The 230,686-nt window shown below is 39.8% G+C and carries 191 protein-coding genes, 1 tRNA gene, 1 other RNA gene, 66 pseudogenes, 1 CRISPR repeat array, 5 riboswitches and 1 other annotated feature (2 of these 266 only partly in view); of the genes and pseudogenes, 217 read left to right on the top strand and 42 right to left on the bottom strand.

Translation table 11 applies throughout. From position 1 onward, the window contains the following. The 6 genes and pseudogenes from MAQA_RS05420 to MAQA_RS05395 all read left to right on the top strand — a co-directional run. On the top strand, positions 1–242 hold the 3' portion of the coding sequence (locus tag MAQA_RS05420) for a glutathione peroxidase (RefSeq protein ID WP_036072040.1). 229 nt of this gene lie to the left of the window's left edge; 242 of the gene's 471 nt are visible here — the last part of the coding sequence; its start codon lies beyond the left edge, outside the window; the stop codon is at positions 240–242. 106 nt (positions 243–348) lie between these two features. Further along, positions 349–1,917 (top strand): peptide chain release factor 3, encoded by a 1,569-nt coding sequence (locus MAQA_RS05415; RefSeq protein ID WP_036072037.1) that lies wholly within the window; start codon positions 349–351, stop codon positions 1,915–1,917. 92 nt (positions 1,918–2,009) lie between these two features. Next, complete coding sequence (locus tag MAQA_RS05410; RefSeq protein ID WP_036072032.1) at positions 2,010–3,461, top strand: amidase; 1,452 nt, start codon at positions 2,010–2,012, stop codon at positions 3,459–3,461. Between the two features lie 70 nt (positions 3,462–3,531). Then, positions 3,532–3,695, top strand: a riboswitch (yybP-ykoY riboswitch). A 27-nt stretch (positions 3,696–3,722) separates the two neighbouring features. Further along, positions 3,723–4,488 (top strand): annotated as a pseudogene (locus MAQA_RS05405) (TerC family protein). 100 nt (positions 4,489–4,588) lie between these two features. Continuing rightward, complete coding sequence (locus MAQA_RS05400; protein WP_077913558.1) at positions 4,589–5,416, top strand: TerC family protein; 828 nt, start codon at positions 4,589–4,591, stop codon at positions 5,414–5,416. Beyond that, positions 5,404–6,739: pseudogene (locus MAQA_RS05395) on the top strand (TrkH family potassium uptake protein). The gene MAQA_RS05400 and the pseudogene MAQA_RS05395 overlap by 13 nt, the downstream one beginning before the upstream one ends. 114 nt (positions 6,740–6,853) lie before the next feature. On the opposite strand, the gene MAQA_RS15420 reads toward MAQA_RS05395, so the two are convergent. The 4 genes from MAQA_RS15420 to MAQA_RS05380 all read right to left on the bottom strand — a co-directional run bounded on the left by MAQA_RS15420 (position 6,854) and on the right by MAQA_RS05380 (position 11,511). Further along, positions 6,854–7,591 carry a VanZ family protein gene (locus MAQA_RS15420; RefSeq protein ID WP_052008482.1) on the bottom strand — a complete coding sequence of 246 codons (738 nt, stop codon included), beginning with the start codon at positions 7,589–7,591 and terminating at the stop codon, positions 6,854–6,856. Then, on the bottom strand, positions 7,563–7,859 hold the full coding sequence (locus MAQA_RS15415; protein WP_277619944.1) for a VanZ family protein: 297 nt from the start codon (positions 7,857–7,859) through the stop codon (positions 7,563–7,565). Before MAQA_RS15415 ends, MAQA_RS15420 begins: the two co-directional genes overlap by 29 nt. A 247-nt stretch (positions 7,860–8,106) precedes the next feature. Next, a complete protein-coding gene (locus tag MAQA_RS05385; RefSeq protein WP_036072030.1) occupies positions 8,107–9,159 on the bottom strand; it encodes an acyltransferase family protein in 1,053 nt (350 codons plus the stop codon). Between the two features lie 165 nt (positions 9,160–9,324). Continuing rightward, positions 9,325–11,511 (bottom strand): ATP-dependent Clp protease ATP-binding subunit, encoded by a 2,187-nt coding sequence (locus MAQA_RS05380; RefSeq protein ID WP_036072028.1) that lies wholly within the window; start codon positions 11,509–11,511, stop codon positions 9,325–9,327. Positions 11,512–11,745: 234 nt separating this feature from the next. Between MAQA_RS05380 and MAQA_RS16085 the strand changes: the two genes are divergently transcribed. After that, complete coding sequence (locus MAQA_RS16085) at positions 11,746–11,985, top strand: O-methyltransferase (RefSeq protein WP_052008480.1); 240 nt, start codon at positions 11,746–11,748, stop codon at positions 11,983–11,985. Positions 11,986–12,062: 77 nt separating this feature from the next. Continuing rightward, positions 12,063–12,416: pseudogene (locus tag MAQA_RS16080) on the top strand (O-methyltransferase); the annotation flags it as partial. 33 nt (positions 12,417–12,449) lie between these two features. On the opposite strand, the pseudogene MAQA_RS05370 reads toward MAQA_RS16080, so the two are convergent. Continuing rightward, a pseudogene (locus MAQA_RS05370) lies at positions 12,450–13,062 on the bottom strand (lysostaphin resistance A-like protein). A gap of 151 nt (positions 13,063–13,213) precedes the next feature. Here MAQA_RS05370 and MAQA_RS05365 point away from each other — a divergent pair. After that, positions 13,214–14,017, top strand: a complete 804-nt coding sequence (locus MAQA_RS05365) for a hypothetical protein (RefSeq protein WP_036072026.1) — start codon at positions 13,214–13,216, stop codon at positions 14,015–14,017. A 90-nt stretch (positions 14,018–14,107) separates the two neighbouring features. On the opposite strand, the pseudogene MAQA_RS05360 reads toward MAQA_RS05365, so the two are convergent. Both MAQA_RS05360 and MAQA_RS05355 read right to left on the bottom strand, forming a co-directional pair. Then, positions 14,108–15,592, bottom strand: a pseudogene (locus MAQA_RS05360) (phytoene desaturase family protein). A 78-nt stretch (positions 15,593–15,670) separates the two neighbouring features. Beyond that, a complete protein-coding gene (locus MAQA_RS05355; protein WP_036072024.1) occupies positions 15,671–15,862 on the bottom strand; it encodes a YkvS family protein in 192 nt (63 codons plus the stop codon). 363 nt (positions 15,863–16,225) lie between these two features. On the opposite strand from MAQA_RS05355, the gene MAQA_RS05350 reads away from it, so the two are divergent. From MAQA_RS05350 to MAQA_RS05320, 7 genes and pseudogenes are all read left to right on the top strand, one after another. Then, a complete protein-coding gene (locus tag MAQA_RS05350; protein ID WP_036072022.1) occupies positions 16,226–16,492 on the top strand; it encodes a phosphocarrier protein HPr in 267 nt (88 codons plus the stop codon). Then, positions 16,492–18,210, top strand: a complete 1,719-nt coding sequence (gene ptsP, locus MAQA_RS05345; protein WP_036072019.1) for a phosphoenolpyruvate--protein phosphotransferase — start codon at positions 16,492–16,494, stop codon at positions 18,208–18,210. The genes MAQA_RS05350 and ptsP overlap by 1 nt, the downstream gene beginning before the upstream one ends. A gap of 483 nt (positions 18,211–18,693) precedes the next feature. Continuing rightward, a complete protein-coding gene (locus tag MAQA_RS05340; RefSeq protein WP_036072017.1) occupies positions 18,694–18,969 on the top strand; it encodes a hypothetical protein in 276 nt (91 codons plus the stop codon). Between the two features lie 214 nt (positions 18,970–19,183). After that, positions 19,184–19,546 (top strand): hypothetical protein, encoded by a 363-nt coding sequence (locus MAQA_RS05335; protein ID WP_052008478.1) that lies wholly within the window; start codon positions 19,184–19,186, stop codon positions 19,544–19,546. 122 nt (positions 19,547–19,668) lie between these two features. Further along, a pseudogene (locus tag MAQA_RS05330) lies at positions 19,669–20,695 on the top strand (YdcF family protein). Between the two features lie 14 nt (positions 20,696–20,709). Beyond that, positions 20,710–21,571, top strand: a pseudogene (locus tag MAQA_RS05325) (NAD(P)-dependent oxidoreductase). A 117-nt stretch (positions 21,572–21,688) separates the two neighbouring features. Continuing rightward, positions 21,689–22,837 carry an ArgE/DapE family deacylase gene (locus tag MAQA_RS05320; protein ID WP_036072015.1) on the top strand — a complete coding sequence of 383 codons (1,149 nt, stop codon included), beginning with the start codon at positions 21,689–21,691 and terminating at the stop codon, positions 22,835–22,837. Positions 22,838–22,880: 43 nt separating this feature from the next. On the opposite strand, the pseudogene MAQA_RS05315 reads toward MAQA_RS05320, so the two are convergent. Next, positions 22,881–24,035, bottom strand: a pseudogene (locus tag MAQA_RS05315) (aminotransferase class I/II-fold pyridoxal phosphate-dependent enzyme). A gap of 284 nt (positions 24,036–24,319) precedes the next feature. Here MAQA_RS05315 and pta point away from each other — a divergent pair. Beyond that, positions 24,320–25,297, top strand: a complete 978-nt coding sequence (gene pta, locus MAQA_RS05310) for a phosphate acetyltransferase (protein ID WP_036072201.1) — start codon at positions 24,320–24,322, stop codon at positions 25,295–25,297. Positions 25,298–25,377: 80 nt separating this feature from the next. After that, positions 25,378–25,746: a hypothetical protein gene (locus tag MAQA_RS05305; RefSeq protein WP_036072012.1), complete on the top strand. Its 369-nt coding sequence runs from the start codon at positions 25,378–25,380 to the stop codon at positions 25,744–25,746. 17 nt (positions 25,747–25,763) lie between these two features. On the opposite strand, the gene MAQA_RS05300 is transcribed toward MAQA_RS05305, so the two are convergent. Next, positions 25,764–25,979 (bottom strand): YxeA family protein, encoded by a 216-nt coding sequence (locus MAQA_RS05300; protein WP_241463108.1) that lies wholly within the window; start codon positions 25,977–25,979, stop codon positions 25,764–25,766. A gap of 325 nt (positions 25,980–26,304) precedes the next feature. Between MAQA_RS05300 and MAQA_RS05295 the strand changes: the two genes are divergently transcribed. The 12 genes and pseudogenes from MAQA_RS05295 to MAQA_RS05260 all read left to right on the top strand — a co-directional run bounded on the left by MAQA_RS05295 (position 26,305) and on the right by MAQA_RS05260 (position 38,108). Continuing rightward, on the top strand, positions 26,305–27,645 hold the full coding sequence (locus MAQA_RS05295) for an MATE family efflux transporter (RefSeq protein WP_036072009.1): 1,341 nt from the start codon (positions 26,305–26,307) through the stop codon (positions 27,643–27,645). 452 nt (positions 27,646–28,097) lie between these two features. After that, a pseudogene (locus MAQA_RS05290) lies at positions 28,098–30,411 on the top strand (ribonucleoside-diphosphate reductase subunit alpha). A gap of 86 nt (positions 30,412–30,497) precedes the next feature. Next, positions 30,498–31,548, top strand: a pseudogene (locus MAQA_RS05285) (ribonucleotide-diphosphate reductase subunit beta). Beyond that, a pseudogene (locus MAQA_RS14405) lies at positions 31,545–31,958 on the top strand (flavodoxin); the annotation flags it as partial. The pseudogenes MAQA_RS05285 and MAQA_RS14405, both read left to right, overlap by 4 nt. A 21-nt stretch (positions 31,959–31,979) precedes the next feature. Then, positions 31,980–32,306: a thioredoxin family protein gene (locus MAQA_RS14400; RefSeq protein ID WP_036072197.1), complete on the top strand. Its 327-nt coding sequence runs from the start codon at positions 31,980–31,982 to the stop codon at positions 32,304–32,306. A gap of 59 nt (positions 32,307–32,365) precedes the next feature. Further along, positions 32,366–32,642, top strand: a pseudogene (locus tag MAQA_RS14115) (nucleotide pyrophosphohydrolase). A gap of 233 nt (positions 32,643–32,875) precedes the next feature. Next, a riboswitch (M-box (ykoK) riboswitch) is annotated at positions 32,876–33,048 on the top strand. A 268-nt stretch (positions 33,049–33,316) separates the two neighbouring features. Then, entirely contained in the window at positions 33,317–33,505 is a 189-nt protein-coding gene (locus MAQA_RS16375) for a cation-transporting P-type ATPase (protein ID WP_338151615.1), read from the top strand. Beyond that, a complete protein-coding gene (gene mgtA, locus MAQA_RS05270; protein ID WP_338151617.1) occupies positions 33,420–35,825 on the top strand; it encodes a magnesium-translocating P-type ATPase in 2,406 nt (801 codons plus the stop codon). The genes MAQA_RS16375 and mgtA overlap by 86 nt, the downstream gene beginning before the upstream one ends. 15 nt (positions 35,826–35,840) lie before the next feature. Next, positions 35,841–36,317 carry an FtsW/RodA/SpoVE family cell cycle protein gene (locus MAQA_RS15400; RefSeq protein ID WP_241463107.1) on the top strand — a complete coding sequence of 159 codons (477 nt, stop codon included), beginning with the start codon at positions 35,841–35,843 and terminating at the stop codon, positions 36,315–36,317. A 149-nt stretch (positions 36,318–36,466) separates the two neighbouring features. Next, positions 36,467–36,781, top strand: a complete 315-nt coding sequence (locus MAQA_RS16075) for an FtsW/RodA/SpoVE family cell cycle protein (RefSeq protein WP_277619941.1) — start codon at positions 36,467–36,469, stop codon at positions 36,779–36,781. A 10-nt stretch (positions 36,782–36,791) separates the two neighbouring features. Next, positions 36,792–37,028, top strand: a pseudogene (locus MAQA_RS16070) (FtsW/RodA/SpoVE family cell cycle protein); the annotation flags it as partial. Then, positions 37,006–38,108: pseudogene (locus tag MAQA_RS05260) on the top strand (FtsW/RodA/SpoVE family cell cycle protein). The pseudogenes MAQA_RS16070 and MAQA_RS05260, both read left to right, overlap by 23 nt. A 60-nt stretch (positions 38,109–38,168) precedes the next feature. On the opposite strand, the gene MAQA_RS05255 reads toward MAQA_RS05260, so the two are convergent. Continuing rightward, a complete protein-coding gene (locus tag MAQA_RS05255) occupies positions 38,169–38,348 on the bottom strand; it encodes a hypothetical protein (protein ID WP_036072006.1) in 180 nt (59 codons plus the stop codon). A gap of 195 nt (positions 38,349–38,543) precedes the next feature. Between MAQA_RS05255 and MAQA_RS05250 the strand changes: the two genes are divergently transcribed. The 4 genes and pseudogenes from MAQA_RS05250 to MAQA_RS05235 all read left to right on the top strand — a co-directional run bounded on the left by MAQA_RS05250 (position 38,544) and on the right by MAQA_RS05235 (position 43,194). After that, entirely contained in the window at positions 38,544–39,557 is a 1,014-nt protein-coding gene (locus tag MAQA_RS05250) for a PTS sugar transporter subunit IIC (RefSeq protein WP_036072005.1), read from the top strand. 783 nt (positions 39,558–40,340) lie between these two features. Next, positions 40,341–41,233: pseudogene (locus MAQA_RS05245) on the top strand (iron-hydroxamate ABC transporter substrate-binding protein). Positions 41,234–41,248: 15 nt separating this feature from the next. Beyond that, positions 41,249–42,229 (top strand): FecCD family ABC transporter permease, encoded by a 981-nt coding sequence (locus MAQA_RS05240; protein WP_036072003.1) that lies wholly within the window; start codon positions 41,249–41,251, stop codon positions 42,227–42,229. Continuing rightward, complete coding sequence (locus MAQA_RS05235; RefSeq protein WP_052008475.1) at positions 42,226–43,194, top strand: FecCD family ABC transporter permease; 969 nt, start codon at positions 42,226–42,228, stop codon at positions 43,192–43,194. Before MAQA_RS05240 ends, MAQA_RS05235 begins: the two co-directional genes overlap by 4 nt. Before the next feature lie 35 nt (positions 43,195–43,229). Here MAQA_RS05235 and MAQA_RS05230 read toward each other — a convergent pair whose 3' ends face one another. From MAQA_RS05230 to MAQA_RS05220, 3 genes and pseudogenes are all read right to left on the bottom strand, one after another. After that, positions 43,230–43,703 (bottom strand): GNAT family N-acetyltransferase, encoded by a 474-nt coding sequence (locus MAQA_RS05230; RefSeq protein ID WP_036072000.1) that lies wholly within the window; start codon positions 43,701–43,703, stop codon positions 43,230–43,232. Positions 43,704–43,720: 17 nt separating this feature from the next. Further along, positions 43,721–44,952, bottom strand: a pseudogene (locus MAQA_RS16370) (ABC transporter permease). Next, positions 44,945–45,847, bottom strand: a complete 903-nt coding sequence (locus MAQA_RS05220; RefSeq protein WP_036071998.1) for an ABC transporter ATP-binding protein — start codon at positions 45,845–45,847, stop codon at positions 44,945–44,947. Before MAQA_RS05220 ends, MAQA_RS16370 begins: the two are co-directional and overlap by 8 nt. 97 nt (positions 45,848–45,944) lie before the next feature. Here MAQA_RS05220 and MAQA_RS16065 point away from each other — a divergent pair, with 97 nt between their 5' ends. Continuing rightward, positions 45,945–46,073, top strand: a complete 129-nt coding sequence (locus MAQA_RS16065) for a hypothetical protein (protein WP_277619940.1) — start codon at positions 45,945–45,947, stop codon at positions 46,071–46,073. A gap of 20 nt (positions 46,074–46,093) precedes the next feature. On the opposite strand, the gene MAQA_RS05215 is transcribed toward MAQA_RS16065, so the two are convergent. Next, positions 46,094–46,177, bottom strand: a tRNA-Leu gene (locus MAQA_RS05215). A gap of 110 nt (positions 46,178–46,287) precedes the next feature. Continuing rightward, positions 46,288–46,348: riboswitch (Fluoride riboswitch) on the top strand. A gap of 63 nt (positions 46,349–46,411) precedes the next feature. Here MAQA_RS05215 and MAQA_RS16365 point away from each other — a divergent pair. From MAQA_RS16365 to tsaD, 9 genes are all read left to right on the top strand, one after another. Continuing rightward, complete coding sequence (locus MAQA_RS16365; protein ID WP_338151614.1) at positions 46,412–46,585, top strand: CrcB family protein; 174 nt, start codon at positions 46,412–46,414, stop codon at positions 46,583–46,585. 19 nt (positions 46,586–46,604) lie between these two features. After that, positions 46,605–46,790: a fluoride efflux transporter FluC gene (locus MAQA_RS15375; RefSeq protein ID WP_420911930.1), complete on the top strand. Its 186-nt coding sequence runs from the start codon at positions 46,605–46,607 to the stop codon at positions 46,788–46,790. After that, the gene (gene crcB, locus MAQA_RS05205; RefSeq protein WP_036071996.1) at positions 46,783–47,142 is read left to right on the top strand and encodes a fluoride efflux transporter CrcB; all 360 of its coding nucleotides are present in this window, start codon (positions 46,783–46,785) and stop codon (positions 47,140–47,142) included. Before MAQA_RS15375 ends, crcB begins: the two co-directional genes overlap by 8 nt. Positions 47,143–47,310: 168 nt before the next feature. After that, positions 47,311–48,021, top strand: coding sequence for an Lmo2079 family surface lipoprotein (locus MAQA_RS05200; protein ID WP_036071992.1), 711 nt, complete (start codon positions 47,311–47,313; stop codon positions 48,019–48,021). Between the two features lies 1 nt (position 48,022). Further along, positions 48,023–48,445, top strand: coding sequence for a hypothetical protein (locus MAQA_RS05195; RefSeq protein ID WP_159099960.1), 423 nt, complete (start codon positions 48,023–48,025; stop codon positions 48,443–48,445). Positions 48,446–48,561: 116 nt separating this feature from the next. Beyond that, the gene (gene tsaE / locus MAQA_RS05190; protein WP_036071986.1) at positions 48,562–49,035 is read left to right on the top strand and encodes a tRNA (adenosine(37)-N6)-threonylcarbamoyltransferase complex ATPase subunit type 1 TsaE; all 474 of its coding nucleotides are present in this window, start codon (positions 48,562–48,564) and stop codon (positions 49,033–49,035) included. Further along, positions 49,019–49,711, top strand: a complete 693-nt coding sequence (gene tsaB / locus MAQA_RS05185) for a tRNA (adenosine(37)-N6)-threonylcarbamoyltransferase complex dimerization subunit type 1 TsaB (protein ID WP_036071984.1) — start codon at positions 49,019–49,021, stop codon at positions 49,709–49,711. Before tsaE ends, tsaB begins: the two co-directional genes overlap by 17 nt. Beyond that, a complete protein-coding gene (gene rimI / locus MAQA_RS05180) occupies positions 49,708–50,154 on the top strand; it encodes a ribosomal protein S18-alanine N-acetyltransferase (RefSeq protein ID WP_036071982.1) in 447 nt (148 codons plus the stop codon). Before tsaB ends, rimI begins: the two co-directional genes overlap by 4 nt. Further along, positions 50,151–51,176: a tRNA (adenosine(37)-N6)-threonylcarbamoyltransferase complex transferase subunit TsaD gene (gene tsaD / locus MAQA_RS05175; protein WP_036071980.1), complete on the top strand. Its 1,026-nt coding sequence runs from the start codon at positions 50,151–50,153 to the stop codon at positions 51,174–51,176. Before rimI ends, tsaD begins: the two co-directional genes overlap by 4 nt. A gap of 60 nt (positions 51,177–51,236) precedes the next feature. Here tsaD and MAQA_RS05170 read toward each other — a convergent pair whose 3' ends face one another. Then, entirely contained in the window at positions 51,237–51,440 is a 204-nt protein-coding gene (locus MAQA_RS05170) for a YdiK family protein (protein WP_052008474.1), read from the bottom strand. Between the two features lie 4 nt (positions 51,441–51,444). Next, positions 51,445–52,129: pseudogene (locus MAQA_RS05165) on the bottom strand (lysostaphin resistance A-like protein). A 222-nt stretch (positions 52,130–52,351) separates the two neighbouring features. On the opposite strand from MAQA_RS05165, the gene groES reads away from it, so the two are divergent. The 6 genes from groES (at position 52,352) to MAQA_RS05135 (ending at position 58,622) form a co-directional block, all read left to right on the top strand. After that, entirely contained in the window at positions 52,352–52,636 is a 285-nt protein-coding gene (groES, locus tag MAQA_RS05160) for a co-chaperone GroES (RefSeq protein ID WP_036071978.1), read from the top strand. Positions 52,637–52,678: 42 nt separating this feature from the next. Beyond that, the gene (groL, locus tag MAQA_RS05155; RefSeq protein WP_036071975.1) at positions 52,679–54,310 is read left to right on the top strand and encodes a chaperonin GroEL; all 1,632 of its coding nucleotides are present in this window, start codon (positions 52,679–52,681) and stop codon (positions 54,308–54,310) included. A 515-nt stretch (positions 54,311–54,825) separates the two neighbouring features. After that, positions 54,826–55,323: direct repeats of the CRISPR family, unit length 36 nt; unit sequence GTTTTAGAGGTATGTTATTTTGAATGGTTCCAAAAC. 143 nt (positions 55,324–55,466) lie between these two features. After that, complete coding sequence (locus MAQA_RS13610; protein ID WP_149023312.1) at positions 55,467–55,919, top strand: hypothetical protein; 453 nt, start codon at positions 55,467–55,469, stop codon at positions 55,917–55,919. A gap of 5 nt (positions 55,920–55,924) precedes the next feature. After that, entirely contained in the window at positions 55,925–57,373 is a 1,449-nt protein-coding gene (locus MAQA_RS13605) for a hypothetical protein (protein WP_052008472.1), read from the top strand. 23 nt (positions 57,374–57,396) lie between these two features. Further along, entirely contained in the window at positions 57,397–57,792 is a 396-nt protein-coding gene (locus tag MAQA_RS05140; protein ID WP_036071974.1) for a hypothetical protein, read from the top strand. A 476-nt stretch (positions 57,793–58,268) separates the two neighbouring features. Next, positions 58,269–58,622: a hypothetical protein gene (locus MAQA_RS05135; RefSeq protein WP_036071971.1), complete on the top strand. Its 354-nt coding sequence runs from the start codon at positions 58,269–58,271 to the stop codon at positions 58,620–58,622. 40 nt (positions 58,623–58,662) lie between these two features. Here the strand turns inward: MAQA_RS05135 and MAQA_RS14540 are convergent, their stop codons facing one another. Then, positions 58,663–58,821 (bottom strand): hypothetical protein, encoded by a 159-nt coding sequence (locus MAQA_RS14540; protein WP_159099959.1) that lies wholly within the window; start codon positions 58,819–58,821, stop codon positions 58,663–58,665. Between the two features lie 155 nt (positions 58,822–58,976). On the opposite strand from MAQA_RS14540, the gene MAQA_RS05130 reads away from it, so the two are divergent. From MAQA_RS05130 to MAQA_RS05120, 5 genes are read left to right on the top strand one after another with little or no spacing between them, the layout of a single operon-like run. Next, complete coding sequence (locus tag MAQA_RS05130; RefSeq protein ID WP_036071968.1) at positions 58,977–59,543, top strand: LemA family protein; 567 nt, start codon at positions 58,977–58,979, stop codon at positions 59,541–59,543. An 11-nt stretch (positions 59,544–59,554) separates the two neighbouring features. Further along, positions 59,555–59,782 carry a hypothetical protein gene (locus tag MAQA_RS15370; RefSeq protein ID WP_241463102.1) on the top strand — a complete coding sequence of 76 codons (228 nt, stop codon included), beginning with the start codon at positions 59,555–59,557 and terminating at the stop codon, positions 59,780–59,782. Beyond that, positions 59,779–60,051 carry a TPM domain-containing protein gene (locus MAQA_RS15365; RefSeq protein ID WP_241463101.1) on the top strand — a complete coding sequence of 91 codons (273 nt, stop codon included), beginning with the start codon at positions 59,779–59,781 and terminating at the stop codon, positions 60,049–60,051. Before MAQA_RS15370 ends, MAQA_RS15365 begins: the two co-directional genes overlap by 4 nt. Then, positions 59,996–60,388, top strand: a complete 393-nt coding sequence (locus MAQA_RS15360) for a hypothetical protein (RefSeq protein ID WP_241463100.1) — start codon at positions 59,996–59,998, stop codon at positions 60,386–60,388. The genes MAQA_RS15365 and MAQA_RS15360 overlap by 56 nt, the downstream gene beginning before the upstream one ends. Next, on the top strand, positions 60,360–61,082 hold the full coding sequence (locus tag MAQA_RS05120) for an MOSC domain-containing protein (RefSeq protein ID WP_241463099.1): 723 nt from the start codon (positions 60,360–60,362) through the stop codon (positions 61,080–61,082). Before MAQA_RS15360 ends, MAQA_RS05120 begins: the two co-directional genes overlap by 29 nt. 84 nt (positions 61,083–61,166) lie before the next feature. Here the strand turns inward: MAQA_RS05120 and MAQA_RS05115 are convergent, their stop codons facing one another. Continuing rightward, positions 61,167–62,084 (bottom strand): COX15/CtaA family protein, encoded by a 918-nt coding sequence (locus MAQA_RS05115; RefSeq protein ID WP_036071962.1) that lies wholly within the window; start codon positions 62,082–62,084, stop codon positions 61,167–61,169. A 292-nt stretch (positions 62,085–62,376) separates the two neighbouring features. Between MAQA_RS05115 and cyoE the strand changes: the two genes are divergently transcribed. From cyoE to MAQA_RS05070, 9 genes are all read left to right on the top strand, one after another. Further along, positions 62,377–63,294 carry a heme o synthase gene (gene cyoE / locus MAQA_RS05110; RefSeq protein ID WP_036071959.1) on the top strand — a complete coding sequence of 306 codons (918 nt, stop codon included), beginning with the start codon at positions 62,377–62,379 and terminating at the stop codon, positions 63,292–63,294. A 119-nt stretch (positions 63,295–63,413) separates the two neighbouring features. Continuing rightward, the gene (locus MAQA_RS05105) at positions 63,414–64,490 is read left to right on the top strand and encodes a tetratricopeptide repeat protein (protein WP_052008471.1); all 1,077 of its coding nucleotides are present in this window, start codon (positions 63,414–63,416) and stop codon (positions 64,488–64,490) included. A 154-nt stretch (positions 64,491–64,644) separates the two neighbouring features. After that, positions 64,645–65,733, top strand: a complete 1,089-nt coding sequence (locus MAQA_RS05100; protein ID WP_036072185.1) for a CAP domain-containing protein — start codon at positions 64,645–64,647, stop codon at positions 65,731–65,733. A 35-nt stretch (positions 65,734–65,768) separates the two neighbouring features. Then, positions 65,769–66,215 (top strand): YlbF/YmcA family competence regulator, encoded by a 447-nt coding sequence (locus tag MAQA_RS05095; RefSeq protein ID WP_036071956.1) that lies wholly within the window; start codon positions 65,769–65,771, stop codon positions 66,213–66,215. Positions 66,216–66,260: 45 nt separating this feature from the next. Further along, positions 66,261–66,542 (top strand): YlbG family protein, encoded by a 282-nt coding sequence (locus tag MAQA_RS05090; RefSeq protein WP_036071953.1) that lies wholly within the window; start codon positions 66,261–66,263, stop codon positions 66,540–66,542. A gap of 59 nt (positions 66,543–66,601) precedes the next feature. Then, positions 66,602–67,156: a 16S rRNA (guanine(966)-N(2))-methyltransferase RsmD gene (gene rsmD / locus MAQA_RS05085; protein ID WP_036071950.1), complete on the top strand. Its 555-nt coding sequence runs from the start codon at positions 66,602–66,604 to the stop codon at positions 67,154–67,156. A gap of 4 nt (positions 67,157–67,160) precedes the next feature. After that, the gene (gene coaD, locus MAQA_RS05080; RefSeq protein ID WP_036071948.1) at positions 67,161–67,640 is read left to right on the top strand and encodes a pantetheine-phosphate adenylyltransferase; all 480 of its coding nucleotides are present in this window, start codon (positions 67,161–67,163) and stop codon (positions 67,638–67,640) included. A gap of 32 nt (positions 67,641–67,672) precedes the next feature. Continuing rightward, complete coding sequence (locus MAQA_RS05075) at positions 67,673–68,716, top strand: SepM family pheromone-processing serine protease (protein ID WP_036071946.1); 1,044 nt, start codon at positions 67,673–67,675, stop codon at positions 68,714–68,716. Positions 68,717–68,881: 165 nt separating this feature from the next. Continuing rightward, positions 68,882–70,084, top strand: coding sequence for a glycosyl hydrolase family 28-related protein (locus tag MAQA_RS05070; RefSeq protein WP_052008470.1), 1,203 nt, complete (start codon positions 68,882–68,884; stop codon positions 70,082–70,084). Positions 70,085–70,274: 190 nt separating this feature from the next. On the opposite strand, the gene MAQA_RS05065 is transcribed toward MAQA_RS05070, so the two are convergent. Then, positions 70,275–71,432 (bottom strand): nucleotidyltransferase, encoded by a 1,158-nt coding sequence (locus tag MAQA_RS05065; protein WP_036071943.1) that lies wholly within the window; start codon positions 71,430–71,432, stop codon positions 70,275–70,277. Between the two features lie 137 nt (positions 71,433–71,569). Between MAQA_RS05065 and MAQA_RS05060 the strand changes: the two are divergent. The 29 genes and pseudogenes from MAQA_RS05060 (at position 71,570) to MAQA_RS04920 (ending at position 101,183) form a co-directional block, all read left to right on the top strand. Beyond that, positions 71,570–72,107: pseudogene (locus MAQA_RS05060) on the top strand (YceD family protein). Between the two features lie 69 nt (positions 72,108–72,176). After that, a complete protein-coding gene (gene rpmF, locus MAQA_RS05055) occupies positions 72,177–72,350 on the top strand; it encodes a 50S ribosomal protein L32 (RefSeq protein ID WP_036071936.1) in 174 nt (57 codons plus the stop codon). A gap of 148 nt (positions 72,351–72,498) precedes the next feature. Next, positions 72,499–73,389 carry a 2-dehydropantoate 2-reductase gene (locus MAQA_RS05050; protein WP_036071934.1) on the top strand — a complete coding sequence of 297 codons (891 nt, stop codon included), beginning with the start codon at positions 72,499–72,501 and terminating at the stop codon, positions 73,387–73,389. Next, a complete protein-coding gene (locus MAQA_RS05045; protein ID WP_036071931.1) occupies positions 73,370–73,753 on the top strand; it encodes a DUF3397 family protein in 384 nt (127 codons plus the stop codon). Before MAQA_RS05050 ends, MAQA_RS05045 begins: the two co-directional genes overlap by 20 nt. Before the next feature lie 219 nt (positions 73,754–73,972). Then, on the top strand, positions 73,973–74,404 hold the full coding sequence (gene mraZ, locus MAQA_RS05040; RefSeq protein WP_036071928.1) for a division/cell wall cluster transcriptional repressor MraZ: 432 nt from the start codon (positions 73,973–73,975) through the stop codon (positions 74,402–74,404). A gap of 11 nt (positions 74,405–74,415) precedes the next feature. Beyond that, positions 74,416–75,347: pseudogene (gene rsmH, locus MAQA_RS05035) on the top strand (16S rRNA (cytosine(1402)-N(4))-methyltransferase RsmH). Between the two features lie 17 nt (positions 75,348–75,364). Next, positions 75,365–75,730 carry a cell division protein FtsL gene (gene ftsL, locus MAQA_RS05030; RefSeq protein ID WP_036071926.1) on the top strand — a complete coding sequence of 122 codons (366 nt, stop codon included), beginning with the start codon at positions 75,365–75,367 and terminating at the stop codon, positions 75,728–75,730. Beyond that, positions 75,727–77,992 (top strand): annotated as a pseudogene (locus tag MAQA_RS05025) (penicillin-binding protein). The gene ftsL and the pseudogene MAQA_RS05025 overlap by 4 nt, the downstream one beginning before the upstream one ends. Positions 77,993–78,165: 173 nt before the next feature. Then, a pseudogene (locus MAQA_RS05020) lies at positions 78,166–79,648 on the top strand (UDP-N-acetylmuramoyl-L-alanyl-D-glutamate--2,6-diaminopimelate ligase). Between the two features lie 38 nt (positions 79,649–79,686). Continuing rightward, positions 79,687–80,662: pseudogene (gene mraY / locus MAQA_RS05015) on the top strand (phospho-N-acetylmuramoyl-pentapeptide-transferase). A 94-nt stretch (positions 80,663–80,756) separates the two neighbouring features. Continuing rightward, complete coding sequence (gene murD / locus MAQA_RS05010) at positions 80,757–82,124, top strand: UDP-N-acetylmuramoyl-L-alanine--D-glutamate ligase (RefSeq protein ID WP_036071923.1); 1,368 nt, start codon at positions 80,757–80,759, stop codon at positions 82,122–82,124. Continuing rightward, a pseudogene (gene murG / locus MAQA_RS05005) lies at positions 82,121–83,217 on the top strand (undecaprenyldiphospho-muramoylpentapeptide beta-N-acetylglucosaminyltransferase). Before murD ends, murG begins: the two are co-directional and overlap by 4 nt. Positions 83,218–83,247: 30 nt before the next feature. Next, a pseudogene (locus MAQA_RS05000) lies at positions 83,248–84,036 on the top strand (cell division protein FtsQ/DivIB). A 236-nt stretch (positions 84,037–84,272) separates the two neighbouring features. Next, complete coding sequence (gene ftsA / locus MAQA_RS04995) at positions 84,273–85,553, top strand: cell division protein FtsA (RefSeq protein WP_036071921.1); 1,281 nt, start codon at positions 84,273–84,275, stop codon at positions 85,551–85,553. 48 nt (positions 85,554–85,601) lie between these two features. Beyond that, the gene (ftsZ, locus tag MAQA_RS04990; RefSeq protein WP_036071919.1) at positions 85,602–86,771 is read left to right on the top strand and encodes a cell division protein FtsZ; all 1,170 of its coding nucleotides are present in this window, start codon (positions 85,602–85,604) and stop codon (positions 86,769–86,771) included. A 52-nt stretch (positions 86,772–86,823) separates the two neighbouring features. After that, positions 86,824–87,498 carry a YggS family pyridoxal phosphate-dependent enzyme gene (locus tag MAQA_RS04985; protein WP_036071918.1) on the top strand — a complete coding sequence of 225 codons (675 nt, stop codon included), beginning with the start codon at positions 86,824–86,826 and terminating at the stop codon, positions 87,496–87,498. Between the two features lie 21 nt (positions 87,499–87,519). Beyond that, positions 87,520–87,981, top strand: coding sequence for a cell division protein SepF (locus MAQA_RS04980; protein WP_036071916.1), 462 nt, complete (start codon positions 87,520–87,522; stop codon positions 87,979–87,981). 23 nt (positions 87,982–88,004) lie between these two features. After that, entirely contained in the window at positions 88,005–88,301 is a 297-nt protein-coding gene (locus MAQA_RS04975) for a YggT family protein (RefSeq protein WP_036071913.1), read from the top strand. 111 nt (positions 88,302–88,412) lie between these two features. Continuing rightward, positions 88,413–89,189 carry a YlmH family RNA-binding protein gene (locus MAQA_RS04970; protein WP_036071910.1) on the top strand — a complete coding sequence of 259 codons (777 nt, stop codon included), beginning with the start codon at positions 88,413–88,415 and terminating at the stop codon, positions 89,187–89,189. A 149-nt stretch (positions 89,190–89,338) separates the two neighbouring features. Beyond that, positions 89,339–89,857 (top strand): transcription repressor NadR, encoded by a 519-nt coding sequence (locus tag MAQA_RS04965; RefSeq protein WP_036071907.1) that lies wholly within the window; start codon positions 89,339–89,341, stop codon positions 89,855–89,857. 145 nt (positions 89,858–90,002) lie between these two features. Continuing rightward, a complete protein-coding gene (locus MAQA_RS04960) occupies positions 90,003–90,533 on the top strand; it encodes a DivIVA domain-containing protein (RefSeq protein ID WP_036071904.1) in 531 nt (176 codons plus the stop codon). Next, positions 90,532–90,750: a binding site (T-box leader), on the top strand. Its footprint overlaps the gene before it by 2 nt. Before the next feature lie 56 nt (positions 90,751–90,806). After that, a pseudogene (gene ileS / locus MAQA_RS04955) lies at positions 90,807–93,570 on the top strand (isoleucine--tRNA ligase). A 109-nt stretch (positions 93,571–93,679) separates the two neighbouring features. Beyond that, positions 93,680–94,667, top strand: a pseudogene (gene dapF / locus MAQA_RS04950) (diaminopimelate epimerase). A gap of 10 nt (positions 94,668–94,677) precedes the next feature. Next, positions 94,678–95,376 carry a phosphatase PAP2 family protein gene (locus tag MAQA_RS04945; RefSeq protein WP_036071900.1) on the top strand — a complete coding sequence of 233 codons (699 nt, stop codon included), beginning with the start codon at positions 94,678–94,680 and terminating at the stop codon, positions 95,374–95,376. A gap of 370 nt (positions 95,377–95,746) precedes the next feature. Continuing rightward, on the top strand, positions 95,747–95,944 hold the full coding sequence (cspD, locus tag MAQA_RS04940; RefSeq protein ID WP_036071898.1) for a cold-shock protein CspD: 198 nt from the start codon (positions 95,747–95,749) through the stop codon (positions 95,942–95,944). Between the two features lie 236 nt (positions 95,945–96,180). Continuing rightward, positions 96,181–97,863, top strand: a complete 1,683-nt coding sequence (alsS, locus tag MAQA_RS04935; protein WP_036071896.1) for an acetolactate synthase AlsS — start codon at positions 96,181–96,183, stop codon at positions 97,861–97,863. 151 nt (positions 97,864–98,014) lie between these two features. After that, positions 98,015–98,677: a deoxyribose-phosphate aldolase gene (gene deoC / locus MAQA_RS04930; protein WP_036071894.1), complete on the top strand. Its 663-nt coding sequence runs from the start codon at positions 98,015–98,017 to the stop codon at positions 98,675–98,677. Positions 98,678–98,777: 100 nt separating this feature from the next. Then, positions 98,778–99,810, top strand: a pseudogene (locus MAQA_RS04925) (LacI family DNA-binding transcriptional regulator). A gap of 70 nt (positions 99,811–99,880) precedes the next feature. Continuing rightward, positions 99,881–101,183: pseudogene (locus MAQA_RS04920) on the top strand (pyrimidine-nucleoside phosphorylase). A gap of 33 nt (positions 101,184–101,216) precedes the next feature. Here MAQA_RS04920 and budA read toward each other — a convergent pair. Continuing rightward, a complete protein-coding gene (budA, locus tag MAQA_RS04915) occupies positions 101,217–101,936 on the bottom strand; it encodes an acetolactate decarboxylase (RefSeq protein ID WP_036071892.1) in 720 nt (239 codons plus the stop codon). Positions 101,937–102,148: 212 nt separating this feature from the next. Between budA and MAQA_RS04910 the strand changes: the two genes are divergently transcribed. Together MAQA_RS04910 and MAQA_RS04905 are read left to right on the top strand one after the other, a co-directional pair. Continuing rightward, entirely contained in the window at positions 102,149–102,670 is a 522-nt protein-coding gene (locus tag MAQA_RS04910) for a GNAT family N-acetyltransferase (protein WP_036072183.1), read from the top strand. After that, positions 102,667–103,132: pseudogene (locus MAQA_RS04905) on the top strand (DUF6884 domain-containing protein). The gene MAQA_RS04910 and the pseudogene MAQA_RS04905 overlap by 4 nt, the downstream one beginning before the upstream one ends. 4 nt (positions 103,133–103,136) lie before the next feature. On the opposite strand, the pseudogene MAQA_RS14395 reads toward MAQA_RS04905, so the two are convergent. Together MAQA_RS14395 and MAQA_RS04895 are read right to left on the bottom strand one after the other, a co-directional pair. Further along, a pseudogene (locus tag MAQA_RS14395) lies at positions 103,137–103,253 on the bottom strand (hypothetical protein); the annotation flags it as partial. A 32-nt stretch (positions 103,254–103,285) separates the two neighbouring features. After that, positions 103,286–103,744 carry a YueI family protein gene (locus MAQA_RS04895; RefSeq protein WP_036071886.1) on the bottom strand — a complete coding sequence of 153 codons (459 nt, stop codon included), beginning with the start codon at positions 103,742–103,744 and terminating at the stop codon, positions 103,286–103,288. A gap of 169 nt (positions 103,745–103,913) precedes the next feature. On the opposite strand from MAQA_RS04895, the pseudogene MAQA_RS04890 reads away from it, so the two are divergent. Then, positions 103,914–104,421: pseudogene (locus MAQA_RS04890) on the top strand (GNAT family N-acetyltransferase). A 56-nt stretch (positions 104,422–104,477) separates the two neighbouring features. Here the strand turns inward: MAQA_RS04890 and zwf are convergent. Next, positions 104,478–105,959 carry a glucose-6-phosphate dehydrogenase gene (gene zwf / locus MAQA_RS04885; protein WP_036071883.1) on the bottom strand — a complete coding sequence of 494 codons (1,482 nt, stop codon included), beginning with the start codon at positions 105,957–105,959 and terminating at the stop codon, positions 104,478–104,480. Positions 105,960–106,206: 247 nt separating this feature from the next. On the opposite strand from zwf, the gene rnz reads away from it, so the two are divergent. The 4 genes from rnz to dinB all read left to right on the top strand — a co-directional run bounded on the left by rnz (position 106,207) and on the right by dinB (position 109,088). After that, positions 106,207–106,992: a ribonuclease Z gene (gene rnz / locus MAQA_RS04880; protein ID WP_420911929.1), complete on the top strand. Its 786-nt coding sequence runs from the start codon at positions 106,207–106,209 to the stop codon at positions 106,990–106,992. Further along, positions 106,976–107,125, top strand: a complete 150-nt coding sequence (locus MAQA_RS16585) for a hypothetical protein (RefSeq protein ID WP_420911928.1) — start codon at positions 106,976–106,978, stop codon at positions 107,123–107,125. The genes rnz and MAQA_RS16585 overlap by 17 nt, the downstream gene beginning before the upstream one ends. 11 nt (positions 107,126–107,136) lie before the next feature. After that, complete coding sequence (locus MAQA_RS04875) at positions 107,137–107,928, top strand: SDR family NAD(P)-dependent oxidoreductase (protein ID WP_036071881.1); 792 nt, start codon at positions 107,137–107,139, stop codon at positions 107,926–107,928. An 89-nt stretch (positions 107,929–108,017) separates the two neighbouring features. Continuing rightward, positions 108,018–109,088 (top strand): DNA polymerase IV, encoded by a 1,071-nt coding sequence (gene dinB, locus MAQA_RS04870; RefSeq protein WP_036072181.1) that lies wholly within the window; start codon positions 108,018–108,020, stop codon positions 109,086–109,088. A gap of 58 nt (positions 109,089–109,146) precedes the next feature. On the opposite strand, the gene MAQA_RS04865 is transcribed toward dinB, so the two are convergent. Then, complete coding sequence (locus MAQA_RS04865; RefSeq protein ID WP_036071879.1) at positions 109,147–110,346, bottom strand: toxic anion resistance protein; 1,200 nt, start codon at positions 110,344–110,346, stop codon at positions 109,147–109,149. After that, positions 110,339–110,985 (bottom strand): annotated as a pseudogene (locus tag MAQA_RS04860) (5-bromo-4-chloroindolyl phosphate hydrolysis family protein). The gene MAQA_RS04865 and the pseudogene MAQA_RS04860 overlap by 8 nt, the downstream one beginning before the upstream one ends. A 207-nt stretch (positions 110,986–111,192) precedes the next feature. On the opposite strand from MAQA_RS04860, the pseudogene MAQA_RS04855 reads away from it, so the two are divergent. Next, positions 111,193–111,757: pseudogene (locus MAQA_RS04855) on the top strand (NUDIX domain-containing protein). Between the two features lie 213 nt (positions 111,758–111,970). Continuing rightward, entirely contained in the window at positions 111,971–112,528 is a 558-nt protein-coding gene (locus MAQA_RS04850) for a potassium channel family protein (RefSeq protein WP_036071877.1), read from the top strand. Between the two features lie 21 nt (positions 112,529–112,549). On the opposite strand, the gene MAQA_RS04845 is transcribed toward MAQA_RS04850, so the two are convergent. Both MAQA_RS04845 and MAQA_RS04840 read right to left on the bottom strand, forming a co-directional pair. Beyond that, the gene (locus tag MAQA_RS04845; protein ID WP_036071876.1) at positions 112,550–113,542 is read right to left on the bottom strand and encodes an NAD(P)/FAD-dependent oxidoreductase; all 993 of its coding nucleotides are present in this window, start codon (positions 113,540–113,542) and stop codon (positions 112,550–112,552) included. After that, positions 113,526–114,365, bottom strand: coding sequence for an ABC transporter ATP-binding protein (locus MAQA_RS04840; protein WP_036071874.1), 840 nt, complete (start codon positions 114,363–114,365; stop codon positions 113,526–113,528). Before MAQA_RS04840 ends, MAQA_RS04845 begins: the two co-directional genes overlap by 17 nt. Positions 114,366–114,681: 316 nt before the next feature. Here MAQA_RS04840 and fur point away from each other — a divergent pair, with 316 nt between their 5' ends. From fur to MAQA_RS04785, 11 genes and pseudogenes are all read left to right on the top strand, one after another. Further along, positions 114,682–115,137: a ferric iron uptake transcriptional regulator gene (gene fur / locus MAQA_RS04835; RefSeq protein WP_036071873.1), complete on the top strand. Its 456-nt coding sequence runs from the start codon at positions 114,682–114,684 to the stop codon at positions 115,135–115,137. A 162-nt stretch (positions 115,138–115,299) separates the two neighbouring features. Further along, the gene (gene xerD / locus MAQA_RS04830; protein ID WP_036071872.1) at positions 115,300–116,193 is read left to right on the top strand and encodes a site-specific tyrosine recombinase XerD; all 894 of its coding nucleotides are present in this window, start codon (positions 115,300–115,302) and stop codon (positions 116,191–116,193) included. 44 nt (positions 116,194–116,237) lie between these two features. Beyond that, positions 116,238–117,053: a purine-nucleoside phosphorylase gene (locus MAQA_RS04825; protein ID WP_036071870.1), complete on the top strand. Its 816-nt coding sequence runs from the start codon at positions 116,238–116,240 to the stop codon at positions 117,051–117,053. Positions 117,054–117,293: 240 nt separating this feature from the next. Beyond that, positions 117,294–118,609, top strand: a pseudogene (lysA, locus tag MAQA_RS04820) (diaminopimelate decarboxylase). Positions 118,610–118,624: 15 nt separating this feature from the next. Further along, a complete protein-coding gene (locus MAQA_RS04815) occupies positions 118,625–119,368 on the top strand; it encodes a segregation/condensation protein A (protein WP_036071866.1) in 744 nt (247 codons plus the stop codon). Then, complete coding sequence (gene scpB / locus MAQA_RS04810; RefSeq protein WP_036071863.1) at positions 119,361–119,948, top strand: SMC-Scp complex subunit ScpB; 588 nt, start codon at positions 119,361–119,363, stop codon at positions 119,946–119,948. The genes MAQA_RS04815 and scpB overlap by 8 nt, the downstream gene beginning before the upstream one ends. Continuing rightward, positions 119,948–120,687: pseudogene (locus tag MAQA_RS04805) on the top strand (pseudouridine synthase). The gene scpB and the pseudogene MAQA_RS04805 overlap by 1 nt, the downstream one beginning before the upstream one ends. Before the next feature lie 218 nt (positions 120,688–120,905). Next, positions 120,906–121,622: a response regulator transcription factor gene (locus tag MAQA_RS04800; RefSeq protein WP_036071860.1), complete on the top strand. Its 717-nt coding sequence runs from the start codon at positions 120,906–120,908 to the stop codon at positions 121,620–121,622. Between the two features lie 98 nt (positions 121,623–121,720). After that, positions 121,721–123,510, top strand: a pseudogene (locus MAQA_RS04795) (ATP-binding protein). Next, positions 123,503–124,042 (top strand): acyl-CoA thioesterase, encoded by a 540-nt coding sequence (locus MAQA_RS04790; protein WP_420911927.1) that lies wholly within the window; start codon positions 123,503–123,505, stop codon positions 124,040–124,042. The pseudogene MAQA_RS04795 and the gene MAQA_RS04790 overlap by 8 nt, the downstream one beginning before the upstream one ends. Positions 124,043–124,129: 87 nt before the next feature. After that, positions 124,130–124,252: riboswitch (FMN riboswitch) on the top strand. A 180-nt stretch (positions 124,253–124,432) separates the two neighbouring features. After that, positions 124,433–125,032 carry an ECF transporter S component gene (locus MAQA_RS04785; protein WP_036071853.1) on the top strand — a complete coding sequence of 200 codons (600 nt, stop codon included), beginning with the start codon at positions 124,433–124,435 and terminating at the stop codon, positions 125,030–125,032. Between the two features lie 22 nt (positions 125,033–125,054). Here the strand turns inward: MAQA_RS04785 and MAQA_RS04780 are convergent, their stop codons facing one another. Beyond that, entirely contained in the window at positions 125,055–125,297 is a 243-nt protein-coding gene (locus MAQA_RS04780) for a ferredoxin (protein WP_036071849.1), read from the bottom strand. 89 nt (positions 125,298–125,386) lie between these two features. Between MAQA_RS04780 and MAQA_RS04775 the strand changes: the two genes are divergently transcribed. From MAQA_RS04775 to MAQA_RS04600, 38 genes and pseudogenes are all read left to right on the top strand, one after another. After that, positions 125,387–126,427, top strand: a complete 1,041-nt coding sequence (locus MAQA_RS04775) for a YpbB family protein (RefSeq protein ID WP_149023310.1) — start codon at positions 125,387–125,389, stop codon at positions 126,425–126,427. Next, positions 126,424–127,836 (top strand): RecQ family ATP-dependent DNA helicase, encoded by a 1,413-nt coding sequence (locus MAQA_RS04770; RefSeq protein WP_036071847.1) that lies wholly within the window; start codon positions 126,424–126,426, stop codon positions 127,834–127,836. Before MAQA_RS04775 ends, MAQA_RS04770 begins: the two co-directional genes overlap by 4 nt. A 133-nt stretch (positions 127,837–127,969) precedes the next feature. Next, positions 127,970–128,742 (top strand): annotated as a pseudogene (locus tag MAQA_RS04765) (LysM peptidoglycan-binding domain-containing protein). A 76-nt stretch (positions 128,743–128,818) separates the two neighbouring features. Then, entirely contained in the window at positions 128,819–129,781 is a 963-nt protein-coding gene (locus MAQA_RS04760) for an asparaginase (protein ID WP_036071844.1), read from the top strand. A gap of 35 nt (positions 129,782–129,816) precedes the next feature. Next, a pseudogene (gene cmk / locus MAQA_RS04755) lies at positions 129,817–130,495 on the top strand ((d)CMP kinase). Between the two features lie 271 nt (positions 130,496–130,766). Further along, positions 130,767–131,279, top strand: coding sequence for a S1 RNA-binding domain-containing protein (locus tag MAQA_RS16060; RefSeq protein ID WP_277619939.1), 513 nt, complete (start codon positions 130,767–130,769; stop codon positions 131,277–131,279). A 42-nt stretch (positions 131,280–131,321) separates the two neighbouring features. Then, the gene (locus tag MAQA_RS16055) at positions 131,322–131,921 is read left to right on the top strand and encodes a S1 RNA-binding domain-containing protein (protein ID WP_277619943.1); all 600 of its coding nucleotides are present in this window, start codon (positions 131,322–131,324) and stop codon (positions 131,919–131,921) included. A 462-nt stretch (positions 131,922–132,383) separates the two neighbouring features. Further along, positions 132,384–132,962, top strand: coding sequence for a hypothetical protein (locus tag MAQA_RS04740; protein WP_036071840.1), 579 nt, complete (start codon positions 132,384–132,386; stop codon positions 132,960–132,962). A gap of 271 nt (positions 132,963–133,233) precedes the next feature. Then, positions 133,234–135,684 (top strand): DUF5011 domain-containing protein, encoded by a 2,451-nt coding sequence (locus MAQA_RS13595; RefSeq protein ID WP_052008467.1) that lies wholly within the window; start codon positions 133,234–133,236, stop codon positions 135,682–135,684. A 176-nt stretch (positions 135,685–135,860) separates the two neighbouring features. After that, positions 135,861–136,223: a DUF4354 family protein gene (locus MAQA_RS04730; RefSeq protein ID WP_241463097.1), complete on the top strand. Its 363-nt coding sequence runs from the start codon at positions 135,861–135,863 to the stop codon at positions 136,221–136,223. Then, complete coding sequence (locus MAQA_RS04725) at positions 136,216–137,493, top strand: nucleotide sugar dehydrogenase (protein WP_036071839.1); 1,278 nt, start codon at positions 136,216–136,218, stop codon at positions 137,491–137,493. The genes MAQA_RS04730 and MAQA_RS04725 overlap by 8 nt, the downstream gene beginning before the upstream one ends. Before the next feature lie 22 nt (positions 137,494–137,515). Further along, positions 137,516–138,274, top strand: a complete 759-nt coding sequence (locus tag MAQA_RS04720; protein WP_052008466.1) for a YveK family protein — start codon at positions 137,516–137,518, stop codon at positions 138,272–138,274. After that, positions 138,243–138,665 carry a CpsD/CapB family tyrosine-protein kinase gene (locus MAQA_RS15350; RefSeq protein ID WP_241463096.1) on the top strand — a complete coding sequence of 141 codons (423 nt, stop codon included), beginning with the start codon at positions 138,243–138,245 and terminating at the stop codon, positions 138,663–138,665. Before MAQA_RS04720 ends, MAQA_RS15350 begins: the two co-directional genes overlap by 32 nt. Next, entirely contained in the window at positions 138,658–138,816 is a 159-nt protein-coding gene (locus MAQA_RS15345; protein ID WP_241463095.1) for a P-loop NTPase family protein, read from the top strand. The genes MAQA_RS15350 and MAQA_RS15345 overlap by 8 nt, the downstream gene beginning before the upstream one ends. A gap of 99 nt (positions 138,817–138,915) precedes the next feature. Then, entirely contained in the window at positions 138,916–139,563 is a 648-nt protein-coding gene (locus MAQA_RS04710) for a sugar transferase (protein WP_036071835.1), read from the top strand. A 3-nt stretch (positions 139,564–139,566) separates the two neighbouring features. Beyond that, complete coding sequence (locus MAQA_RS04705) at positions 139,567–140,385, top strand: WecB/TagA/CpsF family glycosyltransferase (RefSeq protein WP_420911926.1); 819 nt, start codon at positions 139,567–139,569, stop codon at positions 140,383–140,385. 113 nt (positions 140,386–140,498) lie between these two features. Then, positions 140,499–141,653 (top strand): O-antigen ligase family protein, encoded by a 1,155-nt coding sequence (locus MAQA_RS04700; protein ID WP_241463115.1) that lies wholly within the window; start codon positions 140,499–140,501, stop codon positions 141,651–141,653. Positions 141,654–141,658: 5 nt separating this feature from the next. Next, entirely contained in the window at positions 141,659–143,404 is a 1,746-nt protein-coding gene (locus MAQA_RS04695; RefSeq protein ID WP_159099958.1) for an asparagine synthetase B family protein, read from the top strand. Between the two features lie 29 nt (positions 143,405–143,433). Then, complete coding sequence (locus MAQA_RS16050) at positions 143,434–143,904, top strand: lipopolysaccharide biosynthesis protein (protein WP_036071833.1); 471 nt, start codon at positions 143,434–143,436, stop codon at positions 143,902–143,904. A gap of 5 nt (positions 143,905–143,909) precedes the next feature. Continuing rightward, a complete protein-coding gene (locus MAQA_RS16045) occupies positions 143,910–144,557 on the top strand; it encodes a lipopolysaccharide biosynthesis protein (RefSeq protein ID WP_277619938.1) in 648 nt (215 codons plus the stop codon). A 334-nt stretch (positions 144,558–144,891) separates the two neighbouring features. Further along, complete coding sequence (locus tag MAQA_RS15335; protein ID WP_241463094.1) at positions 144,892–145,434, top strand: glycosyltransferase; 543 nt, start codon at positions 144,892–144,894, stop codon at positions 145,432–145,434. Continuing rightward, on the top strand, positions 145,379–145,921 hold the full coding sequence (locus MAQA_RS15330) for a glycosyltransferase (RefSeq protein WP_241463093.1): 543 nt from the start codon (positions 145,379–145,381) through the stop codon (positions 145,919–145,921). Before MAQA_RS15335 ends, MAQA_RS15330 begins: the two co-directional genes overlap by 56 nt. A 144-nt stretch (positions 145,922–146,065) precedes the next feature. Beyond that, the gene (gene folE / locus MAQA_RS04675; protein ID WP_036071831.1) at positions 146,066–146,632 is read left to right on the top strand and encodes a GTP cyclohydrolase I FolE; all 567 of its coding nucleotides are present in this window, start codon (positions 146,066–146,068) and stop codon (positions 146,630–146,632) included. Positions 146,633–146,713: 81 nt separating this feature from the next. Next, positions 146,714–147,482, top strand: a pseudogene (locus MAQA_RS04670) (heptaprenyl diphosphate synthase component 1). 22 nt (positions 147,483–147,504) lie between these two features. After that, positions 147,505–148,222: pseudogene (locus tag MAQA_RS04665) on the top strand (demethylmenaquinone methyltransferase). Then, positions 148,219–149,189, top strand: a pseudogene (gene hepT, locus MAQA_RS04660) (heptaprenyl diphosphate synthase component II). Before MAQA_RS04665 ends, hepT begins: the two co-directional pseudogenes overlap by 4 nt. 12 nt (positions 149,190–149,201) lie before the next feature. Further along, entirely contained in the window at positions 149,202–149,645 is a 444-nt protein-coding gene (gene ndk, locus MAQA_RS04655) for a nucleoside-diphosphate kinase (RefSeq protein ID WP_036071828.1), read from the top strand. A gap of 122 nt (positions 149,646–149,767) precedes the next feature. Continuing rightward, a pseudogene (aroC, locus tag MAQA_RS04650) lies at positions 149,768–150,936 on the top strand (chorismate synthase). Positions 150,937–150,938: 2 nt separating this feature from the next. Beyond that, complete coding sequence (gene aroB, locus MAQA_RS04645; RefSeq protein ID WP_036071825.1) at positions 150,939–152,030, top strand: 3-dehydroquinate synthase; 1,092 nt, start codon at positions 150,939–150,941, stop codon at positions 152,028–152,030. Then, a complete protein-coding gene (gene aroH / locus MAQA_RS04640) occupies positions 152,030–152,407 on the top strand; it encodes a chorismate mutase (RefSeq protein ID WP_036071822.1) in 378 nt (125 codons plus the stop codon). Before aroB ends, aroH begins: the two co-directional genes overlap by 1 nt. Next, positions 152,407–153,498, top strand: a complete 1,092-nt coding sequence (hisC, locus tag MAQA_RS04635; protein ID WP_036071819.1) for a histidinol-phosphate transaminase — start codon at positions 152,407–152,409, stop codon at positions 153,496–153,498. The genes aroH and hisC overlap by 1 nt, the downstream gene beginning before the upstream one ends. A gap of 13 nt (positions 153,499–153,511) precedes the next feature. Further along, positions 153,512–154,615: a prephenate dehydrogenase gene (locus MAQA_RS04630; RefSeq protein WP_036071816.1), complete on the top strand. Its 1,104-nt coding sequence runs from the start codon at positions 153,512–153,514 to the stop codon at positions 154,613–154,615. A gap of 12 nt (positions 154,616–154,627) precedes the next feature. Beyond that, positions 154,628–155,902 (top strand): 3-phosphoshikimate 1-carboxyvinyltransferase, encoded by a 1,275-nt coding sequence (aroA, locus tag MAQA_RS04625; RefSeq protein ID WP_036071814.1) that lies wholly within the window; start codon positions 154,628–154,630, stop codon positions 155,900–155,902. Between the two features lie 81 nt (positions 155,903–155,983). Continuing rightward, entirely contained in the window at positions 155,984–157,237 is a 1,254-nt protein-coding gene (locus MAQA_RS04620; RefSeq protein WP_036071812.1) for a tetratricopeptide repeat protein, read from the top strand. Between the two features lie 26 nt (positions 157,238–157,263). Continuing rightward, positions 157,264–157,773, top strand: a pseudogene (locus MAQA_RS04615) (ReoY family proteolytic degradation factor); the annotation flags it as partial. A 95-nt stretch (positions 157,774–157,868) separates the two neighbouring features. Continuing rightward, complete coding sequence (gene lhaT, locus MAQA_RS04610) at positions 157,869–158,453, top strand: lipoprotein heptaprenylglyceryl N-acetyltransferase LhaT (protein ID WP_036071811.1); 585 nt, start codon at positions 157,869–157,871, stop codon at positions 158,451–158,453. Between the two features lie 131 nt (positions 158,454–158,584). Beyond that, positions 158,585–159,268 carry a zinc metallopeptidase gene (locus tag MAQA_RS04605; RefSeq protein WP_036071809.1) on the top strand — a complete coding sequence of 228 codons (684 nt, stop codon included), beginning with the start codon at positions 158,585–158,587 and terminating at the stop codon, positions 159,266–159,268. 61 nt (positions 159,269–159,329) lie between these two features. Further along, a pseudogene (locus MAQA_RS04600) lies at positions 159,330–160,598 on the top strand (BaiN/RdsA family NAD(P)/FAD-dependent oxidoreductase). Positions 160,599–160,689: 91 nt separating this feature from the next. Here MAQA_RS04600 and MAQA_RS04595 read toward each other — a convergent pair. From MAQA_RS04595 to MAQA_RS16575, 4 genes are all read right to left on the bottom strand, one after another. Then, a complete protein-coding gene (locus MAQA_RS04595; RefSeq protein WP_277619942.1) occupies positions 160,690–161,376 on the bottom strand; it encodes an MIP family channel protein in 687 nt (228 codons plus the stop codon). A gap of 356 nt (positions 161,377–161,732) precedes the next feature. Then, positions 161,733–162,923: a helix-turn-helix domain-containing protein gene (locus tag MAQA_RS04585; protein WP_036071802.1), complete on the bottom strand. Its 1,191-nt coding sequence runs from the start codon at positions 162,921–162,923 to the stop codon at positions 161,733–161,735. A gap of 430 nt (positions 162,924–163,353) precedes the next feature. Beyond that, on the bottom strand, positions 163,354–164,358 hold the full coding sequence (locus tag MAQA_RS04580) for a serine hydrolase domain-containing protein (RefSeq protein ID WP_036071800.1): 1,005 nt from the start codon (positions 164,356–164,358) through the stop codon (positions 163,354–163,356). A gap of 3 nt (positions 164,359–164,361) precedes the next feature. Continuing rightward, entirely contained in the window at positions 164,362–164,670 is a 309-nt protein-coding gene (locus MAQA_RS16575; RefSeq protein WP_036071797.1) for an EAL domain-containing protein, read from the bottom strand. Positions 164,671–164,889: 219 nt separating this feature from the next. On the opposite strand from MAQA_RS16575, the pseudogene MAQA_RS04570 reads away from it, so the two are divergent. Continuing rightward, a pseudogene (locus tag MAQA_RS04570) lies at positions 164,890–165,538 on the top strand (uracil-DNA glycosylase). After that, positions 165,535–166,635: an NAD(P)/FAD-dependent oxidoreductase gene (locus MAQA_RS04565; protein WP_036071794.1), complete on the top strand. Its 1,101-nt coding sequence runs from the start codon at positions 165,535–165,537 to the stop codon at positions 166,633–166,635. The pseudogene MAQA_RS04570 and the gene MAQA_RS04565 overlap by 4 nt, the downstream one beginning before the upstream one ends. Here the strand turns inward: MAQA_RS04565 and MAQA_RS04560 are convergent. Continuing rightward, positions 166,632–167,498 carry a YitT family protein gene (locus tag MAQA_RS04560; protein WP_036071791.1) on the bottom strand — a complete coding sequence of 289 codons (867 nt, stop codon included), beginning with the start codon at positions 167,496–167,498 and terminating at the stop codon, positions 166,632–166,634. The genes MAQA_RS04565 and MAQA_RS04560 overlap by 4 nt on opposite strands. A 119-nt stretch (positions 167,499–167,617) precedes the next feature. On the opposite strand from MAQA_RS04560, the gene MAQA_RS04555 reads away from it, so the two are divergent. The 16 genes and pseudogenes from MAQA_RS04555 (at position 167,618) to MAQA_RS04480 (ending at position 182,127) form a co-directional block, all read left to right on the top strand. Further along, positions 167,618–167,956 carry a nucleotide pyrophosphohydrolase gene (locus MAQA_RS04555; RefSeq protein ID WP_036071788.1) on the top strand — a complete coding sequence of 113 codons (339 nt, stop codon included), beginning with the start codon at positions 167,618–167,620 and terminating at the stop codon, positions 167,954–167,956. After that, entirely contained in the window at positions 167,952–168,740 is a 789-nt protein-coding gene (dapB, locus tag MAQA_RS04550; RefSeq protein ID WP_241463114.1) for a 4-hydroxy-tetrahydrodipicolinate reductase, read from the top strand. The genes MAQA_RS04555 and dapB overlap by 5 nt, the downstream gene beginning before the upstream one ends. Positions 168,741–168,767: 27 nt before the next feature. Then, positions 168,768–169,940 carry a CCA tRNA nucleotidyltransferase gene (locus tag MAQA_RS04545; protein ID WP_036071784.1) on the top strand — a complete coding sequence of 391 codons (1,173 nt, stop codon included), beginning with the start codon at positions 168,768–168,770 and terminating at the stop codon, positions 169,938–169,940. Beyond that, positions 169,933–170,911 (top strand): annotated as a pseudogene (locus MAQA_RS04540) (biotin--[acetyl-CoA-carboxylase] ligase). The gene MAQA_RS04545 and the pseudogene MAQA_RS04540 overlap by 8 nt, the downstream one beginning before the upstream one ends. A 135-nt stretch (positions 170,912–171,046) precedes the next feature. Further along, entirely contained in the window at positions 171,047–171,403 is a 357-nt protein-coding gene (locus MAQA_RS04535; RefSeq protein ID WP_241463091.1) for a thioredoxin family protein, read from the top strand. Between the two features lie 240 nt (positions 171,404–171,643). Next, entirely contained in the window at positions 171,644–171,853 is a 210-nt protein-coding gene (locus MAQA_RS04530; RefSeq protein WP_036071781.1) for a hypothetical protein, read from the top strand. 225 nt (positions 171,854–172,078) lie between these two features. Beyond that, entirely contained in the window at positions 172,079–172,918 is an 840-nt protein-coding gene (gene panB, locus MAQA_RS04525; RefSeq protein ID WP_036071778.1) for a 3-methyl-2-oxobutanoate hydroxymethyltransferase, read from the top strand. Continuing rightward, positions 172,918–173,784 carry a pantoate--beta-alanine ligase gene (panC, locus tag MAQA_RS04520; RefSeq protein ID WP_036072167.1) on the top strand — a complete coding sequence of 289 codons (867 nt, stop codon included), beginning with the start codon at positions 172,918–172,920 and terminating at the stop codon, positions 173,782–173,784. Before panB ends, panC begins: the two co-directional genes overlap by 1 nt. Next, a complete protein-coding gene (gene panD / locus MAQA_RS04515) occupies positions 173,769–174,155 on the top strand; it encodes an aspartate 1-decarboxylase (RefSeq protein WP_036071776.1) in 387 nt (128 codons plus the stop codon). Before panC ends, panD begins: the two co-directional genes overlap by 16 nt. A gap of 37 nt (positions 174,156–174,192) precedes the next feature. Further along, a pseudogene (gene dinG / locus MAQA_RS04510) lies at positions 174,193–176,993 on the top strand (ATP-dependent DNA helicase DinG). Between the two features lie 38 nt (positions 176,994–177,031). Further along, entirely contained in the window at positions 177,032–177,595 is a 564-nt protein-coding gene (locus MAQA_RS04505) for a cell wall elongation regulator TseB-like domain-containing protein (protein ID WP_420911934.1), read from the top strand. A gap of 33 nt (positions 177,596–177,628) precedes the next feature. Beyond that, positions 177,629–178,813, top strand: coding sequence for a pyridoxal phosphate-dependent aminotransferase (locus tag MAQA_RS04500; protein WP_036071774.1), 1,185 nt, complete (start codon positions 177,629–177,631; stop codon positions 178,811–178,813). Between the two features lie 12 nt (positions 178,814–178,825). Further along, positions 178,826–180,119 (top strand): annotated as a pseudogene (gene asnS, locus MAQA_RS04495) (asparagine--tRNA ligase). Positions 180,120–180,255: 136 nt separating this feature from the next. Then, on the top strand, positions 180,256–180,927 hold the full coding sequence (locus MAQA_RS04490) for a DnaD domain-containing protein (RefSeq protein WP_241463088.1): 672 nt from the start codon (positions 180,256–180,258) through the stop codon (positions 180,925–180,927). A gap of 55 nt (positions 180,928–180,982) precedes the next feature. After that, positions 180,983–181,642: an endonuclease III gene (gene nth / locus MAQA_RS04485; protein ID WP_036071772.1), complete on the top strand. Its 660-nt coding sequence runs from the start codon at positions 180,983–180,985 to the stop codon at positions 181,640–181,642. Next, a pseudogene (locus MAQA_RS04480) lies at positions 181,635–182,127 on the top strand (YpoC family protein). Before nth ends, MAQA_RS04480 begins: the two are co-directional and overlap by 8 nt. Positions 182,128–182,172: 45 nt before the next feature. On the opposite strand, the pseudogene MAQA_RS04475 reads toward MAQA_RS04480, so the two are convergent. Continuing rightward, positions 182,173–184,760, bottom strand: a pseudogene (locus tag MAQA_RS04475) (transglycosylase domain-containing protein). 27 nt (positions 184,761–184,787) lie between these two features. After that, positions 184,788–185,388, bottom strand: a pseudogene (gene recU / locus MAQA_RS04470) (Holliday junction resolvase RecU). A 406-nt stretch (positions 185,389–185,794) separates the two neighbouring features. Here recU and MAQA_RS04465 point away from each other — a divergent pair. From MAQA_RS04465 to MAQA_RS04410, 13 genes and pseudogenes are all read left to right on the top strand, one after another. After that, positions 185,795–186,155: pseudogene (locus MAQA_RS04465) on the top strand (YppE family protein). Further along, positions 186,152–186,700, top strand: coding sequence for an SLOG family protein (locus MAQA_RS04460; protein WP_036071767.1), 549 nt, complete (start codon positions 186,152–186,154; stop codon positions 186,698–186,700). The pseudogene MAQA_RS04465 and the gene MAQA_RS04460 overlap by 4 nt, the downstream one beginning before the upstream one ends. Positions 186,701–186,809: 109 nt before the next feature. Then, positions 186,810–187,160: a cell division regulator GpsB gene (gene gpsB, locus MAQA_RS04455; RefSeq protein WP_036071765.1), complete on the top strand. Its 351-nt coding sequence runs from the start codon at positions 186,810–186,812 to the stop codon at positions 187,158–187,160. 56 nt (positions 187,161–187,216) lie between these two features. Then, positions 187,217–187,591: RNase P RNA component class B (gene rnpB, locus MAQA_RS14105), an RNA gene on the top strand. A gap of 132 nt (positions 187,592–187,723) precedes the next feature. Continuing rightward, positions 187,724–188,867, top strand: a pseudogene (locus MAQA_RS04445) (THUMP domain-containing class I SAM-dependent RNA methyltransferase). 5 nt (positions 188,868–188,872) lie between these two features. Then, positions 188,873–190,384 carry a carboxypeptidase M32 gene (locus tag MAQA_RS04440; protein ID WP_036071759.1) on the top strand — a complete coding sequence of 504 codons (1,512 nt, stop codon included), beginning with the start codon at positions 188,873–188,875 and terminating at the stop codon, positions 190,382–190,384. A 49-nt stretch (positions 190,385–190,433) separates the two neighbouring features. Continuing rightward, positions 190,434–190,535: riboswitch (purine riboswitch) on the top strand. 76 nt (positions 190,536–190,611) lie between these two features. Then, a pseudogene (locus MAQA_RS04435) lies at positions 190,612–191,191 on the top strand (xanthine phosphoribosyltransferase). Between the two features lie 2 nt (positions 191,192–191,193). Beyond that, positions 191,194–192,505, top strand: a pseudogene (locus MAQA_RS04430) (nucleobase:cation symporter-2 family protein). Between the two features lie 341 nt (positions 192,506–192,846). Next, a pseudogene (locus MAQA_RS16570) lies at positions 192,847–193,029 on the top strand (response regulator); the annotation flags it as partial. Beyond that, positions 193,024–193,128: pseudogene (locus tag MAQA_RS15315) on the top strand (M15 family metallopeptidase); the annotation flags it as partial. The pseudogenes MAQA_RS16570 and MAQA_RS15315, both read left to right, overlap by 6 nt. A 311-nt stretch (positions 193,129–193,439) precedes the next feature. Further along, complete coding sequence (locus tag MAQA_RS04420; RefSeq protein WP_036071755.1) at positions 193,440–193,868, top strand: lipocalin-like domain-containing protein; 429 nt, start codon at positions 193,440–193,442, stop codon at positions 193,866–193,868. 198 nt (positions 193,869–194,066) lie between these two features. Then, complete coding sequence (gene rpsN / locus MAQA_RS04415) at positions 194,067–194,336, top strand: 30S ribosomal protein S14 (protein WP_036071754.1); 270 nt, start codon at positions 194,067–194,069, stop codon at positions 194,334–194,336. A 161-nt stretch (positions 194,337–194,497) separates the two neighbouring features. After that, positions 194,498–195,371, top strand: a pseudogene (locus MAQA_RS04410) (5'-3' exonuclease). Between the two features lie 23 nt (positions 195,372–195,394). Here the strand turns inward: MAQA_RS04410 and MAQA_RS04405 are convergent. Together MAQA_RS04405 and cspD (MAQA_RS04400) are read right to left on the bottom strand one after the other, a co-directional pair. Next, positions 195,395–195,799 (bottom strand): ribonuclease HI family protein, encoded by a 405-nt coding sequence (locus MAQA_RS04405; protein WP_036071753.1) that lies wholly within the window; start codon positions 195,797–195,799, stop codon positions 195,395–195,397. A 93-nt stretch (positions 195,800–195,892) separates the two neighbouring features. Further along, the gene (cspD, locus tag MAQA_RS04400; RefSeq protein ID WP_036071751.1) at positions 195,893–196,093 is read right to left on the bottom strand and encodes a cold-shock protein CspD; all 201 of its coding nucleotides are present in this window, start codon (positions 196,091–196,093) and stop codon (positions 195,893–195,895) included. Positions 196,094–196,445: 352 nt separating this feature from the next. Between cspD (MAQA_RS04400) and mntR the strand changes: the two genes are divergently transcribed. The 11 genes and pseudogenes from mntR to MAQA_RS04355 all read left to right on the top strand — a co-directional run bounded on the left by mntR (position 196,446) and on the right by MAQA_RS04355 (position 206,440). Beyond that, on the top strand, positions 196,446–196,877 hold the full coding sequence (gene mntR / locus MAQA_RS04395) for a transcriptional regulator MntR (protein ID WP_036071749.1): 432 nt from the start codon (positions 196,446–196,448) through the stop codon (positions 196,875–196,877). Positions 196,878–197,040: 163 nt separating this feature from the next. Further along, positions 197,041–198,724, top strand: a pseudogene (locus MAQA_RS04390) (formate--tetrahydrofolate ligase). 149 nt (positions 198,725–198,873) lie between these two features. Then, a pseudogene (locus tag MAQA_RS15310) lies at positions 198,874–200,755 on the top strand (ABC-F family ATP-binding cassette domain-containing protein). A 13-nt stretch (positions 200,756–200,768) separates the two neighbouring features. Continuing rightward, positions 200,769–201,713 (top strand): thymidylate synthase, encoded by a 945-nt coding sequence (locus MAQA_RS04380; RefSeq protein ID WP_036071747.1) that lies wholly within the window; start codon positions 200,769–200,771, stop codon positions 201,711–201,713. A 14-nt stretch (positions 201,714–201,727) separates the two neighbouring features. After that, positions 201,728–202,213, top strand: coding sequence for a dihydrofolate reductase (locus MAQA_RS04375; RefSeq protein WP_036071745.1), 486 nt, complete (start codon positions 201,728–201,730; stop codon positions 202,211–202,213). 14 nt (positions 202,214–202,227) lie between these two features. Further along, the gene (locus MAQA_RS16360) at positions 202,228–202,620 is read left to right on the top strand and encodes a putative RNA methyltransferase (RefSeq protein WP_338151613.1); all 393 of its coding nucleotides are present in this window, start codon (positions 202,228–202,230) and stop codon (positions 202,618–202,620) included. Further along, complete coding sequence (locus MAQA_RS16355) at positions 202,598–203,101, top strand: class I SAM-dependent methyltransferase (protein WP_338151612.1); 504 nt, start codon at positions 202,598–202,600, stop codon at positions 203,099–203,101. The genes MAQA_RS16360 and MAQA_RS16355 overlap by 23 nt, the downstream gene beginning before the upstream one ends. Positions 203,102–203,125: 24 nt before the next feature. After that, positions 203,126–204,622: a phosphohexomutase domain-containing protein gene (locus MAQA_RS04365; protein WP_036071741.1), complete on the top strand. Its 1,497-nt coding sequence runs from the start codon at positions 203,126–203,128 to the stop codon at positions 204,620–204,622. Between the two features lie 123 nt (positions 204,623–204,745). Continuing rightward, positions 204,746–205,366 (top strand): DedA family protein, encoded by a 621-nt coding sequence (locus tag MAQA_RS04360; RefSeq protein ID WP_036071739.1) that lies wholly within the window; start codon positions 204,746–204,748, stop codon positions 205,364–205,366. A gap of 40 nt (positions 205,367–205,406) precedes the next feature. Further along, positions 205,407–205,795, top strand: a pseudogene (locus MAQA_RS15305) (aromatic acid exporter family protein); the annotation flags it as partial. Positions 205,796–205,801: 6 nt separating this feature from the next. Beyond that, positions 205,802–206,440, top strand: a complete 639-nt coding sequence (locus MAQA_RS04355) for a hypothetical protein (protein ID WP_420911933.1) — start codon at positions 205,802–205,804, stop codon at positions 206,438–206,440. Here MAQA_RS04355 and MAQA_RS04350 read toward each other — a convergent pair. Further along, positions 206,405–207,805, bottom strand: a complete 1,401-nt coding sequence (locus tag MAQA_RS04350; protein WP_036071737.1) for an L-cystine transporter — start codon at positions 207,803–207,805, stop codon at positions 206,405–206,407. The two genes, MAQA_RS04355 and MAQA_RS04350, sit on opposite strands and share 36 nt — an antisense overlap. A 276-nt stretch (positions 207,806–208,081) precedes the next feature. Between MAQA_RS04350 and MAQA_RS15300 the strand changes: the two genes are divergently transcribed. From MAQA_RS15300 to MAQA_RS13565, 5 genes are all read left to right on the top strand, one after another. Then, the gene (locus MAQA_RS15300; protein ID WP_036071735.1) at positions 208,082–208,531 is read left to right on the top strand and encodes a hypothetical protein; all 450 of its coding nucleotides are present in this window, start codon (positions 208,082–208,084) and stop codon (positions 208,529–208,531) included. Positions 208,532–208,553: 22 nt separating this feature from the next. Beyond that, complete coding sequence (locus MAQA_RS15295) at positions 208,554–208,862, top strand: hypothetical protein (RefSeq protein WP_241463086.1); 309 nt, start codon at positions 208,554–208,556, stop codon at positions 208,860–208,862. A 329-nt stretch (positions 208,863–209,191) separates the two neighbouring features. Further along, positions 209,192–209,752 (top strand): hypothetical protein, encoded by a 561-nt coding sequence (locus MAQA_RS13575; RefSeq protein WP_052008462.1) that lies wholly within the window; start codon positions 209,192–209,194, stop codon positions 209,750–209,752. A gap of 107 nt (positions 209,753–209,859) precedes the next feature. Then, positions 209,860–210,249, top strand: coding sequence for a hypothetical protein (locus tag MAQA_RS13570; protein WP_052008461.1), 390 nt, complete (start codon positions 209,860–209,862; stop codon positions 210,247–210,249). 16 nt (positions 210,250–210,265) lie between these two features. Further along, positions 210,266–210,514 (top strand): hypothetical protein, encoded by a 249-nt coding sequence (locus MAQA_RS13565; RefSeq protein WP_149023303.1) that lies wholly within the window; start codon positions 210,266–210,268, stop codon positions 210,512–210,514. Positions 210,515–210,543: 29 nt separating this feature from the next. Here MAQA_RS13565 and ppdK read toward each other — a convergent pair. The 4 genes and pseudogenes from ppdK to trhA all read right to left on the bottom strand — a co-directional run bounded on the left by ppdK (position 210,544) and on the right by trhA (position 215,460). Beyond that, positions 210,544–213,185: pseudogene (gene ppdK, locus MAQA_RS04330) on the bottom strand (pyruvate, phosphate dikinase). A gap of 26 nt (positions 213,186–213,211) precedes the next feature. After that, positions 213,212–214,021 carry a pyruvate, water dikinase regulatory protein gene (locus MAQA_RS04325; RefSeq protein ID WP_036071732.1) on the bottom strand — a complete coding sequence of 270 codons (810 nt, stop codon included), beginning with the start codon at positions 214,019–214,021 and terminating at the stop codon, positions 213,212–213,214. 13 nt (positions 214,022–214,034) lie between these two features. After that, on the bottom strand, positions 214,035–214,658 hold the full coding sequence (ccpN, locus tag MAQA_RS04320) for a transcriptional regulator CcpN (protein WP_173400305.1): 624 nt from the start codon (positions 214,656–214,658) through the stop codon (positions 214,035–214,037). Positions 214,659–214,827: 169 nt separating this feature from the next. Then, complete coding sequence (gene trhA, locus MAQA_RS04315; protein ID WP_036071730.1) at positions 214,828–215,460, bottom strand: PAQR family membrane homeostasis protein TrhA; 633 nt, start codon at positions 215,458–215,460, stop codon at positions 214,828–214,830. A 141-nt stretch (positions 215,461–215,601) separates the two neighbouring features. On the opposite strand from trhA, the gene MAQA_RS04310 reads away from it, so the two are divergent. The 19 genes and pseudogenes from MAQA_RS04310 to MAQA_RS04230 all read left to right on the top strand — a co-directional run. Beyond that, complete coding sequence (locus MAQA_RS04310) at positions 215,602–216,432, top strand: DegV family protein (RefSeq protein ID WP_036071727.1); 831 nt, start codon at positions 215,602–215,604, stop codon at positions 216,430–216,432. Between the two features lie 48 nt (positions 216,433–216,480). Then, positions 216,481–217,258 (top strand): annotated as a pseudogene (locus tag MAQA_RS04305) (SGNH/GDSL hydrolase family protein). 11 nt (positions 217,259–217,269) lie between these two features. After that, on the top strand, positions 217,270–217,896 hold the full coding sequence (locus tag MAQA_RS04300) for a YpmS family protein (RefSeq protein ID WP_036071725.1): 627 nt from the start codon (positions 217,270–217,272) through the stop codon (positions 217,894–217,896). A 21-nt stretch (positions 217,897–217,917) separates the two neighbouring features. Next, positions 217,918–218,452, top strand: a pseudogene (msrA, locus tag MAQA_RS04295) (peptide-methionine (S)-S-oxide reductase MsrA). A gap of 5 nt (positions 218,453–218,457) precedes the next feature. Further along, entirely contained in the window at positions 218,458–218,895 is a 438-nt protein-coding gene (gene msrB / locus MAQA_RS04290; RefSeq protein ID WP_036071723.1) for a peptide-methionine (R)-S-oxide reductase MsrB, read from the top strand. Positions 218,896–218,954: 59 nt separating this feature from the next. Beyond that, positions 218,955–219,851, top strand: coding sequence for a Gfo/Idh/MocA family protein (locus MAQA_RS04285; protein WP_036071720.1), 897 nt, complete (start codon positions 218,955–218,957; stop codon positions 219,849–219,851). 68 nt (positions 219,852–219,919) lie between these two features. Next, complete coding sequence (locus tag MAQA_RS04280; RefSeq protein WP_036071717.1) at positions 219,920–220,150, top strand: YozE family protein; 231 nt, start codon at positions 219,920–219,922, stop codon at positions 220,148–220,150. A gap of 22 nt (positions 220,151–220,172) precedes the next feature. Continuing rightward, a pseudogene (deoD, locus tag MAQA_RS04275) lies at positions 220,173–220,872 on the top strand (purine-nucleoside phosphorylase). A gap of 31 nt (positions 220,873–220,903) precedes the next feature. Beyond that, positions 220,904–221,731, top strand: coding sequence for a M15 family metallopeptidase (locus tag MAQA_RS04270; protein ID WP_036071715.1), 828 nt, complete (start codon positions 220,904–220,906; stop codon positions 221,729–221,731). Positions 221,732–221,802: 71 nt separating this feature from the next. Continuing rightward, the gene (locus tag MAQA_RS04265; protein WP_036071713.1) at positions 221,803–222,066 is read left to right on the top strand and encodes a metal-sensitive transcriptional regulator; all 264 of its coding nucleotides are present in this window, start codon (positions 221,803–221,805) and stop codon (positions 222,064–222,066) included. Positions 222,067–222,200: 134 nt separating this feature from the next. Further along, a pseudogene (locus MAQA_RS04260) lies at positions 222,201–223,699 on the top strand (lmo1851 family serine protease). 625 nt (positions 223,700–224,324) lie between these two features. Continuing rightward, the gene (locus MAQA_RS16565) at positions 224,325–224,396 is read left to right on the top strand and encodes a hypothetical protein (RefSeq protein ID WP_420911932.1); all 72 of its coding nucleotides are present in this window, start codon (positions 224,325–224,327) and stop codon (positions 224,394–224,396) included. 55 nt (positions 224,397–224,451) lie between these two features. Beyond that, positions 224,452–225,108: a PRD domain-containing protein gene (locus MAQA_RS04255; RefSeq protein ID WP_241463084.1), complete on the top strand. Its 657-nt coding sequence runs from the start codon at positions 224,452–224,454 to the stop codon at positions 225,106–225,108. A gap of 104 nt (positions 225,109–225,212) precedes the next feature. Further along, the gene (locus MAQA_RS04250) at positions 225,213–227,150 is read left to right on the top strand and encodes a beta-glucoside-specific PTS transporter subunit IIABC (protein ID WP_036072161.1); all 1,938 of its coding nucleotides are present in this window, start codon (positions 225,213–225,215) and stop codon (positions 227,148–227,150) included. A 21-nt stretch (positions 227,151–227,171) separates the two neighbouring features. Then, on the top strand, positions 227,172–228,653 hold the full coding sequence (locus MAQA_RS04245) for a sulfatase family protein (RefSeq protein ID WP_036071711.1): 1,482 nt from the start codon (positions 227,172–227,174) through the stop codon (positions 228,651–228,653). Positions 228,654–228,690: 37 nt separating this feature from the next. Then, positions 228,691–229,086: a radical SAM protein gene (locus MAQA_RS15290; RefSeq protein ID WP_241463083.1), complete on the top strand. Its 396-nt coding sequence runs from the start codon at positions 228,691–228,693 to the stop codon at positions 229,084–229,086. Further along, positions 229,004–229,807 (top strand): SPASM domain-containing protein, encoded by an 804-nt coding sequence (locus tag MAQA_RS04240; protein WP_241463082.1) that lies wholly within the window; start codon positions 229,004–229,006, stop codon positions 229,805–229,807. The genes MAQA_RS15290 and MAQA_RS04240 overlap by 83 nt, the downstream gene beginning before the upstream one ends. Continuing rightward, positions 229,783–230,586, top strand: coding sequence for a sulfite exporter TauE/SafE family protein (locus MAQA_RS04235; protein ID WP_241463081.1), 804 nt, complete (start codon positions 229,783–229,785; stop codon positions 230,584–230,586). The genes MAQA_RS04240 and MAQA_RS04235 overlap by 25 nt, the downstream gene beginning before the upstream one ends. 12 nt (positions 230,587–230,598) lie before the next feature. Continuing rightward, a protein-coding gene (locus MAQA_RS04230; protein ID WP_036071709.1) for a formylglycine-generating enzyme family protein crosses the window boundary here: on the top strand, positions 230,599–230,686 show its start. Its footprint extends 770 nt past the window's final position; the window shows 88 of its 858 coding nt (coding positions 1–88); the start codon lies at positions 230,599–230,601; its stop codon lies off the right edge, out of view.

The following is a 230,686-nucleotide window of genomic DNA, read 5'->3' as shown; positions in this document are numbered from 1 at the left end:
TCTTAGCATTTTGTGAACGAAATTATGGCGTCACGTTTCCGATGTTCCAAAAAATTAAAGTAAACGGGAAAGAAGCGGATCCTCTCTATAAGTATTTGGTGAAGGAAACCGGTGGCAAGAAAATTGAATGGAACTTCGCCAAATTTTTAGTAGACCGGGATGGGAATATTGTTGAACGTTTCTCTTCAAAAACGAAGCCAGAAGCGATTGAAGCAACTATCCAAACGGCGCTAGCAAAGTAATGAAGAAGGATTTTTCTAATGCGACTAATTGATTTTAGTCGTATTTTTTTGGTTTCAGTTATGATATACTAATGAAATGTGAAGAAATCGAGGAGGAATTGGAACGATGAGTCAGGATTTGCAAAAAGAAGTAGCAACACGCAAAACCTTTGCGATCATTTCTCACCCGGATGCCGGAAAAACGACTATCACGGAGCAACTTTTGCTATTTGGTGGCGCCATTCGTCAAGCGGGTACTGTAAAGGGTAAAAAAACAGGAAAGTACGCAACGAGTGACTGGATGGAAATCGAGAAACAGCGTGGGATTTCTGTGACAAGTTCTGTGATGCAATTTGATTATGAAGGTTTTCGGATTAATATTTTAGATACACCGGGACACTCGGATTTTAGTGAGGATACGTACCGGACACTGATGGCTGTTGATGCAGCTGTAATGGTTATTGATTCTGCGAAAGGAATCGAGGCGCAAACGATTAAGCTCTTTAAAGTTTGTCGCATGCGCGGGATTCCAATCTTTACGTTTATGAATAAAATGGACCGGGAAGGAAAAATGCCGCTTGAACTTTTGTCAGAACTAGAAGAAGTGCTTGAGATTGAATCCTACCCGATGAACTGGCCAATTGGAATGGGGAAAGAACTCATGGGCTTGTATGATCGTTATCATGGCGTTGTTGAACGCTACCGCGCTGAGGAAGGCGAAACCTTCCTTCCACTCGGTGAAGATGGTGATTTAAAAGAAGCTCACCCTATTCAAAATTCAAGTTACTACACTCAAGCGCTTGAAGAAATAATGTTACTCGATGAAGCGGGAAATGAATTTAGCCGCGAACGGATTGCCGCTGGAGAATTAACACCTGTCTTTTTTGGAAGTGCACTCACGAACTTTGGTGTGGAAACGTTCCTTAAAACTTTTGTTGATTTTGCCCCAGCCCCGTCTCCGCATGAAACGAGTGAAGGTGAATTACTTCCTGAGAATCCTCATTTCAGTGGATTTGTATTTAAAATCCAAGCTAATATGAATCCTGCTCATAGGGACCGAATCGCTTTTGTACGAATTTGTTCGGGCGAATTTGAACGAGGGATTGCGGTTACGCTAACACGGACTGGAAAGCAAATGAAGCTTGCGAACTCTACGCAATTTATGGCTGATGACCGGGAAAATGTAACACGTGCGGTTGCTGGCGATATTATTGGGCTATATGATACCGGAAACTATCAAATTGGGGATACGATTTCAAGTGGAAGTAAAACGATGGCATTTCCTAAATTACCACAGTTTACACCAGAGCTTTTCATGAAAGTTTCCGCAAAAAATGTCATGAAGCAAAAGCACTTTCATAAAGGTGTTGAACAGCTTGTGCAAGAAGGGGCAATTCAGCTTTTTAAAACTTGGCGAATGGAAGATTACATCATTGGTGCTGTGGGTCAACTTCAATTTGAAGTATTTGAACACCGAATGCGCAATGAGTATAATTCAGAGATTATCATGGAGCCTATCGGGAAGAAAATTGCTCGTTGGATTCGTGAGGAAGATGTGGATGAAAAACTTTCTACCGCTCGAAACATGCTTGTGAAGGACCGGTTCGATCAGCCGTTATTCTTATTTGAAAATGAATTTGCGATCAACTGGTTTAGAGATAAAAATCCAGATATTGAACTAACTGCATTGCTTTAATGAAGATTTAACCACGTCGCTTTTTAGCGGCGTTTTTTTTTTGCTATGCTATAATGGAAACAGAATAAGACCAAAAAAAGGGGGCTACGACAGTGAAAGATGCTACATACTGGGTTCAGAAGTGGAAAAAGAAAGAGTTGAGTTTACCGGAGTATTACACGGCATTAAATCGACAAGTGACGCAAAAGAATCCAGATTTGAATGCTTTAGTTGAATGGGATTTTGATGCTTTGTTAAAGGCTGCGCAAAACTTTACGATAACAGAAGAAGCACCGTTTTCTGGGCTAGCCATTCCGCTTAAAATGTTAGGGCAAGAAAAGGCAGGTTGGAAATCTACTTTTAGTTCGCGTTTGTTCAAAGAGAATCGTTCAGCGCAAACGTCTAATTTTACAAATAAATTGGAACAAATTGGCTTTATTCCTGCTGGGCAAACGAATGCACCAGAGTTTGGATTTAAGAATATCACAGATCCCGTACTTTATGGTCCAACGAGAAATCCTTGGAATTTAGACCATTCGCCGGGTGGTTCAAGTGGAGGCGCAGCCGCAGCGGTCGCAAGTGGCTTATTTCCTATTGCAGGCGCAAGTGACGGTGGGGGCTCAATTCGGATTCCTGCTTCGTTTAGCGGACTAATTGGGTTAAAGCCAACTCGCGGCGCGATGCCGAATGGCCCAGGCGGCTTTCGTGGCTGGCAAGGTGCATCCATTGATTTCGCCCTAACTGTATCAATGCGAGATACTGAAAAGCTGTTTTATGCGATGCGAGGAAACGATAAAGTGGCGCCGTACCATCCACCAAGAGAAGAGTGGGAGACGCACGCGCTTCCGAAACGCTTGAAAATTGCTTACTCGACCACTTCGCCTGTCCATTCCTCTGTTTCAACTGAAGCGAAACAAGCGGTGAAACAGGTATGTGAAGAGCTTCAATCAATCGGTCATGAACTTACAGAAGTAACGTATCCGGTTGATGGTGAGCAATTGATGGCTAGCTATTATTTGATGAATGGCGCTGAAACTTCCGCCATGTTTGCGGGAATTGAAGCGCAATTGCAGCGAAAGATGAAGCCTAGCGATATGGAACTTATGACGTGGGGAATTTATCAATACGGCGAACGGCTTGCCGCAAAAAGCTATGTGCGCGCTCTCAACTTATGGGATCAAGCCGCTTTTGAAATGGAAACATTATACAAGCACTATGATTTGTTTTTAACGCCAACTACTGCTTTTCAAGCGCCGAAAATTGATCAAGACTTGCAAAGTGATGCGATTCGCGCACAACTACAGATGGCAGGTCAATTGAATGAAGGGGAACTAGCAGATTTAATTGATGCCATGTTTGAAAAAAGCCTAACCCTTTCGCCTTACACACAACTTGCCAATTTAACAGGACAGCCGGCAATTAGCTTACCTACCCATGTGACAACAGAAGGTCTTCCGCTTGGAGTACAATTCATGGCTTCGAAAGGAAGAGAAGATTTACTATTTTTAGTTGGAAAAATATTAGAAGAAAGGGAGCAATTCAAGCTTCCACAGGCTTATAAATAAAAAGAAGTAAAGATTGACTTTCACAAATTCACATGCTATGATAACAAAGTAAAATTTGATAAACTTTTTGACAGTTGTCAAAGGGGAGTAGCACTGATTTTTAGGAATCAGGATAAAATCGTCATTACATGGATACGGCGTATTCATCGGTTTTATTAACATGTCACATGTCAGCGAGACCTTTGCCCATAAACCGGGTGAGGTCTCGCTTTTTTTATCCTCACTCGAGCTGTTAAAGTTAAAAATGAAGGGGGATTTCTATTGGATACTGCAATGCTACTTGAATACGGCTGGGTGCTTCTTGTTTTAATTGGACTTGAAGGTATCCTTGCCGCTGATAACGCGGTTGTCATGGCCGTAATGGTCAAACATTTACCGGAAAAACAACAAAAACGAGCTCTTTTTTATGGACTACTCGGAGCTTTCGTATTTCGCTTTACGGCACTCTTTTTGATCTCCTTTTTTGGCAAACGTTTGGCAAGTGCAGGCGCTTGGCGCGATTTATTTACTTTACATTGCCATTAGCCACATTGTGAAACATGCGAAAGGGAAAGAAAATGCCGATAAAACGAAACAAAAAAGTGGTTCTGGCTTCTGGATGACCGTTTTGAAGGTCGAAGTAGCAGATATCGCTTTTGCGATTGATTCAATGCTTGCGGCTGTTGCCCTAGCGATTACACTCCCAAGAACCGGCTGGGGAGAAATTGGCGGAATTGATACAGGCCAGTTCATTGTGATGTTCCTTGGTGGATTAGTGGGACTTATCATTATTCGTTTTGCGGCAACGCAATTTGTCAAGCTACTCAAAAATTATCCATCACTTGAGACGGCAGCCTTTCTCATTGTTGGCTGGGTAGGCGTGAAGCTTGTTATTTATACATTATCGCATGAAAGTCTTGCGATCATTCCACATGCTTTTCCAGAATCAAAATTATGGAAGTTCATTTTCTGGGGTGTGATGATCCTAATCATTGTATGGGGTTGGCTCATTTCTGTTCGACAAAAGAAAAAACAAAATCAGTCATAAAAAGCTTAACAAGGACAAATAAAAAGTATAAAATGAGAAGGTATGTACGAAAAAAGCGTACAACCTTCTTAAATTTATATAGAAATGTTGGTGGAGTAAATTGGACTTCTCGATTCTAGCAGAATATGCTTGGGTGTTTGTGGTTCTTGTCGTTTTAGAGGGTGTTCTTTCAGCAGACAATGCGGTTGTCATGGCTGTTATCGTAAAGGGATTACCACACGACAAACAACGTAAAGCCTTGTTTTATGGACTACTTGGTGCCTTTGTTTTTCGTTTCATCGCGCTCTTTTTAATTTCCTTTCTTGTTAAGATTTGGGAAATTCAAGCAATTGGTGCACTTTATTTGCTTTACCTTGCGATTAAACATATTGTAGACTTAAAACGAGGGAAAAAAGAGGAAAACGAAGTCGAAGAAACATCTAAAAAATCGGTCTCTTTTTGGGGAACTGTGTTTCGTGTTGAATTAACTGATATTGCTTTTGCTCTTGATTCGATGCTTGCCGCGGCTGCCCTTGCTATGACGCTTCCAGACTTTGGAGATTTCCATATTGGAGGAATGAACGGCGGTCAGTTTATTGTGATGTTCCTTGGGGGGCTCGCTGGCCTTGTTGTGATTCGGTTTGCAGCTACTCAAGTTGTGAAACTCCTAGAACGTTATCCAACACTAGAAACAGCAGCTTTTCTAATTGTGGGTTGGGTAGGAATTAAGCTCGCGATTTATACCCTTTCACATCCGGCTGTAGGCATTTTAAATGAACATTTTCCTGAAACAACAGCATGGAAAGCTGTTTTTTGGTCCGTTATGATAATAATTGGGTTAGGTGGTTATATCATTGCCAGAAGAAAAGAAAAAAAAACAAAGCAAAGAGACTTTATCTCGAAAATAAAAATATCCGCAATAAAGTGCGTATTATTCTGTCACGCATGACGCCTGTTCAAATTATCATTACGTATTATTTTTTCGCGGTAACAATAGCGACTATTCTTTTAAGTTTGCCGTTTACACAAATGCCAGGGGTACATGTATCTTTTATTGATACTTTATTTACAGCGGCAAGTTCTGTTAGTGTGACCGGTCTTGCAACAATTGATGTCGGACAAATTTATAGTACAGCAGGCATCTGGGTGTTAATGGGAATTTTTCAGCTCGGCGGACTTGGTGTCATGATGTTGAGCACATTCTTTTACTTAATTTTACGGCGGAAAATCGGCTTAAAGCAACGCCAGTTAATTATGACGGATACGAATCAATATACCATGAGTGGTATGGTGCGAATGTTGCGTGAGATATTGTTTTTGATCATTGGCATCGAACTCGTGGGTGCAGTTGTTTTAGGACTTTATTTTATTCCGTTTTATCCAACTTTTGGAGAAGCGATGTTTCAAGGCTTATATAATTCCGTATCTCTTGTAACAAACGCCGGTGTTGACATTACAGGAAACTCGCTTATGCCTTTTGTAAACGACTATTTTGTCCAATTCATTTCGATTTTGCTCATCATTGCTGGGGGGATTGGTTTTCCAGTATTGCTTGAAACACGCCGTTTCTTGTTTGAAAAGAATTCCCTTTATCCCTTCCGTTTTTCTTTGTTTGTCAAAGTCACAACGGTGACTTACATGGCTTTGCTTGTTGTCGGCGGTTTACTTATTTGGCTGATGGAATACAATCATTTTTTCAAAGGGGGAAGTGTAGCAGAAGGCTTCTTCAACTCGATGTTTCTTTCTGCCACATCGAGAAGTGCTGGCTTGCAAACGATTGATTCAGGTTCGCTCACGATTCCAACGCTAATTGTTGTTTCCATTTTGATGTTTATTGGAGCTTCACCAAGTTCTGTTGGGGGCGGGATTCGGACTACAACCTTTGCCATTGTGATTTTATTTTTAGTATCAGTGATTCGTGGCAGAAATCACATTTATGTCTTTGGTCGCGAGCTTTATCAAGAAGACGTTCGGAAGTCACTGGCTGTCACTTTGTTTGCGGGAATTCTTTGCTTTTCTTCGATTATTTTGCTTGCACAAACGGAACAGGCGACCTTAATTGAAATTATTTTTGAAGTCTTTTCTGCTTTTGGAACTTGTGGATTGTCACTTGGACTCACGCCAAACTTGAGTCTCGCGGGCAAGATTATTATTATCCTACTGATGTTTATTGGGCGCGTTGGGATTATGTATTCTATGCTTAGCTTGCGCAATAAAAATGAACCTAAAAATGCGATTCGCTTGCCGAAAGAAAAAAATTATTACCGGCTAAAAAATGAGTTTGGGACATAAAACAAAAAAGAACAGAATCATTCAATGATGCCCTTTGCAAAAATGGTATGTTTGATGACTCTGTTCTTTTATTTTTGGCTAATTGACCTTATTTTTAATGATCGATTTCTGGCATTTTCGACTTAAATGTACTTACTGAAACTGTATGACTCATTTTTTCATAGAACAATCGGTTGTCTTTTCGGAAAAAATTTATGATCAAGTGCAGTGCAAATAAGAAAAGCGCTGAAAACGAAATAAAGAATAAAATTAAACGAATTTGTGGGGTAGCGATTTCTTGAACTTGTTGATTGAGCGGAACTAAAATAAGTCCACCAAGTAAATAATAGAAAAGGGTGTAACGCCCTAATAATTGCCAAAAGCTCACTCGTGTTCCTGCAACGCTTGCAATTCTTATACGTACAATCCATTTTCCTGGTGTAAAGCCATTTGTTATGGTTGGCAGAAAAACAAAGTAGAGAAAAATAATCGCGATATCATAAAGAATATGTTCGTAACTGACCTCTACAGTGTTAGATACTGCTCGTTTGGGGATTAGATGAATCGAAGTTAGCAGAAAACCGATAATTCCAATGAAAAACCAGTCAATTAAATATGCTAGGAATCTACGAATGTAACTGACGCGCTCGCTTTTTTGGCTGCTTAAAGAATCCATAGCTTCCCGTGATGGAAGGAAAAATGTAAACAAAGGAGCCATTAAAAAGCCGATAATCCCACCAAGTGTATTAAGCATTAAGTCATCTACATCAAATAAACGATAAGCATGCGGATAGATCCCATAAATTCCAGTTAATTGTGTGACTTCAAAGAAAAGCGAGATTAAAAAAAGCAATAATAAGCGTTTTTATGAACGAAGTGCGGAAGTAATAACGTAAATAAACTCCGAGCGGAAAAAGTAAGAAAACGTTAAAAAGTGGTTGAATTACAACGTTTTGTGCGAGAGCTGGCAAATAAGTTGCTGGCTTTGAGAACTCTAAAACGGTTTGGCTAAGAAACTCCTGTACGAAAGTAAAGGGGACAAGTTGAGGGACCGGGGCTTTTATGTGAATAACATCTTGCGTTTCTGGCAGAGGAAGCAAAGTTAAGAAAAAGGCAGCCATTAAGTAGAAAATAAAAGTAAAAAGGATAAAACACACGCATAAATGTGATACTACCAAATTTTCGGTACGAATAGATCGCGAAGGGGATTGTAAGCAATAAAGCGAGAAATGGAAATAAAATAAGTGCAACTTCAATTGGAAATAAGTAACTAGACATCGATAGAAATCCCCTTTACAAAAAATAAGTTTGCCGCTAGAGAAACAAGCGGCAAACTTATTTTAACGTAAAATATTCATTTTGACTATGCTACAACTTAGTAACTTTCATGGGAAAAACTTTTATTTCGCTGCAAAAAAGTTTTTTGATTTTATTTATCCGCAGTTCTACAACGGGCTGGACAATAGTTGTAACAATATTTGTGGATAACAAAGCCGTTAAACTGAAGGCCAGCACGATTAAAATGAAGAAAGTTTCAAAGTTATAACTGATGTTTGACATCCCGGCTTCACGGAATGATTTAATAAAGAAGCCATGCAACAAGTAAACATAAAGCGTGTTTTTACCCCATTTTGTAAAGAAGAACTGTCTTTTGGGGACAAAGGTAAAGAAAGCTGCAATCGCTGCAAAACTAATAGCATAAATCAAAACGCGCATTAATAATCCGAGCACTTTAGCATCAACAAATTCGCCATAAGGTTTAGAGCCTAGGAACCAGTCTTCATCGAGTCCGGGACTTACCAAAACGATTCCAAGAATCGCTATAAAGATAGCCCCACCAATGATTTTAGCTGCATTTTTTTGCAGATACAGGAAATGTTCTTTTTTTAGGAAAAATCCAGCTAGGAAAAATGGGAAGAAAACAAAAGTCCGCGATAAGCTTAAGTACCCATCAATTGAATCTACATAACCTGCCAGAAGTCCAATCAAAGTAGCAATAGAGAGAGCAGTAACAGGCTTTAATTTAGAAAAAACGTAAAGCATTAAATTCCAGAAAAACAAGCTAAGTAAGAACCAAAGAGACCATTCTGGATCAAGAAATGTAAGTGAAAAACGATCTTCACTAAGTAAGAAATAATAAAATACAGAATAAATGGATTGAAAAAGTAAGTAAGGCAAAATGAGCTTTTTCATCGTTTTCATTAAATACCCAGATTTTCTAAAACCTTTGGCAAAGTAGCCAGAAATTAAAATGAAAGCTGGCATATGAAAAGTATAAATCATACTGTACAAGATGCGTACGCTGTCGTGCTCGGCGACAAAGGGTTGCAAGAGATGCCCAAACACAACTAGAAAAATAAGAATAAATTTCGCATTATCAAAATAATAGTCGCGTGGTTTAACAAGTTTGTTTTCAGTCATAAAAATTCACCGCACATTCCTTTCTATGTATAGAGTCGGTTACTATATATTTTCTCATATTGAAGTAACAATAAACCGACAATCCAATGACAAAACGATGAATAATTTATTAAATCATAAAAAAAACCCCTTAGCAAATTGCTTTTGCTAAGGGGTTTGAGTAACTTATTTTACAACATGTTCAAGTGCTGAAACTTGAATATTACCATCTTGATCGAGTGTTGCGGTTAGACTTGAGACATCATCTGAATCGATCATTGCATCCGCAATTTGATCTTCCAAGTGTTCTTGGATGGTTCTTCTTAGCGGACGAGCACCAAATTCAGCGTCATAGCCTAGATCGATCAATTTTTTCTTCACATCTTCAGAAACTTCAATGTGCATACCGTTTTGTTGTAACATTTCGTTCAAATCGGTGATCATCAAGTCTACGATTTGCATCAAGTCTTCTTTTTCAAGACTATTGAATTCAATGACACTATCTAGCCGGTTCAAGAATTCAGGTTTGAAATAGTAGCCAAGTCGGTTTAACAAGTCCGAACTTTTTTCGAGTTTTTGAATATCGCTACTTGTATTAAAACCAACAGAAGCTTCATGAGTTCCCGTTCCTGCATTACTTGTCATGATAATAACCGTATCTTTAAAGCTTACGGTCCGACCTTGTGAATCTGTCAAACGACCATCTTCTAGGATTTGTAAGAACATATGTTGTACATCAGGATGTGCTTTTTCCATTTCATCCAGTAATAAAATGCTGTAAGGATTACGACGAACTTTTTCAGTTAATTGACCAGCTTCATCGTGACCTACGTAACCTGGAGGTGAACCGATGAGTTTAGAAACGCTGTGTTTTTCCATGAACTCAGACATATCAAGACGAATCATCGCATCTTCTGAACCAAATAATTCATTTGCTAACGTTTTGCCAAGTTCTGTTTTACCAACCCCGGTAGGGCCGACGAACAAGAAGGAGCCGATTGGGCGGTTTTTCACTTGCAAACCAACCCGACTACGACGAATTGCTTTCGCAACTTTTTGAACGGCTTCTTTTTGCCCAATAACTTTTTCATTTAAATGAGCTTCTAAATCTTTCATTTTCGATTGTTCATCTTGTTCGAGACGACCAACTGGAATTCCTGTTCTTTCTTCAATCAGAACTTGAATATCCGAAGCTTGAATAACGGGGCGTTCAGAGACACCTGATGCATTTTTGTTTTCCTTCAAGCGAGTCATTTCATCTCGAACCGTTGCAGCTTTTTCATAGTCTTCATTTTTGAGCGCTGTTTCTTTTTCATTTTCCAGACGTTCAAGTCGTTCAGCAACCGCTTTGTCATCCATTTTTTCGATCGTAAGGTTATATTTTGAACCGACTTCATCCATCAAATCAATGGCCTTATCCGGTAAATGACGATCTTGAATATAGCGAGCACTTAAATCAATAGCTGCTTGTAAACTTTCTTCTGAATAAGCGACTTCATGGAAATCTTCATAACGATCTTTTAAGCCTTCCAAGATAGTTAAAGTAGCTTCCTTAGAAGGTTCGTCCACCATGACAGGTTGGAACCGACGTTCAAGGGCAGCATCTTTTTCAATTTTACGGTATTCATTTAAAGTAGTAGCCCCAATCATTTGAAGTTCCCCTCTTGCAAGAGCTGGTTTTAAAATGTTCCCGGCATCCATTGAACCTTCAGCAGAACCTGCACCGACGATGGTATGCACTTCATCAATAAATAGAATCGTGTTTTTACGTTCAGTGAGTTCTTCAATTAATTTTTTCATTCGTTCTTCAAATTGACCACGGATACCAGTTCCTGATACGAGAGACGCGACATCAAGTAAAATCACTTCTTTGTCTAGTAGTTTATTTGGGACTTTGCCTTCAACGATTGCCGAAGCCAGACCTTCTACGACAGCGGTTTTACCAACACCAGGTTCCCCAATTAATACAGGGTTGTTTTTATTCCGACGGTTTAAAATTTCAATGGTCCGCTTGATTTCTTCATCACGACCAATGACAGGATCCAGCTTATTATTTTTAGCAAGATCTGTTAAATTGGTACCAAATTCATCAAGTAAACCTCCACCGTTTCCTGCTGCTTGTGTTTGAACTCGACTTTGTCTTTCACGATTTGCATCTCTTTCTGCACCGAAGTTTGGATCCATGTTTCCATTTAATTGACGGAAAAAGTCGTCAAATGGGGAAGAACCAAATCCGCCTTGCAGATTAGCTTGATTACGGTTTTTAAGTTCAGCGTAGCAAGACTCGCAAAGCGGCATCTCAACGCGCTGACCATTTATATTCATATATAACTGAATGCGTGCTTCATTCTGTTTACAATTTTGACATAACATAAATTAAATTCCTCCTTTGGAAGAGTAAATAATGGGTTCAAAGATTAGTTTTGACTTTGACTATCTTTGACCTTGTGTTTTTATTATACACTGACCTTTTCTGACTTTCAAGTGTTTTGCTCGAATTTTTTTCTTATTAACTAAAAAAAAAGTTAGTGCTAGGATTCTAGACAATAACAATGTACGAGTGGAAATGCTATAATTCAGTTGAGTAGAAAGATTGGAGTGAAGAAGTTGGATAAATTTGCAAAAGTAGATGAAAAATTAACGTCACTTTTAGTGAAACAAGATGATTTTCTTGTCAATGCGCTTCGAAATAGTCAAGAGGCGGGAGTGCCATCTATTGAAGTTTCACCAGCACAAGGTCAATTTTTATATTTTTTAACAAAATTAAGCGGAGCGAAGCGAGTGCTTGAAATAGGGACGCTAGCTGGTTATAGTACGCTTTTTTTTTGCGAAGGGGCTATTAGATGATGATTCTAGTGAAGTTGTGACATTAGAGTATGATCCGCAAATTGCAAAAGTAGCTCACAAAAAATTTTGAAGAAAGCCCCTATAGACGAAAAATACGTTTATTAGTTGGTGAAGCTAAGGATAGTCTTATGAAGCTTGTTCAAGAGAATGTCGAACCATTTGATATCATCTTCATTGATGCCGACAAAGCGAATAATCCACTTTACCTTGACTACAGTCTTCAACTTGCAAAAACTGGCAGTTTAATCATCGCGGATAATATTATTCGAGAAGGTGAAATTCTAAATGAAAATTCTTCAGATGAACGTGTCATAGGAATTCAGCAATATTTAGAAAAAATAGCTGCAGAGTCCTCGCTTGAATCGGTTGCGATAGCGACTATTGGCATCAAGGGAATTGATGGATTCAGTCTTTCGATTGTTACTAAGTAGAATTAAAAAAAAAGCCTTCCAAAGTGGAAGGCTTTAGTAAATTGGAAGTGCGGCAAGTAAGATGAAGACAAAAAGTAAGTGCGATAGGTACAACATAATAAGGCTTCGCCGCCAAACGTAAAGCAAATTCCAGAAAAGAGAAGCAACGAAAATGCCGATAACTAGTGCGGGATTACCACTGAAACACATGAATAATGTAACCAGTAAAGTAGAAACTAAAATGGCAAACCAAGTTGCATAAGAATCTAATAAACGTTGTAAAACAAAGCCACGCCAAAAAAATTTCCTCTCCTGGAACAATGGCTATGATCATTAAAATCCAAATGATCCAATTGTCCGTTGAAAATTTATTAAAGGCAGAATGAACGGCGCTATTTAAACCAAATGGCATAAATTTTAAAATAAAGGCACCTATGTAGAATACAATATACAAAATGACCGCTGAAAAAATAGCAGGAATGAGTCCTTTTAAGACAGAAGATTGTTTGCTTAAGTTCACATTAAAAATTCCAAAACTAAGTAAAAATAGCATAGCTGCTCCGTACATATACCAAAAACTCTTGGTATAGTTGAATGTAACGAAAATTAATCCAGCTGCAAGCACTAATCCAAGGATTAATTTAAAATCTATTCGGTTGCTTCTAATCACGATAACACCTCTTCAAACATTTCTACCCTTTACTTTAATCGAAAAGCTGTCTTTTGGCAACAATTCCAATTGAAAAGAGTTTTTTTTTATAAGAATTTGCTATAATGAAAAGGGAAGTTTTGCTTGAATCAAGCAAAGGAGTGTTACCGTGTTAGAGAAAAATTATAAATTTTTGTTATGGCTTTATATTTTATGGTTCCTAACAAGTGTTCTTTTGATTTCACTAGGTGTTTTGCCGAGCAGTTTAACGAGGATTCATTCCATCTTTTTGATTTTTACCGGGATTTTTGCCACTGTCTTTTTTATCATGCAATATGGTAAAGGGTTAGGGTCAGCCATTACGATTTTAATTTTTGTTGTAACGACAAGCATTGAATGGATGCAACTCGGCTTTGCGGATGAAAATTATGGTGGGAATTATGGCTTTACGATTCAGGGGATCCCAGTGACTTTTGGTTTTATTTGGATTGGGCTAATAGCCGGGACACACGTGATTGCAAGGGAAATTACATTAAAGGTAAAGATCGACTGGTTACGTGGAGGAATGTATTCTGTCATTGCCGCAACAATGGTAATGATTTTTGAAGTGTTGATTGAACCTATTTCAGTTCAAACTAAACAACTTCCGTTTCTTGGCAATGGGTTAACGGTTTTACAATTTTCTGATATTGCGAATTGGTGGCTACTCGGACTAATTTTACATTTAATGATTTATTTTATTTTAAGTTTGACGGATAAATGGGAAAATTTGAAGTATCCGGATCTGAAATCTGAAATTGTCATTGTTTACTGGATTATCTTGGCATTTTTTGTCTTCTTATCCTTTTATGCAGATCTTTGGGCATCCATTAGTGTTGGACTTATTGCCAACATTATTTTTACAATTTGTTATTATTTCAGTTTGGATAATAAAAAGGGAGAGCCTCCTTCAAAAAAAGAAATAGAAATATAAAAAGAACAGAAACAGCGGGAAAACATTTCGAAAATGGCATCCTTGCTGTTTCTGTTCTTTTTTGCATGGCTAGTCAGGGCTTTGAATGTTTTATAAATCTTTCTTGATGATTTTATTGACTGCATATTTGGCGCTTTCCATTATATAAGGAAGAGAGGTGCCAGTGTGAGCACTCGTTCCTACGACAAACAAGTTTTTGAATTGCTTATGCAACTTATTCACAGGGTTCCCCATTCCTATTTGCCTAAAGGATTGCATCATTCCAAAAATAGCTCCTAGATGGATGTGGAAGTCTTTTTCCCATTCTTTTGGCGTAATCACTCGCTCTTCAACGATGTGATCTTCTAAATCCTCCAAATGTAGCTTGGCTTTAACGGTGTCTAAAATTTTATTTCTGAAAGGTTCACGTTCTTGATCCCAGTCAATTTGACTTTCGTTGTTCGGGACAGGAACCATAATTCGAACTGCTGAATGTCCAATTGGAGCCATCGTTGTGTCTGTTACAGAAGGATTCGTGATATGAATCGAAAAGTCATCGGAAAGAACTTTCAAATTAGTGGTCTCATCTGCATGAACTTTGTAATTTTTAGGGAACAAAACAGTTTGATGATCTACAGGAAGTAGTGTATCTAACCCCAAATAAATAACAAAGGCACTTGCAGAATATTTTTTTTTGAGCCATTTTATTTTTGAATTTCAAGGGTTTCTCTGTTACAAAAAGATTTTTCACAGCATAACTTAAATCCGCATTCATAATGTAGTGATCAGCTTGCACTAAACGGCCGTCTCGCAGTTCAATTCCAGTGATTTCATGTTTAGAGGTATTCACTTTTGCAACCGCAGCATTCAAATGAATCTGACCATGGTACTCCTCAATGACGGTTTTCATCGCTTGCAAAATTTGACTTTGTCCGCCGGTTGGATGGAAAGAACCATAATAATATTCGGAAAAAGGGAGAACACTGTAAATTCCAGGGACTTCCCAAGGCGACATCCCCATATATTTCATTTGAAAAGTGAAGGCAAGTTGTAATTCTTCATCTTCAAAGTACTTCGAGGTCTCATCAATTAAAGTTCGTCCAATCGAAAGGCTAGGGATCGCTCGAAGCATTGTCGGCCTGACAAAGTCTTTTAAGCTTCCAAAGCTATAATCGAGCAGTGGAGTTAAATAAAGAATTTTTTTGGCATTCCCGCTCATAAATCGGTAAAAGTTCATTTCGTTACCTGGAAAAACCCGATTCAATTCGTTAAGGGTCGCTTTCTGATCCCCCGAAGGAGCAAAGGTTTTACCAGATGGAAAAAAAAAGTCGATACAAAGGATCAATCGGTAGTAGCGTTAAATAGTCATGTAAGTTGCGGTTCGAATTCATGAAAAGCGAGGTAAGCTGATGAGGCATTGTGAGGGAGGAAGGTCCCATATCAAAAAAATAGTTTCCAAGCGAGAGCTTACTTGTTCGTCCGCCAATAACACTATTTTTTTTCAAAAATATCTACTTGATAACCATTTGCGAGGAGCCTCATTGCAGTCGCTAAGCCACCTGGACCTGCTCCAATAATTGCTACCTTTTTTGCCATTAACTATTCACCTCACGTTAAAAAAATCCATATAAAAAGCGCAATTTTAACAAGAACCCGTTAATTTTGCGCTTTTAATCAGTCGTTGTTTGCTGAATGAATGATTTTGTAGTTTTTATGATTGACCACTGTTTTTTCTTCTATTCCAAGATCATTAAAATTTTCCATATAGGTTAAATCGACAATAACAGAGTTTTCGTTGATTTTTTCAACAATTCCAGTTAACCCGTCCTTGAATTCAATAATATCTCCGACCTGTGCTTTTGCCATATTTATCACTCCCGCTATAATTAATGTGGAACCGTTTTTATAAAGTACTAATATTTTCAGTTTGCACTAAAATTTTAATGATTGCAACTAATATGGCTGTTTATCAAACTATCAAAGGAAGAAATAAGCTTTTTACTGGGACGCAAAACAGCCCGAAAATACGTGATTCATTGCCTTTTCAAGCTAATTCGGATAAAATAGAATAGTAACGATTTTTTTTGACCAAAAAATACACATGAAATAGTTGTAACAAAGGCAAAAAAATGGTAGTCTTGTAAATTGAGAGATAGCCTTTTTTGTTGAAATTCCTTTTTTGGTGAAAAAGGTCACATTAAAATTTCTTTGATAAAGGAGAATGTCAATATGGAACAAGCAAGTTTTGTAGTTATCGATGAAACAGGAATTCACGCCCGTCCGGCGACTTTACTCGTACAGGCGGCAAGTAAATACAGCTCTGATATTAATCTTGAAAACTCTGGTAAATCTGTAAACCTTAAATCCATCATGGGTGTGATGTCACTAGGAGTTGGCAAAGGTGCTGAAATCAAAATCACTGCTGAAGGTAGTGACGAAAAAGAAGCGATTGAAGGTTTAACTGAGGTACTTAAGAAAGAAGGCATGGCTGAATAATGGTAAAAGAGTTGAAAGGGATCGCAGCATCTGACGGGATCGCCATTGCGAAAGCTTATCTGCTCGTTGAACCAGATTTATCTTTTGAAAAATCTGAAGTGGCTGATGCAGAAAGCGAAGTTAAACGTTTTCAAGATGCCGTATCAATTTCACAATCTGAACTTACAAAAATCCGTGAACAAGCTGCTAAAAGTTTGGGAGAGGATAAAGCACAAATTTTTGATGCGCATTTGTTAGTTTTAGGTGACCCTGAAATGATCGGGCCGATCGAAGAAAATATTAAAAATAATAAAGTAAATGCAGAATCTGCTTTACAGGAAACAACAGATATGTTCATTAGCATGTTTGAATCCATGGATAATGAATATATGCGTGAACGTGCTGCGGATATTCGTGATGTACGTAAACGTATTCTTTCTCACCTGCTAGGTGTAACGATTCCAAATCCGGCACTTATTGATGAAGAAGTTGTTGTTGTTGCAAAGGATTTGACTCCTTCTGATACAGCGCAACTTAATCGTAAGTTCGTAAAAGGATTTGTTACTGATATTGGTGGGCGTACCTCGCACTCCGCTATCATGGCTCGTTCGCTTGAAATCCCAGCGGTTGTTGGAACAAAAGAAGTGACAGCAGATACGAAAAAAGATGAAATGGTTATTATTGATGGACTTGAAGGAAATGTTATCATCAACCCTTCTGATGACCAAATCGCGCATTATAAAAAAATCCAATCTGACTTTGAACTTCAAAAAGCAGAATGGGAAAAACTTAAAAATGAATCAACTGTTTCAAAAGACGGTGTTCATGTTGAACTTGCGGCAAATATTGGTACACCAAACGATTTAGATGGTGTTATTTCAAATGGTGGGGAAGCGATTGGTCTTTATCGTACAGAGTTCTTGTACATGGGTCGCGACAATTTTCCAACTGAAGAAGAGCAATATGAAGCTTATAAAGCTGTTCTAGAAGGAATGGAAGGGAAATCAGTTGTTGTACGTACGCTTGATATTGGCGGAGACAAAACACTTCCTTATCTAGATCTTCCAGAAGAAATGAACCCATTCTTAGGTTTCCGTGCAATCCGACTTTGCTTTGCAAATGAAGATTTATTCCGCACACAATTACGTGCTCTTCTGCGTGCAAGCGTTCATGGCAAACTTAAAATTATGTTCCCAATGATTGCAACTGTTGCGGAGTTCCGTCAAGCTAAAGCGATTTTACTCGACGAGAAACAAAAGCTAGTTGCTTCTGGAACTGATGTGAATGAAAATATTGAACTTGGAATCATGATTGAAATTCCGGCTGCAGCTGTTCTTGCTGATCAGTTTGCAAAAGAAGTAGATTTCTTCTCCATCGGAACTAATGACCTCATTCAATATACAATGGCAGCAGACCGTATGAACGAACGCGTTTCGTATCTTTACCAACCGTACAATCCATCTATTTTGCGTTTAGTGAAAAACGTTATTGATGCTTCTCACAAAGAAGGCAAATGGACAGGAATGTGTGGAGAAATGGCTGGAGATCAAACAGCGATTCCGCTTCTACTTGGAATGGGACTTGATGAATTTTCAATGAGTGCTTCAAGCATTTTGAAATCACGTTCGTTAATCAAGCGATTAGACCAAACCAAGATGGTTGAACTTGCTGATAAAGCTCTTAACCAGGCAACTGCTGAAGAAGTAGTTGCACTTGTTGAGAAATATACTGCTGAGTAACATTATTCCAGACCGAGGATTTATCCTCGGTCTTTTTTTGTGGAGTGAGGAAAATAAAAAGATAAAGCTGTATAAAAAGTCATATGAAAATGAAATATGTTACTTCTAAAGTTAATGAAAAAATATTGCAAGAGCTTAGGAAAAAAGCAAGCAGAGGAGGCTAACGGATATTTGAACTAAAGGAATTATCTAATGATTATTAATGGATGAAAGAACCAACAAACCTAGGGCTAATCCCTGAATTTAAGATGTTTACAGATTAAAGATGTACAGGAGCATTGTTCTGCGACAATTGATGAAGAAAGAATGACAGGTATAAAAGATCAAAAATTTTTTATAGATGATTTAACTAGAAATATTTTTTAATAGTATGGTAGAAAACAGATAAATATGCTATAGTAAATTTGTTCGATTTTTATTTTGTATCCAAAATCGGATGATTCTTACATATGACTACAAAAAGATAAAAGGGAGAAGGATTAAATGTCAAATCTATCTTTAAATTTTAAAGGAAAAAATCTGTTTTTTGTTTTATTTTTAATTTTATCTTCTATTTTGGTTCCAGCCCAATCTGTTGAGGCGGCATCGAAAACAATAGATGTTGGTGTCTTAGCTGCTAGTAAGGTAAGTGGGGAAGAGGCGCAACTTCATGTTCAAACAAATCTACCATACAAAATGAAATTTTTTGTGGTAGTTTCTGGGGTAGATCAATTTGAAAGAGAGATAAAAAATAAAAAGTATCAAAAAATGGAAAACTGAAAAAAAACAGTCGATGAATTGCCTAATGGAACCTATAAAGTGACTTATCAATCCTACCAACCTAAGAAGCAACCTAAGCGTGTGAAAAAAAATAATTGGCAAAAAAGGGAAGCATTTAAAAGGAGAAGATGTTACTAAAAAGAAAGTAGTTAAATTTAGTGAGACAATTAAAGTTGAACATTCAAGTGTAAAGAGTAAGGCAGAAAAAGAAGCCTTGGCTAAGCAAGAGGAAATTAAACTGCAAGAGCAACGGGCTGCTCTTGCGAAGCAAGAGGAAGCTAAAAAACAAGAAGAAGCCCGCAAACAAGAAGAAATTAGGAAACAAAATGAAGCGAGAGAACGAGAGAAACAGGCAGCAGCAAATGCAGCTAAAGAACGTCAAAACTCAACTAGTGACAACTCTGGTTCTGGAAATGTACAAGCATCGGTGGATAAAAACGAACAACAAGTTCTTGTAACAAAAACAGGGTCAAAATATCATAATCGGAAATGTGGGAATGGAACTTACTATCCGGCAACACTCAGTGAAGCGAAAGCACGGGGGTTGACACCTTGTTCAAAATGTTATGGTAGATAAAGAATAAGGGAGCTTTGATCAATTGATCAAAGCTCTTTTTATTTCTTTCTTGAAAATAATAGGGAATACTCTTTATAATAAGAGAGAATAAAAAAGGAGGTCGAAATCATTGTTCTTTGCTTATGCAGCCATTTTTTTTTCTATTGATTTTTCTTATACTTTACATTTGGGATAGGCGAAGAATTAGTAATGGTGTTTTTCTTACGATTGGTCTTTTCTTTGGTCTCTTGTTTATTTTGTACTGGGCTTTTTCCGCGACGAGTAGATCTGAGATTATACAGGTGCTTGTGACGGGGGTATTAATCTTACTTATACTTTTGATTCCATTTTTTTTTCTTTGGGATTATTATTGGACTTATCATGAATGGAAGAACAATGATGAGAAAAGAAGGTAGAAGGTTGACGAGCTTACTTCCAATGTTTTTAGGGATTTTGCTATTGGGGTTATTTATTTGGGGAGTAGCACAAGGGCTAGTTATCGGTGGAGGATTTATCTTATGGTTCTTTTTATTTTCTTTGTTTTGCTTGTGATTAGCTATTTTACTTTTTTTCTTCATTACTTTTTTAGTTTCAACTTTTATTTATCAGTATAACTTTCCACGCTATAATCAGGATTTTATCATTGTACTTGGTAGTGGCTTAATAGGTGACAAGGTTCCTCCACTTCTTGCGAGTCGTCTTGATAAAGCGATGGACTTTTATTATAAGCAAGAAAAGAAAACAGGAAAAAAAGCTAGTTTTATTGTTTCTGGGGGTCAAGGGGATGATGAACTTATTTCAGAAGCGAATGCCATGCGCAAGTACTTGATTAACAAAGGGATTCCGGAAACGTATATTTTAATGGAAGATAAGTCTGTAAACACGCTACAGAATATGAAGTTTTCAAAAGCAAAAATGGATGCAATTATGGATTCTTATCACAGCATCTTTGCTACCAATAATTTTCATTTGTTTCGAGCGAGTCTTTTTGCACGTAAAGCGGGTTTGAAGAGTCAGGGAATTGGATCAAAAACTGCTCTTTACTATATGCCAAGTGCATTGATTCGTGAATTTATTGCAATAATCGTGATGTATAAATTTGTTCATTTAAGTATTATTGGGTTTTTCTTTTTCATCTTTGCGTTACTCGGGTTTATGCAACTATTATAAAGGAGGAAGTGTTCATGCAAGAGATTGGTTTTATTGGAACAGGTGTAATGGGAAAAAGTATGGTACAAAATTTACTGGATAATGGCTATGTCGTACATATTTATACACGTACAAAAGAAAAGGCAACTTCACTGATTGAAAATGGAGCTATCTGGCATGATAATCCTGCTAAGCTTGCAGGGATGGTTGATCTATTGATTACGATGGTAGGTTACCCAACAGATGTTGAAGAACTGTACTTGTCAGAAGGTGGCTTTCTTGAAACTATGCGAAAGGGAACGGTTGCAGTCGATATGACAACTTCTTCGCCTGAACTTGCAAAGGCGATTTATAAAGAAGGCAAGGCAGCTGAGATTGGTGTGCTTGATGCTCCTGTTTCTGGTGGAGATGTTGGGGCACAAAACGGGACGCTTTCGATCATGATTGGCGGCGATCCTGAAGTGTTTGAGCGTGTGCGCCCTGTATTTGAAGTTCTTGGGGAAAACATTGTTTTTCAAGGCGAGGCAGGTTCTGGACAGCATACGAAAATGGTCAATCAAATTGCGATTGCTTCAAACATGGTGGGGGTGACAGAAGCGATCGTTTACGCGGAAAAAGCTGGACTTGATCCTGAAAAAGTCTTGAAATCTATTGCCTCAGGAGCTGCAGGCAGTTGGTCATTATCAAATTTAATTCCACGTGTTTTAAAGGATGACTTTTCACCAGGATTTTTTATCAAGCATTTTATCAAAGATATGCGAATAGCGCTTGATGAAGCGAAAAAAAATGGAACTCGATCTCCCAGGACTAGCGCTAGCTGAAAAAATGTATCAAACACTAGCTGATCGAGGTTTAAGTGAAAAGGGGACGCAGGCACTTATCAAATACTATCAGTAAATGAAAAGTTTAGCTTTTTCTAAAAACGAAGTCAAATATTAAATTTGTAAAGTTTAGTTTGAAACGACTTATAGAGGGAATTAATTATATGACTTTATAGAAGGAAGGGAACCAAACATGGAACAACAAGAAAGATTGCAGGTTTTAAAGGATATTGTAAATATTGACTCAACAAATGGAAATGAAGAAGCGGTTGCAGACTATCTCGCTAAGCTATTAAAAAAACATGGAATTGATTCACAGAAAGTCCAATTTGCGGAAAATCGAGCAAGTTTGGTGAGCGAAATTGGGGAAGAAGGTAAGCGAGTACTTGGTGTTTCTGGCCATATGGATGTCGTAGATGCTGGGGACGTTTCGAAATGGACGTATCCTCCTTTTGAAGCGACTGAAAAAGATGGTAAACTTTATGGACGTGGTGCAACGGATATGAAATCTGGCCTTGCAGCGATGGTCATTGCGATGATTGAACTGCAAGATGAGAAGAAAACGTTATCAGGTAAAGTAAAATTACTGGCTACTGTTGGAGAAGAAATCGGTGAGTTAGGAGCTGAGCAACTCACTTCGGAAGGTTACGCGGATGACTTAGATGCACTTGTTATTGGAGAACCAAGTGGCCCGCAAATTTGCTACGCGCATAAAGGCTCAATGAATTATACGGTGACTTCTTATGGGAAAAATGCGCACAGTTCAATGCCAGAGTTCGGTGTCAATGCGATTGATAATTTGATGCTCTTTTATAATGAAGTAGAAGATTTTGTGGCTTCTGTTAAGGATACAAATCCGTTACTTGGTAATTTCACACATAATGCAACGGTAGTTTCTGGCGGAAATCAAGTGAATAGTATTCCTGAACTTGCAAAACTACAAGGGAACATTCGAACGATTCCTGAAGTGGATAATGAAAAGATTCAACAAGTATTTGCAGATATTCTTAAAAAACTAAATGCAGAAAAAGATGTGAAATTAGAGCTTGTTTGGGATTACGATAAGCTCCCTGTCTTTAGTGATAAAGACTCTGATATTGCACGAATTGGACAAGCTGCTTATGAAAGACGAACTGGACAAAAAATTCAATTAGTCACAGCTGCAGGGACAACTGATGCGGCTGAGTTTATTAAAGCCAAAAAGGATTTTCCAGTTATCATTTTCGGACCTGGTGTTGGAGAGATGGCACATCAAGCGGATGAATACGTTTCTACCGAGAATTATAACGATATGATTGAAGTTTATAAGGACATGATGGTAGATTTTTTGAGTGAAAAGTAAGTATAAAAAAAGAGATTCAAGGCTTGCCCTTGAATCTCTTTTTTTAATTGAATTGATCCATAAAGCTTTTTATGCGTTCCATGGCTTCTGCAAGCTCATCAAAGGATGCTGCATAAGATAGTCGGAAGTAGCGCTCGCCTTTCTCGGAAAAGGCTTCCCCGGGAACGACCGCAACTTTAGCTTCTTCAGCAAGACGTACGGCCCAGTCGAAGGCGTTTTCTTGAACGAAATCTGGTAGCTTGACGAAAAAAATAAAAAAGCGCCGTCAGGTGGAATAATTTCAAAGCCCATTTTTAGCAAGCGTTGCTCAACAAAGCCGGCACGTGTTTTGTATTCTGTACGCATTGGGAGACAATCTTCTTTTCCGTTTGTAACCGCCTCAAGCGCAGCTTTCTGGCTAATGGAACTTGCACAAGTGACGGTGTACTGATGGACTTTAAGCATTTCTTGTAACAAGCTCTTTTCAGCCATTAAAAAGCCGATTCGAAAGCCTATCATGGCATGAGACTTCGACAAACCGTTAATGACGATCGTTTGTTGCGGCAAAAACTTACGAATGGAAACGTGCGCTGATTCATAATGCAATTCGCTATAAATTTCATCAGCCACTACATAAATACCAGTTTCTTCTAAGACGGAGGCAAGTGCGGCTAGTTCTGCTTCCTCGAGTGACACACCAGTTGGGTTAGAAGGATAAGGCAAGATGAGTGCTTTTGTTTTTTTCAGAAATGGCGTTCTTGAGTTGTTCTGGTGTTAATTTGAAGCCGCTAGTCGTCGTATCTACTTTAACGGGGATAGCCCCTAAGAGACGAATGATCGGTTCGTATCCAGGATAGATCGGGTCTGGCAAAATCACTTCGTCTCCAGCAGAGAGAATGGCTTCAAGTGCGACTGCAATCGCTTCTGTTGCGCCAACTGTCGTAATGATTTCTTCTTCTGAGAAACCCAATTGATATTTTTCGTTAAAATAATCGGAGGCAGCACGAAGAAGTTCAGGCATACCAGCATTATTCGTATAGTTTGTAAAGTTTTCGTGAATCGCCTCAATCGCAGCTTGTTTAATATGTTCAGGTGTATAAAAGTCGGGTTCGCCAAGCGTCAGTTTAATCATATCGCTAATCCCAGAAACGCGTGTATTAAAACGACGAATGCCACTAATTTGAATTTCTGCTAGCTCGGGCCGAATGGGTTTTAACATATATTTCACCTTTTTTCTATTTGTTCTGTTATTTTATCTGTTTCATCATATCACAAAAAAGCGGCAAAAGGCGAACGAGACTCGTAAGAAAAGGAAACAGAAAATTGATACAGGAAAAAAGATTCAGAAGGGGGGCTTCGAGGAATCATTCTAGCTGTTGTCATTTAGCTGTCATATAGCAGTAAAGACTAGGAAATAAGCTGTTTTTCAGGTTTTTTTATTACACAAGTTATAGTATGATAGGAAGGATAAGGAATACGAAGAAATTGGGAGGAATTGCGAAAATGAGCGATTTATTTACATCCATTAAAAAACAAGTGGCAGGGAAAAATGTTAAAATTGTCCTGCCAGAAGGAAAAGATGAACGAATTGCCGGCGCTGCAGCCAAACTTAAAGAAGAAGGAATTGTTGAACCGATTCTTCTTGGGACAGAGGAAGAAGTAGCAAGCGCGGCTAAAAAAGCAGGGGTTGACCTTGCGGGTGTAGAAATAAGAAACCCACAAGGGGATGCCGATTTTTCTGAACTTGTGACCGCTTTTGTGGAACGTAGAAAAGGAAAAGCAACACAAGAAGATGCTGAAAAACTTCTACTTGATCCAAATTACTTTGGAACAATGCTTGTTTTCACTGGGAAAGCAGATGGCCTAGTTAGTGGAGCGATTCATTCAACTGGAGATACGGTTCGCCCAGCTCTACAAATTATTAAAACAAAACCTGGAATTTCTAAAGTGGCAGGTGCGATGATTATGGTGCGAGAAGCGGAACGCTATTTGTTTAGTGATGTCGCGATTAATATTGCGCCAACTGCTGCTGATTTGGCTGAAAATGCCGTAGTCAGTGCCGAAACGGCTTCGATTTTTGATATTGATCCACGAGTTGCGATGTTAAGCTTCTCGACAAAGGGCTCAGCTAAATCTGATGAAACTGAAAAAGTAGCGGAAGCGACTAAACTAGCCAAAGAAAAAGCACCTGAACTAACACTTGACGGAGAATTCCAGTTTGATGCTGCGTTTGTTCCTAGTGTAGCTAAACAAAAAGCGCCTGATTCAGTATTAAAGGGCGATGCGAATGTATTTATCTTCCCAAGTCTTGAAGCAGGAAACATTGGCTATAAAATTGCGCAACGCCTAGGAAACTTCGAAGCGGTTGGACCGATCTTGCAAGGTTTAAATGCGCCTGTTAATGACTTATCGCGCGGGTGTAATACACAAGATGTTTATAACCTTTCACTGATTACGGCTGCTCAAGCTGTGAGTGAATAAAAAAATCCAAGCTTCGGCTTGGATTTTTTTGCATAATTAGGCATCTAAGCGGGTATGAAAAGGACAAGGAGGATAAATTTATGAAGCGCATCTTATTTCCTATTCTTGCTTGCGTACCGATGCCTTTTCTTTATTTTTATTTTGAATATGCTTTCGCGTTTTCCGCGACTTATCCGTGGTTTCTCATCCCGCTAACGATTTTTTACTTCGTTCTTACGGGTTATGTGAGTAAAAATTATTCGGTGGTGTGCGTGCTTTGCTGGAATCTAGGTAGTTTAGCCTCATCTTTTTTATTTGCCCATTTTTTCCTAGTGAAGGACATGGAATATTATGAGCCGTTTGGTCAACCTTTTATGTTGATTTACACATGGATATTAATGGTTGTGGCACAGCTTTTCGTGCGTCATGTGATCCACTATTATAACGAAAATATTCGCCAAGAAAAATAAGCCGCATGCAAGTCGGCTTATTTTTCTGCTAAATATTGTACATTTTTGGGTAATGTAGACACTTTTTTATAGTTCGAAACAAAGTGATTGCTATTTACAATGATTTTAAAGCGTTCATTTTGTGCGAGTTTTTTATCGGAGTAAAAAGAAAGTTTAGAAGAGTGGCCTCTAGAATTATAGACCGTTTCCGTATATTTATAACCTTTAAATTGACTTTTTTTTAACGGGTTCACCACTTGATTTCATTTTGACAAAATAAGAGCTAGCAGTTTGATTGTCAGGGACTAAATATTCAAATACAAAAAGAGTCGATAAGAGCAGTGTTGCAGCTAGAAGTCCCAGCAAAGTTGTTTTTTTTCTTCATAATGACCTCCTTTAGTCTTTTTTCTATACTCTTATTCTACAGAAAAAAAAGCGAGGCGTTCCCTCGTATAAACTAACAAAATGAGGAATTACCTTACATTTTTGTCATGTTTGAGAAAAAAGTCTTGCTTTTTTTAGTGAAAATATGGTTAAATAGAAAAGCTAATAAACGTTAGGTAAAACGAGGGATGTAAAATGAAAAATAGTGATCAAATTTTAGAAAGTGGCTCTGTTGGGAAGGTTTACGTCAAGTATTTAATTCCTTCACTCGTCGGCATGCTTTTGATGTCGATTAATATTGTCATAGATGGTATTTTTGTTGGTCATCGGCTTGGCGGCGTGGCGCTTGCTGGTATTAATATTGCTGTTCCCGTGTTTTCCATTTTCACAGCGATTTCACTTTGGATTGGAATCGGCGGAGCGACGCAATATTCATTTGCGCTTGGTGAGAAAAAAATTGGACAGGCACAGATTATTTTCACGCGTTCGATTTTAATGGTGCTTTCCATTACCATTCTACTTGCGATTCTAGCTTTTATTTTCCGAATGCCACTTGCGTATACACTTGGCGCGAATGATGAAACTATTCCTTATGTGATGGATTATATGAACGTCTTATTACTGTTTGGTTTCGTTTTAACGCTTGAAAATATTTTAAGTATTTTTGTTCGTAACGATGGCGACCCAAACCTTGCCATGATTGCACTCATTGTGACAGCCGTGATGAATGTTATTTTGAACTATATCTTTTTGTTCATTTTAGATTTAGGCGTAAAAGGATCGGCACTTGCAACGGTTTCGGCGATTGCGATAGGTGTCATTATTTTAGCGACACACTTTTTCAAGAAAACAAGTCGGTTAAAATTTGTCCGCTTTCAATTAACGCTGGATTCTTTGAAACGAACTTTTTCAATTGGTTTACCAAGCTTTTTATCAGAACTAGGCATGTCAGTTTTCACGATGGGGTACAACATTGCGATTGCAGCAGTAGCTGGAACTGCAGGTGTGGCGGCCTTTTCAGTGTTAAATTATTCGCATAGCGTGATTCTAATGATGTTCCTTGGTATGGGTTCTGCGATCCAGCCTCTAATCAGTTATTACCGTGGGGCTAAACTTGTTCGACGCGAGAAAGAAACTGTGCGATTAGCGGCTATCGTTGCTATTGCAACAGGACTATTCTTTTTCATCATCGGCTTATTTTTCGCGGATCAAATCGTCCAGCTGTTTGGGGACTTTGAAGCAGATATCCATGATTTGGCTGTACTTGGTGTACGTATCTTTTTCTCTGGTTACTTGTTTATGGGCTTCAATTTTGTCATGATGACCTATTTTCAAACAACGGACCGAATTGGGATGGCAACTTGGGTAACAGTTGCAAGAGAACTCATCTTCATGGTCATCTTCTTGCTGATTTTACCACCGTTTTTTGGAGCAGCAGGCGTTTTCAGCGCCATTCCTATTTCTGAATTTATTGTGGCAGCAAGCATTTTTATTTATGCACGCTCGAAACATTTATTCAAACTTCCCGTTTCGTAAAACGGGAAGTTTTTTCACGAGAAAAATTAAAAAAATATTCCTTTTGGGACTTGAAAAAACCAAGGTTTTATGTATGGACTGCTTTTAGATTGTGAAAATAAAAGGTTGGAAATTGTTTGTTAATTCCAAGGCAAAAAGTGCCCTATTTTATAAAACCTTGTCACTCCAAGTGTTCAAAACCCTTGACCTCTCAATTTGTTTTTTAAATCACAATCTTTGTCTAGATTTAATAAAAGAAGAATTTTTCGCTGTATACGAGTGATGTATGCGTTTTCAAAAAGATAGCCTGAGTACTATATCTTGAATTCACAATCAAAAAGTTATACCATATATAGTGTTAACACCGAATATCGCATCACTTGTTTTTAGCTTTTTTAAAGAGAACTTTTCTTTCTAAAAAAGTTAATTTTTATGATTTGACATAAAAGAGGAGAACGCGATCAATGGCCTTTATGGCTGGAAGAATTTTTAAGAAATGGGGAGTGCAAATGACGACTTATATTGTAAAAGACGGTGGAAATCGGAAATTACCTTTCGATGCTGATCGTTTAAACCGCTATTTGGATAAGATCCATGAAGAATTTCCAAAACTTGACATCAAAGAATACAAAGAAAAGATTTTCCGTTTTATTGAGAAAAAAGAAGATTACTCTGCTGATGAATTAACGGATTATTTAATTCGTGAAGCAGAAGCAAAAACGGATATTCATTTGCCTGAATGGGAACATTTCGCAGCACGTCTGTATTTAAATAAATTATATAAAAAAGCCAGTAAAAATCGTTTCTATAATGATGATGATAAATATGGCTCTTATATTGGATTACAGGAAAGTCTTGGCGAACGCGGGATTTATTCTGGTAGCATTTTAAAAAACTATACGAAAGAAGAATTGATTGAAGCTGGTAAGATGATTGACCCAGAAAAAGATAAGTTATTTACATACAATGGTCTTTATCTGCTGGCAACTCGTTATCTAGCGACTGATCAAGCACGTAACGTCTATGAACTTCCACAAGAACGCTGGCTCACGATTGCCCTTTATTTGATGCAAGAAGAGCCAAAAGCGAAGCGTATGGAGCTTGTAAGGGAAGCTTACTGGGCGCTTAGCAATTTGTATATGACAGTGGCTACGCCAACACTAGCAAATGCTGGGAAAGTAGGAGGACAACTTTCGAGCTGCTTTATTGATACGATTGATGATAGCTTACAAGGCATCTACGATAGCAATACGGATGTCGCTCGTGTTTCGAAACACGGTGGTGGTGTTGGTGCATACATCGGCTACGTTCGTTCCACAGGAGCCCCAATTCGTGGTGTCAAAGGAGCAAGCGGGGGAGTTATTCCTTGGATTAAACAATTAAATAACACAGCTGTCAGTGTGGATCAATTAGGACAACGTAAAGGGGCCATTTCTGTTTATCTAGATGTTTTCCATAAAGATATTGAGATGTTCCTAGATCTTCGTTTAAACAACGGAGACCAACGTTTACGGGCGCATGATATATTTACGGCAGTTTGTATCCCAGACTTGTTCATGGAAGCGGTGGAACGCCGGGGAGACTGGTATTTATTTGACCCACATGAAGTAAAAGCGAAAAAAGGTTGGTATTTACAAGACTTTTATGATGAGAAAAAAGGGGAGGGTTCATTCCGCGAAAAATATGAAGAGTTGGTTGCTGATGAAACGATTAGTAAAAAAAATCGTGAAAGCGATCGACATCATGAAGCGTATCATGGTGAGCCAACTTGAAACGGGGAACCCATTCATGTTTTATCGTGATGAAGTAAACCGCAAAAACCCGAATAAACATGTAGGCATGATTTATTCCAGTAACCTTTGCACGGAAATTATGCAAAACATGAGTCCAACGCGGATGATTCAAGAAATAATTTCTGGAGATCAAATTGTTATTACTAAACAAGCAGGCGATTTCGTTGTCTGCAACTTATCTTCAATTAACCTTGGTCGAGCTGTCTTGGCTGAAGATGAAGGAACAATGGAACGCTTGATTGATATTGAAGTGCGCATGCTCGATAACGTTATTGATTTAAATGAACTCCCTGTGCCACAAGCGACAATTACGAACCGGAAATATCGTTCCATCGGACTTGGAACTTTCGGATGGCATCATTTATTAGCTCTTAAAAATATTGCGTGGGATTCAAAAGAAGCAGAAGAATTTGCTGATGAATTGTACGAAAACATCAACTTCCTAACCATTCAAGCAAGTTCCCGATTAGCAAAAGAAAAAGGAGCTTACAGCGTCTTTAAAGGTAGTGACTGGAATACAGGAGAATACTTCTCAAGCCGTGGCTATACAAGTGAACGCTGGCGTGAGCTTGCAGAAGACGTTGGTCAAAATGGGATTCGCAATGCTTATTTGGTTGCTGTTGCACCGAATATGAGTACAGCACAAATCGCTGGTTCAACGGCTTCGATTGACCCAATTTATAGTGCTTTCTATTATGAAGAAAAGAAAGATTACAGACGTCCTGTTATTGCACCAGATCTCAGTCTTTCCACCTATCCATACTACGAAAAAGGCGCTTATAAATTAGATCAATTTGCAAGTGTTCGTCAAAATGGTCGTCGTCAGCGACACGTTGACCAATCTTTAAGTTTCAACTTTTATGTGCCAAGCGGAATCAAAGCAAGCATGTTGCTTGAACTTCACTTGACAGCATGGCGAGAAAATCTAAAAACGACTTATTATGTTCGTTCGAATGACATTGATATTGAAGAATGTGAATGGTGCTCAAGCTGATAAAGAAAGACGAGGCAGGGAATTTGATTTCGCTGTCTCCTCTTTCTTACATATTAATACAAGAGAAATTAAAGGAGGCCTAGCTGATGGGAGACCAAGGCAAAGCATTGACAAGAATCAAAATTTTAGAACCGATGTATCCAAATCATTCCACTGCGATTATTAATGGGGAAACAAGTGGGATTTTAAATTGGAACGATATTCCCTATCCGTCTTTTTACCGGGCATATAAAGAGCTTTCGACGAACTACTGGATTCCAGATGAAGTGGATATGAAAGGTGATGCGAAGCAGTATCCGCTACTATCAGAGGAAGAACGAGCAGCTTTTGATGCGATTATTGGGCTACTTGCAACTCTAGATTCACCGCAAACTCGTTTTATTTATAATATTGCTGAATATGTAACGGATCCGGCTGTTCATGCCAACGCTGCGATTATTGGACAACAAGAAGTGATCCATAATGAAAGTTATTCTTACGTTTTGGCCTCGATCACAGACCTTAAGAATCAAAATCGGATTTTTGATTTTGCAAGAACACACCCAACGATTATTAAGCGAAATGAACCTATCATGGAAGCTTATAATGACTTTATGGAAAATAAAACAGGTGAAACAATTGTTAAAGCTTTAATTCAATCTTCTATTTTAGAAGGAATCAATTTCTATAGTGGTTTTGCTTATTTCTATAATCTGGTACGACAAAATAAAATGAATGGGACTGGAAAAATCATCAGCTTTATTAATCGTGATGAACTGGCTCATTCAAAATTTATTTCAGAAGTCATTCGCGCTATTCTTGGTGAAAATCCAGAACTCCAAACAGACGAACTCGTTGAATATACAAATAATGCCTTTAAGCATGCAGTGGAACTCGAAACAGAATGGTCGAGTGAAGTGCTTCAAGGAATTGAAGGTATAGATGTAGATGAAATGGTCGACTACGTTAAATATCGTGCGAATAAAATGCTTGGGATGCTTGGAATGGAAGAACTTTATCCTGGATATAGCGATAATACCATGACTTGGATTAAAGCATATGCGGATAATTTCACGGAAACGAAGACAGACTTCTTCGAAATGCGCAATTCAAGCTATAAAAAAAACGAATATCGATAACGGATTTGACGATCTATGAGAATCCTCCTTGCCTATGATTCTTTAAGCGGAAACACGAAGATGGTTGCAGACCTGATTCTGGAACGTCTTGAAGCGCTTGGGCATGATGTGACCGCTTTTCGGGTCGCACCAGATGCAGATTATCCACTTGATGAATCTTTTGACCTTTACATGTTGGGGGCATGGACGGTTGATTATGGAAGAACACCACCAGATATGAAAGACTTCATTGCGGAATTAGGTGAAAAACCGAAGCACATTGCTTTGTTTGGAACTGGAGAAACGCAGTGGGGAATTGAAAATTTTTGTGGGGCAGTTGACCGGATGGAAAAGTTTTTTGGAACTGATTATCCGACCTTGAAAATTGAACAAATGCCGCACACAAATGCCGATTATGAGGAAATTAATAATTTTGTTCAGCAAGTGCTGAAAAAAAAGGAGCGAGTCGTTATGACAAGTATCGAAATTAAATCTTTGGAAGAGTTTCAAAATCACATGGCAAGTGAAGAATTAGTCTATGTAGATTTCTGGAAAGATAATTGCCCTAATTGCAAAATGTTAGATCTTTCTTTTCAAGAATTTAATAACTCCGCACAAGCAGAGAAAGTGAAAGTTTTGAAAGTGAAATTGGAAGAAATGGGTGAAAATTTCTTTTTCGAACAAGATATTCGTCAAACACCAACACTTGTGCTTTATAAAGGCGGGGAAGAATTGACTCGTTTAAATGGATTTATTCCACCCAACAAAATTGAAGAAATTTTAGAACAAAATGCGTAAGCTTATTTAAAGCCCTCGAAAGAGGGCTTTTTTTATAACGAGAGGAGATTTTAAAGTTTATGAAAGAACTACAACAGGATATTCGAGCGTTTTTAAAATCACGTGGCTGGGAAGATCAATATGCACTAAAAAAAAGATCTAGCCTTATCTATTTCAATTGAATCCGCTGAGCTATTAGAGTGCTTTCAGTGGAAAGAATCTAATGAGGCTGTAAAAGAGAATCGAGAAGCTATTTTAGATGAATTAGCGGATGTTTTGATTTACGCTTTGCAGCTAGCAGATAGTTTTGAATTAGATGTAGAAGAAATTATTCGAAACAAACTAGAGAAAAAATAAAAAAAAGGGTTTGGTAGTGGGAAATCATTTTGCTTAAACAAGCATTGCGACATGTCGCAATGCTTGTTTGAGTTTTGAAATGCAAATTTATTTTACACGATCCATCAGGGTTTCAGGTAAACCAAAAAAGTTTCCCTGAGCAAAAAAAGTAAAGAAAGTTTAAAGAACATTCTTTTGTTATTGTTTTTGAGTCCTGAACATGATATTATTTACAAGGAAATACGGAAATGAATATTTTTGCCTGTAAAGTGAGGCTCCTATACAAACATAGGCCACTGCCCAAAAATGTCCAAAGACGCCAATGGGTAGAACAGGGATTGTCGGATTAAGGCTTTCCATAATGTGGCTAAGAAAATGATTTTTCTTTACGTTGTATAGTGCCAAAACTTTTGCGAGGGGAAACGCGCATTAGCTGTTTATTTGCATGTGTACAAATCCTTGCCAAAGTTTTGGCAAGGATTTTTTTATGGCAAATTATAAAAAGGATGTGAGATAAATGCCAAGTTTGTTAGCAGAAAGTGACCCAGATAGTAGTTGTAGCAATAAAAAACAGGGGCATTTATCTGCACATAATTGCCGTTAGTGCCTCTTAAAGGAGGACAAAAAGATGAAACAAAATGAAATTGGCTTATTAAAAGAGTCAAAAGAAACTTTAACTGCTATTTTTACACGCTATGAAACCGAAAAAAAATGGTTTGAAAGAAGGACAAGTAAGTAAGAAATTAGAATTTTATGGTGAAAATCGGACGAAAAAAAAGCAAACCGAAGCCTGTTTACCTGTTACTACTCAAAGCTTTTCACGATCCATTTATTTATATTTTAATGCTACTTGCTGTGATTTCACTTTTAACAGCAGACTTTGAAGCCGCGATTATCATGAGTGTGATGATCGCATTCAGCGTGTGTATTAGTTTTATTCAATCTATTCGAGCTCAAAAAGCAAGTTTTTCTTTACAGTCTTTTATTGAGAATCGTACAACAGTCATTCGTGATGGCGTGAAGTGCGAAATCGAAACTAAGTACCTAGTTCCAGGAGATATTATTTGTTTGTCAACTGGAGTCATGATTCCGGCAGATGTACGGGTTTTCGAAGCTCAAGATCTATTTGTTAACCAGTCTATGTTAACGGGAGAGGCATTACCTGTTGAAAAATACAGTTTTGCAGCCAATGAAAATGGCACAATCCTTGAAAGTCAAAATTTAAGCTTTATGGGGACAGACGTTGTTAGTGGAATAGGGAGAGCAGTTGTACTGCGAACAGGTGATGAGACGATTTTTGGTGAGCTTGCGGAAATGGCGACGGCTACTCGGGATCAAACAAGTTTTGATAAGGGGGTACGTGCGGTCTCGAAGATGCTTTTTTATTTTATGCTAGTGATGGTTCCTATTGTATTTTCGGTGAATGGATTTTTAAAAGGGGACTGGCTACAAGCGTTTATGTTTGCTGTCGCAGTGGCTGTTGGCTTAACGCCTGAAATGCTCCCAATGATAGTTAACACAAATCTTGCTAAAGGCGCTGTTAAAATGGCGAAAGAAAAAGTCATTGTGAAAGAACTAAATGCCATTCAAAATTTAGGGGCTATGGATGTGCTTTGTACGGACAAAACAGGGACGCTAACTTGTGACCAAATTACACTAGTACAACATATTGATGCTTCTGGTAAGCCTTCTAATAGTGTATTAGAAGATGCCTTTTTAAATAGCTATTATCAAACAGGCTATAAAAATGTGCTCGATTACGCTGTTATCAAGCACACTGAGCAGACAAGTGATGGCTTACGGAGCCTCAAGCGAATGCAAAAACTTGATGAAATTCCTTTTGATTTTGAAAGGCGCCTGTTAAGTGTTGTTATTCGAGAACGTTCAGCAGATCGAATGATTACGAAAGGCGCTGTTAGAGAAGTTTTCCAGATTTGTACACATCTAGAAGAAAAGGATGAAATAAAAGAGTTAACAGAAAAAGAGAAAACAAAATTAAGTCAATTTAGTGAAACTTTAAATCAACAAGGGATGCGAGTTATTGGTATTTGCTATAAAGACAAACCCAAGGCATCCAAATTTTCGAGTGATGATAAAGAAAACATGATTTTTAAAGGTTTCATAGGTTTTCTAGACCCAGTAAAGCTTTCGGCTGCAGACGCGGTGAAAAGGCTTAATGACAAAGGCGTACAAGTGAAAGTTTTAACAGGAGATAATGAAATTGTAACGAAGAAAGTTTGCCAAGAGGTCGGGATTTCAAGCGAACGCTTTTTGCTGGGAACAGAAATAGAAAATATGAACGATACTGAATTACATCAAGCAATCCAAGAAGTTTCAATTTTAGCAAAACTTTCTCCGCTTCAAAAAGCCCGCATTGTGACGGTGTTGAAAAAAGAAGGGGGGCATACAGTTGGTTTCATGGGAGACGGTATGAATGATGCCCCTGCACTTAGAAAAGCAGACGTGGGCATATCTGTTGATACGGCAACAGATATTACAAAAGATGCCAGCTCAGTGATTTTACTAGAAAAAAGTTTAACCGTTTTAGAGCGGGGATTAGTTGAAGGGCGGACAGTGTTCGGCAATATATTGAAGTATGTAAAAATGACAGCAAGTTCGAATTTTGGAAACGTCTTTAGTGTACTGATTGCGAGTGCTTTCCTCCCATTTTTGCCGATGCTCTCACTTCAGCTATTGTTACAAAACTTACTCTATGATTTTTCGCAGTTTACTCTTCCTTGGGATAGAATGGATGATTCATTCTTGGAAAAACCAAGGAAATGGAATACAAAAAATATGCTTCGTTTCATATTAACAATCGGTCCTGTAAGTTCTATTTTTGATATTTTAACTTTCGTGATTATGTGGAATATCTTTCAAGCGAATTCTATTTCCGAACAAGCTTTATTCCAAAGTGGTTGGTTTGTTGTCGGGTTATTAACACAAACCCTTGTGGTTCACATGATTCGTACGGAAAAGGTCCCGTTTATTCAATCGACGGCAACAAAGTCTGTACTGATTTCAACACTAATAATAATGGGGCTTGGACTTGTCATTCCCTTTACTGGATTTGGCCATGCAATGGGATTTGTAAATTTACCAGCGATGTATTTTCTGTTTTTAATAGGCATACTTTTGAGCTATATGATTGTCATTCAATTTGTCAAACAAGTCTATATAAAAAAATTCCACGATTGGATTTAAAAGGAGATTTTAGCTGTGCACTTAGTAAAAAATAAAACGATTCCAATCAGTTTTCTTCTTCTTAGCTTATATAGTGTCATTCTTGTTTATAGCGCCAGTTTTCAAACGGCTCTTGTGCGTTATGAAGTTAGTGCTCATTATTTTGCACTAAGGCAATTCTTGTTTTTCATGTTTGGTTTCTTTTTGTTATTTGTTGTTTCGCATTTGAACGAGCAAATAATAGTAAACGGAAAAGCGATCAAGTGGATGTATGGAGTTTCCTTTTTTATGCTTTTAGCCGTTCTTTTTTTAGGAGTTACAACAAATTCCGCACAACGCTGGCTGAACATTTTTGGCTTTATGTTTCAACCAACTGAAGTAATTAAATTACTCGTTATTTTATTTACAGCTACTTACTTCACTTATTTTGGTAAGCAAATTGAAAAAAGTGATCGGCCGCTCTTTCTCTATCTTTTTCTATCTTTTTCTATCTTTTTCTATTACTCCTTCTAGTAGGATTGATTATTTTGCAGCCCGACCTTGGAACGGCAGGAATTGTATTTATAGCAGCACTTAGTCAGCTTATTGCTTCAGGACTTTCGCTTAGGCGGATTTTTTAAAGTCATTCTTTTCTTAGTAGGCGTTTTTCTGGTAGATTTTTTGTGTTGGTGTATCTAGTTCATCCCGACTTCTTTAGTAGTACGAAAATGGCGCGCTTTAGCTATTTAGATCCTTTCAATAAGGCGAATTTAAACGCGTCTTACCAACTTCGAAATGGCTACTATGCGATTGGAAGCGGAGGTTTCTGGGGGAGTGGATTTGGCTCTGGTATTCAAAAATTAGGTTACTTATCGGAAGCCCATACTGATTTTATCATGACAGTTATTTCGGAAGAATTAGGTGCGTTCGGCTTATTTCTCTATCTGAGTCTCATCTTTATTTTGATAAAGCAAGCATTCAAGGTTATATTTTTTTAGTTCGTCAACATTTGATAATCTCGTTGCGGTGGGCGTAGTAAGCTGGATTTCTATTCAAATCTTTTTTAATCTCGGTGGTGTATCGGGGATCATTCCGCTGACAGGTGTTCCACTCCCATTTATGAGTTATGGAGGGAGCTCTATTTTAGCACTTGGATGTGGTCTCGGATTTGTACGTGCTGGTGAGAGACGCATGAAAAAACAAAATGGAGAAGGTGAAAGTTATGCAATACAAAAGAAAAATTAGTGAACAGATTTACGCTCTTGTCATTCTCCTTAGCGTCATCAGTTGTGTGGCTATTTATTTCGCCCAACAAACAGGGCAATATGAAAACAATTTTGTTTTACAGCAGATTTTGTTTTTTATTGTGGGATTAGGGATTTGCTTTCTCATTTCTAAAAGCAATATCACTTTTGTTCGAAAACATGTTTTTTGGTTTTATGGTGGAGCCATTATTTTGTTGCTAGGTATCGTTTTAAAAGTTCCCTTCACACAGGAAGTTAACGGAGCGACGAGATGGTATCGTCTTGCAGGTTTTTCGCTTCAACCTTCTGAACTTGTCAAAGGCATTTTTGTTTTCGTAATGGCCCATTTTGCAGCGAAATATGAAAAAAATCCAGTCAAACAATTTTTTGTTTTAGCTAGTTTAGGATTACCGGTTTTGTTACTTCTCTACAAACAACCCGACCTTGGGACTACGATTGTGTATTTTGTTACGGCATTTACAATATTACTAGTCGCAAACAAATCATGGAAATGGATCGTTGGAATCACAACTACAGCTGTTCTTTCAGTTAGCTTCTTTCTTTTTTTTATTGTTAAATCACATGGAATGGCTTGAGATGCTGGGGTTCAAAAAATATCAATTCGCTCGCATTTTTACGTGGCTTGACCCAGCAAGTGATCCAGATGGTGCTTATCAAGTTAATTTGTCACTAAGAGCAATTGGGTCGGGGATGCTTACAGGCCGAAATGGGAATGTTTATATCCCGGAAAGCCATACCGATATGATTTTTAGTTCAATTGGGAATCAATTTGGATTCATTGGTGTTAGTTGCTTGTTAATCGTTTTTATCCTCTTTATTAAAGTGTTGATTGAGGCAGGGCTAACCATGAAAAAAAAACTTTTCTGCGTATCTCTTTGCAGGATTTGCGATGTGTTTTGCCTTTAATATCTTTGAAAACATTGCCATGTCGATTGGACTGATGCCGCTGACAGGGATACCCCTTCCGTTTATAAGTTATGGCGGGTCATCTATTCTTGGGAATATGATCTGTACCGGGATAATGCTTGCAGTTATCCGTAGCGATTCTGAGCTGGAATAACACAACTCAAACGAAAACGCATCCGAGTAGTGGATGCGTTTTCGTTTGAATTTTAGTCATTTATCTGAAGGAATAAGACCGTCTGCGGCGGTTTTTCACTTTGATCAGAAGAACGATACCAAGGACAGTAAGAATAAGAGAAACAAGGAATGTACCAAATCCAACTAGTCCGGAAATACTGAATGAAACAGCAATACCAATAATTCCAACAATTAAGAGGAGAAGTCCAGTTACTTTCATTTGAGAGCTCCTTTCTGTATGGTTAGTTCCATTATACGCAAAATCAGTAGAAAAAGGAGGGTTTTTAATAAATTTTAAGAAAGTTGTAAAAAATAATTAAGAATTTACATGTGACAAGACAATTAAAGATAGCTTTTTTACACTAGAAGTCGTAAAATAAAAAAAGACTAATAAAAGAAAAGAGGGAGGCACTTTATGAAAGAATATTTTGTCGATCGTTCCTATAAAGCATCAATGGGGATTGCAAATGCCGTACTAGTCACACTTGGGATGGGGCTTTTACTGCAAACGATCGGAGATTTAGCAGGACTTGAGTTTCTTACTAAAATTGGAGCAATCGGAAAGAACATGCTTATTCCAGGAATCGGGATTGGGATTGCGATTTGCTTACGAGCAAATACGCTAGTTGTGATTAGCGCAGGGGCTTCTGCCATTATTGGAGGCGGAGGGATTATTACACTCGCAAACGGAAGCTACGCAATTTCAGGTGGCGAGCCAGTCGGTGCGATTCTTGCAGTGATTGTTGCTGTTTGGACAGGAAAACGAGTGAGCGGTACACGATTTGATATGATTCTAATACCAGCTGTTTCGCTTCTTGCGGGCGGACTTTCCGGGTTGCTCTTTTCGAAAATCATGACACCGATTTTAGTGACTGTGAGCGAATTTATTACAACACTTGTCTCCGGGTCTCCACTTATTTCCTCCATGGTTATTGCTCTTATTTTTGGTTTATTAATTTTAAGTCCAGCTTCATCTGCTGCGCTTGCCATTGCTTTACAGTTAGATCCAACCGCGAGCGCCGCTGCATTAATAGGTTGTACAGTTCAATTTGCCGCGTTTGCTGTTTTGAGTTTTCGGGATAATAACTGGGGAGCTTTTTTCGCGCAACTCATCATCACACCCAAGCTTCAAACCGCCAATATCATCCGCAAGCCTAGCTTAATGGTGATTCCACTTTTGACAACGCTTGTGGCTGGTCCAGTTGGCGTACTCGTTCTTCATCTCGAAGCAACCGCTGAAATTGCTGGAATGGGACTTTGCGCATTTGTTGCACCACTTTATTTAATTGCAAACGCTGGAATCGGGACATTTTTAGCCTTTGTGGCTATTGCTGTTTTGTTTCCTGCCATCGTTGCACTTATTGCAAAACCGATTTTATTGAAACGAGAAAAACTAAAAGCAGGCGATTTGAAAATTGAGCTAGAATAAAAAAGAGAACCCTCGGATGTAACTTTCCCATCCGAGGGTTCCTTTTGATGAGCTGTCAAGCCTGCTCATCTGATGGCCGGTTTGCCTGATGTTTCTGTATAAACATACGCTCTTTGAGATTAACAACGGTTAGGCTTTTCATTCGTTAGTGGAAAAGCAAGTCTAACTAATGAAGAATACACTTTCACTAGCAGGAACTTGAAAAGCTTCCTTGACTTTACTGCGAAAGATAAATCGTATCACAGCTTCCTCTAACTCAATATTTGCCTGTACTAGTGGATACTGTTTTCAGAATGCAACCCCAGAAGAGAATGCTTCTGACTTTCAGATAATCCGTTTCTCAAAGGGTGAATTTCGAACTTACACTTTCGACGCGGCTTTTCATCCATCGCCTTCCTCCTGTTTATTCGAAATTCGTATAACCTTTCATCAGACGTTACCGGCATATGACAAAGCTGGAAAACCAGCTTGTACACACACAAGACTTAGAAACTAGAAGCGATATTAAACATTGTGTGCGTAATGAAAATGTCTCTCTTTCATCCGCATCGCCTCTCTTTCCTTTTGTTATAATACAATAGCCGTTTTGAATGTTTTTTAAACGAAATTTATCGAAAATGAGACAAAAGACTAGAAACCGCCAATTATTGTGCCACGATTCGAGCCTTTTGAACCAACTAGATCCTTGAAATCAATTGACAGGGGGAGGTCAAAACAAGTATGATAATTAATGAGAATCGTTATCAATGGAAAGAGGTTGGAAAATGAAAAAAGTTCTTTTTTTTGGGAGTATTAAGCATCATTCTTGTTCTGGCAGCCTGTGGAGGAACAAAAACCGATGAGTCAGCTAAGAAAAAATCAGGAAACGATTACCTATCAATCTGAAAATGGAAAGATTAAAGTACCTGCGAATCCTAAGCGTGTCGTTGTACTTTCATCATATACAGGAGATGCTCTTAAATTAGGTGTTCCAGTTGTAGGAGCAGATTCTTGGAGCATGAACAATCCGAATTTTGATAAAGGCTTAAAAAATGCCAAAGAAGTATCGGATGAAGATATCGAAAAAATCATCGCGCTTAAGCCAGATCTTATTCTTGGATTAAGCACAGTGAAAAATCAAGACAAGCTTAAAAAAAATTGCGCCACTTGTCACCTTTACATATGGCAAAAATAACTATTTAGATCAACACATTGAAATTGGAAAAGTGCTAAATAAAGAAAAAGAAGCCCGGGCTTGGGTTTCAGACTTTAAAAAACGCGCTGCAAAAGCCGGGAAAGAAATCAAAGCGAAGATTGGCGCAGATACAACTGTTTCGGTAGCGGAAAGTTTTGAAAAGCAAATTTATGTGTTCGGAGACAGCTGGGGACGCGGAACAGAAGTTTTATATCAAGCTATGGGACTTAAAATGCCTGAATCTGTTAAAAAAGCAGCAGCTAAGGCTGGTTATTATGCCGTTTCTACGGAACAACTAGCAGATTACACAGGCGATTACATGGTACTTAGTCGCTACGAAAAAGCAGAAAATGCCTTCATGAAAACTAATGCCTATAAGGAAATCCCTGCTGTGAAAAATGACCATGTGCTTCAAGTGGATGCGAATAAATTTTACTTCAATGATGCCATGACACTTGATTATCAATTAAAAACCTTTCAAAATTATTTTTTAGGAGAGTAAAAGCGGTGTTCAGTCATGACAGTTAAAATCCCAATGACCATTCGGTTCTTAATCCTGTTTGTCGCGCTCTTAGTTGCTTGCTACACAGCGCTTGCTTATGGATCTGTAAATTATTCCTTTTCTTTTTTATGGGACGGGTTTGTGCATGGTGCCCATCTGAAAGAAATGGCATCTTTAAGCGAACTTCGCATACCACGGATACTTGCTGCCATGCTGATCGGCGCGGCACTTGGCGTATCGGGAACCATCATGCAAGCCATTACTCGAAACCCATTAGCCGATCCCGGACTATTAGGCGTCTCCGCAGGTGCAAAATTAGCACTTTCTATCGTGATTGCGTTTTTACCAGGACTTGTATTTCCTCTTAAAATGGGAGTCGCTTTTCTTGGATCTGCACTTGGAACCCTACTTGTCTTAGCGATCTCGCAAACGGGGAATCTTTTTAAAGTTGTTCTAGCTGGAGCTGCGATTTCAGCCTTTTTGTTAGCCGTTTCAAATGCGATCAGCTTACTTTCAAAAACTTCAAAGGAATTGACGATGTGGACATCAGGAGGGCTAGCTGGTGTAACCGGGCAGGAAGTGAAATTATTAGCTCCTGTTTTACTCCTAGCGATCCTTCTGAGTTTCTTTTTCGAAAGACAAATTGGCATTCTCACCATGAGCGAAGAAGTAGCAGCTGGACTCGGAGTTTCAACAGGTCGCATCCGTTTTTTCTTGTTCACATTAGTCGCTGTTTTGACGGGAGTTTCTGTTGCGGTTATTGGCGAAATTGCGTTTGTCGGGCTTCTCGTACCACACTTTGCACGCTTTATTTCGGGTACAAGTTATCGCGTGCTTTTGCCCATGTCAGCACTTGTCGGCGCTCTTTTTCTAGTTATATCTGATTTATTTAGTCGCATCATTGCTGCCCCATTTGAAGTCCCTATTATCGCGATTCTTTCGGTAGTTGGACTGCCATTCTTCGTCTTTATCGTACGAAAGGGGCTGAAAGCATGACACGAATTTCTTATAAATGGATACTCTCAGGCGGCATTTTCTTGCTTTTAGCTCTCATTCTTGTTAATCTGTCGCTTGGAACAGATGCCCTATCTTTTTCAAGAGTTTTAGCCGTTTTAACAGGAAACGGGGAGATGCTTGAGAATTTTATTTTGTTCGATCTCCGCATGCCGCGTCTTTTGATCGTCTTGCTCGCTGGGGTTTGCCTCGTCTTATCGGGGAGCTTATTTCAAACTGTGCTAAAAAATGATTTGGCAGACCCAGGGATAATCGGGATCAACTCAGGAGCCGGACTTGGTATCGCGATTTTCTTTCTTTTCGTGCCATTCCAAGTAGAAAGCTTTGGAGCTTTTCTTCCGCTAGCAGGCGGCGTCGGAGCATTGCTAACAGCTCTTTTAATCCTTTTGTTTTCACGGAATCAGCCGGGAAGCTTGATCTTGAATGGAATTGGTTTTTCGTTTGCGATGAGTGGTTTGATGGTCCTTTTAATGGCTTCAGCGGACCGGGAAAAAGTGGACTTTCTTTCTAGATGGCTCGCGGGCTCTATCTGGGGGCTTGATTGGATTTTTGTATTTATTTTAGCCATCACACTTGTTATCCTTGTCCCTTTTATCCTCATAAAAAATCGCACGCTTGATTTACTCACGCTCGATGAAAATACTGCACTTAATCTAGGCGTAAAAGTGACTTTGTGGCGGACTCTTTTTCTCATTTGTGCTGTTTTACTTGCAGCTGTAGCCGTATCGATTACAGGAAGCATAGCTTTCTTAGGTCTACTTGGACCACATATTGCAAGGGCACTTGTAGGGCCACGCCACCGTTTATTTTTACCAGTCGCAATGCTAGTGGGTGCCTTTCTCTTCTTACTCGCAGATACAATCGCGATGCGATTTAATTTGCCATCGGGCATTTTGCTTTCTTTAATCGGAAGCCCGTATTTCATTTATTTATTGTTCAAAAAATAGGGAAGAGACCCCAAAAAGGTCTCTTCCCTATTTTTTTAAAGAAAGTACGCCATAAAAATGTCATCCACATAAGCCCCGTCAAGCAAAAATTGCTTTTCGAGAACGCCTTCCTTGTGAAAGCCATTTTTTTGATAAAAATGAATGGCTTTTTCATTAGTTGATAGCACCCGTAGTTCCAGTTTTTTCACTCCATTTTTCCGTGCCATTTCTTTTAAAGCATCCATTAATTGTCCAGCAATTCCTTGCTTTTGATAAGCAGGATGAACCGCAATATCGAGTTCAAGTACATGCTGAACAGCCTTTAAAGAATGCGGAGCATGGTATCCAAGGATACCAACAACTTTTCCATCCAAAACAGCAACCGTTTTTGAACCAGCTGGGTTTTTTTCGAGAAATTCCGCTTCTGAATCAAACTGAATCTCTGCTGGCGTAGTACCTTTTGTCCAAACTAAATTTTCAAGTTCCAGCATGGAGCTCGCATCCTCTTTATGAGAAAGTCTAATTTCCAAATTTTTCACCTTCATTTTTATTTTTTAGCATAGGCAAATGATTTTCTAAGGGTTTTAAATAAACCTTCATTTGAATAAAGTAACACATTGCTCTTATAAAGCCGGAAGGTGAGTAAGAAGGAAAGTCCGACCGTAATGATCAGAATCCCAAGCGAAATAAAAATGCCAAGATCTGAAGCAGCGAGCATATTCATACGGGCAAGCATCATCATAGGAGAAAAAACAGGGATGTAAGAACCGATGATCACAACGATGTTATCAGGAATGCTTGTTGCGACAATTGAGCCCCAGTATCCAACAATTGAGAAGATCGTAAGTGGATAAATAAACTGAGCGACCGTTTCAACATTCGGAACAAGAGAACCAGCCATCGCGGCAAGAACAATATAAAGCAGTAAGCCAAAGAAAATAAAGAGCAGATTTAAAATCAAGTAGGAAACAGGGAAATTTGCCAGTTGATCAACGAAACCTCGGATCATATCTGTTTTTTGTAAACTAAGCATCGCGATAAAACCAACTAAAAGATAACAGCCAATTTGCGTAAGTAGCATGAGGACAATCGCCGTTAACTTAGCTAGGAAATGCGTCGTAGCAGAAACGCTGGATAAAATAACTTCCATAATTCGCGTTCCTTTTTCTGTTGCAATTTCAGCTGCGACAATATTGGCATAACTAATCACAAAAAAAGAAAATGATTAACGTCAAAAACAAATTCGCTGCTTGCATAACATCTTTTTGACTCTCAGTTAACTGTTTATCAGACTTTAACTGATTTTTGACAGGAACAAGAGAAGTGATGTCTGTTAATTTTTGTTGATCAAGACCATATTCTGCTGCCTTTAATTGAATTTTAGCCGCAGTGAGACTTTGCGAGAGCTGAGTCATAATTTCATTTCCAGCCGTTTCGCGTGTTGTGTACATTGCCTTAAACTTGCCATTTTTTTCAGAAAGCGTTAAGTAGCCGTCAATTTTTTCAGTACTAAGCGCTTTTTCCCGCTGCTTTTTTCGTAGTGATGGAATCATTCACTTTAAAATGTTCTTTATTTTGCTTAATCACTTGAACAAAAGCCGGATTATTTGAAAGAACAGAAATCTTTGCCGAATCATCATTTCCAAAATAATCCATAATTTTAGGAAGAAGAAGTGCGATCCCAGCAACAATCAAAGGAAGAAGAAGAGAAATAATGAAAGATTTCGTTTTCACGTGGCGCTTATAAACCTGTTTTGTAATCACCCAAAATTTATTCATGCTGATCCCCCGCTTTCAATTTAAAGATTTCTTCAAGTGTTGGTGGTTCAAGGCTAAACATTGGGATAAAGCCATCTTTAGTAACAAATTCAAAAACAGCTTCCGCATATTTTTCATCTTCAAGCTCTAGCCGACGAATCCCATCACGAAGCGTCTGAATCCGAACAACGCCCGGAAGAGCAAGCAAGTCTTCATCGGAATGAGGCGCCTTCAAGCGAATTTGTTTATGACCAAAACTTTCCTTCACAGAAGTGGTATCCCCCCGCAAAATCGTCTTACCATGGCGTAGCATAATCAGTGAATCGCAGAGTTCCTCGACATTTTCCATCCGGTGACTCGAAAAAATAATCGCTGCCCCGCGTTCCTTCATTTCAAACACAAGTTTTTTCAAAATTTCCGCATTAACAGGGTCTAAACCGCTAAAGGGCTCATCCAAAATCAGCAGTTTAGGATTATGTAAAATCGTACTAATAAGCTGAACCTTCTGCTGATTCCCCTTCGAAAGCGTCTTGACAAGGTCCGTTTTCTTCCCAACAATTTCCGCACGTTCCATCCACATATCAATCTCAGAGATCGCTTTCTTTTTAGGAATTCCTTTTAACTCAGCAAAGAAAGTAAGTTGTTCTTCGATCGTAACATTTGGATAAAGTCCACGTTCTTCGGGCAGGTAGCCAATATCATTAGGATTTATTTGGTTTGCCGAATCATTATTCCAAGAAATTTGTCCGGAAGTCGCTTCGATAAATCCAAGAATCAAACGAAAAGTAGTAGTTTTTCCAGCCCCGTTTTGACCGATTAGTCCTAAAATTTCGCCAGAATTGACACGAAAAGACAGATCATCGACCGCAAGTTTCTCACCAAAGGCTTTTATAACATGCTGTAATTCAAGAGCCATATATCTTCCTCCTTACTAATAGTCTGAGTATCCTCTTCATTTTACCAAACTTTTCCGAAAATGAGTATGATTTTCTTGCAAGAAGGGGAGAAGCTCTTTGGGGATTTCGAAAGTTTATTTTCCAGATGATGCTAAATTATTAAGAATGACGATAAAAACTAATAAGGCAAGTTTGGGTGTTTTCAAACAACAAAAATGGGTTTCAGGAAAAATCACTCAATCCTGAAACCCATTCTTATTCTAAGATGCGGCCGAGAGGACTTGAACCTCCACGAGCTAATGCCCACTAGGCCCTCAACCTAGCGCGTCTGCCGATTCCGCCACGACCGCTTTATTACAACAAAAATTATTATAGTATTAAATGGACCGATTTGTCAACGTTTATTCGAACCATGCATGTATTTTTTCTTGCGCATATGTTAATTTTCACGTATAGTATTTACTGAAAAGGTGATGGAGTTCGCCTAAAATGTGATATTCGCTGATGACTCCTATTTAAATGTACATGGGAAAACGAACCGATGTCTATTTAAATAGGAGTTTTTTTATTGGAGGTTTTGGAAAATGTATCTTTTGTATATTGCTATTTTTAGCGCTTTAGGAGGAATGGCTCGCTACGGAGTCAGCTTAATTCTACCAAGCAATACCTTTCCTCTTGCTACACTTGTAGTGAATCTTTTAGGTTGTTTTTTTGCTTGCCCTTATCACCCAGGGTTTTGCGAATCATACCCGGTTTAGCCAAGAAGTGATAACGGCGATGGGGACAGGATTTGTTGGCTCGTTTACAACGTTTTCTAGCTTTAGTGTCGAAAATATTCATTTATTGCAGGCAGGAGCCTATGCAGAAACTTTTCTTTATATTGGAATAAGTCTCGTTGGGGGCTTAGTTGCAGCTGCACTAGGGTATCTCGTTTCAAAAAGGTGGGATAAACGAAGTGCTTAATATCTTTGTGGTTGGAATTGGTGCTGCTTTTGGTGGGATGACTCGGTATCTCCTTACGCTTTATTTGAAAAAGAAGTGGCAAAGTGATTTCCCTTGGCCAACTTTTTTAATCAATCTTTCTGGGTCTTTTTTATTAGGACTTTTGTTATCAAGTGAACTCGCGAGCTTCCTCGTACTACTTCTTGGAACTGGATTTATGGGTGGTTATACAACGTTTTCAACTTTTAAAGTTGAAAATATCGAACTATATCGACGCAAAGAATATGGGAAAATAGCTGCTTATTTGCTCTTTAGTTATGGATTTGGATTACTTACAGCCTATCTAGGAATTTTGCTCGGTGGTGTATTATAACCTTAGATAAAGCCTTCTATAAAGCGATTTTAGAAGGCTTTATTTATAAAGATAAAAAAATTTTAATTTGTGTCTAAAATGTGAACAAATGGGAAAATGGGTTGTAGTTCATCTTTCACATATGATACATTAAGTCTGTACATAATTATTTTTAATGGAGGAAAGTTCATGAAAAAAGGGTTATTTTTATCAGTATTGCTTGTCTTTATGTTAGCGCTTGCTGGCTGTGGGGAAACGGCGCAAGAGAAATTTGTGGATACGTATAAAAAACAAACAGATCTACCTGAAAAATATACACAATCTGTATCTTTTAAGGTTGATAGTTTTGAGCAAGATGGTTTAGATGCACAAACAGCTGCAATTGTTGAGTTACTGAAGCAAATGCAAGTTACTTTAACTTCATCAGTTGATACAAAAGCAGAAAAAAGTTCAACAGATATCAAGCTTGTTTCCAAAGGAAGCATGAAAATGAATGTTGATTTGACAGTTTTAAGTGACATGAAGTCTGGTGAGTTCTTCATCCCACTTAAAAATATTGTGGGTGTAGATAGTAGCGTAAGAGCACTGATTGACGGGCAAACAAGTGGTGCTTTTTCAGAAATCACGAAAAGTCATCCAGAGCTCAAAGATAAATATTTAAGTAGTAAAACGATCGCAGAACTTGCTGGGACAGAAGAACCAGTTAAAACTTCTGGAAAAACAGTTAAAGCAACAAAAGATTTACAAGAAGAAGTTACTAAAATGATGACAGATTACCTAAACGGCTTAGATGAGAAACGTTTCTCAGAAGGTAAAAATGAAACAGTTGAAATAACGCTTGATAAAAAAGATTTTTCGGCCATCTTAAAAAAAAGCTCACAAAATGCTTGGAAAAGCTAATGTGAAAAAAGACATTAAAACTATCGCTTCTGAGCAAGGAGCAAGCAAGGATTTTGATGATAACTACGCAGAATTCCGTGATGACCTAGAACGCTCAATTAAAAACTTTGATAAAAACAATACTGTTAAGATTTCCATGCCAATTAGTATGAAAACTGGAAAAGACGATAAACTTGAATCAATGACGATGAAAATCAAAATTGATAATTCAAAAGATCGAACAGATTCCTATAAGATGGCGGCAACATTGAAACTTACAAATAAGGACTTCGTTAAACTACCAGCTTTTCCAAAAAGCTCTGAAGTATTGAGTGGAAAAGAACTTGAAACGATTATTCAAGAAGCTGTGTTAAAAGTGATGTACGGCGACAAAATTAAGACATCTGATCTAGAAGGTTTAGATACATCTGATGCAGATTTATAAGTAAAACTGGAAGCAGCTATTCGGAAATCGCCGAGTAGCTGCTTTTTTGTTGATGTCAAAACGACTGGCTTTGTGGTATGATATGAGAAGAAAATAATGGAACGGGTGAAAAAAAAATGAAGCAAGTTTTTTATTCAACTAGTCAGGAAGAAACGGTTCATTTTGCGGAAAAAATGGGAAGCTTACTAAAACCGTCTGATGTTATCCTGCTTGAAGGAGACTTGGGGGCTGGCAAAACAACTTTCACAAAGGGACTTGCGAAAGGACTTGGAATTGATAAAGTGATCAAAAGCCCAACTTTTACAATCGTGCGTGAATACAAAAATGGACGGTTGCCGCTTTATCATATGGATGTTTACCGGCTTGAAGAAGCTTCAATTGATGAACTCGGACTATTTGAGTATTTTGATGCTGGCGGCGTGAGTGTCGTTGAATGGGCCCATTTTATTGCAAGTGAGCTCCCAGATACGTATTTAAAACTCACGATAAAACGTGCAGGCGACGAAGAACGGGAGATTATTCTCGAGTCTTATGGCGCTCGTTACGATCAGCTTTTAGCGGAGGTTATAAACGATGATTCTTGGAATTGATACGGCAACGGATACGATGAGTATTGCGCTTTCGAATAGTCAACGAATTGTTGGAGAATTTACGACTAATCTTAAAAAAAATCACAGCATTCGACTTCTTCCAGCGATTCATGCACTTCTTGAAGAATGCCAAGTAAAACCAAATGAATTGACCAAGATCGCGGTTTCTAAAGGGCCGGGTTCTTTTACAGGTCTAAGAATTGGTGTAACGACGGCCAAAACATTGTCTTATGAGCTTGAAATTCCTCTTGTCGGCATTTCTTCTCTCCAAGTTTTAGCTCAAAATGCGATTTTTTTCGAGGGGCCAATTGTAGCTTTGATGGATGCGCGGCGAAATAATGTTTATGCGGGAATTTACGAGGCGCAGCAAGGGGCATTAATGAGTACATTTCCTGATCAGCATATTGCTTTAACAGAACTTTTATCAAGGGTTGAATCGATTCAGAAATCAGTGCTCTTTGTTGGTGTGCTTCCAGAAACACTTCAGGAAATTATTACTGAAAAGTTAGGGGAGAAAGCTATATTTGCCCCGTCTTATATGACATATCCGAGAGCGGCATCGCTTGTCGCTTTGGCAGAGAATGAACCGGGCGAAGATTCGATGGATTTTGTGCCAAGCTATTTGAAACTTGCAGAAGCAGAAAGCAAGTGGCTTGAAGCGAGGAAAAAACAGTGAGTGTAACGTTTTCTAAAGCGGAGCTAAACGACATTCCTGAACTTTTGAAAGTAGAGCGAGCTGTTTTTAGTTCACCGTGGACGGCAGAAGCTTTTCTTGGTGAATTTACGGCTAACCAGTACGCTTATTATATACTAGCTAAGCTTAACGACGAAGTGATTGGCTATGCAGGCATTTGGTTAGTACTTGATGAAGGTCATATAACGAATGTGGCTATTCTTCCTGAATATCAAGGGAAAGGATACGGGGAGGCGCTTATGCGAGAACTGATTTTGGTTGCCAAGAAATTTGGAGCTAAGCATTTGACGCTTGAAGTTCGTGAATCTAATCAGCCAGCACAAAGTCTTTATCGAAAATTAAAATTCCAAAATGGCGCACTCCGGAAAAACTATTATCCGGATAATGGGGAAGATGCGCTCGTGATGTGGGTGGATTTAACATGAGTAAAGAAAAAAAATTGATACTTGGAATAGAATCGAGTTGTGATGAAACGGCCGCTGCTGTTGTACGTGGCGGGAATGAAATTCTCTCTAACATAGTGGCGTCACAAATTGAAAGTCATAAACGCTTCGGTGGCGTCGTGCCTGAAATTGCTTCACGTCATCATGTTGAGCAAATTACGATTGTGATCGAAGAAGCACTTGCGCAAGCAGGGGTGAAGATGGCAGAAATTGACGGCATTGCTGTTACGGAAGGGCCAGGACTTGTTGGCGCGCTTCTTATTGGCGTCAGCGCAGCTAAGGCGCTTGCGTTTGCAAGTGGCAAACCGCTCATCCCAGTTCATCATATCGCAGGCCATATTTATGCTAACCGATTTGAAACAGCCTTTCATTTTCCGCTCTTAGCACTTGTTGTTAGCGGAGGACATACTGAGCTTGTTTATATGAAGGAAGAAAATTCGTTTGAAATTATTGGAGAAACGCGCGATGATGCGGCTGGAGAAGCTTATGATAAAGTGGCCCGGACGCTTGGGCTTCCTTATCCGGGTGGGGTTCAAATTGATAAGCTCGCCGCAGAAGGAGAAGACACGTTCCACTTTCCACGAGCAATGATTGATGATGATAGCTATGACTTTAGTTTTAGTGGCTTGAAATCGGCTTTTATCAACCAGTTGCATAATATGAGACAGAAAAACTTAGAACCGAGTCCAAAAGATATGGCCGCTAGTTTCCAGGCCAGTGTGGTTGATGTTTTAGTGACAAAAACCATTCGAGCAGCGCGTGAATATGGTGTGAAGCAATTGCTTTTAGCAGGTGGCGTCGCAGCGAACCGAGGCTTACGCGAGCAACTAATTGAGGAAGTGAATCTCGAGCTTCCAGATGTAGAGTTGATCATTCCGCCGTTATCACTTTGCGGAGACAATGCGGCGATGATTGCTGCTGCAGGAACCGTGCAGATGGAAATGGGACACTTTGCAGGGCTTGCCATGAACGCCGAGCCAGGCCTTGAATTTGATGAAGTTTGATGGGAAAAACAAAAAAAAGAAGCTTTCTTGGCCCCGGGCCAAGAAAGCTTCTTTTTTTAGCTATTTATCTTGAGGATTGCCTTTTCCTCGTAGGCCTTGAAAAACAAATCGAATGGCAGTTACAAAATCAACTGCTGCCATGGCCATGATGACATATGCAAAAACGCCCCATCCGCCAGTATTTACTTGCTGAATGGCAAAATAAACGAAGACGATGCCGAGGATAAAATAAAGCAGTCCCTGCATGAGATAACGTCGATTCAATTGATTAACCTCCCATAGTGAGTCCGGCGACAAGGACAAAAGTATTCATTAAAATATGTGCTCCCATCGGAACGATGATCCTTTTTGTTTTTGTATATAGATAGCAAAGTACTAAGCCGATTAGGAAGTAGGCCAGTAAATAGTTAATATCTCCATGAAGAAGTGCAAATAAAAACGAACTGATAACAGCAGCACCGTGGATATTAATGAGGTTTGCGAGACCACCATAAATCACTTTTCGGAATACGAGCTCTTCAAGAATCGGTCCTGTTACGCTGATGAAAAACAGGAAGATAGGAGCTGTTTTTGCATAGCCAAGCAAACTTTCTGTATTGGCAGAGCCGCTAGGCATGCCAATGAATAATGCGGTAATATAAATGGCAATGTACTGTGAGGCGATTAAAATGATAAAACCAAGCACGATCCAGAGCAAGCTAGCCGCTGAACTTGCTTTTTTCCCCAAAAATGATTTTATTGGTTTCGGGTTTTTTCCGGAGCACGAGCCAAACGATTAGCAGCGCGAGCAGATTCGAGAAGATAGTCCAAATCACTACGGATAAGGAGTTTAAAGTTGCATTAGGTTGAGAGCTCGCTGCATGGAGGATCGTTCGTACGATCGGGACGCCGATAACTCCAGAAAAGAGCATGATAAAATAAGTGAATATGATTGTCCAATAACGTTTGGGCAAAAAACCGCATCCTTCCATAAAAAAAACTTCGTGTCTTGCTTCTTTACTATTGTACTCGCAAGCAGTCGCTTTTTGCAAATGTAGTGGAAGATTTTTTTTTGTTAAAATGAATCCTTTCTGCTTGCAATTTTAACCTTTTTTGACTAATATAAGAATTGTGTTAGCACTCGAGTGATCGGAGTGCTAAAAGTTACGATATTTATTTTAGAGGAGGTTATTATTTTGTTAAAACCATTAGGAGATCGTGTTGTTATTGAAGTAATTGAAGCAGAAGAAAAAACAGCGAGCGGCATCGTTTTGCCAGATTCGGCGAAAGAAAAACCGCAGGAAGGAAAGGTTGTTGCGGTAGGTTCTGGTCGTGTACTTGATAGTGGCACTAAAGAACCTCTTGAAGTAAAAGAAGGGGATCAAATTATTTTCTCTAAATATTCCGGAACAGAAGTAACTTATGAAGGAAAAGATCTGTTGATTATTCGCGAAAGTGATATTTTAGCAGTTACGAAGTAAAAATAGAAAACAAAAGCGATATAAATTGGAGGGAATTAAATTATGTCAAAAGATATTAAATTTAGTGAAGACGCTCGTCGCGCGATGCTTCGTGGTGTAGATCAATTAGCTGATACAGTAAAAGTAACGCTTGGACCAAAAGGTCGTAACGTTGTCCTTGAGAAAAAATTTGGTTCGCCACTAATTACAAATGATGGGGTTACCATTGCAAAGGAAATCGAACTTGAAGATGCATTTGAAAACATGGGAGCTAAACTCGTTTCTGAAGTGGCTTCTAAAACAAATGACATTGCAGGTGACGGAACAACGACAGCAACTGTGCTTGCCCAAGCTATGATTCAAGAAGGCTTAAAAAACGTGACAGCGGGTGCTAATCCGGTTGGCGTTCGTCGAGGAATTGAAAAAGCTGTCGTAAAAGCGATTGAAGAACTGCAAAATATCTCGAAACCAATCGAAGGCAAAGAATCGATCGCGCAAGTTGCGGCAATTTCTTCTGGTGATGAAGAAGTTGGAAAACTTATTGCTGAGGCGATGGAACGCGTTGGAAACGACGGAGTTATTACAATCGAAGAATCAAAAGGTTTCTCTACGGAGTTAGACGTTGTAGAAGGAATGCAATTCGATCGCGGCTACACAAGCCCGTATATGGTAACAGATTCCGATAAAATGGAAGCTTCACTTGAAAAACCATACATTTTGATTACCGATAAAAAAATCTCGAATATCCAAGAGATTCTTCCGCTTCTTGAACAAGTTGTTCAACAAGGTCGTCCGCTTCTTATCATTGCAGAAGACGTTGACGGAGAAGCGCAAGCAACTCTTGTTCTTAACAAACTTCGTGGTACATTTAACGTAGTAGCTGTCAAAGCACCAGGTTTTGGTGACCGCCGTAAAGCAATGCTTGAAGATATCAGCATTCTAACGGGTGCGCAAGTGATTACAGAAGACCTTGGTCTTGATCTTAAATCTGCAACAATGGATCAACTTGGAACAGCACAGAAAGTTGTTGTAACAAAAGATGATACAACAATCGTTGAAGGCGCTGGCGATTCTGATCAAATCGCAGCACGTGTTAACCAAATTCGTGCGCAAATGGAAGAAACTACTTCTGATTTCGATAAAGAAAAATTACAAGAACGTTTGGCAAAACTTGCTGGCGGCGTAGCTGTCATTAAAGTAGGTGCTGCAACTGAAACCGAACTAAAAGAACGTAAACTTCGGATTGAAGATGCATTAAACTCGACACGTGCAGCTGTTGAAGAAGGTATCGTTTCCGGTGGTGGAACGGCTCTTGTCAATGTTTATAAGAAAGTAGCAGAAATCGAAGCTACTGGAGATGAAGAAACAGGTGTAAATATTGTTCTACGTTCACTTGAAGCGCCAATCCGTCAAATCGCGCACAATGCTGGTCTTGAAGGTTCCGTTATTGTGGAACGCTTGAAAAACGAAAAAATTGGCATTGGTTTCAACGCAGCAAACGGCGAATGGGTGGATATGATTGATGCAGGTATCGTGGATCCAACGAAGGTAACCCGTTCCGCGCTTCAAAATGCTTCATCTGTAGCAGCACTTCTTCTTACAACAGAAGCTGTTGTAGCAGATAAACCAGAAGATAACCCAGCTCCAGCTCCTGATATGGGCGGCGGCATGGGTGGAATGGGCGGCATGATGTAATAGACGCCGTATAAATGGCTTTAAAAAGCTGTTTATAGGTATATAGAGGCTAAAAAATAGCTGATTTGCCCCCGCTTTTAAGATTTTTATATATTATATAGTGAGGTCTCTGGAAATGGATAGTATATTTTCAGAGACCTCTCTTTTTAGATTGTTAGTTAAGTGGATATAAGTTTTTGGTTGTATTAAGTGAACTGTGTTCAAGCTGTTTAGGCTTTAGTATCGCAGTGGTTAACATTGTTAAGACTGTTAGCCATTTATTATGTCTTCTATTCTTTCATATTTCATCATAGTGCATTGCGTCATAAATCAATAGTTTTAATTGCGTAATTTTTTGCAAAAAGCACATATAAAGCTAAAATGTTTAATGCTTGTTTTAGAACTTGCTTTTTTACGTTTGAAGTTTTATCATAAAGCTATCGAAATTTGGAATATAGAAACAAAAAGAACCATCAAAATGGAAGTTTTGCTAGGAACGAGTACTGCGATTACGAAGCCTTGAGAATTCCTCCGAGGTTTTAGAGGTATGTTATTTTGAATGGTTCCAAAACGAAAATTAAAAACCTGCTTGGACTAGACGAGTTTTAGAGGTATGTTATTTTGAATGGTTCCAAAACAAGCTCTATAGCTTTGATCTGATACCGCTGGTTTTAGAGGTATGTTATTTTGAATGGTTCCAAAACACATCATACCCCAACCCATCCAACGCGGTAGTTTTAGAGGTATGTTATTTTGAATGGTTCCAAAACGACATTATAACTGTTATGGACACGTCTTTAGTTTTAGAGGTATGTTATTTTGAATGGTTCCAAAACAAAAGATAATCTTGTGAGACAACGTCCGAAGTTTTAGAGGTATGTTATTTTGAATGGTTCCAAAACTACGCAATCCCCTAATGAGATGTTGCCGGAGTTTTAGAGGTATGTTATTCTGACTGGTTCCAAAACCTGATGTTGTTGGTGATGTGGTTGGAATTTGTTTTAGAGGTATGTTATTCTGAATAATTTAAAAGTCTGTGTAAGACAATGCCAACAAGGATATAACTTGTTGGTCTTTTTTATGTGTAATCGTTAGAAAAATTCATAAAATGTCCACATCTTCTTTTTCTTTCCTATGCTAAACTGATAGAAAAAAGGAAACAGGCAGGTGAATGCATTTGGTGAAAGATGTTCATTATCAGGAAGATGATTTTGAAAAAACAGAAAAAAGCATCGGAAACCTCATTGGAAAAGGAGCTTGGGGAAAAGGGGCGATAGACAGTTTAAAGGACGTCTTGAAAAACTTAGAGGAAGTGGAAAAAGATATTGCGAGATTGGATGCAGATGGTGCGATCTCTTTTTCTCACACAGATAACAAGCACAAACTCCAAGCACTCTATGAAGATTTTGAGGTCTTACACGACTTTGCAGGAGAAGCGGGGAACCTTGTAGAAGACAAGATTGACCAACCTTTTTATGAAGCGTTAGACGAATTTGTGGAAGGCATGCGGGACTTAGATGCTTCAAAATTCACGACGAAAATCGGATTGGTGCGACAACAACTGTCACAAGCTATGCGAATAGTTATACGCAAGAACAGATTGAAGTTCCCAAAAAGGAAGTCAGTTTAGACGATTTGTTTAGTGGGGATAATTATTATGCGGATCAAATGAAAGTCCAGTATGAAGAGTGGAAACGGCAAAATAAAGACCAAGATGTGAGTCAAAAAGATTTCCGCTTAGCCATGATCAATTCCCGTGCTTTTGAATATACCTCGATTAAAGATGAACAACAAAAGAAAGAGTTCTGGGTGAATGTTGTGGCGACGGTTGTCATTGTAGGCGTGAGTATTTTCTGCCCGCCAGCAGGACTTGCGTTAGGTTTGGCTTATGGTGGTTTAGAAATGAGTGCGGCAGTGAGTGGGAAAGATTGGTTAACGGGGCGCGAACTGGATACCTCAGAACGGGCGATGCGTGGAGCCTTTTCACTGTTGGATATTGTCCCGGGTATGAAAGCTTTCTCAGGGGGCACGCAAGCCATTCGGTCAGGCACGAAGCTAGCGAGTTTAAGCGACAATCTTTTGCATGGTGTGAAAAGTATTCCATCTAAAGCCGATGACTTGATTAAACTAGGGAAAAGTAAAGCCTTAACACGGATTAATAGCTTAAAAACAACGGTAAAAGAAGGCATACATACAGGCGTTGAACGAACCACTAAAGGGCTGGATAAAGTTGGGGAAGTTGCCGATAATTTTAAGAACAACTTGAATTTGAACTCAAGACGCCAACTCGCCGCTGATGGCTTTGGGGCGCTTCCAGCAGGTGGGACTTCGAAAGTCACAAATGCCACAGAGAAAATGAAAGAGGTCTTGCGGAAGTATGATTTGAATTTGAATGGCGGAGGACGGCAAATAGATGAGACTGTGACAAGCGGTCAAAAATTGACTCATCATCTAGATGAAGTTCGCTCTCCAAATAGTTTTCAAAGCCAAATGGGAACTATTCTTGAAAAACATCATTTAACTTTGGATGAATTTAATCAATTAAAATTGAAACCCGTACAAGAATTAACAGATGCTGAAGTGAGAACATTAAAAGATATTCGAGATTCAGTGCCTAAAATAACAACAGAGACCCCACTACAAAAAACGATTCCTGAAGGGGATATTGAAAAATATTTATCTGGAGAATATGATAAAATAGGTGGGTATATTGCGAAATCAGATGATGTGGGACACATAACAGGGTATGAAGATGTTGTAGAATCTTCACGCCTAGACTATACAACTTGGGATGGCAAGAGACCGTTTCCGGAAGATGGGAATACTTATGGGAAATTAGAGTTTAGGACAGACAAAGTAGGTGACATTGAAATTCCTTACGGAGAAAGGTACGGGGGGACAAATATTGATGATCCACCATGTACGTACAATGGATTTACTGCATCGAGGAATGGAGAGGTTGTTCCAGAGTGGAAATTTAATGGCTATAATTATCCGAAAGAAGGAGCAAAGTTATATAAAGTAATAAATGGAAAAGAAAAATTAGTTGGTATATTTGATGGTGAAAGATTTGTTCGAAAATAAAAGATTTACAAGGAGGATCTACTATGATAAAATCTGGAAAGTTTGGAATATATCGCGGAAATGAATACAGAATTATAAGCGATGAAAGTGATCAATATTATATTGCAACTAGAGACAAGAATAAAATTGACAACAGCTTTATCGATAAATACGATAGCGGTCTATATCGCAAAAGTATAAATTTAAATTCATTAGATTCATATTATGAAATTGAACCTAAAGCTATATATCATGGAATACACTTTCCTGTGAGAACTAAAATACTTAATCACCAAGTTTGTTTAGGTACTGGTGATGCCAATTTGGCGAGAAAAATGAAATTTGAGCGAACTGACAAATATTTTTATGAAAAATGGGTTTCTGAGGATGAAGTACAAATTGTTGAGGTAAGAAAAGACTTGATGCTTAAAAGTGAGTAGTCTGTTGCTACGATATTTCAGCATTTAATGACAGTAAATAATAAAATAAGGACTTAAAAGATCCTGAATGTATAAGAAGTAAAGGAAAGCAAGCTGAAATTTGCAAACTGATTATAGTATTTGTAAGAATTAGAGTTAGAAACAATAAATTATGTAACTCTTCATCAGTGATTTAAATTTATTAGTTGAAGATGCATGAAAATAACTTGTGTTTTAAGTAGTAAATTTTTATCATAACAGAGAGAGATTTAGAATATAAGGAACCATCAAAATTAAAGTTTCTTCTAGGAATGAGTACTATGCTTATGAAGTCTTCCGAGGTTTTAGAGGAATGTTATTCTGACTGGTTCCAAAACGAAAGTTGTGCAAAAACGAGAAAAGGAAACTATTTTAACGCTGAAGCTTCTTAAACTTAGTGGAAAAACTTTGTTATACTATTTTTAACAGCATACATCATTAGAAAAGGGAGAAACAAGATGAACAAATGGCTGATTGGTTGTTGCGTGGTTTTGCTAATTGGTGTAGCAGGTTTTTTTGTTTATAAAAACTATGAAAGACATCAAACCCCAACTGCTGTTCATGTGGAAGGTGTGGATTATGCGTTGACTGATGAGCCTGCTGATTTAGAGAAAATAGGGAAGTCCGCTGGCAAAGTCCAAAAGGTAGTTGATCGCTACGAGCTTCCTAAGCGCAATCTTGAATCTAATTTTTTGAAAAAGGGAACGGAGCTCTATTTTGAAAAGAAACAAAGTGAGCCCCTTAATCAAATGATCGTTTATGAACGAGATGGCGAGAAATTTATCGCTAGAGAAATGATTTATACGAATTGAGAGCATTAGAAAAAGCATTTGGCACACGCCAAATGCTTTTTTAGTCTTCATAGATTTCAATTTTGTCACGTAAGGCTTTTTTCGTGAGGTTATTTTCTTTCATATAGCGTACAGCTTTTTTTGCACTGAAATGATACTCGAAAACGAGGGAAATGAAGCCGATTACGATTAATGAAGCTAATATTACCGCTTCTTGCATAAAATCATCCTTTCTAAACGATCACCCTTTCTTTTATTATGCTTGAAAGTCTAGCAAGGCGCAATCTTTTTGAGCGAAAAATCCTTCTGCAGATGTAGGAAAAAAGGCGTATTTCCTGCTATAATAAAGAAACAAACTGGAAAAGGAGAGCGAATATGAAAAATTCATGGAAGATTATTATTGGAATTGCGATTGTGTTATTGATTATTGGCATTCCATTTGTTGCAACATATAATTCGTTAAATAAAAAACAAAATGAAGTGGACGCGCAGTGGGCAAATGTCGAAAGTAAGTTGCAACGGCGCTATGACTTGATTCCTAATCTTGTGAATGCTGTAAAAGGCGATATGAAACAGGAAAAAGAAGTGTTTGGGGCGATTGCGGATGCACGTTCAGCGGTTTCAAAGGCAAGTTCGCAAAATGAACAAATTAAAGCTGCTGGGCAAATGGAATCAGCCGTTTCGCGTTTGATTGCAACGGTCGAAAATTATCCGGAGCTTAAGTCAAGTGATAATGTCACGCGTTTGATGGATGAACTGGCGGGTACGGAAAACCGGATTTCGGTTGAACGTGATAAATATAATGAAGTGGTTAAGTCATATAATACGAAAGTTAAAAGTGCACCAACAAGTTTTGTTGCGGGGATGCTAGGGTTTGAAACAAAACCTTACTTCAAAGCAGTGGAAGGTGCCGACAAAGCTCCTGAAGTCAATTTTGATTGAGGCGATTGATAATGAAAAAACTAATCCCGATTGTTAGCGCACTTCTTATACTGCTTTTGACTTTATTAATCGGGCCGGGAACGGCTTTTGCTGCAGATTTACCAAGTCCATCGAAAGAGTTTTATGTTTCGGATGGAGCTCGGGTACTGGATAAGAAAACGAAAGAAATGGTGCTTTCGGTTAATTATGCTTACCAAAAACAAAAAAGAAAAAACCACAAATTGTTCTCGCAACGGTGAAAAGTTTTGATGGGCTTTCAAAAGAAGAGTATGCCAATCAGCTTTTTAATAAATGGAAAATTGGATCGGGAAAAGAGAATAATGGCGTTTTAATCTTGCTTTCAACGAAGGAACGTGAAATTCGAATTGAAGTCGGATACGGACTTGAAGGTGCGATTACAGATGGAACTTCTGGTGAAATTTTAGACCATAACTTATCGTTTTTAAAAGATGATGATTTTAATCAGGGGCTTTCAAATATTTTTTTCGGAAGTAGCGATCCAAGTTAATAAGGAATATGATTATCAGGATAAAACGATTTTTAAAAACTATACAAGTGAGCTAGAAAAGGCTCGTGAAAATAGTGAAGATAGCGGAGATGGACTCAGCACGCCTGGTATCATTGCGATCGTGATTGGTGTCATTATTTTTGCAATTGTTTTTGGCGGCGGAAATAATGGTAGACGAGGTGGTCGTGGTGGACGCGGAGGCGGTTCTGGGATGGGACCGTTTATCGGCGGTGGTTTCTTTGGCGGCTCGGGCGGAAGTGGTTCTTCTGGCGGAGGGTTCTCTGGATTTGGTGGTGGAGGTTCCTCTGGTGGAGGTGGCGCTGGACGTGGATTTTAAAGAAAAAGGATCAGCTGTGGCTGATCCTTTTTTGGAAGGAGTATGCTTGATGGGACAGGTGTTAGGGCTTGCAGTTGGGAAGCCGAAAGAAATGGATATCGGACGAAATAAAACGATGATGACAGGAATCGGGAAAGAGCAAGTGGAGGGGGCTATGCTCCGGTTTGCCGGTTTTGATGGGGATGCTTCATTTGATTTGAAACACCACGGCGGGCTAGATCGCTCGGTTTGTATTTTTCCAAAGGAACATTATTCGTATTTTGAAGAGAAATTTAATCGAATCCTTCTTCCGGGTGCGTTTGGCGAGAATTTAACGGTTTCAGGTTTGCTAGAACAAGATGTTGCGATTGGAGATGTTTTTCAGGTAGGGGAAGTGAGGATTCAAGTTTCGGAAGCTCGTAATCCTTGTGCGACAATTGGGAAATATCATTTCATGCCAGCGCTTTTTAAGGAAGTTCGAAGTACCAGTCGGACGGGTTTTTTATGTCGAACGATCTCGGAAGGGAAGATTCAAAAGGGAGATGAGATCGTTCGTGTGAGGCGAGAAGTGGACCCGATTTCAGTAGCCTTTTGCAATGAAAAGGTTTTACACAGGATGGGCAAGCGGGAAGAGCTGGAGCGGATTAGCCAAATTGAGCCGCTTGCTGCACGTTACCGGGATGAGGTACTTGAAAAGCTTAGGAAAATGGGATGAAAAAAGAGCCGTTCGGAAGAACGGCTCTTGGCGTGTTTTGCGTTTAAAATGATTAGGGAAGATTAGGACAGCAAAAGTTTTGACTTAGCGAATTCGTAGTCGATTTTTCTTGCTTCTTGCCCCAAGCATGCAAAGATAACAAAATAGCGCAAACAAAATAGTGATGATTAAGCTGTGAAACAAGGCCACATAAAGATTGACGCTCGTATAAACGGAGAGAATACCAGTTACGGCTTGAACGGCAACAAGGATAATCGCAAGCACCATGCCGTACGTTAATACGCGATAATGTCTGTAGTCGCGGAAAACGAGCCAAGTCACATATAAAATCCAAATGACAAGGATGCCGGCTGCGATTCGGTGGAAATACTGAACGTAATCTTGTACGTTTTCGGGCCAAATAAAGCTGCCGTTTTCAAATGGCCAAACAGGAACTGCGAGACTCGCTTTTTCGTGTCGTACAAGTGCGCCTGTGTAAACGGCTAGATATGTATAAATGGTCAAGAAATAAAGGTTGAGTCGAAGTTTCGTTCCCATTACAAGGTTGCGCGCATCAAATTTATGGTCGACTTCAAAAATAAGTAATGCAAGTAAAACGATGCTTGAATAACAAATAATGGAAATACCGAAATGGAGAGCCATGATATAAGGATTTTGTCCCCAGATAACTGCCGCAGCTCCCATGAATGCTTGGAGAATTAAAAAGACAACGGAAATAATAGCAAGCGGTTTAGTCTCTCTGCGATCTTTGATTTTAATCCATGCACAAATGGCAAGCACGACAACGAAAATGGAGCCAAGTCCTGTTGTCATTCTGTGTGCAACTTCAATCAGTTTTTCAGGTGTAACGTCTGTCAGGTGAACGAGTTGTCCATTACAAAGCGGCCAAGAGTTCCCACAGCCGTCTGCTGATCCGGTTTTTGTAACTAGCGCTCCTCCGAAAACAACGAAGGTCATTGCTAGAATGGTGAGAACGGACCAGACTTTTAAAAATTTATTCATGTTCCCTTATCTCTCCTTTAGATGAATCTTGAAACGATTTTCTTATTTTAGCTACCTCCGTTCATTTTAGCTTGTTTTAATGGATAAGTAAAGGAATCCCTTGTTACTGCAGCTTTCACAAAGTCTTAAGTTTCACCATGTATAGGATTTCACAAAGTTTTGAGTGGTGAAAATGTTTTGAGTCAAAGGATTTTATTGCGATGTGTGAAGGCAATTTGGTTGACAAATCGTGTAGTTTTTTCACATAATGAATAGAAGAACTATGCGGCAATTTATTTAAGGGGGAGAAGTTTTGAGCAGAATCGAAAATACTGGCGAGTGGCAGAAAAGGGATGCAGTCAGTAAATTTAATGTGCGCGACTTTACGGAACTTGTAAAAGTAGGAATCGTTAATTCAAATACAATTACAGCTTTCACAGGAATGTGGTTAGCTTTTCAATTAAATGGGATTTCATTTATGCAGAATTTGGATGTAATCTTTTTTACGATTGTCGGTTCTGCACTTATTGTTGGAGCATCGGGAGCGTTTAATAACGTGATTGACCGGGATATCGATGGCAAAATGGAACGAACAAAAAACCGTCCCACTATGACAGGGAAAATTTCCGGTACAAAAGCTCTTCTTATAGCGGCCTTGCTTTTACTTATTGGGGCTGGAATGTTGTTTATGACCACTTGGCAAGCAGGTGTGCTTGGGCTTTCAGGTGTCTTTCTTTACGTGGTGGTTTATTCCATGTATGCTAAACGGAAACTTGTGAGTAACACCGTGATTGGGAGTTTTTCAGGAGCAGTTCCGCCGCTAATTGGTTGGTTTGCTGTTGATCCACATTTTAGTTTAATCCCAGTTATGCTCTTTTTAGTGATGTTTGCATGGCAACCGCCACATTTTTATGCGATTGCGATCAGACGAGCTGAGGAATATAGAGCAGCTGGAATTCCTATGCTTCCCGTTGTGAAAGGCTTTAACCGGACGAAGGGAAGTATGCTTTTCTGGGTACTTGTGCTTTCTGTTTTGCCGTTTTTCATGACAGAGCTCAGTCTTGTTTATGTAAGTTTAGCAACGATCTTAAACTTAGGTTGGTTGTTGCTTAGTTTATATGGATTCAAAATGAAAGACGACTTAAAATGGGCACAGTGGATGTTCATTTATTCGCTCAATTACATGACGATTTTGTTTGTTTCTATGATTGTTATTTCTATTTTTCTTTAATGCGAGTGGGCCTCAGGTTGGGGCTCGCTTTTTTCTTTAAAAAATCTTGAAGTTTTCCTCATCAAATTCTTTTTTTCAACTGGTATAGTGAGAATAGAAAGGATGCCGAGGTGGTACTGATGAAAATCGCAAGTTTTGAAAGAATGAAGCAACTTGTCGAAAATGGTAAATACGTCGATGCAGAATTGGAAAGTCGTAATATGATTACTGAAAACCCATCGCACTTTGCTGGTTATCTTTGTCTCGCCTATCTTAACTTCGCTAGTGAAAATTTTAGTGAAGCGGCTCATAACCTTGAACAGGCTCTTTTATACAACCAAAATATTGTGGAATGCTACCAACTAGGTGTGATGATTTATGACAGACTTGGTGAAAAGAAACGCGTTATTGAACTTGCTCGTTTCGGTCTTACGCTCGATCATGAAGAAGCAGATTTTTATGCGGCGCTTGCCAAATACGAAGTGGATAGTATAAAAGACAAAGCCGCACTCTATGAAACAGCACTTGCTTATGCTCCTAAACGTTTAGACATCATGGGAAGCTTAGCTTTTTGTCTATTCCAAATGGATAAAACAAGCAAGCGAGTTCTTGCTTTACAAAATACTGCGCTTACTGCTGATCCATTATTTGAACCGAATTTAGTTTATTTTGCAAAAATTAGTTATGCTCGTGGAGATTTTGAGGCAGCACGTGAGTTTACACGAAAATTATGTGTCATTGAACCTAGTAATGGGGAGTATCAAGCGCTGTATAATCAAGCTTGGGCAACTAAAAATCCATTTTGGTCTCTTTACGAACGTGTACGCTTGTTTGGAAAACGAATTTCTCTCATGCGACGAATTGTTTTGGTTAGCGTGTACATACTGATTTTTGCTCTTTTGACAAATTGGATTGGCTATTTGGCCGTTTTGATGTGGATTATTCCTCTATTAGTAGTGGTGGTGGCTATTTTGTCCCAAACGGAGCGAAAGGAAAAGCTAACACGACAAGACCGAAAAAACAGGTATTTGCGTTTGCCGCTAGCCATTATATTGTTAATGCTTCTTGCTTTTCCAGCCGGTGTTCGAACGGTTTCTACACTTGCGGACTGGATGACTCCAAATAGTTTGAAAAATAAGTATCCGATCACGGAGCCTTTTGAAAAACAAATCCATCCGTTTGAACAAAAAGAGTTTCCTTTAAAACTTCAAAAATAAATGGAGGCAGAAATTTTTAGAAAAGTAATAAATTCTAAGTTTCTGCCTTTTTTATATGGAGAAATTAGTGAGAAATGAAGCTAGCTGGGTAGCTTTTCACGAAAAAAAAACGCTACAATTAAAAGCAGAAAACAAGCCAAGAGGAGGGCAAAATTTGAAATTTGTACTAAGAGTGCTAGTGCTACTCGTTATTTGCCTTTTTATCGGTTACAATACAGATCTATTTTTTGAAAAGACGACAGAGAGAAATGAAGCACAGGATAAAGTAGAACAGAAAAATATGCCGACAGAAGCTAAGAAAGCAAATGAAACGAGTGAGCAGTTACCTGCGACCGATGAAAATATGGGAAGCTTCGTCAACCAAGATTTTTCGAAAGTAAAAGCTAAATTCGGAGACCCTATTCGGGTTGATAAAACCCCGTATGGTTATGATAATTATGTGTACAACCAACCGAATACAAGTTATATGCTTGTTGGTGTGCGAAATCATAAAGTGCAAACTATTTATGCACTTGGGCAGGATTTAAATTTAAAACCGTACCAAATCGGAATGTCTGTAGAGAAGGTGTTTACAAACGCCAAGCTTCAGTCAGAGATAGCTTTTTATTATGAAAATAATTTTTACCGATTTGAACTCTCGGAAAATGATTTAAACATGCGTCCAGTCGTTAGTCTTGGAAGTGGTGTTTATGCGCAGCTTAATTTCGATAAAATAGATGGCAAGCTGACGAGTGTCCGTTATTTAAATAAACTTTCATTTATCAAAATGCATCCTTATGAACTGAATTATCAAGGGGAAATTTATAAGGAAAATGTTTCGAGTGACTTATGGAATCAAGTCGATAAAGCAGCTGATTTAGAGGTTCTTGAAATTACAAATGTGCTTAGGGAGCGTTACAAAGCAGAACCTGTTGCAGATGAACAAGATGTTGCCAAAGTTGCTTACGGGCATAGTGTGGATATGGCAGAAAACAAATATTTTAGCCACGATTCGCCGACTTATGGTTCGCTAGGAGACCGGTTAAAAGAAGGAAATGTCGTATACACGAAAGCAGGCGAGAACATTGCTTACAATTATATTGATGCAGCTGCGGCTGTTGAGGGCTGGTTAAATTCGCCAGGTCACCGGAAAAACTTGCTAGAAAAAACCTATACGTATATGGGCTCTGGTACATTTCGAAAATACTACACGCAAAATTTTGTTACAAAAATAAAAAGACGCTTTTGTGAGTTCATGCTATAATGAATACGTACAGCGAAAAGTTTGGAGGGATTAGTTTGTTTGCAACGATGGAGAGTTTGGCACTACTTGATTTATCAGATGAATTATCTGCCATGATTCTCAGTTCAGAAGAAGCGAATAACTATCTGAGAAAGAAACAGGCGCTGCAAAATCCGGAAACGCAAGCGAAGGTACAGGCGTTTGCAAAAATCAAAGAGGCTTATGAAGAGGTGGAGCGTTTCGGCAGATATCACCCTGATTATAAAGAAGTAACTCGAAAAACTCGTGCTTTAAAGCGAGAACTCGATATGGATGAAGGGATTGCAGATTTTCGCCGAGCAGAGACCGATTTGCAGAATTTACTTGATGAAATTAGTCTTTTACTTGCGGGCGCTGTCTCATCGAATATCATGGTGCCAACTGGAAATCCGTTTTTCGAGCAAAAGTCAGCCTGTTCATCAGGCGGTTGCGGAAGTGGTGGAAGTTGCGGCTGCTCTGCATGATGATAAGAGGTGTAGAGGTTTAGAAGATGTAAAGGGGATAAAAAAATGGAAAATGATAGACAAGCTGTCGTGGTTTGGTTGAATCATTTGAAACAAGTTAGATCGCTTAAGCGGTTTGGCAATGTTCATTATGTTTCGCGAAAGCTAAAATACGCCGTACTCTATTGTGATATGTGTGATATTGAAGAAGTTTCCGCGAAGTTGTCGCGCTTTAATTATGTGAAACGTGTTGAACCTTCTTTTAGACCATTTCTGAAAACAGAATATGAGTCGAAAAAAGAAACGATGCATGATCATAGAAGTGAAGATGTTCAAATCACGATTTAAGATGAGGCAGTGCTGTTTTAAACAGCACTGCCTTCCGTTCATCTAGGAGGAGGTAAATTTTGAGAGTTATCGCTGGTTCAAGAAAGGGACATCGCTTAAAAGCCGTTCCTGGAGCAAATACGAGACCTACAACTGATAAAATAAAAGAAGCTTTGTTTTCAATGATTGGGCCGTTTTTCGACGGAGAAAAGGCACTTGATTTGTTCGCTGGAAGCGGGGGGCTTGGAATTGAAGCACTAAGCCGTGGCGCTTCAAGCTGTGTTTTTATTGATCAAGCAGGTGCTGCGATTAAGACGATTAAAGAAAATGTACAAGCTTGTCACTTTGAAGAGGAAGCTCAAATTTTTCGAAATGATGCTCGTAAAGCTTTAAAATTACTTCAAAAAAACGAACAGAGCTTTGATCTTGTTTTTCTTGATCCGCCATATAAAAAGCAACAACTAGAAAAACTACTTTTAGAACTTTGTGAACTTGGATTGCTTCAAAAAGGAGCGCTTATTGTATGTGAGCACGATAAAGAAGCAAAGCTACCAGATGAAATTCCTCAATTTGAAAAGATAAAAACTGCGGAATATGGCATCACTATCTTATCAATTTATCAGTTTGGAGAGTGAGAGCATGGAAGAGAGAATAGCTGTTTACCCAGGTACGTTTGATCCGATTACAAATGGTCACTTAAACATCATTGAACGAGCTGCTCGAAATTTTGATGTTCTTTATGTGACAGTGCTTAAAAATTCCAGCAAGAAATCGCTGTTTGACTTGGAAGAACGCATGCGGCTAATTGCCGAATCTACTGCTAGTATCCCTAATGTTCGTGTGGAAAGTTCTGGCGGGCTTCTAGTAGATTATGCGAAAGAAAAATCTGCGCATGTAGTTATCCGAGGATTGCGTGCAGTTAGTGATTTTGAATATGAACTTCAAATTGCGGCGATGAATAACAAACTCGATCCAGAACTTGAAACCTTTTTCATGATGACGAATCCAAGCTATTCCTTCTTAAGTTCGAGTATTGTTCGCGAAGTGGCTAGTTACGGCCGTAGCGTTGACGATTTAGTTCCAAAACCTGTCAGTCTGGCGCTTAAAGCTAAATTTTAATTGGAATTGCAGATAAGGGGTTGTTTCTAGAAATGCGTAAACAGTGGAAAAAGTTATTAGTCATTGCCATATTGTTAATTGTTATCGTGGGATTTTTTATCCCCGTGCCTTATTATATTACGAAACCAGGTTCTGCGGAGGAACTTGAGCCGCTTGTGCGGGTTTCTGGGCATACAAGTAAGTCGAAAGGGTCGCTAAGTCTTGTGACGATCGCAATGGCAGAAGCTAATATTTATACATATGGGTTAGCCAAGCTGCTTCCTTATCATGAACTTGAAAAAGAAAGTGATGTCCGTCTTGATCATGAAACGAATGAAGAATATAATGTTCGGCAAATGTATATGATGAATGAATCGAAAAATAATGCGATTCAAGTCGCTTATAAAGCTGCTGGGCAAGACGTGAAAATCAAATATGATGGCATTTATGTAATGAGCGTACTCGATGATGTTCCAGCAGCTAAATATTTACACGCAGGGGATCTCATCACAAAAATTGATGGTAAAGCATTTAAATCTAGTAATGAATTTATTTCCTATGTAAAAGGCAAGAAGCAAGGGGATAAGGTGAATGTACAATTTGTTCACAACAAAAAGAAACAACAAGCTGGTATCGAACTGACTAAAATCGATAAAAAAGGAACAACTGGGATTGGCATTACCCTTGTAGATGATGAAAAAATTGAAACGTCACCAAAAGTGGAAATTGATTCTGAAAAAATTGGTGGTCCATCTGCCGGTTTAATGTTCAGTTTAGAGATTTATTCTCGCTTCCAAAAAGAGGACTTAACGGCTGGTAAAAAAATTGCAGGAACCGGAACCATTAGCCCAGATGGAGAAGTAGGACGAATTGGTGGGATTGATCAAAAAGTGGTGGCTGCTGATAAAGAAGGCGCAACTATCTTTTTTGCCCCCAACGATGAAATTACAAAAGCTACGAAAAAAGACAATCCAGGGATTAAATCCAATTATCAAGAGGCTAAAGAAACAGCAAAAGAAATTGACACCAAAATGAAAATCATTCCTGTAAAAACATTCCAAGATGCTGTTGAGTATTTAGAAAAACTACAGAAGTAAATAAAAATTTGAGAAATCGCAAATGAAATAGCGCCTGAACTTTTCAGAATTTGAATGGTATTTGAATTTTGAAAGATACTTTGGAGTTGTTTCTAGCGGTTTCTTTTCTTAAAAGCGGGAAAGGAAGAGTAAGGGAGGTATCTAGAAAGCGAGGGATGAAATAAAATGAATCTTAAAGTTCGAAATCAAGCGAAAATCAGTGCTTTTTTTCCAACATATAGAAGTTCTGAGGGACTTGACAAAGGGATCCGCATGACAGAACACTTATTTACAAAATGGCAAGAAGCGGATGACAAAAATGAACGAAAGAAAAAACGAAAGTGGTTACTTTCTCTTCTTGTTACTCGAGCGCAGGCAAACGGATTTAGTCGGCCTGCTGCCATCGAAAAACGCCCGCTTCTTGAAGTTGACTGGCAACCGCTTCTTTTTGCTGAACTTGGAACGCTAAAAGATGAAGCAGAGGAAGTTTCTGTGTTAGATTACGGAGCGGATCCTGAAGGGAAAATTGACTCGACTTTGGCTTTTAAACGGGCAATGCGTCGTGGTGGTCGAATCGTTTATGTTCCAAAAGGGACATTTTTGATTTCAGGATTAAAAGTTCCATCTAATACAGCGATTATCGGAGCAGGGGAAGAACTAACAACACTTCTATTGATAAAAGAAACCCCAAAAAAGAGGCAAGGAATTCGAAATCGCAATCTCTTTGCTGGGAACAAACGAATTCGTTTAGAAGGCTTTACTTTGAACTGGGATTCCTCCCGTTTTGGAGAAAGCGAAAGAAGTGCCTCAGGAGGCACTTCTTCGAGTGGAATCACGCTTGCACATGTTCAATTTGCACTCATCAGAAAGGTGAAAGTATTAAATGCAGGACTGCATGGTGTTGATGTTACGAGCGCATTTTATAGCTACCGAGGTGATGGAACAACTTCAAGATTTCGCAGTGCATATGTTTGGATTGACCAAGTTGAAGCAGCCGGATTTGGGGATGATGGCGTGACAACACACCATAGTGATTTTATTTATATTTCACATTGTTTTTTGCATGATCCAAGTGGAAGGGCTCATGAAAAAGGATTCTCCAATTCAAATGGGATTGAGGTGGACGATGGATCGAGACATGTCGTTTTACACAATAACGCCACCGAAAACTGTTTCGGTGGCGTAGAAATCAAGGCGCATGAAACAAGTTCTGCAGCCTATGATACTCAAATTATTGGTCATATTTCTTCTTCAGATAATCGTTCGTTTAACTTCCGACATATTGGTCACCACAAAGGAGAAGATGAGGAAAGTCAGACGGCAACTGGAATTCGTGCCACTTTTTTTAATTGCGGAGTTGCCCGTTTCCACACCGCTTTATATGGATAGTGAACCACGGGCGTTAGTTATTTCTGCCTATAAAAAAGTAAGTATCACTCATTTTCTCGTAGTAGATGAGAAACACACACAAATACTTGCTATTCAGTACCGTGCTAGTCAAGTTGCGTTCGATAAAATATATTACAAAGGAAAGAAACCGGAAGTTAGACTTGGCAAAGAAACGCACGATGTGAACATATCAGAAATAAAGCAGTGGTCGGGCACTGAATGGAGCGTCTAGCTGCGCTGTATTTCCTTCTAGTAAATGATAGAGTCTTGATGCTTGGATGTCGTATTGGATGAGCTCTTGACTTGCTTTTGAAGGTGTCGAAACAAGTGGGAGCGACAGTTCTTTTTTGATCGTGGAAAGATATGCTTGCCCTTGTTTCGTCATGCCAAGCAGGCGAAGGTGGTTTTCAGGCTGATCCTTTTTTTGAAACTGTAATAGAATTTGCATAGCTGTCCGGCGAACGCGTGAGGTGCTGTAGCGTTTTGTTGTTGTAGCACGCAAGAAATCTTCTGCTGTTTCTTCAAAAGCAGCGCGTCGCAAGCGGTTTTCGATACCTTCTGTCACACTGTTGATTACTGTAAGAGACTCATTTCGGTCGCTTAAAAGGCGGTAGCGTAAATACGGATAGGCGCTTGAAAAGGACAAAAGAGGAGTCTGATAGTTTTCTAGCGAAGTATAAACAAAACCGGGAACTTTCGTTTTTATAGCAGGAAGGTTATTCTCAAGTAGAAGCTTACGGAGCGCCGTAGCACTGGCAAAATCATTTGAATGGGCATTTGTTGCGTGATAGTTATTTGTTCGTTTAAGTGAATAAAGTTTAAGACCAGCTTCTTGCTTTTCATTTGCAAGGGCATAGTGGAGACCTAAAATATTGTTGGGCTTTGTCACATCAAGTTCATTCGTGAAAGAAGTGAGTGTTTCTGTGTAAGCTTCGCCATAACTTAGCTTTTTTTCTGTTAGCATTCGGCGTAAAGCTTCTTCGAAGAGCGGACTAGCAGCCAGCTTGGCAACGATGCGGAATTTTGTAGCATCACCATTTTCACTTCCGAAAAAAAGCGCATTCGTTTTTAAATCCTTGAGCAATTCAATCGCTGCTGAAGCAAAGATATCTGCTTGTTGGACAGCAAACCGAACAGGCAACTCAAATACAAGGTCACAGCCAGCTTCAAGAGCCCATTTTGTACGCAGTTCTTTAGAGACGATCGCCGGTTCCCCGCGCTGTACGAAAGAACCACTCATGATTGCGATGATGATATCCGCATTTGTTTGTTTTCGCGCTTCTTGCAAATGGTATAAATGCCCATTATGAAGCGGGTTATATTCAACAATAATTCCAGTGGCACGCAAATTTTCTCACCTCGTTTACATTTTTGTTTTCTTAAGCATATCATCTTGTTTAACTCCTGCCAAGAAACCGGAAAAAACATTGACAAAAACCTTTGAAAAAGCTATAATAGCTTTTGTTGCGCTTGGAGTGATGAATGATGAAATGGTCATTAAATCAATTAAAAAAATACCGTAACGAACCTTTTAAAATCAACGAACAAGTTGATCTAACTGAATACTTGAAAGCGAACAATCAAGATGTGCGAGGAGCTTCTCCTGTAACAGTTCAAGGCGGACTAGAAATGCAGGGAAATGATGTGGTCGCAAGCTTATACATTAGCGGGTCGCTTGTGCTTCCATGTGCAAGAACGCTTGTGGATGTAGTTTGGCCGTATGAAATTCATTCGGTAGAAACCTTTGTCGCATCGAAAGAAGATCTTCAAGATGAATCTTTCCATTTGATGGAAAAAGATACGGTGGATTTGACCCCCGTTGTTGAAGAACTTTTATTGGTTGAAATTCCTATGCAAGTATTTAGTGATGAAGTAACTGGAAGTGAAGAACTTCCGCAAGGGAAAGACTGGGAGCTAAAAACAGAAGATGATTTTGTTCAAGAAGAAGCTCTTAAGAAACCAAAGGTGGATCCTCGTCTTGCGGGACTGGCCGATTTTTTTTGATGAAAAAAAAGACGATTAGTACCGATCAGGCTGGAATAAATTTTAAGGAAATCCTTAAAACTCAAATTCGCTAAGGAGGTGTATGGAAATGGCAGTACCTGCTAGAAGAACTTCAAAGACTAAAAAACGTAAGCGTCGCACACATTTCAAATTACAGGTTCCAGGCATGAATGAATGCTCGAACTGTGGAGAAATGAAACTTTCTCACCGCGTATGTCCTGAATGCGGACATTATGATGGTAAAGAAGTAGCGAACGGTTAATTGAACCGTTTATAAACAAGTGATACGTACACTTGTAAACTTATAAAAGCACGACAAGATACCATGGATCTTGTCGTGCTTTTATTTTTGTTTGTTTTCGCTTAAAATAATAGAAGATAGAATTTTAAAGCAGACCGGGAGGCAGAATATGAAGCCGAAAATAGGGATCATTGGTGGCGGAGCGATTGGACTGTTTTTTGCCGCGCGTTTGAGTTTATATGCAGATGTCACGGTATTTGTTCGTCGCACGGAGCAACAAGTGCGATTAAATGCAGAAGGAATCAAGCTTGGAACAGATACTTATTCGGTAAGAAGTGAAGTGACCGGGGAACAGAGCTTTAGACATCAAGATTTGCTTTTTGTGACGGTTAAAAGTTACCAACTGGCTGGACTCAAGGCGCAATTGGAAACTTTTCCGAAAGAAACGCCGCTTGCTTTTCTGACAAATGGGATCGGGCACATCGAATGGCTTAAAGAATTGTCTGCTGAAACAATTTTACTTGGGATTACAAGCCATGGAGTGGTACGACGTAGCGATCGAGAAGTTGAATCTAGCGGAAGTGGTGAAACTACGCTAGGCATTTGGTGCGGGAGCTTTGATGAAGGATTAAAAGAATATCTAACAACTTTGCCCGATTTTCCGGTTTCTTTCTCGGCGAATATTTTTAAAGAGATTTACCGAAAATTATTGATTAATACGGCGATCAATCCACTTACGGCACTTTTAAATGTTCCAAATGGATCGCTGCTTACAAATAAAGAATTTCACGGATTGCTACTTGAAGTGGTTCGAGAAGCTAATCGAGTGTTACAAGTAGAAAATGGTATAGAAGTAGTGGAAGAAATTTGTCGAAATACGGCCTTTAACTGGTCATCAATGGCTGTTGATTTATTACATAAAAGAAAAACAGAAATAGATGCGATCGTGCTTCCAGTTTTGAAGATGCTTGAAGAGAAAGAACTTTCTGCAGAAAGACTCACGATGCTTTATCAACTTATTAAAGGAAAGGAGAACGAAAATGCTAAATTGGACGACTGAGATGTCAGCCTGGTTGATGATTTGCCCTGTCTTTTTGTTTTTCTTCCTATACTTGGGGCTAAAGTGGGGACTGAAAAGTCAACCCCGTGCGTTAAAACGGAGTGCAGATTTTACCACGTTTTTCTTTATTCTAGCGGATCACTTCTGGATGGTTCAATTATTTGGGCGATCGTTCTTACTCTACATTTTGCTTGTTTTATTTTTAGTTGGCATCGGGATTGTCGTTATTTTTGCGCTTAGAGATGGGGAGCTTCGTCTTGCTCGCGTTTTCCAAACCTACTGGCGAATCTGTTTTTTCATTTTTGCCTTGTTTTATCTCTTCTTTTATCTCACTGGACTTATTCTTGCGATCAGTTATCAATAAATGAAAAAACGTTTTGGGCAAGAAGTGGGGGGTTTTTACTTTTTCGCCCCATTTCCCCCCACCGCATTTTTTGTTTTTTGTTAGATGGCTTTATATCAATACTTTTAATCTCTTTCTCTCTATGAGAAAGAGTATTTTTTTTTGGAATTTTTTAGGTTTAGGGTGGAGTAAAGTGGGGAGATGTGGTAAAGTGGTAGATAAGAAAGTGGGGGAAGTCTAATGTTCATGGGCGAATATCAACATAACATTGATATAAAGGGCCGTTTAATCGTGCCAGCGAAATTCCGTGAGCTATTAGGCGAACAATTTGTCATCACTCGCGGACTCGATAAGTGTTTATTTGCTTATCCACAATCGGAGTGGAGCAAGTTGGAAGAAAAGCTTCAATCGCTTCCACTGACTAAAAAAGATGCCCGTTCATTCACGCGGTTCTTCTTTTCTGGGGCTTCTGAATGTGAACTTGATAAGCAGGGACGGATTAATATTCCACAGACGCTGTTAAGTTATGCAGACCTTGAAAAGGAATCAGTGATTATCGGAGTTTCCAATCGTGTGGAAATTTGGAGTAAGCCGGAATGGGAGGCTGCTTTTGAAGAAGCCGAAGAATCCTTTGCGGATATTGCTGAAAATATGATTGGATTCGATATTTAAGGAGGGCTAAAATGTTTCAACATGAAACAGTTTTGCTGCATGAAACAGTAGATAAATTAGAGATAAAAAAAGATGGGGTTTATGTAGATGCAACACTTGGTGGTGCAGGGCATACGTCTTATCTGCTCAGTCAGCTTGGCGAAGAAGGACGCGTTTATGCGTTCGATCAAGATGATGTGGCCATTCAAAATGCTAAAGAAAATTTAAGCGATTCTCGTCTTACACTCATTAAAGCGAATTTTCGCGAGCTAAAACTTGAGCTTCTTGCGAAAGAAGTAAAGGAAGTAGACGGTATTTTATATGACCTTGGGGTATCTTCACCGCAACTTGATGAGCGTGAGCGTGGATTTAGTTATCACAACGACGCCGCACTTGACATGCGAATGGATAGAACTCAGGAACTTTCGGCAAAAACAGTTGTGAATGAATGGAGCTATGAACAGCTAGTTCGAATTTTTTTTTCGCTATGGTGAAGAAAAGTTTTCGAAACAAGTGGCACGCGAAATCGAGCGACGCCGAGAAAATGCTCCTATTGAAACGACGGGGGAACTTGTGGATATTATTAAGACGGCAATTCCAGCGCCAGCAAGACGAAAAGGTGGGCATCCTGCAAAACGGATTTTCCAAGCCATTCGAATTGCTGTGAATGATGAATTATCGGCTGTTGAAGATTCTCTTACTGATGCTCTTACGCTACTAAAAAAAAGGCGGAAGAATTAGTGTTATTACTTTTCACTCACTAGAAGATCGGATTGTGAAACAAATTTTTCAAGAGGCAGCGAAAGGACCAGAAGTACCACGAGGATTACCGGTTTTGCCTGATGAATATCAACCAGATTTTAAATTGGTCGAAAGGAAACCGATTCTGCCGAGTGTCGAAGAGATTGAACATAATAATCGGGCGCGTTCTGCAAAATTGCGCGTCATTGAAAAAATCAAATGATGTAGGAGATGGTTTATGTGAGTAATGTAGCCTACAAATCCAATTTGGAACCAAAGCGTATACATACTGAACACACAGAAGAACAAAAACAAATACTTGTCAAACGTAAGCGAGTGACAACAGGTGAAAAAATAATCGTTGCGATTGCAATCGTAGTAGTGGCTGTCATCGCTTTTCAAATCATTCGAGTACAAGCAAGCATTTATGATGTTAATCAAAGTGTAGAAACGACAGAATCTAAACTTTCTGATCAAGAGAAAAACAATGCAGATTTGAAAGTGCAAGTGAACGATTTGGGTCGCTATGAACGGATTCTTCAAAAAGCAAAAGAAAAAGGCTTGAAACTTGATGGTGATAACGTGAAAGTAGTAGATGGCAAATGAATCGGCGCAGAGGAAATATGAGGAGAGGCGCATTAGCTCTTTTTGTCTTTTTCACTGCGCTTTTCCTCGTTCTTACGGGACGCTTTTTATACATTCAAATTCGTGGTGTGGTGAACGGGGAACCGCTTGCTGCACTTGCTAGTAAGCAACATGCAAAAAGCGAAGTTATTGAAGCAAAACGTGGTTCGATTATTGACCGGAATGGGGAAGTGCTTGCTGAGGATACGGCTACTTATACACTTGCTGCTGTTGTTTCCGATCGGTTATCTAAAACGGATAAAAATCCGATGTATGTGACGAATAAGGAAAAAACGGCTGAAGTGCTTAGCAAATATATCGCGATGTCAAAGGCGGATATTTTGAAGCAATTAAATAAGAAAAAAGTTTACCAAGTCGAATTCGGAAAAGCGGGGAAAAATCTCTCTGTTGAAACGAAAAAGAAAATTGAAAAAGAAGATTTGCCAGGTTTGATTTTCACTCGACAAGCGGAACGATTTTATCCAAATGGAACATTTGCTACACAATTGATTGGGTTTGCGCAGCAAACAGAGGGCCAAAGTGGAGAAAGTTCACTCGTTGGAAAGATGGGTATTGAAAAAAGTTATAATTCGGCGCTAACTGGAGAAAATGGCAAGTTAAAATATAGCACAGACCGGATGGGTTATATTTTACCGAATGCAGATAAAAATGTTGAAAAGGCAAAAGATGGTAGCCAAATTGAACTGACGCTAGATAAAAAAATTCAAACCTTTTTAGAGGATACGATGACAACGGTAAATGCCAAATATAAGCCTAAAAATATGATGGCAGTTGTGATGAATCCAAAGACAGGGGAAATTCTAGCAATGAGCCAGCGTCCATCATTCAACCCGACGACAAAAGCGGGCTTAAATGAACAATCAGCTGGGGTTTGGCAAGATTTGCCTGTCGAATATGCCTATGAGCCAGGCTCTGTTATGAAGATTTTTTCACTGGCTTCCGCAATTGATACAGGCGTATACAACCCGAATGCGTACTTTAAGTCTGGAATTTACAAGGTTGGGGATATTCCTATTCATGACCATAATGGTGGGGTAGGTTGGGGCACGATTCCTTATCGGGAAGGAGTCGAGCGTTCAAGTAACGTTGCTTTTGCTACTTTGTTAAGTAAGATGGGGACGGATACGTTTGAAAAATATTTGACGAAATTTGGCTTCGGAAAGAAAACAGGGATTCAGCTTCCAAACGAAGCAACTGGAAAGATTCTTTATCACTATCCGGTCGAAAAAGTAACCACGGTTTTTGGTCAAGGGACTACTGTTTCGATGATGCAAATGCTACAAGGAGCTTCGGCCATTGCAAGCGATGGGAAAATGAAATTGCCGTATGTGGTTTCTTCGGTGAAGGATCCAAATACCAATCAAACGACCAAAACGCAAATGAAAGTTACGGGGAACCCGATTAGCGAAGCAACGGCTAAGCAAACTCGAGAAGAGCTAGAACAAGTAGTGAGTGGGGAACACGGCACAGGGAAACTTTATGCCATCCCCGGTTATTCAGTTGCTGGTAAAACGGGAACTTCGCAAATTGCGGATCCAACTTCTGGAAAATATATGACTGGAAAAAACAATTATATATTTTCATTTATGGGGATGGCTCCAGCAAATGATCCGGAGATCGTGATGTATGTGACTATGCAGCAACCACAACTTTCTGATACTGAAACGGGCGGAGAAGCTGTTTCTGAGGTCTTTAACCCAGTTATGAAAAATAGTTTGCAGTATTTAAATATTAAACCGGCTGCTGAGAAGAAGCTTTCGAAGATCACCATGAAAGATTACACTGGAAAATCGGTAGATGAAGCGAAAAAAGCAGTAGAACAAGATCGATTAACACCAATTGTGATCGGAAACGGAAAAAAAAATTGTACAACAACTTCCCAAAGTGGGAGAGACAATTCTTGAAGGTCAAAAAGTGATTTTGATGACTGATGGAGATATGACTGTTCCAGACATGCAAAATTGGTCGCGCGAAGATGCACTCAAAGTTTCAGAGATCACGGGGATTCCATTTAGCTTTAGTGGAAGTGGATACGTGACAAAACAAAGTGCAGCTGCTGGGACGATTTTAAATAATGACACGGAGCTTGAGCTCGAACTTGCTGCTCCGGATTCTATTGAAGCTTTTACGCAGAACAATGATGATTCAGATAAGGAAAAGGTCAAGCAAGACACAAATATTCAAGAAAATCAAGGTGTAGGAGACCTTTTGACGGGTCAATGATTTTTGCCTAGTAGGTATTCTGGCTTCTTTGTCAGAGAAGCCAGAATACCTACTTTACTGGGCTTTAGGTCATATAGAAATGCTTATTACTTTTTGCTAAGATAGAAAAGGAGATTTTTTGTCTTATTTATTTTAGGGAAGAGCGAAAAGCAAGCTTAAAGGAGATGGAAGTTGTGAAGTTAGAGAAGCTATTAAGTGTGCTGCCGCTTTATTATAGCGATGATAAGTTGCCGGAGATAGATATTGAAAAAATAGAACAGGACAGCCGTGAAGTAACACCAGGTACTTTTTTTTGTTTGTATTGACGGGGAAGTAATCGATGGTCATGAATTTGCTAAGGCGGCTGAAGAAAAGGGAGCAAGTGTTATTTTGTCGGAACGTGAGGTACCTGTATCGATTCCCGTGATTCGTGTTCAAGACACAAAGCGTGCACTCGCGCTTCTTGCCGATCATTTTTATGGTTCGCCAAGTCAGAAAATGCGCATGATTGGTGTAACGGGAACAAATGGGAAGACGACAGTTACTCATTTGATCGACCAAATTTTGCGGGCTCAAGGTGAAAAGACGGGGCTCATCGGTACGATGTATATGCGCATTGCTGAGCGCACGATCGAAACTAAAAACACCACGCCGGGAAGTTTAACGCTTCAACAAGTTTTTTCTGATATGAAAAAAGCTGGTGTAACGAATGTGACGATGGAAGTTTCAAGTCACGCACTCGTTCAAGGCCGTGTTCACGGAACGGACTATGATGTGGCAGTTTTTACGAATCTTTCACAAGATCATTTGGACTACCACAAAACAATGGAAGCTTATGCCCATGCTAAAAGCTTGTTGTTTGCGCAACTTGGCAATAAGTTCCAAAAGGAAGCCCCCAAAATAGCCGTGCTCAATGCGGATGATCCGGCTTCAGAAACGATGCGAGAAGCAACGGCTGTCCCTGTCATTACTTATGGAATTGACCATGATGCTGATTTTAGAGCAAAAAATATTGAAATTACAAGTAAAGGATCGACTTTTGATTTAGTTTCAAAAACAGGTACCCAGAAAGTGCACATTCAAATGATCGGTAAATTTAGTATCTATAATGTTCTTGCGGCGCTTGCGACTTCTTTTGCACTTCAAATTCCAGAAAAAGAAGCTATCCAAACCCTTGGGGAAATAAAAGGCGTTGCAGGACGCTTTGAACTCGTTCATGCGGGACAAGATTTTCCGGTTATTGTCGATTATGCGCATACACCAGATGGTTTGTTGAATGTGCTTGAAACAGTAGACGAATTTGCTGAAAAACGCGTATTTGTCGTTGTAGGTTGTGGCGGTGATCGTGACAAAGGCAAACGACCGAAGATGGCAAAAATTGCAGTTGAGTATGCGACAGATCCTATTTTCACATCAGATAATCCGCGGACAGAAGACCCGCGAACAATTATTAGTGATATGGAAAAAGGTGTAGAAGGAAAAGACTATGTTGTACGAGTAAACCGTCGGGAAGCGATTCAGTATGCGATTGAACAAGCTGAAGCGCGCGATGTGATTTTAATTGCCGGAAAAGGTCATGAAGATTATCAAATCATCGGAACGGAAAAAATCGATTTTGACGATCGTGTGGAAGCGCGATTAGCTATTGAAAAAAAAACTAGAACTTTAATACAATAAATAACAGTTTTAAAGAAAAAGATTGGGGAGAAATCATTGTGTCATTTTATATGTTATTCACCACGCTTGCGATCGCGTTCATTTTAACGGTAGCTTTTGTACCGGTCTTAATTCCATTTTTAGTGAAGCTGAAGTTTGGTCAAAGTATCCGCGAAGAGGGACCGAAGATGCATGCTCAAAAATCTGGGACACCAACGATGGGGGCAGTTGTTTTCTTGACGGCCATCATGTTTAGTTATTTGATTATGAGCTTCATCACTAATTCTTTCAGTTTAACAACCGGGTTGCTGTTTATTGCAATCGCGCTTTATGGTGCACTTGGATTTCTCGATGATTATATTAAAGTAGTTAAGAAACGCAATTTAGGTTTAACGTCCAAACAGAAATTTCTTGGACAAGTAGCGATCGCTGTCCTTTTTTTCCTTCGTTTATCATTTTGGAGATTTTTCGGAAACACTACGCATTCCATTTACACAAACAGAAATTGACTTAGGCTGGTTTTTCTTGCTATTTGTTTTGTTCTGGCTGGTTGGCTTTTCAAACGCGGTCAATTTAACCGACGGACTAGACGGACTCGTTTCTGGACTTTCGAGCATCGCTTTTGCCGCGTTTGGCGTTATCGCGATTGTGCAAAATCAATTTGAAGTCGCTTTGTTTTGCTTTGCTGTAGTTGGAGGAATGCTTGGTTTTCTATTATTTAACAAGAACCCTGCGAAAATATTTATGGGCGATACCGGTTCGCTTGCGCTCGGTGGGGCACTTGCAGCCGTTTCGATTTTGCTTAAACAAGAGTGGCTTCTTCTCCTCATCGGAATCGTTTTTGTTGTTGAAACGGCATCCGTGATTTTACAAGTTTCTTATTTCAAATTGACACACGGCAAGAGACTATTTCGCATGACACCCATTCACCATCATTTTGAACTTGGTGGTTGGAATGAGTGGCGTGTTGTTCTTACATTTTGGGGAGTAGGTTTACTTGCTGCAGTTGCAGCCATTTTAATGGTACAGTTATAAATGATTTTAGCGTCTCTAAAGGCTCATTTTTAGCCGTTTAGCTGGCGCTTTCAGTCGTTTTTAGCAAAAAAGGGAAATATCGGAGGCTAACAAAATGAAAAATATTGAAATGTATTATCATAAGAAGGTACTGGTTCTAGGGCTTGCCAAAAGTGGTGTGAGCGCTGCAAGCTTGCTCCATAAGTTAGGCGCTTTTGTCACAGTTAATGATCAAAAGCCATTTAGTGAAAATCCAGAAGCGCAAGGATTGCTCGAGCAAGGCATTAAAGTTATTTGCGGAAGCCATCCAACAGAACTTTTGGATGAAGGCTTTGAATTACTTGTGAAAAATCCGGGGATTCCTTATAACAATCCAATGGTTGCAAAAGCTGAGCGTCTTGGAATTCCTGTTATTACAGAAGTGGAACTGGCTTATCAGATCTCTGAAGCGCCGATTATTGGGATTACAGGAACGAATGGTAAAACAACGACGACAACGATTATTGACCGGATGCTAAATGAAATGGTGGCGGGTAAGTCACTTCTTGCTGGAAACATTGGCTTTCCTGCATCAGCTGTTGCGGAAAATGCGACAAGCGATCAGTGGATTACAATGGAACTCTCTTCTTTCCAACTGATGGGCGTTACTACATTTAGGCCTAAAATTTCGGTTATCACAAACATTTACGAAGCGCATCTGGATTACCACAAAACGCGGGAAGAGTATGTGGCTGCTAAGTGGAATATTCAAAAGAACCAAACGAAAGAGGATACCCTTGTAATTAATTGGGACCAAGAAGAGCTTCAAGGGCTCACTCGGAAAACGGCAGCACGTGTCATTCCGTTTTCAACGACACAGCGCCTTTCTGAAGGAGCGTATGTACAAAATGATCAGCTGATGTTCAATGATGAAGTGATCGGTTCTAGGGAAGATATCCTTCTCCCAGGTGAGCATAACCTTGAAAATATCTTGGCAGCAATTGCCACAGTGAAAACGATTGGCGTTTCAAATGACGCTATTATGACCGTTCTTAAAACCTTTAAAGGCGTGCCACATCGTACTCAGTTTGTAACCGAATTTAATGGACGTAAATTTTATAACGATTCAAAAGCAACGAATATTTTAGCGACACAAAGCGCTTTAAAAGGTTTCAAGCAACCGGTGGTCCTTCTTGCTGGTGGACTAGATCGCGGAAATGAATTTGATGAATTGATGCCATTTTTACGAAATGTGAAAGACGTAGTTGTTTTTGGTGAAACAGCGGACAAAATCGCGCGAGTAGCTAAGGAAACAGGGACGAGCGTTCATTATGTCACTGATGTTGAAGCGGCTGTTCCAGTTGCTTATAAAGCTTCTCAACCAGGAGATGTCATTTTACTTTCACCTGCTTGTGCAAGTTGGGATCAATATCGAACTTTTGAAGTGCGAGGGAATGCTTATATGCGGGCTATTCGCGCACTGACTGATGAGGTGGAAAAATGAAGATTGTGCTAACAGGCGGCGGTACGGGAGGTCACATCTTCCCCGCACTTGCCTTCATTCGAGAATGTAAAAAAGAATATCCAGATGCTGAGTTTTTATACATCGGCACCTCAAAAGGTCTTGAAGCAGATCTTGTCCCGCGGGAAGGAGTCGCTTTTGAAGCTATTGAGATTACTGGTTTTAAACGTTCGTTGTCACTGGAGAACTTTAAGACGGTTGCCCGATTCTTTAAAGGGACAAAAAAAAGCAAGGAAATTTTGCGTCGCTTTAATCCGGATTGTGTGATTGGAACAGGCGGTTACGTTTGTGGGCCAGTCGTTTATGCTGCAAGCAAATTGAAAATCCCAACGATCATTCATGAGCAAAATAGTGTTGCGGGACTTACCAATAAATTTTTAAGTCGTTACGTTGATAAAATCGCCATTTGTTTCGAAGAAGTTAGCGATTCGTTTCCGTCAGAAAAAATTGTGTTTACAGGAAATCCCCGGGCTTCCGAAGTGGTGAATATCGAAGCGACGAATGCGCTTAATGCCTATCGATTAGACAGCGCTAAACCTACCGTTCTTGCTTTCGGGGGGAGTAGAGGGGCGAGACCGCTTAATGAAGCAGTCTGGAAAATCTTGCCAGAATGGAAAGATAAGGACTATCAGCTACTTTATGTGACCGGAAATGTGCACTATGAAAAAAATAAAAAGAAGAACTTCAAACCCTTGATTTGGGTGAAAATATCAGTGTGGTTCCTTTCGTCTACGATATGCCAGAAGTTTTAAACGAAGTCGAACTTGTCATTTCACGAGCAGGTGCGACAACCATTGCGGAATTAACTTCGCTTGGTGTGCCGAGTATTTTAATTCCGAGTCCGTATGTAACGGCTAATCATCAAGAAAAAAATGCCCGTTCTCTTGAAAAAAGCGGGGCTAGCGTCGTGATTACAGAATCTGAGCTAGGGCAAACGGATTTGATGGCACAAATTGATGCGATTATGTCAGATAAGCCGACACTTGATGAGATGGCTTTTCACGCGCGAGAGCTTGGTGTGCCAGATGCAGCTAAGCGGCTAGTAGATTTAGCGACAAGCCTCATGAAAGCATAAAGGGACTAGGGCAAAGGAGGCAAGATTTAAATGGCGAAAAATAGAAAAGTGGTTTCCATTGAAAGCCGCATCCCAGAATTGAAGAAGTATCGCAAGAAAAGATTGGTTCGCCATTTAATTCTTCTGATTGGCTTCTTTGTTCTTTTGATTCTTGCAACTTTGTATTTTTTATCACCGGTTAGTAAAGTGGAAACGATCTATGTGTCGGGAAACCGTGAGTTAACGGAGCAAGATGTGCGGTCAGATAGTGGTGTTCGAAAAGGCGACTATATGATTGCAACAAATAATAAAAACGTAGCGGAACAACTTGAAAAAAAATAAAATGATTAAAAAAAGCTGTTGTTGAAAAAAAGCGGACTACGTGCAATTAAAATCAAAATTACCGAGTATAAAACGATTGGTTATGAGCCGAAAGATGGCTTTTACTATGAGATATTGGAAAATGGCGAGTTGCTACTGGAACGAGCTAGAAAATTCCCGATTGGAAATCGTGTGCTCTTTTTCAATTTTAAAAATGATGACGTGTTGAAAGATATGGTGAAGGAATGGAAAAAGCTACCGACAAGTGTTCAAAATGCTGTATCGGAGATTCATCTGAAGCCTATAAAGAGTGACTCTGAACATATTTTATTATACATGAATGATGGCAATCAGGTAACAGCAACTATTCACGGATTTGCGGATAAAATGAGTTATTATCCTTCTATTTCTGCTCAATTAAACAACGGACAAAAAGGTGTTATTGATCTTGAAGTAGGGGCATATTTTGAAAGCTATTATAAAAAGAAACAAGAAAAGGAAAAGGCAGATTCCGAATGATTCTATAGACAATTCATCTAAAAAAGGGGTCATTCGTTCCCTTTTTTCTACTATTTACTTGTAATTCTTAAAAAATGTTCAAAATTTGATCTTTGTACTTTAATTCAAAAGTTTGTTGGTGTAGACTATAGTATAGGTACATCTAACATAGTCTTGAAAAGTGTCAACATGAAAATAAGAAGTTTGTAAATAAAATGAAAATGGTACACGAATGAAAACAAAGGAGGTGCCGATCAGTGGGAGAAAGTGAAATTTATGTGAGCCTTGATATTGGCTCTTCAAAAATCAAAGTAATCATCGCGGAAATTGCAAATGACCGTTTGAATATTATAGGTGTTGGCGACGTGGAATCGGAAGGAATCAAAAAGGGCATTGTCATTGATATTGATAAAGCTGTGGATTCCATCAAACAAGCGATTCAAAAAGCTGAACGAATGGTTGGCGTAGAAATTTCACAAGTGATTGTTGGGATCGTTTCTAACCAAATTATGCTTGAAGACAGTCGCGGGATTGTTGCGGTCAGTGGTGATAATTCTGAAATTACCGATCATGATGTCTGGAATGTTTTAGATTCTGCACAAGTTGCCCCGCTTAGTCCTGAGCGCGAGGTGATCAGTCTCATTCCACATCAATTTATTGTTGATGGCTTTGATGGAATAACAGATCCGCGTGGCATGAGTGGCGTACGTTTAGAAATGGAAGGCTCCCTTGTAACAGGTTCAAAAACAATTTTACATAACATCCTCCGCTGCGTAGAAAGAGCTGGACTGGAAATTACTGAAATCGTGCTACAGCCACTTGCTGAAGCTGCTATTTCGATGACTAATGATGATAAAGAGTTTGGAACTGCACTTGTAAATATTGGAGCGGGAACAACAACTGTGAGTCTGTTTGATCAAGGTAAGCTAATGGCTACAAGTTCCATTCCGGTTGGCGGAGAAAATATTACGAAAGACTTATCGCTTGGTTTAAACACTTCAACGGCAAATGCTGAAAAAGTGAAACTGGAACATGGTTACGCTTTTTATGAAGATGCTTCACAAGATGAAGTCTTTTCTGTCGATGTTATCGGCTCTGATCAACAGCAACATTTCAATCAACTTGAAATCGCAGATATCATTGAAGCGAGGCTCGAAGAAATTTTTGAACTCGTACAAGAAGAAGTTTACCGTATGGGCGCAAGAAATTTGCAAGGTGGTTATATTTTAACTGGTGGAACGATGGGGATGCTAGGTGCAATTGATCTTGCCGGGAAAACCCTTGGGAATCATGCAAGACTTGCCATGCCAGATTATATCGGGGTAAGAGATCCAGCCTATACAACAGCAGTTGGGTTAATCCAATATGCATATGAATTAGAAGGTCTTGAAGGACGCGACCTTGGAAGCGAGACATCAGCCTATAACGAAGAAGGCGAAGGTCGAGCTGAAAAGAAAGCAAAAGCACCTAAACCTAAAAAATCAGATGATGAAAAAGTAACAACAAAAATGAAAAATTTCTTTGGCGCTTTTTTTTGAATAATAACTACGATTTAAAAAAACAAGAAAGTAGTAGGAGGAAATAGAATGTTAGAGTTTGAAACCAATTCTGAAAGCTTGGCAACAATAAAAGTAATTGGCGTCGGCGGTGGCGGAAATAATGCTGTTAACCGTATGATCGAACACGGTGTTCAAGGCGTTGAATTCATTTCTGTTAATACAGATGCTCAAGCACTTAATTTAGCTAAATCTGAAGTAAAATTACAGATCGGTTCAAAGCTTACTCGTGGGCTTGGAGCTGGAGCTGTTCCTGAAATCGGGAAAAAAGCAGCCGAAGAAAGTCGTGAAGTCATTGAAGAAGCGCTAAAAGGTGCGGATATGGTATTTGTCACTGCAGGAATGGGTGGCGGAACAGGAACGGGAGCTGCACCAGTTATTGCACAAATCGCAAAGGAAATGGGAGCTCTAACAGTTGGTGTGATTACACGTCCATTTGGCTTTGAAGGACCAAAACGCTCGAAACAAGCTTTTTCTGGAACAGAGGCGATGAAAGAAGCGGTTGATACGTTAATCGTAATTCCAAATGATCGCTTGCTTCAAATTGTCGATAAGAACACTCCGATGCTTGAGGCGTTCCGTGAAGCAGATAATGTTCTCCGCCAAGGGGTGCAAGGCATTTCTGATTTAATTGCGGTTCCTGGACTTATCAATTTGGACTTCGCAGATGTAAAAACGATTATGACAAATCGCGGTTCAGCTCTTATGGGAATTGGAATTGCGACGGGTGAAAATCGCGCGGCAGACGCTGCTAAAAAAGCTATTTCTTCTCCGTTACTTGAAACTTCGATTGATGGTGCAAAAGGTGTGCTAATGAATATTACAGGCGGTTCGAATCTTAGTCTGTACGAAGTTCAAGAAGCTGCAGAAATCGTGTCAAATGCGTCTGATCCAGAAGTGAATATGATTTTTGGTTCTGTCATTAATGATGATTTGAAAGACGAGCTCGTTGTGACTGTGATTGCTACAGGATTTGATGAGTCAAAACAACAACCCGTTCAAACAAGACGAGCAACAGGTCAAAAAATCGATGTGAACCGTCCGAACTATGCTAAACCCGAAGAGCCACGTAGACCAGTTGAAAATGATTCAGTTGAAACACCATCGCCATCCTATCGTGAAGAAGAACCAACAAACACAGATCATGGGGATGTAGATGTTCCAGCATTTATTCGCAATCGTAATAGACGCAAACGCTAAAAATGTTTGAAGCGTTAGAATTCGGGAATTCAAATGAACAAAGGTGACGTAGATGTCGAAACAAGCTAATCTCACTCAAATTAAAACGAATATTAAAGAGGCTTGCAAAAAAGCTGGACGTTCTGAAGCAGATGTACATTTAGTTGCTGTAACGAAAACCATTGATGTTGCAGGAATAAAAGAACTTTATGATTTGGGAATTCGTGATTTTGGTGAAAACCGGGTGGATGTCTTTTTGGAGAAGTATGAAGCGCTTCAAGATTTCTCGGACATCCGCTGGCATTTCATCGGGTCGCTCCAAACACGCAAGGTGAAGCAAATTATTGATAAAGTGGATTTTATCCATTCACTTGACCGAGCAAGTTTGGCGGAGGAAATTGAAAAACGGGCTGAAAAGCCAGTCCGTTGTTTCTTGCAGCTGAATGTTTCTGGAGAGGAATCTAAGCATGGTTTTACGAAAGAATCAGCTTTAGTGTTTCTGAAACAAGCTGATTTCAAACAAATTGAAATTGTCGGATTGATGACGATGGCTCCAATTACTGAGAATGAAAACGACCTTCATGATATTTTTCACGCATTGAATGAAGCAGGTGTTGAAATTGCAGCACTTCATCTCAATCGGGTGACAGCAAGCGAACTATCTATGGGGATGACAAACGATTATAGTATTGCAGTAGAAGAAGGTGCCACATATATTCGTGTTGGCAGGGCGCTCGTAAATGACTAAAATTAACGGAGGTGCAAGATCATGGGACTTTCCAATAAATTCAAATCTTTCTTTTTCCTTGATGAAGATGAATATTACGAAGAAGAAACAAATCGAAAAAATACGCAGGAACCTGAACCAATGATTCAAAAGAAAAATGAAAAATCAGCTAAAAACCGCTTTCGGGCGGTTGAAGAAGGGCCCAATGTTGTCAGCATGCAAGGCGCGCAATTTTCAAGTGAAGTAATGCTTTCTGAACCACGTGTATACGCTGAGGCACAAGAGCTTGCGGATTACTTAAAAGAATATAAAACGCTTGTCGTTAACTTACAGCGCATTAGTCACGACCAAGCAATTCGTATCGTAGATTTCCTAAGTGGAACAGTTTACGCATTAGGAGGAGACATCCAGCGCATCGGTAACAATATTTTCTTGTGTACACCTGAAAATGTTAACGTAGATGGCTCAATCTCGGAAATGCTTGAAGAACAAAATTACATGTAACGCTAGAGAGGTGGAACACAAGGTTGCAAACTTTTTTAATACAAGTAGTTGATGTGATTTTGTTTATCATTCGCTACTTGCCAACGCTCATGTTTGTCTACTTCTTGATGAGCTGGTTTCCAGGAGCACGGGATTCAAAAATTGGCCGTTTTTTAGGTCGGATTTTTGAACCGATTCTGGAACCGTTCAGACGGATTATCCCGCCGATTGGAATGTTCGATATTTCATCATTGGTTGCGTTTATTGCTTTTCAATTTGCGATGACTGTCCTTACCAATTTGATTTATCAATACGTTGTACCGCTTTTATACGGGATTTAACGGGTCATGTCTTTCGGGCATGACTTTTTTTAAGAGAAAAATTTGTCTGAAAGAATATAAATTTAGTTAAGCACGATGGCTCATTTTTTAAAAACAGAGGAGGTGAAGCAGATGGAAGGTATTTATCAACATTTTCGTAAGGAAGAATATGCATTTATCGATCAAATTTTAGATTTGGCGATTCAAGTGGAGGACGAGTATACCCCGCGACTAACTGAATTTTTAGATCCACGACAACGTTTTATTGCTGAAACGGTTGTTGGTGGGTATGATACAATGAAAACCTCATTTTTTGGTGGATCCGAATTCACAGAACGAAAACGAGCGCTCATTTATCCGGACTACTACACGCCAGAAGAAAATGATTTTAAAATAAGTCTCTTTCACATTCGTTATCCTGTGAAGTTCACGACACTCACGCATCAAAAAATTCTCGGAACATTGATGTCACTTGGTATTCGTCGTGAAGCTTTTGGAGATATTTTGAACCAAGGTGAAGAATGGCAGTTTTTTGTGGACCAGGAGATGTCTCATTATGTGACGAGTCAGCTCGAAAAAATTGGAAAAGTAAATGTGATGCTTGAGGAAGTGGCCCTTCGTGATGCTTTGATTGTGCAAGAAGAGTGGGAAGGGCAAATGATCACAAGTTCGAGTTTACGACTAGACGGGGTTTTGAGTAACGCGCTTCATCTTTCTAGGCAAAAAGCTAAGCAAATGATTCAAGCAGGGCTTGTCAAAGTAAACTGGAAAGTGGTAGAAAATCCAGATTTTGAATGCGAAGAAGCTGACATTTTATCGGCACGTGGGTATGGCAGGATCAAATTAATTCAAATTCATGGACGGACAAAAAAAGACAAGATCCGGATGGATATTGGGTTTTTGAAATGAGAAACTGAGAGTGGAGTGAGATCTGTTTGCAGTTTCTTTTTTTATGGCTAGAAAATGGAGCAAGCGGCGGTAGATTAATGTTGCTTAAGCGCTGCTTGTGATATAATAGCCTTAATTTAAAGGTAAGAGAAAGAAGTAGGTGAGAAATTTTGAAAAAAATGCTTGGAGAAGATAGACGTGAAGCCATTTTAGATTGGCTCAAACATACTTCTGAACCAATTTCTGGAGGCGAGCTAGCCAAACGAACAGATGTGAGTAGACAAGTGATCGTGCAAGATATTTCGTTGCTTCGAGCGATGGAACAACCAATCATATCAACACCACAAGGCTACATGATGGCTAAAGAATCGAAAAGAATTCAGCGGATTATCGCTTGTAATCATACGAAAGAAGAAGCTGAAACGGAATTAAATATGCTTGTGGATTATGGTGTTTCTGTGATTGATGTCATCGTAGATCATCCTATTTATGGGGAACTAACAGGGAATCTTCATTTAAATAGTCGCTTTGATGTTGAAAAATTCATCTATAAATTAAAAAATACAGATGCGCTAATGCTTTCGGGTTTAACAAATGGACTTCATCTTCATACGGTTGAGGCTGACACAGAGGAGCAGATTGATAAAGCTATCGAAATCTTAGCGGAAATGGGGATTCTTGTTCGCTAAAATCGACATTGCACTAGGAAAAAATGATAGATTGTGTTAAAATAATTCTTATATTGGATTTGTTTTGTAAAAAGCAAGGTTCTTTCGAATTTAGTAGCTGAATATTGAAGTTGCTATTTCGATAATTCGTACGGAGGTGTAGAATATGCCATTATCGCCACTGGATATACATAACAAAGAATTTACCCGTGGTTTTAGAGGTTATGATGAAGATGAAGTGAATGACTTCCTCGATCAGATTATCAAAGATTATGAACAAGTGCTAAAAGAAAAGAAACGTCTGGAAGATTCCTTAAACAACAATGAAGAACGATTGGGACATTTTACAAATATTGAAGAAACGCTAAATAAATCATTAATTGTTGCTCAAACTGCAGCGGAAGAAGTGAAACAATCTGCTGATCAAGAAGCAAAATTAATCATTCGTGAAGCAGAAAAAAATGCGGATCGGATTTTAGCGGATTCACTTTCAAAAGCACGTAAAATTTCAATTGAAATTGAAGATTTAAAACGTCAATCGAAAGTTTTCAGAGAACGTTTGCGCCTTCTCGTTGAAGCACAAATGGACTTGATTAAAAGCGATGATTGGCAACAAATGATGGAGTATGACGTAGATGCAACGGAACTGAAATCTATTAAAGAAGTTCAGGAAGATGCTGAAAGCGAACAAGAATAGAAAAATGTTGATCTGAGACAAGTATGTTTTTCAAACCTGCTTTGAAGCGATCTGGTGATGGTGTGAGACCAGAAGCAAGGTGAAATTCAGAAATCACTCAAGGAGTTCTGAGTCTGAATAAAGTAAGACTCAGCGCGGCCAGGCGTTAATGGAACGAGTGGGTAAAAAAGCTTCTTTTTATCAACAAGGGTGGTAACGCGATAATCTCGTCCCTTTTTTAGGGAGGAGATTTTTATTTTTTGCGGAATAATAAAATAAAGGAGTTTGTGAGCGATGGATTATAAAGATACATTATTGATGCCAAAAACTGCATTTCCGATGCGAGGAAATTTGCCAAATAAAGAACCACTTTGGCAAGAAAAATGGGAGAAAGAAAATCTCTATCAAAAGGTGCAAGAAAAAAAATGCGGGTCGCCCGACTTACATTTTGCATGATGGTCCTCCGTATGCGAACGGTGAACTTCATATGGGACATGCGATGAATAAAACGATTAAGGACATCATTGTTCGCTATAAGTCAATGGCAGGCTTTAGGTCACCCTATGTACCCGGGTGGGACACGCATGGACTTCCAATCGAACAAGCACTCACTAAAAAAGGTGTAAAGCGAAAAGAAATGTCAGTTGCGGAATTCCGCAAACTTTGTGAAGAATATGCTTATAAACAAATTGACTTACAACGAACAGGTTTTAAACGCCTTGGAGTAAATGGTGATTGGGAAAATCCTTATATCACATTAAAACCTGAATATGAAGCTGAGCAAATTAAAGTATTTGGGAAAATGGCGAAAAAAGGCTATATCTATAAAGGTAAAAAACCAGTCTATTGGTCTCCTTCAAGCGAATCAGCGCTTGCTGAAGCTGAAATTGAATATCATGATAAAAAATCTGCTTCTATTTATGTCGCTTTCGATGTAAAAGATGGCAAAGGAGTCATTGATAATGATACAAAAATCGTGATTTGGACGACAACCCCATGGACGATTCCATCGAACATGGCGATTACGGTGAATCCAAATTTAGATTATGCAGTTGTAGAAACAAGTGGACAGAAGTATCTCGTAGCAGCAGCGTTAGTGGATTCTCTAAAGGAAACGCTTGGCTGGGAAGACGGGAAAGTAATTCAAACAGTTCGTGGTAGTGATTTAGATCGCGTTGTTGCGAAACATCCATTTTATGACCGCGATTCGCTCGTGATTAACGGAGAACATGCAACAGCAGATGCTGGAACAGGAGCTGTGCATACGGCGCCAGGTCACGGGGAAGATGACTTTATTGTCGGTCAAAAATACGGTTTGGAAGTATTAGCACCGATCGATGAAAAAGGGGTCTTTACAGATGAAGCACCTGGATTTGAAGGGCTTTTCTACGACGAAGCGAATAAAGTTGCCACTGAAAAGTTAAAAGAAGTTGGGGCACTATTAAAACTTGACTTTATTACTCATAGTTACCCACATGATTGGCGTACGAAAAAACCAGTTATTTTCCGTGCGACACCTCAGTGGTTTGCCTCGATTAATAAATTCCGTGGTGAGCTCATGGAAGCCGTTCAAAAAGTAAATTGGACGCCTTCATGGGGAGAAACTAGACTTTATAATATGGTTCGTGACCGAGGCGATTGGGTAATTTCACGCCAGCGTGCTTGGGGTGTGCCACTTCCTATTTTCTATGGGGAAAATGGGGATGCGATTATTACAGATGAAACGATTCAACATATTTCTGATTTGTTCCGTGAACATGGTTCCAATATTTGGTTTGAAAAGGAAGCTAAGGATCTTTTACCAGCAGGATTTACACATCCATCCAGTCCGAATGGGGAGTTTACAAAAGAACATGATATTATGGATGTTTGGTTTGATTCTGGTTCGAGCCATCAAGCTGTGCTAGAGGCAAGACCAGAACTTTCTCGTCCAGCAGATCTTTATATGGAGGGTTCTGACCAATATCGTGGTTGGTTCAATTCCTCGCTTACAACGGCGGTAGCAATGACTGGTGAAGCTCCTTATCGTAACGTACTTAGCCATGGGTTTGCGCTTGATGGAGAAGGCCGTAAGATGAGTAAATCGCTCGGTAACACCATTTTGCCAGGGAAAGTTATCAATCAGCTAGGGGCGGACATTGTTCGCTTGTGGGTGGCTTCTGTGGATTATCAGGCAGATGTTCGTATTAGCGATGACATCTTAAAACAAGTTTCGGAAGTTTATCGGAAAATCCGGAATACAATGCGTTTCTTGCTAGGAAACGTGAGTGATTTTGAACCTGAAAAAGATCAAGTAGCTTTTGAAGAATTGCGAGAAGTTGATCAGTATGTGTTAGTGAAATTAAATCATTTAGTGAATACCGTCTTAACTAGTTATGAAAAATTTGAGTTCTCAACGATTTATCATCAAATCAACAATTTCTGTACCGTATTACTAAGTCAGTTCTATATGGACTTTGCGAAAGATGTTGTTTATATCGAAGCTGCTGATAGTCTAAGTAGACGTTCAATGCAAACAGTGTTCTATGAGTCCGTTGTTGTATTAACTAAACTACTTGCTCCGATTCTTCCGCATACGACGGAAGAAATTTGGGCTAATCTAAAGGGCGAAGAAACACCAAGTATTCACCTAGAGGATATGCCAGAAGTACATGTTCTGAATGTGAAAGCCGGTCTTGAAGAAAAATGGGATGAGTTCATGAAAGTGCGTGATGGTGTTCAAAAAGCGCTTGAAGAAGCTCGGAACGATAAGATGATCGGAAAATCCATGCTTGCAAAAGTGACCCTGTATGTGGATGAAACTGGGAAATCACTATTTGATTCCCTAGAAGGAGATTTTGCGCAGCTCTTTATTGTTTCTGATTTTGAATTAGTTGAAGGGCTTGAAAATGCTCCTGAAACAGCACTAGAAATTCCGCATGTAGCAGTTCAAATTTCTGTTGCTGATGGAGAAGTTTGCGAACGTTGTCGTGTTGTGAAGAAAGATGTTGGTTCTGACGAACATCATCCAACGCTTTGTGGACGTTGTGCGGAAATTGTAACTAAGAATTATGAATGAGTAGAGTAAGGCTTAGAAAAGGGCTGCTTTAAAGAAGCGGCCCTTTTCTAGTCATTTCTATATAAAATGTGGTACAATATAGCTAAAATTTTGGAAGGGCTTGAAGACATTGAAACTGGATTTTATCAAAGTTCATGGGTCACAAAATGACTTTTTTATCTTGGATGAAAGAAAGAGTGGGCTTGGCGAGTTTTCGGATGCTCAAAAAGCGCTTCTTGCCCAAAAATTATGTGATCGCTCGCATCTTTTGGGCGGCGCTGATGGTATTTTATTTGTTGGAAATGGAAATCCGGGAACGATTGGGAAAATGCGTGTTTTTAATTCAGACGGGTCGGAAGCATCTATGTGCGGTAATGGATTGAGAACTGTAGCACGTTATTTGCTAGAGGAAAATGAGCTAGGCGAAGCAAAAATTGAGACGATGAAAGCGGATCTTCTCGTGAAAAAAAAGTGAGTCATTGGGTTTTGGAATCCCAACTTTTGAAGTTGAAATTTCTCCAGTGCTTTTTACACCTGAAAGCTTACCGTTTCACTATCAAGGAGATCAACTTTTTGATGAGGTGTGGCCGGAACTAGATCCAGAGTTGCATTTTTCTGCTGTAGCCGTACCTAACCCGCATCTGATTAGTTTCGTTTCAAAAGAGATCTTTGAGTCAGACAAACAAGGTGAACTTGCCAGTTATTTAAATGGTGAAAATCCCTATTTCCCAGATGGTGTCAATGTGAGTTTTGTCAGGAGACTTGCAGAAAATCAAATTTTTGTTCGTACTTTTGAACGTGGCGTTGGCTTTACGAACGCTTGCGGAACAGCCATGTCGGCCTCGAGTCTGATTAAAAAACTACTGGATCATGATAAACTGGAAGAAGCGCTTGAAGTGTATAACGATGGCGGTATGGTGAAAGTAACAGCTGAAAAAACAGATGGTGATTTTTCATTGCATTTAATTGGAAATGCAACTTTCACGAATAAAGGAACGATCGAAATTTCTGAAGACGGAGCAAGCGTTTCGCTACTTTCTATGGAAGAAACTAATGAACAAGAAGGTTACTTGCAACTTGTTAAACAAGTCAAGGCATTTTTGCAGCAAGTAAAGTAAGGAGACGAGAATGAATTCAAATGGAAAAAAAGCGTTGCCGTTACTTATTATTGGCGTGATTGCTTTAGCTGCGTTTATTTTTGAGGCAGTTAGTGTAGCAAAAAGTAGTAATTGGGTGGCAAAGTTTGATTTAAGTTGGATCTCGCGTATTCGCGATGGTCATATTGAAGCGGGGACAACGAAGTTAGTAAAATTTTTGACGCATTTTGGGTCTGCTGAATACATCATTGTTATGACGATTATTGTTGTGATTATTTTATTCATTTTGCGGAAATTCACTGTTGGATTATGGTTTGGTGGGACGGTTCTTTTTTGTGGGGTTGTCTTGAACTATTTACTAAAACATTTTGTCGAGCGCAGTCGTCCAGATTCTTCTAATTGGCTGATCTCTGAATCAGGCTTTAGTTATCCAAGCGGACATGCTACGGCAACTTCCATTTTTTATGGACTAGCAGCACTATTTCTTATTTTTACGGTTCGACAAATTTGGGCGAAAATCGTCATCGGGGCACTTGGATTGTTTGTGATTTTTTATATCTTATATTCACGAGTGTATCTGGGCGTTCACTATCCAACCGATGTACTTGGTGGTTTTTTGTTTGGGATGGCTTCCATTTTTATTTCTACTGGGGTTTACTTCCTTGTCCGAAAACCATTACACGAGCTACTAACGAAGTGGCGTCTTAAAGATTTAAGTAAAGTTGAATAATTAGTATTCTTGGCATCTTTCAAAAGGAATTAATTGTCTCTTGAAAGATGCTTTTTTATATGTATTTATAAAGTAAGTTCGTGAATTTTCAAAATGTAAACGCCACTATTTTTTTCTTGCATTTTTTCGGGATAAGCGTTAAGATAGAACTGTTGATAAGAAAATATGGTTTTACAAGTTGTATTTTGTAGAGAACGGAAATATTCACATGTTATAAAGAGTATTCAAGCTTTTATCATATGAATACTTTTTATAATATGTGAATTTTTTTATGAAAAACATGCAAGGGCTTGTTGATTAGCTTGGCCAGTTTGTTTTTTATTTGAAAACCCATATTAAGTAAATTATTTTTTTGGAGGTCTGTGAAAACATGACAGGTAAGGTAAAATGGTTCAACGGTGAAAAAGGATTTGGATTTATCGAAGTTGAAGGCGGAGACGACGTTTTTGTACATTTCAGCGCGATCCAAGAAGAAGGTTTCAAAAGCCTAGAAGAAGGTCAAGAAGTTGAATTCGACGTTGTTGAAGGTCAACGTGGCCCTCAAGCTGAAAACGTAGTAAAACTATAATTTCAGTTTTTTGGTAAAGAAACAAAAGAATGAACGAAGTATCTAGCAGCTTTTTATGAGGTTGCTAGATTTTTTTATTTAAATGAAACACAATGTAAAACAGATTTTCGTTTCTTATATAACAGTTTTGTGATTCAAACTCTTGATTAAACTTTGATTTTATTTATAATGAGTAAGTATGGTTCAAACTGTTTTAGTTAATATTTTAAATAAAATGATACAGGAGTTGAAATGAAGTGGATAAGAAACAAGAACAGGTTGATGATAAAACTGGGGCAGATCTTGTCGTAGATAGTTTAATTAATCAAGGGGTTACACATGTTTTTGGCATACCAGGAGCAAAAATTGATAAGGTATTTGATATCATGGAAGAAAGAGGTCCTGAGCTTATTGTTAGCCGACATGAACAAAATGCGGCGTTTATGGCGGCTGCTGTTGGTCGATTGACTGGAAAACCTGGCGTTGTCCTTGTGACAAGTGGACCGGGGGCTTCAAATCTTGCAACTGGACTTGTAACAGCTACGTCAGAAGGTGATCCTGTTGTTGCGCTTGCCGGGAATGTTGGAAGACAAGATCGACTAAAAAGAACACACCAATCAATGGATAATGCAGCTCTTTTTAAATCCATTACGAAATATAGTGAAGAGGTTGTTGATGCGAAAAATATTCCTGAAGCTCTTTCGAATGCTTTCCGTGCTGCTGAGGAACCTCGTCAAGGTGGAGCGTTTGTTAGCTTACCACAAGATATTGTAACGGAGGAACAGGTTCCAGCGAAAGCGATTCGTTCGCTTGCTCGTCCGAAAACAGGTCCAGCGACAAAAGAACAAGTTGCTAAACTTATTACACGGCTGAAAAAAGCTAAACTTCCAGTTCTCCTTCTTGGTATGCGCGCTAGTAGCCCAGAAGTAACAGCCTCTATTCGTCGTCTGCTTCAAAAAACGAGTATTCCAGTAGTGGAAACATTTCAAGCCGCGGGAGTCATTTCACGCGAATTAGAAAGTAATTTTTTCGGACGTGTAGGCTTGTTCCGAAATCAACCGGGAGACATTCTTCTAAGTAAAGCAGATCTAGTCATCACTGTTGGCTATGATCCAATTGAATATGAACCAAAAGCTTGGAATGCTTCTTCTGAGCGTACGATTGTTCATATTGACGATTTTATTGCTGAAATCGATCATTATTATCAACCGGTGACGGAGCTTGTAGGGAACATTTCGCTAACACTTGATCGTATTAATGCGAAGTTCGATGGACTAGAACTGGGGGAAACGGAGCAGGAGATTTTACGTGGCTTACATGAAAAGCTTGAGCAACGTGATATTCCGAGTGAGCCCGATGAAACTAATTTAGTACACCCACTTTCTGTGATCGAATCACTACGCTCCAAAATTGATGATGATGTGACAGTAACTGTAGATGTCGGTTCTCACTATATTTGGATGGCGCGACATTTCCGCTCTTATGAGCCACGTAGATTATTGTTCAGTAATGGCATGCAAACACTCGGAGTCGCCCTTCCATGGGGAATTGCGGCCGGTCTTGTCCGTCCAGGTGAAAAGGTAGTTTCGATTTCTGGTGACGGTGGTTTCTTATTTTCTGCGATGGAGTTAGAAACAGCTGTTAGACTTAGAATTCCGATTGTTCATTTAATTTGGAACGATGGAAGTTATGATATGGTAGCCTTCCAACAAAGAATGAAATACGGCAAGGAAGCTGCTGTTCGTTTTGGTGGCGTGGATTTTGTGAAGTATGCGGAAAGCTTTGGCGCTAAAGGACTTCGTGTTGAGCGTCCTGAAGAACTGGATACGGTTCTGACAGAAGCGTTACAATCAGAAGGCCCTGTTGTGGTGGATATTCCGATTGATTATCGTGAAAACATCAAGTTGGGTGAATCGCTTCTTCCCGATCAGTTCTATTAAGTGCTACTAAAAGCAAGAATGGAGAAAGCTTTTCTTCATTCTTGCTTTTTTCGTTTTGACTAGTTCCCTTAGGACTTTCTTCAAGAATCATTGAAATTGCATGCGATCTAGAGTAAGATACAGTTAGGCTAAAATAAAGGAGTTTTGAATGATGAATATTGCCAAAATGATTGATCATACTGCACTTAAACCTGAAACGACAAAAGAACAAATTGAGAAGCTAACTGAAGAAGCGAAGACTTATCAATTTGCTTCCGTTTGTGTAAACCCTACGTGGGTCAAGTTTGCAAGCAGCCAACTTGCAGATTCGGGAGTGGATATTTGTACAGTTATCGGTTTTCCGCTTGGAGCGAATACTTCTAGTGTCAAGGCTTTTGAAACGAAAGATGCGATTTCGAATGGCGCAACGGAAGTGGATATGGTCATCAATATCGGTGCGCTAAAAGAGGGAAATGATGCGTTTGTTGAACAAGATATCAAGGCTGTTGTAGAAGCTGCTGATGGAACGCTTGTTAAAGTGATTATTGAAACTTGTCTATTAACGGATGAGGAAAAGGTTCGCGCTTGTAAACTTGCGGTTAAAGCAGGGGCGGATTTTGTGAAAACGTCTACTGGATTCAGCTCTGGTGGCGCGACAGTTCATGACATTAAGCTTATGCGTGAAACGGTTGGACCAGATACTGGCGTGAAAGCTTCTGGGGGGATTCGTACAAAAGAAGATGTGTTAAAAATGATTGATGCTGGAGCCACTCGAATTGGAGCAAGTGCTGGTGTAGCAATTGTTTCAGGCGAAGCGGGGACTTCGGATTATTGATAAAAGGCACGCAAATCGAAGGATTTGCGTGTTTTTTCTTTCCTAATCGGAATTTTTATGTAAAAATATAGAAGAACATGCTGGAAAGCGAGGGATTCGGTTGAGTACAACGATTCGAGAAATTGCTGAGAAAACAGGCGTTTCAATCACAACAATTTCGCAGATTTTAAATGGAAAAGGCGAACGATTTAGCGAAGCGACGAAGAAGAAAGTTTTTCATGCCGCTGAACAGATGAAGTATAAACCGAATTTTTTTTGCTAAAAATATGATCAAAAATCATACGAATACAATTGGCATGGTTGTCCCAGAAGTGACAGATGTGTTTTTTTCACAGCTTGTAAAAGGAGCTGAGGATTATCTAAACGGTGAAGGTTATATGATTATGCTATGCAACTCATCAAACGACACCAAAAGGGAAGACCATTACATAGAAGAGTTGCTTCATCGCGCCGTAGATGGACTGATCATTGCAAGTCCACATATTCTTGCTTCAGAAGTTTTCTCGCGCCTCAAAGAAAAGCGCTGTCCGTTTATTTTACTTGACCGGGAACGAAACGAACGGCAAGAGGGACGGATTGCCGTAGATGATTTTGCTGGGGGCTATATTGCCACAAAACATTTGATTGATTTAGGTCACCGGAAAATTGGGATTATCGTTTCGGATGCTTCTTTTTATAATGTGTTTGAACGATTTGAAGGTTATAGAAAAGCTATGAGGGATCACGGTTTACTAATTTTTGAAGATTGGATAGTGAGCGGAGACCAAACGATGCAAGGAGGTTTTGACGCAACGAGAACGTTATTTGAGCAAGATGCGGAGATAACGGCTATTTTTGCTACAAATGATTTGATGGCGACAGGGACATATCGCTATGCCTATGAGAATGGGATTGTTATTCCAGATGCACTTTCTGTCATTGGTTTTGATGATATTGAACTGGCCTCTTTTATGACTCCGGCGCTAACGACTATTCGTCAACCCATTTATGAAATGGGGACACTTGCCGCAAAAGCGCTTCTTGGGAAGATTGAACGCCCAGAAGAAGCGATGCCGAATCATTTGCTTAAACTGGAGTTGATGGAAAGAAGCAGCACGAAAAAGTTTGACAGTGGAAGCTCTTCTACCGTATAGTGAAGGAGAAAAGAGCTTACCATGTTTTGTGGATAGTAAAACGGTTTACTTGTGAAAGGATGTGCTTTAAGTGAGAATGGTGGATATTATTTCAAAAAAGCGGGATGGCTTACCATTAACTAAAAATGAAATCGCTTTTTTTTGTGGAAGGATATACGAAAGGTGAGATTCCAGATTATCAAGCCAGTGCGCTTCTTATGGCGATTTATTTTGAAGATATGACGGAGGAAGAGCGACAAGCTTTAACGATGGCGATGGTGAACTCAGGGGAGACGATTGATCTTTCGGCGATCAGTGGTATCAAAGTTGATAAGCATTCAACGGGCGGTGTTGGTGATACAACGACGCTTGTTCTTGCCCCGCTTGTTGCTTCTGCAGGCGTTCCAGTTGCTAAGATGTCTGGACGCGGACTTGGGCACACGGGTGGAACGATTGATAAATTAGAATCTGTAAAAGGGTTTCATGTGGAGCTTTCGAAAGAGGAATTCATAGAGCTTGTGAATCACGATAAAGTGGCTATTATGGGGCAGTCAGGTAATTTGACGCCGGCTGATAAAAAGCTATATGCACTGCGAGATGTGACGGGGACGGTTAACTCTATTCCGCTGATTGCGAGTTCGATTATGAGTAAGAAAATTGCGGCAGGTGCTGATGCCATTTGTTTGGATGTCAAAACGGGTGCTGGCGCTTTTATGAAAACGGAAGAGGATGCAGAAAACTTGGCGCATGCGATGGTTCGAATCGGAAATGGCGTAGGTCGAAACACAATGGCGGTCATTTCAGATATGTCACAACCGCTTGGATATGCGATTGGGAATGCGCTTGAGGTTAAAGAAGCGATTGCGACTTTGAAAGGAGAAGGTCCGAAAGATTTGACGGAACTTGTGCTTGTTTTAGGAAGCCAAATGGTGGTGCTTGCACAAAAAGCGGATAATCTAGAGGAAGCACGAGCAAAACTGGAATCGGTTATTCAAAATGGTGCAGCACTCGAGAAATTTAAAGAATTCTTGCGTAATCAAGGCGGGGATGATTCGGTTGTAGATGACCCGGGAAAACTTCCTGAAGCGGCATTTAAACAGGAAATTCCTGCTAAGCAAAGCGGGTTTGTAAGTGAAATTGTTGCAGATGAGATGGGAGTCGCAGCAATGATGCTCGGAGCTGGGCGCGCGACAAAAGAAGATGAGATCGATCTTTCTGTTGGGATTGTACTTCGGAAAAAAGTTGGGGATGCAGTTCAGGAAGGGGAAAGTCTTGCGACGGTTTATAGCCATCAAACGGATATTTCGTCTGTTCGCGATAAAATCTATGGAAATATAACGATTTCAGATCACGCAGAAAAGCCTAAATTAATTCATAAAATTATTACTGAATAAAGAGACGCAAGCTTCTAAGCTTGCGTCTCTTTATTATTTTTCAGCAGCATCGATTTGCTCGAGCATATCCTCGGATGCTAGATTTTTATTTAAGAAGTCTTCAGAGTGTGGGAGTTCTAAATGTACAGCGGTTTGTTCAGCAATTTCTACCGTTCCTTCAAGTAATTCATAGTCAAAAACGTGTCCGCCTACCTGCTTGTCTTGGTCAATGAAATGGATATGGTAGCCAGAGACGCCAATTCCTGTAATGTAAGCAGGCATATAGAATCCGACAATCGTACCTTCAATTTCTTCAAAATGATAAGTAGGCTGGGTTTTAACTGCTTCAACTAGTGGTGGATAGGGTTTAGTTTGTTTAGGAGCCACTCGAGTATTCACAAAGCGGAATTTACCTTGAATCTGGACGGCGTAGAATAAATTAGGACCTTGAGTCAAACTTGCGGTTCTTGCTTCAATTTGTTCACGTGTCGTTGCTTCCGTTACTTTAAAACGGGTATCAGGTGCAAAATGAGTCACGCTTGCGTAAGGAGTTGTCGCTTCAGGCGCGACTTCATAGGCTTTGCCATCTTCACGCACTTGGTAAGCTTTCCCGTCAGCAACAACTAGTTCTCCGTCAAATTGATCAAAGGTACCAATCCCAAGATCTCCGTGTTTGAGTAGTTCGGAAAAGGTCATCGTTCCGTCAAAAAGTCCGCCAACAAGAGCGGCCATGGTCGAATGCTGAAAGAGTTGATTTTCAGTTTTCATGTTTATCTCTCCTTGTCATATTAGTTTTTCACTCAAGACTAATACAGTTTTTATTCTTTTTCCATTATAGCACTAAAACAAGCTCTTGAAAACGGAGAGGATTCTTGATACAGATGTGTAAAACTGTATTAGTCTTAAGAGCTTCTTAATACGAAACTTGCAGAAAATGGTTGGAATTGGTACATTTAAACTATCTTGAAAAGAATGAAGGGGAAGGCATGGAATCTATTGAAACAAAGCGTTTGCTTTTGATTGAATATACCCGTGAAATGATTGAAGCGACAATCGCTGGGATCGGTGAGCTTGAAGCAGTACTTGGCTGCGAGGTTTCTGAAGACTGGCCTGGGATTGATTTCTTTTTTTATTTGCCGTATGTGCTTGATAATGTGAAGAAGAAACCGGAGATGACAAGATGGACGCGGCTTGTTATTTTAAAAGAAGAGAATATTGTGATTGGCGAAATCGGCGGACAAGGGGATCCAGATGAAACAGGAGAAATTGAACTTGGATATAGCATTGTGCCAGAATTTCAGCATCATGGTTATATGACAGAGGCTCTTTCTGCGATGCTTGCTTGGCTAAAGGAACAAGAAGTGATTACCCGGATTTTTGCACGTTCCTTTGAAAGTAATCTGGCTTCGATTGGGGTTCTTGAGCGGACAGGCTTTGTTCACCAAATGAATGAGGATGAAGTTCAATCTGGTGGGAAAATAACACACTGGGAGTGGCATAAAAAATGATGATCATTCCTTCAGGAAAACCTAAAATTTGGGATAAATGTCCAGAATTTGGAGCAGTTCCCGCAAAAGAAGCTTATACGGGGACTTTTCACAAGCTTTGTCAAGCTTACGCCGAGAAGTTTGCAGAGGATTGGTTGATCCTTTCGCCGCGTTATGGCTTTTTAAAGCCTTGTGACCTTGTTGCAGGACCTTATGATGTACGATTCACGCTGAAAGGAACAAATGAGTCAACCATTCAAATTGAGGAACTAAAAAAAGAGTGGCAAGAAAAAGGAGCTGCGCCTTTTGAACCAGTGATCATACTTGGAGGAAAAAAAATTTGGACCGCTTTTGTCTATTGTTACGGATCAAAAAAACCCCTTGCTCATGCCTCTTAGTGGTTCAAGAGGAATTGGTGAGATGCAAGGGAAATTAAAACAAGCGATTCAAAGTGGATGCCCTTTATCCAATTCGACTGATTAAAAAAAAGTGCCGCAGTAATTAATAAGAATAGAACGCCCATATTGAGATTTTTACGAATAAAGAAGTAAAGGCTTTGTAAAAGTGTTAATATACAGAGTGAAACAACGATTATGTGTAGCATAAATAACCTCCTGTAAAGAAAACACGGACTAATCATCCGTGTTTTTTTAGTTGAGTAATTTTTTTTATTTTATCAAGTAAGCTTTGCTTGGATTCATCTTGATTTTCTTCTTGTTTGGGCATTTCTTTTTCGAGCTTTACATCAGGAGATTCCACTTCTTGTTTAGCTGCTAAGACAAGAAAAATATCCGTTTCGTTTTCCTCACGTTGGACGATGGAAAACTCATTGTGAGTTTTTTCAGCGAGCTGAATATAAGGGCGAAGTGACGGATAAGGGAGCGCTCCGTTTAAAAGTAACTTGGCATCTGGATGGTCTTCCATTTTTTGCTCAAGTTCAGGAAGGAAGTCCAGTGTTTGAACTTGCTCTTTCGTAAGAGAAGTGATGACACGTTCTTGAAAAGTACCGAGATATTTTTTCTTTTGAAGAGGATGCAACTCTTTTCCGCCGGTAATTCCATTTTCTAGATATTGACCAACTTTATCTTCTTCCATTATTCGGATACTCCTTTAAAGCTATTTTCTCGTTTATTGTAGCATGAAGTTGAAGAAGGTGCAAAATTTCACAGGAATGATTTTTCGATTGGTTGAAAGAAGAGGTGTGATATAGAAGGAATATGGTATACTAGAATTGTAAAAAAAATAATGAGAGCGAGCTGGAAATATGCATATTCGGGCTTTGGAAGAAAATGATTTAATCCATATCCACGAATTAAATAACAAATTAAATGTCATGGCCTACTGGTTTGAGGAGCCTTACGAATCATTAAGTGAATTAAAGAGTCTTTATCAGAAACATATTTATGATGAAACTGAACGCCGTTTTGTTATTATTAAGGATGGTCAATTTGCGGGAATTATTGAACTTGTTGAAATTGATTACATCCATCGAAATTGTGAGATTCAAGTGATCGTGAAAGAAGAGTTTCAAGGCGAGGGGCTTGCGCAAGAAGCGATGGAGAAAGGGATTAACTATGCGTTTCAAATTTTGAATCTCCATAAAGTGTTTTTATATGTAGATACGGAAAATGAAGGAGCCGTTCACATCTATTAAAAAATTGGGATTCAAAATTGAAGGAACGATGATTGAACAGTTTTACATGAGGGGGGACTATAAGGATTGTTATTTTATGGGACTCTTTAAGCGAGACTGGAAACATGATTATATGTAAGTCAAAAGAAAAATCCGCTGTTGTAAACTTTACAACAGCGGATTTTTGAATTTAGATTATTCATCAACGACCGGGAACCAAGCAAATCCGTCTTTTTGAACGAGTTCATCAGCTTCTTTTGGCCCCATGGAACCAGGTTTGTAGTTCGGGAAGTGATCTTTTGTCGTGGTCCAAACCGCTGCAATATGGTCAATAAAATTCCAGGAAAGGCTCACTTCATCCCAGTGAGAGAAGTAAGTAGCGTCCCCGCGCAAGCAGTCAAGAATCAACTTTTCATATGCTTCAGGCGTGTTCATCCTGTCTTGTGATGAGTGAACGTAGTCAAGGTTGACTGGCATTGTGACCATTCCTTGTCCCGGCTCTTTCACATTTAAATGAAGCGTAATGCCTTCGTTCGGCTGAATATGGATCACAAGCACATTGCCGCCTAGTGATTGCTGATTACCAAACAAATTCATAGGAACATCTTTAAAATGAATCGCAATTTGTGTGGCTTTAGTAGCTAAACGTTTTCCAGTTCGAATATAAAACGGAACACCTGCCCAGCGGAAATTGTCGATCATGAGCTTTGCTGCTACGAATGTTTCAGTGTTGGAATTTGGATCCACGTTTTCTTCTTCGCGATAACTTTTTAGTTCTTTGCCATCTACTTCGCCATTACCATATTGTCCGCGGATAAAATGTTGATGGACTTCTTTACCTTCATATACCCGCAACGCGCGTAGTGCCCGCACTTTTTCATTGCGAATTTCTTTTGTCGTAAGTTTGATGGGGGGCTCCATAGCAAGCAAAGAAACAATTTGCAAGATATGGTTTTGAACCATATCACGCAGTGCGCCGCTTTCATCATAGTAACGTCCACGGTCTTCAACGCCCAGTACTTCGCTGAGTGTTACTTGGATATTATCGATATAACGATTGTTCCAAAGAGACTCAATAATGGAATTTGCAAAGCGGATCACAGAAATATTTTGAATCATTTCTTTTCCAAGATAGTGATCGATTCGGTAAATCTCATCTTCACGGAAAGCTTCTCTGAGCGAGTTGTTTAGCTCCTCAGCGCTTTTTAAATCATGCCCAAAAGGTTTTTCGATAATTAAACGGTGGAAACCCGCAGTGTCCGTAAAGCCTTCTGATTTGATTCTTCTTGCGATTGTCCCGAAGAAATTTGGTGCCATCGCGAGGTAAAACAAACGGTTACCGTCTAATTGATATTTTTCATCTAATTCATCCGACAGATTTTTTAACGAAACGTAGGTTTCTTGATCCATTACATCGTGGGACTGGTAATAAAAATGAGAAGCGAATTCCTCGGCGTGTTCCGAAGCACCTTCAATATCTTGAAGCGATTCCTTCACTTTCTCGCGGAAAAATTCATTGCTCCATTCTCTTCTTGCTGTTCCGATGACAGCAAAGTGATCTTTTAAATAGCCCTTTGTAAATAAATGGTATAGAGAGGGGTAAAGTTTCCGATTTGCTAAATCTCCCGTTCCACCAAATATTGTGATCAAAGCTTTTTGTTCTAACTCGTCTGCCATACGTGACCTGACCCTCTTTCCTTCATTCTATCTGAAAGTTAGGTTTACAAATAAAACTAACTTCACTTCATTCTTTAATGAGCACAAGACACTCATTAGCTCCTTACTATTTTATCTATTTGGCGGGCACTATGCAACTGTTTGACTTACGATTTTAATTGGTCTAGGTTAAAATTTTTTTGGGTTTTCGAAAATCAGTTGATTATGCTAAAATGAAGACTAGTAAAACGAAAGCGGGGAAAGCAAAGTGGAACTCATTTTTCTTGGTACAGGAGCCGGTGTTCCGTCAAAAGGTCGAAATGTTACTTCTCTTGCACTGATGATGCTAAGTGAGCGAAATGCGATTTGGTTATTCGACTGCGGGGAAGCAACGCAGCACCAAATTCTTTATTCGCAAGTAAAGCTTAGCAAAGTCGAAAAGATTTTTATTACACATATGCATGGTGATCACATTTTTGGCTTGCCGGGGCTCTTATCCAGTCGTTCATTTCAAGGTGGCGAGAGCGAGCTCGTTGTTTATGGTCCTGCAGGAATCAAGAACTATATTGAAACTAGTCTAATGCTTTCGGGGACGCATTTATCTTACCCGCTTCGAATTGAAGAATTAGCTTTTGATGGTACTGTTTATCAAGATGAAGAAATAAAGGTGGCTTGTATGGAACTTGACCACGGCATTTCTTCATTTGGTTTTCGGATTGAAGAAAGCGATAAACAAGGGGCTCTTGATGCTGAGCAACTTATCAGGAAAGGGATCAAACCAGGACCGCTGTTTAAACAATTAAAAGATGGAGAAAAAATCATTTTGCCAAGCGGTGAGACACTTGACGGGAAAGACTATATTGGTCCTGCGCAAAAAGGAAAAGTGATTGCCATTTTTGGAGATACTCGCAGTTTTAAGCGGGAAGAAGAACTTGCCAAAAATGCTGATCTCATCGTGCATGAAGCGACTTTTGAAGCAGAAAAAGGGGAGATGGCGCGTGCTTACATGCATTCAACAACAAAAGAAGCAGCGACTCTTGCAAAAAAATGCTAACGCAAAGCGATTAATTATAACGCATATCAGTTCTCGCTATGATAAAGAAACGAGTGAACAATTAGTAAATGAAGCACGGGAAATTTTTCCAGAAACAGAAATTGCAAGTGACTTAGCAACGTTTGAAATTTAGGAGGAAAGACAATGAATCCATATCTTGCCGGAAAAACGGTTGTTATTACCGGTGCTTCAAGTGGACTTGGGGAAAGTTTGGCACACCTTTGTGCGCGAGAAAAAGCACATCTTGTGCTCCTTGCGCGAAGTGAAGATAAGTTAGCCGAACTTTCGGGGAAGCTTGAATCCGCTTATGATATCAGCGCGTCTTTCTATCCGATTGATGTGACCGATTTTGCTGCCTTAGAGGCAGTAACAAAACGAATTTTAGATCAACATGATATTGACGTTTTAGTGAATTCTGCTGGCTTTGGCTTGTTTGAAATAGCTCTTGATACGCCTTTTGAGACAGTGGAAGCGATGTTTGACACAAATGTTTTGGCGTTAATTCGCTTGACACAGCTATTTTTACCAACGTTACTTGAAAAAAATGAAGGGCATATCGTGAATATTGCCTCACAAGCTGGAAAAATTGCGACTCCTAAATCAAGCACCTATGCGTCCACAAAGTTCGCCGTTTTAGGCTATTCCAATGCTCTGCGGATGGAACTTAGCGAAACGAATATTCACGTCACAACGGTCAATCCGGGCCCGATGACAACGAATTTTTTTACGATTGCCGACCAGTCAGGGGAATACTTAAATAATGTTAGTTTTTTTGCGCTAAAACCGGAAAAAGTAGCGGAAAAAACCGTGCGAATTCTTGGCAAGAAACGGCGAGAAATCAATTTGCCGATTTTGATGAATATCGGAACGAGGCTTTATCAAGTGATGCCAAGCCTTGTCGAATTTTTTGGAAAGCGAGCCTTCATGAAGAAGTAGGCTCGCTTTTCTTTTTTAGACTTGGCAAACGCCGCATTTTCTTGTATAATAAAAGGGAACAAATGTTCTTTTGGAAGGAGAGGAAGGTCATAGATACAAGCCGAAAAATCATTCATATTGACATGGATGCTTTTTATGCATCGGTCGAGCAACGTGATCATCCAGAATTCCGGAACAAACCACTCATCATCGGAGGAGATCCAAAGAAACGTGGGGTCGTCTCAACTTGTTCCTATGAAGCGAGAAAGTTTGGCGTGCATTCAGCGATGCCTTCTAGTCAAGCAGTAAAACTTTGTCCGCAAGGGATCTTTATTCATGGGAATATGGAGCATTATATGGAAGTTTCGGCTCAAATCCGGGAAATTTTCCATCGCTATACGGATGTGATTGAGCCCCTTTCGCTTGATGAGGCTTATCTAGATGTGACTGAAAATAAAGTTGGCATGAAATCAGCAACTCTAATTGCGCGCGAAATCCAGCGTGCCATTTACCAAGAACTACATTTAACTTCTTCAGCAGGCGTTTCCTACAATAAATTTATCGCTAAAATTGCCTCCGATTACGAGAAACCGGCCGGACTTACTGTCGTTCCGCCTGAATATGCTGAGGCTTTTTTGGAAGGGATCCCCATCGATAAATTTTATGGTGTGGGGAAGGTAACAGCAGAAAAAATGCACCGACTCGGGATTCATACGGGGAAAGACTTGCGCGCTTGGAGCGAATGGGATTTGATTCGTGAATTCCATAAACACGGCTACGCGCTGTATCGCCATGTGAGAGGGCGGTCCAATAATATTGTGAATCCAAATCGTGACCGGAAGTCCGTTGGAAAAGAAACGACTTTTGCTGAAAATATTTGGAATGAAAAAGTACTTGAAGAAAATTTAATGCGCTTTGCAGAAAAAATTGAACAGCGACTTGGGAAAATTCATAAGCACGGGAAAACGGTTGTTTTAAAATTGCGCTACAGCGATTTTACGACGATTACAAAACGGATGACATTAACGGATTATGTGCATGAAAAAAGATGGATTTATGAAGCGGGGCGAGCCTTACTTCAAGAAGCTTATCATGGTGAAGATTCCATTCGCTTGATTGGCCTTACAGTGACGAATTTGAAACCCATTCATTTTGAAAATCTGCGCCTCGAAGGGCTCTAATAAATAAAGAAAAAGCGTTCCTTTCCGATTCGGAAAGGAACGCTTTTGTTTGGATTCATTATTTTAGTTCTAGCAGCCGATCTTTTAGTTCTTGCTCCATCGAAACGAGTTCTTGTTCAGCGGCAGCACGTTTAGCGCGACCTTCTTTCTGGATTTTAAGGGTTTCTTGCAGAGTTTCAATCAAGCTAGATTGGGTTTCCTTCAAGGTTTCGATATCAACAATCCCTCTTTCATTTTCACGCGCTGTTTCAATCGCGTTTGTTTTAAGCATATCAGCATTGCGTTTCAAGAGTTCATTGGTTGTTTCTGAAACTTGACGCTGTGCTTGAACGGCTTGTTGTTGCCGCAATAATGTTAGCGCAATGGCAACTTGGTTTTTCCAAAGCGGGATCGCCGTCATGATAGAGGACTGGATTTTTTCAGCAAGTGCTTGGTTGGTATTTTGAATCAACCGAATTTGCGGGGCTTGCTGAATCGTAATTTGACGACTCAGTTTCAAATCGTGAACGCGTTTTTCTAACCGATCAGCAAATTGCATCAAATCGTTGTACTCTTGGAAATCCATTTGATCTCCTGTTTGTTCTGCTTTTTTCTTTAACTCGGGGAGAAGCTTGTCTTGGATATCTTCCAGTTTTAATTCTCCCGCTGCGATATAAATATTTAGCGCTTGAAAGTAATCTTTATTTTTATCATAAAGTTGCTCGAGGAAGGAGTTATCCTCAATCAGCCGTTTTTTCGAATGCTCGAGTTTTAGTGCGATTCGATCAATTTGAGTTCCAATTTTTTGATATTTAGATGTGATTTCATTGATCGATTGTTTCACCCGGTGGAACATTTTCGTAAAGATATTTTTATTGCGCGCCGCAAGTTCATCAGGATCAGCTTCTTGCAGTCGATACATTAAATCACTGATGATGTCACCAATTGGACCGACATCTTGTTTTTGAACGTGAGCGAGCATGGAATGAGAAAAATCATGTAATTTAGCTTGCGCCGGCGCCCCGTAGCTTAAAATGGCCGCTTGGTTACCTGGCTCGATTTGTTTGCTCAATTCCATAGCTTGTCGTTTGTTACTTTCTGGAAGCATGTCGACAAGGCGAGGAGCCGTTTTACTGTCCGTTTCACTATTTAAAAGGCTTGTTTCAGTGGTTCCATCTGTTCCAAAAGGGTTGGAAAGCAAATCATCAAGCGTATGATTCATTTCTTTTTCAAGCATATCTGTTTGGTTCAGTTCTTTATTTTCTTTTGAGTCACTCATGATTTTGACCCCTTTCGAATTTCTTTTTTTGCTTTGAAATCGAATTTTTAGCGACTTCAAGTTCAAAATCAAGGCTGTTCACATCTTGGTTAAGTAAAGTGAATAAATCTTTTTCGATGACACGACTTAAATCATTTAAAAGTGAACGTGTGTCAGATAAGGTTTGATAAATTTTTTTATCTTTAACCGGCTGGCTTTCTAAAAAGGCATATTTCTCTGTGAGTTCAACAAGCGAATCCAAGTGTGAGAAGAAGAAATCTTCTGCTTCGTAAAAACGCTTAGGCTCTTCTTTCACGATTTGGTAAAGTCGTTTTGTTAATTGTAATGTTTTGTTGCGTTCTTGGAAGGAATAAAGTGCTTTATGAGCACTCATGATTTTTTGCAGGCGTAAAATTTTAGCGCGTGCTTCCTCTAAATTGGAACGAATATAACGATACTCTTTGTTTGTTAATCCAGTTTTTTCTGCCAAGCTTTTTCGCCGGCTTTTGATGAAAAGAAGAACAAAATACCAGCTACAGCAAGCGTGATGAGCATGATAAGCAAATAATGGTTTGTGAAAATCGCGGAAAGAATACCGAATAGCACACAAACAATGATCACAGAACCTGTAAATGCCATTATTTTTTTAAATAGAGTCATGGTTTATCTTCTCCTTCGGTTCCTCATTCTAAAATGTTTACAGAAAATCAGTATGATTTATTTCAACCTTTTTTGCTTTTTAGAAAGGATATTTGATTTAAATTTATCATATCATATTCGCTAGAAACATGTTATCAGTCGCGCGACGTAAATTCTTCTCGGACCGCTTAAGTATGTTACAATATAGAAAAAAAAGAAGGTGACCTAATGCGCAATTTAGAAGAAAAGACTTTGCGAGAAAAAACATGGTTTGAAGGACGCGTTGTTAAACTTGTGACAGCTGACGTTGAACTTCCAGATGGAACTACTGGAAATCGTGAGATCGTGAAGCATCCAGGTGCTGTTGCGATACTTCCGATTTGTGACTCTGGAAAGCTCCTTCTAGTGGAACAATACCGCAAACCACTTGAGAAAGCAATTGTTGAAATTCCGGCTGGAAAAATAGAACCTAATGAAGACAAAAAAAATAACGGCAGCACGTGAACTGGAAGAAGAAACAGGACGCGTTGCAGGAACACTCAGTTACCTGACTTCATTTTATACAGCTCCAGGGTTCTCGGATGAACTATTACATATTTATGTAGCCCATGACTTAAAAAAATTGCAGCATCATAGACCGCTTGATGAAGATGAATTTGTAAACATACTTGAAGTGACACTAGACGAGGCGAAGCAATTGATCGATCAACAAGTTATCCATGATGCTAAAACCGTTTATGCGATTCAGTATTTGGAGTTAGAAAAACTAAAAAGGCAGCTTGATGAGATTTAGCTAGCTAAAATGAAAAGAAAATTTGTGGAAGAGGGGAGGTCAAGCATGGCACATTTTTTTTCAAAAAAAAAGCGGATCTTATTTATCAATTATTTATTGTAAGTCTAATCATTTTATCGCTTTCTTTGCTAGATAACTCGTCAACTTGGGCAAATATCGTGCAGTGGCTGATTTGGCTTATTTTTGTACTAGACTACGGTGTTCAGCTAATTCGTGCGGAGAATAAAAAGACTTTTCTTAGGACGCATTTTTTTAGAGGCGCTTTCTGTCATTCCGTTTTTGCACGATTTTCGGGTTTTTAAACTGATTTCTGTTTTGCACTATGTTGGTTATCTTTCAAAGGGATTACGCCATTCATGGAAAATTTATAATATGTTACTCAAATATTTTTCAAATCGGCTTGTGATTGGACTTGTGATCACCATTTTAGTGGTGCCATTTATTATGTTTCTCATTGAACCTGGTTTTACTTCCTACCGTGAAGCGATTTGGTGGTGTGTTCAAACGGTTTCGACAGTCGGATATGGCGATGTGATTCCGAATACGCAGCTGGGGAGATTGATCGCTGGTTTCATGATGCTGATCGGCATTTCTATTTTGGGGGCATTTTCTGGTGTCGTTAGTGAATATTTTCGCGGGAAAAAGAAAAATGATTTTGATGGTTTGGTAAAGTCAATCGCTAATGTAGAGACTCTGACAAAAGAACAAAAGAAACTTTTGAAAGATTTAATCGATACGAAAAAAATAAAAAAACAAGGCGTAAAACTGTGAAGTTTTGCGCCTTGTTTTTGTTTAGTTTGTGAAATGGTCATGGTGCGTGCTGACCATAGCTTCATTTGCAGCATCTGGATCAAGATATTGTTTAGCGCTATTTACGGCGATAGCTCCTTCATGCAATCCAGCTGAGATGATTCGGATTTTTCGTGAATAGGCAGCTGCATCTCCACAAGCATAGACGCCCGGAAGATTGGTTTGCATAAAGGGATTGACTTGGATTCCCCAATCGGCGGTGTGTAATCCCCAGTTTTTTGTGAAACTAAAATCCACTTCTACTCCATGGCTGATAAATAAGGCTTCACAGGAAAGTGTAGACTCTTCGCCAGATGCTTTAGCGCAAACTGTGACGGTTTCAAGCTCGCTTCCTTCATTTAATGCCGTGATTTCATGTTGTAGATGAACTTGGATTTTAGAGGTAAGTAGATCGCTAGCTCGTTTTTCATAACCTTTAAAATTCTCACCTCGATAAATTAAATCTACAGTTTTAGCAATAGGCAGTAATGTAAAGGCGGCATCGATCGCCGCATCGCCACCGCCAGAAACAACTACTTTTTTACCGCGAAATTGTTCGAGGTCACGTAAGTGGTAGTGCGTTTTTGCGTGATGTAAAGCAGCATTTTCTGCTATCAGTGGATTCACTTCATAAGTCCCACTCCCACAAGCGATGATTACGGTTTTGGAATAATGAAGTTCCCCGTCTTCTGTTTTCAAAAGGAAGATTTCATCTTGTTGCTTTATGAGGGAGGTAACTCGTTTCCCAAGTACAAATTCAGGTTCGAATGTTTCTGCTTGCATCTTAAAATTTTGAACAAGTTCTGCTCCTGTTATTTCCGCAATTCCACCTACATCGTGGATGTTTTTATCTGGATAGAAATAGCGGATTTTTCCTCCTACATCTGGCTCAGCATCAATGACTTTGGTTTTTAGGGCGCGCAATCCGCTGTAAAAAGCTGTGTAAAGGCCAACGGGGCCAGCGCCAATAATTGTAACATCAAATAGTGAGGACATCTGGTTCAAGCTCCCTTACAACATCTTTAATTTCACATCCGCTACACGTTTCATATGGAATGCAGATGGGTACATCAGTTCTTGGATCAAGAACGATATCTGCTTTTACATTGAAGACGGCTTCGAGTGTTTCCTCAGTCATAACGTCAACGGGGGCACCGCTTGCAGCTACTTGTCCATCTTTGATCGCAATCATATGTGTGGCATAACGAGAGGCGTGATTCAAATCGTGCACGACCATGACGATTGTTTTTTGCTCAACTTGATTAAGCTCTTTTAAAATATTCATAACATCAAGTTGATGTGTCATATCAAGAAAAGTTGTCGGTTCATCCAAAAAAACAATTTCTGTGTCTTGTGCAAGAGCCATGGCGATCCAAGCGCGTTGTCTTTGACCACCAGATAATTGATCAAGCGGACGTTCCTTTAAATCAAGCAAATTTGTCATTTTAAGAGCCCAGTGAATCATTTCGTTATCCGCTTTTGAGCGAGACTTGAACCCAGTTTGATGCGGGCTTCGTCCGTAAAGAATTAATTCTTCGATCGTTAAGCCATCTGGTGCAGAAGGGTTTTGTGGAAGGATAGCTAATTCTTTCGCGATTTGTTTTGTTGGTTCTTGATGAATTTTTTTCCCATCTAAAAATACAGCTCCTTTGTTAGGTTTAATTAAGCGAGCCATGGTTTTTAAGATGGTGGACTTTCCAGAACCGTTAGCACCAACCAGTGCAGTGATTTGTCCTTTAGGAATTTCTATATTAAGCGATTCTACAATAATTCGCTTATCGTAAGCGATTTGTAAGTTCTCCGTGTAAAATTCTTCCATTTATATTCCACCTTTATAAAAAGTGATAATCATTCTCAATGTTTTAAGTATAAAAGTTTTGTGGATAAGTTTCAAGCAATTCTAGTAAAGTGATAGATGATAGTTATTCTAAAAAGAAGTTGTTTTTTAATTAATTGATAATCACTGTGGACAGAAATGAGAATATATGGTATCTTTTTAAACATAGATAGCAGAACGTAAATCAAGAATTTTAAAGCGGAAAATCAAAATTTAGTCTTGTTTTTTAATTAGAATTATTTTAATATAAAAAAGTCAATTGAGAATGAAAAAATGAAGTTTGAGGGAGGTTCTGGTGATGGAAGGACGGATTAACCGAATTAAAGCGCAACTGCATGATGCAAGTTACAAGTTAACCCCACAACGTGAGGCGACTGTGCGCGTTCTTTTAGAAGATGAAAAAGAGCATTTGAGTGCGGAAGAGGTATTTATGCGAGTGAAAGAAATCGCTCCTGATACTGGACTTGCAACGGTTTACCGGACTCTTGAACTTTTAACTGAACTGCGCGTGGTTGATAAAATTAATTTTGGAGATGGGGTTTCACGTTTTGATTTACGCAAAGAAGGGGCTAAGCATTTTCATCACCACTTAGTTTGCCTAGAATGTGGTTCTGTCGAAGAAATTCAAGAAGATTTACTTGAAGAGGTAGAAAAAGTGGTGGAAGCGAAATGGCATTTTCTTGTGAAGGATCACAGGTTAACTTTTCAAGGCGTTTGTTCGAAGTGTCGCGCAAATGGAAAGAAAAAGAACTGAACGAGCATCGGCTTCCGCTGATGCTCGTTTTGCTATTTAATCGAGCAAGGAAAACGTTTAGGCGGAACAGAACATGAGGCGCTTTTTCTTGTGGGATTTCTTAGGTTTAAAGTTCATTCCTGTTTCGTTTCGTGATAAAATGGAAAAGCGGGAGGCGAGACTATGGACGAATGGATTGAAGATTTTTTACATTTTTTAACGGTCGAACGCGGGTTATCAGAAAACACACGAAAAGCTTATGCGCGTGATTTGCATTTTTTTGCCGTCTATTTAAAGGAAGAAGAAGGAATCGAACGGCCTGATCTTGTGTCACGAAGAGAAATTGTTTCATTCATGAATTTTGCTCGTGAAAGAGGGAAATCGCCTCGGACGGTCGCACGCTATATTGCTTCTCTTCGCTCGTTCTTTCATTTTTTGCTTCATGATGGGAAGGTGCCGCATGATCCGATGATTCAGATTGAAACGCCCAAACAACGTCAAGGGCTTCCCAAGGTGCTAAATTATCAGGACGTTGAGAAGCTGCTTGAGACACCTGACACAAAGACTGTGTTTGGCCTTCGGGATCAAGCCATGCTTGAGGTGCTTTATGCGACAGGGTTACGTGTTTCTGAACTGATTCATTTAAAACTGGATGATCTTCATTTACATATGGGTTTTATTCAGACGATTGGTAAGGGGAATAAAGAGCGAATTATTCCGCTTGGAGGAACGGCTACAAAAGCCGTTGAAAGCTATCTTGAGTCAGGGAGGCCAAAGCTTTATCGCTCGAAATCACGCAATGATTTTGTGTTTTTAAATCATCATGGCATGGGAATGACACGCCAAGGGTTTTGGAAAAATCTTAAACAAATGGCGTTAAAAGCTGGCATTGATAAACCGATTACACCGCATACGTTACGTCACTCTTTTGCAACGCATCTCCTTGAAAACGGGGCGGATTTGAGGTCTGTGCAGGAGCTTCTCGGTCATGCAGATATTTCTACCACGCAAATTTATACACATGTAACAAAAGCGCGACTTAAAGATGTTTACAAAAAGTATCATCCGCGTGCATGACAAATAAAGGAATTGAATTAAAAAAGATGGGAGTTTGAAGTGAGATGAGTATGGATAAATTAAATGAAGCGGTTGGCAAAATTCGATCACATTATTCAGGAGAGCCAAAAATTGGTTTGATTCTGGGTTCAGGTCTCGGGGTTTTAGGGGATGAAATTAAAAATCCAACAAAGCTTTCTTATGAGGAGATCCCACATTTCCCAGTTTCAACTGTTTCTGGACATGCAGGTCAATTTGTATTTGGTGAGCTCGAGCAAAAAGAAGTCGTAGCCATGCAGGGTAGATTTCATTTTTATGAAGGATATAGCATGGAAGAAGTTACTTTTCCAGTTCGTGTGATGAAGGAACTTGGCGTGACGCATTTGATTGTCACGAATGCGGCAGGCGGTGTGAATGAGCTTTATCAAGCAGGCGATTTGATGCTGATTTCAGACCACATCAATTTTATTGGAACAAATCCGTTGATTGGAAAAAATAATGACCATTTTGGTCCGCGCTTTCCGGATATGTCTGAAGCGTATTCACTTGAGCTACGTGAGGCGGCGCGTCTCATTGCCCAAGACTTAGGAATTGAAATACGTGAAGGTGTCTATGCTGGATTCAGTGGACCGACGTATGAAACGCCAGCCGAGATTCGAATGATCCGGACGCTTGGGGCGGATGCTGTTGGGATGTCAACAGTACCTGAGGTGATTGTTGCGAATCATGCTGGGCTTAAGGTGCTTGGAATTTCGTGCATTACGAACATGGCTGCTGGGATTTTAGATCAGCCGCTTTCGCATAGTGAGGTTATTGAAACAACAGATCGTGTGCAACAAACGTTCCTCACTTATGTTCGCGCGATTTTAAAAGATATGTAGCTAAAAAAGCCGTTTTTTCTGTTTGTGTCAGGGGAAACGGTTTTTTTCTGCAAGAAACACGGGGTGAGTTTTTTTTAAAACGAAAAAGTCTTGAGGGGAAAGTATTGGTTTCTTGAAAGGAGAGAAATTGGATTTATTCTTTTCTAAAGATTGTTATTGTTTCAGGTAGACGGTTTGTGCTACTATAAGAAGGAACTTTAACGCAAATATGAATTTTAAAGACGAAAGGCGGGGACAGGTTTGACTTTTGAAAGGTTTGGAACGATGGATGTAAATGAAGCCGGACATCTCGAAATCGGAGGGGTGGACACGCTAGAGCTTGCCAAAAGGTATGGCACCCCGCTTTACGTGTACGATGTTGCGTTAATCCGGGAACGAGCACGTGGGTTTAAACAAACGTTTGCAGAATTAAATGTGCAAGCGCAAGTCGCTTATGCGAGTAAAGCTTTTTCTTCTGTTGCGATGTACGAGCTTATGGCAGAAGAAGGTCTTTCGCTAGATGTTGTTTCTGGTGGAGAGCTTTACACGGCGATTCAAGCGGGATTTCCGGCAGAACGAATTCATTTTCACGGCAACAATAAAACGCTTCATGAAATAGAAATGGCGCTTGATTACCAAATTGGCTGCATTGTGATTGATAATTTTTATGAAATCGAACTTTTAAAGGGATTGCTTGAAGAGCGAAAAAACAAAAAATACAAGTGTTGATTCGGGTCACACCAGGAATTGAAGCTCATACGCACGACTACATTTTAACAGGGCAAGATGATTCGAAGTTTGGCTTTGGTTTGACAAACGGACAAGCAGAGCGCGCGATTGAAGAAGTACTTGCAAATGCACATGTGTTTGACTGTACCGGTCTCCATTGTCATATCGGATCACAAATTTTTGAGACAACGGGTTTTATCATGGCGGCACACCGAATCATGGAACAACTTGTAGTATGGCATAAGAAATTGAACTTTGACTCAAAAGTACTCAATCTTGGCGGTGGTTTCGGTGTTCGTTATACGGAAGAAGATGAACCGCTTGAACCGGAAGTTTACGTGCGTGAAATCGTGAAGGAAGTTAAAAAAATGGCACTAGCAAACGGACTTGCTGTACCAGAAATTTGGATTGAGCCGGGAAGATCTCTCGTCGGGGAGGCGGGAACCACTCTTTACAAGGTAGGCTCACGTAAAGAAGTGCCGGGGATTCGAAGCTACTTAGCTGTTGATGGCGGCATGAGCGATAATATTCGCCCTGCACTTTATGAAGCGCACTATGAGGCGGTTCTTGCTGAGGCACCGCTTCAAGAAACAGAAGAAACGGTTGCGATTGCTGGGAAATGTTGTGAATCGGGAGATATGTTGATCTGGGATTTACCGCTTCCAAAATCAAATGCAGGAGATGTGCTCGCTGTATTTTGTACAGGAGCTTACGGCTATTCAATGGCTAATAATTATAATCGCATTCCGAGACCGCCCGTTGTGTTTGTGGAAGATGGCGTTAGTCGGCTTGTCGTTCGAAGAGAGTCTTATGAAGATTTGGTGCGAAACGATTTGCCGCTTTACTAAGGTGGATAGATAAAGATGGAAATGAAATTGAAGGTAGATGCTTTTGAAGGACCGCTTGATTTGTTGCTGCACTTAATCGGCAAGCTTGAAGTGGATATTTATGATATTCCGGTCGCAGAGATTACAGAGCAGTACATGGAATACATTCATACGATGCAAATTCTGGAGTTAGATGTCGCAAGCGAATACTTGGTGATGGCTGCTACGCTCCTTGCAATTAAAAGTAAAATGCTCCTCCCTAAGCAAGAACTTGAGGAGGACTTTGACGAATTTGACCCAGAACTTGACCCGCGTGATGAGCTGGTTGAACGCCTTATGGAATACAAGCGTTATAAAGAAGCGGCGCGCGAACTTAAGGATAAGGAAAATGAGCGCGGGTTTTATTTTAGCAAAGCGCCAATGGATCTATCAGAATATGAAGTTGAAACAAAAGCTTTCGATTTAGATGTATCCATCAATGATATGCTGGGTGCGTTTAATAAGTTACTTCGTAGACAAAAGCTTAGTAAGCCGCTTCATACACGCATCACGACGCAAGAAATTTCTATTGACACGCGGATGGATGATGTGATGAAACAACTTCAGGCCGTTTCTGGCAAAATTAAATTTGAAGATTTATTTGAAGAGCAAACGCGTGAAGAACTGGTTGTGACATTTCTAGCTTTACTTGAACTCATGAAGCGTGAACTGGTTTTAGTGGAGCAAGAGTCGAGTTTTTCCGATTTGTATGTGAAAGGTAGAGATAATCAAGGTGAATAAAGAAGAACAATTAGGGATTCTTGAAAGCTTGCTTTTTGCAGCAGGTGATGAAGGGTTATCCACGAAACAACTTACGGAAGTTATGGAAGTGACTTACATTGAGGCCCTCAATCTACTAGAAACACTTAGCGAAAGATACGAGGAAAGTCCTGCTAGTGGTCTTGTTCTACTTGAACTTGCTGGTGCTTTTCAACTGGCAACGAAAAAGGACTACGCGCCTTACTTGAAAAAACTGGTTGAGGCTCCGCATGCTACATCACTTTCACAAGCTTCACTAGAGACGCTTGCTATTATTGCATATAAACAGCCGATTACGCGGATGGAAGTAGATGAAGTCCGGGGTGTACAAACAGATGGCCCGATTCGTACGCTTGTAGCGCGCGGACTTGTTGCAGATAAGGGCCGTGCTGAAGGTGCAGGGCGCGCGAAACTATATATCACAACGAATGAATTTTTAGATGCATTTGGATTGAAAAGCTTAGAAGACTTGCCGAAGCTTGCAGAGCAAAGCGAAGATACAGGACAAGATGAGCTAGACTTGTTCTTTGACCGGTTTAGTCAAAAGGAGGAAAAAGAATAATGGAAAGACTCCAAAAGGTCATTGCAAATGCTGGTGTGGCTTCGAGACGGAAAGCGGAGCAAATGATTCAAGACGGAAAAGTGAAAGTAAACGGGAAACTAGTTACAGAACTCGGCGTAAAGGTAAGTGATTCTGACCGGGTAGAAGTGGAAGGCATTGAATTAACAAAAGAAGAGAAACGCTACTTTTTGCTCTATAAACCACGAGGCGTTGTTTCAGCTGTAACCGATGATAAAGGAAGAAGTGTTGTAACCGATTATTTTGATGACATTCCTGAGCGACTTTATCCTGTGGGAAGACTTGATTATGAAACATCAGGATTGTTACTTATGACAAACGATGGAGAATTTGCTAATTTACTAATGCATCCAAAGTATAATGTTGAAAAACGCTATGTTGCTCGTGTAAAAGGAATTCCTGAAAAAAGAAAAAACTGCAACAACTTGCACGTGGGATCGTGATTGAAGGCAAGAAAACGGCTAAAGCCAAAGTGCGCCAGCTGTCATTTGATAAAGCTAAACAAAAAGCTATTATCGAAATTACGATTCATGAAGGCAGGAACCGACAAGTGCGTAAAATGTTCGAAGCTATTGGGCATCCTGTGCAAAAACTAACACGTGAAGCCTATGGATTTCTTGATTTACGTCACTTGAATGCTGGAGAGAGCCGTGAACTAAGCCATCACGAAGTCAAACAACTAAAATCACTTGCCAAATTTGGTCAGAAACCACAAGGCTGAATAAACTTTCAGGGAAGTGGTAAAGTTTCTAAATAGATTGTTTGTATAAAAACATGTATAATTCAAAATGTAGATGTTTTGTTAATCATGGATATTCTTAAAAAAGTATGTGGGTACTTTTGAAGATGTAAGGGAAGAAAGGCACTTTTTTCTGATGAAGGAAGTTGAACTTACCCTGCCTGATGAAATGAAAAAGAGAACTTGGGGGATGAGTACTTATGAGTGATCAAATAAAAGTGCTTGTTGTTGATGATGAAGATAGAATTCGCCGCCTTTTAAAAATGTATTTGGAGCGAGAAAATTTCCGCATCGACGAAGCAAGTGACGGGGATGAGGCGCTACAGATGGCACTCAACAACGACTATGAAGTAATACTTCTTGATTTGATGATGCCTGGCAAAGATGGGATTGAGGTTTGTAGAGAATTACGGGAATACAAATCCACACCTGTAGTCATGTTAACAGCTAAAGGAGAAGAAGCAAACCGCGTGCAAGGCTTTGAAGTAGGGGCCGATGATTACATTGTAAAACCATTTAGTCCGCGTGAAGTGGTACTTCGCGTGAAGGCTGTACTTAGACGGGCAAAGAGGAACGACACTAGTGTTGTTGCATCTGTTCCCGGAGATATTATTAATTTTCCACATTTAAGCATTGACAATGAAGCTCACCGTGTTATTGTTGATGGCATTGAAGTAAACTTGACACCTAAAGAATATGATTTGCTTTATTATTTGGCGAAGTCGCCGGACAAGGTTTTTGACCGTGAATCTCTCCTAAAAGAAGTATGGCGTTATGAATTTTTTGGTGATTTGCGCACGATCGATACACACGTCAAGCGGTTAAGAGAAAAGTTACTTGATATCTCAGAAGATGCAGCCAAAATGATCGTAACGGTTTGGGGTTTAGGTTATAAATTTGAAATTCCGGAAGAATAAATCCGAATAGAGATGAGCAGGTTATGTAAAGATTGCAATTTGTCAATTTCTACAACGCGCCTGTTCATTTTTAAATGGCCAAGGGAGGCGTAAATGAGTTGAAGTTTTGGAATAGCATAGTGGGAAAAATTTGGAGCACAACGATCCTGCTCCTCATTGGTGTGCTAGTCATTTGCGGCTTCCTTGTCGCGGTGATCTATGAAAAAAACAATTTAAATGAAATTGAAAATGAAATGAAAGATACGTCTAATAAAATCATCAAAGTAATGCAAGAAGATGATGCAGTCATAAAATCTGGCAGTCAAGCGAGCAAGTCACTGGATATGTTAGATGATTCGGTGGGAGTTATCATTGCTCAAGACGGCACGAGTGTTTTCACGAAAGAATCGAAGGATTCAATCTCAAAAAGCTCTATTGATCGTTTAACACAAAATAAAAAACTGAATGAAGCGCTTGAATCGTCTCCAGATCTGTTAATGAAATATGATTTTGAAGAAAATCCGGAGAATATGTCCATCGAACTTTACGCAAAAACGTTTCAGTTAGACAATGGTGAAACGGGTGTCGTTTATTTATACAAGTCATTTCATGAAATTTTAAATGTCACAAAAAAAGCAACACGGACTCTCATTCTTGCAGGAATTGGTGCAATTTTAATCACTTCTTTACTATCGTTTATTTTTTCTTCACGCATGGCGTTCCCACTTCGTGAAATGAAAAAAATTGCGGTTGCAGTTTCGCGCGGCAATTTTGATAACAGGGTTCCGAGCTATACACATGATGAAATTGGTGATCTTGGGCTTGCGTTTAACGATATGGCAAAGCAACTAAAATATAATATGAGTGCGCTCAGGCAGGAAAAAGAGCAGCTCTCTAATATTCTTGTCGGCATGGCAGATGGTGTTATCAAGTTTAATATTGATAAAACAATTATTTTGAGTAATCCACCAGCAGAAGAATTTTTACATAGTTGGTTTTTCTCGCAAGAAAACGAAGAAAAGGTGTTAGTGCCCGAGAAACTAAATCAAATGCTTGATGAAATTTTGAGCAAGCGCACAGAAACAGTGGGTGAGATTTCCTTTGGAGATCAAACCTTTGTCGCAATTATGACACTGCTCTATAGCGGGGATAATGTGCGCAGCATTGTCACGGTTATTCGGGACATGACCGAAGAGAAACGACTTGAAAAAAACAAAAAAGTGATTTTGTCAGCAATATCTCCCATGAGTTAAGAACCCCTATTTCCATGCTTCAAGGTTATAGTGAAGCGATTATTGATGGGGTGGCACAAACAGAAGATGAGGTCAGAGAATTTGCACAAATTATTAATGAAGAGTCACTACGGATCGGGCGTTTAGTCAATGAAATGCTTGATCTTTCACGGATGGAAGCTGGATTTACTCAACTTGATAAGCGCGAAACGGAACTGGTTCCGTTCTTGAAGAAAATTCTTTCCAACTTTGATGTGCTTTCGAAGGAAAATAATGTGGAATTGAAACTGGAAGCTGATGATCCAGAGATACGCTACGCTTTTGACCGAGATCGTTTGGAACAGGTTTTGATCAATTTAATCATGAATGCGATTCAGCATACTGGAAACGATGGAGAAGTGGGTAAGGTTACAGTACACGAGCACGTAGATTATGCGAATGAGCAGTTGCTTATTTCAGTTAGTGATAATGGAACGGGGATTGCAGAAGCGGATATTCCATATTTGTTTGAACGCTTTTATAAAGCGGACAAAGCACGAACAAGAGGGAAGGCAGGAACAGGGATTGGGCTTGCGATTGTAAAGAATATCGTGAATGCGCATAATGGGCAAATTACGGTGGAAAGTACGGTAGGTAAAGGTTCATCGTTTATTATAAGTCTGCCGTTAAATGAATAGAGGGGGAATTAAATTGACAGAACGTAAACAAAAAACTTGTAAGGAATCTTTGGTGATTAAGACAAGCCGAGTGTTCCCGCAAGATACAAATAATCATAATACACTTTTTGGTGGAAAATTGATGACTTATATTGATGACACTGCATCAATCAGTGCTTCAAGACATTGTCGTGTTGGGATTGTTACAGCATCGACGGATTCGGTTGACTTTTTGAAGCCGATTAAAAATGACCATTCCGTTTGTTTGGAATCTTATGTGGCATCAGTAGGTAGAACCTCTATGGAGATTTTTGTGAAGGTGATTTCTGAGAATTTGATGACGGGTGAACGTTATCTTGCAGCTACATCTTTTTTGACTTTTGTGGCGATTGGAGATGACGGGAAGCCTGTTGAAGTGCCTGAAGTCGTTCCAGAAAGTGAAGAAGAACAAATGATTCATAGTGGGGCAAAGGCGCGTGCTGCAGCGCGGAAGGAAAGGCTAAAAGCTAGTCGGAGTCTTGCAAATGCACTCAAGACGGATATCCCTTGGTAAGAAAAGGGGTTGCCAAATTTAACTTTCGTGGTACAATAAATAATGTGTTCATGTTTTGTGTAACTTGACACACATAAAATTCATATTGTTCATCTTCGGGGCAGGGTGTAATTCCCGACCGGTGGTTAAAGTCCACGATCTGCTTTTTTAGCGGTTGACGCTGGTGAAATTCCAGGACCGACAGTATAGTCTGGATGGGAGAGGATGTAGACGGCTTTCTTTGGCTTGTCTTCTTTAGTGATTCAATTTCTGTCTATGTAGACAGCTTATTTGTTGACTTAAAATCTCTCTAATCTTTTTTGGTTAGAGAGTTTTTTTTATGGAAGTGGCTAATGCTAATGAAAAGCTTGTCTGACTTTCTTTTTAGATGAACCAAAAGGAGAGTTAAACTTGAAAAACTATTCGTTGAAGACTTTTGTAAGTATTGCGGTATTTGGAACAGTGGCATTTATTATTATGCAGCTACAATTTCCTATTTTGCCGACTGCACCGTTTCTAAAACTAGATTTCAGTGAGATTCCAGTTTTGATTGGTGGATTGATGTTCGGACCACTCGCTATTTTCTTGATTGAAGCATTAAAATGTGTCTTGTATTTTATTATCTCGGGAAGTCCAGTTGGGATTCCGGTTGGGGAAATGGCAAATTTTCTTTCGGGAATTTGTTTTACACTTCCGATATATTATCTATTTCGCTATATTCGTGGTTCAAGAGGAATCATCATTTCAGCTTCACTTGGGACGCTACTCATGACGTTTGCAATGGCTGTGTTTAATTACTTTGTATTGCTACCTTTTTATGTGAAACTTGGTGGGTTGCCGGCGAATACGGATGTTTCGGCTCTAGTTTTTGCTGCGGTTATTCCGTTTAATTTATTAAAAGGTGTGATTGTAAGCGCAGGCTTTATGCTACTTTATGCACCAATGAAAAACTTTATTGCTAAAAATCGTTCAAAAAAAGAGCAACAAAAATATCAAAAAAAAGCACCGTGAAATGGAACGCCGTGCTTAAAAATTAATCATGCGGATCACCTTTAAAAGGGTGATCCGCTATTTTTATGGAAAGGGAAGGACAATTGAATTCTGCTTCTAGCGCATTGTCTTCTTCTGATTCTGGGATGGGCATATTTCCTGTATTGTTATCTAAAAGGGTATAAGCAACGCCTTCTGTATTGTAGTCGTATAGATTTGGGGCATGCAGTGCACAGGCCCCACAAGCGATGCAGGTATCTTGATCAACGATTGTATATTTGGCCAAATCAATCGATCCTTTCGTCGTGAATTACATGCAAAGTATAGCATGTTTCTTGAATTTTACGCAATGCTTTAAAAAGAGATGTAGAACGCGTGTTTCTATGGTATGATGGAGTAAGACTTGAGGTGAATCGTGTGGAACTTTTAGATCAATATATCGTGGCGCTGCTAACGGCTTTTAAGCGTCCTAGAAAAACACCTTTTTTGTATGCGGTTATGACGGGACGGCGAACCGGTCAAGCGGTTACTGATGTGCATTTAGCTAAAATCAATTCGTTGTTTGGGCTTTCTCCTTTTTTAACAGAAGAGGTTTTGACGGCTCGACTAAAGAAGCTAAGACATGCTGGCATTCTTGATATTGAGACGGAAACAAAGGAATGGTCTGTGCAAAAGTCGGTTGCAACGCCTTTTTTTGAGCTGGAGGGTTGGAACGGCTTTTGGCTACAGGAACGACCGCTTTTATTTTTCCAAAATCTATTGCTTGCTATCCAAGTGGTGAGCAATAAGCATCATAAAAAGAAGCACTATATGCCAGTTGTGCGAGATAAAAAAGCCCAGTTTTGGATTAAAAAGTGGCTAGTTAATTTTTCAAAGGCAGCGGATTTAAATGAGCGTTTGTTTTTGGAACTGGAAGCTTGGCTGTCAAAACCTTATATTTCAAAACCGGAATTTTATACAGATCAGTTTACAGGTGGAGAAATAGTCGGCGAAACGCTTGAACAAATTGCGGATGCGCATTCGCTTTTAACAGAGGACGTATATTTCGAATCTTTATATGGCTTGCACCGACTTTTTCTCGAAAAGGATCATTATCCACTACTGCGACTTTTGATGCCACGTCGTGAGGCTCTTTTGACGTTATCGGGGAAGAAAACGTATGGCTATTTAAAGAAAGGCTATGATTTTGATGAAATCGTGCAGATGCGAAACTTGCGGACAAGTACGATTGAAGATCACTTTGTGGAAATTAAAGCGACTTTTCCAAGTCAAGTGGTGCCACGAATGCCAGAAGAAATGATCGTTGATGAAATTCAGGCAAGGGATTTTTTGAGTTTGAAGGAAATTAAAACAGCATTTCCTGAACTTGATTATTATCAAATTCGACTAGCGGTGGTTGCAGGAGGGAAGGCATGAATTTAGAACAGGAATTAAAACGCTATTTAGGCTTTGATACTTTTCGAATAGGGCAAAGGGAAGTGATAGAAACTGTTTTGGCAGGTGAAGATGTTTTTGCGATGCTTCCAACTGGGATGGGAAAAACGGTTTGCTACCAGCTTTCGGGATACTTGTTAGATGGGCTTGTTGTGATTGTTTCGCCGCTACTTAGCTTAATGCAGGATCAAGTGGAGCGTATGCGCGCTTACGGGGAAAAACGGGCGGTTGCGCTTAATAGTTTTTTAGCGGCTACTGAAAAAAATGAGATTTTAAATCATCTTTCAGCTTACAAATTCGTTTTCCTCTCACCTGAAATGCTCGCAAGTGAAGGGGTTCGGGCGACTTTCTTGCGGGAAAAAATTGGTCTTTTCGTGATCGATGAGGCACATTGTATTTCACAGTGGGGGCATGATTTTCGACCGGATTATCTGTTTCTTGGGGAGTTTCGGGAAATGGCAGGGAATCCGACAACAATGGTGCTAACTGCGACGGCGACGAAGCGGGTTCGAGAGGATATTTTAGAGCAGCTTGGGCTTATGGGCATTAAGGAAATTGTTTACTCTGTTAATCGCCCTAATATTAGTTTTCGAGTGGAAAAATTCACGTCGAAGCACGAGAAAGAAGAAGCTTTGCTGAAGCTTGTGGATAAGCTTGGAACACCTGGGATTATTTATTTTTCAAGCAAACGGCTTGCGGAGGAGACAGCTCATAGGTTGCGGCGCGATAGAGGGCGGCGCGCGGCTTTTTACCATGGGGATATGGAACCGCTTGACCGAATTTTGATTCAAGAGCAGTTTGTTTCTGGGCAGATTGACTTGATTTGTGCAACAAGTGCGTTTGGGATGGGGATTGATAAGGCGAATATTCGTTTTGTGATTCACTATCATTTGCCTGCTGATCTCGAAGCTTATATGCAGGAGATTGGTCGTTCTGGCCGCGACGGGCAAGCTAGTGTTGCGATACTACTCTATGCAAATGGGGATGAAGTTTTGCGGCGTCAACTTGCTGACCGGGATTTGCCAGATCCGAATTTACTGCATATTCCAGATGAACTTAAAGAAACTTTGACGGAAGCAGAAAAGCGATTTTTGAATTATTTTTTACGTTCTGGGCTTTCAGAAGTGGAAATTAGGGAAAGAATAGAAAAAAGGCGTTTAGTCAAGCAAGAAAATTTACAGGCACTGTTAGGTTTTATTCAAACGGAAGATTGTCGTCGGGCATACTTAATGCGTTATTTTGGAGAAACGGATTTTAGTGAAACGGGTGGTGAAGGCTGTTGTGATAATGATGCAGCATCGCTTGAACCTTTTTTACGGCAGGAGGAAGATCATAACGCGGTTTCAAGCAGTTCTTTTCGGGAAAAATTGCATTATTTACTTTTAGAATGAGTTTTTTTTCAATATTTCTTATCCTAATTGTTGTTCGAGATCGGGTTTGCGGTTATAATTGTTACAGAGATATGTCAAATTTTATTTAAAATCCAGAATGAGGAAAGAGTTTTGTTTTAAGGAGGATTTATGCATGGCAAGGAAAAGGCGCAATGATGAAAAAGAATATACGCCGTCTGATGATTATGATCATGATTTTTATAATAACTCGGAGGATGAGTTTAATGATGAACCGCCGATGCTTTCGCGGTCTGATAGTAGAAAAGCAAAGAAAACAGGAATTTTTCGTTATCCACTTCTAAACGTCTTAATTATTTTCTTTCTACTCATTCCAATTGTTGTGGTTATCGTATTTGTAGCCGTTCAAAATTCGGGACAACCTGACAATGCTGTGAAAGAAGAAAGTAGCGTTTCTGTTGATAACAATACGAAAGCAAAACAAGAAGCGAAGGAAAAAGCAGCAAAAAGAAAAAAGCGGCTAAAGAAAAGGCTGCAAAGGAAAAAGCGACGAAGGAAAAAGAAGAAAAGGAAAAGGCTGCGAAAGAAAAAGCTGAAGCGGATGAGAAAGCGAAGCAAGATCAAGCAGCGCAACAAGCTGCAGCGGAAAAGGCTGCAGCAGAAAAAGCGGCGGCTGACAAGCAAGCAGCTGCAGAACGTGCTGAACAAGAACGTCAAAACGCACTAAAAGCGGAGCAAGAAAGAAAAGCAGCTGAAGAAGCGAAAAAACAAGCGGAAGCAGCGCAGGCATCGAGCCATACGGTTCAAGCAGGAGAAACGCTTTACAGGATCGCGGTTAACGCATATGGCGCTTCGAATGCTACACAAGGTGTTCAAAAAATTAAGCAAGCAAACGGACTTTCTTCGGATAGTGTACCGGTTGGAACTGTAATTAAAATTCCTAAATAAGTAAGAAAAGAATGAGCGGAAGGCGGGGAGAGATTTCCGAAAAAGCTCGTTCTTTTTGTGGAAAAGGGGAGATGAAATGCCAAAAGTAGCACTCGTCACAACTGGTGGAACGATCGCAAGTCGAAAAACGACTTCTGGAAAGCTTGCTTCTGGTGAATTAACTGGCGAAGAGCTTGTTCAGATTTGCGGACTTCCTAATGAAATTGAAGTAGATATTTTTTCGACTTTCCAGCTTCCATCCATGCATATTTCAAGAGAGCACTTAGTGGATCTTCAGAAAACCATCGAAGAGATTTTTACAGATTCATCATATGCCGGAATTGTTGTCACCCATGGTACGGATTCACTCGAAGAAACTTCTTATTTTTTGGATTTGACGATTCGAGATGAACGTCCTGTTGTTGTGACGGGTTCACAGAGAGCTCCTGAAGAAATGGGGACGGATGCTTTTATCAATATTCGTCATGCGATACATACTGCGTCTGAATCGCTTCTAAGAGGGGCTGGAACGGTTGTTGTGTTTAATGAGCGTATTTTTGCAGCACGCTATGTAAAAAAAGTCCATGCATCCAATATCCAAGGATTTAGTGCTTTTGGCTTTGGTTATCTTGGAATCATTGATAATGACCAAGTTTTTATTTATCAGAAACCAGTCATGCATGATTGTTTCGAACTTAAACGACCCCTTCCAGATGTCGCAATCGTGAAATGTTATTTAGACGCGGATAGCTTCATGATTGATGCTCTAGTTGAAAAAGGTGTGGATGGTATCGTACTTGAAGGAGTTGGGCGCGGACAAGTAGCTCCCAAAATGATGCCGGGGATTTTACGCGCGCTTCAAAAACAAATTCCTGTGGTTATTACAACAAGTGCTGAAGAAGGAAATGTGTACACAACTTATGATTATTTGGGTAGTACGTTTGATCTTTTTAATCAAGGTGTTATTCTGGGAAAAGATTATGACAGTAAAAAAGCGCGCATGCGTTTAATGGTGCTTCTAGCTTCAGAAAAAGGTGCGACGCAAGCCAATTTTTATTGAACAGAAGGGAATTAAATTTGAAATGACGAAAAAAAATATGTATTGCGATTGATGGCCCTGCAGCAGCTGGAAAAAGTACGGTAGCTAAAATTGTAGCAAGTAAACTTCAATTTATTTATATTGATACGGGCGCTATGTACCGGGCAGCTACGTATTTAGCTTTCCAGGCTGGCGTTTCTTACGAGGATGAAGCAGGCATTATGAAGTTGTTGCAAAAGAAAACCATTCGTTTTGAGCCGGGGGATATTCAACAAGTGTTCATTGATGACGAAAACGTCACAAATGTTATTCGAACAGATGAAATTACCAATCATGTTTCAGTTGTTTCTGCTCATCTACTTGTTCGCGAAGCCTTGCAGAAAAAGCAACAAGCCTTCGCTAGTGCTGGGGGTGTTGTTATGGACGGGCGAGATATTGGAACAGCGGTTCTTCCGAATGCTGAACTGAAAATTTTCTTGCTCGCGAGTGTTAAGGAACGCGCAGAACGACGCTATAAGGAAAATAAAGCAAAAGGCTACGATGTGGACTTTGAGCAGCTTCAAAAAGAAATCGAAGATCGTGATCATCTTGACTACACACGAAAACATTCGCCACTAAAAAAAAGCAGACGATGCCATTACTGTGGATACAACGAGTATGTCTATTCAAGAAGTAGCTACTAAGATTCTTGATTTGGCAAATCAAACAATTGAACAGCGGGAAAAGGGCTTGTAAACTAATTTACAAGCCTATTTCATTTGGCAAAAAAACTTGACAAATCTCTTGTTTTGTAGGATGTTAGAAGAGAGATTTTTTCTAATATAGAGATCAAATCTTTTAGGATTTTCTTGCAAAAAATCAATCTGACGAATACCTTTTAGTGAGTAGGTGGACTCCCGTAATGACGAATTTGCTACGTGCCTTGTCATGAAGATTGTTAGAAGCTGTACTTCTTTTGCGGTTACAGAAAGTCCTAATTCGAGAAACGAATTAAGGAGGGCTACGCATGTCTGATGAATTAAACGATGTGGAAGTTAGAAATTTTGAAGAAGGGGACAAAGTCACCGGCACAGTTACAAGCGTGGAAGATAAACAAGTATATGTCGGAATTCCTGACAGCAAATTGGACGGGGTTGTGCCGATTAGCGAACTATCCAATGTACATGTAGAAAAAGCTTCTGACGTAGTAAATGTCGGAGATACTCTTGATCTTGTTGTTACAAAAGTAGAAGAAGATGTTCTTGTTCTTTCTAAACGCAAAGTAGATGCGCTGAAAGCTTCTGATGAAATCAAAGAAAAATTTGAATCGGGCGAAGTTTTTGATGCTATTGTGAGTGATGTTGTCAAAGGTGGTCTTGTAGTTGATCTCGGAGTTCGAGCTTTTGTACCAGCTTCGCTTGTAGAAGATCACTTTGTGGAAGATTTTTTTGATTATAAAGGAAAAACTTTGGCATTTAAAGTTGTTGAATTTGAACCAGAAAAAAAATCGTGTGATCTTGAGTCACCGAGCTGTGGCTGAAGCTGAAAAAGAAGAAAAAGAAAAAAAGAACTTCTTGCTACAATTAAAGAAGGAGACGTTCTAGAAGGAACAGTTGAGCGACTTGCAAGCTTTGGTGCATTTGTTGACCTTGGTGGTGTAGACGGGTTAGTTCATATTTCCCAAATTTCTTATGAGCACATTGGAACTCCTAGCGATGTCTTAACAGAAGGCGAAAAAGTAAAAGTGAAAGTTATTGGAGTAGATCCAGAAAACGAACGGATTTCACTTTCAATTAAAGAAACACAACCAGGACCATGGGATAACATTGCTGAAAAAGCTCCTGTTGGTGCTGTGTTAAAAGGTAAAGTGATGCGCCTTGTTTCATTTGGAGCGTTTGTTGAAGTGTTCCCTGGCGTAGAGGGGTTAGTTCATATTTCGCAAATTGCGCATAAGCATATCGGAACACCAGGTGAAGTTCTTGAAGAAGGTCAAGAAGTAGAAGTGAAAGTATTAGATGTGAACGAAGACGAAAAACGTCTATCGCTAAGCATCAAAGCACTTCAAGAAGAACCACAAGAAGAAAATGATTATGAACTTCCAGAAGAAAACACAGGTTTCCAAATGGGTGATTTAATTGGTGATAAACTGAAAAATATCAATAACGACAACGATGATAAATAAAGTTGTTTTTAAGAAAGTTCTTTAAGAGGAAACAAATGTTACCTCTTAAAGGGCTTTTTTTTGTGCAAAAAAAAGTCATAATTTGGACAAAAAGCAGTTTTAATAAGCAAAAAAAAATAACATATAGACAGTTTATAGTTATTTTTACATAAGATACAATAAAATTTGGAGAAAAGAGCTTAAATGCATCTAGAGGATTGACACGAATCTTTTTAGATGGATTTAAGTTTTTTATGGAAAAAGGAGGATTTCGTTTGGATTGTTAATGAGGAGTTATCGAAAAAAGTTGGTGAAAAGTTAATTTTTATAGATTTTTATAACAAATTTTTATATTTTTTGAATGGTAATGTACAATTTTCGACACAAATTGTTCAAAAAATGTCGGCTTTTTTGCAATAATAGTTGCAGATTTACATGTGGATTGTTATTAGAATAAATGTGCATAGAAAAGGAGATGAGGAAATGGTGATGACTCAAAGAGTTTCTATACAAGGGATGATTAAAGAACTGGATGAGAATAAAGTCAGTCGTTTTCAGGTCGTTTATAAAAGATACGACAAGGATGAGTTATTGGATTTGCGGTCACAAGGTTATCTGGCATTTTTAATTGAGGGGTTGTGCTTTATTTATTTAAAAGCAGTGCAAGATAACAGTGAGTTTTTAGTAGATGTCTTGGTGGAAAATTCTATTTTAGGGTTAGAGGATAGTAATTCATCCAATCAAATGTGTGCTAAAGTTCAAAAGGGGAGTAGCATAGCATTTATTGAAGAAGAATATTTCTTCAATTATCTATCAATAAGACCATCTTTTTCCGAATTTTTAATTAATTACACGAATATACAGGAAGAAAAATTAATGAAAAGACTTATTAGTTTGTCTTATTCAGGGAGACGAAAAAAGATTATTTCTTCGTTAATGGAATTGAGTGAAAATATTGGAATAGGTATGGGGGAGTGGCAACGTTTGCCTGCTGGAATTGAAAATAAATTTTTACTCGAGTATAGCAATGTTGACCGGACTTTTTTTCCAAAAAAACTATGAAAGAGCTTTTTAGGAGTAAAATTGTCAAATTTGATGCTGAAGGGCATATCCAATTAAACCATGGACAATTGCAAGATGAGTTTAGAAAGATTGAATAAAAATTTCAAATAAATTTTGCATAATGATTAAACAAACCTAAGTGGGCCATTTAAGGGGGGATGCCGTGCTATTTAGGGAATATTTGTGATTACTTTACTGTAGCTATTTCAAAAGAAAAGGAGAATTCGGACATGAACAAAAAAATCAAGTAAGAATTTAAAAAAAAGGAGTAGTGACAGCGGTCGCTGTTGCAACAGTAGCCAGCCAATTTTTAGTGGGGGCTCCGTTCCAGGCTAATGCTGCGGAAACGAATGGATCAGAGACTACTCAAAAACCTACACCACGTGCATTAGCATTGTGGACAAATGCAACGCTTGAAACTGCGGCTGTGACTCCACTTAATCTTGATACGCAAGTTGGTGGTAATTTGCGATTGGATTTTTGGATCAATGCTTGGGGAGCAGGTCTAGCTGAGGATGTTTATATGACAACAGAAATTCCTGTTGAATTTCGTGCTTTGATTGAAGCTGCATATGAAAAAGGGACACTTTTTGATGCGCTTAACCAAACAGGGAAGATTACAAGTCTCGGCATTTTTGGAGGTTCAATTTCATTTAGCAAAGAAAACCTTACTTATGATAAAGACTCCGGTATTTTGAGTATGAAAGCTGATCAATCGCTCACAATTCCAGCTCAATCAACGGTTAGTTACCAAATGAACTTGGATTATAAATCGCTTTACAACGACTTAAAAGTACCTATTCCAGATTCACAAACTGGGAATGGTTATCATGTTAAAGTCGGAGAGAACAGCAATGGATTTATCAGTATCCAAATTGGTGACCGTGGTGCAGAGGCCTATACTGCTGAAAAGCAAGCCATTGTTGGGACTGGTGGTCTTCCGACACTTACAGGCGTTAGCGACACCCTTGTCCAAGTGAATGAAGCATTCGACCCACTTGCGGGAGTTAAGGCAACAGATAAAGAAGATGGGGACCTTACAAACAAAATTGTGGTGAATTCAGATGTTAATATCAATAAACCGGGTGTATATACTGTAACTTATACGGTGACAGATAGCGACCGGAATGAAACAAAGGTAGAACGTAAAGTTACTGTTTCTGATGAAAACATTAAAGGAACAGTTACTCCTAAGGCTTATCAATTAGGACAAGAAAATGTAACAGGGTCTTATACAGGAGATGTAAAAACTGTTGCGCTTGTTGTGAATGGGAAAAAATATCCTCAAGTTGATGTTCGTGCTGATGGAAGCTTCTCCTATTATGCAGAAGATAAGATCACAAGTGCTACTGACGATGTTCGTTTAATTGGATATAGCGCATACGGTAAAGTGTTAGACGATAAACCAGTTAAAATTGGGAATCAACAAGGAACGATTACTCCAGCTGCATATACGGTTGGAAGTTCAACTATCACAGGAACATATACTGGTGATGTTGCGTTTGCCAAACTTTATGTGAATGGGGTTCTTCAGTCCCAAGGTGGTTCTTTTGCGAATGGCGGATTCTCTTACTATGTCAATCCAAGTGTCATCAAAGCCGGAGATATTGTCACAATTGAGGGCTATACAAAAGATGGACAAACAAGTCTAACGGAAAAAGTACCAGTTAAAGTGAATGGAGCTGTAACAGCCGGAACAATCACTCCGAATAGCTATACTGTTGGGAATTCAACGATCACAGGAAGCTATACTGGTGATGTTGCAAGAGCTCGCCTAACGGTGAATGGAAAAGTTGTATCGTGGGGTGGAACCTTCGCTAATGGAAGCTTTTCATACTACACAGGTACAGGCGCTATTAAAGCAGGAGACACAGTTGTGCTAACCGCTTATGATAAAAACGACAAACAATTGGATCAAAAAACCGTGACTGTAAATGGTGGGGCTACTCAAGGTTCTATTTCACCAAAAACTTATGCAGTCAATGATTCAAACATTACAGGAAGCTATACTGGTGATGTTGCAAAAGCTCGTCTAACAGTAAATGGAAAAGTCGTGTCATGGGGTGGCTCATTTAGTGGAGGAAGTTTCTCTTATTATGTAGGTTCTGGTGCTATTAAAGCAGGAGATACAGTTGTACTAACCGCTTATGATAAAAATGACAAACAATTGGATCAAAAAACTGTGACGGTTAGTGGTTCTGCTACGACCCAAGGGACAGTTTCACCAAACGCGTTTACTGTTGGTGATCTAGAAATTAATGGTACCTATACTGGTGATGTGGCAAAGGCTCGCATCTCAATTAATGGTAAAGCACAAGCGTGGGGTGGAACATTTTCGAATGGGAGCTTCTCGTATTACGTTGGAGCTGACAAAATTAAAGCAGGAGATGTAGTCACAATTTCTGCTTACGATAAAAATGATCGTTTGTTAGATGGCAATAAAACCGTAACAGTCAAAAGTTCTACCTCTCAAGGAACGATTTCACCTGACTCTTACTCTGTTGGAAATGTGACAATCACTGGTGCTTACACAGGGGATATTACAATGGCGCGCGTGTCTATAAACGGCGTTCAACAAGCATGGGGCGGAAGTTTTGAAAATGGCAGATTTTCGTACTATGTTGGTGCAAATAAAATCAAAGCTGGAGATGTAGTCACAATCTCAGCTTACAATGAACTGACCACTTTGCTCGATCAAAAAAGTGTGGCTGTAATTAATTAAAAAATATTACCCACTAGAAAACACTCGTTTTCTAGTGGGTAACTAATTATCTAGTTGAGGTGTAGTATGAAAAAATTAGTAATGAGCATTTCACTTGTTTTACTTGTCTTGTTGGGAGCTTGCTCCGGGAATAATGCAGCTGAAAAAGAACAAAAAAAATCAAACAGAGAAAACAAGTGAAAAAAAATCTAGCAAATAAAAGTCAAGTCGTTGATGGACTGAAAATAACGATTAAAAAACAAGAAGAAAATGAAAAAGTAGAAGGCAAGAAAAAAGAAAATCTATATACTTTCACGATTGAAGGAGAAAATGCTTCTTCCGTAAAGAAAGGACTAGGGTCAATTGATTTCGTACTAAAGACAAAGGATAAAAAAGAAGTGAAGCTAGATGATTCACTTGCAACGTTTGGAAATGAACTAAAGTCTGGTGAAAAGCTATCAGGCAAGGTCTCTTTTGCTACAAATAAGGCACCAGATAAGTTAGTTTACAAACCGAATGGGAAGGAACTTGCGGAATGGAGCGTCAACGAAAATGAGTAAGTTAATGACGATTGGGCTTGGGTATATTGGACTTCCAACAGCACTTAGTTTTGCTAAAAGCGGCGAAGAAGTCGTTGGAGTAGACATTTCATCTGAAATTGTGTCGCAGCTCAATCAAGGGATTGTACATCTTGAGGAGCCAGGAGTTGCGGAACTGTTAGCAGAAGTTTTAGCGGACGGAACATTCAGAGCTTCCACTACTCCAGAACAAGCAGATGTTTTTATTATTTCTGTTCCAACACCTAATCAAAATGACAAGTATCATAGTTGTGATTTTCAGTATGTAGATCAAGCTGTTCAGTCCATCCTACCGTTTTTACAAAAAGGAAATACCGTAATTATTGAATCTACTATCCCTCCTAAAACAACAGTAAACCGCATCCAGCCTATGATCGAAAGCTATGGTTTTGTGGTGGGGGAAGATATTTATTTAGTGCATTGCCCAGAGCGGGTACTTCCTGGAAAGATTTTGTGGGAACTAAGAAGAAATAATCGAATCATTGGTGGTGTGACAAAGCGTTGCGCGGAAAAAGGAAAAGAAATTTATGGCAAGTTTGTCGAAGGTGAACTTATTTTGGCGGGAGCTTCTGAGGCGGAATTATCTAAGCTGATGGAAAATACGTACCGTGATATTAATATTGCGATCGCTAATGAACTTGTCAAGGTTGGAGATGATCTTGAGATTGATGTGCTAAAGGTCATTGAGATGGCAAACAAACATCCGCGTGTGCATATTCACCAACCGGGTCCGGGAGTTGGAGGGCACTGTCTTGCTGTTGATCCGTATTTTGTTGTGGCTGCTTCACCAGAAAATACGGAGTTAATTCAAACGGCAAGAGCTATCAATAGTAACATGCCAACATTTATTGTGCAGAAAACTAAACAACTTATGGATAACATTTGTGGGAAAAAAATAACGATTTTTGGCTTGGCATACAAAGGAAATATTGATGACATACGGGAAAGCCCAGCAATTGAGGTTTTACGACTTTTAAAGGAAACAACAAATTACGAAATTAGCGTTTATGATCCACACGTTCAAATAGACCAGCTGACGCAAAATAAATCTGATGCACTTAGGAATAGTGATTTAGTTTTAATTTTAACGGATCACGCGGAATTTAAACAAATAACAGAAGCGGATTTTTCACACATGAAACAACGCTATTTGTTAGATACGAAGCAAGTTTATGAACATTCAAATTCGAGCGTTCACTATTATTCGTTAGGCGACATTTCAAGGATTAAGCAAGAAAAATTGAGTGTTTAAATCATTATTTTGGGAGAATCCAATGAATGAAATAATTAATTTAAGTAAAATTATACAACTGATGAAACGCGAAAAATGGCTTCTTATTGGCGTCATTGTAGTACTGGTTGCAGGAATGTTTTCTTATTTGCAATTTGTAGCTGTTCCAGTTTATCAAAAAAGCGCACAGATTTTAATTAGTCAAAATGATAATTCGAAAAACGCGAATCTTGAAGTGCAATCTGTTCAAGCCGATTTACAACTTGTGAATACGTACAGCAATATCATTTTAAGTCCACGAATTTTAAGCGAAGTTGAAGAAAAACTAGATGGAACTTATTCTAGTGAAGCTTTGATGGAAGCGACGACGGTTACGAGTAAAGATAATTCGCAGGTGATTGAAATTAATGTTCAAAATAAAAATGCAGCAAAGGCAGCAGAAATAGTAAACTTAACTGCTCAAACTTTTCAAAAAGAAATACCAAAAATTATGAATGTCAATAATGTCACCATTTTGTCGCAAGCGGATGAAACAAGTAGCGATCAACCGATAAAGCCGAATAAAGCTTTATTACTTATTTTAACACTGCTATGCGGGATAGTTGTGGATTTTTTGATTATGTTTATGAAGCTGTTTTTTAACCGCAAATTTACAGACCCTGAGGAAATTGAAAGTTTACTTGGAATCCATGTGTTAGGGGTAGTAAGCGAATTTAATGACCGAGCAGTGAAACACAGTGCGGAAAGAGGTAGAAAGCGAGGCCAAAAATATGGGAACGAAAACACTTCTCACACAGATTGATTCATATTCACCGCTTTATGAGCAATTTCGAATGATTCGAACTGGAATCGATTTCACTAGTATTGATAAAGAAAATAATGTTGTGATGGTCACATCATCGGAAAGCGGAACAGGAAAATCAACAATTGCTTCTAACATTGCCGTTGTCACCGCGCAATCTGGGAAAAAGACGCTGTTAATTGATACGGATTTGCGAAAACCAACGATTCACAAAATTTTTTCGAAAAATATGTATAACGGTCTTTCGAATTTGATTACAGGAGACCTAGAACTTGAAGAGGTGCTCCAAAAAACGTCGGTTAACAATCTTTCTATTATGACAAGTGGCATTATTCCGCCGAATCCAACCGATTTACTGGCTTCTACTCGGATGAAAAAAAATTTTGGCTGAACTAAGAACCAAGTTCGATTTTATTATCATAGATACACCACCCGTTACGATTGTTCCTGATGCGTTAGTCTTGGCTGATGAGATCGATGGAGCTATTCTCGTAATTCGCTATCATAAAACACTCAAAGAAGAAGCCAAAAAAAGCTCTTGATAAGTTGAAATTTACTAGAGTGAATTTATTAGGTGCTATTTTAAATGGCACAAAAGACTTGAATAAAAACTATTACTATTACTAAAAAGGGTGAGAACAATGGAAAACAATAAAGTGATTTTCCAAATAGCAGAAGAAAGAAGCCTTTATTTGCGCTTTAAAAGACTGGGGGATTTTGTTTTTGCACTTCTAGCGCTACTGTTTCTTTTTCCGCTGTTTATTTTAGTAGCGTTAGTAATTAAGATGACAGACCTAAAAGCACCGATAATTTTTAAACAAGTCCGAGTTGGGCGAAACGGTTCGAATTTTCAGATGTATAAATTTAGAACAATGCGACCCAATGCAGAAACAGAACTTGCGAAATATTTAGAACTAAATGAAATAAAAGGCGCAATGTTTAAGATGAAAAGAGATCCGCGGGTGACACCGATTGGACGTTTTTTAAGAAAAACAAGTATTGATGAATTTCCGCAACTATGGAATGTTATCCGAGGAGAAATGTCATTAGTGGGTCCGCGTCCACCGCTTCCACGAGAAGTTGAGATGTATTCGGCCTATGACAAGATGCGTCTGACAGTTACACCAGGATGTACAGGACTGTGGCAGGTTAGTGGGCGAAATCAAATTGGGTTTGCTGAAATGGTTGAACTAGATCTTACCTATATTCAGCATATGTCTTTTTTGAATGATTTAAAAATTCTTGCTCGGACTATTTTAGTTGTGCTTGCTCCGAAAGGGGCTTACTGAAACGTGGCATCTGAACAAAATAAACGGGTTTCTTTACTTGGAATACAGCTAGACCTTCTCACGATGGAAGAAACACTTGCGCGAGTAGAGCAAATTATCTTGGCACGTCATCCAGAACAACATGTGGTTGTGAATGCAAGCAAAGTTAATTTAATAGCTAAAAACAAGGAATTGCAAGAAATTGTGAATAGCTGTTCGCTGATTAATGTAGACGGGCAGTCAATTGTTTGGGCTGGTCGCTTTCTTGGTTTTCCAGTTCAAGAAAGAGTGACAGGGATTGATTTATTTTCGAATCTTGTAAAAATAGCGGCAAAAAAAGGTTACCGAGTTTACTACTTTGGTGCGGAAGAGGAAGTGGTAGAAAAGGTGATACAGATTCATCAGGAAACCTTTCCAGCATTAAAGATTGCGGGCTACCGGAATGGTTATTTTGAAGAAGAGGATTCTCTTTCAATTGCAGAAGAAATCCGGGACAGCCATGCGGATATCTTGTTTGTTGCCTTTTCGAGTCCTAAAAAAGAATTTTGGATTCACAGATATAAAGAGATTATGAATGTTCCTTTCTCTATGGGCGTTGGTGGGAGCTTTGATATCATTGCTGGTAAAACAAAGCGTGCACCTAGTTGGATGCAAAAGATCGGCTTGGAATGGTTTTATCGCTTTCTTCAAGAGCCACGACGAATGTTTCGGCGCTATTTGCTAGGAAATCTGACTTTTTTTAAAGCTGGTATGGAAGGAGAAACGGCGTGGAAAATAGACAATTGCAACGTATACCTTGGAATATCTATTTGTTTTTGGCGCTGGTTGCTGTTTTTCCTTTGATTGATAGTGTAAATGGCTTTTTTTTTGACGACAGGTGAGACTTTTCCAATTGGTATTTTGTATCGCTTTGCGTTCTTTTTTCTTTTTTGCTTTTTGCCATTTTTAGCAAAGTAATGCCTAAGAGCCGCTATACCTTCCTCACTTTCTTGTTCATCTTAGGAAGCTTCTTGCTTTTTCTTCTTCAAAGTATTGTCCTAGAGAACCCGATTTCTCATGTAACTAGCGATTTAGGAGTTTTGGTGAAGTACTTTTTATGGGCACTGATTCCGTATTATATGTATCAACGGAGAGAGACTTTTCAGATTTTGTGGCTGAATCGAATGTTTACAGTGATTAATTTGTTTTTTACAGCAGGTCTCATTATTCCTTATTTATTGGGTGTTGGAACCTATACTTATGCAGCTTCTGAGGCCGGTTATAAGGGTTTTTTCTACGCGCAGAATGATCTTTCTTGTGCGTTCATTATTTTAATTACATTATCCGGCTGGGAACTACATAAAAAATTACAAGGAAAATGGCGCATGGGTTTAATTTTAAGCCTTCTGCTTTATGCGGGGAATTTCTTTTGCTTGATTTTAATTGGAATGAAAACGGGAATTCTTTACGGCGCTTTTGTCAGTTTGATACTTCTTGTCACTGTTTTATTTGGCTCGTTGTACAGGTCGTTCCTTCATCGTTTAACAATCTGGATCATTTGTTTAGGGATTTTACTCTGGGGCGCTATAAAAGGTGCACGAGATATCGTTTCAATGCTAAGCGGAACTTTCGAACGGCTAAGTTACTTTTATCATCTTTATGATGGTGACTTAGTTCGACTTTTGTCTAGCTCACGTAGCACTTTTCTGGATGGTGGAATGACTGCTTTTTTGAGCGATCCTCATTTTTATTTCACTTTTTTTGGTGGACAAGGCTTTCAGTACCGGCTAGAACAATTTGGTCGCATGGGCTTAATTGAAATGGACTTTTTTGATGCTTTTTTCGGTTTTGGATTGATTGGAATGATTCTCTTGCTCGTTTTACTAGGGTATTTTTTGAAGCTTGCACTAGAAAAAGAAGGACGTTCTGTTTATAGCTTTATTCTGATTGTCGTTATTTTTTACGGCTTTTTTGCGGGACATGTATTATTTTCAGCGTTGTCCTCAACTTTTTTTAGGGCTCATTTGTGGAGCTGTTCTTATCACGCGCAAGACTTAAAAATGATTGATTTTGATAGAAGGGAAGAAAGATGCTATGCCTGGATTTTATGGCTTTGTTTCAGACAGGCCTGATGTACTTGAAAAAAAAACTAAAATGGAGCGATTTTGTCACACACGAATCAGGATTTATAGATGAAGAGGCAGCAATTCAGGTTGCAGGACTTTATGGTCGCTTTTTTCGACATGCTACAAAAAAATTTATTTATGACAAAACGTTTTCTGAGGATGCAGAACACTTTTTTATTCTTGATGGCGTTGTCTTAAATAAGCAGAAACTGATGAAACATTACAGGTTGAATGCTGAAACAGAGATGGTTTCGTTACTTCAGAAAATGAAACAAACGGCCGCTGCTCCTTTCTTTAAAAACTTACGAGGCAGTTTTGCAGGAGTAGTACTCGAAAAAGAAACCGCAAGAATTGCGATCTATACAAATCATATGGGCGATAAAGAAGTTTTTTACTATATGGATCAAGAAACGAATACACTTTATTTTGCAATAGACTTTGATCTGCTAATAAAACTCGTTCATGTTCATTCCGGTAAGACATTTAGACTTAATAAAAATGCTAGTTATAGTTTAATGACGCATGGGCACACGCTTTGTAATGAAACTTTGTTCGATGAGGTGAAGCGCCTTACGCCAGGAAGCTTTTTAGTGTTTTCCTCTAGGGGGTTGATGCAGAAAAGTTATTATGAGATTCAAACTAAAGTGCAGCCGATTGAAGAAGACAAAGCACTTGAAAAATTGGATACATTGTTTCGAAGTGCTGTACGCCTTTCTTTTGAAAAGGATTTGGAGTATGGCTATAAACATTTAGTGGCACTAAGTGGCGGACTCGATTCACGAATGACAACTTGGGTAGCACACGAAATGGGCTATACGGATATGTTAAATTACACGTTTTCCCAGTCGAATTATCTGGATGAAACTGTGGCGAATAAAATCGCGGATAAGTTGCATCATGAGTGGCTGTTTAAAAGTTTGGATAACGGACTATATTTATACAAGTATTTTGATGAAGCTGTCAGGATATCGGGAGCAAGAGCTCAAAGCTCAACGGTTTCGCATACACTTAGTCTATTGAAAAATGTCAACTTGGATAGGTTTGGGTTAGTTCATACTGGTCAGCTTGGGGATGTCATCATCGGGACTTATTATGATGATGGGAAGCAGCAAGGCTTTAAGCGAGGAGATGGGGCTGTTTCGACGAAGCTGCTCGACCGGGTTTGCTACACAGAAGAGCAAGCAGTTAACTTATCGGATCAAGAATTGTTTAAGTTTTACAATCGTGGATTTACAGGGATAAATATTGGCTTAAAACCGATGTATCAATTTACAGAAACCATTTCTCCGTTTCTTGATGTCGAGTTTTTAGATTTTTGTTTGTCGCTTCCGTTTGAATATCGTAGTGGTCATGCGCTTTATTTGAAGTGGATCAATCGCTATTATCCGAGGGCAGCTAATTTTGTCTATGAAAAGGTGCAAGGAAAGATCAATCGCAAAGTCTGGACTGTGAAGGGGGTTCCTATTCCGTGGACAAGCTTTCCGAAAGCGGTAGGGAAGTTTCTTAAGAAAAAGCTTGGGCTGCGATTAAACACAAAGAAGCATATGAATCCGGTGGACTACTGGTATAAACAGAATCCAGAGCTACAAGCTTTCTATGAAGAGCGTTTTGAGCGAGGGTTAGAGGTGCTAAAAGATAAGCAGCTAAAGCAGGATTGTATGTTTCTTTTTGAAAATGGGACGGCACAGGAAAAAGATCAAGTTGTAACATTTTTAGCTTTTGTAGAACAAATGCAGCAGTTTATGCAAAAAAAGTGACGGGTGCTAAGTAGGAGGCGGAAATTTTCGTGAGTCAAACAAGCAATATTTTAAATAAGTTTTTATCAATTTCGATTGGAAGCTGGATTGCCATGTTGATCGGTTTTGTGAGCACGCCGATTACAACACGGCTCCTTTCACCTGATCAATTTGGACAAGCCTCCATTTTTTTGCTCGTTGTGGATGTTTTGGCAGCGATCACACTCCTCGGATCGGATCAAAGTTTTATTCGCTTTTTTTATGAAGAAGAGACGTCGAATCGTAAGTTTTTGTTGCGCGGCAGTTTAAGAATCTCACTTGCGACTTTTGGATTAGCAGCTCTTTTTAATTTTAGTTTTTTATCAAACTTTTTCCGCATTCATATTTTCAAAAGTCAGTTTGTGGCTCGTTTTTTTACTGCTGCTTTATGTTTTTTTGCGTATTGTGAGCACATTTGCATCGCTTGTTATCCGCATGCAACAAAAGGGAAAAATTTTCTCGTTGATTCAAGTCTTAAATAAATCACTTGAATTTCTGGGTATTCTTTTTTTTCGCGTATTTAATGGGTAATCACTATGAAGTTATTATTTACGCACATATTTCATTCATGATTTTAGTTACCGTGATTGCTATTAGTGTAGAGTATAAATTTTGGCGCTTTTTTGGTGACCAAGTTGCTCCCTTAAAAAGTGGCACGAGCGAAAGATTACGTTATGGCATGCCACTTATGGTCACGCTCCTAATGACATTAGCTTTTCAATCTGTGGACCGACTAGCCATTAAAGAGTGGTCGAACTATAGCGAATTAGGGTTATATTATGCAGCATTTAAAATTATTGCCGTTCTTAATATGTTACAGATCAATTTTACGGCTTTTTGGACACCACTTAGTTATGAAAAATTCAAAGAAAACCCTGATAATGCTGTGTTTTTCCAAAAAATGGCTCAAACGGTTATTTTTGTAATGTTTGTTATTGCAACGGGCGTTTTACTTTTTAAAGATGTTATTGTTTATCTTTTAGGTTCAGAATACCGGGATGCTGCTTCGATCATGCCTTTTTTAGTATTTATCCCTGTGATGTATACCATTTCAGAAGTGACCGTGGTTGGAATTAACTTTTATAAAAAAAACAAAGTGGCATCTTCTAATCGCTTGCTGTGTCTTTTTTATTAATGTACTTGGAAATATCTTGCTTGTTCCACTAATTGGGGCTGCAGGGGCTGCGATTTCTACTGGGATTTCTTATATCGCTTTTTTCACGATGAGAACTTATTTTTCCACTCGTTTATTTCAGGTTGATTATAAATTGAAGCGATTTTATGTGGGAACTTTATTTTTAGTCTCATATGCGCTTTATACAACTTTTTGCAAACAGTCGATGTGGTCTTTTTGGTTTTGGTCTTTTGGTGCTCTTAGTGATTTCTTGGTTATACAACGAAACGCTGATGGCACTCATTAAAAAGTACCGGGAATTTATGGGTTCTTATAGAAAGAAAGGAGGCAAAAGATGAATATATTGATGGTTGGACCTAGTTTTAAAGCTAAAGGTGGTATCGCGACAGTTATTGCCAACTTCCGGAAATATTACCGCAGTAATAAAATAGTTTACTTGGAAACTTGGCAGGAAAAACATAGATATTTTGCTGGAATTCGGGCTTTATTTGTGATCCGCAAGAAAATTCGGCAAGAAAAAATTGATATCGTTCACTTTCACGTAGCACAAAAAGGAAGTTTTTATCGGAAAGCTTTGCTTAGCTACTTAGTTCCTAGGTATACGCATTATATTTTCCATATGCACGCCTCACAATTTGATTTGTTCTACGAAAAAAGTCCACGATTCTTAAAAAAACGGATTCGAGACGTATTAAATCGTGCTGATCACATTGTTGTTTTAAGTGAAAGTTGGGCGAGCTTTTACAGAGGACTTACGAAAACCCCCATTTCTGTGATTCCTAATGCAGTAGAAGTTCCAAAAGAAGCAAACTACGATTCAGATGCCAAAAAAAATTATTATGCTAGGGCGTCAAGGAGAGCGAAAAGGAAGCTATGATGTGCTAAAAATTGCCCCACTTTTTCCAGATTACCAATTTGTTTTATATGGAGATGGGGAAATCGAACGACTTACAAAAGAAATAAAGCGAAAAAACATTCAAAATGTGACACTTCCTGGCTGGTTAGATGCTTCAAAACGTGATGAAGTGCTCTCAGGTGCAGTGTTGCACTTGTTAATCTCTTATAATGAAGGCTTGCCGATGTCTATTCTTGAGACGATGGCACGAGGGATTCCGAATCTTGCAACGGCTATTGGAGGAATACCGGACGCAATTAAAGATGGTGAAAATGGTTTTTTAGTAACACCGGGAGATCTGCAGCAAATTCAAATTTATTTGAATTTGTTTTTAAATGAGCGCGAGTTGAGAATTTCGCTTTCTAAACAGGCGAGGCTTACGGTGGAAAATCGTTTTTCGATAGAATCTTTTTTTAATGAGTGGAATGCTCTTTATGATGCTTCCATTTATAAAAAAGAAAAGGAATGAAATAGACTCAGAATCTCGTCATTGATAGACGGGATTCTTTTAATTTTTATCTCCCAGTATAGTGGGATAGAAACCGTTTACCTAATGAGGGGAGTTATGATAAGATAAACAGAGAAATAAAGCAAAAAAGGGTTAGGAGAATGACTGAAATGGATAAAGAAAAAAATTGCAGATGCCGTTAGAATGATACTTGAAGCTGTTGGAGAAAATCCAGAAAGAGAAGGATTAATTGAAACACCAATGCGGGTTGCAAGAATGTATGAAGAAATTTTCGCAGGCCTTCATAAAGATCCGTCTGTTCATTTTAATAAAGTTTTTGAAGAGCAGCATGATGAACTAGTCCTTGTCAAAGATATCCGCTTTTCTTCTGTATGTGAACATCACTTGGTTCCGTTTTTTGGCGTAGCTCACGTTGCTTATCTTCCCCAAAATGGTCGAGTTGCAGGTCTAAGCAAGCTAGCTCGTGTTGTTGATGATGTGAGTAAGCGCCCGCAACTACAAGAACGAATTACGAAAACCGTAGCAGAAATTATGATGGAAAAATTGAATCCACTTGGTGTTATGGTGATTTTAGAAGCAGAACATATGTGCATGACGATTCGTGGTGTCAATAAGCCAGGAGCGAAAACGGTGACAAGTGCTGTACGTGGTGCATTCCGCACAGATGACAAGCTTCGTAGTGAGGTTCTTTCGTTAATCAAGCATTCGTAAAAAACATAACTATTATCGTTTTGAAGTGGATTTATGCTATAATAATTCTTATGGATTATTGTTTTTGAAGGGGAAGTTATTATGACTTATCAAGGGAGCCTCACACAACTGAAGGAAGTGGAAAGATTGGTTCATGATCGAACAGCTTATGAGTTTTTAAAGGAGAATTTCGATGGTCCAAAAATGGATCAAGATCAAATGCTCTGGCTGCATGAATCACTTCGAAGCTCGGAACTTGCGGAAACGGATAAGTACCGAGTGATAACAGCTACGCTTTATGTCATTTTGGCTCATGATACACATGAGGGGATTGATGAAAAAGGCGATGCTCATAAATTAACGCTCAAAGAAAGAGAACTAACGGTTCTTGCCGGTGATTATTATAGCGCGCTTTATTACCGGACAATGGCTGAACTTGGTATGATTGATTTACTCCGGGCGTTGCAACGTGGTGTTCAAAAGATGAATACAGCAAAAACGAATATTTATCAACTTCACGTTTCTTCTGATGAACAATATGCGTCTGAGTTTAGGGCGGCATCAGCAGCCATTTTTTCGGAGTTTGCTCGTTATTTCGGAAAAACAGATGCTTTTATCTTGCTTGCTGAGCACGTGCTTGCTTTAAAAAAAACTGTTTGATGAACGGACCTTTTATGAGCTGTATCATTCATCCACTTTAAAACGAGCTTACGAACATGGCTTTTTTGCTCGTGATGCGGCCGCTTCTTTTGAAGAGTGGCTTGAACAACTAATTTTGAGATTTAAGCAGGAAATCACAGAACTTAGGAAAACTTGTGAACCCTTGTCTTCGGCGCTTGATATGCGTTTGCAAGAAATGCTACAGCGCTGACTTTAGAAAGGGGATAAAATAAATGACGACTGAAAAAGAAGAAAAAGTACATCATGTTTTTGAAAAAAATCTCGTCTGATTACGACCGCATGAATAGCGTGATCAGTTTTAAACTTCATGTGCACTGGCGAAATGAAACGATAGAATTAATGCGTATGAAAAAAGGAGCGTCTGTTCTTGACGTTTGTTGTGGAACAGCCGATTGGACGATTTTGTCAGCTGAAGAAGTTGGTCCATCAGGAGTTGTTACAGGGCTCGATTTCAGCTCAAATATGCTGCAAGTTGGTGAAGCCAAAGTAGCAAAATCTGGTCTTCAAAATATTGAACTGATGCAAGGGAACGCGATGGAGTTACCTTTTGCGGACAATTCTTTTGATTATGTCACAATTGGTTTTGGATTGCGTAATGTCCCAGATTATTTAGCCGTATTAAAAGAAATGTATCGGGTCTTAAAACCAGGTGGTCAGGCGGTTTGTCTTGATACGAGCCAACCGAATATCCCAGTTTGGCGCCCGTTTTTTAATACATATTTCCGCTATATTATGCCGCTTTTTGGGAAGATTTTTGCAAAGAGTTATGATGAATATAGCTGGTTGCAGGAATCGACACGTCATTTCCCAGGCATGAGAGCTCTTTCCGATTTGTTTTATCAAGCAGGTTTTTCATATGTGCGCTATATCTCTCACAGTGGTGGGGCGAGCGCGACGCATTTCGGCTATAAAAAGGTGGCAAGAAGATGAAATTTAATTTTTTATATCCTTCTATCCAAAAGGATATTGATGAAGTAGAAAATGAACTCAAATTGGCGGTTTCAGATGCAGATGCAGAAACGATTTCTGAAGCGGCACTCCATCTATTAACGGCGGGGGGGAAACGAATTCGTCCCATGTTTGTTTGCTTAACTGCAAGACTTGGCGAAAAGTATGAGCCCGTACTTAGTAGGAGCGCTGCGACTTCAATTGAACTTATTCACATGGCGTCTATTGTACATGATGATGTTGTGGATGATGCTTCGCTTAGGCGAGGGCGTCCTACGATTAAGTCTATGTGGGGAAATCATATTGCGATGTATACTGGGGATTTTTTGTTTGCGAAGTCACTTGAATATATGACGCGAGTAAAAAATTGAAAAAGCACACTTGCTTCTTTCGCAAGTGACTGTTGAACTAGCAGTTGGTGAAATTGAGCAAATTAAAGATAAATATAATTTTGAACAAAGCGTTCGCTCATATTTACGTCGCATTAAGCGAAAAACGGCATTGTTGATTGCGGCAAGTTGTGGACTCGGTGGCATTATTGCTGACTTGCCAGAAAAACTTGACGATAAGCTCTATTTGTTTGGTTACTATGTCGGGATGGCTTTTCAAATTACAGATGATGTTTTGGATTTTTCTCAAGATGAAAAGAAGCTCGGCAAGCCTGCTGGAGAAGACTTGAGTCAAGGGAATGTCACTTTACCAGTGTTTTTTTGCTATGCAAGACCCACTACTTTGTAAACGGATTGAACGTGTGACTGAAACCACTTCGAAGGAAGAAATCGAACATTTGGTGGAAGCCATCCGTAGTAGCGGCGCGATTGAAAAATCGGAACAAGTCGCGACGGATTACTTAAATAAAGCAGCGAGGATTTTGGATGAATTCGGTAATCGAAAAGAAGTAAAACCACTCAGACAAATTATCAAAATGCTCGACAAACGAGACTACTGAGGAGGAAATGCAATGGAGAGAACTTATGTCATGGTAAAACCTGATGGGGTAGCAAGAGGTCTCATTGGAAAAATCATTACTAGGTTTGAAGACAAGGGCTTGAATTTAGTTTCTGCCAAGTTGCTTCAAATGGATGAGGCGCTTGCCAAAGCGCATTATCAGGAACACGTCGGGAAACCGTTTTTCGATGACTTGGTTAGTTTTATTACGTCTGGTCCTATTTTTGCGATGGTTCTTGAAGGCGATGAAGCGATTTCTGTGGCTCGGAAAATGATGGGAGAAACGAATCCGCTTGAAGCTACCCCGGGAACAATCCGCGCTGATTTTGCTGTCCATATGAATCGCAATGTGATTCATGGCTCCGATAGTGAGGCTTCTGCTAAACGCGAAATTGGGTTGTTTTTTAAACCAGAAGAACTAACTTCGGCTAAAAGAGCCGATTGGAATTGGATTTAAGCTGTCTTCTGCTCTAGAAGGCAGTTTTTTTATATCACAAAGGTTGTCTCATAATGAGGCATATGATAAGATTATACATATATACTTTAAAGCGCTAAAACGGAGAAAAGGAGTCGAAAAAAATGAGATACTTAACGGCTGGGGAATCACATGGACCAGGATTGTCATTAATTATTGAAGGACTACCAGCGGGCATGCCGCTTCTTGCAAGTGATATTAATGTGGAATTAAAACGTCGTCAAGGCGGATATGGTCGCGGGGCGCGAATGAAAATCGAAAAGGACCAAGCACAGTTAACGGCGGGTGTTAGGCACGGAAAAACACTTGGATCGCCGCTTGCTCTTTTTGTTGAAAATAAAGATTTCAAACATTGGGAAACGGTTATGAGTGCAGAGCCAGTTCCAGAAAAAAAACGAAGCATCAAGACGGGTTTCTAGACCAAGACCGGGACATGCAGATCTTGTTGGCGGTATGAAGTACGGGCACCGTGATTTGCGGAACGTACTAGAGCGTTCGAGCGCAAGGGAAACGACTGTCCGAGTGGCGGCTGGAGCAATCGCCAAAAAAACTGCTCGCGGAACTTGACATCAAAGTTGCCGGACATGTGCTTGAAATTGGTGGTGTGCGAGCACAAATTGATCGGGATTACACGGTTACTGAGATTGAACAAATTGCTAATGAGTCCCCTGTGCGTTCGCTTGATAAAAGTCAGGAACAAGCCATGATGGATAAGATTGATGATACGAAGAAAAAAGGAGATACAATCGGCGGTGTAGTGGAAGTCGTTGTTGGCGGGGTGCCAGCGGGGCTTGGAAGCTATGTGCAATGGGATAAAAAATTGGATGCGAAAATTGCGCGAGCGATCGTGAGTATTAATGCGTTTAAAGGTGCCGAATTTGGGGTTGGTTTTGAGGCGGCACGGAAATATGGAAGCGAAGTGATGGATGAGATTTTATATTCGGAAGAAGACGGCTATACGAGACGGACGAATCACTTGGGCGGCTTTGAAGGCGGCATGACAAATGGGATGCCGATTGTTGTTCGTGGTGTGATGAAGCCGATTCCAACACTTTATAAGCCGCTTCAAAGCGTGGATATTGATTCGAAGGAAGCTTTTACGGCCAGTGTAGAGCGGTCAGATAGTTCGGCAGTTCCTGCGGCGAGCGTTGTCGCTGAAAATGTGGTTGCATGGGAAGTCGCAACGGCGCTTCTTGAAAAATATCAAAGTGATCGTTTGGATGTCTTAAAAGAGCAAGTGGACGCGGACCGGAAACGAATGAGGGAGTTTTAAGTATGCGTGAAATGAAAATTGAAACGGCTAGTAAAACATATCCGGTTTATATTGGCGAGGCTCTTTTTTCAGCGCTTAAAGGTTCTTTTGCGAAAGAATGGAAACGGTATTCAAAACTTTTAGTGGTGACAGATGAGCATGTTGCGAGCTTGCACCGTGAAGAGATGGAAACTTTTTTAAGTGAAGTTGAACAGGTTTCTTGGTTTGTGACGCCAAACGGGGAAGCGGCGAAGACGTTTTCGGTTTATGAAGCGGGGATTACGAAAGCGATTGAAGCTAGTCTAGATCGTAAATCGGCACTCATTGCTTTTGGCGGCGGCGTTATCGGTGACCTTGGCGGGATGATTGCGGCTACTTATATGCGCGGCATTCCATTTTATCAGTTTCCAACAACGGTACTGGCGCATGATAGCGCTGTTGGCGGCAAGGTGGCGATCAACCACCCGCTTGGAAAGAATTTAGTTGGAAATTTTTATCAACCAGAAGCGGTGGTTTACGATACGAACTTACTTCAGACACTTCCGGTTCGAGAGATGCGCTCTGGTTTTGCTGAGCTCATTAAGCACGCGCTGATTAGTGAGCAAGGGTTTTTAAATTCGCTTAAGGAGCATTTTGTTTCGGAGACGGACTTATACGGCAAGTCTTTGCCTTTGTTTCTTGAAAAAGGGATCTCTGTGAAGGCGGAAATTGTAAAACAGGATGAGACGGAACAAGGAGTGCGAGCGTTTCTTAATTTTGGCCATACATTCGGGCATGCGCTTGAGGCATTTGGGAATTTTGAACGATTTTTGCACGGGGAAGCGATTATTTATGGCATGTTGTATGCGCTTCGATTGAGTAAGAAGCTTTTGGGGCTTCAGTTTGAGCTCGCGCCATTCGAAAGCTGGCTTGTGTCACTCGGTTATGCGACGAAACTGCCTCAAGATGTGGCGTTTGAGGCCATCTATCACAATATGTTGCACGATAAGAAAACGACTTTCGGTGAGATTACGTTTGTGCTCTTGCAAGATATTGGGAGCTTAACTTTACAAACGGTTGATCGGGATGTGCTTGAAGAAACATTTATTCAGTTTAAAGAAGGAGGAGACGCGTGATGCGAGCGATTCGTGGAGCTACAACGGTGAAAGAAAATCAAGCGGAGGAGATTTATGCGGCGACTGATGAATTATTTCGACAAATTTTGCGGGAAAATGAGCTGACGGATCCAGAACGATTGGTATCGGTGATCATTACGGCAACGCCTGACCTTAATGCGGCTTTTCCAGCTCGAGCGATCAGAGAGTGTGAAGGATTTCAGTTACTTCCTGTGATGGGGATGGTCGAAACGGATGTTCCAGGTGCGCCGGCAAAGTGCATTCGACTTATGGTGCATGCTCAGATAGAGCGGCAGCTTGCGGATGTGAAACATGTTTACTTGAATGATGCAGCGAAGCTTAGACCAGATCTTGCAAGAAAGCGAGATGAGGCTTGATGAAATGGAATGAAACACTTGCCGGACTTGGGTCTTATAAACCAGGAAAGCGTGAGGAACAGGTGAAAGCGGAACTTGGTCTTGAGCGAATTGTGAAGCTATCTTCGAATGAAAACCCTTTTGGCGCTGCAGAAGCGGTTCGTGAAGCTTTACGTGTCTTGAGCTATGAATCCTTTACAGAGCTTTATCCGGATGGGCATGCGGCTGCACTTCGAAAGGAGGTTGCTGCATTTTATCAGCTAGATGAAGCAGAACTCATTTTCACGGCAGGCGTTGATGAACTGATTGGGCTTTTGGCACGAGCACTTCTTCGTCCAGATGTGAATACGGTGATGGCAACGCCGACTTTTGTTCAGTATGCGCATCATGCAAAAATCTGTGGGGCGGAGTTGCGAGAAGTCCCGCTGCTTAATAATGGGGATCATGACCTCGATGCGATGTTAGCGCAGGTTGATGAAGATACGGCGATAGTTTGGATTTGCAATCCGAATAATCCGACGGGGAACTTTTTAGATTTGAATGTGGTGGAAACTTTCCTCAAGCAGGTTCCAAAAGAGACGCTTGTCGTCTTGGATGAAGCTTATATCGAGTATGTTGAGCCCGTTCCGGATGCACATGAAAAGTGGATTCGTACGTATCCCAATTTAGTGATCACAAGGACTTTTAGTAAAATTTACGGGCTTGCGAGTGCGCGAGTGGGCTATGGGATGGCTCATCCAGAAGTTGTGGATAAACTGAATGTCATTCGTTCGCCTTTTAATACGACAACAATCGGGCAAGCGCTTGCGCTTGAAGCTCTTTTGGATCAAGATTTTATCGCAAAATGCCGCAAAGAAAACAGATTAGGTATCGCACAATATGAGGCGTTCGCCAAACAATACGAAGAAGTCAAACTTTATCCTTCTTGCGGAAATTTTGTTTTGCTTGAGTTCCAGTACCCGGGTCAACGTGTGTTTCGCTATTTGGAGAAAAATGGCTATATCACGCGCTCTGGGGAGTCGCTTGGTTTTTCAAATGCGGTGCGGATCACAATTGGTCGCGCGGAGGACAATGCGGAAGTGATTCGTTTGCTTGAGGCATTTTTACGCTAAGGAGGCGTTTTTTTTGAAGGGAAATGTGGTGATCGTTGGACTTGGGCTAATTGGCGGTTCTATCGCACTTGCAATACGAGAGCAGCATCAAGAGGCGCATATTATTGGTCTGGATGTTTCGATGAGAACGCTTGAAACTGGGCTTGAACTCGGGGTGATTGATGAAATTGGCGAGAGTCTCTTAATAGATGCCAAGCGTGCAGACTTGCTAATTTTTTGCTGTCCTGTTAAGGAGACGGAGGCGCTTTTACGTCACTTACCTAAACTGAAGCTAAAAGATACACTTATTGTGACGGATACGGGAAGTACGAAAGCGGGGATTATGTCGTGTGCGGAGAAGCTTAAGGAGCGGGGAATTACGTTTATAGGTGGACATCCGATGGCAGGTTCACATAAAAGTGGGGTCACAGCGGCTAAGCGGCTATTATTTGAAAATGCTTATTACTTGCTCACTCCTTTTGAAGGAGAAGACGAAAAACGTGTATCGGAGTTAAGAGCGTGGCTTTCTGGAACTAGTGCGAAGTTTTTGCGGCTATCGCCTGCTGAACATGATGAAATTACGGGAATGCTGAGCCACTTGCCGCACATTATTGCCGCTGCTTTAGTTCGGCAAACGGAAGGGTTTACGCATCTGCATCCAAGCGCATTTCAACTTGCAGCGGGGGGATTTCGAGATATTACCCGTATTGCTTCTTCTGATCCACGAATGTGGACGGATATTTCGCTTAGCAATCAAAACGTTTTGATGGGACAACTAAAAAGCTGGAAGCTCGCGATGGAAGAAGCACTTCAAATGCTTCGGACAGGAGATAGGCAAGCGATTTATCAATTTTTTGATGAAGCGAAAGAATTTCGTGATACACTCCCTGTTCATAAAGGAGCGATTCCTGCTTTTTATGACTTGTTTGTTGACGTGCCGGACTATCCAGGGATTGTTTCGGAAGTTACAGGTTATTTAGCGAAGTGGGAAATTAGCTTAACTAACTTGAAAATTCTTGAAACACGTGAAGATATTTTTGGGATTTTGCAAATTACTTTTCAAACAGAAGAAGATCGAAGTCGTGCGAAGGCCTGCATTGAGGAGCAAAGCGACTTTTTATGCTATTACGAGGAATAAGGAGATATCGCTATGAAACTAATAACGAATCAAACGAACTTGAAAGGGACAATTGAAGTTCCTGGTGACAAGTCGATTTCACATCGCAGCATCATGTTTGGTGCGCTTGCAAAAGGAACAACGCGGATTCATCATTTTCTGGAAGCTGAGGATTGTTTAAGTACGATTGAAGTGTTTCGTAAGCTGGGTGTTAAGATTGAACGCTCAGATTCGGAAGTCGTTGTTCACGGCGTCTCTGGCTTTCAGGGATTAAAAAAGCCAGAGTCAGAACTTTATGTTGGAAATTCGGGAACGACGATTCGACTGATGATGGGGATTTTAGCTGGTGCTCAGTTTGATGCGGTTTTAACAGGGGACGAGTCGATTCGAAAAAGACCAATGAATCGTGTGGGGATACCTCTTGAAAAAATGGGTGCGCGCATTGAAACAAAAAATGATGCAGGTTTTGCGCCAGTTCAGTTACGTGGAGGAAATCAACTTTCAGGAATTCACTATGAGATGCCTGTTGCAAGTGCTCAGGTGAAGAGTGCCATTTTATTTGCTGCTCTTCAAGCAGAGGGCGAAACGGTGATTCATGAAAAAGAAAAAACACGAAATCATACAGAAGAAATGATTCGTTTGTTTGGTGGCGAAATTGAAGAAGAGGGACTCACTGTGAAATTATCTGGCAATCAAAGTTTTACAGCTCAGGAAGTGCGTGTGCCTGGAGATATTTCTTCAGCCGCTTTTTTCATCGCGCTTGGTCTACTTGTGCCAGACTCTTTGATTCGGTTAACGAATGTTGGACTTAACCCAACTCGGACAGGAATTCTTGATGTAGTGGAAGCGATGGGCGGAAATCTTACAAAAGAAGCTTCAACCTTTTCGGGGACTATCCAAGTGGCAACCTCAAATTTGCGTGGAACAACTATTGAAGGTTCACTCATTCCTCGTTTAATCGATGAGCTTCCTATTATCGCACTTCTTGCGACACAAGCAGAGGGTGAAACAGTGATTCGTGATGCAGAAGAACTTAAAGTTAAAGAAACGAACCGGATTGATGCGGTTGCAAATGAATTGAAGAAAATGGGGGCAGACATTACGCCGACTGAAGATGGTTTAATCATTCGCGGGAAAACGGCACTACATGGTGCAAAAGTGACGAGCTACGGAGATCATCGTATTGGAATGATGCTACAAATCGCGGCTTTACTTGTAAAAGAGGGGGAAGTGGAACTTGAAAAAGCCGAAGCGGTTGCGGTTTCTTATCCTGACTTTTTTGATGTGATTGAGTCGTTGATAGATTGATACGCTTAGCTCAATTGCTTTGATTCTCCTACTCTTTTTGTTATAATGTTGGTTATTATGTGATGAGTGAGGGGTGTCATTTTGAAAAACGCGGAAAAAATGCTAAGTGCACTCGAACATGAAAACATGGACGAAGCAAAAAAATATTTTGATGCTGTGGTTGCGGGGGATTCTCCGGAAGAACAGTTCTTTTTAGCGGAACAGCTGTTCAGTTTAGGATTTTTGGATGAAACGGAAGACCTTTACGAACTTTTACTTGCCGCTTTTCCAAATGAAGGAGAGCTATACGTTAGATTAGCTGAGGTATCTATTGAAAAAGATCAGTTAGATGAAGCGGCTGAACGGTTAGAACAAATTAAGCCTGATGATGATGCTTATCTTGAGAGTTTGCTTGTTGCAGCAGATTTGTATCAAATGCAGGGGCTGTTTGAAGTGACAGAACAAAAATTACAACAAGCGAAAAGCCTTGCGCCAGGCGAACCGATTATTGATTTTGCGCTTGGAGAATTTTATTTATCACAAGCGCGTTTTGCCTCTGCTGTACAAAGTTACCAGTCGGTGCTTGATGCTGGGATTACAGCGCTCCAAGATGAAACGATTTCTGTTTATGTACGAATGGCAGAAGCACTCAGTGCAAGTGGTGCATTTGAAGAAGCCATTCCTTTTTATGAAAAAGCGCTCGAAGAAAATGAATCCCTTGATACATTATTTGGATTAGGGTTAACAGCTTTTCAAGCTAAGGAATACGCGACGGCAATTCATTCGTTTGAGCATTTAAAAGAACACGATCCAAGCTATACCACGCTTTATCCTTATCTTGCCAAAAGTTATGAAGAAAATGGGCAGAAGGAACAAGCTCTTGAGATTCTTGAAGAGGGACTTAAGCAAGATGAATTCAATAAAGAACTCTTTTTTGAAGCAGGACAGCTCGCCCTGTCGCTTGGTCGCTTAGAAGAAGCAGAAAACTTTTTCAGACAAGCGCTCGTGCTTGATCCTGAGTACATTGATGCGATGCTTGAGTTGAATAAGTTGTTGCTTGATAAGGCGGATTATGATGGTTTAGTTGAAATTTTTGAAGGGCTTAGTGAGGAACTAATCACAGAACCTCAAATTTTCTGGGACTTAAGTGTTGCATATCAAGAGACAGAACAATATAATAAGGCAAAAGAAAATTTTGAGAAAGCCTATCCTCACTTTAAAAATAACCCCACGTTTTTACGTGAATATGGATTATTTTTACGCGAAGAAGGAGATGCACTAGCCACGACGATTTTAAGTGATTATCTTACTTTTGAGCCAGAGGACGAGGAAATCCGAAGTTTACTTGATTTTTGATGAAAAATTCGGAAGGAGTGATTGTTATGAAAGCACCCATTTCTGTGGATGAAAAAAAAGACTTTATTCGTTGGCTGTTAAATACGCATCAAATGAAGATGCGGGAAGCGATGTGGGTTCTTAATTATATTGCTGGACATGATCAAATCATGAAGTATGTGCACTTTGTAGATGATCTTGACGGCAAAAACCGAGGACTTGTTCTTTCCGCACACGGAGTCGATAACGAACCATTCCGATTTTTTAAAGGAAACTTAACAACATCAGATCCAGAAAAAGCTTTTCACGATATTCGTTTAAATTGGGATGAAAATCTCTATATTATGCTACATTTTAAAGAAGCGTTAAGCTCACCTGAATATGCACTTGTACGGGAAGAAAATCCGGCGCAAGAGCTTAAAATTGGTGAAGAGGAAAAGCTTTTAGCTGAAAAATTTTTAAATCAGATGATGAACCGCTTTGAAGAAGAGGCGTTAAAGCGTGAAATTGACCGGGCGCTTGATCATCGTGATAAAGAGACCTTTTTTAAAATTGTCTGCAGTACTTCGAGAAAAAACAATCTAATGATTCACTTTAAGCTGGACGCAGAATACTTTGCTTCCAGCTTAAAAATGTTTTGGGGGGGAAGAATGTGTATCAATTACTTGCAAATCGTTCTTTCTTGCGACTGCTTTTGGTAGTGAATTTGCTAGGAGCCATTTACGGGTATATCTGGTATTTGCCGCAATTGCAGTTGACGAAAGTTCAGTTTTGGCTTTTTGTGCCAGACAGTCCAACGGCTATTTTGTTTTTTGCGTTTGTTTTGATTGCTTTTTTAGGGAAAAAACACTGGCCGCTTATGGAAGCGTTAGCGTTTGTTTGTCTTGTAAAATATGGGATTTGGGCAGTTGGAATGAATATTTTCTTAATGCTTGACCAGAAAATGCTTTTACTTACAAGTGTGATGTTACTTCTTAGTCATGGTCTTATGGCTCTCGAAGGTATACTTTATGCGCCGTTTTATCGTTTTCGAATAAGTCACTTTATGATTGCGGCGGTTTGGATTTTACATAATGATGTGATTGATTATTTATTTGGGCAAATGCCGATTTATATGGGACTTGAACGCTACTTGCCTTATGTTGGCTACGCAACTTTTTGGCTTTCGGTACTTGTTTTATTCTTCGTTTATCAAAAAGCCGTTCGAAAAGACCGATTTAAATTAGAACTCTATTAAATAGTTGATTTAGTAGATAGAAAATAAGATTTTTCTCATTTTAGGCTTTCCCCATTGAGACTTTTTAGAAGTTCCTTTATAATTAAAACTAATCATTGTTAGGAAAATAATTTGAGGAGGAAGTTGATAGAATGTCCTTTGGTGCATATATTTTATACTTTGTTATTGTAGCCGCGATTCCGCTTTGGGCGCAGTTTCGCGTTAAGACAACTTATTCGCAGTATTCCAAAGTCGGCGTAAGAAGCGGACTGACGGGTGCGGAAGTTGCGCGCATGATTCTTGATCGGAATGGCTTATCAAATGTTCCTGTTCAAGCGACAAGTGGTGTTTTAAGTGACCACTATGATCCTAGAAAAAAAGCCGTTTTCTTATCAGAATCCAATTACCATGAAGCGTCAATTGCTGCAGCAGCAGTAGCAGCACATGAAGTAGGGCATGCGATTCAAGATAAAGAAGACTATGCATTTATGCGTTTTCGTTCAGCTCTTGTGCCGATTACTTCGTTTAGTTCCAACATTTCGTGGGTGTTTTTAATCATTGGAATGATTGCAACTATGCCAAGCTTAATGCTCGTTGGGATTGTGTTAATGGCAGTTGGTGTCTTATTCCAACTTGTAACCCTTCCAGTCGAATTTGATGCAAGTAAGCGAGCACTTGTTCAACTTGAAGATGGTGGCTTTTTAATTCAACAAGAAGTGCCGCAAGCAAGAAAAGTACTTAGCGCTGCTGCAATGACATATGTTGCTGCAATGGCCGTTGCTGTACTTGAACTTTTACGTTTGTTGCTTATCTTCACGAATATGAACCGAAACTAGTCAAAACCTGAGAACTCTCTCAGGTTTTTTCGTGAATTTGTTTAAATGAAGGAGTAATCGAATGGATTTTGATGTTATTGTTATTGGCGGCGGACCGTCTGGATTAATGGCGGCGATTTCAGCTGCCGAACAAAATAAACAAGTTTTACTGATTGAAAAAGGACCTAAATTGGGAAGAAAGCTGATTTTATCAGGTGGCGGGCGTTGTAACGTCACAAATCGCAGACCGGTCGATGAGATTATCCAGCACATTCCTGGAAACGGTCGTTTTTTATACAGTGCCTTTCATCAGTTTGATAACGAAGATATTATCACTTTTTTTTGAAAAGCTCGGAGTACAACTGAAAGAAGAAGATCATGGACGTATGTTTCCTGTATCGAACAGCGCTCGTTCTGTGGCAGAGGCAATGGTTCAGCGTATGGAAAAACTAGGTGTGAAAGTATATATGAAAACTGCTGTGAAACATCTATGCTATGAAAGCGGACAAGTTACCGGGGTTGTTCTTTTGGACGGACAAAAAATCACAGCGAAAAGTGTCATTGTCGCAGTCGGCGGAAAATCCGTTCCGCGCACAGGCTCAACTGGAGACGGATATGCTTGGGCAAAAGCAGCTGGGCACACGATTACAGAACTTTATCCAACGGAAGTTCCGCTAACATCACGTGAAAAATTCATTCAAGAAAAGCGTTTGCAAGGTATTTCCCTTCGCGACGTAGCGCTTTCTGTGCTCAATTCAAAAGGAAAGGCGATCATTACCCACCAAATGGATATGATTTTTACTCACTTTGGAATTTCCGGTCCTGCTGTACTGCGTTGTAGTATGTTCGTCGGAAAAGAACTAAAAAAAACAAGAAAACGTCACCATGAAGCTTGATTTATTTCCTGATGAATCCTCTGAGGCTTTGAAAAAACGTATTTTTGCGTTGCTTGAGGCTAGTCCCAAAAAAGCTCTGAAAAATGCGCTTGCCCCATTGACACAAGAAAAATTACTACACTTTTTACTAGAAAAAGCAGATTTAGACTTAGAAAATTCATATCGACAAGTCAGCCCGAAGAAACTAGATCAATTTGTTTTGTCACTTAAAAACTTTCTCTTTACTGTAAATGGCACATTAAGTTTTGACAAAGCTTTTGTAACGGGCGGAGGGGTCTCGATCAAAGAAATTGATCCTCGGGAGATGCAATCTAAACTCATGCTCGGATTGTTTTTTTTGCGGTGAAATTTTAGATATCAATGGCTATACAGGCGGGTACAATATTACCTGTGCGCTTGTAACGGGTCACACTGCAGGAGAAAATGCCGCTTTTTTTGTGGATCAAGTGGATTAAAAAGAGATATAAAAGAACAGAAACTAAGGTATAAAGTCCATTTTTAAAATGGAACATCTTAGTTTCTGTTCTTTTCATTTTCGCTTAAATTTTATTTTTCACTGCTTAATACAAATTTACTAACAAGTGCAGCCAAAACGCCTCCAACAATAGGAGCTAGAATGAAAAGCCAAAGCTCTGAGAGTGCGGCTTGTCCGGTAAATAAAGCAGGGGCGATACTTCTAGCAGGGTTAACGGAAGTTCCAGTCAAAGGAATCCCTAGTAAATGCACAAGTGTTAAAGTAAGCCCAATAGCAAGCCCCGCAAAAGCAGCATTTCCTTGTTTTCCTGTTGTTGTCATGACCACTAAAACAAAGATAAAGGTTAAAATCATTTCAACTAAAAACGCTCCTGATGCAGAGAGAGCCCCAAAACCATTTTGGCCTAGATTGTCTGTTGAAAGAGAAGAGGCAAGTAAAAAGGTTCGAAGAGTGAGCGTTGCGACAATGCCTCCTAAAATTTGTGCGACAAGATAAATGCAAAGTTCTTTTAAAGGCATACGTTTATTGATAAACATGGCGATGGAAACAGCAGGGTTGATATGGCAACCTGAAATTGTTCCAATGCTGTAAGCCATGGCAACGATAGAGAGCCCAAATGCCAGTGCGATACCCGGTGTACCTATGCCTTCTATGCCGCCCCCAAGGACAGCAGTTCCGGTACCAAAAAGAACAAGTGTAAAAGTACCGATAAATTCAGCTAAAGCTTTTTTCAAAAATCCTTCCTCCTTAAACTTAATGGATATAGAGAATCCTATACTATTATAAAGTTTTTTTAGTGTTATAAAAGCTATATTTATTGTTTTATGAGGTGGATTTTGGTGTTTTATGCGAAAAAGAAAAAATTAAGAATATTTACTCATAGACTAGAACAAAAGATTTAAGAATTCCGTGAATAATATTTTCGATTTCCGAAATTTCACAAGGTGTCCCGATATAAAATGTATGGGCATTTTCTTGAAAGTCGTAGTGGTTAGTAATCAAGTATTGAAAAGCAGTCAGTCTCGTTTGAAAATTAGAGTCACAGCTTGTGAGATTGACGATCTTGATTTTACTAGAAAATAAATTGATAAGCATTGCTTCGATGTAAAGCGTTCTATTTTTTTTCTTCATCTAGAAAAAGGTAAATTGTAATTTGTTCGATCGGTTCTATTTGGTTTGCCATGATAATCTGGCAAAGTGTATAGGCAATAACTGGTCTTTTTTCATCAGAATCTGTGTAAACCTCTGCCAAAGAAAGACACTGTTTATAAAGTTTTTCTTCATAAAAAATAGGCTGATTATAAGAAAAGAGCTCATCAATGATCCCTGTTTGAGCAAAATCATTTAAAATATAGACGTCATTTAGATAGCAACTAAGAACATCTAAAAGTGTATCATCTTGGATATTTAAAAATTGACGACAGAGGGCTTTATGTGTGTTATTAAAAAGATAATGTTTTTGTCGCTTAAGCTGAAAATGAAGATTATCTTTACAGTAAACATGCCCTTCCTTTAACATAACGGTGAAAAAAACGAACTCATCTTCCGAAAGCTCGTGTAAATGAAAATAGCGTTTTGTTAATCGAGCGATTTGTTTTTTGAACAGTTCGTAGTCATCACAGCGAACGATACTGTCTCTTTGTTTATCGCTTAGCTGAATAGTGTGTCCAAGTGAAAGTCGTTTTACAGATACTTTGAAGCGATATAGAATTTTGTTGGTATCATAGGAAGCGATATAAGAAGGGAATTGTTCTTTTAATGAAGTGACAAAGTCATCATAAAAAAATAAATCATTTACGAAGATGGGATATTCTCGGCTGAAATAAAGTAATTTATTGTAAAAGTTACGAATATTTAGCTCGCTACCTGTAAGGACAAGTGGATTGTTTTTTAGTTTGACAGAGTAGCTTGTGAGCAAATGATTTAAAGCCTTTAAATACCTAGCATATGTGGATTCAGAGAAGAAGAATGTGGTTAAAATTTTTGAAACATCAAGTTTATCATGGCTGAAAAGATGTTTGAAAATAAAAAAACTGGGTTCTTCTTGGATGATTTTAAACATCAGTTGATATTTTTGTTGGGGAGAACACTTGTAGAAAATTTTGTTTAACCTAGACGTTTTTGTGATTGCACCCGGCTGTATGTCTGCGAAATAAGAAAAATCCTTTCTGATGGTTTCTTTTGAAACGGCCAATTTGTCAGCAAAAGTTTCGATATCTTTAGGTTCGGAAGTTAGTTCTTTTAATAACCGAACTTTTCGATGATTGCTTTTGTTGATGAAAAAATCAATTAAAAAGTTATTCATATTTTTATCACCCTTAGGTTGAGATATCTTTCTATACAATACCATTTTCCCATTAAATTAAACTGGCAAAATTTTTTTTCCTGTAGACTAATTATTGACAGTATTTTTAAAATCTTGCTTATACAATCATTAAATTCATCTTAAAATTCATTTTAAGTGAAAATAGAAGCGTGAGAAAACGCGTATGAAAAGCTGTTTATTCGAGTAAGCCAAAAGTAAAATGTTGCTTCTCTATTTGAAAGAATTGATCAATCATGAAGCAGGAAAGGTCTTTTGTTTCGTGTATAAGGGAATAAGTATAGTTTAAAAAAGAACAGAAATCAAAGGACATAACCGTTTTTTAATGGCCATCCAATCATTTCTGTTCTTTTTCTGAAAAATACTAGAATCTCAAGGTGTTCGTAAAGGATCTAATAAATTTTGATGAACACTATTTAATTTCTGCTAAAAAAGCATCCACAATTTCTTCACGTTTTTCAAGGAATAGTGGATTATTTCTTGTCGGATGAATCCGATTGGAAAGAACAACTAGCCCGTGCTGTGTCACGGGATCGAGTACAAGAAAAGTTCCTGTAAACCCTGTATGGTAAAGGGCAAAGTGATCTCGAATTTTCCGTAAATCAAAACCAATGCCCCGATCACGATTTAGTTGAGGCGTATAGTTTTTTTGGATAGAGGCTAAACTTTGCTTCGAAAAAAGTGGTGCTCCGCCATCAAAAAGGAATGCATTTGCAAATAAAAGCAGATCTTCTAGGGGCGCAAATAGCCCCGCGTGTCCAGTATTTCCGTGAGCAATAAACGCTTTATGATCATGAACAATTCCTGTGACTAAGCCCCGTTTATCTGTTAGCTCTGTTGGAACTGCTTTTTTTGGATCTGCTGAATAAAAACTGGTTTGACGAGCACCAAGAGGCGATAAGATGTTTTTTTCAATTTGAGATTCAAAATTTTCTGGCACAAGTGCTTCAATCAAATAGCCCAGAAGTAAAAAGTTAAGATCGGAGTATTCCACAAAGGTTTTTGCTGGCTTTACTTGTTTAGCCGAGTAGACATATGCCCGAACATCGTCAGGCTCTTCTATAACAAAGCCAGGTAGACTTTTGGGTAACCCCGATGCGTGTGTGACAAGATCTAAAATCGTAATGGCTTCATACTTAAAGTCTGGCAAATAATTGATAACGGCATCGTTCCAGTCAAATAGTGCTTTTTCGTGCAGTTGAACGAGTCGAATCGTCGTTGCAAGAACCTTTGTCAAAGAAGCAAGATCGTAGAGATTTGAGGATGTAGCAAGAAGAGGAGTTTTTTCTGGGAGCCAAGCTTTATCGCCGAAAACGGACGTCCTAGTTTCAGTGGGCGTCAAAATAGCAAAACTCACACCCGGAACCGTTTTTTCGCTTACTAAATTGTGTAGTAAAGTAGTCGTTTGTTCAAACATTAATTAGCCTCCATTTTCTTGTTCATTTCGTGAGCTGATAAAATAATATCCTTGCGCATAACGCACGTCAGGGTTTTTCAAAAAGTGTAGTTGTTCAGGCCTTTCAACTCCTGTAACGATGAGCTCTCGATTATTTCGTTCCAAAAAAAGAAATAAATGAGCTAGAACCTGCAGCTTTTCCTTCTTGTGTTCAATGTCTCGTAGCAGAGCCGCATCTATCTTCACCAATTTGACAGGTTGAGATAAAGCCCGATAAATAGCGTACTGTGAGGTGCTTTTTAGGATTAATAGACCGTATAAAAAAATAGCCAAACTGGATCAAATTGACTCGATAATCTCCCACATGACTAATGCTTCCTTTTTTTCTTTATTTGAATTTTACGGTACAATGAAACGGGATGGTTCTTGCCGTTTATTTCATTAATTGTAATTTACTAAACAAATCAACCTCATTATCACAAATCAGTAGAGGAATGTCAATAATAGAAAAAGGTGAGAATAGAAGTGACAGAAAGAAAAGCAGAGCGACTTATAACACCGGAAAAACTGGTTACGCTTGTTAAAAAGCGAAGTGAAGCGTTTCGGCTGGAAGGCTTTGTCCCTGGACAAGGAGAAAAGTCAGCTAAAATCATGTTTGTCGGGGAAGCACCTGGAGAAACAGAAGTTCATAATTTGATTCCTTTTAGCGGGCGAGCAGGTGATGAGCTGATGCGCTTTATGGACATTGCTGCGCTCACAAGAAATGATGTATATATAACGAGTGCTGTAAGAAGTAGGCCTTATCGTTATGGCGAAAAAAAAAGATCGTAAAACAGGAGAAATGATCGAGAGGCGCTATAATCGTACGCCAACTCAAAAAGAAATCTATGCGCAGGCTCCCATTCTTGATTTTGAAATTCAAACGTTGCAGCCGAAGTTGATTGTGACGCTTGGAAATATTGGATTAAGGCGTTTACTTGGAAAAGAATATGGGGTCTCTTCTTTACATGGTCAGGTGTTAACAAAACAAGTTCAAAAACTAGCTTCTATTGATGAAGATCGGTTTGAAAAAACAGCAGCATATTACACGATCATTCCCACTTTTCATCCGGCGAGCATTTTTTATAATCGAAAACTCTTACCGTTGATTCAAGCAGATTTTGAAGCGATTGGTTCTTATGTAAAGGAGTATTTAAGATGAAATTTGTAGTTATAGGTTCTGGAATTGTCGGGGCAAGTGCAGCTTACCACCTGGCAAGAAATGGACATGCTGTCACAATCGTTGACCGAAAAGATGCGGGCCAGGCAACGGAACATGCAGCAGGAATTATTTGTCCGTGGGTCTCCAAGCGGCGAAATAAAGTTTGGTATGAACTGGCCAAAGCTAGTGCGCGTTTTTATCCTGAACTAGATCGTGAACTTGCAGATCTAGGGCTTTCTTCTGGATACAAACAAGTTGGGGCGCTTTGTCTGCGGAAAGAAGGGGAAACCCTAGATGCGCTTTATGAGCTTGCAAAAGAGCGTAAGGAAGAAGCGCCTGAGATGGGAACGATTGAAAAGTTGACACCAGAAGAAGTGAAAAAACGCTTTCCACTTGCACGAAACGATTATGGGGCCGTTTCCCTAAGTGGCGGGGGAAGAAGTAAAGGGGCGCTTGTTCGGGATGCTTTGCTTGAAGGGGCCAGTCTTTACGGGGCACAAGTGATACACGGGGATGCAAGCTTGAATCAGAAAATGCGGTTGACTGTTGACGGGGGCAAAATGACATATGACCGGTTACTTCTAGCTACTGGCGCGTGGCTAAATCCGCTTTTAAATGAGGCAGGCTATTCGGCGGATTTGCTCGCTCAAAAAGGGCAACTTCTTTCGCTTCACTTTGAACATTTAGAGATGGGGGACTGGCCAGTGATATTACCGCCGGCATCGAAATCGATTGTACCGTTTGATGGAGGCAACTTGCTTCTTGGTGCGACACATGAAAAAGAAGCCCAGTTTGATCTCACCCCAACAAAGGATGCGCAGGAGGAGATTTTAACTGAGCTTGCGCCGTTTATTCAGCTTGACGAAGAAAAAAGTGAAATGACACTTTCTGTAGGCACTCGGCCATACACTTCGGATTTTACTCCGTTTATCGGAGAATGGCTCCCTAATCAAGTTTTTCTTGCTAATGGGTTGGGAGCTTCTGGGCTAACAACCGGTCCTTTTGTCGGGAAACTGTTAGCGGGGCTTGCGGCAAATGAACCGATTTCTTTCAACCTTGCGCCGTTTGATCCGAAAAAATATATCCAAAAACGTTAATCGAGCGGATTTTTATTTTCATCCAGTGTAAAGCCTTCACCCATCACGTCATGAACAGTGCTAACAGAAACGAAAGCGTGTGGATCGATGGAGTCGATAATTTGTTTTAATTGAATGATTTCATTTTTGGCGACGACGATATAAAGAACGTCTTGATCGAGTTTTGAAAAGCCTCCTCTTCCTTCAAGAATTGTGACGCCACGGTTCATCGTTTGCATGACGCGATCGGCGATTTTCTCGTTCTTTTGCGAGATGATCGTAGCTCCTCTTGCGGCGTAAGCTCCTTCTTGAACGAAGTCAATGACACGAGCGCCGATAAATACGGCAACAAGCGTGTACATCACTTGTCGAATGTCCAAGTAGGAAATGGATGCGGTGAGAACTAGCGCATCGAAGAGAAAAAGAGTCCGTCCCATGCTGATCCCTTTTTTATAGTTTAAGAGTTTTGCAATGATATCGCTGCCACCTGTTGTGCCCCCGTAACGAAAGACAATTCCAAGTCCAATCCCTGTGAACCCACCAGCAAAGAGCGTGACGAGAAGTAAATCAGAATGGAGATCAAGCGTAAAAGGAATCCGCTGGAAAATCCATAAAAATAACGATAGACTAAGTGTGCCAATTCCGGTATACATAAATGCACGGCTTCCAAGTACCCGCCAACCAATCAAAAATAGGGGAGCATTTAGAAGAATATTGGAGTAGGCAGGGTCAATGTGCAAGAAATGTAGCAAAATAAGTGTGATCCCTGTGAGACCACCTTCACCCAGTCCGTTTTGAATGTTAAAATTAACTAAGCCAAAAGCATAAATTGCTGTCCCGAGCATGATAAAAAGAATGTTTTTCAGGCGAATGGTTTTAAGCATGAATTTACTCCTTTCTCGGTCTTTGATAGACGTCATTTATCTACATTCGGTATAATAAGAAGAAGGATATTATTAAGTGTTTACTTTTTTAGTGTATCATAAATTAAGGGGGATTTTACGTGGCGAAGACGATTCAGGAAATGCAAAAAGAAGTTGACCAGTTTATCGGTCAATTTAAAGAAGGCTATTTTTCACCGCTTGCGATGATGGCACGAGTTACAGAAGAAACAGGTGAACTTGCACGCGAAATCAATCATTATTATGGTGAAAAAACTAAGAAGACTTCTGAAGGAGAGAAATCGCTTGAAGAAGAACTCGGAGATTGTTTGTTCGTTTTAACTTGTATGGCTAATTCTTTACATATTGATATGGAAGAAGCACACGACCGGGTGATGCGTAAATTTAAGACACGCGACAAGGATCGCTGGACCAAAAAGGAGGACAATCAAAATGATTAAAGTAGCAGTATCTGGTTTTAAAGGAAGAATGGGGAGTGAAGTCGTACGAACAGTTCTGGCAGAAAAAGATATGGAGCTTGTTGCTGTACTGGACCACGAACCAACTGAAAAAAACATTGCAGAATTGCCAGAGTTTCATGCAGAAAATGTTCCGGTTTACGGGGATCTGGGTCAACTGCTAAGCGAGGCTCATCCGGAAGCTGTTGTTGATTTTACAACTCCAGCGTCTGCTTATCAAAACACCAAAAAGATTATCGAACATGGCGCTCGAGCAATCGTTGGAACGACTGGATTTACGACGGAACAAATTGAGGAGCTTACACACCTTGCAGAAGCAAAACAAACCGGAAGTTTAATTGCACCGAATTTTGCTGTCGGTGCCGTTTTAATGATGCAATTTGCTGAAAAAGTCGCGGCCTACTTTCCCAATGTTGAAATCATCGAACTACACCATGACCGGAAGTTAGATGCACCAAGCGGAACGGCAGTAAAAACAGCAGAAATGATTTCAAAAACGCGTGAGAAAATCAAGCAAGGGCATCCAGATGAAAAAGAAACACTTCCGGGTGCACGCGGTGCTGATTACGAAGGCATGCGCATTCATAGCGTACGTTTGCCGGGCTTAATCGCCCATCAAGAGGTAGTATTTGGTGCGGCCGGCCAAGGCTTAACTATTCGCCACGATTCCTATGATCGCGTTTCTTTCATGTCAGGCGTAACGCTTGCTATTCGTAAAACAGCGGAACTGAAAACCCTGATTTATGGACTAGAAAATATTTTGTAAGGAATCTTTTTAGAATAGGAGAAAAAAATGGATCTCATTTTTGAACAAGCGCTTCCCGTACTCGAAACTTTAGAACAGGCTGGTTATGAAGCTTATTTTGTTGGCGGAGCTGTGCGCGACTATTTGCTTAAGCGCGATGTGAATGATGTTGACATTGCGACGAGCGCTTTTCCTAGCGAAGTGAAGCAACTGTTTCGTAAAACCTATGATACAGGGATTCAGCATGGGACCGTCACCGTGAGGCAGGAGGGGGAGCTCTATGAAGTCACAACTTTTCGAACAGAGGGGAAATACGTGGATTTCAGAAGGCCAAGTGAAGTGCATTTCGTTCGCTCGCTTGAAGAAGATTTACTGCGGCGTGATTTCACCATGAATGCCATTGCGATGGATAAAACAGGAAAGTTACACGACCCATTTTTGGGAGAAACAGCTATTTGGCGACGTGAAATTAAAGCGGTTGGGGAAGCCAAACACCGCTTCAGAGAAGATGCCTTACGGATTATGCGAGCCGTTCGCTTTTTAAGTCAGCTTGAATTTACTCTGGAAGAAAAAACGAGACAAGCTTTGAATGAAGAAGTGGATTTACTTGCGCATACAGCTGTTGAGCGAATTCGAGTTGAGTGGGTCAAACTTGTACAAGGAAAAGGACGTATAAAAGCTTTTGAATTGATTACTGAAATCGGGATGGAACGTTATCTGCCAGGGCTTCTTGGACAAAAAGCAGCACTCGAACGACTAGCACATTTTCGGTTTTCTGAAATACCAAGTGAAGATTTAGTATGGCTTAGTCTTGTTCTCGCGCGGCAACCTGATTCTGTTCGTGCTTTTTTACGAGCTTGGAAGCTTTCTAATCAGCAAGTTAAACGAACCGAACAGGCTTATACCTGGATACAAACTGGGAAACCGTGGACCAAGTATTCACTTTATCAAGCAGGCGCGGAGGGGATTCGTCTTGTGGAAGCTGGGAAAGCCTTAATCGGTGAAGCAAATGATGTCGGGAGTATTCTTGTCAGCTATGAGGCGCTTCCGATTCATGCTTCATCAGAAATCGTGATAGATGGACGATTTTTAATGGCTTTTTATGAAAAAGCTGGGGGTCCCTGGCTTAGGGAGCTGCTCACAGAAATTGAGGAGAAAATTGTTTTAGGTGAACTTCCAAACGAAGAAGAAGCAATCAGGAGGTGGCTTTTGGATGACTAATCAAAATCGGGATAAACTTTTAGCGCTTTTTTCAAAGCACGTGGATCAATTTGTATCCGGACAAGAAATTGCGGAACAACTAGGGATTTCGCGGGCTGCGATTTGGAAACACATGGAAAATCTTCGGAAAGAGGGCTTTCAAATTGAGGCGGTCAGAAACAAAGGCTACCGTTTAGCAAAATTTGGCACGCTTTTCTCGAAAGATAGTTTACTTTTGGGGTTAGAAACGGAATTTACCGGACGCACGTTATATTTTTATGAGGAAGTAGCCTCTACGCAACTGATAGCGCATGAAAAGGTGAATTGTGGTGCACCTGAGGGGACGGCAATCGTCGCTGATTTTCAAAATGCTGGAAAGGGACGACTTAGGCGTGACTGGCTATCAAGCCGCGGGGAAGGGATTTTCACAAGTATCATTTTAAAGCCAGACATCCCTATTACGGAAGTGCCGCAGCTTACTTTTATTGCTTCGCTTGCAGTTGCTGAAACGGTTCAAAAGCTTACGGGACTTGAAGCGAGAATTAAGTGGCCGAATGATATTTACATCGGAAAACGAAAGATTTGCGGTGTGTTAACGGAAATGCAAGCAGAAGCGGAAACGATTCATGCGGTCATCATTGGAATTGGGATGAATGTGAATCAAGCCTCTTTTCCTGATGAACTCAAGCAAAAAGCAACTTCCTTGCGCATGGAAGCGGGAAAAGTGTTTTCGCGAACAGAAATTGTGCAAGAAATTTTTTAAACAACTCGAAAAGTATTATAAACTTTATCTCGAACAAGGATTTGCTCCGATCAAATTACTTTGGGAAGAACAAGCCATTCCTTTTTCAGAACGCATTCAGGTAAGGACGCTTAAGGGAACGATCACGGGTAGAGCTGAGGGGATTTCAGATACTGGTGTGCTATTTGTGCGCGATGATGAAGGAAAGCAACATTCCGTTTATTCGGCGGATATTGAATTTGAAAATTAAGAGCTGAAAAACGCTTTTTCACTGGAAACAAAGGCTTAAAGACGTAAATTTCAAAAAAAGGTGGGCTAGAAACCGCCTTTTTTCGTTTTTTCATTTAGCGCCATTTCCGGTATAATCTAGGTGAGGAGGTTTGGTATGCGAAAATCTATCCATTTACTGCTGATTTCCATTATGGCATTATTGTTACTTAGTGCTTGTGGATCGTTTTCTGATTCTGATAAACAGTCGAGTGAGAAGGCGCAGCAAACGGAAAAAGCTGGCAAGTCATTTTTAAATCCAATCGGAACGGAAAAATTCGCACAGATTGAGATTGACAAACGAACCCAAGTAGTTTATGTAGGGCGACCAACTTGCCCAGACTGTCAGGCTTTTCAACCTATTTTGCAACAGGTCTTAAAAGAAAATGACTGGGGCAAGCTTGACTATTACAACACGGATCAAGCGGGTGAGAAAGATCGTAAGGCAATGATCAGCGCTTTAAAAAAAAGTTAAAATTGATTCGGTTCCGACGTTAATTGCTTTTAAAAATGGAAAAGTTCAAGCGATTTTTCACGGAAATGATTCAAAAAAAGAACTGACCGACTGGCTTAGAAAAAATTTATCATAAAAAAGCGATATTTTTTTTGAAAAATTATCGTTTTTCCCAAATAAAATTCGATTTTTCGTCACATTTTATACGCTTAAGAAGTGCTAAAATAAGGGTGAGGATTTTATTTTGAGGGGATGAGTGAAATGGAGCAGCCCTACATGCGAAAGGAAGAACGCATGACGCTTGCGAGAAAAACGCTTGAAGATATTTTTGAGGAAAATCCGAGCGAAGCTAGAACTTTTTGGGAAATCGTAAGACAAAGTGAAAGCTTGATTGATGAGTTAAGTTTTGATTTGCTTAAACAAGCAGAAAGAGAAGAGGAAGATAAGAAAGAAAAAAAATGCGGAGAGTAACCGTCAAATTATTCCTTTTCCATCTAAGGAAACAAAGTAGCACCGGTCTTTTGGCTGGTGCTTTTTCTTTTGGCGCTAAACTTTAAGGGATTTTAAAAATGTGATAAGATAGCAGATGAAGCTAGGCGAATGATTGTATTCCTAGAGGAAACGATACGGCCCTGTCTTCAAAAAACTAATTTTTGCCGTGATTCGTGATATGAACATGGACGAAAGGATGAAAAAATGAAGAAACCGATTGATTTTTTTGAAATGAAGTCGCGTTCGGAAAAAATTGTGATGATGACAGCGTACGACTATCCATCAGCGAAAAATGCAGAAAGAGCTGGAATGGATCTTATTCTCGTCGGAGACTCACTTGGAATGGTGGTGCTTGGCTATGAATCAACCGTTCCAGTTACACTTTCTGATATGATCCACCATACAAAAGCTGTAAAACGTGGAGCTCCTCATACGTTTGTCGTGACGGATATGCCTTTTATGAGTTATCACGGTTCAACAAGTGAAACACTTCAACATGCACGTTTACTGATTCAAGAAGGCGGCGCCGATGCGATTAAGCTTGAAGGTGCGGGGAGTGTTGTTGGAAAAATCAGGTCGCTAACAGAAGCGGGAGCACCGGTTGTCGCGCACTTAGGTCTTACCCCACAAAGCGTCGGGCTTACAGGGAGTTATAAAGTGCGTGCGAAATCAATGGATGAGGCGAATGCTTTACTTCAACAAGCAAAAGAAGTGGAAGCGGCGGGGGCAATTGCACTGGTTCTTGAAGCCATTCCAAAGCAGCTCGCTGAAAAAGTGACTGAGGCACTTTCGATTCCAACGATAGGTATCGGTGCTGGTGCCGAAACGGATGGACAAGTCCTTGTCTATCATGACATTGTCGGATACGGGATCTCACGGCGGGCGAAGTTCGTGAAAGCTTACGCAGAAGTCGATCAACTGATTGAGCCAGCGCTTAAAGCGTATGTTGCTGATGTAAGAGCGAAAAAATTCCCCGAGGATGTGCATTCGTTTACGATGAAAGAAGAAGAGCTTCGTGGTCTTTACGGGGGAGAAAAAGCATGATGCAGGTTGTTCGTTCGAAGCTCGAATTAAAGAAAATCCTTTCAAGTCAAACAAATAAAAGTATTGGCTTTGTCCCCACAATGGGAAGTTTACATGAGGGGCACCTTGCTTTGATGAAAAAAGCTCGCTTGGAAAATGATTTTGTTGTGGCAAGCGTGTTCGTAAATCCCACGCAGTTTGGCCCAAATGAGGATTTGGATGCTTATCCGCGCGATGAAACAAAAGACATCGAGTTAAGCGAAAATGCGAAAGTCGATCTTTTGTTTATTCCGTCGGTTGAGGAAATTTACCCGCGAAAAGTGAGCGCGCAAGTGAAAGCCGTTCTAGCAGTTGATGTTTTGGACGGGAAAGCACGCCCAGGTCACTTTGATGGGGTCTTGACGGTACTTTTAAAATTATTTATGCTTGTTCAACCGGATCGCGCTTATTTTGGACAAAAAGATGCCCAACAAGTTGCGATCGTTCAAAATTTCGTTTCGGATTATTTTTTACCGGTAGACATTCGTACTGTTGAAACTGTGCGCGAAGCCGATGGTCTTGCAAAAAGTAGCCGAAATGTTAACTTGCTTGAAGAAGAGCGAAATGAAGCTCCTGTGATTCACCGTGCTCTTTTAGCCGGAAAGGATCGCATTTTAAGCGGATGTCAAAGTGAGCAAGAAATTTTAGGAGCGGTTCAGGAAGTCCTTCAAGACGTGACTTTGAAACTCGACTATTTAGCGCTTTATAGTTATCCAGATTTTAAACCTGTTACGGATTTTACGAAGCCAATGGTTCTTGCTGCTGCTGTCAAGTATAAAAAGGCCCGTTTGATCGATAACGAAATTGTTCTGCCAAGCGGAGGTGAAGCCGAATGCTACGAACAATGATGCATGCGAAAATTCACCGCGCGACGATAACGGAAGCCAATTTGAATTATGTAGGCAGTATTACGATCGATGCTGCTTTACTGGAAGCAACAGGGCTTTTGCCAAATGAGCGGGTTCAAATTGTCGATAACCATAATGGAGCCCGATTTGAAACCTATGTTATTGAAGGGGCATATGGAAGTGGCGTGATTTGTGTGAATGGAGCTGCGGCGAGATTAGTTGCTCCAGGGGATACGATCATCATTATGGGCTATGCGCAGATGGAAACTCTGGAAGCTAAGAAACTGGTTCCAAAGGTGATTGTGTTAAATGAACAAAATCAAATTACTGAAAGGCTCTATCAGGAGTTGCCGGAAACAACACTCGAATAATTAGTGCGGCGGATCGGATTTTAGGAAGGTGAAGAAAATGAAAAGCAGATTGAAAAAATATGTGGTTGTGGATCTCGAGACGACTGGGAATCAAGCCTCAAAAGAAGACCGAATCATTCAGTTCGCAGCCGTCATGGTAGAAGATGGGAAAATTGTTCAGCGCTTTTCAACTTTTATCAATCCAGAAAAGCCGATTCCGCCGTTTATTAAAGAACTCACAGGGATTGATTCGAAGGACGTTTTAGATGCTCCTCTTTTTGAAGATGTTGCAGAAACCATTTATGCGCTACTAGAAGGCACTATTTTTGTCGCGCATAATGTCTCATTTGATTGGACTTTTTTACAAAAAGAGATGTTCAGAATCGGAATGACGCCGCCCAAAATCCCACTACTAGATACGGTTGAATTAGCGCGGATTCTTTATCCAGAAATAGATAGCTATAAGTTGCAGGATCTTGGAGATGAATTTGGACTCGCACATGAAAATCCTCACCAAGCTGATAGCGATGCAGAAGTAACCGCACTTTTGCTTATTCAGCTACTAACAAAGCTTGAAGCGCTCCCACTCCCACTGGTTGAAAAATTAACAGCGATTGCTAGCCCATTAAAAAATCATTTGCCAACACTTTTATTTGAGACCGAGATGAAGAAAGGGAAGCAGCACGAGGAGATGCCAGATCATCTTTTTATTTACCGTGGCCTTGTCCTGCGCAAAAAGCAGTTACCGAAAGTTCAAGCGCAAAAAGCCGATACTCGTCGAACTTTCCCGCAGGAAGTGAAAGAAAAGGAAGCCCTCTTAAAACAAGCGGGAACGCCGCTTTATGCAAGAAACGGTCAGTTTGAAATGATGAATTTAGTGTATCGTGCCATGCAAGAGAAAAAACATGCGTTGATTGAGGCGGGAACTGGGATCGGAAAGTCGCTTGGCTATTTTTTTCCAGCACTATATGTGGCAAAAGAAAGGGAGCAACCCGTTTTAATCAGTACATATACAAATGCGTTACAGACGCAGCTTTTTGAAAAAGATGTTCCGCTTGCGAGAAGTCTTGCGGGGATGGGCGTTCGTGCAGAGATTTTGAAAGGGCGAGAGCATTATCTTAATTTATTTAAGTTTGAGCAGCTATTAAATGAATCTGATCCGCAATATGATGTTGTGGTGACGAAAATGAAGCTTTTAGTATGGCTTTCAGAAACAGAAACGGGCGATATTGATGAAGTCAACTTGTCAAGTGGAGGCGCGCTGTTTTGGAATCGGCTGAAACACACGGGCTGGTACTTAAATGAAAGCGATGACCCGTGGATTCAATATGATTTTTATAAATTCAGCGTTAAAAAAGCGCAACAGGCTGATCTTTTAATCGTGAATCATGCTCTTCTTTTAGCTGACCATTTCCAAGCAAGAAAAATTTTGCCGGAGTATTCTGTTGCTGTCATTGATGAGGCACATCATTTTGCTGAAAGTGCGCGCGAGAAAAAAAGCTTTATTTTGTCTTACCGTAAAGTTAAATATTTTCTAAATCAATTAGGATCGCTTGAAAAATATTCCCTCCTTAGCCGGCTTGCTTTTGTGTTTCCGGGCGAAGAGAGTTTATTTGATTTAAATATTGCACAGGTGAAATTAAACGAAGCCATTGAAGACTTTTTTACAGAACTACATGCTCTTCTAGTGAATACGAAAAAAGCAGATACAAAACTTGTACTGATTGAAAATACAGAAGTCGTTCACTTTACGGAAACGCTACGTTATGCAGCAGATAATGTTGCCGTGCTTTTCCATGAAGTGGAAAGAAACTTAAGTAATTTACTTGAAAAAGGGCGAGCTGAGGCACCACTTAAAGAAGCAGAAACTGCTTTTGTGGAAGAAGTGTACTCCTTTTTGCTTGACTGGAAAGCGATGAGTGATGAATTTAGAAGGCTTGAAGTAAACAGCGAAGAAGTTATGACGATTACGCTTGAATCAGATAAAAACCATCACGTTTCGAGTTTACGGATCATTGGTTCTTACATGACTCCTGAAGAGGCACTAAAAGAGGCTTTCTTCTCCAAAAAGGAAAGTGTCATTTTAACGTCGGCCACGCTTTCTGTAAATGGCAAGTTCACTTATATAAAAAAAAGAACTAGGACTTAATACAACGGACCTTATTGAAGCACAAATTCCTTCGCCGTTCAATTACGCAGAGCAAGCGCGCATTTTAATGCCAAATGATATGCCACAAATTAAAGGCACACCAGTTGCCAAATATACGCAAATACTGGCGGATTATTTGAGCGAAATGCTGTTAATTACAAAAGGAAAGATGCTTGTGCTCTTTACATCTCATGAAATGCTTCGGCTTGTGTATAGCTACTTGAAAGAGCGTCAAGAACTGGAAGAATTTATGATACTAGGACAAGGCCTTTCAAGTGGCAGTGTCAATCGTTTAACGAAACAGTTTCGGCAGTTTGATAGGGCAGTTCTTCTTGGAACCACGAGTTTCTGGGAAGGGATTGACATCCCGGGCGAAGCCCTTAGTTGTCTTGTTATTGTTCGCCTTCCTTTTGCACCTCTTGATGATCCTTATACGAAAGCACAAATTGATTTGCATAAAAAACGTGGGGAAAATGCTTTTCAAACCTTTTCGCTTCCACAAGCTGTGCTTCGGTTTAAACAAGGGTTTGGTCGTTTGATCCGACGAGAAACGGACCGTGGTATTGTCGTGATCTTTGATAATCGTGTGGATACGACGACTTTCGGTCAAAGTTTTTTTAAATTCTATTCCCGATGTGACAGAAGTCAAAGGGGATAAATCGGTTTTGCTTGAAGAAATGACGAACTTTTTTGAGGAAGAAGAGGAGTAACACTTCAAAAATGAGGTTTGAATTGCTATAATAAGAACATGTTTAGCATTCTTCTGCCGAATGTTCGGCAATTTGAAGAAAGAAATGAGAGGAATATGTTGCGAACAAGGAGAAAACGTAGAATTCTACCTATAATTCTGATTCCGCTTGCGGTTGTCGTCGTCGTTTTTCTAGTGGGAATTTGGTTTTTAAATTATTCCGAAAAACCGATTAAAAAAACAGAAGCAGCGGCACTTTCACGAATTAAAGGAAGTGTAGATTTAAAGAAACAAGATCAGTTCTATCTTTATAATGGAACGAAAGAGACCTACTATGTTTTAACAGGAGAAAATAAAGCCGGGAAAAAAATTATCGTCTGGGTTCCCAAAAAGAAATCTGGGGAAATCTTAGTGAAATATGCTTCAGATGGTATTTCAGCACAGAAAGCGCGGGAAATTGTTGAGGCAAAGAAAAAGCCAGCCAAGATTCTGAACGTGACACTTGGAATGGAAGACGGCGTCCCATTATGGGAAGTAAGCTATTTGGATAAAGACGATCAATTAGGTTATTATGACATGTCGTTTAGCGAAGGAAAGTGGCTACGACAAATTGAAAACTTATAAACGCAAGAAGAGTTCGAATTGGAGGAGAGAAAGATGAAACAGCCTTTGTCAAACCGTGTAGAACAAGTTGCCCCTTCCCCTACGCTTTTTATTACGGCAAAAGCCAAAAAAATGAAGCAAGAGGGCATTGATGTAATTGGGCTTGGAGCAGGAGAGCCAGATTTTAATACTCCAGAGAATATCATTCAAGCAGCTTATCGCTCCATGGAAGAAGGCCATACGAAATATACACCTTCAAGTGGTATTAAAGAATTAAAAGACGCGATTTCTGAAAAATTAAAGCGAGATCAGTCACTTGATTACTCGGAGGAACAAATTTTTGTAGGGACAGGAGCGAAGCATGTCCTTTATTCTGCGTTTCAAGCGATTATCAATCCAGGCGATGAAGTGATTATTCCGGTTCCGTATTGGGTAACCTATCCAGAACAAGTCAAACTTGCCGGAGGCGTTCCTGTTTTTGTGGAAACGGGTTTTGATCAAGATTTTAAAATTCTTCCAGCTGATTTTGAAAAAGCTATCACTGCGAAGACGAAAGCCATTGTGTTAAACTCTCCCAACAATCCAACCGGGATGAGTTATTCAAGTGATGAGTTAAAAGCCCTCGGCGAACTGGCGGTTCAGCACGATCTTTATATGATTTCCGATGAGATTTATGAAAAACTATATTATGGGGATAAAAGTGATCTTGTTTCTGTGGCAAGTTTTGGCCCGGAATTTTACGAGCGAACGATTGTTGTAAACGGTGTTTCGAAAGCCTATGCCATGACGGGTTGGCGAATCGGTTATGCAGCTGGTCCGCGTCCAGTTATAGCGGCAATGGGGAAACTAGCAGATCACATGACGAGTAATCCAAGTGTGAGTGCGCAATATGCTGCGCTTGAGGCTTATACTGGCAGTCAAGAAGTGCCTGAAAAAATGTATCAGGCATTTGAAGAGCGTATGGAACGCTTTTACCCGCAACTTGAAAAGATCCCTGGCTTTAAACCGAAAAAGCCAGACGGTGCTTTTTACTTTTTCATAGAAGCAAAAGAAGCAGCGAAACAAAAGGGATTCCATTCAGTGGATGCTTTTGCCGAGGCCTTGTTGAACCAAGCGCTTGTTGCGGTTATTCCTGGATCTGGGTTTGGGATGCCAGATTATATTCGGTTGTCTTATGCAACTGATCCTGACCTTTTCCAAACGGCATTAAACCGAATTCAAGATTTTATGATGAAATAGGGAGTGTAAATAGTGAAAATAACAATTAATCAAGCAAAAGATTATGTCAATCAAGAAGTTACAATTGGCGTTTGGCTTTCTAATAAGCGGTCGAGCGGTAAAATTGCTTTCTTGCAAATGCGTGATGGCACAGCTTTCATGCAAGGGGTAGTCGTAAAAGCGGAAGTAGAAGAAGAAATTTTCCAACTTGCGAAAAGCATGACCCAAGAAACAAGCTTTTATGTAACAGGAACGATCCAAGAAGACACTCGTTCTCCATTTGGATATGAAATGGCTGTAAAGGGGATTGAAGTTATTGCTGAAGCGCATGACTACCCAATCACACCAAAAGAACATGGAACAGAATTTTTAATGGATCATCGTCACCTCTGGTTGCGTTCGAACCGTCAACATGCCATTATGAAAGTGCGAAACGAAATTATTCGTGCGACATATGAGTTTTTTAACCGTGAAGGCTTTATCAAAATTGACCCACCAATTCTTACGGGAAGTGCACCGGAAGGAACGACAGAACTCTTCCATACGAAATATTTTGATGAAGATGCTTATCTCTCGCAAAGTGGTCAACTTTATATGGAAGCTGCAGCGATGGCATTTGGAAAAGTTTTTTCATTCGGGCCTACATTCCGTGCTGAAAAATCGAAAACACGCCGTCATTTGATTGAATTCTGGATGATCGAACCAGAAATGGCCTTCTACGAACTAAAAGACAGTCTAGAAGTACAAGAGAATTATGTGGCTTTTCTAGTAAAATCTGTACTCGATCATTGTGCGCTTGAACTTGAACGCCTTGGACGAGATACAACGGTTCTTGAAAAAATGACAGCACCATTCCCTCGAATTACTTATACAGATGCGGTTGAGTTATTAAAAGAAAAAGGGCTTTGATGATATTGAATGGGGCGAAGACTTTGGCGCGCCACATGAAACAGCCATCGCAGATAGCTTTGACAAACCGGTTTTCATTACGCATTATCCGAAGGGAATCAAACCATTTTATATGCCAGAAGATCCGGAAAACCCAGATGTGGTACTTTGTGCGGATTTGATTGCGCCTGAAGGTTATGGTGAAATTATTGGCGGCTCCGAACGGATTCATGACTTAGAGGTTCTTCTGGAGCGCATCCGGGAGTTTGGCCTAGATGAGGAAGCCTACAGCTGGTATATTGATCTTGCCCGTTACGGATCGGTTCCTCATTCTGGCTTTGGCCTTGGCCTTGAGAGAACAGTCGCATGGCTTACAGGAGCGGAACATGTTCGTGAAACCATTCCATTCCCACGTTTACTGAATCGTCTTTATCCTTAAAAAGAAAAATTAATTTCGAAAAGCAAGTGCTGTGAATCGCCTTGCTTTTCGTTTTTTTTTCTTACCCGAAAAATCGTTTTGAACTAGATTTTCTTATTATTCGGGTCTATGCTATAATTTGGATGAGGTGTTTAGGATGGATCAAAATTTAACGAGAGACTGGATCATAGAAGGCGTTGTCTCCCTTCCACAAGTTGTTATGCGCCATTATGCAGCGCTTCAAATGAATGAAACAGAACTAGTGCTTATCTTGCAGATTGAATCGTTTCGCACGGCTGGAAATCCCTTCCCTTCCATGGAAGAATTAGCGGAGCGAATGACACTTGGAAAAGAAAACGTGATGCGTCTTGTAGAGACGCTTTTTCATAAGGGAATTCTTATGATTGAACAAGATCAAGCAAGTGGCGTGCTAACGGAGCGCTATTCATTGGCACCGCTTTATCATAAACTGGAAGCGTATTTAGAAAACGAAGAATTGCGCACGCAAGTGCAACAAGATGAAGAAAATGAAATTCACGTGTACCGCTTATTTGAGTCAGAATTTGGTCGTCCGCTGTCACCGATTGAAGCTGAAATGATTTCTGGTTGGCTAGATCAAGATCGGTTTGCGCCGGCTCTTGTTCGTGAAGCATTAAAAGAAGCCGTGATTGCTCAAAAAAAGAATTTCCGATATATTGATCGAATTTTACTAAATTGGAAAGATAAAGGTGTCAAAACGGTGGAAGAGGCACAACGAGCGGCAGAAGAATTTCATCAACATGGTCGTACTGGCTTTTCAAGTACGCCAAACGAAATCAAAAAAAAGTAAAAATTCCATACCGCTTTACGATTGGCTGGAAAACAGAAAAGGGTGACAAACAAAGATGCTGAATAAAAAACAAACCATTTTTTGCATTCAAGAGATGGAAAAAATGTTTCCGAATGCTCACTGTGAACTAGTCCATAAAAATACGTTTGAACTTTTGATTGCTGTAGTGCTTTCAGCGCAGTGTACGGATGCGCTTGTCAATAAAGTAACAGCTTCACTTTTTGAAAAATATCAGACACCTGAAGATTATCTCGCTGTTCCGCTTGAAGAATTGGAAAGCGACATTCGCTCGATTGGTTTATATCGCAATAAAGCAAAGAACATACAAGGGTTGTCATGTCGTTTAATTGAAGCGTTTAATGGTGAAGTGCCCGATACACATGAAGCCCTTGAAAGCCTGCCTGGAGTTGGTCGAAAGACTGCGAACGTTGTTTTATCAGTGGGATTTGGAATTCCTGCGATTGCAGTTGATACGCATGTGGAACGTGTGACAAAGCGACTTGCAATATGCAGATGGAAGGATTCTGTTCAAGAAGTAGAAGAGACACTCAAACGAAAGTTACCCACAGAAATGTGGTCGCAAGCGCACCATGATTTGATTTTCTTTGGGCGCTATCACTGCAAAGCAAGAAAACCGGAATGCCCAACTTGTCCATTACTTTCGATTTGCCGGGAAGGAAAAAAACAAGCGAAAGCGAGAGGATTTGATGGTTAAGCTTGAATATGCTAAAGAGCTCGTTCACGAGGCCTTTCCAGCACCACTCATTGAAAGCGACTCACTCGATGTGGATTCGATTTTTGTGAGTGGAGTACCGTTTTGGCAAGAGCAACTTTTTTATCAAGAAAATGGGGGAGTGAGACCTTGGGAATTTGACCGGGCGAAAGCTTGTCGCAAACTTGGAAAACAAATGACGGCTTTATTAGAAAACCTAGATGCGGTTCTTAGAGCTCATGAAAAGCCTGATCCGGCAATTGTTCGTGATGCACAAGGCCTTTTTTTTATCTGTTTTATTTTGGAGCAACGGGCGGCCTGTCAAGCTGGACCAGTTAGAGCAAGCGGTATCCGAGTTAGAATTAAAGCCCCTAAATTGCTACGACAGACTTACGTATTGCTTAGAACGCGGGAATACCTTCCTTGGCTTTCGCGGATTAAATGAATTAATGCTTGAACAACGAAAGTTAATCGCTAAACAAGGCTAATCTGCTGAACAAAAAAAAGCTCCTCAACTGAGGAGCTTTTTTTGTTCAGCTTCCGGTTTCCCGTGTGGCTTGGTTGTTATTATCTTGATTTGGTGGGTTTTGATCATTTCCATCATTATTATCTGAGTTTCCATTTTCATTTCCGCCAGTCTCTTCTTTTGGAATCGTGACGCTTGTAGAAGCTGCCGGACTTGTTTTCCCATCTTTCACTGCGACAACAGAAATCGTTGTGACAGATCCAGGAGTTCCACCTGAAATATTAATGGAAGTTGAAGAAACACTTGAAGTTTGACCGTTTACGGTGACTTGATAAGAAGCGGCTCCATTTACAGGACTCCAACTTGCTGTAATTTGTTTAGTTGCAGCGTTATAGCTTGCATTTAAACCAGCAGGTGCTGTAAGTACGTTCGCTTTTTCCTCTTCTTGTTTTTTACGTTCTTCTTCCTCTTTTTTCTTCTGTTCTTCTAGACGTTTTTGTTCTTCTTCTTCTTTTTGTTTATCAAGTTCTTCTTTTGAATTGTCATCTTCATCATCGCTATCACTACTGTTTGAACTACCTGCTGCGCTACCTGTTCTGCTTGGGACCGTTCCTTTAACGAAGAGTTCGTTTGTAATAGCGGAGCTTGGTGTACCAGATGCCGCAACAGTTGGCGGGTTCGATCCTTTTAAGATCGGAACAGAAACAACACTACTAGGTTTCTTAAAGTCAGAGGTGTTTTTTCCTTCTGATACGTGCGCCATTAATTTGCTAAACATGCGCTGTGAAATTTTCTGTTCATTTGAAGAGAGATAGTTTTTAAGGTTGTCATAGCCGGTCCAAACAGCGATCGAATAGTCGGTTGTATAACCTGCAAACCAAGCATCTCGAGCAGCTCCTTTTGGATAGCTATATTTATTTTGGGCTTCTTCGTCAAAGTTTGTTGTCCCTGTTTTCCCAGCTGCAGGAACGCCTGGAACAGCAGCACTCGTCCCAGTTCCTCTCGAAAGAACATCTTTTAGCATATCAGAAATCATATAAGCAGTAGACTCTTTCATTGCTGTTTCGCTTTTAGGCTCCATATCCATCGTTGTGTCGCCATCTGAAAGGACGATTTTTTTGATAGCATGAGGCTTATTATAAACCCCTTGATTCCCGAAAGCCGCATAAGCGCCAGCTAATTGAACAGGATTCGATTCGTTCGCACCGATTGCGTAAGACTCATAAAACTCTTTGTAGTTAAACCCGAGTTTATCTGTAAAAGTTTTTGCTTTGTTGAGTCCAACCGTTTGTAAAGCTTTTAGTGCTGGAATGTTTCGCGACATATAAAGCGCTTCGCGAACGGTAAGAGAACCTTTATAGCTTAAATCCCAGTTGTTGATTTCATTTCCAGAAGAATAGCTGTAAGGTGCATCTTTAAGCACTTTAGCGGTCGACCAGTTGAGGTATTCAATTGCTGGACCATAATCTGCGATCGGCTTCATGGTGGAACCAACTTGACGTTTAAGCTGTGTGGCATAGTTATAGCCACGCGTCACATTTTCTTTTTGATTACGCGAGCCACCGATCGCTTCAATGCGACCGTTTTTGGTGTTTTGAAGAACAATCCCGGCTTGCATTTTGTCATCAGAAAATTGAACAACATCATTTGAATTAAGCATTTCTTCCGTATACTTTTGAGCATCTTGATCAAGCGAAGTATAAATGGTGAGCCCATCTTTATAAACATCATATTCTTTTGGAATTTCGCTTAGAACTTGTGTGACGTAAGCATCGTATTTATAAGTTTTGTCTTTACGATCAGCTTCCGAGCGAAGTCCAGTTGCAACTTGAACCGTTTTTGCTTGGTCCATTTCTGATTTTGTGATTTTTCCATTTTTGTACATATTAGAAAGGACGATATCACGCCGTTTTTTAGCTGCTTCTGGATGGTCGTATGGGTTATAATTGTTTGGACTTTGTGGCATACCAGCGATGAGTGCTGTTTCTGCAAGATTTAATTTATCTAATTTTTTGCCAAAATAATGTTCCGCAGCCGTTTCCATTCCGTGAACTCGGTCAGACATGTAAACTTTGTTGACATAAATTTCGATGATATCTTGTTTGCTATATTTTTCTTCAAGTTTAAGGGCGAGATAAGCCTCTTGGGCTTTCCGTCCAAGTGTTTTATTCGTGTAGTCAAGGTAAGACATCTTGATAATTTGCTGAGATAACGTACTTGCTCCCTCAGCTCCAAAGCCTTCTTTAACGTTAGCAATGACAGCTCCGCCAAGTCGAATCGGATCAAGGCCATCATGTTCATAAAACCGTGTGTCCTCTGTCGAAAGAATGGCATCTTGAAGAGATTTTGGAATATCTTTATATTCAATATAATCGCGGCGTTCTGTTCCAACTTCCGCAAAAACCTTCCCGTCTTTATCGAGTAATTTAGAAGAAAGCGGGTCACGCAATTTAGAATCTGAAAGTTCAGGCGCATCTTTTGCGTAACTATAAAAGACGGTTGCTCCTATGGCGATTCCAAAAAAAAGCACAAAAAAAGAGCCGCAAAGAAAACAAATTTAAGTATTTTTTTTCCAGTTACTTTTTTCGGTTTTTTAGGGGGAACTCCAGATTTCTGGCTACGAAATTCCGCTCGTGTTTGCAGTTTGTCTGCCATTAAAAATTCTCTCCTTTAAAAATTCGATTAAAAGCACTTTTGGTCAATAATAGACAAAAAGTCTAATCGAGGATTTAGACCATAAGGAATTTGGTCAGAATGTTGTCTAATCTCATCTAGTGTAATGGATTTTCGTCCGCCTTGAAGCATGCGCTCCCAGAAGGGGAAAAAAGCATCGAACATCGTGAGATAAACTTCCCCAAGTCCGCTGAACGAAGTAATAACAAAGGCAATGCCTTCTTGTTTAGTCACTTGTGTCATGTGTTCAATTTGATGGGGATGGAAATTACTTAGTGGAAAAGCGGTTTTGTTTTTAGTTTCCTTCGCTTCAAAATCCAAGTACTTTCCATTATAGACGCCATTATAGTCTGTTGTTGAAGGCCGCTTAAAATAAGCCTCTTTGATCATAGCACTACTCCGTTTTGGATAGTCCACTTGAACAATTTGAACCGGAGTTGGCTTTTTATGAATGACAGCCCGTTCTTGTGCTAGATAATAGGTATTGGTATCGTTTAAATCATCCTCTAGCGACATTCCTCGGTTACCAAATTCGATTTGTTTCTTGGTACTTTGCGGTTTTTGCCACTCTTTTTTGGATTTTTTAACCATTCGGATAGCCAATTGCCATACTATCACCTCTTTTTCATAGCGATTCGTTTTGAACCATTCTTCATTATACCATTTCAAACAGAAAGTGCAATATTATACACGTGTGGTGGCTTTTGCAAGATAGATTAGAAAAAAGCTTTACTTTCTAGCTTCTATCTTTAAAAAGCTAGAGCCTCCCACTTTTAAGGAACAAAATCAACCATCTGAAAAAATGGAGACAATCATCCTCCTAAAAGCTCGTTTTGCGGTGTTAGAGGGGGGGGAACCATGAACGATTAACTCGTTGAGAAAAATTTTCATAAGGATTCGTTTTTGGAGAAACTTTCGGCCTGTTTTTTGGTGGCTTTAAAACAAGCATGTTCTTATCGTTTTTTTGGGGCAGTATGATATGCTAACAAAAGAAGGTATGAAAGGAACGCAGAGAAATGAAAGAATTAAAACAAAAAACGGAACGGTTGCAAGAACAAAATGAAAAAAAATTGGCAGAAGTATCTAGCAAATCGTGAAAATCAAGCAGAATTTGACTTTTATCAAGATATGAAGCCTTTTGTAGATGACGCAAAAGAACTCGCAGATACCTTTTTACAAGAAGCGATTCCCTGGGTAAATGAAGTGCACCCACACTATTTAACAGAAATGCAGCTTAGACAGTGCTGTGACAATATTCAAATGACAGCGGTAAATGCTTTTAATGGCAAATCCTTTTATAAGCATTTCCACGATCACTACGAATCTTCTAAATACACACTCGAACGCGTTTACCGCAGTTTGGAGGAAGCAGATTGAAATCAGTTGTTTTAACAGGCTATAAAAACTTTGAACTGGGTATTTTTAAACGTGATGCCCCGGAAAGTAAGTATATTCGGTTAGCACTGGAAAAGAAATTAGCGATGTATCTGGAAGATGGGCTCGAATGGGTGATTATCTCTGGACAGCTGGGAACAGAGCTTTGGGCAGGGGAAGTGGTTTTGGCTCTTAAAGAAAAATCTTTTCCTATTAAATTAGCAATTCTTGAACCATTCACAGGGCAAGCCGAAAATTGGAATGAAGCGAATCAGCTTTGGCAAGAAGAAGTCATGAGCGGCGCCGATTATCACGCTTATATCACAGAACGCCCTTATGAAAACCCGGGGCAGTTTGAACTACGAGACCGATTTTTAATTGACCACACGGACGGGGCGCTTTTACTTTATGACCTTGAGAAGGAAGGTTCACCACGCTTTTTTTACGAACGCGCGTTGCAAGAAGCGAAATCGGACAATTATCAGCTTGAATTAATTGACTTTTATGAGCTACAAGAAATGGTTTACGAAACTGAAACTGATTTCTAAAGGTTTTTTTAAAAAAAAGAGGGTTTACATTGACAAATGTGTTTAGATTTGGAAAAATAAGAGTATATTATCCATATATGACGTAAAGAAAAGATAGAGGTGGAGTATTATGGCTCAAGAGCAATTTGAATATAACTTAACGGCGAAGGAAATTTTAGAAAAAGAATTTAAAACAGGTCTCCGTGGCTATAGTCCTGAGGATGTCGATGAGTTTCTCGATTTAGTCATCAAGGATTACGGAACTTTTACACAAGAAATTGAAGCTTTACAAGCTGAAAACATTCGCTTGGTTCAAGAACTAGATGCTGGTGGTTCTGCAAGACGTGAACCTGCCGCTGCACCAAGCAGTACTTATGAAACTCCAGTTCAGCCGGCTGGAACAACAAATTTTGATATTTTAAAACGGTTGAGTAATTTAGAAAAACATGTTTTTGGAAATAAGCTGGACGATAAGGAGTAATTGTGATAGTATCTTAAAGGGCGTCAAGCTTCTTGGCCTGGCGCTCTTTTCTGTTAACGTTCGGATAATCGCTGCTTTATTAGCAGAGGAAAGTCCATGCTCGCACGAGCTGAGATGCTCGTAGTGATCGTGCCTGGTGAAACAATAAGCCAGGGCATTCCGCGGATGCGGTTTGACGGCAGGTGAATGGCCTAAGTCTTCGGATATGGCCTTATATCCTTGAAAGTGCCACAGTGACGAAGTTCTTTTAGAAATAAAAGAAGTGGAACGAGGTAAACCCCACGAGCGAGAAACTCAAACTATGGTAGGGGCACTTTTCCCAAGGAATTTGAACAAGGGAAGAGGCACGGCAATTTTGCCGGTGCAGATAGATGATTATCCCTTTGCGGTTGGCCTGCAGATCCGCAGAGGACAGAACATGGCTTATAGAACGTTAATGGCAGGATAAATTTTAAAATGAAGCTGTTTCAAAGGAGTGGCAAAACGGCGAAAGCCACGGCGCGAAAAACGCATTCACTTTTTTTGAAACAGCTTTTTTCTTGATAAAAAAAGGAGGAACGGACGTGTCGGAATTTCAACTCTTAGCAACTGCGGCATCAGGTCTTGAAGCGATTGTTGGTAAAGAAATAAAACGGCTTGGCTACACGCCGCAAGTCGAAAATGGAAAGGTGTTCTTTAAAGGAGATAAACTGGCGATCGCACGCTCGAATCTTTGGCTCCGAACTGCAGACCGTGTGAAGATTGTAGTAGGCGAATTTAAAGCTACTACTTTTGATGAATTATTTGAAAAAACAAAAGCTTTGCCTTGGGAGAATTTTTTTACCATTAGATGCGGTTTTTCCTGTTTCTGGGAAATCTGTTAAATCCACTTTATTTAGCGTGCCGGATTGTCAAGCAATCACAAAAAAGGCGATTGTAAGCCGGTTGCAAGAAAAGTATCGTAGAAGTGGTCGACTACTTGAAACCGGAGCTCTATTTAAAATTGAAGTGGCTCTTTTAAAAGATACAGTAACGATCACAATTGATACAAGTGGAGAAGGGCTCCATAAACGTGGCTACCGAACAACACAAGGGGATGCACCGCTTAAAGAAACAATGGCCGCTGCACTTGTCTTACTTACGAGCTGGCATCCAGATCGGCCGTTTTATGATCCGGTTTGTGGATCGGGAACGATTCCAATTGAAGCGGCTCTGATTGGTCAAAATATCGCGCCAGGGTTCAATCGTAGCTTTGCGTCTGAAAAGTGGGACTGGATGCCTGAGAAGATTTTTAAGGAGGCTCGGGAAGAAGCCGAAAGCTTGGCGAACTATGACCAGCCTCTGGATATTCTTGGGGCAGATATTGATCACAAAATGGTGGAGCGCGCCAAACAAAACGCCAGCGAAGCGGGCCTAGGGGATTTGATCTCTTTTAAACAAATGCAAGTGAGTGATTTTACGACGGAAAAGGAATACGGGGTTGTGGTTGCAAATCCTCCTTACGGGGAGCGACTTGAAGACGAAGCGAGCATCCGCGAGCTTTACCGCGAAATGGGCGAGACATACGCGAAACTCCCAACTTGGTCGATTTATGTTATCACGAGTTATGAGGCTTTTGAAGAGGTTTACGGGAAGAAGGCAACGAAGAAACGCAAGCTTTATAATGGGTACCTTCGAACCGATCTGTATCAGTACTGGGGACCACGAAAACCACGCGTGAAGGAGTGACAAAAATGGAAACAGTAGCAGAGTTGGAACGTGATTTTTTAGCTTTTTTGAAGAAAAAGTCGGCGCTTTCGGAAGCCCTTAATTTGGTTTACTGGGATATTCGCACAAAGATTCCTAAAAAAGGTGCAGAAGGTCGTTCTGAGGTGATTGGCGTTCTCGCTGGGCAAATCTTCGAGATGGAAGTTTCAGAAGAAATGGCGGCTTTTATTGCAGCGCTTGCCCCACATAAAGATGAACTTGATGAAGTGACGAGAAAATCCCTTGAAGAATCGAGTCGCGTATATGAGCTGAACAAGAAAATCCCACAAGAAGAGTTTCAGGCGTATTCGAAGCTTGTCGCAGATGCCGAAAATGTCTGGGCGGAGGCAAGAGGGGAAGATAACTTTGCTAAATTTGAACCGTATTTAACGGAGATTGTTGCGTTTAAGCGGAAATTTGTGGAATATTGGGGCTACAAGGATAACAAGTATGACACTTTGCTTGATCAATATGAACCTGGAATGACGGTTGAAATCCTGGATGAAGTCTTCGGAAAACTTCGGATTGCGATCATGGAACTACGTGACAAAATGGCTAAGGAAGGTACTCTTCCGGATGCGAGTGGGCTAGCTGTTCCGATGAGTGAAGAAAAGCAACGGGCATTCAGCGAAGCGATTCTAGCCAAAATGGGTTTTGACTTTGAAGCAGGAAGACTTGATACAACGGTCCATCCGTTTGCAATCGGGCTCAATCTTGGCGACGTACGGATCACAACGCGCTATGATGAAGCCAATTTTAAAATGGCAGTTTTTGGAATCATCCATGAAGGTGGACATGCGATTTATGAGCAAAATATCGGGAGAAATCTCATTGGAACGCCGCTGAAAGAGGGAGCTTCGATGGGCATCCACGAATCGCAGTCGCTCTTCTATGAAATTATTTTGGGGTCGAGCTTTGCGTTTTGGAAGAGCAACTATCCAGATTTAGTCAAGCAAGAACCTGCATTTGGTAAAGTCCCACTAGAAACATTTTATCGGGCATTAAATATTTCGGAAAGTTCACTTGTCCGAATTGAAGCGGATATTTTAACGTATCCTCTTCACATTATGATTCGTTATGAACTTGAAAAAGCGCTCATAAATGGAGAACTTGAAGTGAAGGATCTTGAAGCCGCTTGGAATGATAAATATGAGGCTTATTTGGGGATTCGACCAGAAAAAAGTAGTGAAGGCGTTTTGCAAGATATTCACTGGGCTGGCGGGGACTTTGGGTACTTCCCATCTTACGCCCTTGGCTTGATGTATGCGGCACAGTTTTTTGATGCGATGCAAAAGGACTTGAAAGACGTGGAAGCGATTGTTGCAAGCGAAGACTATTCAGAGATTCAGGAGTGGCTAACAGCGCACATTCATCAATATGGCAAACTTAAAAAGCCGCTCGAAATTTTGAAAGATACAACGGGAGAAGGCTTGAACCCAGATTATTTGATTACACTTTTAAACAAGCGCTATGAATTCGTTTACAAGTTGAAAAACTAAAAAAGAGGTTGACCCGCGTCGCTTTACGGCGTTATAATGAAAAGACTTCAAGTGAATAAAAATACGCACTTATATAATCTTTGTGATATGGACAATAAGTTTCTACCCGGGCACCGTAAATGACCGGACTATGAGTGATTTGCACTGAACTGGCGATGCTAGTTTATTTGACTTATCCCTCAAGCTGTTTAGGGATAAGTTTTTTTATTTGGAAAGGAGCATGGAGTGTGAAATTACTAGAAGAGGCGATACAAAAAAAAGGGGACGGTTCTTCCCGGAAATGTGCTAAAAGTGGATGCATTTTTAAATCATCAGATCGACCCAGCGTTAATGCAAAAGTTAGGAAAAGAATTTGCCGAACATTTTGCTCAAGAGGGAATTACAAAAATTGTTACGATTGAATCCTCAGGGATCGCTCCAGCTGTTTTCGCAGGGCTCGCACTCGGTGTCCCGGTCGTTTTTGCTCGAAAGAAAAAGTCTGTCACGCTAAAAGACAATCTTTATTCAGCAAGTGTGTATTCCTATACGAAGCAAGAAACTAGTGATATTTCGATTTCCAAGTCATTTTTAACCTCGGAAGATACGATTTTAATCATTGATGATTTTCTGGCAAATGGTCAAGCCGCACTCGGGCTGTTAGAGATTGCTCGAGAGGCAAATGCTGCAGTTGCTGGAATTGGCATTGTGATTGAAAAGTCGTTTCAACAAGGAAGAAAATTACTTCAAGAAACAGGAGTAGAAGTTTACTCACTTGCACGGATTGCTTCGCTTGAAAATGAGACTATTCAATTTGTTAGGGAGGATTAGGAATGCTTAGTAAGGGAAGACTGGCTGCTTTAGGCTTTCAGCATGTTCTTGCCATGTATGCAGGGGCTGTTATTGTACCACTTTTAATTGGCGGTGCGTTAGGGTTTAACGGGGAACAAATGACGTATCTCGTTTCGATCGATATTTTTATGTGCGGGATCGCAACGCTACTTCAACTGTCGATGAATCGCTTTTTCGGAATCGGTCTTCCGGTTGTGCTGGGTTGTGCGGTACAAGCCATTGCTCCAATTATTTTAATTGGGCAAGATATGGGGATTGGTGCCATCTACGGTTCGATTATCGCATCGGGACTTTTTTGTTCTTTTGATCGCACCATTTTTTTCAAAAGTGGTTAAATTTTTCCCGCCGGTTGTGACGGGTTCAGTTGTAACGGTTATCGGTCTTACACTCATTCCCGTTGCCATCAATAATCTAGCTGGTGGTGAAGGAGCAAAAGATTTCGGCTCCTTTTATAATATTGGCCTTGGCTTTTTTACGCTTTTTTTGATCATTTTAGTGTACAGGTTCGGTCGCGGCTTTTCAAAAGCCATTGCCGTTTTGATTGGCTTAATCGGAGGATCTATTGTCGCGATCATTTTACGAGGCATTAATTTTGCCCCTGTTTCACAAGCAGACTGGTTCCATTTACCGCAACCTTTTTATTTTGGAGCACCTTCTTTTGAATGGCCAGCTATTATTACGATGATTTTGATTTCACTTGTTAGCATGGTCGAATCAACGGGCGTTTATTTTGCCTTATCTGATATTGTAGGTCGCTCGCTCAGTAAAAAAGATTTGGCAAGAGGCTACCGGGCTGAAGGACTTGCGATTATTCTAGGAGGGATTTTTAATACGTTCCCTTATACTGGCTACTCGCAAAATGTCGGATTGGTACAACTTTCAGGCATTAAAACGAGAAAAGTGATTTATGTGACAGCTGGATTTCTGATTGTTTTAGGACTAGTTCCTAAAATTGGAGCAATTACAACGATTATTCCAACGCCTGTTCTAGGTGGCGCAATGGTGGCCATGTTTGGTATGGTTGTGGCACAAGGGATTAAAATGCTTGGTAAAGTGAATTTCACCTCACAAGAAAACTTGCTGATTATCGCTTGCTCAGTTGGGGTGGGACTTGGCGTCACAGTTGTCCCTGATTTATTCCAAAACTTCCCATCGTTTGTTCAACTCTTTACGAGCAACGGGATTGTAGCGGGCAGTTTTACAGCTATTTTATTAAATATTATTTTCAATATGATTCCGCACCGTAAACCCAAAGAAGTGGAGCAAACAGAACTCCAAAGTGAAAGTAAATAAATGACACATACTCTCTTAAGTGGACACGAGTCATCTGTAAATGATTAAATTAGGAGTCACAGACTGTAAACGAAGTAGTAAGAAACTTTGTTTACAGTCTTTTTTTCTGTCTGACGAAAGACTCTTTTTGGGAAGAACTGTATAGAAAAAAGACCATCATTTCAGATAGATTTCTTTTTAGGGGAATTTATCCATTATCAATGAAGGCTATTTCGAAAGTAAATTCATAGGAATTTGGTCAGTGATGGAAAATTCAACCATCATTTCAATATGATATTTATTCGATACACATTAAAAAACCAAGTTCTGTAAGATTTAGATATTTTTTCGAGAACAGATGGATGTACACCAGAAATGAAGTAATAAATGGTGATATGATACTTGTGATAATGGATATAGAAGGCTTTGAATTATTTTATGAAAATAGTTATCAACTGGTCATTTTGGATATCATGTTGCCAGGAATGACCGGTCATGAATTACTACGAGAAATTAGAAAAATTAGTGATACGCCTATTTTAATGGATAAATTTGGATTTGAATCATTGAAACAAGAATGGTGGCATTACTCTTTAAAGGATGAGATCTATCCAAATAAATATTTTGATTTTCTAGTTTCCTAATTCACTTTTTTTATTTTTTTGTACATTTCTGCTCACTTAATAAATTTTCATTAAAAATTCAAAGATGTTATAATGGATACAAGACCATTATTTTGGAAAAAGGCTCGGAGAAGCAAAGTGTCATGACTTTCTACTAATATGAAGCTAAGAAGGATGGAAAGGTGATGAACAATCACTAGTCAAAGTTAGTTGCACAAGATCTAGCGTAACAAGCGAGTCTTTCTCTAGATACGCCATGAATGTGTCTCATATGATGAAATAGTTCTTAGCAAAAAGCAATGGGATAAACGAAAAATTCAGGGGGACTTAAAATGAAATTAACAGAGTATTTGATAGGAACTTGGGAACTTGTTGACTATGAGTATCAAGTAAATGGAGAAAAAAGTAATCCACTAGGTGAACATCCAACGGGATTTTTGATGTATACGCCAGATGGTTATGTCTCCGCACAAATGATGAAACAAGGGAGACCGTCTTATAAAAGTGGTGATTTGCATACTGGAACTGAAAAAGAAATGGCGGAGGCTGCTCATGGGTATTTAGCGTATGCTGGTGCTTATAAAATTACGGATTTTGACGAAAAAACCAATACCGTGACAGTTCTGCATACAATGTCAGTGAGTATGAACCCAACTTGGTTAGGAGAAACTCAAAAAAGATTTGCTGAATTTAAGGATGGTTTACTAACAATAACGGCTGATGTCAATGATTCTAAATTGGTTTGGAAGAAAGCAAAATGATATGTTTATGGAGATTAAGCAGAATGATTATGTAAAGCAGATATTTGAAGAGACGCAAATATTGGATTATTGAAATAAGCATAGCATATGAGAAAAGGCGTTTGTTTTACAAACAGAGAACTTGACAAATACGACAAAAAGCGTAAAATGTAAAACGTAATCATTTCGATTTATTTAAAATGAAGAAAGGAGATTGATATGGCTAAAAAATCCAAAGTAGCGAAATACGAAAAGCAAAAAGCGATGGTCGAGCATTACAGTGAACTTCGCCGCGAATTAAAAGCAGCAGGGCGTTACGATGAACTTCGTCGCTTGCCACGGGACTCTTCCCCGACAAGACTGCATAACCGCTGTGAGTTAACAGGCCGTCCGCATGCTTACATGCGCAAATTTGGCATGAGTCGGATTCGCTTCCGAGAACTTGCCCATAAAGGACAAATCCCCGGCGTCAAAAAAGCAAGCTGGTAAAATAAAACAACTTTTAAAATCCTGCTCCTAATTTAAGGGAGTGGGATTTTTATTGGAGCCAAAAAGGCTGTTTCTAGATAGAAGAAAGAGAATTTGAAGGAGAACCATTTATTTTTATGTTAAAATGAAATTAAAGAAATGGAAGCAAAGGGGAAACGTTCATGGAAAATAAACAACCAAATCTGCTTGTGATCGACGGCATGGCTTTGCTATTTCGTGCTTTTTACGCGACCGCTGTCACGAACCAGTTTATGTACAATGAGAAGGGAATGCCAACAAATGGTGTGCAGGGTATGATGCGCCACATTTTTGCGGCGGTAAGACAAAACAACCCCACGCACACGGTGATCTGCTGGGATATGGGAAGTAAAACGTTTCGCAATGAATTGTTTGATGGCTATAAGGCAGGAAGAAAAGCACCACCTGAAGAAATGATTCCGCAATTTGATTTAGCAAAAGAGGTAGCGGATGCATTTGGTTTTATGAATCTCGGCGTGGCTGGTTTCGAAGCAGATGATTGCATTGGAACGATTACATCCAAACTAACACCAGACTTAAGCACAACGGTTTTAAGTGGTGATAAGGATTTACTACAGCTGATTGATGTTCAAAATGATGTTTGGATCATGCAAAAAGGATATGGCAATTACAAACGCTATGACGAGGCAACTTTTTTTGCGGAAATGGGTGTTACGCCACGACAATTTATTGATGTGAAAGCACTGATGGGAGACACGTCGGATGGATACCCTGGTGTGCGAGGGATCGGTGAGAAAACAGCTTTAAAGCTTATTCAGGAATTTGAATCGATTGAAGGTGTGCTTGCAAATATTGAAATGCTAAAACCGGGGCAACAAAAAAAAGATTTTGGAAGATCAAGAGATGCTCGCGCTTAGCCGAAAGCTTGCGCGCATTCACACCGATGTGCCGCTTGAGCTTGATTATGACCGGATGCTTTACCGTGACGCAGCGAGTATTGCTGGAGATATTATTCACGCTTATGGACTTCGAACATTGGAAAGAGATTTTTTCTAGAAAAAACGCCGAATGTGAGCTCGCTACTTCGGCGTTTTTCCTTTTTTAGCATTTTGAATGGCTTGTCTCGCCAGTTCATCTGCCTTCTTATTTTGGCTAACATGACGATAATTGATAAAAAATAACGGGATTTGCTCGGATAGTTTTAAAATTTCATCGAGATGGGGCCTGAAAAGGGAATTTTTCGCATATTGCTTTTCAATGCTTGATACGACAATTTTTGAATCTGAATAGAGCCGGACAAGTGTAGGCTTGAATGTTAAAGCCAGTTCAAGACCCCGCTTGACCGCTAAAAATTCTGCTTCGTGATTTGTCACCGTACCCAAAAAAATGGCTTTTTGCTCATGAAGATTATCTGCAACAAGTACGATGCCAGCCCCGCTTAACCCTGGATTTCCTGAACTAGCACCGTCTACAAAAACATCCATATGTCTCCTCCCATAACTTTTTTTACTAGCATATAGCATAGCACAAATAAAAAAGCTGGCAAATAGCCAGCTCGACATTTAAATGCAGTTTTCTTACAGTTTTTCGACGTTAGCAGCCTGTGGTCCACGATTTCCTTCAACAACTTCAAAAGAAACTTCTTGGCCTTCTTCAAGTGTTTTGTAACCTTCGCCTTGGATAGCCGTGAAGTGTACGAAGATATCCTCGCCGCCGTCAGTTTCGATAAAACCGTACCCTTTTTCGTTATTGAACCATTTTACTTTCCCATTTTGCATTGAAATGAATCCTCCTAAATCCCGACCCCTTATTAAAGGCCTTTCTGTCATACAAGAATGTCTTATACGATAGTACTAATATATAACAATATACCCAAATAAGTCAAGTGAATTGCGAGAAAATTATATAATGTTCCGACTTGTAAAGGTTTTTCTTTTTTGGCTTTTTACAAGTTTATCAAGCCCGACAGGTAAAAAAGAACTAAATTTCTGGATACAATGATTGAAGAAACAGGATTTTTTCCTAGTCATGAATGTTAGAAAGGGAAGTTGAAGTGTAAAAGCTTTGTGAAAAGCTCTTGAATATAGTACAATTTGAATGTGAAAGAAATAAGGTTGGAGGGTAAGTGCTATGCCAACACCAAGTATGGAAGACTACATAGAGAAGATTTATTCTCTTATTTTGAACAAAGGTTACGCAAGGGTATCAGATATTGCAGATGAACTTTTCGTTCACCCCTCTTCCGTCACAAAAATGGTTCAAAAACTAGACAAAGACGAATACCTCGTTTATGAAAAATACCGCGGTCTTGTTTTAACGCCGAAGGGCAATAAAGCGGGGAAACGCCTGCTAGAGCGTCATGCTCTTTTGGAAGAGTTCTTAAGAACAATTGGAGTGCGAGAAGAACATGTTTATGAAGATGTTGAAGGAATTGAGCATCACCTTAGCTGGAATTCAATTGACCGGATAGGAGATTTGCTTCAGTTTTTCAAAGAGCATCCAGATTGTCTGGAAGAACTTCACAAGAGTCAAAGTGAAGATAAAGAAGACGATGACGTTTAAAATTTAGGGGACACAGCTTTGCAAAGTAAGCCAAACAAAGCGCAATCTTTACGTACAGCAGGTTTCCTGTTGGCCGATTTTTTCGGTGCGTAAAAAAGAAAGTGTTTACATTTTGCAGGCTTGTACTATATCAAATTGAAGCTACATATGGAGGGGAATAAGAATGGCGAAAGAAGTAAAATCTGACATCGAGATTGCACTCGCTGCAGAAGTAGATCCGATTACACAAGTTGCAGAAAGTATTGGTTTGAGTGAAGACACGCTTGAACTCTATGGTAAGAAAAAAGCAAAACTTACTTATGAAACGATTCATTCTTTAAAGGACCGTGAAAACGGAAAACTCATACTTGTAACCGCTATCAACCCAACTCCGGCAGGGGAAGGAAAATCAACTGTTACAGTAGGTCTTGGCGATGCTTTGAAACGACTTGGCAAAAAAACAGTGATTGCATTACGGGAACCTTCGCTTGGTCCAACAATGGGAATTAAAGGAGGAGCAACAGGAGGCGGTTATGCCCAAGTTGTTCCGATGGAAGATATCAATTTGCATTTTACAGGAGATTTCCATGCGATTACGACGGCTAACAATGCTCTTTCAGCGTTTATCGACAATCACATGCAACAAGGCAATGACTTGAAAATTGATCAACGCCGAATTGTATGGAAACGCGTTGTGGATTTAAATGATCGTGCACTTCGAAAAGTTGTGGTTGGTCTTGGCGGACCGATCCAAGGAATTCCGCGTGAAGATGGTTTTGATATCACAGTTGCTTCTGAAATCATGGCAATTATCTGCTTAGCGACAGATCTAGAAGACTTGAAGCACCGCTTGAGTGAAATTGTGGTTGGCTATAATTATGCACGCGAACCGATCACAGTGGGCGAGCTAGGGTATGAAGGCGCGCTTACTTTACTTTTAAAAGATGCTCTTAAACCTAACTTAGTTCAAACACTTGAGCATACACCTGCACTTGTTCACGGGGGACCATTCGCGAACATTGCACATGGGTGTAACAGCATTCAAGCAACGAGCACAGCGCTAAAACTGGGAGACTACGTGGTTACTGAGGCTGGATTCGGTGCAGATCTTGGTGCCGAAAAGTTCCTTGATATTAAAGTTCCAGCACTTGGAAAAGCGCCTGATTGCGTTGTTATTGTCGCAACGATTCGTGCACTTAAGATGCATGGCGGTGTAGCGAAAACAGAACTTAGTGGTGAAAATGTTGAAGCGCTTAAAGCAGGCTTTGCGAACCTTAAGAAACATACAGAATCCGTGCAAAAATTTGGCATCCCGTTTGTTGTAGCGATTAACAAATTTATTACGGATACTGAGGCAGAAGTGAAGGCACTTGAAACGCTGTGCGATGAGGCAAACATCCCGTTCTCGCTTACAGAGGTTTGGGAAAAGGGCGGCGAAGGTGGACTCGATCTTGCAGGAAAAGTTAGTCAAGAGGTGGAAACAGGTGGCGCTTCTTACAAACGACTTTATGACGATGCAAGCTCGATTGAAGAAAAACTAGAAACGATCGTTACGGAAATTTATGGTGGAAGCGGCGTTGAACTATCGCCGAAAGCGCAAAAACAAATTGTGGAGTTCAAGAAATATGGCTGGGATCGCTATCCGATTTGTATGGCGAAAACACAATATTCGCTTTCAGATGATCCATCTAAACTAGGACGACCAACTGATTTCACGGTCCATATTCGTGAATTTATTCCAAAACTAGGCGCAGGCTTTATCGTGGCGCTGACAGGTGATGTAATGACCATGCCTGGGCTTCCGAAAAAAACCAGCGGCACTTAATATGGACGTTGATGAATTTGGTAATGCGCAAGGATTGTTCTAAAATATAATGAAACCAGGCAAGGGGAAAGAAGCCCTTGCTTGGTTTTTTATTTTGCCTAAAAAAGGATTCGCCAAATTAAGAATTGGGAATTGCGATAACTTGATAATTCAGCTAAAATGGAAGAGATTAAAGATAAGGATGATAAGCGAATGAAACAATTGCAATTGATGCAGATAACAAAAACGTACGGCGAAAAAAATGCTGTTTCAAAATGTGGATTTGACGATTACAGAAGGTGAACGAATCGGCTTGATTGGTATTAATGGTACTGGCAAGTCGACTTTTTTAAAGGTGATTTCTGGAGAGGAGTCAAGCGATTCAGGTGAACGAATTGTACCAAAGGATTATTCCATTGGATTTTTGAAGCAAGATCCGGTGCTACCCGATGATTCAACGGTTTTAGAAGCCGTTTTCCAAGGGGAATCGCGTAATTTACAGGCAAATAGGCATTATGAAGCGGTTCTTCTTGAGCTAGAGCGCGACCCAGAAAATCCATTTTGGCATGAAAAACTTCAAGCGGCACAAGCGGAAATGGATGCTTTCCATGCTTGGGATATGAATACGGAAGCGAAAACGATTCTTGAAAAGCTAGGTGTTAAAAGATCTTGGACAGATGATTAAGGAGCTTTCTGGAGGGCAAAAAAAAACGTGTTGGGTTGGCGCAAGTATTGATTGAAACTCCGGATTTACTCATTTTAGATGAGCCAACGAACCATCTTGATTATCAGTCAATTCGCTGGCTTGAGAATTATCTCAATCGCTTTAAGGGAGCGATTTTGCTAGTCACCCATGATCGCTATTTTCTTGATCAAGTGACAAATCATATTGTTGAGCTTGATAATGGTCATTTATATCGCTATGCTGGAAACTATGAAAGCTTTATGGAAGCGAAAGCAATTCGACTTGAAAATGCGGCTCGCGAAGTGGAAAAAAATCAAAACCTTTATAGGCGAGAGCTTGCTTGGATGAGGCGCGGGGCAAAGGCACGTTCAACTAAGCAAAAAGCTCGTAAAGACCGTTTTGAAGAGCTTAGAGAAACCGTGGAAACAAAGAGGGATACGGATACGCTCGAGCTTGATTTTAATACAAGCCGACTTGGAAAAGATGTTTTTATTTTAGAGCATGTGAACAAGTCTTTTTCGGATAAGGTGATCTTGCACGATTTTCAATTGATTGTTCAGCCTGGTGAGCGAATCGGGATTACTGGACAAAATGGAACAGGTAAATCGACGTTATTAAACTTGTTTGCAGGAGAATTGAAGCCGGATAGTGGAACGGTTACAGTCGGACAAACCGTTCGGATTGGCTACTACACACAGCATAATTTAAAGCTTGATGATGACGCGAGGATCATTACGTATTTGCAGGAAATTGGTAGTGAAGTGGAAACAGCTGCTGGCGAAAAACTCAGCGTAAGTGCGATGCTTGAACGCTTTCTTTTTAAACCAGAGACACACGGCAAGAAAATTAGCGCCTTATCGGGCGGTGAGAAGCGAAGACTGTTTTTACTTAAAATTTTAATGACCCGACCGAATGTGCTTTTACTTGATGAGCCAACTAATGATCTTGATACGGAGACGTTAACGGTGCTTGAGGATTATTTGGAAAGCTTCAATGGGACGGTGATAACCGTTAGCCATGACCGCTATTTTCTTGATAAAATGGCTCGAAAATTATTGATTTTTAAAGGAAATGGCATCATTGAGACTTATTTTGGGGATTACAGCACATTTTTAAGTGAACAAGAAGAGCGTTCGAAGCTCACGACAAAAAAAAGAAATAGCACCTGTTCAAAAGCAGGAAACAAAGGAAAAAGTGAAGCTGACGTATAAAGAAAAGCTAGAGTGGGAAGGGATCGAAGAAGCGATCACTCAGCAGGAGGAACTTGTTCAAGCGCTCCAAGAAAAACTGGAACAAACAGGAGCTGACTTTGGAAAAGCAGCTGAAATCAGCGCGGAAATCACGAAGAAAGAAGCTAGACTTGCAGAACTTATGGAACGCTGGGAATACTTGGCGCAATTTGTAGATTAAGGAGTGTTGAGGGATGAAGCAATATCTCGATTTGGCTAGATTCGTAATGGAAAATGGAACGGAAAAAGGGGACCGCACAGGGACTGGAACTAGGAGTGCTTTTGGTTATCAAATGCGCTTTGATTTAGCAGAAGGGTTTCCAATTTTAACGACTAAACGAGTGGCTTTTCGGTTAGTCGTGAGCGAATTGTTATGGTTTTTACATGGCGATACCAATATTCGTTACTTGCTTGAACATAATAATAATATTTGGAACGAATGGGCGTTTGAGCGTTACGTGAAGTCGCCTGATTATCAAGGTCCGGATATGACTGACTTTGGATTGCGTGCGAATCGTGATCCAGCATTTAACGAAGTGTATCAAGCAGAAATGGAAACTTTTAAAGCGAAGATTCTTGCAGATGAAGCTTTTGCCGCAAAATACGGCGAGCTTGGAAACATCTACGGGAAACAATGGCGTGAATGGAAAACGTCAACTGGAGAAACGATTGATCAGCTTGCTAATGTGATTGAAATGATTAAGACAAATCCCAATTCCCGAAGATTAATCGTTTCGGCTTGGAATCCAGAAGATGTGCCATCGATGGCCTTGCCGCCTTGCCACACGCTATTCCAATTTTTTGTGGCGGATGGAAAGCTTTCTTGTCAGCTTTATCAGCGGAGTGCGGATATATTCCTTGGCGTGCCGTTTAACATTGCAAGCTACGCGCTTTTGACGCACCTCATTGCTCGTGAAACGGGACTTGAGGTTGGTGAATTTGTGCATACGATGGGGGATGCTCATCTTTATAACAACCACTTTGACCAAGTGCGTACTCAACTTTCTCGCGAGCCTCGTCCGTTACCAAAACTCGTTTTATCAGAGAAACCTGCTTCGATTTTTGACTTTGATGTAGCGGATATTTCGTTAGAAGGTTATGACCCACATCCAGGCATTAAAGCACCGATTTCAGTTTAAGGAGGAGGAAACAAATGCTTACATTTATTTGGGCACAAGATGAACAAGGCAACATCGGAAAAGATAATACGATGCCATGGCACTTACCTGCGGACCTTGCTTATTTCAAAAAACAAACAACCGGGCATACGATTGTTATTGGTCGAAAAACGTATGAATCTTTTGGACGGGCGCTTCCTAACCGCCGTAATATCGTGCTTTCGCGTGATCAGAATTTAAGTCTTCCTGATGCAGAAGTAATCCATGATAAAAAAGAGGTCTTGAAGCTTGCAGAAACGGAAGAGGTTTTTATTTGTGGTGGCGCAGAAATCTACCGACTATTTCGCGACCAAGCATCCCGCCTTTTAGTGACAAAAATCGGAGCTAGTTTTGAGGCGGATACAGCTTTTCCAGAACTTGACTGGTCGAAGTTTCAGGAAGTGAGTCGAATTGAGGGACAAGAAGATGAAAAAAATCGCTATCCGTTTACTTTTTATACGTATGAACGAGTGGAAAACTGAGGGAGCCATTTAACATGAAATCGAAGCTTGAACAAAGTAGTGAGCTGCTTGAAACATCAGCGGCTCTACTGCGCTGTCCTATTTGTACAAGTGGTGTAACGTTCAGAGCACCACGAAGTCTAGTTTGCAGTCAAAATCACAGCTTTGACTTGGCGAAACCGGGTTATTTGTTTTTACTCCGTCATGCCGCAAAGCCAACAAAATACGATCAGCTTCTTTTTGAAGCACGAAAACGCTTCATTATGACGGGCTTTTTTCAGGAAACAATGGAAGCCGTTTTAGCTCAGGTTGAAGCTCTTGAAAAAAAAAGAGCTCGTCCTTTTCGATGCAGGTTCTGGAGAAGGGAGCCACCTGTCCTATTTAACAGAGCAACTGGGGAAAAAGGTGAGTTTGGCTTTTGGATTTGATCTTGCGAAAGAAGGGATTCGCCAAGCGGCACGTGATTTTTCGGGAATTACTTGGGGAGTGGCGGATCTTGCGAATTGTCCGCTTCAAACAGGCCGAGTAGATGTAATTTTAAACATGCTTTCACCAGCTAGCTATGATGAATTTAGTCGCTTGTTATCTAGGGAGGGACTTTTAATCAAAGTCATTCCAGAAGCGGATTATTTACAGGAACTGCGGCGGTTTTTCTATCAAGACGAACGGCAAACTTATTCGAATGAAGCTGTTGCTAACCGTTTTTATGAGCATTTTGATGTCGTCTATGAAAAACGAATAACGAAACAGAAAACGTTACAAAAAGATGAACAAATGGATTTACTTGCGATGACGCCACTTGGCTTTCAAATTCCTGTCGAGAAAAAAGAAGCCTTTTTAGAAAATGGTTCGGATCAAATAACCTTAGATCACCGGATCATTGTTGGAAAGAAAAAAGCAGAGGCTTAACAAACTAAAAAAGGAGCGGTTTGGATGAAAGAAGAACTTTCAGCTTTGCAAAATGGATCGGATATTCGTGGGATTGGTCTAGAAACAGAGGAGCATCAACTGACACTAACTGATGAGGCGATTGGTAAGATTGCACGTGGCATCTTAGTGTTCTTGCAAAAGAAAAAAACTCCAAAAGAAAAAATAGTGGTCGCTATCGGACATGATAGTAGGCTTTCTGCTGAGCGAATCAAGGCTAAACTGGTGTCGGTTTTAAAAGCAGGTGGCGTCGATATTTTAGATGCGGAACTTGCAACAACACCTGCACTATTTATGGCAACTCAATATGCGAGCTTTCAAGCAGACGCTGGGATTATGATTACAGCGAGTCACTTGCCTTATTTTTACAACGGCATCAAGCTATTTACGAAAGCGGGCGGTGCTGAAAAAGAAGATATCCAGTTTATTCTCGAAAATGGTGAAGGAGAGATCTCGCAAACTCAGTCTGGGTCCGTGCGGAAAATCGATTTGATGGATACATATGCTGCGGATTTAGTAACAAAAATTCGAAATCAAGCAGGAAACGGGGAGGAACCGCTTGCTGGAAGTCGAATTGTTGTGGATGCTGGAAATGGCGCTGGGGGATTCTTTGCGGGCAAAGTACTCGAGCCGCTGGGTGCAGATACGACGGGCAGCCAGTTTCTTGATCCGGATGGACATTTTCCAAACCATATTCCGAATCCGGATAATGATGAAGCGATGGCAAGTCTGCGTACGGCTGTCCTTGAAAGTAAGGCAGACCTTGGCATTATTTTTGATACAGATGTGGACCGGGCGGCAATTGTAGATAAATTGGGGGAAAGCCTGAACCGGAATGCTTTAATTGCTGTCATTTCTGCTATCGTTTTAGAATCACATCCAGAATCAACCATTGTAACGGACTCGACAACTTCGAGTCACTTGGAAACTTTTATTCGTGAACTCGGCGGGAAACAACATCGCTTTAAACGGGGTTACCGGAATGTAATCAATGAAGCGATTCGGTTGAATGAAACAGGGGAAGAATCAGAATTAGCGATCGAGGTAAGTGGGCATGCTGCTTTAAAAGAAAATTACTTTTTGGATGACGGCGCCTATCTTGTCGCCAAAATTCTTGTGAAATATGCGCAGTTGAAGCAGCAAAACCAAGATTTAAGTGATTTGACGAAAAATTTGGTCGTACCTGCTGAAAGTCATGAATTTCGAATTCAAATAAAGGCCCATCATTTCAAAGCATACGGGGCTGACGTGCTCGCTTCTTTCCAGCGATTTGTTCAACAAACAGCTGGTTTTGAGTTAGTGCCTGCAAATCATGAAGGAGTCCGAGTTGATCTTTCCAATGAGTTTGGTTCGGGTTGGTTGCTACTACGAATGAGCTTGCACGAACCCGTTATGCCACTTAACATTGAACTAGATGAAGAAGGAACGTTAGAACTTTTAGAAGCAAAACTAAAAACTTTTTTTTGCCGAATACCCGCAACTCGTGCTTCCATTTTAGGATAGATCCTTTCTCGCTCTGCCATGTGCTAGAGCGAGAAATTTTTTCTAGTTAAAACTTGCGGACGAGGTCCATTTACGGTATGATAAAAATAAAGTAAGTACTTGATTTTTTTAAGGAGTGAATCTATGGAAGCTTGGATTACGAATGTTATGAATGAACTTGGCTATTTCGGAGTTTTTATTTTAATTACGATTGAAAATTTATTTCCACCGATTCCTTCTGAACTGATTTTAACATTTGGCGGCTTTATGACGACGATTACACAAATGAATATTTTTCTTGTGATTGTTTCTGCCACTTTTGGTTCCGTGCTTGGAGCGGTATTATTATATTCGATTTCACTTTATTTTGGAAAAGAGCGCATCAAACGTATCGTTACGAAATATGGGAAAATCTTACGTTTAAAAGAATCTGATATTGATAAAGCCGATGCTTTTTTTGCACGCTACGGAGGGCGAGCTGTATTTTTCTGTCGAATGATTCCACTCATTCGGAGTTTGATTTCAATTCCAGCTGGAATGGCGCGTATGCCTTTTCGTAGTTTCATTGTGTTAACAACGCTTGGGAGCTTAATCTGGAACACGATTTTAATTAGCCTAGGAGCTTTCCTTGGCGAGTCGTTTGGAAAAGCAGCAGCAGCAATAGATTCTTTTAGCACAGTCATTTATTGGGTGATCGGAATTAGCGTAGCCGTGCTTCTCGCACTTTTCATCAAAAAGCGACTATCAGAAGCCCGTGATGAATAAATGAGCTATCGATCTTGAAGCCTAGTCTTCAAGATTTTTCATGTGGAAAAGGAGAGAGAAAACTATGAAACTAGGGATGCGGACGCTTAAAACTGCGTTTGGAGCTACACTTGCCATCTTCATAGCCGAATTCCTAAAATTGGATTACGCGGTTTCGGCAGGGGTTATTACCGTTTTAAGTATACAAAATACCAAAAAAAAGCTCACTCTTGCTAGCGATTCAGCGTGTCTATTCAACTGTGTTAGCGCTGTCCATTTCTGCCGTATTATTCTTGATTTTTTGGCTACAATGCCATTAGCTTTGGCTTATACTTACTTCTTTTCATTCCGCTTGCTGTACGACTGAAAGTAACAGATGGGATTGTTGTGAGTTCCGTTCTTGTGACACATATTCTAGTTGAGAAATCCCTTGCTTTGCACTGGTTTGTAAACGAAATGGCACTCATGATTGTGGGGGCAGGAATTGCGATTTTACTTAACTTATATATGCCGAAACTAGATCAAGGCATTCGAGCGGATCAGAAAAAAGTGGAGCTACTTATGCGTCAAATTTTGTTTTCAATGGCACAGCGGCTCCGCGGGGAAGAGCCATACTTGGAATTTGACCACCGATTTGATGAACTGAAGCAATTACTTCAAAATCTTGAGGCAAATGCTCTCCGCAATATGGAAAACTCCTTTTTGAAAAGTTCACCTTATTTTCTAAAGTATGTGGATATGCGTCTTGTTCAGTTCCGTGTGTTAACACAAATGAAACGACATTCTGCAGCCTTTCAAGGGGTTAGCGAACCCAGTCGGATTTTATCACGGTTAACGGAGAAAACGGCGCTTGAATTAAGTGAAGATAATCCAGCTGAGGAGCTCGTAATCGGGGTAAACAAGATGGTTCACGATTTTCGCAAAAGTGAACTTCCCGTTTCCCGCGAAGAATTTGAAAATCGGGCTGTTTTATTTCAGTTTATGAATGATTTGCGCTATTTTTTAGAGATCAAACGGGACTTTTATATTGAATTTCAAACCATGCAAAAAGAGAAAGTGTCATTCCGACACTTTCTCTTTTTCGTTAGGCGGTAATTTTCTTTTCGCCTCAGGTTCTTTTTCAAGATTTTTCGTTGCTTTACTAGTAACGATTCCTGATACCATGCTGTCACTGACATTAAGAGCAGTACGCCCCATGTCGATTAGTGGTTCAATCGAAATTAAGACACCTGCTAATCCAACAGGAAGGTTTAGCGTCGAAAGAACAATGATTGCAGCAAATGTTGCACCGCCCCCAACTCCAGCTACGCCAAATGAGCTAATCGCGACAACAGCAACTACGGTTAAAATAAAGCTAATGGACGTTGGATCAATGCCAACAGTTGGTGCGATCATGATGGCAAGCATAGCAGGATAAATCCCTGCGCATCCGTTTTGACCAATTGATAGACCAAATGAAGCGGCGAAATTAGCGATTCCATTTGGAACACCAAGGCTTCTTTGAGCTTCAATATTCATCGGAAGCGCTCCAGCACTCGTTCTTGATGTGAAAGCAAAGGTAAGCACAGGTAGTGTCTTTTTCACATAAGTAAGTGGGCTAATTCCTGTAAAGGAAACAATTAAAAGATGAATGATGAACATAACGATCAGTGCTGCGTAAGAGGCTAAGACAAAATTCCCTAGTTTTAAAATAGCTGTCGCATCACTTGTCGCAACTGTATTTGTCATAATCGCAAAAACCCCATAAGGTGTGAGGCGAAGAATTAACCGAACGATTCTCAGCACGATCGCATAAATCGTATCAACACCACGTGCGAAAAGGGCCGCTTCCTTAGGTTGTTTCCGCTGTACGCCGAGAAAAGCAATGCCGATAATAACAGAGAAGATAACAACAGCAATGGTTGAAGTGGCTCTTGCTCCGGTAAGATCGAGAAATGGATTTGCAGGAAATAATTCCAGAATTCGGCTTGGTAGTGTCGCATCCCCCATTTCTTTTAAACTACCTTGAAGTTCTTTGGCACGAGAAAGCTCAACAGAACCTTGCGAAATATGATCGGCATTTAAGTGGAATAAAAGTGCTGCGATGATTCCGATAACAGCAGCAATCGCTGCCGTAACAAGAAGTGTGCCGATGATCCAAATCCCGATTTTCGCAATATTGGTTTTTAATTCTAATCGTGTAAAGGCTGCGATAATCGAAATGAAAATTAATGGAATAGCAATCATTTGTAAAAGTTTAACGTAACCACCGCCAACAATTCCAAGCCAGTCCGTCGTCTCTTTCGTGACACTACTTCCCATGCCGTAAATCCATTGTAAAATAAAGCCAGCTACAATCCCAACTGCAAGAGCAAGAAGGACACGTTTTGAGAAGGAAACGTGTCGTTTTTGCATCCAGATAAAAAGACCGATGATAAAAAGTGCAACAACTAAATTAAGTATGACAAAAGCAGTGTTCAATCTGACTCCCCCTTTTAAACTTATTAATCCGATAAGAATTATCAGATATAAGAATACAGGGCTTCAGACAAAAAGTCAATCTTTTGATTTTGAAAAAAGAGGGGAAAAAAGAGAACCTAAATGTTACTGTAAGCAAGTAAATCGATAAAATTTGACAAAATGTTGAAAAAAGCGATAAAAATCAATTTTTCATGGTATAGTAAGTTATCAAGCTTAGTTTTATTAATGGAATTAGGCCATTGAACTAACTTTTCATGGGGGAAGGGGAGCAACAAGTTGCACGTAAAAAAAAATCTATATTCGCTGGATGCCGTATTTGCTTTTTTTTGTGTTTTATTTTCTTTAGTCACTACACGGAGTCTCGCACCTTTTGCTGTGATCTATTCAATCGCAGCTGCTATTCTACTCGCTTATCTTTGGTTTTCAAAAAGTAAAGTCCGGACGAAACTGGCTTTGTCGTTTCTTTATTTAATTATCTTAGCCTTACAACAAGTACTGACTGCGTTATATTTATTTTCAGGTGGAGATAGCTGGATGGTCTTTACCATAAAAAAGGTAGCAGCTATACTGATGATTTTTGTTCCATTTTTGATCGGCTATTTTCATTACCTGTATACACTTCAACGTGAGTTTTCTATCAAAGAAGCGACTTCTATCAGTTTTGAAATGTTAAGAGAAGTGTATTTGATCGGAGCCGGTTACAAAACAAAATGGCAAAAAAAGTAAAAACTCATTATCTAGAGATAATTTGAATGAGATATTAAAAGATATTCCAAGACATAGTTATACAAAATACTTAAACAAAAACACTTTAACAGAAGCTTATTTTGAAGAGTGCGAAAAATCCTTAAAAGATGAGCATCTCTATATTGTGATTTCCAGTACGGGAAGTCCGGCAAGTGAAGTGATTTCACTGTTTACGAATAAAGCTTATAATCACGTTTCCTTAAGTTTTGACCGAGATTTGAAGACAATCATCAGTTATAACGGTGGGGAAAATATCACACTGCCAGGGCTCAACCAAGAAAAGATCACTTCGTTCAATAAAAAAAAGTGATGCTTCTGTCATCGTTTACGAGCTCCAAGCACCTAAAGAAAAAAAAGCGACTTATTATAGATAAAGTTAGAGAAATCAATGAAAAAGGAAGTGCCTATAACCTTGTAGGCCTAGTTACGAAAGTATCACTTCGGCCGAATATCATGTTTTGCTCACAATTTGTTTATAAAATCTTACAATTCGCAGAGCTTGAATACTTCAGGGACTCAGCTGCTAAAATCAAACCAACGGATTTTGTTGAAAGAGACTATTATCGTAAACTAGCATTTTGCTATGAAATTAAATTTAATGAAACGCTTTAAAAACATGCAGGAAGGGTGACCCAGTCGTTGCAATCTAAATATGAACAGACGAAAGGCGATATGAAACTGGATAATACATCTATTATTCACCTAGCTTCCAAAAATAAAAAGTGGATCAATTTGTTTCGCTTATCCGTTTCCTTAAAAGATCCAGTAGATCCGAAAATTTTACAACAAGCACTAAATGTTACCGTCAAACGTTTTCCGTCAATTGCGGCTCGGATTCATAAAGGCGCTTTTTGGTATTACCAGTCAGCTGTTAAAAGAGCCCCACAAGTTTTACCAGAACAAAATGTGCTGTTAGGCTACATGTCTAATCAGGAGCTCGAACAATGTGCTTTTCGCGTGTTGTATGCCTCAAAAGCGATTCACGTCGAAATTTTTCACGCTTTAACAGATGGGCGAGGTGGAGAACTTTTCTTAAAAACGCTTCTCGCAGAATATTTTACACGGAAAGATGAGGCAGTCATTCCGCTAGTTGACGGGATTCTTGACCGAAAAGAAACACCGCGTGAAGCAGAACTAACAGATGAATACCTTGAAATAGCAGATGCCAAGCCTCAAAATCTGGCAAAAGAAAAAAAGTAAAAAAAGTCTATCAATTTCGTGAAGCAGCAGGAGAAACCTTACATCTTACAACCATAAAAGTACCAGTCGAAGAACTGAAACCATTAGGCAAGAAACTGGGGGTGAGCTTGACCGTTTTAATCGCGGCTTTCGTGGCTGAAGCAATCCTTATCAATCAAAAGGCAGACAAAAAACAAAGAGATCGCCTCATTAAACTTTTCTTACCGATCAACTTACGCAACTTCTTTCCAAGCCAAACCTTACGCAACTTTGTTCTCTATGCCAAACCAGAAATCGATCCCCAAAAAGAGGGGCTCCATTTTGTAAGTATCGCGCACACTATTAGGCAGCAATTAAATGAAGCTTTATCAGAAAAACAACTGCGCGCAAGAATCAGTCAAAATGTTCGATTAGAACAAAATCCAATCATCAAACGCACTCCCTTGTTTATAAAACATCATTTGATGAAATTCTTTTTTTTCTATAAGCGAAAAAACCACTTGCCTGACGCTTTCTAATTTGGGTGTAATCAAAGTGCCAGAGGAAATGGCGCGTTATATTGAACACTTTGATTTTATTTTAAGCCCGCGCTCTAAGACACCTTATAACATGGGGATCTGCAGTTTTAATGGTGAACTAAGAATCAACCTAACCAGAAATACACAAGAACCCCACTTAGAAGAAGCTCTGCTTACACTTTTTACTGAACAAAATATTGCGTGCCAAGTAGAAACACAAACGATGCAAACGCTAGAAAAAGCAAAAACACGTTCACGCGCTTAAATGCGCATGAACGTGTTTTTTTTTAGTGTTTACGCTTTTTGTAGTTGTGCTTGTTCTTTTAAAACGACTTGCGCCGCTGCAAGACGCGCAATAGGAACACGGAACGGCGAGCAAGAAACATACTTCAATCCAAGTTTATGGAAGAAGTGAATCGAGCGAGGATCCCCGCCGTGTTCGCCGCAAACCCCCATTTTCATATTAGGATTGGTCATTCGCCCACGAGAAACTGCCATTTCGACTAATGCCCCCACGCCAGCTGTATCAAGCGTTTGGAAAGGATCTGTTTCCAAAATACCACGCTCCCCGTAGCTCGGTAAAAATTTGCCAGCATCATCACGCGAGAAGCCGTAAGTAAGCTGAGTCAAATCATTCGTTCCAAAACTAAAGAACTGAGCCTCTTTCGCAATTTCATCTGCCGTTACACAAGCCCGTGGGATCTCAATCATCGTTCCAATATCATACGGAAGAAGCACTCGTTCGCGATCAAAAATAGCTTGAACAGAATTTTTAATTTCCTGCTTCACAAAAGCCAGTTCCTCTTTAGAAGAAACAAGAGGAATCATAATTTCAGGAAAGACTTTTTGACCTTCATCATGAATCTGAACGGCACTTTCCATAATCGCTTCTGCTTGCATCTTATAAATTTCTGGATAAGTTACAGCAAGGCGACAGCCACGGTGACCAAGCATTGGATTTGATTCTGCTAGTTCGTTAACTCGTTTTTTAACTTCTGCAAGTGTTTTTCCTGTATCTTGTGCAAGCCTTTCCAAATCTTTTTCTGCTTTTGGCAAAAACTCATGGAGAGGTGGATCAAGGAGCCGAATATTAACCGGTCTTCCTTCTGCGATACGGAAAAGTTGTGTAAAGTCGTCCTTCTGCATTTCCTTCAAGTGAGTGAGTGCACGCTTCCTTTCTTCCAAACTTTCTGCAACAATCATTTGGCGCACATAAGCGATTCGTTCTTCATGGAAAAACATGTGCTCCGTGCGGCAAAGACCAATGCCTTCCGCTCCAAAATGGATCGCAGTCAGTAAATCATTCGGAGTGTCTGCATTGACGCGAATATCAAGCTGCTTCACTTCGTTTACCCATTCCATGAGCTCATCGAAATGACCACCAATTTCCGCTTCTGTCAAAAGAATTTCACCCAAGTAAACCATTCCAGTTGAGCCATCCAGTGAAATCGCATCGCCTTCATGCAGTGTGACCCCTGAACTTGTTAGAATGCGTTTTTTCTTTTTTCATTAATGTCGATTTCCGAACAGCCGGCGACACAACATTTTCCCATTCCACGAGCGACAACAGCCGCGTGGGACGTCATGCCACCATGTGCTGTCAGAATGGCTTCGCTTTTTGCCATACCCTCGATGTCCTCAGGAGAGGTTTCATTCCGGACGAGAATCACCTTTTGACCCAAATCGGCCGCTGCCACAGCTTCACTCGCATCAAAGTAGATTTTCCCGAATGCCGCTCCAGGACTTGCAGGAAGCCCCGTTGCGATAACTTCTCCTTTTTCAAGTGCTTTTTTCTCGAAAGTGGGGTGGAGCAGTTGATCAATTTGTTTGGTATCAATGCGCTCAATCGCTTCGCTACGACTGATCTTTCCTTCATGCACAAGGTCTACTGCGACTTGTACCGAAGCCTGAGCCGTCCGTTTCCCATTTCGTGTTTGCAAGACAAAGAGCTTTTCTTTTTCGATGGTAAATTCAATATCTTGCATGTCTAAGTAATGATTTTCAAGAAGCTCACAGGTTTCCAAAAGCTCATGATAAGCATCCGGCATGTGACTTTCAAGTTTAGAAATATCCTCTGGTGTTCTAATCCCCGCAACGACATCCTCACCTTGGGCGTTGATCAGAAATTCGCCGAAGACCGATTTTTCACCAGTGGACGGGTTCCGTGTGAAAAGAATCCCTGTGCCACTTTTATTTCCGGTATTGCCAAAAACCATCGCTTGAATATTGACAGCGGTTCCAAAATTAGGATCAATATCATTGAGCCGACGGTAAACGACAGCACGCGGGTTCATCCAGGAATCAAAAACCGATTGCACCGCGAGCCTAAGTTGCGTAAGCGGGTCTTGCGGGAAAGGCTCGGATCCATTTTCGAGATAGAGTCCTTGGTAAGTGGTAATAAGTTTTTCAAGATCATCCGGTGTTAATTCTGTGTCTTGTGCGTAACCCTTTTGTTTTTTGATCAGTGAAAGGGCTTCTTCAAATTTGTAAGAAGGAATACCTCTTACAACATCTCCAAACATTTGGATGAAACGGCGGTATGAGTCAAGCGATGAACGGGGATCTTTCGTTTGATGAATCATCCCTTGGACCGCCTTATCATTTAAACCAAGATTTAAAATCGTGTCCATCATTCCAGGCATGGAAACAGGCGCCCCCGAGCGGACAGAAACCAGAAGTGGGTTTTCATTTGAACCAAATTGCTTACCCGTTTTTTCTTCAAGTAGTTTTAAATGAGCGAGGACTTCATCAAAAATTTCTTCCGATAACGTTTGTTCATTATCGTTGTAATCTTTGCAGGCATCAGTTCCAATCGTGAATCCTGGTGGTACCGGTAAACCAATCTTGGTCATTTCAGCAAGATTAGCTCCTTTTCCACCTAAAAGTACTTTCATGTCTTTTGAACCTTCATTAAACTGATAAACAAATTTCCTCACTGTCTTCACCTCAACAAATAGATTTTTTATTTCTCTTCAATCATTTCTTGCACAAGAGCAGCAGTTTCTTCAATCGCCTTATCTTCCACGTGAATAACTCGACATTTCAGCTTTTTAAAGGTTTCATAACCAAATTCCAACTCTTCAAGGATTCGTCTGTCGCTTGAATAATTGCTCATTTCATCAAGACCCATCGACCGGAGACGAACCCGGCGAATCCGCCCAAGCTTTTCTGGAGTTGTTGTAAGCCCGATAATCCTGTTTGCAGGAATTTTAAAAAGTTCTTCAGGCAAGGGGATTTCTGGGACAAGAGGGACATTTGCCACTTTAAAATTTTGGTTCGCTAAGTAACTACTAAGAGGGGTCTTGCTAGTCCTTGAAACCCCGACAAGAACGATGTCCGCTTCAAGCAAACCACGTGGGTCTTTGCAGTCATCATATTTCACAGCAAATTCAATTGCGGCAATCCGGTCGAAGTAAGCGCTGTCAAGACGACGCATATTTCCCGGATCTTCTTTTGAATGGAGCCCTGTTTTTCCTTCAATTGCTTTTGTAAGATGGGTAAGTAAATCAATATTGGCTATTTTTTCTTGTTCACAATAAGATTTGGCGTAGCGAGCAAGCTTAGAACTAACCAGTGTCTGGACGACAATTCCATCTGCCACCTTTGCTTCCTCCAATGTTTCAAGTAGGGCCGCTTCATCACGAATAAAGGCATGCCGCCGGATATCCGGTTGTTCATCAAAATCAAACTGGGCGGTAACGGCTCGAATAGTATGTTGAGCCGTTTCTCCAATCGCATCCGAAATTACATAAATAACGACAGGTTGCTTCATAATTCCCCTCCTGCTAATTTTCTTCTTTCAAAGTTGTCACAAAAAGTTCTACAATACTCGATTTAGAAAGCTTACCGATAATCTGATCTTCTGCTTCAACAACAGGAAGCGAATCCACTTGATGCGACACGATAGAAAGTGCAGCATCTAATACGGGATCCGTCTTTTTGATTGTCAATAAGTTAGGCATCCGCGTCATAATTGTTACAATCGGCGTTTCTTTTGTATTGGAACCAGCAATCGTACTTTTTAACAAATCTTTACGGCTAACAAGCCCGATGAGACGTGCCTCTTCAGCCACATAGAGGCTACCAGAATCTTCTAGAAAAAGCTGAACAATGGCATCATAGACGCTCATTTCTTTCGGAACAAGAATGGGATGTGTCATCACTTCACTGACTTTTAAATTGCGAATGTCTTCGAATAAACCGGGGTTTTTTTCTAGTCCGGAATAAAAGTAGCCTACTTTAGGACGCGCATCCAAGATTCCCGTCATTGTTAAAACGGCAAGATCGGAGCGAATCGTTGCACGAGTTAATTTTAAAAAACGTGCAATTTGGTCACCAGTGGCAGGCTCATTCTTTTTTACAAACGCCATAATCGCATGTTGACGTTCTGAAAGTTGAATAAGAATCACTTCCTTCTTGTAAATAGGTTACACGGAAATTATATAGTATGACATAATTAAAATCAAGCATTAAATGTGTCATACTATTAAAAGTGATCTAGTAGGAGGATTTAAGAGGATTAAAGAATAAATTATAATTGGTCTATACAAAAAAACCAGGAAAGTATCCTGGTTTTCGCTAGACATAAAATAAAATGCAGAAGTACATGAAAGTGGTTCCCATGATGACAAACAAGTGCCAAATCGCATGCATATAGGGGATTTTTGGAAAACTATAAAGCAAAGCGCCGACTGTAAACATGATTCCTCCTGTAAGGAGAAGGAAAAATCCAGATGGACTGAGTCCTGCATAGAGCGGCTTAATGCCAAGGAGTACTAACCAGCCCATGATGACATAGACGATAGTAGATAAAATCCGCCATTTTTCTAGAAAAAAGATCTTGTAAAGGATGCCTAAAATCGCAAGTCCCCATATGACACCGAAAAGCGTCCAACCGAGTGTGCCTTTCAAAGTGATAAGCGCGAAAGGAGTGTAAGAGCCAGCGATTAGTAAATAAATGGAGGCATGATCAAGGATGTTAAAAAAGCGGCGTACTTTTGAAGGCTTAAAGCTGTGGAGAAGTGTCGAACATAAATAAAGTAACATGAGCGAGATGCCATAAATTAAAAAGCTTGTTAAGTATAAAGGATCATTTTTAGAGACGCTGTAAAGAATTAAAAAGATAAACGCGGGGATACTGAGCAAAAAGCCAATTCCGTGCGTAATCGAATTAGCAAGTTCTTCTTTGAAGCGGTAAACACTTGGATTCATTTTATCACCTGATTCGTTAAAGTTACTCTCATGATACGCTAAAAGGAAAAGAAAGGAAAGAATTTTCTTATCTTTCTAGTGGCGAAACTGTTATAATAGAGGGTATCAAATAAATTGGATGTGACCAAATGACTAAAAAAAATTAAAATTATTACGGATTCAACAGCCTGCCTTTCAAAAGAAGAAGCTGAGAAGTATGAAATTGAAGTACTTCCGCTTTCTGTAGAAGTGGACGGAAAGACATATGATCCTTTAAACGAACTAACACCGGAATCTTTTATGGAACTCATGCGCGAGTCTAAACAATTGCCCAAATCTTCACAGCCACCACTTGGAAAGTTTGTTGAGTTGTATGAAAAATATCTAGCTGAAGGTTATGAAGTTCTTTCTATTCATCTAACTGAAAAATTGAGTGGAACTGTAAATACGGCAAGTCAAGCGGCTCTTATGACTACGGGAGAAGTGGAAGTTGTCGATACGAATTTTATCGCGCGTGGTCAAGCCTTTCAAGTACTTGAAGCGGCAAAAATGGCACAGTCTGGAAATCATACAATGGCTGAAATCAAAGAACGGATGGAAAAAATCCGCTCGAAAACGAAGTTATACATCGTGGTTGTCACACTTGAAAACTTGATTAAAGGCGGTCGTGTTGGGCGTGTACAAGGGCTTCTAGGCAGTCTGTTAAATATTAAATTGATTGCGGAATTAAAAGAAGGACAACTGGAAGAAACGGCGAAAGTAAGGAGTAACAAGAAAATTTTGAACTACTTGTTAGAACTTGTTGGGGCTGAAAAAAGAAAAATAGTCGCGCTAGATATTGAGCATGCGAATGGTTTACAAATGGCAGAAGCATTTCAAACTGCTGCTAAAAAACTGCTTGGAATTTCTTCGATCCCCATTTTTGATGCTGATCCAGTTGTGGCAACACATGCTGGGAATGGCGCTTTTGCAGTCATGTACTACACGGAATAAAGTGAGGATATAAAGCGATGACGAAAAAAAAAATTACTAGTTTTACTCGTGGCTGTTCTTATTCTTCTAGCTATCATTTTTGGAGGCTTCTGGCTAAAAGAGTACCTTGACCAAAAAAAGGAAGAAGAAAAGACGCCGATTTCCCTAGTTGCAATGGGGGATTCGCTAACAGAAGGCGATGGCGATGAGAAAAAAGCTGGCGGTTATGTCGGCATTCTTGATAAATCACTCGCTAAACATAAAGAGGTAAGAAGTGTCAAAACGAGCAATTATGGCGTATCGGGAAACAGAAGCGATCAGCTTTTGAAACGGCTAAAAACGGAACCCGACTTTCAAAAAGCAGTTCAACAAGCAAACGTAATTACAATGACCATTGGTGGAAATGATGTGATGAAAGTTCTCCAATCAAAATTGCTTGATGTAAAAGTTTCTGACTTTACTAAAGCAGAGGAGAATTTTCAAAAAAACTTGACGGAAGTTTTCTCGCTCATTCGGGAAAATAACCCGAATGCCCCGATTTTTCTTGTGGGAGTTTACAATCCTTATACCACTTATTTTAGTCAAATCAAACAGTTTGATGAAGTCATTACAAATTGGAATTCTAATTCACAAGCGTTCATCAAGCAACAAAAAAATGCTTACTTTGTTCCGATTGCTCAGTTGATTGAAAATCGCGATAAAAAAAAATCGTGATAAACCCAATCCTCTACTTTCGGACGATTATTTCCATCCGAATCATACTGGGTATGAAAAAATCGCTCACAAGCTTGATAGCACCATTATAAAAGAGCTGAAAGCGGGAAAGATTCCTAAAAAGAAAGAGTAAGGTGAATTCGTTTGGCGGAAAAGCAAACAAGAAGCAGTGAAAAACAAGAATTAAAACGGAAAATCAATTTTTGGAAATGGGTTTGTTTAGCGCTGTTCTTAATCATCGCAGGTTTTTTTGGTTGGATTTATTTATCTATTTTTGTTCTCAATCCAACAGAAGAACCGACTCCCGCGATAAAAAGCAATCATAAAAATGTCGAGTTTTCGACGAGTACTTCAAAAGCAGATTTAAACAAACTCATTCAGACATATATTGACGACTTTAGCGATGATGAAGATATCGGTTATGATGTTTATGTCGCAAATAATGTTATTTTTAAAGCAGAAGCCAAAATTTTTGATGAGCCGATTGAGATGAAGTTGATTTTTTCTCCTTCAGTTAAGAAAAATGGCGATGTCGTATTGAAACTAAAAGATATGGCAGTTGGCGCATTGCCGCTTCCTGTCTCCTATGTCATGAGTTTCGTCAATAAAACCTATAAGTTTCCAAATTGGGTTACGGTCATTCCAAAACAGCAAAAAATCTATCTGGATTTAAATAAATTGAAGCTGAAAGGTGATACGAAAGTTCGTGTCGATGCACTTGATTTGAAGAAAGATGACATTTCGTTTACACTTTTAGTACCCGTTAATTAAACGGAGACAGGGGTGACGCATATGACTGATAAAAAATTAGAAAAAGCAACTTTTGCGGGAGGCTGTTTTTGGTGTATGGTCAAGCCATTTGACACTCAACCCGGCATTTTGAAAGTTGTTTCCGGCTATACAGGTGGAACAACAGAAAATCCAACTTATGAGGAAGTTTGTCGTGGAAATACAGGGCATGCGGAAGCGGTGGAAATCACATTTGATCCAGACGTGTTTCCTTATGAAAAATTAGTTCAAGTTTATTTCCAACAAACGGATCCAACTGATCCAGATGGACAGTTTGTAGATCGCGGCAGTTCTTATCGTCCGGCGATTTTCTATCATAATGAAGAACAAAAAAAAAATTGCTGAACAAGCGGTCAAAGATTTGGACGCAAGTGGTCGTTTTAAAAAACCCATCGTGACGGAAGTGGTTCCTGCGAGCACTTTTTATCCAGCAGAAGATTATCACCAAGATTTTTATAAAAAAGAAAAGATGCACTATGAAGGCTACCGTCGCGGTTCTGGAAGAGATCAATTTATCCAAAATCACTGGGAAGGATGAGGACAATGGATCAAAAAACAAAAGCAGAACGTTTACAAGAACTTTCAGATTTGGAATACAAAGTGACACAAGAAAATGCGACAGAAACGCCTTTTCAAAATAAGTATTTTGATAATGTCAAACCAGGCATTTATGTTGATGTTGTTTCCGGGAAACCACTTTTTTCTTCGACGGATCAATATGATGCGGGGTGTGGTTGGCCAAGTTTTACAAAGCCTATTGATGAGGCTGAAGTGCTTGAGAAATTTGATGATAGCCACGGCATGAGACGAACGGAAGTCCGTTCGAAAAATGCAGATTCACATCTTGGACATGTCTTTCCAGATGGTCCAAGTGATAAAGGTGGGCTACGTTATTGCATCAATTCAGCGGCACTTCGATTTATTCCCGTAGAAGATCTTGAAACAGAAGGATACGGCAAATATCGCGTACTCTTTTCATAAAAATGGATAGGCTCTTTGGATGGTTTCCGAAGAGCCTTTTTTAAAGGAGGAAGCTTAACATGAAAGTAGCTATTGTTGGACTGGGTGGGATTGCGCAAAAAGCTTACTTACCAGTTTTTGCAGAAATGGAAGAAATTGAAGTGCATCTTTATACAAGGAATCCGGAAAAGCTGGAACATTTAAAAAATAAATACCGATTTAAAGAAGCTCATACTTCGATTGCCTCCGTAATTGAAGCAGGTGTTGAAGCTGCTTTTGTACATAGTTCGACACAAACTCATGCTGAGATTGTAAGGCCGTTTATTGAAGCGGGGATCGCTGTTTATGTCGATAAGCCGATTTCGGATCAAATTGAAGAAACTCGTGAACTTACAGCACTTGCAGAGCGTTTAGGGGTTCCTTTAATGACAGGCTTTAACCGGCGTTTTGCACCATTCTATCAAGAGTTGAAGCAGCTTGACCATGCGAATATGATTGTGATGCAGAAAAATAGGGCGGATAGCACTGGAGAAGCACGTACTTTTATTTATGATGACTTTATTCATGTGGTGGATACAGTACGCTTTTTATTAGGAGGCAAGGTAGAGGCCTTCCAAGCTTATCCTGTTTTCCGAAGTGGACTGTTAGAAAGTTTAACTGTTCAGTGTAGCGGGAACGGAAAAGTGGCAACAGCGATTATGAATCGAAATAGTGGCGTAAGTGAAGAAAAAGTGGAAGTGCTGACAAGTGATGGGAAATACACGGTATCTAATTTGCAGGAACTTGAAATTGGAACTGGAATTACGAAGCGCTTTGAGCGGTTTCCAGATTGGGAAAAGACGCTTTATAAGCGGGGCTTTATTCCAATTGTCGAGGCGTTTTTAGGAGCTGTCAAAAACCATCAGAAGCTACCGATTGCGGAACAAGATGCGCTTTTAACTCATGAACTCTGTGAAGAAATTTTAAACGCGTTATAAAATCAAACTTTACGTTTTTCAAAAAATCCTCTATAGTAAGAACATGAAAAACAAGTTGGAGGAGACTTATGGGACGGACTTTTTATCATTTTTTAATGACTTATCGTGATCCGGAAAAACGTGATCCTAAAACGGCCTTTGCCAATGCAGCTTATAAAGATCACAGCTTTCCAAAACAAGCCAAGAGCTATCACGTGCTAAGCGACTATTTGGAATTAAATGCGCCTTATTTGAACGGCATGACGCTATTTGATGAGTTATATGATGAGTATTTACTGAGCGAGGAAAAAAATCGTTAAGATAAAGGAGGATTTTTGATTCATGAGTGTACATATTGCAGCGGAACAAGGAGAAATTGCGGAAACTATTTTACTTCCAGGAGATCCGCTTCGGGCTAAATATATTGCAGAAACTTTTTTTTAGCGAACCTATTTTGTTTAATGAAGTTCGAGGGATGCTCGGTTATACGGGAACTTATAAAGGAAAACGAGTGTCTGTCATGGGAACTGGGATGGGGATTCCTTCCATTTCGATTTATGTGAATGAACTGATTCAAAGCTATGATGTGAAAAATTTAATTCGTGTTGGGACGATGGGCGCTTTGCAAAAAGATGTGAAAGTTCGCGATGTTGTCATTGCCCAAGCGGCTTCAACAGATTCAAGGATTAATCAAAATACCTTTCCAGGTGTTGATTTTGCCCCGGTGGCAAATTTTGATTTGCTTAAAAAAGCATATGATGCAGGAATTCGAAAGGGGCTTTCGCTCAAAGTGGGGAATGTTTTTTCTTCGGATCGTTTTTATAATGATGAACTGGATAAAAAACAGCTGGCCGATTATGGCGTACTTGGCGTTGAAATGGAAGCAGCTGCACTTTACACGCTTGCTCAGAAGTATGGCCGGAATGCGCTTGCAATTCTTACAGTGAGTGACCACATTTTAACGGGGGAAGAAACAACGGCACTTGAGCGCCAAACCACTTTTGGTGATATGATTGAAGTGGCGCTTGAAGCGGCTTTATAAGTTTTCAAAATGGAAAGGCATGATATTTTAAATGAATACGATGATTTCAATTGCGTTTGCGCTTGCGCTTTCAGTGGTGCAAACGGTACAAGATGACGGAAACAGTCAAGCCAATTCGAATGATTCAGCTAAGGTCACGCAAAAATCAGAATCTGCTGAAGTGGCTAAACTGAAAAAGGATCCGCTTTATCCGTTTATCGCGAAACAAAATAAGCTTGTGGAACGAAATGGGACAGAGTACATTGAAAATGAAGCGAATCTACTGATTTTAGCGAATAAAGATTACTTGATGCAATCGACTTATATTCCGAGCGATCTCGTTCGTCCCAATGTCGAATTTTCTTTCGGAAATGCAGATATTGAAAAAGCGAAAATGAGAAAAGTTGCTGGAACTGCTCTTGAAGAGATGTTTAAGGGAGCAAAAGCTGCGGGATATGAGCTTTATGCGGTCTCTGGTTATCGCTCTTATAGTCGCCAAGAAGAGGTTTATCAAGCCGAAGTGAAAGCGAAAGGCGAAGCAAAAGCAGGCGAGGCGGTTGCTGTTCCCGGTACAAGTGAACACCAAACGGGGCTTGCGATGGATATGTCAGCTAAAAGTGCGGGCTTAGAACTTTCAGCGGCATTTGGTGAAACGGCTGAAGGAACCTGGGCGAAAGAAAATGCGCATAAGTACGGCTTTATCTTGCGTTATCCTGCGGGAAAAGAGAAGGTTACAAAGTATGAATACGAAGCTTGGCATTTCCGCTATGTGGGTAAAGATGTGGCTGCGATTATTTATAAAAACAACTGGACGTTAGAAGAATTTTTTGAACATGTGAAGCTTTTAGATGATAAGCTTAAAAAAGCTGAACAAGCGTAACTAGGACTGTCTTTTCTTTAGAAAAGACAGTTTTTTAGTGAATCTGCGGGTTCTTGCGAGGAGTTGAAAAGATGGAAGCAAATGAAAAACAGGCGCTCGTTAATCGCTTAAGACGAGCGGAAGGGCAAGTTCGTGGCCTCGAACAGATGGTTGAAACGGAGCGTTCGGCGAAGGAGATTTTAACGCAGCTCGCTGCAACGAGGGAAGCCCTTAAGAAAGTGGGGCTCGCTATTTTAGAAGAGGAAATGCGAAATTTTGAAGCTGCGGGAGAAAAGGGAGATCAAGCAAGTGTTGAGGCATTAATGGGGCTTGTCAGGCAGATTACGAAAGGTTAAGGTTACTCCTGCTTTGAGATTCTCATTGAATTCTCATGAAAAAGGATATCATTTAGCTTGAAAAACTGTTAAAATAATAGAGTTAAAGTGATTTTAAAAGATTTTTGGACCTAGATAGAAAGTGGTGAATGTGGATGGATCAAAACCCACAAAATGGTGAGGAGCAACAAGATAAAGAAAAAGAAGAAACGGGCAAGAAACAAGTAACTAGCAAATACGTCCGAATGCGTTTATTTCCGTTTATTATGCTTCTTTTTGGATTTGTTTTTGTCACGGCTCTTGTCACAACGATTGTGATGTCACTCGGCGATGATAAACAAGTGAAGGTTTCAATTCCTGAACGGAAGGAATTTACGAAACTCTATAATGCCTACGATACGATTAAGAAAAATTATTATAAAAAAAACGGACTCGGCTGAGCTTACTGAGGGAGCAATTAGCGGCATGATTGCGTCTCTTGATGATCCCTATTCTACTTTTATGACGAAGAAAGAATCGGAAGAGTTTGATGATACGATTAGTTCTAGCTTTGAAGGAATCGGAGCTGAAATCGGCGAAGAAGAGGGTCATATTATTGTCGTTTCGCCAATTAAAAATTCACCAGCTGAAAAAGCCGGGATTAAACCGCGTGACCGAATTACGGAAGTGGATGGAAAGTCAATTAAAGGTCAGACAACGAATCAGGCTATTAAAAAAAATCCGCGGCAAAAAAGGAACAACGGTTTCACTTACGATCGAACGAGATGGCGTAGAGAAACCGATGGAATTTAAATTAACACGTGATGAAATTCCGGTTGAAACGGTCTACAAAGAAATGGGCAGCGATAAGATTGCGCATGTCACGATTAGTACCTTCTCGGAAAATACTGGGGAAGAATTCCTGAAAGCTTTGAAAGAGTTGGATAAGGAAGGCATGAAAGGTCTCGTTGTTGATTTGCGCGGGAATCCTGGAGGGTTACTCGATCAAGCCATTGCGATTTCAAATATGTTTGTTCCTGATGGGAAAGTGATTGTACAAGAGGAAGACCGGAATGGAGAAAAATCAGCGGCTACAGCAGATAGTTCTGTAAATGATGATTATAAAGTGAAAGTCCCAACGACGATGTTAATTGATGATGGCAGTGCGAGTGCATCGGAAATTTTAGCTGCGGCTGCTAGTGAATCAGGAAGCGTCAAACTTGTTGGAACGAAATCATTTGGTAAAGGAACTGTGCAAACGGCACAAACTTTAGATGATGGATCAACGCTCAAACTTACGGTAGCCAAATGGCTTACACCAGATGGAACTTGGATTAACAAGAAAGGTCTTACACCGAACAAAGTGATTAGCATGCCTGAATATGCCACGCTAACAGTACCTTCAAGTAGCAAAAAAATGAAGGAAGGCGACTTCGGTGACCAAGTAAAAGTGGTCGAAAAACTGCTTAAGGCGTTAGATTATAATGTCGGAAAAGTAGATGGGCTTTATGATAGCGAAACAGCTTATGCCGTCGAGCGCTTTCAAAGTGATAATGGACTTGAGCCAACAGGTGTCATGACTGGAAAAACAACAGATAAGTTGATTGAACAGATTCGCAAGCAACTGAAAGAAAATGATCCACAACTAAATGCTGCCAAAGCGTTAGTGAAATAAAGAAATTAAGCAGGATCCAAAAAGTACACTTTTTGGGTCCTATTTTTATGCTGGATTTGGCTCTGCTCCAAAGAATACTCTAGTTATATGGAGCGAATGGAGGTTATTGACGGCAATAATAGGAGTGATTTTCGAAAGCTATAAAACAAAATCTTCTTCAAAACCACAATAAGCAGTAAAATTGGACTTATCACTTTTACTATTTTGCTCAGAAAGAAATAGCACAAGACAAACCAATTTTTATTTCATGTTTTTATTCAATAGTCTTTTATAGTCGATAGAGAACGCCTTTCAAAAATGAAGGTGAACGCTAATCAAAAGGAGACATCTTTTTTAGAGATGCTAAAAGAAGTTGTTTTTTATCCATACAGCTGTTCGTAAATAATAAGGGATAGTAACAAATAGGGATAATGATTTTTTTAAATTAAGCGTTTACAAAAAATCGACCATGTGCTATACTTAATTTGTGTTACAGGGTAGTTACTGAATTTGAATTTATCAGGCTATACCTTAATAAGTTATCATTTTCTTAAACAAGAAGATGGGCTTATTGGGGTATAGCTTTTTTTGGAGGGAGAGGAGGTATAATTGCGAATAAAAAAAAATTTTAAATAATAATGCAGTTTTGGTTGCAAAGGAAGGAAAAGACTTCATTTGGATCGGAACAGGATTAGGCTTTAAAAAAAAGGCCCGGTGACGAAGCGGACTCGACCAAAATTGAAAGAACTTTTGTTTTAGATGAAGCGCGATCTATGCATCGCTTTTCGGAACTGCTCCAAAATATATCAGTTGAATATGCTTCGATCGCAGATGACATTATTCGTTTTGCTAAGAGCAAAATCAAGTACGAATTAAGTGATACGATTTATATTTCACTAACAGACCATATTAGTAATTTGGTAGCGCTCATGAAAGAAGGCTTACAAATTCCAAATCAACTAACATGGGAAATAAAAAAATTTTATCCGGTGGAATATGCGGTTGGAAACTATGCCTTGTCTTTAATTAAAGACAAGATTCATATACAGCCCGAAGAATATGAAGCAGGAAATATTGCTCTTCACTTTATTAATGCGCAGATCATTAAAAGTGGTGAGCAGGTTGAAGATATTCAGAAGTTGACGGAGAAAATTAGGGACATCGTTACGATCATCCGGATTCACAATAAAACAGAGATTGATGAGAATAGTATTGCTTTCGATCGCTTTGTTACTCATCTCCGTTTCTTTTTTAAACGAGTCGATTCTATGGAAAAAGATGCTGGAAATCCGTTGCTCGTACATGTGGTTGAAAAGTATCCTGCCGCCTATGAAACCGCAAAATTAATAGAAAACTATTTAAAAATAACACTGTATGACAATGAATTACTTTATTTAACGCTCCATATTCAAAAATTAATAGAGAATTAATTAGGTGTTACTGGTGATGCAGGCAATACTAATTAGAGGCTAGGTTATTGGCTTCTATTGGTATTGTCTTTTTTTGTTGAAGAAAATGAGAAAGGATGAGAATGTTGAAGTATAAAGAACTCGTGAGTAAATTGTTAGTTGAAATTGGTGGAAAAGAAAATATAGCCAGTTTAACGCACTGTGTAACAAGGCTTCGTTTTAAATTGAAAGATGAAAATAAAGCACAGACTGATAAAATTAAGGCCATTAAAGGAGTCGTTACAGTTATCCAAAGTGGAGGACAATATCAGGTTGTCATTGGAAACCACGTTCCTGAAGTTTATCAAGAATTTATGGAGTATGCAGGACTTAGCGATGAAAGTTCGTCTTCAGAGGGAGAATCAGAGAAAAAAGGTTTGTTTAATCGTTTTATTGATATGATTTCAAGCATATTTACTCCTGTTTTGGGTTTACTTGCGGCAACAGGGATGATTAAAGGGCTAAATGTACTATTTGTATCTTTAGGTCTATTTACGAAGGATTCAGGAACGTTTCAAATTTTACAAGCTGCTGGGGATTGCTTTTTCTACTTTTTCCCCATTTTCTTGGGTTACACAGCAGCAAAGAAATTTGGTTTAACTCCTTTTCTTGGAATGGCAATTGGTGCAGCACTCGTATATCCAGCACTTGCAACATTTACAGCAGGAAAAGAACCGCTATACACTCTTTTCCAAGGAACTATTTTCGAGGCTCCAATCTACATTACTTTTTTAGGGATTCCAGTGATTTTAATGAGTTATAGTTCTAGTGTTATTCCTATTGTAATTTCAACCTATTTTGCTGCTAAAGTAGAAAGATTCCTTAAAAAAATAACGCCTAGTGTTGTTAAAAGTTTCTTAGTTCCCTTTTTGACAGTCATTCTTATGGTTCCCCTTACTTACTTGATTATTGGTCCTATTGCAACTTGGATTGGTAATTTATTAGGTGCTGCGGCTCTAGGAATTTATAATTTTAATCCGATCATTGCGGGTCTTTTTGTTGGAGGACTCTGGCAAGTACTCGTTATGTTTGGTTTGCACTGGGGAGTTATACCAATTGCCATTAATAATATTTCCGTATTAGGATATGATCCAGTTATGGTACTTGGAATGGCTACTCCTTTTGCAACAGCGGCTGCGGTGCTTTCGATTGTTATTCGTTCGAAAAATAAATCTGTACGCGCTATTGGTATCCCAGCATTTATCTCGAGTTTATTTGGGGTGTCTGAACCTTCACTTTATGGTGTGACTTTACCAAGGAAGAAACCGTTTATCGTTACACTTGTGGCTTCTGCTGTAGGTGGGGCTATTATGGGATTTTTTGGTACGAAAAACTATATTATTGGTGGCATGGGAATATTTGGGATTCCCAATTATATAAATCCTGATACTGGCATGAATAGCGCCTTTTTTGGAGCCTTATTAGCTATTTTGGTTGCCTTTATCATTAGTTTTGTTTTGACTATGACAAAGTTAGGATATGATCCAACCGCGGATATAGCAGCTGAAAAAGAGGAGTCACAGGAACAAAATGAGGAAGAGTTGGAACCAAAAGAGTTATTGGAAACGTTGCATCTTGAATCTCCCATTCAAGGAGAAATTCTTCCACTCTCTTCCATTAAAGATCCAGCTTTTTCAGAAGGGTTATTAGGGAAAGGGATAGCAGTTAGACCAACTGAAGGAAAAGTATATGCAGTGGCAGATGGAACGGTTGAAACACTTTTTCCAACAAAACATGCTATCGGTCTAAAGCTAGAGAACGGTGTTGAAATACTGATTCATATTGGCATGGATACAGTAAATCTTGGAGGTCGTTATTTTGACGCTAAAGTGAAACAAGGAGATCAAGTGAAAAAAGGGGATTTGCTGATTGAATTTGATCTGAACAAATTAGTTGAAGAAGGTTATTCAGTAGAAACTCCAGTTATCATTACAAACAGCGATCAATATCTGGATGTGATTTCGAGTCAAGAAAGCCATGAACCTGATTTAAATCCAAATGTTGTTTTAAGTATTGTGAAATAAAATTAGAAAGAAGGAAATGAAATGCGAGCTGTCATGGTTATGTTTGACACACTTACGCGAGACTTTCTTCCAAATTACGGAAATGATTGGGTAAAAGCCCCAAACTTTGACAAGTTAAGAGAAAAAACGATTACATTTGATAACTTTTATGGAGGAAGTATGCCGTGTATGCCTGCTAGAAGGGAATTGCACACGGGGCGTTATAATTTTATGCACCGGATGTGGGGCCAACTAGAACCCTTTGATCACTCAGTTTTTGAAGTTTTACAGAAGAATGGAGTTTATTGTCATCTTGTAACAGATCACTCTCATTATTTTGAAGACGGTGGCGCCACCTATCATAATCGCTATTCTACGTGGGAAGGGTTCAGGGGACAGGAAGGAGATCGGTGGGTACCGAGAAAGAATCGACAAGAAGAGAATACGAATCCTTTAAACAAAACTGGGATTTCTGCTGAACAACATTATGCGAATCGAACAAGGCAGAGAAATGTGGAAGAAATGTCAAGTGTTAAAACAGTGGAAGCAGGAATTGAATTTTTAAAAACTTATCAAGAAGAAGATAATTGGTTTTTACAAATTGAATGCTTCGATCCGCATGAGCCTTTTTATGTTCCAGATGAGTTTCGAAAGCTTTACGAAAACAATCCAGGGAAAAATCCATTTTTTTGGCCTAGATATGGTCGTACAGATGATTCTATAAGTGCTGAGGCGCTTTTGGAACTTCGAAATGAATATGCAGCTTTAATCTCCTTGTGTGACCAAAACTTAGGGAAACTACTTCAATTTTTTGACCAACAGAATATGTGGGAAGATACACTTATCATAATTAATACGGATCATGGTTTCTTGCTTGGGGAGCATAATTGGCTTGGAAAAAATATAGCGCCAATGTACGAAGAAATTATTCACCTTCCTTTCTTTTTAAGCCACCCGGATTTGGAAAAAGGGAAGCGCTCGACAATGCTTAGTCAAACCATTGATTTACCTGCAACATTGCTTGATTTTTTTGAGATAGACAATCAGTTGGATATGGATGGAAAATCGATAATTGGGGCACTGAAAAAAGAGCCTTCCGTACATGAAAACCATAGAGAGATCATTTTTGGAACAAATGGAGGGCATGTTAATATCTTTGATGGTCGTTATGTTTATATGCGCGCATCTGTGCATCCTTCCAATGGACCTGTCACCATTCAAACGCTAAATTTTGCTCAAATGAGGGGTTTTATAAAAAAAGAAATTCTTGATCAGATGCGCTTAAAAGAAGGTAATCGATTTACGAATCAATACCCCTATGCAGAACTTGAAGTTTCAACGTTTATTGATTCTTATTCCACTGGACACTTATTGTTTGATCTTGAAAAAGATAAAGCACAAGAAGAGCCGCTGGATAATCCGGAAATTGAAGAAAAAATGATTCAAAAACTTTTTGAAGTTATGAAAAAAATTGAAGCACCGAAAAGCGAATTTGTTCGTCTCGGACTGGAAAATTATTTATAAATTTACAGGAAATGAAAGCAGAATTGAGGAAGTAACTATGAAGCATGTTTCAGTTTTAATTAAGCCGGCCTCTTCTTTATGTAATATTCGGTGTAAATATTGTTTTTATACAGATGTTAGCTCACTTCGAGAGGTCAAGTCTTATGGTAAAATGTCTCTTGAAACTGCAGAAAAAATGATTGCGAATATTTTTATAGATTTAGAAGAGGGAGATCATTTGACACTTAATTTTCAAGGCGGTGAACCAACGCTTGCAGGACTTTCCTATTTTGAGTTCATTGTTAGAGCAGTGAACGAGCAAATGAAGAAAGTGAAAGTTTGTTATGCCATACAAACGAATGGATTGCTGATTGATAGAACGTGGTGTGATTTTCTTAAAAAAAAACCAATTTTTAGTGGGGCTTTCTTTAGACGGTACAAAGGAACTGCATGATAAAAATCGAGTGGATCCGAAAGAAAAAGGTACTTTTTCTAAAGTAATGGAAGTAAAGAACTTGTTTGAAGAATATCAAATTGACTATAACATACTTTGTGTATTAACTAGTGAATTGGCTAGTCAGCCTGAGCAAATCTATTCGTTTATCCAACAGAAGAATATTGGTTTTATTCAGTTTATCCCTTGTTTGCCAGATCTTTCTTTAAAATCACCAACGAAATATGCCTTGTCTCCAGAAGGATTTAAAAATTTCTATCTGTCCATTTTAGAACAATGGTTCATTGAATTGCATGAAGGAACATATCGAAGCATAAAACTGTTCGATGACCTTATTCATCTATTGGTAGATGGAGAAATTACTGCATGTGGAATACTAGGAGAATGTCAAATGCAGTATGTGATAGAAGCAGATGGAAGTGTTTATCCTTGTGATTTTTATGTGTTAGATACTTACCGACTGGGGTTTATTCAGGAGCTATCTATTCGGCAACTATTTAATCGTGGGATAACTAGTCCATTTATTTGCGAAAGAAAAAAGCGACCAAGTTTTTGTAGCAAATGTCCTTTCGAACAAATGTGTCTTGGGGGATGCAAAAGAATGAAGGATTGCATGTATGTGAATGAGGAAGAAAACATGTGTGGCTATCAATCCCTGCTCGAAGTTTTTATTCCACAAATAGATGAAATCTTGAAATGCTTAACACAGGTGAAAATATGACTGGGATTTTATATTTCTTCGTCATCATTTTCGCTAACATGGTGGGAGCCATTTCTGGAATGGGTGGAGGCGTCATCATTAAACCTATTTTAGATTTGATTGGTAGGCATTCGGTTGCTGCCATATCTTTTTATTCTTCCACAGCAGTTTTTACGATGGCTATTGTTTCTACTTTTCGTCAAATAAAAAGTGGCGGTATTCATTTGAATATGGTTCGTGTACTAAGCGTGTCTGGTGGTGCTATTGTTGGTGGCATTCTAGGGAATGTTTTATTTGATTATCTTTTAGGTTACTTTGGGAAAGGGGGTTCAGTTCAGCTCGTTCAAATTATATTGACGATTATCACGCTGGTTTTTGCATTTCTGTATTCAAGATATGAATGGAAAAGTTTCCATTTGCACCATTTGGGGTGGTATATTTTCTGTGGGATCATACTTGGCTTTTTAGCTAGTTTACTAGGAATTGGTGGGGGTCCAATCAATGTTTCCCTTCTCATGTTAATGTTTGCAATGCCCATTAAAGAAGCTGCAGTTTACTCGATCTGTACCATTCTTTTTTCGCAATTTGCAAAACTCACAACGATTGCTACCACCACAGGTTTTTTAATGTATGATTTATCCATGTTGTTTTTTGTTATCCCAGCTGCTTTTCTTGGCGGATTATTAGGGGCAAAAATCAGCAATATTCTCTCTCCAGATAAAGTAACAATTGTTTTTCAAAGTGTTATTCTAGTTGTTTTGTTGATCAATATCTATAATGGTTGGCTATTATTAAAATAAGGAAGTGATGGCTTGATTTCTATAGCAAAGGGAAGTTATAAAATTGGAACAGATGCTAAAGAAGGTTTTGAATTTGATCAAGAAGGTCCTCAAATAACAG

This window comes from Listeria aquatica FSL S10-1188, assembly GCF_000525795.1.
Classification (GTDB): domain Bacteria; phylum Bacillota; class Bacilli; order Lactobacillales; family Listeriaceae; genus Listeria; species Listeria aquatica.
This window is presented reverse-complemented; position numbering and strand designations above follow the sequence as displayed.

Coding starts and splice junctions, on each gene's coding strand:
- MAQA_RS05415 (WP_036072037.1), top strand. CDS start 349: ATGAGTCAGGATTTGCAAAAAGAAGTAGCAACACGCAAAACCTTTGCG.
- MAQA_RS15415 (WP_277619944.1), bottom strand. CDS start 7,859: ATGGCTGCCTTTTTCTTAACTTTGCTTCCTCTGCCAGAAACGCAAGAT.
- MAQA_RS05385 (WP_036072030.1), bottom strand. CDS start 9,159: ATGACTGAAAACAAACTTGTTAAACCACGCGACTATTATTTTGATAAT.
- MAQA_RS05380 (WP_036072028.1), bottom strand. CDS start 11,511: ATGTTATGTCAAAATTGTAAACAGAATGAAGCACGCATTCAGTTATAT.
- MAQA_RS05355 (WP_036072024.1), bottom strand. CDS start 15,862: ATGGCAAAAGCACAGGTCGGAGATATTATTGAATTCAAGGACGGGTTA.
- MAQA_RS05350 (WP_036072022.1), top strand. CDS start 16,226: ATGGAACAAGCAAGTTTTGTAGTTATCGATGAAACAGGAATTCACGCC.
- ptsP (WP_036072019.1), top strand. CDS start 16,492: ATGGTAAAAGAGTTGAAAGGGATCGCAGCATCTGACGGGATCGCCATT.
- MAQA_RS05340 (WP_036072017.1), top strand. CDS start 18,694: ATGTCAAATCTATCTTTAAATTTTAAAGGAAAAAATCTGTTTTTTGTT.
- MAQA_RS05320 (WP_036072015.1), top strand. CDS start 21,689: ATGGAACAACAAGAAAGATTGCAGGTTTTAAAGGATATTGTAAATATT.
- pta (WP_036072201.1), top strand. CDS start 24,320: ATGAGCGATTTATTTACATCCATTAAAAAACAAGTGGCAGGGAAAAAT.
- MAQA_RS05305 (WP_036072012.1), top strand. CDS start 25,378: ATGAAGCGCATCTTATTTCCTATTCTTGCTTGCGTACCGATGCCTTTT.
- MAQA_RS05295 (WP_036072009.1), top strand. CDS start 26,305: ATGAAAAATAGTGATCAAATTTTAGAAAGTGGCTCTGTTGGGAAGGTT.
- MAQA_RS14400 (WP_036072197.1), top strand. CDS start 31,980: ATGACAAGTATCGAAATTAAATCTTTGGAAGAGTTTCAAAATCACATG.
- MAQA_RS16375 (WP_338151615.1), top strand. CDS start 33,317: ATGAAACCGAAAAAAAATGGTTTGAAAGAAGGACAAGTAAGTAAGAAA.
- MAQA_RS05255 (WP_036072006.1), bottom strand. CDS start 38,348: ATGAAAGTAACTGGACTTCTCCTCTTAATTGTTGGAATTATTGGTATT.
- MAQA_RS05250 (WP_036072005.1), top strand. CDS start 38,544: ATGAAAGAATATTTTGTCGATCGTTCCTATAAAGCATCAATGGGGATT.
- MAQA_RS05240 (WP_036072003.1), top strand. CDS start 41,249: ATGACAGTTAAAATCCCAATGACCATTCGGTTCTTAATCCTGTTTGTC.
- MAQA_RS05235 (WP_052008475.1), top strand. CDS start 42,226: ATGACACGAATTTCTTATAAATGGATACTCTCAGGCGGCATTTTCTTG.
- MAQA_RS05220 (WP_036071998.1), bottom strand. CDS start 45,847: ATGGCTCTTGAATTACAGCATGTTATAAAAGCCTTTGGTGAGAAACTT.
- MAQA_RS16365 (WP_338151614.1), top strand. CDS start 46,412: ATGTATCTTTTGTATATTGCTATTTTTAGCGCTTTAGGAGGAATGGCT.
- MAQA_RS15375 (WP_420911930.1), top strand. CDS start 46,605: ATGGGGACAGGATTTGTTGGCTCGTTTACAACGTTTTCTAGCTTTAGT.
- MAQA_RS05200 (WP_036071992.1), top strand. CDS start 47,311: ATGAAAAAAGGGTTATTTTTATCAGTATTGCTTGTCTTTATGTTAGCG.
- tsaE (WP_036071986.1), top strand. CDS start 48,562: ATGAAGCAAGTTTTTTATTCAACTAGTCAGGAAGAAACGGTTCATTTT.
- tsaB (WP_036071984.1), top strand. CDS start 49,019: ATGATTCTTGGAATTGATACGGCAACGGATACGATGAGTATTGCGCTT.
- tsaD (WP_036071980.1), top strand. CDS start 50,151: ATGAGTAAAGAAAAAAAATTGATACTTGGAATAGAATCGAGTTGTGAT.
- groL (WP_036071975.1), top strand. CDS start 52,679: ATGTCAAAAGATATTAAATTTAGTGAAGACGCTCGTCGCGCGATGCTT.
- MAQA_RS05140 (WP_036071974.1), top strand. CDS start 57,397: ATGATAAAATCTGGAAAGTTTGGAATATATCGCGGAAATGAATACAGA.
- MAQA_RS05135 (WP_036071971.1), top strand. CDS start 58,269: ATGAACAAATGGCTGATTGGTTGTTGCGTGGTTTTGCTAATTGGTGTA.
- MAQA_RS14540 (WP_159099959.1), bottom strand. CDS start 58,821: ATGCAAGAAGCGGTAATATTAGCTTCATTAATCGTAATCGGCTTCATT.
- MAQA_RS05130 (WP_036071968.1), top strand. CDS start 58,977: ATGAAAAATTCATGGAAGATTATTATTGGAATTGCGATTGTGTTATTG.
- MAQA_RS15370 (WP_241463102.1), top strand. CDS start 59,555: ATGAAAAAACTAATCCCGATTGTTAGCGCACTTCTTATACTGCTTTTG.
- MAQA_RS15360 (WP_241463100.1), top strand. CDS start 59,996: ATGATTTTAATCAGGGGCTTTCAAATATTTTTTTCGGAAGTAGCGATC.
- MAQA_RS05115 (WP_036071962.1), bottom strand. CDS start 62,084: ATGAATAAATTTTTAAAAGTCTGGTCCGTTCTCACCATTCTAGCAATG.
- MAQA_RS05105 (WP_052008471.1), top strand. CDS start 63,414: ATGAAAATCGCAAGTTTTGAAAGAATGAAGCAACTTGTCGAAAATGGT.
- MAQA_RS05090 (WP_036071953.1), top strand. CDS start 66,261: ATGGAAAATGATAGACAAGCTGTCGTGGTTTGGTTGAATCATTTGAAA.
- coaD (WP_036071948.1), top strand. CDS start 67,161: ATGGAAGAGAGAATAGCTGTTTACCCAGGTACGTTTGATCCGATTACA.
- MAQA_RS05075 (WP_036071946.1), top strand. CDS start 67,673: ATGCGTAAACAGTGGAAAAAGTTATTAGTCATTGCCATATTGTTAATT.
- MAQA_RS05070 (WP_052008470.1), top strand. CDS start 68,882: ATGAATCTTAAAGTTCGAAATCAAGCGAAAATCAGTGCTTTTTTTCCA.
- rpmF (WP_036071936.1), top strand. CDS start 72,177: ATGGCAGTACCTGCTAGAAGAACTTCAAAGACTAAAAAACGTAAGCGT.
- MAQA_RS05050 (WP_036071934.1), top strand. CDS start 72,499: ATGAAGCCGAAAATAGGGATCATTGGTGGCGGAGCGATTGGACTGTTT.
- MAQA_RS05045 (WP_036071931.1), top strand. CDS start 73,370: ATGCTAAATTGGACGACTGAGATGTCAGCCTGGTTGATGATTTGCCCT.
- mraZ (WP_036071928.1), top strand. CDS start 73,973: ATGTTCATGGGCGAATATCAACATAACATTGATATAAAGGGCCGTTTA.
- murD (WP_036071923.1), top strand. CDS start 80,757: ATGAAAAATATTGAAATGTATTATCATAAGAAGGTACTGGTTCTAGGG.
- ftsZ (WP_036071919.1), top strand. CDS start 85,602: ATGTTAGAGTTTGAAACCAATTCTGAAAGCTTGGCAACAATAAAAGTA.
- MAQA_RS04985 (WP_036071918.1), top strand. CDS start 86,824: ATGTCGAAACAAGCTAATCTCACTCAAATTAAAACGAATATTAAAGAG.
- MAQA_RS04980 (WP_036071916.1), top strand. CDS start 87,520: ATGGGACTTTCCAATAAATTCAAATCTTTCTTTTTCCTTGATGAAGAT.
- MAQA_RS04970 (WP_036071910.1), top strand. CDS start 88,413: ATGGAAGGTATTTATCAACATTTTCGTAAGGAAGAATATGCATTTATC.
- MAQA_RS04960 (WP_036071904.1), top strand. CDS start 90,003: ATGCCATTATCGCCACTGGATATACATAACAAAGAATTTACCCGTGGT.
- MAQA_RS04945 (WP_036071900.1), top strand. CDS start 94,678: ATGAATTCAAATGGAAAAAAAGCGTTGCCGTTACTTATTATTGGCGTG.
- cspD (WP_036071898.1), top strand. CDS start 95,747: ATGACAGGTAAGGTAAAATGGTTCAACGGTGAAAAAGGATTTGGATTT.
- deoC (WP_036071894.1), top strand. CDS start 98,015: ATGAATATTGCCAAAATGATTGATCATACTGCACTTAAACCTGAAACG.
- MAQA_RS04910 (WP_036072183.1), top strand. CDS start 102,149: ATGGAATCTATTGAAACAAAGCGTTTGCTTTTGATTGAATATACCCGT.
- MAQA_RS04895 (WP_036071886.1), bottom strand. CDS start 103,744: ATGGAAGAAGATAAAGTTGGTCAATATCTAGAAAATGGAATTACCGGC.
- zwf (WP_036071883.1), bottom strand. CDS start 105,959: ATGGCAGACGAGTTAGAACAAAAAGCTTTGATCACAATATTTGGTGGA.
- MAQA_RS04875 (WP_036071881.1), top strand. CDS start 107,137: ATGAATCCATATCTTGCCGGAAAAACGGTTGTTATTACCGGTGCTTCA.
- MAQA_RS04865 (WP_036071879.1), bottom strand. CDS start 110,346: ATGAGTGACTCAAAAGAAAATAAAGAACTGAACCAAACAGATATGCTT.
- MAQA_RS04845 (WP_036071876.1), bottom strand. CDS start 113,542: ATGTCCTCACTATTTGATGTTACAATTATTGGCGCTGGCCCCGTTGGC.
- MAQA_RS04840 (WP_036071874.1), bottom strand. CDS start 114,365: ATGGAAGAATTTTACACGGAGAACTTACAAATCGCTTACGATAAGCGA.
- fur (WP_036071873.1), top strand. CDS start 114,682: ATGGAAGGACGGATTAACCGAATTAAAGCGCAACTGCATGATGCAAGT.
- xerD (WP_036071872.1), top strand. CDS start 115,300: ATGGACGAATGGATTGAAGATTTTTTACATTTTTTAACGGTCGAACGC.
- MAQA_RS04825 (WP_036071870.1), top strand. CDS start 116,238: ATGAGTATGGATAAATTAAATGAAGCGGTTGGCAAAATTCGATCACAT.
- MAQA_RS04815 (WP_036071866.1), top strand. CDS start 118,625: ATGGAAATGAAATTGAAGGTAGATGCTTTTGAAGGACCGCTTGATTTG.
- MAQA_RS04800 (WP_036071860.1), top strand. CDS start 120,906: ATGAGTGATCAAATAAAAGTGCTTGTTGTTGATGATGAAGATAGAATT.
- MAQA_RS04790 (WP_420911927.1), top strand. CDS start 123,503: ATGAATAGAGGGGGAATTAAATTGACAGAACGTAAACAAAAAACTTGT.
- MAQA_RS04770 (WP_036071847.1), top strand. CDS start 126,424: ATGAATTTAGAACAGGAATTAAAACGCTATTTAGGCTTTGATACTTTT.
- MAQA_RS04760 (WP_036071844.1), top strand. CDS start 128,819: ATGCCAAAAGTAGCACTCGTCACAACTGGTGGAACGATCGCAAGTCGA.
- MAQA_RS16060 (WP_277619939.1), top strand. CDS start 130,767: ATGTCTGATGAATTAAACGATGTGGAAGTTAGAAATTTTGAAGAAGGG.
- MAQA_RS04740 (WP_036071840.1), top strand. CDS start 132,384: ATGGTGATGACTCAAAGAGTTTCTATACAAGGGATGATTAAAGAACTG.
- MAQA_RS04725 (WP_036071839.1), top strand. CDS start 136,216: ATGAGTAAGTTAATGACGATTGGGCTTGGGTATATTGGACTTCCAACA.
- MAQA_RS04720 (WP_052008466.1), top strand. CDS start 137,516: ATGAATGAAATAATTAATTTAAGTAAAATTATACAACTGATGAAACGC.
- MAQA_RS15350 (WP_241463096.1), top strand. CDS start 138,243: ATGGGAACGAAAACACTTCTCACACAGATTGATTCATATTCACCGCTT.
- MAQA_RS04710 (WP_036071835.1), top strand. CDS start 138,916: ATGGAAAACAATAAAGTGATTTTCCAAATAGCAGAAGAAAGAAGCCTT.
- MAQA_RS04700 (WP_241463115.1), top strand. CDS start 140,499: ATGCCTAAGAGCCGCTATACCTTCCTCACTTTCTTGTTCATCTTAGGA.
- MAQA_RS15335 (WP_241463094.1), top strand. CDS start 144,892: ATGAATATATTGATGGTTGGACCTAGTTTTAAAGCTAAAGGTGGTATC.
- MAQA_RS15330 (WP_241463093.1), top strand. CDS start 145,379: ATGCCAAAAAAAATTATTATGCTAGGGCGTCAAGGAGAGCGAAAAGGA.
- ndk (WP_036071828.1), top strand. CDS start 149,202: ATGGAGAGAACTTATGTCATGGTAAAACCTGATGGGGTAGCAAGAGGT.
- aroB (WP_036071825.1), top strand. CDS start 150,939: ATGCGTGAAATGAAAATTGAAACGGCTAGTAAAACATATCCGGTTTAT.
- aroH (WP_036071822.1), top strand. CDS start 152,030: ATGCGAGCGATTCGTGGAGCTACAACGGTGAAAGAAAATCAAGCGGAG.
- hisC (WP_036071819.1), top strand. CDS start 152,407: ATGAAATGGAATGAAACACTTGCCGGACTTGGGTCTTATAAACCAGGA.
- aroA (WP_036071814.1), top strand. CDS start 154,628: ATGAAACTAATAACGAATCAAACGAACTTGAAAGGGACAATTGAAGTT.
- MAQA_RS04605 (WP_036071809.1), top strand. CDS start 158,585: ATGTCCTTTGGTGCATATATTTTATACTTTGTTATTGTAGCCGCGATT.
- MAQA_RS04585 (WP_036071802.1), bottom strand. CDS start 162,923: ATGAATAACTTTTTAATTGATTTTTTCATCAACAAAAGCAATCATCGA.
- MAQA_RS04580 (WP_036071800.1), bottom strand. CDS start 164,358: ATGTTTGAACAAACGACTACTTTACTACACAATTTAGTAAGCGAAAAA.
- MAQA_RS04565 (WP_036071794.1), top strand. CDS start 165,535: ATGAAATTTGTAGTTATAGGTTCTGGAATTGTCGGGGCAAGTGCAGCT.
- MAQA_RS04560 (WP_036071791.1), bottom strand. CDS start 167,498: ATGCTTAAAACCATTCGCCTGAAAAACATTCTTTTTATCATGCTCGGG.
- MAQA_RS04545 (WP_036071784.1), top strand. CDS start 168,768: ATGGATCTCATTTTTGAACAAGCGCTTCCCGTACTCGAAACTTTAGAA.
- MAQA_RS04535 (WP_241463091.1), top strand. CDS start 171,047: ATGCGAAAATCTATCCATTTACTGCTGATTTCCATTATGGCATTATTG.
- MAQA_RS04530 (WP_036071781.1), top strand. CDS start 171,644: ATGGAGCAGCCCTACATGCGAAAGGAAGAACGCATGACGCTTGCGAGA.
- panB (WP_036071778.1), top strand. CDS start 172,079: ATGAAGAAACCGATTGATTTTTTTGAAATGAAGTCGCGTTCGGAAAAA.
- panC (WP_036072167.1), top strand. CDS start 172,918: ATGCAGGTTGTTCGTTCGAAGCTCGAATTAAAGAAAATCCTTTCAAGT.
- panD (WP_036071776.1), top strand. CDS start 173,769: ATGCTACGAACAATGATGCATGCGAAAATTCACCGCGCGACGATAACG.
- MAQA_RS04505 (WP_420911934.1), top strand. CDS start 177,032: ATGTTTAGCATTCTTCTGCCGAATGTTCGGCAATTTGAAGAAAGAAAT.
- MAQA_RS04500 (WP_036071774.1), top strand. CDS start 177,629: ATGAAACAGCCTTTGTCAAACCGTGTAGAACAAGTTGCCCCTTCCCCT.
- MAQA_RS04490 (WP_241463088.1), top strand. CDS start 180,256: ATGGATCAAAATTTAACGAGAGACTGGATCATAGAAGGCGTTGTCTCC.
- nth (WP_036071772.1), top strand. CDS start 180,983: ATGCTGAATAAAAAACAAACCATTTTTTGCATTCAAGAGATGGAAAAA.
- gpsB (WP_036071765.1), top strand. CDS start 186,810: ATGGCTCAAGAGCAATTTGAATATAACTTAACGGCGAAGGAAATTTTA.
- MAQA_RS04440 (WP_036071759.1), top strand. CDS start 188,873: ATGGAAACAGTAGCAGAGTTGGAACGTGATTTTTTAGCTTTTTTGAAG.
- MAQA_RS04420 (WP_036071755.1), top strand. CDS start 193,440: ATGAAATTAACAGAGTATTTGATAGGAACTTGGGAACTTGTTGACTAT.
- rpsN (WP_036071754.1), top strand. CDS start 194,067: ATGGCTAAAAAATCCAAAGTAGCGAAATACGAAAAGCAAAAAGCGATG.
- MAQA_RS04405 (WP_036071753.1), bottom strand. CDS start 195,799: ATGGATGTTTTTGTAGACGGTGCTAGTTCAGGAAATCCAGGGTTAAGC.
- cspD (WP_036071751.1), bottom strand. CDS start 196,093: ATGCAAAATGGGAAAGTAAAATGGTTCAATAACGAAAAAGGGTACGGT.
- mntR (WP_036071749.1), top strand. CDS start 196,446: ATGCCAACACCAAGTATGGAAGACTACATAGAGAAGATTTATTCTCTT.
- MAQA_RS04380 (WP_036071747.1), top strand. CDS start 200,769: ATGAAGCAATATCTCGATTTGGCTAGATTCGTAATGGAAAATGGAACG.
- MAQA_RS04375 (WP_036071745.1), top strand. CDS start 201,728: ATGCTTACATTTATTTGGGCACAAGATGAACAAGGCAACATCGGAAAA.
- MAQA_RS16360 (WP_338151613.1), top strand. CDS start 202,228: ATGAAATCGAAGCTTGAACAAAGTAGTGAGCTGCTTGAAACATCAGCG.
- MAQA_RS04365 (WP_036071741.1), top strand. CDS start 203,126: ATGAAAGAAGAACTTTCAGCTTTGCAAAATGGATCGGATATTCGTGGG.
- MAQA_RS04360 (WP_036071739.1), top strand. CDS start 204,746: ATGGAAGCTTGGATTACGAATGTTATGAATGAACTTGGCTATTTCGGA.
- MAQA_RS04355 (WP_420911933.1), top strand. CDS start 205,802: ATGGCACTCATGATTGTGGGGGCAGGAATTGCGATTTTACTTAACTTA.
- MAQA_RS04325 (WP_036071732.1), bottom strand. CDS start 214,021: ATGAAGCAACCTGTCGTTATTTATGTAATTTCGGATGCGATTGGAGAA.
- trhA (WP_036071730.1), bottom strand. CDS start 215,460: ATGAATCCAAGTGTTTACCGCTTCAAAGAAGAACTTGCTAATTCGATT.
- msrB (WP_036071723.1), top strand. CDS start 218,458: ATGGATCAAAAAACAAAAGCAGAACGTTTACAAGAACTTTCAGATTTG.
- MAQA_RS04285 (WP_036071720.1), top strand. CDS start 218,955: ATGAAAGTAGCTATTGTTGGACTGGGTGGGATTGCGCAAAAAGCTTAC.
- MAQA_RS04280 (WP_036071717.1), top strand. CDS start 219,920: ATGGGACGGACTTTTTATCATTTTTTAATGACTTATCGTGATCCGGAA.
- MAQA_RS04270 (WP_036071715.1), top strand. CDS start 220,904: ATGAATACGATGATTTCAATTGCGTTTGCGCTTGCGCTTTCAGTGGTG.
- MAQA_RS04265 (WP_036071713.1), top strand. CDS start 221,803: ATGGAAGCAAATGAAAAACAGGCGCTCGTTAATCGCTTAAGACGAGCG.
- MAQA_RS04255 (WP_241463084.1), top strand. CDS start 224,452: ATGCATCGCTTTTCGGAACTGCTCCAAAATATATCAGTTGAATATGCT.
- MAQA_RS04245 (WP_036071711.1), top strand. CDS start 227,172: ATGCGAGCTGTCATGGTTATGTTTGACACACTTACGCGAGACTTTCTT.
- MAQA_RS15290 (WP_241463083.1), top strand. CDS start 228,691: ATGAAGCATGTTTCAGTTTTAATTAAGCCGGCCTCTTCTTTATGTAAT.
- MAQA_RS04235 (WP_241463081.1), top strand. CDS start 229,783: ATGCTTAACACAGGTGAAAATATGACTGGGATTTTATATTTCTTCGTC.